This is a genomic window from Streptomyces sp. NPDC003248, from assembly GCF_055563235.1.
Genome location: NZ_JBVHDT010000005.1, coordinates 1 through 228,913 on the forward strand (window position 1 = coordinate 1; position 228,913 = coordinate 228,913).

The following is a 228,913-nucleotide window of genomic DNA, read 5'->3' on the forward strand; positions in this document are numbered from 1 at the left end:
GTTGATAGGCCGGATCTGGAAGCACGGTAACGTGTGGAGGTGACCGGTACTAATAGGCCGAGGGCTTGTCCTCAGTTGCTCGCGTCCACTGTGTTAGTTCTGAGGCAACGACCGTTGCCGGTTTGAGTGAAAACAAGTGAAAAGTGTGCTTGTTCGCTCGAAACCATTAGGGTTTCGGTGGTTATAGCGTGAGGGAAACGCCCGGTTACATTTCGAACCCGGAAGCTAAGCCTTACAGCGCCGATGGTACTGCAGGGGGGACCCTGTGGGAGAGTAGGACGCCGCCGAACAATCTTTGGAAGGACCCCTGGTCCCAGCGTTCAGCTGGGACCAGGGGTCCTTTTTGTTTTTCCGGAGCGCACCGGGTACCCGGTTGCGCGAGAATGACTTGCGGTACCGAAGACAGGAGTCACCATGTCCACCAACTCTCCCGACGACCGACCGGAGCGCGACCAGCGGCGACGGGACAGTGGGGATCGCGGTGAGCGCGGCGACGGCGGCCGTTTCCGCGGGGACCGTGGCGAGCGCGGTGAGCGCGGCGGGTTCCGCCGCGACAATGACCGTGGCGGGTACGGCGGTCACGGTCGACGTGATGACCGGGACCGCGGCGAGCGCGGAGGGTTCCGTCGTGACGACCGCCGTGATGATCGGCGCGACGACCGGCGCGACGACCGGCGGGGCGACCACCGTGGGGGGTACGGCGATCGCGATCGCGGTGGCTACGGCCGGCGCGACGACCGGCGTGAAGGCGACCGGGGTTCGCGTCCCGCATTCCAGCGGGACGACCGCGACCGTGGGGCACGCCGGGACGATCGCGGGGACCGTGGTGACCGGCCCGCTTTCCGGCGCGACGATCAGCGAGGCGGCTACGGCCGGCGTGATGACCGCCGTGACGACTCCCGCAGTGGCCACGGCCGCCGGGACGACCGGGGCGGCTTCCGCCACGACGACCGGGGCGGGTTCCGCCATGACGACCGCCGTGACGATCGCAGGGACGACCGTCGTGACGATCGGCGCGATGACCGCCGGGACGACCGCCGTGACGACTCACGCAGCGGCTACGGCCGCCGGGACGACCGTGGGTTCCGGCGCGACGACCGGGGCGGGTTCCGCCGCGACGATCGGCGTGATGACCGCCGTGACGACCGTCGGGGCGATGACCGCGGGGACCGTGGCGGATTCCGGCGCGATGACCGCGGGGACCGTGGTGGGTTCCGCCGCGACGACCGCCGCGACGACCGCCGCGACGATCGGCGTGATGACCGCCGCGACGACCGCAGGGACGACCGTCGCGGTGATGACCGCGGGGACCGTGGCGGATTCCGTCGTGACGACCGCCGGGACGACAGCCGGGGTGGCGAGCGCGGTGGATTCCGTGGGCGGGACGACCGCGGTGGGCGCGGCCCGCGCCGGGACGACCGGGGTGGTAGGCCCGGTGGATTCCGGGGCCGTGACGGACGGGACGACCGCCGGGACGACCGCCGGGGCGGCGGGCGGTTCCGCGACGAGCGGGAGCGTGACCGGGACCGCGAGCCGATCAAGCGGCTGCCGATCCCGGAGGACGTCACCGGCGACGAGATCGACAAGGACGTACGGCAGGAGCTCCAGAGCCTGCCGAAGACGCTCGCCGAGGACGTCGCCAAGAACCTGGTGATGGTGGCGCGGCTGATCGACGAGGACCCGGAAGGGGCCTACGGATACGCCAAGGTCGCGCTGCGACTGGCGTCGAGGGTCGCCGCCGTGCGGGAGGCCGCCGGATTCGCCGCGTACGCCAACCAGAAGTACAGCGAGGCGCTCGCCGAGTTCCGGGCCGCCCGGCGGATGACCGGGTCGGTGGAGCTGTGGCCCGTCATGGCCGACTGCGAGCGGGGGCTCGGCCGTCCCGAGAAGGCACTGGACATGGCCGGGGCGCCCGAGGTGCACAAGCTCGACAAGGCCGGGCAGGTCGAGATGCGGCTCGTCGCGGCCGGCGCCCGCAGGGACATGGGGCAGCTGGACGCGGCCATCGTGACGTTGCAGAGCCCCGAGCTGGCCTCCCACTCCGTGCAGCCGTGGACCGCCCGACTGCGCTACGCGTACGCGGACGCCCTCCAGGCCGCCGGACGGCAGAGCGAGGCGCGGGAATGGTTCGCGAAGGCCGTCGAGGCCGACCGCGACGGCAGCACGGACGCCTCGGACCGGCTGGCGGAACTGGACGGCGTGGAGTTCGTCGACGCGCTGGACGAGGACGCGGCCGACGGCGAGCCGGCCGAGGACAAGACCGACGGCAAGAGCGAGGGTCAGGACTGACACACGCCAGTGACGGACGAAGGGGCGGGATCTTGGTGGAAGCCGGGATCCCGCCCCTTCGCCGTACGCAAGGTCAGATGTTCAGGGCCCGCAGCACCAGGCCGGAGGCCGGTTTCGGACCGAAGGACGTCGACTTGCGGGGCATCGTGACGCCCTGGCGGGCCAGATCGCGGACCACGTCCTCGCGGACCGGGTGCAGCAGCACCGCCGTGGCGCCGTCGTGCTGTGCCTTCTCGACCGTCGCGGCCGTGTCGTGGATGTAGGCGATGCGGGACGGATCGTCGTCCGGGACGCGCCACACATGGGCCAGGAGTGTCATGTGCAGGACCGTGGCGTCCAGGGAGCGCCAGGCCTCCGGGCGGTCGGCGGGAACCGTGCGGGCCAGCAGGGCCGGATCAGGGCGGTCGAGGAGGTGGAAGGCGCCGTCGCCCGCCAGGAGGAACGCGTTGCCCGCGCAGGCGGCGTCGGCCAGGACGTCGAGTGCCTCCGGCAGCGGTCCCGTCAGGCGGCGGACGCGGAACAGGCCCTCGACGCGGGACAGGGCGTCCGCCACCGGCAGGCCGTGCAGCAGGCGGTGGATGGCACGGACCCGCAGGGGATAGCGGGCCGTGTCGACCAGCAGGACCAGGCCGTGGTCCCAGGGGCTGGGGGAGCCGTGCTCCGCGCGAAGGCGCCGGTACGTCGCCCAGCGGTGATGGCCGTCGGCGATCAGGGCCTGGTGAGGGGAGAGGCCGGCCTGGACACGGGCCACCTCGGCGGGATCGGTGACCGACCAGAGGCGGTGGTGGTAGCCGTCCTCCGTGGCGGTGGAGAGCAGCGGGGGCCGTTCGGTGGAGCGGTCCACGACGTCCGCCGCGGCGCCGTCGCCCCGGTAGGTGAGGAGCAGGGGTTCGAGGTTGGCGTGGGTGGCGCGCATCAGGGCCGCGCGGTCGGCGACGACGTGCGGCATGACGTCCTCGTGGGGGAGGACGACGCCCGCCGAGGGCTCCGAGACGCGCAGCGCGCCGATGACGCCGCGCTGGAGTACGCCGTCGGGGTGCCGCTGTTCGTAGACGTACAGGGCCGGTTCGGGGTCGGCCGCCAGGACGCCCTCGGAGAGCCAGCGGCGCAGGGTGGCCGCGGCCTGCTCGTTGCGGGCGGCTGCCGTGCCGGCCTGGGGAAGGATCAGCCGGACGATGTTGTACGGGTCCGCGTCCTGGAGGTGGTGCAGACCGTCGGGGCGGACGACGACGTCGTACGGCGGGGAGGTGACGGCGGCGAGACTGCCGACCCGGTCGGGGTCGTAGCGCAGGCCTCGGAACGGGGTGAGTTCCAGGCCTCGGGGCGCCGTTGCTTCCGAGTGACCCGCTGAGTTCATCCCGGCATCGTACGTGTGTCAGTGGCATGCGGGATGATCGAGGAAAGCGAGCGAACGAGGAGCGATGCGGAATGAGCCCGAGCGTGAGGACGGGTCCCGACGGCAGCGGACAGGCCCTGAGCGAGGCGTACGACACGGCGCTGCTCGACCTGGACGGGGTGGTGTACGCGGGCGGGAGCGCGATCGTGCACGCCGTCGAGTCTCTGGCCGCCGCGCGGGAGGGCGGGATGCATCTCGCGTACGTCACCAACAACGCGCTGCGGACGCCCGACACCGTGGCCGCGCACCTGACGGAGCTGGGGATACCGACAGGAGCGCGGGACGTCATCACCTCGGCGCAGGCGGTGGCCCGGCTCATCAGTGAGCAGGTGCCGGCCGGGGCACGGGTGCTCGTCATCGGCGGGGACGGGCTGCGGGTCGCGCTCCGGGAGCGGGGTCTGGTGCCGGTGGAGTCGGCGGACGACGACCCGGCGGCCGTGGTCCAGGGGTACGGCGGGCCGGACCTGCCGTGGGGGCGGTTCGCGGAGGCGTCGTACGCCGTCGCGCGGGGTGTGCCGTGGTTCGCGTCCAACACCGACCTGACCATTCCCAGCGGGCGGGGGATCGCCCCGGGCAACGGGGCCGCGGTGGAGGTCGTGCGGATCGCGACCGGGGCCGAGCCGCAGGTCGCGGGCAAGCCGCTGCCCCCGATGCACCGGGAGACGATCCTGCGCACCGGCGCCGAGCGGCCGCTGGTGGTGGGGGACCGGCTGGACACCGACATCGAGGGGGCGTCCAACGGGGAGGTCGACTCGCTGCTGGTCCTCACCGGGGTGACCGACGGCGCCCAGCTCCTCGCCGCGCCGCCGCAGCACCGGCCGACCTACGTCGACGCGGACCTGCGGGGTCTGCTCACCGGACAGCCCGAGGTGACGGCCGACGGGGACGGCTTCCGGTGCGGTGGATGGACCGCGAAGGCCGGGGCCGAGCGGCTGCGCCTCGAGGGTGACGGCGACGCGCTGGACGGGCTGAGGGCGCTGTGCGCGGCCGCCTGGACGGCGGCGGGTGACGGTGTGTGCGAGCTGGACGGGGAGAAGGCGCTGGCGCGGCTCGGCCTGTGAACCGGACCCCCGCGGTGACGTGCCTGCGGTGACACCCAGCGGTGGCGCGGCCTGCGATGACACCACGCGGTGGCGCGGCCTGCGATGACACCCCGTGGTGACGTGCCTGCGGTGACACCCCGCGGTGGCGTGCCTGCGATGACACCCCGTGGTGACGTGCCTGCGGTGACACCCCGCGGGGCAGTGGCTCCGGATGCGGACGCGAAAAGTGCCGCAACGGGTGTCGGTCAAGGCATCGAGCCAGGTGAGGAGGGTAGGCTAACCTAACTGCGTGTTCGTCGACAGTGTTCCAGAACAGCGCGCGGAGACCGCCCCCGCGCCCCCAACCCGCCGGGCGAGCCGTTCCCTTGGGCTGCTCGTCTCCCTCGCGGTCCTGGTGGTCGTGGCCGTGGCGAGTGTCGCCATCGGGGCCAAGGAACTCTCCCTGGAACAGGTCTGGCACGGCCTGTTCCAGGACACGGGCACCTACGGCGACGTCGTCGTGGGCGAGCGGCTGTCGCGGACGGTGCTCGGACTGCTGGTCGGTGCCGCGCTGGGGCTCTCCGGAGCCGTGCTCCAGGCCCTCACGCGCAACCCGCTGGCCGATCCCGGACTGCTCGGCATCAACGCGGGCGCGTCGGCCGCGGTCGTCACCGCCATCACCTACCTCGGCGTCACCAGCCTGACCGGCTATGTGTGGTTCGCCTTCCTCGGGGCGGCCGCGGTCGGTGCGCTGGTGTGGTTCCTCGGCGGCAGCCGCGGCGCCACGCCGGTGCGGCTCGCGCTGGCCGGCACCGCGATCAGCGCCGCGCTCTTCGGCTACGTCCAGGCCGTCATGATCATGGACAAGGCGGCGCTCGCCAGGATGCGCTTCTGGACGGTCGGTTCGCTGGCCTCCGCGACCGACGAGACGATCCGGCAGGTGCTGCCCTTCCTGGCGGTCGGCACGCTCCTGGCGTTCCTGCTCGCCCGGCCGCTCAACGCCATGGCCATGGGCGACGACACCGCCAAGGCGCTCGGCGCCCACCTCGACCGCACCCGGGCGCTGTCCATGCTCGCCGCCACCGTGCTGTGCGGTGCCGCGACCGCCGCCTGCGGGCCGATCGTGTTCGTCGGGCTGATGGTCCCGCACGTCGTCCGCTCCTTCACCGGACCCGACCTGCGCTGGATCATGCCGTACGCGGCCCTGCTGTCACCGGTGCTGCTGCTCGGCTCCGACGTGATCGGCCGGGTCGTCGCCCGGCCGTCGGAGGTCCAGGTCGGCATCATCACCGCCGTCATCGGCGGCCCGGTCTTCATCTTTCTCGTACGACGGCGGAGGACGGCCCAGCTGTGAAGACCGCATCCAAGACCGCGGCGGACACCTCGGGACGGACCCCGGCGGAGGGGACCGGGCGGCCCGGGGAGACCGGCCGCACGGGCGCCCGTACGCCGGGGGCGCCCCGCGCCCTGCGCACGCCCGGGGGGCTCTCCCTGCGGGTGGACGCGCGTGCCGTCGTCGTCGTCGTGCTGCTGGTGGCCGCCGCGCTCACCGCGAGCGTGGTGCTGATCGGCACCGGCGACTTCCCGATCCCGGCCGGCGACGTGCTGAAGACGCTGGCGGGCGACGGCACCGCGGGCCAGGAGTTCATCGTCAACGAGCTGCGGCTGCCACGCGTCCTCGTCGGGCTGCTCGCCGGGGCCGCGCTCGGACTCGGCGGCGCCGTGTTCCAGGCGGTGTCCCGCAATCCGCTGGGCAGCCCTGACGTGCTCGGGCTCGGGCAGGGGGCGACGGCCGGCGCGCTCGTGGTGATCGTGCTGATGTCCGGGTCCGCCAACCAGGTCGCCGTCGGCGCGCTCGTCGGCGGTCTGGTCACCGGTGCCGCCATCTACCTGCTCGCCTGGAAGCGCGGCGTGCACGGCTACCGGCTGGTGCTGGTCGGCATCGGCGTGTCGGCCATCGCGACCGCGGTCAACGGATACCTCATCACCAAGGCCGACCTGGTCGACGCGGCCCGCGCGGTCGTGTGGATGACCGGCTCGCTCGACGGCCGGGACTGGAAGCAGGTCTGGCCGCTGCTCGCGCTGGTCTGCGTGCTCGCCCCGCTCGTCCTCGCCAACGCGCGCGGGCTGCGGATGATGGAGATGGGCGACGACGTCTCCAACGCCCTGGGCGTGCGGGTGGAGCGCGTACGGCTGCTGCTGATGGTCGCCGCCGTGCTGCTCACCGCGGCCGCCACCGCCGCCGCCGGGCCCGTCGCGTTCGTGGCGCTCACCGCGCCGCAGCTCGCCCGGCGCCTGACCCGCTCGCCCGGCCCGAACCTGCTGCCCGCGCTGTGCATGGGCGCCGCCCTCCTGGTCACCGCCGACTGGGCCGCGCAGCGGCTCTTCGGCGACGGACAGCTGCCCGTGGGCGTGGTCACCGGCGTGCTCGGCGGCGTCTACCTGCTGTGGCTGCTGGTCGCCGAGCGCCGGTCGGGCCGTATATGACGCCCGGCCGGGACAGGGTGTCCGGCCGGGCCATGAGCGCCACCACCCGTGTCAGCCACGGGCTGAACAACCAAAGGAGCACCGTGAACCGCCTGTCCGCCGAGAACGTCACCCTCGCCTACGACCAGCGGGTCATCGCCGAACAGCTGTCGGTGGAGATCCCCGACAACTCCTTCACCGTGATCGTCGGCCCCAACGCCTGCGGCAAGTCGACGCTGCTGCGGGCGCTGTCGCGGATGCTGAAGCCGAGTCAGGGCCAGGTGCTGCTCGACGGGCAGGTCATCCAGTCGATGCCCGCGAAGAAGGTCGCGCGGACGCTGGGCCTGCTGCCGCAGTCCTCGATCGCGCCCGACGGCATCACCGTCGCCGACCTGGTGGGCCGTGGCCGCTACCCGCACCAGGGCATCCTGCGCCAGTGGTCGACGGAGGACGAGCGGGTCGTCCAGGAGTCCATGGCGCAGACCGGCGTCGCCGAGCTCGCCGACCGGTACGTCGACGAGCTGTCGGGCGGCCAGCGGCAGCGGGTGTGGATCGCGATGGCGCTCGCCCAGCAGACCCCGCTGCTGCTGCTCGACGAGCCGACCACCTACCTCGACATCCAGCACCAGATCGACGTCCTCGACCTCTGCGCCGAGCTGCACGAGGAACAGGGCCGCACCCTGGTCGCCGTCCTGCACGACCTCAACCACGCGGCCCGGTACGCGACCCACCTCATCGCGCTGAAGGGCGGCGAGGTCATCGCCCAGGGCGCGCCGAACGACGTCGTCACGGCCGGGCTGGTCGAGGAGGTCTTCGGGCTGCGCTGCCAGGTCATCGACGACCCGGAGACGGGGACGCCGCTGGTGGTGCCGGCGGCGCGCAAGGCGCGGACCGACGTGCGGAAGGTCGCGGCCGCGGAGGCCTCCTGAGGGTCACCGGAGCCCGTTCGGGGCGTCACGGGAGCTGCCGGACCCCTTCCGGTCCTTTCACAGGAGCTTCCGGAGCCGGAACAGGTCGCGCAGGCCCGCCTCCAGCCTCACCCGGCCCGAACCCCAGGCCTTCGCGAAGGCCAGGTCGCCGTCCACCATCGCCACCAGGTCGTCCCCGGTCGTGGTGAGACGTATCTGGGCCTTCTGCGGCGGGGGGCCCTGGACGGTGTCGTCGACCTCGATGCGGCCGCCGGTGAGGCGGCCGACGAAGGTGACGTCCAGGTCGGTGAGGCGGCAGCTCACCGAGCGGTCCAGGGACACGGCCTCGCGGGCCTCGCCCCGGGTGCCCCCCAGATTCTCCGAGAACTTCTCCAGTGCGGCGCGGCACTCCTCGATCGTGGCCATCGCGCCCGACGGTACCCCAGCGGTTCGCGGTAGCGTCGGGGCATGAGCGACACAGCGCCGGACGACGGGCTCGCGCCGCACACCGGGCCCGCCCGGGGCGCCGGGCCCGCACGGCACGCCGGGCTCCCGCAGGACGCCGGGCTCCCGCGCGACGAGGGGCCCGCGCGGGGCACGGGTGTCGTGCGGGACGCCGAGACCCCGTCTGGCGCCGACGCCGTGCCCGGCGGATCCGACGGACCTGACGGACCTGACGGACCTGACGGACCTGCCGGGCCCGATGGACCTGGCGGACCTGCCGGGCCCGATGGACCTGGCGGGTCCGATGGCGGGTCCGACGGGCCCGACGGCCCCGGCGACGACCCCGCCGCCCCCGCGCCCCTGCACGTCCCCCGCACGCCCACCGGCAACGACGAGGTCGACGGCCACCTGGAGCGGCTGGCCGACGCCGACCACCTCGGCACGGACGGCCATCTGGAGGTGTACGAGGATGTACACCGGGGGCTGCGCGACGCGCTCACCGCGCTCGACGCCCGCCCGGGACCTCCGGCGCCCCCCTCGACGTAGACCGGTAGGAGCTGAACCGAACGTGGCAGGAGTCGCACGTCGTCGTCTGGACGCGGAGCTGGTGCGCCGGAAGCTCGCGCGCTCGCGCGAGCACGCCGCCCAGCTGATCGCCGCGGGGCGGGTCACCGTCGGGAAGACCGTCGCGACCAAATCGGCCACGCAGGTGGAGACCGCGGCGGCCATCGTCGTCGCCACCGACGACAGCGATCCCGACTACGTCTCGCGCGGCGGGCACAAGCTGGCGGGCGCGCTGACGGCGTTCGTGCCGCGGGGGCTCGTCGTCGAGGGACGGCGGGCGCTGGACGCCGGCGCGTCCACCGGGGGCTTCACCGACGTCCTGCTGCGGGCGGGCGCCGCGCACGTCGTCGCCGTCGACGTCGGGTACGGACAGCTCGCCTGGTCCCTCCAGAGCGATGAACGCGTCACCGTCAAGGACCGTACGAACGTACGCGAGTTGACGCTCGAAGCGATCGATGGGGAGCCAGTGGATCTTGTCGTGGGGGACTTGTCCTTCATTCCGCTCGGGCTGGTGCTGCCGGCCCTGGCGCGGTGCACCGGGCCGGACGCCGACCTGGTGATGATGGTCAAGCCGCAGTTCGAGGTGGGGAAGGAACGGCTCGGCAGCGGGGGCGTCGTCCGCAGCCCGCAGCTGCGGGCCGAGGCCGTCCGTGGCGTGGCCGCGAAGGCGTGGGACCTCGGGCTCGGGGTGAAGGGTGTCACCGCCAGTCCGCTGCCCGGGCCCTCGGGCAACGTCGAGTATTTTCTGTGGCTCCGGGCCGGGGCGCCCGCCCTGGACCCGGCGGATGTTGACCGTGCAGTGGCGGAGGGGCCGCGTTGACACAGAACCGAGCTCGTACTGTTTTCCTGCTGGCCCACACGGGCCGGCCCGCCGCGATCCGCAGCGCGGAGCTGGTCGTGAAGGGGCTGCTGCGCGAGGGCATCGGCGTGCGCGTCCTGGAGTACGAGGCGGCCGACCTGCCCCTGCCGGACGAGGTGGAACTGGTCGCCGAGGCCACCCCGCAGTGCCTGGTGGGCTGCGAGCTGCTCATCGTCCTCGGCGGTGACGGCACGCTGCTGCGGGGCGCGGAGTTCGCGCGGGCGTCCGGTGTGCCGATGCTCGGCGTGAACCTGGGCAGCGTCGGCTTCCTGGCCGAGGCCGAGCGGGACGACCTGGACAAGGTCGTCGACCGGGTGGTGTCGCGGGCGTACGAGGTCGAGGAGCGGATGACCGTCGATGTGGTCGTGCACCGCAACGGGGACATCGTGCACACCGACTGGGCGCTGAACGAGGCGGCGGTGCAGAAGGCCGGCGCGGAGAAGCTGCTGGAGGTCGTGCTGGAGATCGACGGGCGGCCGGTCACCGGCTTCGGGTGTGACGGGATCGTGCTGTCGACGCCCACCGGGTCCACCGCCTACGCGTTCTCGGCCGGCGGGCCGGTGGTGTGGCCCGAGGTCGAGGCGTTGCTGATGGTGCCGATCAGCGCGCACGCGCTGTTCGCCAAGCCGTTGGTGACCTCGCCGAACTCGGTGCTCGCCGTGGAGCTGCTGCCGCACATTCCGCCGGGCGTGCTGTGGTGCGACGGGCGGCGGACCTTCGAGCTGCCTCCGGGGGCGCGGGTCGAGGTACGGCGGGGGGCCGTGCCGGTGCGGCTCGCGCGACTGCACCACGCCTCCTTCACCGACCGGCTGGTGGCGAAGTTCGCGCTGCCCGTCTCGGGGTGGCGGGGGGCTCGGCACTAGCCGGTCGCCGGAGGAGCAGGAAGGGCTGGAGGGGCCGAAGGGGGCGGGGACCGTCGGCGGCCGCGGGCCGTGGATGGCCGGCCGCCGGCACGCGGCGGGGCCGTACTGCGGCGCGGTCCCGCGTCCCCGGGACACCTCCACCCGCCCGGGTGACAGGGTGCCTCGCGCTTCTCCTCCCGGACCTCGTAAGGTCGTGTCCGTGTTGGAGGAGATGCGGATACGGTCGCTCGGGGTCATCGACGACGCGGTCGTCGAGCTGTCGCCGGGCTTCACCGCCGTCACGGGTGAGACGGGCGCGGGCAAGACCATGGTGGTCACCAGCCTCGGGCTGCTGCTGGGCGGACGCGCCGACGCCGCGCTCGTGCGGATCGGCGCCGAGAAGGCGGTCGTCGAGGGGCGGATCGCCGTGCCCGCCGACGCCTCGGTGGTCGTACGGGCCGAGGAGGCCGGGGCCGAGCTCGACGACGGGGCGCTGCTGATCAGCCGTACCGTCTCCGCCGAGGGGCGCTCGCGGGCGCACGTCGGCGGGCGCAGCGTGCCGGTGGGCGTGCTGGCCGAGCTGGCCGACGAGCTGGTGGCCGTGCACGGGCAGACCGACCAGCAGGGACTGCTGAAGCTGTCCCGGCAGCGGCAGGCGCTCGACCGGTACGCCGGGGACGCCGTCGCCGTGCCGCTGGCCAAGTACAGCGAGGCCTACCGGCGGCTGCGGGCCGTGTCCGTCGAGCTCGACGAGATCACCACGCGCGCGCGTGAGCGGGCCCAGGAGGCCGACATGCTGCGCTACGGGCTCGACGAGATCGCCGGCGTGGAACCGCGCGCCGGGGAGGACGGGGAGCTGGCGGAGGAGGCGGAGCGGCTCGGGCACGCGGAGGCGCTGTCCTCGGCCGCCACGGCCGCCCACGCCGCTCTGGCGGGCAATCCGGAGGACCCCGAGGGCATTGACGCCGCGACGCTCGTGGCGGGCGCGCAGCGGGCCCTGGAGGCGGTGCGGGCGCACGACCCGGCGCTGTCCGCGCTCGCGGACCGGATCGGGGAGATCGGGATCCTGCTGGGTGACGTGGCGGGAGAGCTCGCGGGGTACGCCGACGACCTCGACGCCGACCCGCTGCGGCTGGCCGCCGTGGAGGAGCGGCGGGCCGCGCTCACCGCGCTGACCCGGAAGTACGGGGAGGACGTCGCCGGCGTCCTCGCGTGGGCCGAGCGGGGTGCCGCGCGGCTGACCGAGCTGGACGGCGACGACGAGCGGATCGACGAGCTGACCGCCGAACGGGACGCGCTGCGGACCGAACTGGGCGGACTGGCGCAGGCGTTGACGGACGCGCGGGCGGAGGCCGCCGAGCGGTTCGCCGCCGCCGTGACCGCCGAGCTGGCGTCGCTGGCCATGCCGCACGCGCGCGTGTCGTTCGAGATCCGGCAGACGCCGGACCCCGAGGGCGTGGCGGTCGGCGGGCGGACGGTCGCCTACGGGCCGTCCGGTGCCGACGAGGTCGAGCTGCTGCTCGCCCCGCACCCGGGCGCGCCGCCGCGGCCCATCGCCAAGGGTGCCTCCGGCGGTGAGCTCTCGCGGGTGATGCTCGCCGTGGAGGTCGTGTTCGCGGGGACGGATCCCGTGCCGACGTATCTGTTCGACGAGGTCGACGCGGGCGTCGGCGGCAAGGCCGCGGTCGAGATCGGGCGGCGGCTGGCGCGGCTGGCGAAGACCGCGCAGGTCGTCGTGGTCACGCACCTTCCGCAGGTCGCCGCCTTCGCGGACCGGCAGCTGCTGGTGGAGAAGACGAACGACGGGTCCGTGACCCGGTCCGGCGTGAAGGTCCTGGAGGGCGAGGAGCGGGTCCGGGAACTGTCCCGGATGCTCGCCGGACAGGAGGACTCCGAGACGGCCCGGGCACACGCGGAGGAACTGCTGGCGACGGCGCGGGCGGATTTGTAGCGCCGGCCCGGCCGAGGCCGGGCCCGTGGCCCGTGTCCCGGGACGCGGAGGAGCGCGCGAGGGGCGGTGACCTTGAGGTCACCGCCCCTCCCGCGTGGCCGGGTGGGGGTGCCGTGGTGCTCGCGCGGGTCCCCGGGACGGCGGGGCGCGCGGCGTACGTCCGGGCGCGCTCCCGGTGGGACGGTCGGGCCGGCGGAGGGCGGACGGGGGTGTCGTGGACCGGCGCGCGCCGTCGGCGTGGTGGGTGTGCGTGCGGGTGGCGGGGGAGTGGGGGGCACGCGGTCGCCGATCTGCCCGAAGGCCTGACCCGCTCGAACGGAACCCCGACCTCCTTCACTCGTGTGAGTGACATGCGGGGCCGTGTTGCCGGAGCCTGGGGCGCTCGACGGCACGGAACACCCGTACGTGCTGGCATCCTTGACGTAGGAGAGGGAGGAGCCCGAGCGGTCCACCCCTCCGTCCGGCCCCCTTCCGCACGTTCCTTCGTGACCGCCCGACGCCGAACCAGGAGCCCCGGCCACGTGAGCATCCACTCACCGCACGGCCAGTCGCCGCTGCACACCGTGCAGGTGCTGGGCGGTGGCAACGCCACCAGCAGCGCGCACGTGCGCTCCCTGGCCGCGGGGCTCGTCGCACGGGGCGTGCGGGTGACGGTGTGCGCCCCCATGGAGGCCGATCACACCTACGACTTCACGGGTATCGGAGCCGAACACGTGCCCGTGCCGCGCAGTAGCGATCCCGCGTCCGTGAAGGCGCTGCGGGCGGCCTGCACGGACGCCGACCTCGTCCACGCGCACGGACTGCACGCCTCCTTCCGGGCCGTACTGGCGCTCGGCGGCCGGCGTACCCCGCTCGTCGTCACCTGGCACGACCGGGCGTACGCCGAGGGCGCCCGCGCCCATCTGCTGCGCCTGCTGGAGCGGAGGGTGGCCAAGGCGGCCGCCGTCGTGCTGGGAACGACGTCCGGTCTGGTGGACCGGGCGCGCCGGACGGGTGCGCGGGACGCGCGGCTCGCCCCCGTGGCGCTGCCGGGAGTCCGTCCCGCCGAGGAGGACCCCGAGCGGCCGCGGTCCAAGGTGCGCGCCGAACTCGGGGCGATCGGGCGCCCGTTGCTGATGGCGGTCGGCTCGCTGGAGCGCCACCGCGGCTACGACGTCCTGCTGGACGCCTCGCGCGCGTGGCGCCTGCTGGATCCCGTGCCGTTGGTCGTGGTCGCGGGGGAGGGACCGCTGCGGGCGGATCTCCAGCGGCGCATCGAGGAGGAGGAACTGCCCGTCCGGCTCATCGGGCTGCGGGACGACGTGGGCGAGTTGCTGGCCGCGGCCGATCTCGCCGTGCTGGCGGGCGACGAGGAGGCGCGGTCCGTCGCGGCGCAGGAGGCGCTCCACGCGCGCGTGCCGCTCGTCGCCGCCCGGACCGGCGGCGTCCGCGAACTCGTCGGCGACGCCGCCGAACTCGTCCCGCCCGGGGACGCGGACGCGCTCGGCGACGCCGTCGCCCGGCTGCTCGACGACCCCGGACGGTGCGAGCGGCTCCGCGACCTCGGCACCCGGCAGGCGGCCACCTGGCCCACCGAGGACGAGACCGTCGCCCAGGTCCTCAGCGTCTACGACGAGCTGACGCAGCCCCAGCCGCTGATCTGAGCCGGCCTCAACCGGATCGCGGCCCGAGCCGAGAGGGCGTCGCGCCGATTCCCGGACGGACTGATTCTCAGCGCGCACCGAATCTCGGCCAGGCCGGTGCGCGCCGATTCCCGGACGCGCCCATGCTCGGCGCGCACCGAATCTCGGACGCGCCGATTGCCGGGCGTGCCGGTCCAGGGCGCTCCCGTCCCGGGGTGTTCCCGTCCCGGGGTGTGCCAGCCCCGGGGTGTGCCGGTCTCGGGGTGTGCCGGTCTCGGGTGTGCTGGTTAGGGGGGTGCCGGCTCCGGGTGCGCCGGTCCCGGGCGTTCCCGTCCCGAGCGTTCCCGTCCAGGGTGTGCCGACTCCGGATGTGCCGGTCCCGGGCGTTCCCGTCCCGGGTGCGCCGGTCCCGGGTGTGCCGGTCCCGGGCGTTCCCGTCCCGGATGTGCCGACCCCGGATGTGCCGGTCAGGGGCGTGCCAGCTCCGGATGTGCCGGTCCCGGCTGTGCCGGGTCCCGCGATGCCGTAGCGCGAGGCGCCCCGCCCGGTGACACGGCGGGGCACGGCAGTGTACGGCGAGGCAGGGCACGGCGAGGCAGGGCACGGCAGGGCACGGCGGGGCACGGCGAGGCACAGCGGGGTACGGCGAGGCACGGCAGGGCGTGCCGCCGGCCTGGCGGGCTCGCCGCCCGCCGGACGGTTCACGGCACCAGTCGGCGGGCCCGCAGGGCGAGGCTCAACGCCAGGACCGTCTGCGGGTCGTCCAGGTCCGTGCCCAGGAGCTCGCCGATGCGGGCGAGGCGGTTGTACAGGGTCTGGCGGTTGAGGTGGAGTTCACGGGCGGTCTCCGCCTTGCGGCCGGCGTGGGCGAGGTACGTCTCCAGGGTGGGCAGCAGGGGCGGCCTGGAGCGCTGGTCGTGGTCCCGGACCGGGCCGATCGCGCGGTCCACGAAGGCCGCCAGGTCGGGATGGTCGCGCAGGCGCCACAGAAGCAGGTCGATGTCGAGGCGGCGGGCGTCGTACCAGGGCCGGTCCGACAGTCCCTGGGCGGCGGTCGCCGTCTCCGCCGCGTGCCGCAGGCCCGCCGACGCGGCCGCCCAGCCCCCCGCGACGCCGACGACCACGACCGGCGGCCGGCCTCCCGGCCGCCGCATGCCGGCCCGCTCCGCGCCGGCCCGCAGCGCCGCCGCCACCCGGTCCGCCACCGCCGGCCGCTCCGACTCCGCCCGCAGGCCGAGCAGCAGCGGCACCCGGCCCTCCACCGGGCGTACGCCGAGCAGGACCGGCACCCCGACCGACGCCAGCTCCTCCGCCACCGCACGCGCCAGCACCGCCCACCCCCCGCCCGGGGAGAGCGCGTCGCCCAGCCGCATGACGACCGGCAGCAGCGGGCTGTCGCCCGGCTTGAAACCCAGTACACGCGCCTGCGCCGGGGCGTCCTGCGCCGCGATCCGCCCCTCGGCGAGGTCGGTCAGGAAGTCGCCCCGGCCCCGCGCCGCCAGCTCCTCCTCCTGACGCGCCTGCATCAGCACCACGGCCAGGACCCCGGCCGCCCGCTCGACCGCCATGCGGTGCACCGGAGCCAGCGCGGCGCGCACCGGCAGCAGCACGAGCCGGGCCCGCACCGAGCCCGCACCCGGCCCGCCGCCGGGCACGTCCACCAGCACCGAACCGGCGGGCGGCGGCGCGTCCTTGTGCGGCCCGCGCAACCCCTCCCACACCTGGAGCGGATCCGCTCCCTCGGGCCCGGCGCCGGCGGCGTACAGCAGCCGGCCCTCGGTCGTCTCCAGGAAGACCGGGTTGCCGCAGAAGTCCGCCAGGATCTCCAGGACCTGCGGGACCCCGCCCCCGCCCAGCAGGGCCTGCGTACAGCGGCGGTGCACTTCCTCCGCCCGCTGGAGCAGCGCGTAGTGGCCGTTGACGATCTCGGTGTGGATCTCCTCGGTCACCGTCACGAACGGCACCTCGCGGTGCAGCTGGACCAGTGGCAGCCCCGACGTCCGCGCCGTCTCCACCACCGCCGCGGGCAGCCGGGTGAAGCGCGGGCCCAGCTCGATCACCAGGGCCGCGATGCCCCGCTCGGCCAGGGTCCGCACGAACGCCCGCTGGTCGGCCGGCCGGGTGCCCAGGCCGTAGCCCGTGGTCAGCAGCAGCTCGCCGCCCTTGAGCAGGGAGGCGATGTTGGGGACCTCGCCCGCGTGCACCCAGCGCACCGTGCGGCCCAGCCGGTCCGCGCCCGCGAGGATCTCCGGCAGCCCGCTGCGCAGTCCGGGCAGCTCCAGCGCGCGCCGCACGGTGATGCCGGCGCCCTGACTGTCGTATCGATGGTCCGTGCGGCTGTCCATGCAGCGGACGCTACCTGCGAAGACGTCCCGGCGACAGGTCCGCCCGGAGCCGGGGACGATCACCGTCGGCGGCCTCCGGGGTGGGGTGTCCGGGGGCCCCGGACGGACTCGCCGCCCCAGGCCCTGGACGGACGCGCCGCTCAGATCGGTCTGATGTTGTGGTTGAAGCGGAAGACGTTGTCGGGGTCGTACCGTCGCTTCAGGTCCCCGAGCCGCCGGGCGTTCCCGGCGCCCACACCGGCCACGACGCGGTCGGGGCCCTCGTCGCCGATGAAGTTGAGGTAGACCGCGCCCGTGCTCCACGGCCCCACCTCGGGCCGCACGCCCCGGACCCACCGCACGCACCGCTCGTCGTCCGCGGGGTCCTCCCACAGCCCGAAGGGGTGCACGGCCCACGGCGCGTCCCGGTACGGCACCGGGAACCCGTGCGGGCCGGCGGCGATCGCCCCGCCCTGCGGGAACAGGGCGTGCATCGAGCCGGTCGGCACGGGCAGCGCCTCCCCGCGGGCGCAGAAGACGTCCACGAGGTCGTCGGGCGCGCCCGACAGGTACTCCGCCGACCAGTGGTTCCGCATCCCGGGCGGTTCGTCGATCATGCACTGCACGTCGGCGTACGGCATCGGACCGACGAGCTCCGCCTCGTGCGGCAGCGCCAGCAGCGGCTCGGCCACCTCGCGCAGTCCGGTCTCCGGCCCGGCGTACGTCAGCAGCACGGCGCACACCAGCGTGCCGACCAGGTGCGGCGGGACGAACTCCGCGGGCCGCCCGGTGAGGTAGAGGACGGCGCCGCCCGCCTCGTCGGGGCCGGACTCGATCACGTCGCGGTAGGCGCGCGTGACCTCGCGGCCCGACTCCGGGCGGTACAGCAGCAGCGCGACGGCGAAGTCGGGCAGCTCGTGCAGCCGCAGGGTGAGCGCGGTGGCGACGCCGAAGTTGCCGCCGCCGCCGTGCAGGGCCCAGAACAGGTCGGGATGGTCGTCGGGGCTCGCGTGGAGCCGGTCGCCGTCGGCGGTGACGAGGTCGACGCCGAGCAGGTTGTCGGCGGCGAGTCCGCAGCGGCGGTCGAGCCAGCCGGTGCCGCCGCCGAGGACGAAGCCGCCGACGCCGGTGGTGGAGACCCGGCCGCCGGTCGTGGCCAGACCGTGGGGCCGGGTGGCGCGGTCCAGGTCGCTCATCGTGGCGCCGCCCGCGACCCGCACCGCCCGCGCCGCGGGGTCGACGGCGACCGCGCGCAGGTGCCGCAGGTCGACCACCAGGTTGTTGTCGTTCACCGCCATGCCCGCCACGCTGTGTCCGCCGCCGCGCACCGCGACCTTCAGGTCGAGGTCACGGGCGAACCGCACGGCCCGGACGACATCGGCCTCGTCCACGCACTGCGCGATCACCGCCGGACGGCGGTCGATCATCGCGTTGAACACCGTCCGGGCCTCGTCGTACCCGACGTCCCAGGGGGCGAACACGTCGCCGGCCAGATCCTCGCGCAGCGCGGCGAGGGCCGCGCCCGCCTTCGACGGGGGAGCCATGGGCCGCCGCCCCCTTCCGTGCAGGGGCCGATGCCTCCCAGCCTAGGCGGGCGTGCCGGGTCGGGCCGGGTCAGCCGCCGTACGCGCCGGACGCCGTCAGGCGCAGGGCCGTGTCGATCAGCGGGACGTGGCTGAACGCCTGCGGGAAGTTGCCGACCTGGCGCTGGAGGCGCGGGTCCCACTCCTCGGCGAGCAGTCCGAGGTCGTTGCGCAGCGACAGCAGCTTCTCGAAGAGCTTGCGGGCCTCGTCCACGCGGCCGATCATCGCGAGGTCGTCCGCCATCCAGAACGAGCACGCCAGGAAGGCGCCCTCGTCGCCGGGGAGGCCGTCCACGCCCTCGTGGTCGCCCTGGGTGGGGTAGCGCAGGATGAAGCCGTCCGGCGTGGACAGCTCCCGCTGGATCGCCTCGATGGTGCCGATGACCCGCTTGTCGTCCGGGGGCAGGAAGCCCATCTGCGGGATGAGCAGCAAGGACGCGTCCAGCTCCTTGGAGCCGTAGGACTGCGTGAAGGTGTTGCGTTCCTTGTCGTAGCCCTTCTCGCACACGTCCCGGTGGATGTCGTCGCGCAGCTCGCGCCACCGCTCCAGCGGGCCGTCCGCGTCGCCGGACTCGATCAGCTTGATCGTGCGGTCGACCGCGACCCAGGCCATGACCTTGGAGTGTACGAAGTGCCGGCGCGGGCCGCGGACCTCCCAGATGCCCTCGTCCGGCGTGTCCCAGTGCTTCTCCAGGTAGCGGATCAGCTTCAGCTGGAGGAGGGAGGCGTAGTCGTTGCGGGCCAGGCCCGTCATGTGGCCCAGGTGCAGGGCCTCGGTGACCTCGCCGTACACGTCCAGCTGGAGCTGGTGCGCGGCGCCGTTGCCGACCCGGACCGGCGCGGAGTTCTCGTAGCCGGGCAGCCAGTCCAGCTCCGCCTCGCCGAGCTCCCGCTCGCCGGCGATGCCGTACATGATCTGGAGGTTCTCCGGGTCGCCGGCGACGGCGCGCAGCAGCCACTCGCGCCAGGCGCGGGCTTCCTCGCGGTAGCCGGTGCGCAGCAGGGAGGACAGGGTGATGGCCGCGTCGCGCAGCCAGGTGTAGCGGTAGTCCCAGTTGCGCACGCCGCCGATGTCCTCCGGGAGGGAGGTGGTGGGGGCGGCGACGATCCCGCCGGTGGGGGCGTAGGTCAGCGCCTTCAGCGTGATCAGCGAGCGGATCACGGCCTCGCGGTAGGGACCGTGGTACGTACAGTGCTCGACCCACTCGCGCCAGAACTCCTCCGTCGCCTCCAGCGACTGCTCCGGCTCGGGCAGGGGCGGCGGCTCCTTGTGCGACGGCTGCCAGGAGATCGTGAAGGCGATGCGCTCGCCGGGGGCGACGGTGAAGTCGGCGTAGGTCGTCAGGGACTTCCCGTAGGTCTCGCAGTCGGTGTCGAACCACACCGAGTCCGGTCCCGCGACCGCCACCGTGCGCCCCTCGTGCCGGTGCACCCAGGGGACGACGCGCCCGTAGGAGAACCGCATCCTCAGGGCCGAGCGCATGGGGACGCGGCCCGAGACGCCCTCGACGATGCGGATCAGCTGGGGGGCGCCGTCACGCGGGGGCATGAAATCGGTCACTCGGACCGTGCCGCGCGGGGTGTCCCACTCGGATTCCAGGATCAGCGAGTCGCCCCGGTAGGCGCGCCGGGCGGCGGTGGGCGGCTCCTGGTCGGAGCCGTGGGCGGGCCCGAGCCGCCAGAAGCCGTGCTCCTCGGTGCCCAGCAGCCCTGCGAAGATCGCGTGCGAGTCGAAGCGGGGCAGGCACAGCCAGTCCACGGTCCCGTCACGGCAGACCAGTGCGGCGGTCTGCATGTCTCCGATGAGTGCGTAGTCTTCGATGCGCCCGGCCACGTGCAACTCCAGTCGAACGGCCACGTCACCCCCTATGAGGGGGCTGTCGCTAGTGCGGTCAAGGGGGTTGTTGTCATGCGTCGTTGAGCGGTGAAGCAAAGCAGCCGCTCAGCCGTGTCGGCAAAACGCCAATTCTTGCTCAACGAACTGACGAGCTCTCGTTGTTCCGGTGGATACGGGCGGGGGTGGTGCCGTGTCGGCCGGCCGGGCTCGGCAGTGAGTGTCCGAGCAGGATACGACGCACGTAGATGATCTGTGTGCCGCTCCGGGCAACCCGGGTGGGCCGAACGGGTGAGCACCGGGTGAGAAACCAGTGTGGACCAGAGCAGCCGTGTCGGGACGTGTGCGGAGCGTGGCCGGAAGCCATCTCCCTGAGGCGCTGATACCCTGGTAGCCCGTGGACCGGTGGGCTCGAAACCCCCGAACCGCAGCGACGGCGCCCCCGGAGGAATCCGGCCCGAACCGCTGGTGAGAGCCTCCGGACGCCGCACCGCACCCCCAGACCGCGACCACGGGAGCCCCCTCTTGGCCATGCCGCCCAAATCCACGACGACCAAGCACATCTTCGTCACCGGGGGTGTCGCCTCCTCTCTCGGCAAGGGTCTGACGGCCTCCAGCCTCGGGATGCTGCTCAAGGCGCGGGGCCTGCGCGTCGTGATGCAGAAGCTCGACCCGTACCTCAATGTCGACCCTGGCACGATGAACCCGTTCCAGCACGGTGAGGTGTTCGTCACCAACGACGGCGCCGAGACCGACCTGGACATCGGCCACTACGAGCGCTTCCTCGACCGCGACCTGGACGGCTCGGCCAACGTCACCACCGGCCAGGTCTACAACACGGTGATCGCCAAGGAGCGCCGAGGCGAGTACCTGGGCGACACCGTGCAGGTCATCCCGCACATCACCAACGAGATCAAGCACCGCATCCGCCGCATGGCGACGGACGAGGTGGACGTCGTGATCACCGAGGTCGGCGGCACGGTCGGCGACATCGAGTCGCTGCCGTTCCTGGAGACCGTCCGCCAGGTCCGCCACGAGGTCGGCCGGGACAACGTCTTCGTGGTCCACATCTCCCTCCTTCCCTACATCGGTCCCTCGGGGGAGCTGAAGACCAAGCCGACCCAGCACAGCGTGGCCGCCCTGCGCAACATCGGTATCCAGCCGGACGCCATCGTGCTGCGCTGCGACCGTGAGGTGCCCACCGCCATCAAGCGCAAGATCTCGCTGATGTGCGACGTCGACGAGGACGCGGTGGTCGCCTGCCCCGACGCCCGCTCGATCTACGACATCCCGAAGACCGTGCACGGCGAGGGCCTGGACGCCTACGTGGTCCGCAAGCTGGACCTGCCGTTCCGCGACGTGGACTGGACGACCTGGGACGACCTGCTGGACCGCGTCCACAACCCCGACCACGAGATCACCCTCGCCCTGGTCGGCAAGTACATCGACCTGCCCGACGCCTACCTCTCGGTCACCGAGGCCCTGCGCGCCGGCGGCTTCGCCCACAAGGCCCGCGTCAAGATCAAGTGGGTCACCTCCGACGACTGCAAGACCCCGGCCGGCGCCGCGGCCCATCTCGCCGGCGTCGACGGCATCTGCATCCCCGGCGGCTTCGGCGACCGCGGTGTGCTCGGCAAGGTCGGCGCGATCCGCTACGCCCGCGAGAACCGGATCCCGCTGCTCGGCCTCTGCCTCGGCCTCCAGTGCATCGTGATCGAGGCGGCCCGCAACCTCGCCGGCGTCTCGGACGCCAACTCCACCGAGTTCGACCCGGCCACCGCCCACCCGGTCATCTCCACCATGGCCGAACAGCTCGACATCGTCGCCGGCGAGGGCGACATGGGCGGAACGATGCGCCTGGGCATGTACCCGGCCAAGCTGGCCGAGGGCTCCATCGTCCGCGAGGTGTACGACGGCAAGGAGTACGTCGAGGAGCGGCACCGTCACCGGTACGAGGTGAACAACGCCTACCGCGCGGAGCTGGAGAAGAAGGCGGGCATCCTGTTCTCCGGCACCTCCCCGGACGGCAAGCTCGTCGAGTACGTCGAGTACCCGCGGGACGTCCACCCCTACCTGGTGGCCACGCAGGCGCACCCCGAGCTGCGCTCGCGGCCGACGCGTCCGCACCCGCTGTTCGCGGGCCTGGTGAAGGCGGCCGTGGAGCGGCAGGTCGCCGCGGAGGCGGATGGGAAGTAACACACCGGTTGTACGGTGGCCGGGGTGCAAACCTTCAAAAGGTGGGCACCCCGGTTTTCTTCCGGGGTTCTCTCTCGGCCGGTCTCCCCGCCGCGTGCGGGCCGGTCACTCGCGTACGTGTGGAAGGACAGGGCATGACGATCAAGGACACCCCCGAGGCGTGGGAGATCCGGGCGACGGAGACCCCCTTCGTGGGCAACAAGACCTCCGTCCGCACGGACGAGGTGGTCATGCCGAACGGCACGGTGGTCCGCCGCGACTACCAGGTCCACCCGGGTTCCGTGGCCGTCCTCGCCCTCGACGCCGACGACCGCGTGCTGCTCATCAAGCAGTACCGCCACCCCGTGCGGCAGAAGCTGTGGGAGATCCCGGCCGGCCTGCTCGACGTGCCGGGCGAGAACCCGTTGCACGCCGCCCAGCGCGAGCTGTACGAGGAGGCGCACGTCAAGGCCGAGGACTGGCGGGTCCTCACCGACGTGTACACGACCGCCGGCGGCTGCGACGAGGCCGTGCGCATCTTCCTCGCCCGCGATCTGTCCGAGGCCGACGGCGAGCGCTTCGCGGTGGAGGACGAGGAGGCCGACATGGAGCACGCGCGCGTGCCGCTCGACGAACTGGTCCGGGGCGTGCTCGCGGGCGACCTGCACAACAACTGCCTCGTCGTCGGCGTCCTCGCCCTGGTCGCCGCGCGCGGCGGCGACGGGCTCGACGCGCTGCGGCCGGCTCAGGCGCCGTGGCCGGCGCGTCCCTTCGAGGCGTGATCGGCAGGGTGCCGGTGAGCCCCCACCGTCCGGTGTGACGATCGGCTGATCCGATCGGGCGACGCCACCGCCGTGCTCCTCCCGGAACGTCGCAGAGCGTGAACTAGGCTCTGGAATCGCCCGGTCCGGAGACCCGGCGGGCTTGCGCGTGCGGTGGGACGGGAGTGTGGCCCGTGACGGAACAGGCAGTGGACACAGACGGCGTGCAGCTGTCGGGACACGCTGCGACGGAGGGCCATTTCCTGGGCCGGGCCCGGGAGTTGAAGGAACTGCGCGCCGACATCGCGCGCGCGGGGCTGGACACGCTGTCCGGGAAGAAGGCGCCCCGCGCGCGCGTGCTGCTCATCGCGGGCCGGCCCGGCTCCGGACGCACGGCGCTCGCCGAGGAACTGGTCCGCCAGGTCGCGGACCGTTACCGCGACGGTGTGCTGCGCGCCCGTCTCGGGGAGCCGGACGGCACCCCCGTCCCCGTCGAGCGCGCCGCCCGCGAACTGCTCGGCGCCCTCGGCCTGCCCGTCCCGCCGGGGGCCGGCGAGGAGGACCTCTCGGCCACCTTGCGCGAGGCGCTCGCCGAGCGGCGGATGCTGCTCCTGCTCGACGACGCGGCGGGCGCCGACCAGGTCGACGCGCTGCTCCCGGACTCCCCGGAATGCCTGGTCGTCGCCGTCTCCGCGGGCCCGCTCACCGGGATCTCGGACGTGCGTCCCTGCACACTGGGCGGCCTGGACACCAAGTCCGCCCTCGAACTGATCACCCGCTACACCGGATCGGTCCGCATCACCGTCGACCCCCGCGCCGCGGAGGGGCTGGTGGAGGCATGCCAGGGCCATCCCGCCGCGCTGATCCTCGCGGGCGGCTGGCTCGCCGCCCGCTCCCAGGCGACCGTCGCCGACCTCGCCAAACAGATGCACGCCGAGACCGGTGACGACGGCGCCGACACCAGTCCCCTCGGCCGTGTCTTCCGGCTCACCCACGACTCCCTGCCCGCGGCCTCCGCCCGGACACTGCGCCTGCTCTCCCTCGCCCCGGCCGGCCTGGTGGACCCGCACACCGCCTCCGCGCTCGCCGGCTGCTCGGTCGACGCCGCCCGCACCACCCTGGACGGCTTCGTCGCCCTCGGCCTGCTGCGGGTGGTGGATGCCCCGCTGCCGCAGTACGAGGTCCCCGCCTGTCTGCACCCCCTGCTGCGGGCCGCCGCCGAGACCCACGAACGCCCGGGCGAGCTCCAGCTGGCGCGCGCCCGCATGCTGGAGCGGACGGTACGGCTGCTCCAGTCCTGCCGGGCGATCACGGAGACCGACGACCCCGAGGTCCGCGGCAGGCTCCAGGGCATGCCCCGGGCCCTGCGCTTCCCGAGCCCCCGCGCCGCCGCCGACTGGCTGCGCGTCCGACGGCCGGCCCTGCTCGCCTCCGCCCGTCTCGCGGTCGCGGACGGGGAGCTGGACACCCTGGCCAGGCGGCTGATGTCCCAGCTGGTCAGGGCGATGGTCGCGCACTTCGGCACCCAGGGCGCCGCCCCCGACCTGTACGGCGTCCACCTGCTCGTCCTGGACGTGGCCGAGCGGCGTGACCTGCCCCGCGAGAAGGCCGCGGCCCTGCTGAACCTCGCCGACGTCGACGCCCGGACCGGACGGACAGCGGACGCCCTGGTGCGCTACCGGGCGGCGCTGGACGCCGGACGCGAGGCGAACGACCCGTATGCGACCGGCCGCGCGATGGAATCCGTAGGCGGCGCGCACCAGGAACTCGGGGACTACGACCGCGCCGCCGACTGGTTCGGCAGGGCCCTGGCGCAGCGGCTGGCCCGCGACGAGCGCGCGGACGCCGCCCGGCTGTACGGCCGGATCGCCACCGCGCAGACCTACGCGGGCCGCTACGGCGAGGCGCAGCGCGGCTGGCGGGCCGCGGCGGCCGGGCACCGCAAGAACGGCGATCTGGGCGCCTACGCGCGGGCGTTGAGCGAGCTGGCGCGGGTCCAGGAGTACGCGGGCCGCCCCGAGGAGTCGCTGCGCACCTGCCAGGAGGCGGTGGAGTGGGCGCGGCGCGCGCAGGACCTGCGGCTCCAGGCCGCGCTGCAGCTGCGGCTGGCCGACACCCTGGAGCGCCTCGGCGACCCGGCGGCGGCCCTGCTGCACCGGGGCGCGGCCGAGCGCATCCTGGGAGAGGAGGCCCCCGACAGTGATCCAGGGCTGGAACACACCGCTAACACCTGCGAAATCCGTAGTACATCCGCTGAAGATTGATGCTTTGAAAGGCTAGACAGCGGGAACGCCTTCATTAGACTGGCTCTGCCGCACGTTCTCCTGCGGTGTATCCCGGTGTGCCCGTTGCCTCCGGGTATCTGCTGCTATGCCCTACCCCCCTCTGAGCCAAGGACCGTGATCGACGTGAAGGTCGGCATCCCCCGCGAGGTCAAGAACAACGAGTTCCGGGTGGCCATCACCCCCGCCGGTGTGCACGAGCTGGTGCGCCACGGCCACCAGGTCGTCGTCGAGCGCAACGCCGGTGTCGGCTCGTCGATCACGGACGACGAGTACCTGGCCGCCGGCGCGCAGATCCTGGAGACGGCCGACGAGGTGTGGGCCGCCGCCGACCTGCTGCTGAAGGTCAAGGAGCCCATCGCCGAGGAGTACCACCGCCTCCGCAAGGACCAGACGCTCTTCACCTACCTGCACCTGGCCGCCTCCAAGGAGTGCACGGACGCCCTGCTGGAGTCCGGCACCACGGCGATCGCCTACGAGACCGTGGAGCTGGCGAACCGCGCGCTGCCGCTGCTCGCCCCGATGTCCGAGGTGGCCGGCCGGCTCGCCCCGCAGGTCGGCGCCTACCACCTGATGCGCGCCAACGGCGGGCGCGGTGTCCTGCCCGGCGGTGTCCCGGGTGTGCTGGCCGCCAGGGCCGTCGTCATCGGCGGTGGCGTCTCCGGCTGGAACGCCGCCCAGATCGCCATCGGCATGGGCTTCCACGTGACCCTGCTCGACAGGGACATCAACAAGCTCAAGGAGGCGGACAAGATCTTCGGCACGAAGATCCAGACGGTCGTCTCCAACGCCTTCGAACTGGAGAAGGCCTGCCTCGAGGCCGACCTCGTCATCGGCGCCGTCCTCATCCCGGGCGCCAAGGCCCCGAAGCTGGTCACCAACGAACTCGTCTCGCGCATGAAGCCGGGAAGTGTCCTTGTCGACATCGCGATCGACCAGGGCGGCTGCTTCGAGGACTCCCGGCCGACCACCCACGCCGAGCCGACCTTCCAGGTCCACGAATCGATCTTCTACTGCGTCGCCAACATGCCCGGCGCGGTCCCCAACACCTCCACCTACGCGCTCACCAACGCGACCCTGCCCTACATCGTCGAACTCGCGAACAAGGGCTGGGCGGAGGCGCTGCGCCGCGACGCCGCGCTGGCCAAGGGCCTCAACACCCATGACGGCAAGGTCGTTTACCGCGAGGTCGCCGAGGCGCACGGCCTGGAGCACGTGGAGCTCGACTCGCTCCTCGGCTGAGCCCGCCCGCCGGGCGCCTCGCCGCACGGCCAAGTCACCTTTTCGTAAAGGCGATACGTCAACTCGGCGCGTCAACCGCGCGCACCCGGCCGGACCTTGCCCGACAAGGTCCGGCCGGATGTGTGTATGGTCACTTTGCGATGCTCGGACAACTCGCCTCGAACGTAACTGTTCGACCGATTCGCACCCCGGTGAAACCTGCTGTGCGACGGCCGTACGCCCTTGACAGCGGGATGTTTCATTGCCGACACATCGGGCCGGGTCCGGCGGATTGTGTTGCTGCGGACGCCCGACACGCCATAGAGTCGCCAACCGTCGGCATGGTGCCACGCTGACCTTGTCTAGAAGTTTCCTGGTCACCAAGGAGGTAAGACGACTTGTGAATGAGTCGACATTTGCTCCCGGGGGTGGTCAACCAGGAATGCCTACGCGGGGCCAGGGCTCCACGGGGCTCGAGGCTGTCGGCTCCGTCGCTGTCCGAACCTTCGCAGCCCATCAGAGCCAGAGAAGCCCCCATACGGCTCTGTCAGCACACCAGAGCATGGATGGCCATCACGTGAACGCCATGGCCGGCGACGGAAGTGGCGCGCCCCACAACCATTTCGCCGACTACGACGAACTGCCCGACGGGCACTTCTACGACCCCGACGCCGAGTACGAGCCCGACCCGGAGTACGCGGCCACGCTCGCGCCCGACGCTGCCCGCCAGCGCCGCGAGCGCATCGGCCCGACCGGTCGCCCGCTGCCGTACTTCCCGATCCCGGGACCGCTGACGAACCACGGTCCCGCGACGATCATCGCGATGTGCAACCAGAAGGGCGGCGTCGGCAAGACCACGTCGACCATCAACCTGGGTGCCGCGCTCGCGGAGTACGGACGCCGGGTGCTGCTCGTGGACTTCGACCCGCAGGGCGCGCTGTCGGTCGGTCTCGGCGTCAACCCGATGGAGCTCGACCTCACCGTCTACAACCTGCTCATGGAGCGGGGCATGTCCGCGGACGAGGTGCTCCTGAAGACGGCGGTCCCCAACATGGACCTGCTGCCCAGCAACATCGACCTGTCCGCCGCCGAGGTCCAGCTGGTCTCCGAGGTCGCCCGCGAGTCCACGCTCCAGCGCGCCCTCAAGCCGCTGATGGACGACTACGACTACATCGTCATCGACTGCCAGCCCTCGCTCGGTCTGCTCACGGTCAACGCGCTGACCGCCGCGCACAAGGTGATCGTCCCGCTGGAGTGCGAGTTCTTCGCCCTGCGCGGTGTGGCGCTGCTGACCGAGACCATCGAGAAGGTCCAGGAACGGCTCAACCCGGAGCTGGAACTCGACGGGATCCTGGCCACCATGTACGACTCGCGCACCGTGCACAGCCGTGAGGTGCTCGCGCGGGTCGTCGAGGCGTTCGACGACCACGTCTACCACACGGTCATCGGGCGCACGGTCCGCTTCCCGGAGACCACGGTCGCCGGTGAGCCGATCACCACGTACGCCTCCAACTCCGTCGGCGCCGCCGCCTACCGCCAGCTCGCCAGGGAGGTGCTCGCCCGGTGTCACGCCGAGTGAGTCTGCCGGGGGCCGACGAACTCTTCCGTACGACAGGGGGGACGGCGCTCCAGCCGTCCGCACCCCGGCGCCAGGCCAACGGCGAGGCCCGGGTGCCCGCGCCGGCGGGCGAGAGCGACGCGGTGGCGGCCGCCTCCGGCGAGGACGTGCCGCAGGCGGTGCCCGCGCAGGGCGGCGACGGCGAGGGCGCCGAGCACGTGGCGGCGGACACCGAGCGGGCCGACGCCGGTGAGTCCCGCAGCCGGATCGCCGGCGCGGAGCGCTCCGCGCGGCGCCAGGAGGCGCCGGCAGGCTCCGCCGCGGCGGCCGCGGACGCCCAGCCGCGCAAGCGCGGGCGGTCGTCCGCGCGCCGGCCCAGCGGCCGGGAGCGGCACGACGAGAAGATCACGGTGTACGTCTCCGCCGAGGAGCTGATGGACCTCGAACACGCGCGTCTGGTGCTCCGCGGTGAGCACGGACTCGCCGTCGACCGCGGCCGCATCGTCCGCGAGGCGGTCGCCGTCGTCCTCGCCGACCTGGAGACCCGCGGGGACGCCAGCATCCTCGTACGACGGCTGCGCGGGCGGTAGCGGTAGCCTGCGGGGGCCATGACCTCGAAGGACGTTCCCGCTCCCGGCTCCGGCCCCGCCCCCGCAGCCGGTGGCCGTCGGCGCCCGCTGGGACGAGGACCGGGCGCGAACGGGCCGCGGCCCGAACCGGTGACGGGCCCCGAACCGGTGACAGGACCCGCCCGGCCGCCCGTACCGTCGACTCCGCCCGTGCCGTCCGCACCGCCGGTGCCGACGGCACCGGTCGGCCCGCCGGAGCCCGAGGCCGCGCCTGCCGGGGGGACGGCGGCCGGGGTGGAGGCCGTCGCGCCCGGGGCGGACGGGCGGCATGAAACGGGGGGCCCGGCGGAGACCGCCGGGCCGGGGGCGGACAGGACGGCTGAGAGCCTCGCGCAGAGCGCGGACGGGCGGGCCGAGGCCGCCGGACGGGAGGCGGACGGGTCCGCTGGGACCGTCGCGCCGGAGGCCGCCGTGGCGGGTGCCGGCGTACGTGTGGGGGCCATCGGCTCGGGAGACGCCGTGCCGGGTGCCGGCGCATCGGTGGGGACCATCGGCTCGGGGGACGCCGTGCCGGGTGCCGGTGGGCGGGCCGGGAGGGGCGCGGGCGAGGGTGCCGGGGTGGAGGTGGGTGGGCGGCGGCCCGGGGCGGTCGGGGCGGATGCCGGGGCGGCGGGTGCCGGCGGGGTCTTCCAGGTTCGGCTCGCCAACTTCGAGGGCCCGTTCGACCTGCTCCTCCAGCTGATCTCCAAGCACAAGCTGGACGTCACCGAGGTCGCGCTGTCGAAGGTCACCGACGAGTTCATGGCGTACATCCGGGCCATGGGGCCGGACTGGGACCTCGACCGGACGACCGAGTTCCTGGTCGTGGCCGCGACGCTGCTCGACCTGAAGGCGGCCCGGCTGCTGCCGCAGGCGGAGGTCGAGGACGAGGCGGACCTGGCGCTGCTGGAGGCCCGCGACCTGCTGTTCGCCCGGCTGCTCCAGTACCGCGCCTACAAGCAGGTCGCCGACATCTTCCACGGCAGGCTCCTCGAGGAGGCCCGCCGCCACCCCCGTACCGTCGGCCTGGAACCGCACCACGCCGAACTGCTGCCCGAGGTCGTCATCGGCATCGGCCTGGAAGGGTTCGCGAGGCTCGCGGTCAAGGCGATGCAGCCCAGGCCCAAGCCGCAGGTGTACGTCGACCACATCCACGCGCCCCTGGTCAGTGTGCGGGAGCAGGCCGGGATCGTGGTCGCGCGGCTGCGCGAGCTCGGCGAGGCCAGTTTCCGCACGCTCGTCGAGGACACCGGCGACACCCTCACCGTCGTGGCGCGCTTCCTGGCCCTGCTGGAGCTGTACCGGGAGAAGGCCGTCGCCCTCGACCAGGAGAGCGCGCTCGGCGAGCTGCTCGTGCGCTGGACGGGCGGGGAGGGCGACGCGGCACCGAGGGTGACCGACGAGTTCGACCGGCCGCCCGAGGAGCCGGAGAAGGAGAGGAAACCGTGAGCGAGGAGACCGCCGGGGTCCCGGCCGCGACGGGCACCGTCGCGGACCTCGACCTCAAGCCCGCCCTCGAAGCCGTCCTGATGGTGGTGGACGAGCCCGCGACCGAGGAGCACCTCGCGAAGATCGTGGAGCGCCCGCGCCGGCAGGTCGCGGACGCCCTGCGCGAGCTGGCCGACGAGTACACCGTGCAGCGGCGCGGCTTCGAGCTGCGGTTCGTGGCGGGCGGCTGGCGGTTCTGCACCCGCGCCGAGTACGCCCCGGCCGTCGAGCGCTTCGTCCTGGACGGGCAGCAGGCCCGGCTCACCCAGGCCGCGCTGGAGACCCTCGCCGTCGTCGCCTACCGCCAGCCGGTCAGCCGCAGCCGGGTCTCCGCGGTGCGCGGAGTGAACTGCGACGGTGTGATGCGCACCCTCCTCCAGCGCGGACTGGTCGAGGAGGCGGGCACGGAACCCGAAACAGGTGCGATCCTGTACGGGACGACGAACTACTTCCTGGAGCGGATGGGCCTGCGCGGTCTGGACGAGCTCCCGGAGCTCGCGCCCTTCCTCCCGGAGGCGGAGGCGATCGAGGCCGAGACCCAGGAAGGCGTACCGTCGTTCGATCCGGACGCCCCGGAGCCGGACGACGGTCCCCCGACGGACATGCCCGATTAGGACAACGACGGAACTTTGATGCGAAGCAGCGGCAGCGGTAGCGGCAAGAGCGGTGGGCGCGGTAACTACCGCGGAGCCGGCAACGACAGGGACCAGAAGCAGGGCCAGGGCCGTCCCCGCAAGCCCCGCCCCGAGGAGCGCCGCTACGACGTGGGCCCCGGCGCCTCCCCGGACGGCCCGAAGTCGGGGCGCGGCGGCGCGGCCCGCGGCGGCGCCAAGGGCGGCCCGAAGAGGCCCCAGCAGGGCGGCCGTACGGCTCCGGCGCGCTCGCGCGAGTACGAGACGCGTGCCGAGGAGCGCAACCGCGAGCGGTACGCGGGCAAGAAGGACATCAAGCTGCCGAAGACCTTCCCGGGCGCCGAGCAGGAGGGCGAGCGGCTCCAGAAGGTCCTCGCCCGCGCGGGCTACGGCTCCCGGCGCGCCTGCGAGGAGCTGATCGAACAGGCGCGGGTCGAGGTCAACGGCGAGATCGTCCTGGAGCAGGGCAAGCGGGTCGACCCGGAGAAGGACGAGGTCAAGGTCGACGGCCTGACCGTCGCGACGCAGTCGTACCAGTTCTTCTCGCTGAACAAGCCCGCCGGTGTGGTGTCGACCATGGAGGACCCGGAGGGACGGCAGTGCCTGGGTGACTACGTCACCAACCGCGAGACCCGGCTCTTCCACGTCGGCCGCCTCGACACCGAGACCGAGGGCGTCATCCTGCTCACCAACCACGGCGAGCTGGCCCACCGGCTGACCCACCCCAAGTACGGCGTGAAGAAGACCTACCTCGCGCACATCGTCGGCCCCATCCCGCGGGACCTGGGCAAGAAGCTCAAGGACGGCATCCAGCTGGAGGACGGCTACGCGCGCGCCGACCACTTCCGCGTCGTGGAGCAGACCGGCAAGAACTACCTCGTCGAGGTCACCCTGCACGAGGGCCGCAAGCACATCGTGCGCCGCATGCTGGCGGAGGCCGGCTTCCCGGTCGACAAGCTGGTGCGCACGGCCTTCGGCCCGATCACCCTGGGCGACCAGAAGTCGGGCTGGCTGCGGCGGCTGTCGAACACCGAGGTCGGCATGCTGATGAAGGAAGTCGAGCTGTAGGGCGCCCCGCCGCGCCCCGTGGAGCGGCCGGTCCGGGATCTGCGGACCGGCCGCTTTCCTGTGCCCGCACCTCGATTCTCTTGTGCCCGCACCGCCGATTTCTTGTGCCCGCACCTCCTGCCGGTTTATAGTCTTCAAGACTATTAAGATTAAGAGGGTGGGGTGGATGCAGGGCTACGACAAGCACGCCTTCGAACCCTTCGCCGTCACCGTCGACCTCGCCGTCCTCACCCTGCGCGCGGGCGCACTGCACGTCCTGCTCGTCGAGCGCGGGCAGGAGCCGTACGCCGGCCGGTGGGCCCTGCCCGGCGGCTTCCTGCTGCCGGACGAGTCCGCCGAGACCGCGGCCCGGCGCGAACTCGCCGAGGAGACCGGCCTCGCGGACGTCTCCGGACTCCACCTGGAGCAGCTGCGCACCTACAGCGAACCCGGCCGCGACCCGCGGATGCGGGTCGTCTCCGTCGCCTTCGCCGCACTGCTGCCCGACGCGCCCGAGCCGCACGGCGGCGGCGACGCGGCCCAGGCCCGCTGGCAGCCGTACGACCACGTGCGGGCGCTCGCCTTCGACCACGACCAAATCCTGGCCGACGCCCACGACCGGGTCGGCGCCAAACTCGAGTACACCTGCCTCGCCACCGCCTTCTGCCCGCCCGAGTTCACGCTCGGCGAGCTCCAGCGGGTCTACGAGACCGTGTGGGGCACGGGCCTGGACCGGCCCAATTTCCGCCGCAAGGTGCTCGCCACCCCGGGCTTCGTCGAGCCCGTCCCCGGCGGAGCCGCACGCCTGACCGGCGGCCGCGGCAAACCGGCCGCCCTCTACCGCGCCGGCACCGCCACCACCCTCCACCCGCCGCTGCTGCGACCGCCCCGGGAAGGACGCCCCGCATGACCACCACCACCGTCAGGAAACGCGCCGCGACCGGGTCCCTGGTGGGCCTCGCACTGGGGGACGCGCTCGGGTTCCCCACCGAGTTCCACGACGTCCCGTCGATCCTCGCCAAGTGCGGGCCGTGGCGTCAGATGGACCTGCCGGCGCGCGCCTTCGTCTCCGACGACACCCAGATGACGCTCGCCGTGGGACGCGCCCTGCGCACGGCCATGGACCGCGGTCTGCTGCTGCCGGAGCGGCTGGAGCAGCCGCTGCGCGCGGAGTTCGTGGACTGGTACCGGTCGCCCGAGAACAACCGGGCCCCCGGCCGGACCTGCCTGACCGCCTGCGGCCTGCTGGAGGACGACGGGCGCCCCTGGCAGGACGCCAGCCAGATCCACTCCAAGGGCTGCGGCGCCAACATGCGCGTCGCGCCCCTCGGCCTCGCCCCCGGCCTCAGCGACGAGCAGCGTGCCGGCGCCGCCCAGCTCCAGGCCGCCCTCACCCACGGCCACCCCACCGCGCTCGCCGCCTCCGACCTCACCGCCCACGCCGTACGGCTGCTCGCCCAGGGCGCCGAGCCGACGGGGCTGGTCGGGCTGCTGCGCTCGTACGCCTTGGAGAACCGGAGCCGCTACCACGAGCGCTGGCTCGGCGACCTGTGGACCCGGAGCCAGGACCCGACCCCGGAGCACTTCATCACGCGTGGCTGGGACGAGTGCCTGGCCGTCCTGGAGCGCCTCCGGGACGCCCTGCGCGCCCCCTCGCCCGAGACCGACCCCTGCCTGGCCACGGGGGAGGGCTGGATCGCCGAGGAGGCCCTGGCGACCGGTCTGCTGTGCTTCCTGCTCTTCCCCGACGAGCCGGTCACCGCCCTGCGCCGGGCCGCCTGCTCGTCCGGCGACTCCGACTCCGTCGCCTGCCTGGCGGGCGCCTTCGCGGGCGCCCACGCCGGAGCCGAGGCGTGGCCGACGCAGTGGGCGGACCGGATCGAGTACGGCGGGGAACTGGTGACCCTCGGGGCGCTCTGGGACCTCTGACCTACGCCAGCACGATGCTGTCGCCCTGGACCGTGATCCGCTCGGCGGGCAGGGGGGTGGTCGCCGGGCCGCCGGTCGGCGCGCCGTCGGAGATCTTGAAGCTGCTCCGGTGGCAGGGGCAGTTGATGGTGCCGTCGGCGACGCTCGCGACCGTGCACCCCTGGTGGGTGCAGACCGCCGAGAACGCCTTGAAGTCCCCCTCGGTCGGCTGCGTGACGACGACCTTCTCGTCCTTGAAGATCTTGCCGCCGCCGACGGGGATGTCGGCCGTCCGCGCCAGCACCTGGGCGTCGCCCACCGCGGCCGAGGACGTGGTGGCGGAGGCGGAGCCGCCGTTGTCGTCGTTGTCGCTACAGCCGACGGCGAGCGCCGCCGCGCCCGTCGCGAGGAGAACCGTCCGGCGCGAGGCGGTGTGGGTCATGTCGTCACTCCGAGGATGCGGAAGAACCAGAGGTGAGGGGGCCGGCCGACGGTGTCCGGGTACGGACGGCCCCAGGGGATCAGCGATGCGGGATCGGCGATGCGGGATCGGCGATTCAGGAAAGACTGCCACAAAACACTCCTGCGGCCTGTCAGATCCACGCCCGGCGTGCGGCGGCGTATCGAGACATCGCCCCTGCGCACGCCGTCTCAGCGGGCGGGCGCGGCGCACCGCCGGGGCCCGGCCTGACTACGCTGGACGCGAAGAGCCGAGACGTACGGGAAACAAGGAGCGGTGCCGTGGCGGTACGAGCGGTCCGGGGAGCGGTCCAGCTGGAGCGGGACGAGGCCGGACACATGGACGAGCAGGTCGGGGCCCTGCTCACCGCCATCATGGAGCGGAACTCCCTCGGCGCCGACGACCTGATCAGCATCTGGTTCACGGCCACGCCCGACCTGCACAGCGACTTCCCGGCGGCCGCGGCCCGCAAGCTCGGCATCGTCGACGTCCCGCTGATCTGCGCCCAGGAACTCGACATCCGGGGCGCCATGCCGCGGGTGGTCCGCGTCCTCGCGCACATCGAGTCCGACCGGTCCCGCGCCGACATCAACCACGTCTACCTCGGTGCCGCCGCGGCCCTGCGCAAGGACATCGCCCAGTGAGGACCGCGCTCGTCATCGGAACCGGGCTCATCGGCACCTCCGCGGCCCTGGCCCTCGCCCAGCGCGGCGTCGTCGTCCACCTGGACGACCACGACCCCGAACAGGCCCGTACGGCGGCCGCGCTGGGGGCCGGCACCGACGAGGCCCCCGACGGTCCCGTCGACGTCGCGATCGTCGCCGCCCCGCCCGCCCATGTCGCCGGCGTGCTCGCCGACGCCATGCGCCGGGGAGTGGCCCGCGGCTACCTCGACGTGGCCAGCGTCAAGGGCGGGCCGCGCCGCGAACTGGAGGCCCTCGGCCTCGACCTCTCGGCCTACCTCGGCACGCACCCCATGTCGGGCCGGGAGAAGTCCGGACCGCTGGCCGCGAGCGGCGACCTCTTCGAGGGCCGCCCGTGGGTGCTCACCCCGACCCGGGACACCGACACCGAGGTGCTCAACCTCGCCCTGGAACTGGTCTCGCACTGCCGGGCCGTCCCCGTCGTCATGGACGCGGACGCCCACGACCGGGCGGTCGCCCTGGTCTCCCACATGCCCCACCTGCTGTCCAGCCTGGTCGCCGCCCGCCTGGAGCACGCCGAGGAGGCCGCCGTACGGCTGTGCGGCCAGGGCATCCGGGACGTGACCCGCATCGCCGCCTCCGACCCCCGGATGTGGATCGACATCCTGTCCGCGAACCCCGGGCCGGTCGCCGACCTGCTCACCGACGTCGCCGCCGACCTGGAGGAGACCGTCCGGGCGCTGCGGGCCCTTCAGTCCGCCGACGACGACAAGCGCCGCACGGGCGCCGACGGCATCGAGTCCGTCCTGCGCCGCGGCAACGCCGGGCAGGTCCGCGTCCCGGGCAAGCACGGGTCCGCGCCGCGGGTGTACGAGGTCGTCGCGGTGCTGATCGACGACCAGCCCGGGCAGCTGGCCCGCATCTTCGCCGACGCGGGGCTGGCCGGGGTCAACATCGAGGACGTGCGGATCGAGCACGCGACGGGGCGGCAGGCCGGTCTGGTGCAGTTGATGGTCGAGCCGAAGAGCGCGGTGGTGCTGGCGGCGGCGTTGCGGGAGCGGGGCTGGGCGATCCGGCAGTAGGGGGCCCTGCTTGCCGGACCGCCGAGCCGGGGGCTGCCGCCCCCGGGCCCCCGCTTCGGCCCTGAACGGGCCTCGTCCTCAAACGCCGGACGGGCTGGAGATGCGAGCCCTCGCCGGGAGGTGCCGTCGGGCGGGTGGAGGTGCGAGCCTTCGCCGGGAGGTGCCGTCGGGCGGGTGGAGGTGCGAGCCTTCGCCGGGAGGTGCCGTCGGGCGGGTGGAGGTGCGAGCCTTCGCCGGGGGGTGTCGTTGGACGGGCTGGAGGTGCGAGCCTTCGCCGGGGGGTGTCGTTGGACGGGCTGGAGGTGCGAGCCTTCGCCGGGAGGTGCCGTCGGGCGGGGGAGGCGTCGGCCCTCGCCAGGGAGGTGCTGCGTGGTGCCGTCGGGCCCTGTGCGGCCGGACGAGTGACCCGCACCCAGTAACCTTGTGCGGGGCACAGTGTCGCCCCGCAGCCCACCGCCTCGCACCAGGAAGGTGTCCCCCCGTGGAAAACGGCGCCGCCCAGCCCGTGATTGTCGCCATCGACGGCCCCTCCGGAACGGGCAAGTCGAGCACGTCGAAGGCCGTGGCCACGCAGCTCGGCCTGAGCTACCTGGACACCGGGGCGCAGTACCGGGCGATCACGTGGTGGATGGTGCACAACGGGATCGACATCGAGGACCCCTCGGCGATCGCCGCCGTCGCGGGCAAGCCGGAGATCGTCTCCGGCACCGACCCGCTGGACCCGACGATCACGGTGGACGGCACCGACGTGTCCGGGCCGATCCGTACCCAGGAGGTCACCTCCCGGGTGAGCGCGGTCAGCGCGGTCCCGGAGGTGCGGACCCGGATCACGGAGCTCCAGCGGTCGCTGGCGTCCTCGGCCGAGCGAGGGATCGTCGTCGAGGGGCGTGACATCGGCACCACCGTGCTGCCGGACGCCGACCTGAAGATCTTCCTCACCGCCTCGCCCGAGGCCCGCGCCGCCCGCCGCAGCGGCGAGCTGAAGGGCGCGGACGTCAACGCCACCCGCGAGGCGCTGATCAAGCGCGACGCGGCCGACTCCTCCCGCAAGACCTCGCCGCTCGCCAAGGCGGACGACGCCGTCGAGGTGGACACCACCGAGCTGACGCTGGCCCAGGTCATCGAGTGCGTCGTCACCCTCGTCGAGGAGAAGCGGGCCGCGCGGTGAGCGAGCTGCCTTCCGAGCGGGGCGCGGAGGTCGGGCGGCGCATCGGCGTCGGCCTGATGTACGGGCTGTGGCGGCCGCGGGTGCTGGGGGCCTGGAAGGTGCCGGCGGCCGGCCCGGTGATCTTCGCCGTCAACCACTCCCACAACATCGACGGCCCGATGGTGATGGGCGTGGCGCCCCGGCCGACGCACTTCCTGATCAAGAAGGAGGCGTTCGTCGGCCCCCTCGACCCCTTCCTGACCGGCATCGGCCAGCTGAAGGTGGACCGCGACACCACCGACCGCACGGCGATCACCCGCGCGCTGGGCGTGCTGGAGAGCGGCGGGGTCCTGGGGATCTTCCCGGAGGGCACCCGGGGCGAGGGCGACTTCGCCTCCCTGCGCGCCGGCCTCGCCTACTTCGCGGTGCGCAGCGGGGCGCCGATCGTGCCCGTCGCCGTTCTGGGAAGCTCTGAGCGGCGCGGACGGTTGATGAAGGGGCTGCCCCCGCTGCGCTCCCGCGTCGACGTCGTCTTCGGCGACCCGTTCGAGGCGGGCGACGGCAGCGGACGGCGTACGCGCAAGGCGCTGGACGAGGCCACCGAGCGCATCCAGAAGCACCTGGCCGCGCACCTGGAGCACGCCAGACGGCTCACCGGCCGGCGGACGGCCGGGGACTAGCGGGCAGCGGGCCGAGAACGCCGGGCACCCGCACGGGCGCCGGGCGACACCGAGTAGTGGACCGACCGGGGAAAACGGGCGGTCCACCGACCACCACGAATGAACGACGAGGTACGGACTTCATGAACGACCACATCCAGCCCGACGGCTCGGACGCCTTCGAGCACGATCACGGGGCGCTCGGCGACGCCGAGTACGCGGAGTTCATGGAGCTCGCCGCGGTCGAGGGCTTCGACCTCGAGGACGTCGAGGGCGCCATCGAGGCGGCCGGTCACGGGCCGCTGCCCGTGCTCGCCGTCGTCGGCCGCCCGAACGTCGGCAAGTCGACCCTGGTGAACCGGATCATCGGGCGCCGCGAGGCCGTCGTCGAGGACAAGCCCGGCGTCACCCGGGACCGCGTCACCTACGAGGCCGAGTGGGCGGGCCGCCGCTTCAAGGTCGTCGACACCGGCGGCTGGGAGCAGGACGTCCTCGGCATCGACGCCTCCGTCGCCGCGCAGGCCGAGTACGCGATCGAGGCCGCCGACGCCGTCGTCTTCGTCGTCGACGCCAAGGTCGGCGCCACCGACACCGACGAGGCGGTCGTCCGGCTGCTGCGCAAGGCCGGCAAGCCGGTCGTGCTGTGCGCCAACAAGGTCGACGGCCCCAGCGGCGAGGCCGACGCGGCCTACCTGTGGAACCTGGGCCTGGGCGAACCGCACCCCGTCTCCGCGCTGCACGGCCGCGGCACCGGCGACATGCTGGACGCCGTCCTGGAGGCGCTGCCGGAGGCGCCCGAGCAGAGCTTCGGCACGGTCGTCGGCGGCCCCCGCCGTATCGCGCTCATCGGCCGTCCGAACGTCGGCAAGTCCTCGCTGCTGAACAAGGTCGCCGGTGAGGAGCGCGTCGTCGTCAACGAGCTGGCGGGCACCACCCGTGACCCGGTCGACGAGCTGATCGAGCTGGGCGGCGTCACCTGGAAGTTCGTCGACACGGCCGGCATCCGCAAGCGGGTCCACCTCCAGCAGGGCGCCGACTACTACGCCTCGCTGCGGACCGCGGCCGCCGTGGAGAAGGCCGAGGTGGCCGTGATCCTCATCGACGCCTCCGAGACCATCTCGGTCCAGGACCAGCGCATCGTCACCATGGCGGTCGAGGCGGGCCGCGCGATCGTCCTCGCCTACAACAAGTGGGACACCCTCGACGAGGAGCGCCGCTACTACCTGGAGCGGGAGATCGAGACCGAGCTGGCCCAGGTCTCCTGGGCGCCCCGGGTGAACGTCTCGGCGCGCACCGGACGGCACATGGAGAAGCTGGTCCCCGCGATCGAGACGGCCCTGAACGGCTGGGAGACCCGGGTCCCCACCGGCCGTCTGAACGCCTTCCTCGGCGAGCTGGTCTCGGCCCACCCGCACCCGATCCGGGGCGGCAAGCAGCCGCGCATCCTCTTCGGCACCCAGGCCGGCACCAAGCCGCCGCGGTTCGTGCTGTTCGCCTCCGGCTTCATCGAGGCGGGCTACCGGCGGTTCATCGAGCGCCGGCTGCGGGAGGAGTTCGGCTTCGAGGGCACCCCGATCCACATCTCGGTGCGGGTGCGCGAGAAGCGCGGCAAGAAGAAGTGACACGACGTCCGGAGGGCGGCACCCGCAACGGGGTGCCGCCCTCCGGACGTCCTGTGGACCGCCGTGCTCACAGGCCTCTTCGCGGCGCCGGGGGCAGGGCCGCCGGGACGTGGTGCGTTCCCGAGGGCGCGTGCTGCCGGCCCACCGGACCGAGAGGCCCGACCCGCTGCCACTGCGACTGCTGCCCGAGTCCGCTGCGCGCACTGTGCGCGCCCGCGCTGTAGGCGCTGTAGGTGCTGGTGTACGCGCTGCTGAACGACCCCGTACTGTGCGGGATGTTCCCGAAGGCCGTGAACCCCAGATCGTCCTCCCCGCTGCGGTCCCCGGGCAGTGAACGGAACGACTTGACGTACTCGGCGTAGAGCGCGTCGTAGATCGGTGTGGCCGAGGGGCCGCCCTGGGGTTCGTGTACCGGCCGCGCGGACGGGAGCGACTGGTAGGCCTGGCGGCGCGGAACGTCGTAGGTGTGCACGTATGTCCAAACGAGGCCGGGCGGGAAGGGATGCGGCCGGGCGGCGCCCCGAAGGAGCGCGCGGCCGCGTCGATGTGCGGCCCGCCGCGCGGGCGCGACGGGCCGCGGACCTCCCGCGCGGGCGCGACGGGCCGCGGGCCTCCCGCGGTCGCCGGTCGCCGGCAGCTCCCCGTCGCGGTGGTGCTCAGGTGCCCGCGAGGGGCAGCGCCGCCCCGACCAGCTTGCCGCCGGCCGCCGCCCGGTCCAGCGCGTCCCGCAGCAGGTCCTCCCGCGGCTGGCGGCCGATCGACCCCACCGGCGCCGCGAACATCAGCACCTGCTGGTGCTTGTTGGCGGCCGCCCGCCACCCCTCCGTCACCTGGAGCGGCTGGTGCGCCTGCCACCACGCGACCGGCTGGCCGCCGCCCGCCGAGGGCTGGAGCACCGCGTGCAGCTGGCCCATCGCCAGCAGCACCGACCAGCCGTGCTGCACCGGCGGCACCTCGGACAGCTCGGTCAGCGGCATGAAGCCCTGCTCGATGAGGAGCGGCAGGAAGTCGTCGCCGGCGCCCGTCGTGCCGGGGCGCGCGATGGGGGAGGTCGGCTCGACGACCAGGGCCGGGTGCAGCTCTCCCGCGATCAGGACGAGTCCGCTGGTGACGCCCAGCACGGCCTGCTCGGGCACGACCTTCGCGGGGTCCAGGTCGACGGTGTCGCCGCTGATCGAGCGCACGGCTCCCTGGAGCTGCTCCTCGGTCACCTGGACGACCTGGGAGGGCAGGCAGGTGGCGTGGGCGAAGGCGAGGACCGCGGTCTCGTCCCCGATGAACAGGACGGTGCTGGTGCGCTCGTGCTCGGAGTCGCCCGGGGTGCGGCAGGACGTGCAGTCGTAACTGCCCGGGGCGTTCTCTCCGGCGAGCAGCCGGTTGGCTTCTTCGTCGCCGATCTCGGCGCGTACCTCGTCGCTGACGTCGAGCATGCGCGGCACGGGTGACTCCCTCGGAAAGCGGTGCGTTGGCAGGGCCGGGTGGCTCCCGGCTCATGAAGAAGACAACGGGCGATCTGTGGCCAGGGTCACGCTGCCCGGTGAACGGAATCGCATCGCCCTGCGCGTACGGTCACGACCTGTGCGGAATCGGACACTCACTGTCAAGTCCGAAGTGCCGTAGGGAAGTTGGTTCCGTGAGGTGGGCCACAGTCCGGCGGGGGTGCGGGTCGACAAATCCGGAAATCGGCGTATGAAGTGGGTGGCCGGATTTCGTCGCTACCGGCGGTAACGGGCAACTGGCCTGGAGGAACGGGACGTTGCTTGATAACGGTTCGTCAAAATCCCTACATTCCTCCGCCGTGTGCACAGAGCACCGCTCGGGTACGTCCGCCGGCCGCGCAGAGCCAGACATCGCGCAGCACGACCGCCGGCGGACGGGACGGAGCACGACGACCGCGCGACCGCGCGGACGTCCGCGCCCCGTTCGGGGGGAGCCCGGGTCCGTAGAGAGGGATCTTCATGTCCGAATGTGCCGACAACACCCGCGCCGACCACCGCGTCGACACCCGCGCCGGCAAGGCGCGGACCACGGCTGTCCTCACCGGGGCGGCGCTTCTCGCCCCCCTCGGCCTGCTGGCCGCGACGGGCAACGCCGCGGCGGCGGACAGCGGGGTGTGGGACCGCATCGCCCAGTGCGAGAGCGGCGGCAACTGGCACATCAACACCGGCAACGGCTACTACGGCGGGCTCCAGTTCTCCGCCTCCACCTGGCGCGCGTACGGCGGCACCGCCTACGCGCCCACCGCCGACCGGGCCACCCGGGAGCAGCAGATCTCCGTCGCCACCGAGGTCCAGCGGGCGCAGGGGTGGGGCGCGTGGCCCACCTGCTCGGCGCGCGCCGGGGCGTCCGGCGGCGCACCTGACGCTCCTGCGTCCGGTTCGGGCTCCTCGACGTCGTCCGGCGAGACGGAGTCGGGCTCGTCGGCGTCGGGTTCGTCGGCGTCGGGTTCGTCGGCGTCGGGTTCGTCGGCGTCGGGCTCGACCGGGTCCGGCTCGTCCGCAGGAGGCTCCGGTGAGACGTCGGCGACGGCGTCCGGCCGCTCGGCGGACCGCGCCTCCCGCGGTGGCTCCGGCGGCGACTACACGGTCCGCGCGGGGGACACGCTCAGCACCGTCGCCGCCCGGCACGGCACCACCTGGCAGCGGATCTACGCCGCCAACCGGGCCGCCATCGGCGGAAATCCCGATCTGATCATGCCGGGCCTGCGCCTGGACCTCTGACCCGGCCCCGCGCCGACGGCCCCACCCGGTACGAACCGCCGGGTGGGGCCGCCCGCCGTCGTGCGGGAAGGGCGGGGCGCGGCCGTGCCCCCGGGTCCTGACCTCCCCGCGCGCGGACCGTGCGCGGGGAGGTCAGGACGCCCCGCGGGCCTGGTGCTTCTTCGGCTCGGGCTGCGGGATCCCGGCCGCGTACTCCGGGTGGTGGAGGTCGAACGCCGGGGCCTCCGAGCGGATCCGGGGCAGCGCGGTGAAGTTGTGCCGGGGCGGCGGGCAGGAGGTCGCCCACTCCAGGGAGCGGCCGTAGCCCCAGGGGTCGTCGACCTCGACCTTCCGGCCGTACTTGGCGGTCTTCCAGACGTTGTAGAGGAACGGCAGCGTCGACAGGCCGAGCAGGAACGCGCCGATCGTGGAGACGGTGTTCAGGGCGGTGAAGCCGTCCGCGGCCAGGTAGTCCGCGTACCGGCGGGGCATGCCCTCCGCGCCCAGCCAGTGCTGCACCAGGAACGTGGTGTGGAAGCCGACGAACAGCGTCCAGAACTGGATCTTGCCGAGCCGCTCGTCGAGGAGCTTGCCGGTGAACTTGGGCCACCAGAAGAAGAACCCCGCGAAGATCGCGAAGACGACGGTGCCGAAGACGACGTAGTGGAAGTGCGCCACCACGAAGTACGAGTCGGTGACGTGGAAGTCCATCGGCGGCGACGCCAGGATCACCCCGGTCAGGCCGCCGAAGAGGAATGTCACCAGGAAGCCCGTCGCCCACAGCATCGGCGTCTCGAAGGACACCGACCCCTTCAGCATGGTGCCGGTCCAGTTGAAGAACTTCACCCCCGTCGGCACCGCGATCAGGAACGACATGAAGGAGAAGAACGGCAGCAGCACGGCGCCGGTCGCGAACATGTGGTGGGCCCACACCACCACCGAGAGGCCGGTGATCGCCATCGTCGCCCCGACCAGCGTGAGGTAGCCGAAGATCGGCTTGCGGCTGAAGACCGGGATGATCTCCGTGATGATCCCGAAGAACGGCAGCGCGATGATGTACACCTCGGGATGGCCGAAGAACCAGAAGAGGTGCTGCCACAGCAGCGCGCCGCCGTTGGCCGCCTGGAACACCTGCGAGCCGAACCGCCGGTCCGACTCCAGCACCAGCAGCGCCGCCGCGAGCACCGGGAACGCCATCAGGATCAGGATCGACGTGAACAGCGTGTTCCAGGTGAAGATCGGCATCCGGAACATCGTCATGCCGGGCGCGCGCATCCCGATGATGGTGGCGATGAAGTTGACCGCGCCGAGGATCGTGCCGAACCCGGCCAGCGCCAGGCCCATGATCCACAGGTCCGGGCCGAGGCCGGGGGAGTGGGCGGCGTCGTTGAGCGGCGCGTAGGCGAACCAGCCGAAGGCGGCCGGTCCGTCCGGGATCAGCAGCGAGCCCAGCACGATCAGACCGCCGAACAGGAACAGCCAGTACGAGAGCATGTTCAGCCGGGGGAAGGCCACGTCCGGGGCGCCGATCTGCAACGGCATCAGCTCGTTGGCGAAGCCCGCGAAGCTCGGCGTCGCGAAGAGCAGCAGCATGATCGTGCCGTGCAGGGTGAAGAGCTGGTTGAACTGGTCGTTGTCGACGATCTGGAGTCCGGGCCGGGCCAGCTCGGCCCGCATGATCAACGCCATCGCACCACCGACCAGGAAGAACGCGAACGACGTGATCAGGTAGAGGTGCCCGATCTTCTTGTGGTCGGTGGTGGTCAGCCAGTCGACGACCACCCGGCCGCCCCGTCTGGCCCGCACGGCTCGTGCCGTCGCCGGTACGGTCTCCGTCCCCATCCCTCTAGCCCTTCGCTCGTCGCCCCGGGCCCGCCGTCGCCCGCGCCGCACGGGTGCCCGCCGGTCGCCGCCATGATGCTCGCGCCGCCGCTCGCGCCGACAGGGGGCGTGCGGAGGCCGTGTGCGGGAACAGTGTATTTCCTATGGAATGCGAGCTCTCTCGGTGCGGTGCGGGAGGGGAATGGAACGGGTTCCGGGGACGGTTCTCCGGGAACTTTCGGACGGGTTATTCGAGGGGTCCGGACGACACGCGGGAATTACGTTCGAATGTGCGCGGAAGGCGTAGTGAACCGCTCGTACGTGTGACGGACAGACACCGAAACGCCTGTCGTGGTCCTGTGACAGAAGTGTGACCGGAGTGATCCACATCTCGGTTCCGGGGTTCCGGGGACGGCCTCCTCGGCCTAGCGTGGCGGTATGGCACCGATTCCCGCTCCGCAGGCGGAGCCCCAGGACGATCCGGACGGATATGTCGGCCTCGAGGCCGCGCGCGCCGAGCGGCTCGCCCGGGACCGGGGGTGGTCGACCGTGCGCTCGCTGGAGCCCGGGACGGTCATCACCATGGAGTACCGGGTGGGCCGGCTGAACTTCGAGGTGCGGGGCGGGCGCGTCAGCCGGGCCTGGAAGGGCTGAGGGGCCCGGCGGGGTTTCCGTCGCCCTCCCGCCGTGTCCCTTCGCCTGCCTGCCTGACGCGCCTGCCGCGCCCGCCCCGCCGCGACGACGAGGGCCCCGGCTCCTGGGAACAGGAACCGGGGCCCTCGGGGTGCGGTGCGGGGCGGGTCCGTGCGTACCGGGAAGCCCCGCGGCCGGTCAGCCGCCCGTCAGCGGGCGGGCCGGGGACGTGGTCGTACCGCGCGGCAGCCGGTCGGAGTGCGGTGGGCGGCGGCTGCCGACGGGGGTGACCGGGGTGCGCTCCGAGCGGACCGTGTGCGGGCCGGGGGCGAGGTAGACCGGCGTCCGCGGGGAGCGGGCCGCGGTGGTCTCGTCCTGGGACGCGGCGCGCGGCTTGAGCGGCACGGGCACCGGGACCGGGGCGGGTACGGGCACCGTACCGGCGTGGCGGTCGCGCCAGTGGTCGCGCAGGGTGAGGATCCACGCCTCGGCGCGGGCGATGAGCGGCTCGAACCAGGGCAGTGCCAGCAGGATCAGCAGGCCGGCGGCCCAGCCGAGGACCACGTCGCTCAGCCAGTGCGTACCGAGGTAGACCGTGGCCAGCCCGACGCCGAGGGAGGTGACCGCGGAGAGGGCGGACAGCCAGCGGCGGGCTCTCGGCGTGGAGGCCAGATAGGCCAGGATTCCCCAGGTCACGACCGCGTTGGCGGTGTGGCCGCTGGGGAATATATCGCCGCCCAGGCCCATCTCGTTCGAGCCGATGGTGGTGGCGTAGTGCGGTCCGAGGCGGCCCATGCCGATCTTCGCGGCGCCGACGGTGACGTTCAGCAGCAGCAGTGAGGTGCCGAGGGTGAGGAGCGGGCGCAGGGTGTGCTGGCGCCAGGATCTCCAGCCGAGCCAGGCGGCCACCATCACGGCGGTCGGGCCGCGCTGGCCGAGGACCACGTAGTAGTCGACGAACCAGTGGATTTCCGACCACTGCTGGTACGGCCGGAAGAACATGACCTGCCAGTCGAGGCGGACCAGCCACGAGGTGATCACCACGAGCCACACGATCGCCAGGTAGAAGGCGAAGGTCGCGGCGAACAGCGCGACCCGGTGCCTGCTCATCCTCGGCACGTCGATGTGGGTCGGCCGTTCCGGCTCGCGGTCCAGCCTGGCGAACACCCGGTCCAGACGGGTGAGGTTTTGTTCGGTACGCACCCAATCGACGTTACAGCGAGTGAGCTCAGTTCTCGGCCGAATCCACGGGTTTGTGATGACGATGTGATGTGGGATTGCTCTCAGGGCGGCTCTTATTCCTCCGGATTCCGCAATCCGCCCGTGCCGTTCCCTTCAATTCCTTTGATCATTCTGGGGGGTAGTTTTAGGGAACTTATGAATGGGTTCACCGAATGGCGGCCCCTCCATTCACTGCGCGCTCACTGACGGTACGGAGTCGATCATGGGGGACCGGAGCCGTTCAGCCACCACGCCCCGTAGAGCGCCGACGCCACCGCGAGACCCGTCACCACCAGCGCGGACCGCGGCGCCCGCCACCGGGCGAGGGCCAGGGCGACGGGGAACAGCAGGGGGAACGCGGGCAGCAGCAGACGGGGTTTCGAGCCGAAGTAACTCGACGCGCAGAGCGCGAGCGCCAGGACCGCACCCGTGTACACCAGCAGCGGAAGCGGCTGGCGCTGCCGTACACAGACGGCGTACAGCAGGAGGAGCAGGGCCACGCCGGCGATCAGTCCCAGACCGGCGACGGCCGATGGAATTGACGTGAACTTGTCCATGATGAAGCGGGCGAAGGCGTGCCCGCCGTCGAAGCCGTTGCGCCAGCCCGCCTGGACGTCGAGATAGCCGAGGGGGCCCCGGCCGGTGCGGTGGCCCACCCAGAGCACGTAGCCGGCCGTCCCGAGGGGGGCGAGGAGAAGACCGAGGGCGCGTCTCGCCCTGTATGCGCCCCCAGTGGTGCGTTCGCGCCGGGTGAGGGGGTGGGGGGAAGGCCGAGGGGCGCGCACCTCGGCACGCGCGCTCGCCACAAGCTCCGCGCTCCGGTGTCCCCCGAACGAGAGCGCACCGGCCGTCCACACCGCCGCGACCACGGCGAGCCCGACCGGCCGGGTCAGACCCGCCAGCGCCGCCAGCACGCCCGCGCTCACCCAGCGGCCGGTGAGCACCGCGTACAGCGACCAGGCGGCGAGCGCGGTGAACAGCGACTCGCTGTACGCCATCGACTGCACCACCCCGACCGGCAGCACCGCCCAGAGCAGCACCGCGCAGACGCCCGCCCGGCGCCCGTACCGCAGGTCGGCGACCGCGAAGATCCCCCAGGCAGCGGCGAGCGAGGCGACCAGGGAGACGGCGAGACCGGCCCCGGCGTACGACAGCGGCGTCACCGCGTGCAGCAGGCGCTCCAGCCACGGCAGCAGCGGGAAGAAGGCCAGGTCGGAGTGCACGTCACGGGGGGGCAGACGCACCTCGTAGCCGTATCCGCGCTCGGCGACCCGCGTGTACCACAGCGCGTCCCAGCGTGCCGTCAACAACGTGTACGCGCTCTTGTCCCGCGCGGCGCTCCACACGGCGAGGGCGAGCAGCCCCAGGGCGCGGACGGCCGCGTACCCCGCCAGGGCCGGGGCCGCCCGGCGCAGGGCGGCGGAGCCGGGGAGCGCCCCGCGCGTTCCAAGATCGGTCACGGGCCCGATTATCGGCCGGGCGCGCCGGGGCGGGGCGCGCCGGAGCGCCCGGGACGGTGGAAGGAGTGGTGTACGCCACACGGGTTCCCCGGAGGTCTGAGAGGTCCGCCACGTGGACGAGCCGCGAACTCGCGTACGCTGCGTGTCTCTCGCCGTTCGGCTGCGCGCGGGCCGGGGGACACCGCCTCCCTCCGGCCGCGTCGCGGGGAGTCCCCGCCCCGCGAGCCCGCCGAACCCGAGGAACACCTGGGAGGTACGTACATGTCCGGGACGACCACGGCCGCCGTCGGGCTGCGCCGTCGGGCGGCCGGGGCCGGTGCCAACCGCTGGATCGTGCTCGTGGTCCTGTGCGTCAGCCTGCTGCTGGTCGCCGTCGACGCGACCGTGCTGCACGTCGCGGTGCCCGCCGTCACCGAGGACCTCCGGCCCGGGGCCATCGAACTGCTCTGGATCGTCGACACCTATCCGCTCGTCTGCGCCTCGCTGCTGATCCTCTTCGGCACGCTCGGCGACAAGGTGGGCCGCAGACGCGTGCTGCTGCTCGGATACGGCCTGTTCGGCGTCGCCTCCGCGCTGGCCGCGCTCGCGGGGAGCGCCGAGGTGCTCATCGTGGCGCGGGCGCTCCTCGGGGTCGGCGGTGCGATGATCATGCCGGCGACGCTGTCGATCCTGCGGCAGGTCTTCCCCGACCGGCGGGAGCGGGCGGTCGCGATAGGCGTCTGGAGCGCGGTGGCCGCGGTCGGCGCGGCGGTGGGACCGCTGCTCGGGGGCTTCCTGCTGGAGCACTTCTGGTGGGGTTCGGTCTTCCTGGTCAACATTCCGCTGATGCTGGTCAGCCTGCCGGTGGGGCGCCTGCTGCTGCCGGAGTCGCGCGGCGCGGGGGACGGGCCGTGGGACGTCGTCGGCGCGCTGATGGCCGCCGTCGGCCTGTTCTGCGTCGTGCTGGGCGTGAAGCGGCTGGGCGGCGGGGAGGCCGACGCGCTCACCGCGGTGCCGCTGCTCGCGGGCGCCGCGCTGCTGACGCTGTTCGTACGGCGGCAGCGGCGGCGCGCGCATCCCCTGGTGGACCTGCGGATGTTCGCCCGGCCGGCGTTCAGTACGTCGGTGGGGTGCATCGTGCTGGCGATGCTGGCGCTGGTGGGTCTGGAGCTGATCGCGGCGCAGTACCTGCAACTGGTGCTGGGGCTGTCCCCGCTCCAGACCGGGCTGCGGCTGCTGCCGCTGACCGTCGCGGCGATGGCGGCGGGGCTGGCCGGGGCGCGGCTGCTGCGGCGGTTCGGGCCGCGGCGGATGGTGTGCGGCGGGTTCTGCCTCACGGCGGCCGCGGTGGTGACGCTGACCGCGATGGGCGGCACGGACGACGCGGGGCTGCTGCTGTTCGGGTTCGTGCTGCTCGGCCTCGGGCTGGAGACGACGCTGTTCGGGGCGTACGAGTCGATGCTGAGCGAGGCCCCGCCGGAGCGGGCCGGCGGGGCGGCCGCGATCGGGGAGACCTCGTACCAGCTGGGGGCCGGGATCGGGATCGCCCTGCTGGGCAGCGTCATGAACGCGGCGTACGCGCCCGGGCTGTCCTCGGTGCCGGGGGTGCCGGCCGCGGACTCCGCCGCGGCGGGGCATTCGCTCGGCGAGGCGTACGAGGTGGCCGGCCGGCTCGGGGGAGCGGCGGGCGACGCCCTGCGGCGCACGGCCCGGGACTGCTTCGTGCACGGGCTGCACGTCACGCTGCTGGTGAGCGCGGGGCTGCTGTTGCTGGGGGCGGTGATGGCGCTGCGGTTGCCGCGGGCCATGCAGGACGAGACCCCGCCGGTGGAGCTGCCCGGCCCCCGGGAGGCCGCGGAGGCCCGCGTCACGGCGTGACGCCCGGGGGAGAACGCCGTAACGTGGGGCGCCGGAGTCCGTGACTAGCGGTGCTAGTTTTCCTGTTCCGGAGGGTTCGATGTCCGTTTCCGCCCTGCCCCCGTTCGACCCCGCCGACCCGCTCGGCCTCGACGACCTGCTGACGGACGAGGACCGCGCCGTCCGGGACACCGTGCGGGCGTGGGCCGCGGACCGGGTGCTGCCGCACGTGGCCGGGTGGTACGAGACGGGGGAGCTGCCCGAGATCCGGGAGCTGGCGCGTGAACTCGGCGCCATGGGCGCCCTCGGGATGTCGCTCCAGGGGTACGGGTGCGCCGGGGCGAGCGCCGTGCAGTACGGGCTGGCGTGCCTGGAGCTGGAGGCCGCCGACTCCGGGATCCGGTCGCTGGTCTCGGTGCAGGGGTCCCTCGCCATGTACGCCGTGCACCGCTTCGGCAGCGAGGAGCAGAAGCGGACGTGGCTGCCGCGGATGGCCTCCGGTGAGGTCATCGGGTGCTTCGGGCTGACCGAGCCCGATCACGGATCCGACCCCGGCTCCATGCGGACGTACGCCAAGCGGGACGGCTCCGACTGGATCCTCACCGGGCGGAAGATGTGGATCACCAACGGGTCCGTCGCCGGCGTCGCCGTGGTGTGGGCCCGGACCGAGGAAGGGGTCCGGGGCTTCGTCGTGCCCACCGGTGTCCCGGGTTTCTCCGCGCCCGAGATCAAGCACAAGTGGTCCCTGCGGGCCAGTGTCACCAGCGAGCTCGTGCTCGACGACGTGCGGCTGCCCGCCGACGCGGTCCTGCCCGGGGTGGTCGGGCTGAAGGGCCCGCTCAGCTGTCTGTCGCACGCCCGCTACGGGATCGTGTGGGGGGCGATGGGCGCGGCGCGCGCCTGCTTCGAGGCCGCCGTCGCGTACGCGCGGACGCGGGAGCAGTTCGGGCGGCCGATCGGGGGGTTCCAGCTCACCCAGGCCAAGCTCGCCGACATGGCGGTCGAACTGCACAAGGGGATCCTGCTCGCCCATCACCTGGGGCGGCGGATGGACGCCGGCCGCCTGCGTCCCGAGCAGGTCAGCTTCGGTAAGCTCAACAACGTACGGGAGGCGATCGAGATCTGCCGGACGGCGCGGACGGTCCTGGGCGCCAACGGGATCTCCCTGGAGTACCCCGTCATGCGGCACGCGACCAACCTGGAGTCGGTCCTCACCTACGAGGGCACCGTCGAGATGCACCAGCTCGTGCTGGGCAAGGCGCTCACCGGACTCGACGCCTTCCGCTGAGCCCCGAGGGGGGGCAGGGCCGGTGAACGGCCCTGCCTCAGCTCTGGTTGAAGAAGCCGTCCGTGCGGCGCGCGGCCGGGTCGCCGTTGACGATCTCCGTGTCGGCCGGGGTGAGAAGGAACACACGGGTCGACACCCGCTCGATCGAACCGCGCAGACCGAAGATCAGCCCGGCCGCGAAGTCGACCACGCGCTTGGCGTCGCCGGCCTCCATGGCCGTCAGGTTCATGATGACCGGGACCCCCTCGCGGAACAGCTCGCCGATCACCCGCGCGTCCCGGAAGCCGTCCGGGGTCACCGTGCCGATCCGCCGGCCCTTCTCCTCGGCCGTGTCGGCGGCGACCCTCACCCGGGGGTCGGTGACCCAGGCGTCCCCGGAGTCGGTCCCCTCGGAATAGTCGTCGTCGTAGTAACGCTCGTCATCGTTGTCGTCGACGAGGCCAAGCCAGGCACTCGCCTTGCGTACCGATCCCATGGACGCCTCCTCTCACAGCGGTCTTTCTTCCGTTCCGCTTCCCCATGGTCGTCCATGATGCGGATGTCGCGCCAAGTGGATAGACGCCGCGCGGGGGGTTTGTGACGGTACTGGTGCACAGCCGATCCGTCGAGAGTCCGTGTGCCCCAAGGGTCCCGCCCCACACGGCTGCTGACTGAGAGTGAAATATGATTCTTCACGGCGTACGAGTGAGGGGCGGGCCGTGCGGGTGAATCGGGCGGTGCCGCTCCGGTGTGATGATCCGTCGATACGATGCGGCGGCGCGCTGCGGTTCACGGTGGTTCTCCGCAGGTCGTCGCAGCTCAACGTCGTACGGACCACGGGGGGATCGTCGTGTTCGGAATCGTCAGGCCGTGCCGTCACCGGCTCGGTGAGGGACTCAGGACCCAGTGGATGGCACATCTGTGCGGGCTGTGCCTCGCGCTGCGGCGGGACCACGGACAGTTCGCTCGGGTCGTCACCAACTACGACGGGCTGCTGATATCCGTCCTGACGGAGGCTCAGGCCGTCGGCCGGGACGGCGGAGGGCGGCGCACGGCCGGGCCGTGCCCGCTGCGCGGGATGCGGAGCGCGTCCGTCGCGCAGGGCGAGGGCGCCCGGCTCGCGGCCGCCGTCTCGCTGGTGCTGGCCTCCGCCAAGGTGCGCGACCACGTCGCCGACGGCGACGGCTGGCTGGCCCGGCGGCCGGTGGCGCTCGCCGCGCGCCGGGTCGCCACGAGCTGGGGCGCGGCGGGCGCCCGCAGCGGGTCCGCGGTCGGGTTCGACACCGCCGTCCTCGTCGACGCCGTCGACCGGCAGGTCGGCATCGAGGCGCTCGCCGGGCCCGGCACGCCGATCCTGACGGTCACCGAGCCGACCGAGACCGCGACGGCCGCGGCCTTCGCGCACACCGCGGTCCTGGCCGGACGGCCGGGCAACGCCGAACCCCTCGCCGAGGCCGGGCGCCTCTTCGGACGGCTCGCGCACCTCCTGGACGCCGTCGAGGACAGGGAGGCCGACGCCGCGTCGGGGGCGTGGAACCCGCTCACCGCGACCGGGACGCCGCTCGAGGAGGCCCGGCGGCTCGCCGACGACGCCGTGCACGGCATCCGGCTCGCGCTGCGCGAGGCCGAGTTCGACGACGCGAAGCTGGCCCATGTGCTGCTCGTGCACGAGCTGCGCGCCTCCGTCGACCGCGCCTTCGGCACCACCTCGTGCGGGCACCCGGCGCAGCGGTACGGGCCCCCGCCGGGCAACCCGTACGCGCCCTCCGGCCCCGGAGGCCCGCCCGCGCCCCCGCGGCCGCCGCACCGCGACCGGCGCGGCCTCCTCGCCGGCTGCCTGGTCTGGACGGGGCTCGCCTGCACGTGCCAGATGTGCTGCGGCGAGTACGACGACCCGTGGACGCGGGAACGCAAAGAGGGGTACTGCTCGCGCTGCGACGACTGCTCCGACTGCTGCGAGTGCTGTGACTGCTGCGGCAACTGCGGTGACGGCTGTTGCTGCGACGGCTGCGGGTGCGACTGCTAGGGCCTGTTGCGAAAGTCCCGTCGTCCGCCCGGAGGGCGGGCCTGGCGGCGTCAGGTGCGTGCTCTGGGGGTCCCCCCGGCCGAAGGCTGGGGGAGTGCCGGCCCCTGGCCCTCGTACTGGATGTACTTGGGTCAGGGGCCGGTGCGGCGAGTGGGGGTCCCCCCGGCCGGAGGCTGGGGGAGCGTGCATGGCGTCGTCGGGCAGGCGGGACTTTCGCAACAGGCCCTAGACGACTGCGGGTGCGACGGGCCCGGGGCAACGGGAAGAGGGGACGGCGATCGCCGGGTCCTGGGTCCCTGGCCCCGGGTCCTGGGTCCTTGGGTCCTTGGGTCCTTGGTCCCGGGCCCCGGGACCCGGGTGAGTTCCGGGCGCCCGGCCGCGTCCTCGCCGGGGCCGCGGGGGTCCGGCGCGTACGCTCATGAGGCCCAAGTCGCTCAGTCCGTTCGAAGACTGACGGCCGAAAGGTGCCCTTGCGCCGACCGGCCGTTCGGCCGAATACTCCCCCTCAGCGCTTGTCAGGGGCACGGCGTGTCCGGAATCCGGACGCCCGGGCCGACCTTTGACTGCGCCTCACGGGCCCCGACCCCACGCGGGCCCCCGACTTCCCCTGGGAGGGAACGAAACGTGAGGATCAAGCGCACCACCCCCACCAGCGGCATCACGAGACGGACCCGGCTGACCGCCGTGGCCACCGGGCTCGTGGCCGCGGCGGCCGTCGCCATGCCCCACGCGAGTGCGGCCGACGCCACCCCGTTCAGCGCCGCCGAACTCAAGAGCGCCGACGCCTCGGTGCTCAAGGCCGACGTCCCGGGCACCGCCTGGGCGGTCGACAGCAAGACCAACCGCGTCGTCGTCACCGTCGACAGCACGGTGTCCCAGGCCGAGATCGCGAAGATCAAGGAGCAGGCCGGCGCCAACGCCGACGCTCTGACGATCAAGCGCACCGAGGGCACGTTCCAGAAGTACATCGCGGGCGGCGACGCCATCTACGCGAGCAGCTGGCGCTGTTCCCTCGGCTTCAACGTCGTCGACGGCTCGGGCAACTACTACTTCCTGACGGCCGGTCACTGCACCGACGGCGCGGGCACGTGGTGGTCCAACTCCTCCCACACCACCACGCTCGGCACCACGGCGGGCTCCAGTTTCCCGACGAACGACTACGGCATCGTCCGGTACACCAACACCTCGGTCACCAAGTCGGGCACCGCCGGCAACACGGACATCACCAGCGCGGGCACCCCGAGCGTGGGCACCACGGTCTACCGCGACGGCTCGACCACCGGCATCCACAGCGGCCGCGTCACGGCCCTGAACGCGACGGTGAACTACGGCAGCGGCGACATCGTCTACGGCATGATCCAGACCACGGTCTGCGCCGAGGCCGGTGACTCCGGCGGTTCGCTGTACGGCACCAACGGCGTGGCCTACGGTCTGACCTCCGGCGGCAGCGGCGACTGCACCTCCGGCGGCACGACCTTCTTCCAGCCCGTGGTGGAGGCCCTGAACGCCTACGGGGTCAGCGTCTTCTGATCCCGGGGCCGCCCGAGTGTGCGCCCGGGACGCCACCGGCCGGCAGGTGAGCCCCCGCGCGCGACGGCGCGCGGGGGCTCACCCCTGCCCGAGCGGTCTGCCGCAGCGCACGACGGCGCCCTCGGTGACGCCGCGAGCACCGGCGACATCGCGTCAGGTCCGGACCTGGCCACCCGGTGTCCGGTGCGTCACGCGTGGCGTTCGCCGTGCGAACCGCCCGGCGCGAGGGGGGTGGTGAAAGCGCGTGGGGCGCGCTGTGGTCAGCGTGTGCGCGTCGGCAAGGCGACCTTGTGTGCTCCCTGCGGGGTCCGGGACAGTGAGCGCCCGTCGCCCCGGCCTTTCCGGGCCGCGGCGGTCCCCACGACCATCCGGGCCGACTCCCACAGGAGGACGCGAATTGACGTACCGACGCAGGTCCGGACGGCGGGCCGTGCTCACGGGAGCGGGTGTCGCCGCCTTCGTCGTCGCGGGAGTCACCTTCCCGACCGCGAACGCGACCGAGGCCGCGGGCCCTCCCGCGCCCCGGCCGCTCTCCGCCCCGGCGGCCGGAAAGCTCGCCTCGGCCCTCGGCGCGGCCCTCGGCGCCGACGCGGCCGGCAGCTACTACGACGCCGAGAGCGGGAGCCTCGTGGTGAACGTGCTCGACGAGGCCGCGGCCAGGACCGTCGAGGCGGCCGGCGCCAGGGCCAGACGCGTCGAGAACTCCCTCGCCGAGCTGCGCGGCGCCCGTACGGCGCTCCGGAGGCACGCGGCCGTCCCCGGCACCTCCTGGGTGACGGACCCGACCGCCAACGAGGTCGTCGTCACCGCCGACCGCACGGTCTCCGACGCCGAGTGGGCCCGGCTCGCCCAGGTCGTCGAGGGCCTCGGCCCCACGGCACGGCTCCAGCGCATCCGGGGGGAGTTCACGCCCTTCGCCGCCGGCGGCGACGCCATCACGGGCGGCGGCGGCCGCTGCTCGCTCGGCTTCAACGTGGTCAGGGGCGGCGAGCCGTACTTCCTGACCGCCGGTCACTGCACCGAGTCCGCCTCGGCCTGGTCGGACTCCTCCGGCACCGTCATCGGCACGACCGAGGCCTCCAGCTTCCCCGGCGACGACTACGGCCTCGTCAAGTACACCGCCGACGTGCCCCACCCCAGCGAGGTGAACCTCTACGACGGCTCGGCACAGGTGATCACGGGCGCCGCCGAGGCCACCGTCGGCATGAGCGTCACCCGCAGCGGCTCGACGACCCAGGTGCACTCCGGCACGGTCACCGGCCTGGACGCCACCGTGAACTACGGCAACGGCGACATCGTCGACGGCCTCATCCAGACCGACGTCTGCGCCGAGCCCGGCGACAGCGGCGGCTCCCTCTTCTCCGGCGGCAGCGCGATCGGCCTCACCTCCGGCGGCAGCGGCGACTGCGCCTCGGGCGGGGAGACGTTCTTCCAGCCGGTGACGGAGGCGCTGTCGGCGACGGGCACGCAGATCGGCTGACCCGGGCCCGGGCCCCGCGCTCGCGGGGGCGGGCCCCGCGCCCGTCCCCGCAGGCGCCCGCCGCCCGGTCATGGCTGCCCCGGAAGGGAGCCGGGCAGCCGGTCCCGCGGAGGGCGTTTGCGCAGGTGGAGGGCGCTCGAACAGGGGTCGTACAAACGTTCGGAATTTGGTCTATGGTGGAGGTGAGGCAGGTAGGAACTGATGTTCGATAGTGGGAGGTGTGGATGCCGGGCTTCACGCATCTGCACACCGTCTCCGGGTTCTCCCTGCGCCACGGCGCCTCGCACCCGGAGCGGCTGGCCGAGCGTGCCTGCGAACGCGGCATGGACGCCCTCGCCCTCACCGACCGCGACACCCTCGCCGGCACGGTCCGCTTCGCCAAGGCCTGCGCGAAGGCGGGCGTGCGCCCGTTGTTCGGGGTGGATCTGGCGGTGGCGCCCCCCGAGCCGGTCCCCGGCGGCGGAGCCGTACGGCGGGACAGGCGCCGCACCCCGGTGCGCGGAGGCGCCTTCGTCGACGAGTCGGCCCCCCGCGTCACCTTCCTCGCCCGGGACGGCGCCCGGGGCTGGGCCGGTCTGTGCCGGCTCGTCACCGCCGCCCACACCGCGGCGGACACCCCCCTGCTGGCCTGGGCCGACCAGCACGGCGACGGTCTGACCGTCCTGCTCGGCCCCGACTCCGACGTCGGCCGGGCCCTCGCCGCGGGCCGCCCGGACCGCGCCGCCCGGCTCCTCGTCCCCTGGCGGGAGGTCCACGGCGACGCCCTGCGCCTGGAGGCGGTCTGGCACGGCCGCACCGGCACCGGGCCCGGCTCCCTGCGCCTGGCCGCCCGTACCGTCGGCTTCGCCGCCGAACAGCGGATCCGGCCCGTGCTCAGCAACGCCGTCCGGTACGCCGACCCCGGCCAGGGCCCGGTCGCCGACGTCCTGGACGCCGCCCGCCGGCTGGTGCCGATCGACCCGGCCGGGGAGCTGGACTCCGGCGAGGCCTGGCTGAAGGACCCGGGCGCCATGCTGCGGACCGCCGAGCGGATCGTGGAGGCCGCCGGCTTCCGGCGCGAGGCCGCCCACCGCCTGCTGGAGCAGACCCGGGCGACGGCCGCCGAGTGCCTGGTCGACCCCGAGGACGACCTCGGCATCGGCACCGTCCACTTCCCCGAGCCGCACCTCGTCGGCGCCGGCCGGCGCACCGCCCAGCGGGCGCTCGCCTCCCGGGCGGCGGCGGGCATGGTGCTGAACGGCTACGCCGGCCGGCGCGCCTACTGGGAGCGGATGCACCAGGAACTCGACATCATCGCCCACCACGGCTTCGCCTCGTACTTCCTCACGGTCGCCCAGGTCGTCGACGACGTGAAGGGGATGGGCATCCGGGTCGCCGCGCGCGGCTCGGGAGCCGGCTCCCTGGTCAACCACGTCCTCGGGATCGCGAACGCCGATCCGGTCGAGCACGGGCTGCTGATGGAGCGCTTCCTGTCCAAGGAGCGGGTGGTGCTGCCCGACATCGACATCGACGTGGAGTCCGCGCGCCGGCTGGAGGTCTACCGGGCGATCATCGGCCGGTTCGGCGCCGAACGGGTCGCGACGGTCGCGATGCCGGAGACGTACCGGGTCCGCCACGCCATCCGGGACGTCGGCGCGGCCCTGTCCATGGACCCCGCCGAGATCGACCGGCTCGCCAAGTCCTTCCCGCACATCCGGGCGCGCGACGCCCGCGCGGCGCTGGAGGAGCTGCCCGAACTCAGGACGCTCGCGGAACACAAGGAGACGTACGGGAAGCTGTGGGAGCTGGTCGAGGCCCTCGACGCCCTGCCGCGCGGTGTCGCCATGCACCCCTGCGGGGTCCTGCTCTCCGACGCCTCCCTGCTCGCCCGTACGCCGGTGGTGCCGACCAGCGGCGAGGGCCTGCCCATGTCCCAGTTCGACAAGGACGACGTGGAGGACCTCGGACTGCTCAAGCTGGACGTGCTGGGCGTGCGGATGCAGTCGGCGATGGCGCACGCGGTCGCGGAGGTGCGGCGGGCGACGGGGGCCGAGGTCGACCTGGACGCCCTGCCGCCGGGCGACCCGGCGACGTACCGGCTCATCCGGTCCACCGAGACGCTGGGCTGCTTCCAGATCGAGTCGCCGGGCCAGCGCGACCTGGTCGGGCGGCTCCAGCCGAGCACCTTCCACGACCTGGTCGTCGACATCTCGCTGTTCCGGCCGGGGCCGGTCGCCGCCGACATGGTGCGGCCGTTCATCGCGGCGCGGCACGGGCGGGCACCGGTGCGGTACCCGCACCCGGACCTGGAGGGGCCGCTGAAGGAGACGCACGGGGTCGTCGTCTTCCACGAGCAGGTCATCGACATCGTCGCCGTCATGACGGGCTGCGGCCGGGGTGAGGCGGACCAGGTGCGGCGCGGGCTGTCCGACCCGGAGTCGCAGGGGCGGATCAAGGTCTGGTTCGCCCAGCGCGCGACGGCGAACGGATATGACGCAGAAACGATTCAGCGGACCTGGGGGATCGTCGAGGCCTTCGGTTCGTACGGCTTCTGCAAGGCGCACGCGGTGGCGTTCGCCGTCCCGACGTACCAGTCGGCGTGGCTGAAGGCGCACCACCCGGCCGCCTTCTACGCCGGGCTGCTCACGCACGACCCCGGGATGTACCCGAAGCGGCTGCTGCTGGCGGACGCGCGGCGGCGCGGGGTGCCGATCCTGCCGCTGGACGTGAACCGGTCGGGAGCCGCCCACCGGATCGAACTGGTGTCTGAAAATTCGGGACCTTCGGGGACTTCGGGGAACCCCGGCCGGTGGGGCCTTCGGCTGGCCCTCTCCGACGTGCACGGCATCAGCGGGGCCGAGGCGCGGCGGATCGAGGACGGGCAGCCGTACGCCTCGCTGCTCGACTTCTGGGAACGGGCCCGGCCCGGCCGGCCGCTCGCGCAGCGCCTCGCGCAGGTGGGTGCCCTGGACGACTTCGGCGCCAACCGGCGCGACCTCCAGCTGCACCTGACCGAGCTGCACCGCGGCTCCCGGGGTGCGGGCGGCGGTCAGCTCCCGCTGGCCGGCGGGCGCGGGACCGCCCCGGCGGGACTGCCCGCCCTCACCTCCGAGGAGCGGCTCAGCGCCGAACTGGGCGTGCTGTCCATGGACGCCTCGCGCAACCTGATGGACGACCACCGGGAGTTCCTGCGCGAGCTGGGCGTGGTGTCGGCCCGTCGGCTGCGCGAGGCGCGGCACGGCGAGACGGTGCTGGTCGCGGGCGCCAAGGCGGCCACCCAGACCCCGCCGATCTTTCGCCGCACCAAGTCGAGCCCGTACGGGGAGGCGACCCCGCGCGAGCCCCAGCGGATCATCTTCGTCACCCTCGACGACTCGGCCGGCCTGATAGACCTGGCTTTCTTCGGCGACAGCCAGGCCGACTGCGCTCACACGGTTTTTCACAGCTGGCTGCTGCTGGTCCGCGGGAAGGTCCAGCGCCGCGGGCCGCGTTCGCTCAGTGTCGTCGGCTCCGCCGCGTGGGATCTGGTGGAACTGGCCGAGTTGCGCCGTTCCGGAGGTCTCGACGCCGTGGCGGACCGGTTGGCGGAGAGCCGGGAGCGCCCCGACCCGGGGACGAGAGGGCGTGGCCGAACGATTCGAGTAGCCGACGGCGTCGACATGGATCCATGGGCGGATCTCAGGCCCGCCGGCGGTGGCTCCAGGGAAAGCGGCAAGCTCTGGCACTCCAGTCCGGGAAGCGCAGGGTGATCGAGATGGCCATTCTCCATGTCCAGGCGCCGGAGCCGTCTCGGGAGACGTGGGAGACGCTTCTCCAGGTCCTGGGTGACATCACCCCGGTCGTCCAGGCCGTTCCCCCCGACTCCGCATTGGCGGATGTGAGGGGGAGCGTTCGCTATTTCGACTGCGACGCTGTGGAGATCGCGCGACGCGTGCGTGTGCGCATGCTGGCGTTGTACGGCCTTGAATGCACTATCGGTGTGGCTCCCAATCCCATGCTCGCCAGGATGGCCGGGCACCACGGACCGCCCGGTGCCGTTCGCTGTGTCGCGGACACCCCACAGGGGATATCCGGGTTCTTGCATCCGAAGCCAGTGGCGTCCCTGTACGGAGTGGGCCCGAAGACGGCTCGCACGCTCTGCGAGTACGGGTTGGAAAGCATCGGCGAGGTGGCAGGGATTTCTGAGGCCACCCTGCAGAGGATCCTGGGCGCGAAGACGGGGCGTCTTGTGCACGAACGGGCCCGTGGCATCGACCGGACCCGTGTGGTACCGCACGCCCCACCCAAGTCGGCCAGCGCTGAATCGAGGTTCGGCAGGCACGAGGTCGATGGGTCCGTACGTCGCGGCGCACTGCTCGGACTTGCCGTCGACATCGGCAGGAGGATGAGAACGGACGGTCAGGTGGCCCGTGCGCTCACACTCACGGTTCATTACGCGGACCGGTCCACGACCGCCCGGACGCGGGTGCTTCCGGAACCCACGGCTCACACCCCCGTACTGGCGGGCACCGCACAGGCACTGCACGACTCCTTGGGACTTCAGCGGGCACGGGTGACGGCCCTTTCCCTGAGAGCCGAGGATCTGACGACCGTTCGGCGCTCCGGTCAGCAGCTCACCTTCGACCGGCAGACGGAGAGCGCCCGTCGACTGGAACCGGTCCTCGACCGTATCGCCGCAAGATGGCCCGGCTCTGTGGGGCCGGCGGTCCTCGCCCGATCGTGACAGTGCCGCAGGGCGCAGGGCGCAGGGCGCAGGGCGCAGGGCGCAGGGTGCCGGGCGCCGGGCGCCGGCATCGGCGGAGCCGCGCAGGGTTCCGTATCGCCTTCCGTTCGTTCGAAGTCCTGCTCGAACTCGGCGCGGAACCCGTGGTCAGGGGCCGACGGGCAGCAGGATCCCTCCGGTGACGTGAAGGAGTTCATCGACTGTGGTGGGGAAGACGGTGTGGGGGGTTCCGGCGGCAGCCCAGAGTCGGGGGTAGTCGCTCAGCGCCTCGTCGACCACGGTGGGAAGCGGCTGAGGGTGGCCGACGGGGGCCACCCCGCCGATCGCCTGCCCGGTGGCCTGGCGTACCTGTTCCGGGGTGGCGCGCCGGAGCTTGCCACGCCCCCACCGGGCGGCGAGTGCCGTGACGTCCACCTTGTGCCGACCGCTGGTCAGCACCAGCACCGGCTCGTCGTCCGAGATGAACACGAGGCTGTTGGCGATCGCGCCCACATCGCATCCCAGGGCCGCGGCCGCCTCGGCGGCGGTGCGGGCCGACTCCGAGAGCTCGCGCACCTCGCTCACGATGCCCGCCGCGGCGAGGGCGCGGGCCACCTCCATGGTGCGAACGGGCAGGGACGTGCCGTCCAGGGACGCCATGTGACTCCTTCGTGCAGGGGCACTGTCATGCGTTCCGTATCATGTGTTCCGTATACGGAACGTTCTGTTTACGGAACGATAGGGCTCTCGGGGGTGAGGGGGCAACTGCCCCCGGAGGAGGGTGTCGTCCGCAGGCGGACTCTCGGCCCCATTCATCCGGGCGAGGAGTGGGAGGCGCCATGGACCTGACGCGCGTCGGCTTGCGTGTGCGGGCATTCCGTGAAGCGCAGGGTATGACCCTGTCGGAACTGGCTCGCAGGTCCCATATCGGCAAGGGGACACTCTCCGAATTGGAGAGCGGTCGCCGTAACCCGACCCTGGAAACGCTCTACGCCGTGACGACCGCGATCAAGGTCCCGTTGAGTGCCGCACTGTGTGATCTCGAGTCTCCCGCGCAGATCTCCGGTGACGCCGTCGACGCCGTCCTCACCGACCGATTCGAGGACGACGCATCGGTCGCGGAAACCTACCGGGTTCGCATCCGTGCCGGGGCGAGGCAGGAGTCCGCCCCTCATGCGCCCGGCACGACAGAGCACATCATCGTCTTCACCGGCACCGCACGTGTCGGTGCACTCGGTGCGCCTGTTCTGATCGGCCCCGGTATGCACGGCGGTTGGGCCGCCGACGTCGCGCACCTGTACGAGGCGCCCCGAGGAGACGTCGAGGCCCTGCTGGTCGTACGTTACGTACGGTGATTTTCCACCCGACTCGGGCTTCTGCGGGCTTTTCGGCTTCTCGTGCTCGGACTTCGCCATGCGCGTGAACGGGCTGGGCCGTGGTTCGCCGGTATGTGCGAGATCGGCGGGTCGCCATGGTTGGTCCCGGTCCGCCTGACGGACGGTCGAAATACCGGACCGCGCTCTTCCGCAACCCGGTCTCGGATAGTGGGACGCGGGTTGCCCGGCCTCAAAAGGGCTGGCAAAAATCTATTCGGTGAGCGAGATCGATCACTCGAAGTTACCCAGGGCCGCGTCGGCCACCGCAGCGTTAGCCGGCCTGATCGCGGTGCTGGTGGGAGTCAGCAGCTCTGCCGCGATCGTCTTCTCCGCCGCCGAAGCGGCAGGGGCGGGACCACGGGAGCTCACCTCCTGGATGCTGGCCCTCGGGGTCGGTATGGGGGTCACCTGCATCGGTCTGTCCCTGCGGTACAGGGCCCCCGTCGTCACCGCCTGGTCCACTCCCGGGGCGGCGCTGCTGGTGTCCGGCCTCGACGGGGTGACGATGGCCCAGGCCGTCGGCGCCTTCCTGGTCTCCGCCGCGCTGATCGTGCTGAGCGGGCTGACGGGCTGGTTCGAGCGTGTGATGGGAAGGATTCCGGTACCGCTCGCGGCGGGGCTGCTCGCCGGGGTGCTCCTCCAGTTCGGCACCGGGCTCTTCGCCAGTATGGACGGCCACTTCGCCGTCGTGTTCTCCATCTTCGCGGTCTTCCTCCTGGGCCGGCGGCTGCTGCCCCGCTACGCGATCACCGCGTCGCTCGCCGTCGGTGTGGCGGTCGCCGCCGCACAGGGTTCGCTGCGACCGGACAGTGTTCGGTTCGCCCTCGCCGAACCGGTCTTCACGGCCCCCGTGTTCTCGTGGCAGGTGATCGTCAGCGTCGCGCTGCCCCTGTTCATCGTGACGATGGCCTCGCAGAATCTCCCGGGCGTCGCGGTCCTGCGCGGCGACGGCTACGACCGGGTGCCGGTGTCGCCGCTGATCACCTGGACGGGTCTCACCCATCTGCTGCTCGCGCCGTTCGGCTGTTTCGGACTGAACCTCGCCGCCATCACGGCGGCCATCTGCACGGGGCGCGAAGCACACGCGGACCCCGACCGGCGCTACTGGGCGGGGGTCTGGGCGGGAGTGTTCTACCTGGGCGTGGGCATCTTCGGCGGAACGGTGGCCTCGCTGCTGACCGCGCTGCCCACGGCCCTCATCCTCGGCATCGCCGGACTCGGACTGCTGGGCACCATCGGCAACTCTCTGGCCTCCGCACTGTCGGACGAGGGTTCGCGGGAGGCCGCGGTCGTCACCTTCCTGGCGACCGCGTCCGGGGTGACGCTGCTCGGCGTGGGTTCCGCGTTCTGGGGACTGCTGGCCGGAGTGCTGACCCTGGCGGTGACGCGCGGACGCCGCCGCCCGAGCGGAACCGGCACTTCGCAGGAGCCGGACCGGTCCGCCGTCAGCACCACGCCGTCCAGTTCCACGCCGTCCAACTCCACGCCGTCCAGCTCCACGCCGTCCAGCACCAAGCCCTCCAGCTCCACGTCCGCCGACGTACCCGAGTCTCCCGCGGCGAGACCGGCTTCCTCCGCCTTCGCGCCCGCACCAGCCTCCGCCACACGTCCCGCACCATGAGACGTCCCCGGCAGGGCGGGTGCGCCAGAAGACCCGCTTGCCGAGTAAATGGGCATGCGGGACGTACGCGCCGCCCCAGCGCCCCTCTTCATCTGCGGGAGGGCCTTCAGGGCCCGATTTCTCCGGCGCGAAGTACCGCCGTGAGCCACACGGCCGGCCCGCAGCCGCGGCGATCCACAAACGGTGCGTTCGCATGCACTCCACACCGTCCGTCCAGCGGTTTTTCGCTTTCACGGTGATGAAATGCCGTACCTGCTCCCTTTGGGGCGTGAAATGTGGACATGGGTCTCACGCGTGAGGAGGTGGCCGTGCCCTGCCGTCCACTCCTCGGACAGTCACGTGCCCAGTACGGGATCGCGCGGCCGACGGCGCTCCGGTAACGCGGTAGCGGCTGTTTTTCCTGTTCTTGACAGCGGGAGGGGTGAGCACGGGTACAATGGCCGAGTAACGTCTGCCCCTTGCACGACTGCAATTGCTCAGGCACCTCTTCTGAAGATCACCTTCACTTCTCTCGATTGCGTGCGGAGCCCCGCACTCGATGTCGCCACCAGCGGTTCAAAGGGGGAATGATGCCGGATTCTGCTCTGTGCAGACCTGGGGTATTACGTGTTCTGCCGGGCACTGCGTCGGCAGCTCGGTCGACGCGTCACCGGACTGCCGGCGCGGCCACGCCGTCTGCCGGCCACGCACCGCGAGACGTCGACCGGCACCGCGCACGATCCGCAGCTCCGTACAGTGCCGGGCCGGCGGTACGGCGTCAGGGCCGCGACGGACGCCGCGACGTGGACCGGCGTCGAACCGGTCCCGCCGGAACGTCTCCTCCCGCTCCTGTCACGTCCACCGGGCGGGGATCTCCCTGACCGATGCGCGGATCACCGCGATGATCCGTGCGTATTTTCCTGTTCCGGATCGCCAGGCCGGATACTCGGCCGGACCGGCGTGCTGTCCTATGGCATTCGGGCTGGTTCTGTAAAGAGCGACGAATCCCTATCCGGCCTTGCCCGGCCGCCGGCGCCGCTCGGAACACCGTGAAGTTCCGCGACCGCGCATGTGCCGTGCAGGTGAAATGAAGGCTGCCCGCGAAGCGTGGCGAACGTCCTGTTGACGTCACCAAAAGCCGCATGGTGAACTCAGAGACGTCAGGAGCGCTCGTCCCCCAGGAATTCTCTTCGGTCTCCTTTTCCTGTGCAGCGCTCCGCATGCGCCGATAAATCCTTCCCCTACTGCGACCGACCAGGCGAGTACCGCTGCTCGTGCACGTCCCTGTCTGCTCGTCACAAGAAAGTGGAGAAATGGATCACATCGCCGAGACCAAGAAATTCTCCCTCAGCGCCGAAGAGCTGGAGAAATTTCACCGCGACGGATACATCGGTCCGTTCGACCTCTACGAGAAGGAGGAGATGGAGGCGAACCTCCAGGCCCTCCGACCGAAGCTGCTGAGCACCAAGAACGCCATTTACGGTGGCGGCAAGTCCGTCTCCGGCAACACCAACCTGGCGAACTACGACCGCCACCTGGACATCGAGTTCCTCGCGGACCACATCACGCGTCCCGAGATCGTCGACCGGGTCTCCAGCATCCTCGGCCCGGACACCCTGTGCTGGCGCTCGGAGTTCTTCCCGAAGTACCCCGGCGACGAGGGCACCGACTGGCACCAGGCCGACAACTTCTCGAACGTCGCGGGGTCCAAGCACCCGCAGATCGTCTGGCCCGAGGACGCGGACTTCGGCGGGACCATCACCGTCTGGACGGCCTTCACCGAGGCCAGCATCGAGAACGGCTGCCTCCAGTTCATCCCGGGCTCGCACAAGACGATGAACTACGACGAGTCCAAGACCATGGACTACAACCCGGACGCCATCAACAAGACGGAGAAGAACGGCGTCCGCCGTGGCTTCTTCGGCCATGACTACCGCCAGCTCCAGAAGGACCCGGACTGGAGCCCGGACGAGTCGAAGGCCGTCTCCCAGGTCATGCGCCAGGGCCAGTTCATCGTCTTCTGGTCGACACTGATGCACGCTTCCCACCCGCACAGCGGTCTCACCGACCAGATGCGGCTGGGCTTCGCCGGCCGTTACCTGCCGACCTCGGTCAAGGTCTACCCGTACTCCACCGAGCTGGAGGAGTTCGGCGGACAGGCCAGTCTCGCGCAGTTCGGCAACGTCCTGACCTCGGGCCGGGACACCTACGGCCACAACCGCTTCGTGGACCGCACGGTGAACGGCCACCCGTTCCGCACCAACTGAGAACAGACAAGGACGGTCACCGTGTCGAACGACGCCCAGAGCACCCGGACCCCGACCCAGGAAGAACTGGAGCAGTGGGTCCTCACCGCCTGCCGGGACCTCGGTCTCGCCGTGGAGAACGCCGATGACGACTTCTTCGAGGCCGGTGGCAACTCGCTGACCGCGATACGCCTGATCACCCAGGCGGACGAGGCCTTCGGCGAGGACGCCCTGCCCCCGGACGACCTCTTCGCCCGCGGCGCCGTCCGGGACGTCGCCGCGTCGATCCTCCACAACATCCAGGGCTGAGGGAGCCGGCCGTGCGGCCCGACAGCGGCACATGGACACCGGTACTCCGGCCCGCGGTGGGAACCCGCCGCATCCGGCTGATCTGCTTCCCGTACGCCGGGGGCGGCCCCGACCTCTTCAGGAGCTGGGCGGCCGGCCTGGACGACGGGGTGGAACTGCTCGCTGTCAGGCTGCCCGGCCGGGGACCCCGGCTGCGCGAGCCGATGTACGGAGACTGGGAGGCCCTGCTCACCGACACCTTCACCGCACTGTGCGCGGGCGACCTCCTCAGCGCCCCGCACGCCTTCTACGGACACAGCTTCGGAGGCCGGCTCGCCTACGAGATGACCCACTTGGCCGCCCGGACGTACGAGGGATCCACCCGTCGCCTGTTCGTGTCGGGAAGCCGCAGCCCCAACTTCCCGCAAGTCCGCCCCTATCTGCACGAACTGTCGCAGGACGCCTACCTCGACGCGGTCCGCGCCATGGGCGGCACACCCGCCGAGATCCTGGCCGACAAAGCCATGATGCGGCTGTTCCTCCCCACGATGCGGGCCGACATGCGGCTGGCGGAGCTGTGGGGCGACCGCCATGACGCCCACGGTGTGGACGTGCCCATCACCGCGTTCCACGGACGCGACGACCCCGTCGACGGCCACGCCGCCATGCGCGACTGGAAGCTCTACAGCACCCGCGACTGCGAAGTGGTGGAGATGCCCGGGGGGCACTTCTTCCTGGACACGCACCGAGAACGACTGCTGGAAGCGATCAACACGAGGCTGGGGGCACCCTCATGACCACACCGCACCGCGCGACGGCCGCCGCCCTGGAGGCGCACCGTGCCCTCAACCAGGGCACCAGCACGCCGTACCCCGAACTCTCGGTCAGCGAGCTGTTCGCGGCCCAAGTGGCCCGACGCCCCACCGCGACGGCGCTCGTCCATCCCGGAGGCCGCCTCTCCTACCAGGCGCTGGACGGGCTCGCCAATGACCTCGCCGCGCAGATGGACGACGCGGGTGTCCGACCCGGCGACACCGTCATGGTGCTCATCGCCCGCTCGGCAGAGCTGATCGTCGCGCTGCTGGCCGCGGCCAAGTGCGGAGCCGCCTACCTTCCCGCCGACGCGTCCTGGCCGGACGGCCGGCTGGGCACTCTGCTGGAACACAGCGGCAGCGGCCATGTCCTCACCCACGCCGCCGACACCGGCGCCGTCGGCGCCCGGCTGCCGGGCCGGACCGTCGTCCCGGTCGAGCTGGGCCTCCTGTCCGAACGGCGGGAGCCGCCGTCGTACCAGGGCTCCCCGGACGACATCGCGTACATCAACTTCACCTCCGGCTCCACGGGTGCCCCCAAGGGTGTCCCCGTACGGAACCGCGGCATCGTCCGCCTCGTCCACGACGCCACGTACGCGCGGCTGGACGAGGACAGCGTCCTGCTCCAACTGGCACCGGCCTCCTTCGACGCGGCGACCTTCGAGATCTGGGGTGCGCTGCTCAACGGCGGCACCTGCGTGCTGTACCCGGACTCCTTCATCCGGCTCGGCCGGCTGCGCCGTGTCCTGACCGAGCACCGGGTGAGCGTGCTCTTCCTCACGACGGCCCTCTTCAACACCGTCCTCGACGAGGCGCCGGAGACGCTCGACAGCGTCACCACGGTGCTGACCGGCGGCGAGGCGCACTCCCTGACCCACATGGCCACCGCCCTGAGCGTGTACGGCACCGACCGGATCGTCAGCGTCTACGGGCCCACCGAGTGCACCACCTTCGCCACCTACCACCCGGTCCGCAGACTCCACCCGGACGAGTCCAGCCTCCCCATCGGCCGGCCGATCCAGAACACCCGCGCCTACGTGGTCGACGACGGCAGACTGTGCGAGCCGGGGGAGACCGGTGAACTCCTGCTCGCCGGACCCGGTCTGTCCCCGGGCTACCTCGGGCTGCCGGAGACCAACGCGCGCCAGTTCGTCGAGGCGGACTTCGACGGCGTGCGGGAACGGCTCTACCGCACCGGCGACCGCGTCCGCCTCTCGGAGCGGGGCCACCTGGTCTTCCTCGGCCGGCTCGACGACCAGGTCAAGGTCAACGGCTTCCGCATCGAACTGGGCGAGATCGCCTACCACCTGGACGCGCACCCTGCCGTGCGCCAGAGCTACGTCACCACCAGGCCGAACGCGCAGGGCGGACAGGAGCTCATCGCCTTCGCGGTACCCGACACCGCGGACAGCGACCCCGAGGAGATCCGCGCGCACCTGCGCGGCATCCTGCCCGCCTACATGGTGCCACCCGTCATCCGGCTCTGTGCCGAGCTGCCGCTGACCGCCACGGGCAAGGTGGACCGGCGGACCCTGCTCGCCAGTCACCACCCCCGCACCATGTCCGCGGGAGCGTCGTCATGAGCACCCCGCCCGCCGGTCACCGGCCCGCCGACCGGGAACTGGCCCTGGAGTTCCCCTTCTTCGGCCCGGACCACGACGCGTTCCGCGCCCGGATCAGGGCACGGATCGCCGAAAGCGTGCTGCCCCGGGCCGAGGCCTGGGAGGAGCAGGGCGGCATCGCGGCCGACGCCTGGAAGGAACTCGGTGCCGCCGGCCTCCTGGACGTGGGGCACACCGGCGAGGACTTCCTGCGCAGCGCCGTGCTGCTCGAGGAACTGGGCGCGGCCGGCTACGCCGGGATCAGGGCCGCCATCGGAGTCCACGCGTACATGGCACTCTCCTACGTCCTGCTGTTCGGCACTCCCGAACAGCAGGCGGCACATGTGCCCGCCGCGTACCGCGGCGAGCGCGTCACCGCCCTGGCCATCAGCGAGCCCGGGGCGGGATCGGACCTGCGCGACCTGCGGACCTACGCGGCGCCGGACGGCTCCGGCGCCGCCGCGGGCTTCGTGCTCGACGGACACAAGAGTTACGTCGCCAACGGCATGAGCGCCGGTCTGCTCGTCGTACTGGCCCGCACCCGCCGGCCCGCCCCGGGCTCCGGGGAGGAGCGGGGGCTGACGGGGGCGAGCATGCTGCTCGTCGACGCCGACAGTCCCGGCATCACCCGGCGCCCGCAGCCGATGCTGGGCTGGCGCGCCGCCGGCATCACCGAGATCACCTTCGAGGGGGTCGAGGTCCCCGCCGACGCCCTGCTCGGCCGGCGCGACCGGGCCCTGATGCAGGTCATGCGCGCCCTGGACTTCGAGCGGCTGGTGGCGGGACTGCTGGCGGTCGGCGGCGTACGGCACACCCTGCGTCTGCTGGACGAGCAGGTCCGCACCCGCAGGGTCAAGGGCGTGCCCCTGGCTTCCCACCAGTCCGTGCGGCACCGGCTCGGCGAGCTGTACGGAGAGTTCGACATGGTGCGCCGATACGCCTTCCACGCGGCCTGGCTGCATGCGCAGGGCCGTCTCGACACCCGCACGGCGTCGGTCCTCAAGCTGCGTGCCACCGAACTGGCCCTGGCCGCGGCCCAGGTGTGCGCCCAGTACCACGGGGCGCAGGGCTACCTGGAAGGGTCCGCCGTGGCGCGTCTGCACCGGGACGCGACGGCCGGAACCATCGCGGCAGGGCCCAGCGAGCTCATGCGCGACATGATCTACGCGGCGAGCTGAGATGGCGGGGGAGAGCACCATGCCTGTGTCCGCCGGCGCCTCCACGCCGACGACAGAACCGAACGGAACCGCCGGCTCGGGACCGAAGCCACGTCGGGGCCTGGCCGTGGCCGTCGTGGTGACCGCCGTCGTCCCCATCGCGGTCATCGCCGCCATCGTCGTGGGCCTGCCCGGCTCCGACACGGCCAAGGGGGCGGGCAGCGCGCCGAAGCTGGGCGACACCGGCCACTTCTTCCTCGCCGTCGTCGTCGTCCTGGCCGCCGCCCACCTCGGTGGCGCGTGCGCCCGCCGACTCGGCCAGCCCGGCGTGATCGGCGAGATCCTCGCCGGCCTCGCCCTGGGGCCGTCACTGCTCGGCCACCTGGCGCCCGGGGCCATGGCCTGGCTGTTACCGGCCACCAGCCGCGGACCCATGGAGGGTCTGGCCCAACTGGGCCTCGTCCTCTTCATGTTCGGCGTGGGCCAGGAACTCGCCGGCATGCGTCTGCGGGGCGCCGCGACGCGGGCCCTCCTGGTCAGTCAAGCCTCGGTACTGGTGCCGTTCGCGCTCGGCGCGGCCGTCGCCGTACCGCTCGCCGCACGGTACGCGGGGCCGAACGGCGGCATGGCCTTCGTCCTGTTCATCGGCTGTGCCCTGAGCATCACCGCCTTCCCCGTCCTCGCCAGGATCCTCGTCGACCTCGGGATCACACGGACCGAGGAGGGGCGGCTCAGCCTCTTCGCGGCGGCAGTGGGCGACGGGATCGGCTGGCTGGCCCTCGCGGCGATCCTTGCCGTGGCCCATGGCTCCAGTCCCACCGCTCTGCTGCTCAACGGCCTTGCCGCCGTCCTCCTGGCCGCGGTGTTCCTGGGTCCCGTCAAACGGTTGCTGCCCCGCTGGGTGGGACGTGACCACCGCGGCGGCGACGCCGTGACCGGGGTGCTCCTCGTCGGGGGCGTCGCCGGAGCGGCCGCGCTCACGGCTGTGATCGGCCTGCACCAGCTGATCGGCGCCCTGCTGGTCGGCCTGGTCTGGCCCGTGCGCGGGGCGGCCGTCGCGGAGCGGCTGACGAGCACGGCCAAGACCGTCCTGCTGCCGTTCTTCTTCTTCGGCTTCGGGCTGACGGCCGACCTGAGCGCCCTGCACTGGGACGGCGGGACCGTCCTGGTCTTCCTCGGGCTGCTCGTCCTGGCCGCCGTCGGCAAGATCGCCGGGCCCGGCCTGTGCGCGCGGCTCACCGGAATGGGGCGGCGGCCCGCGCTCGCTCTCGGCGTCCTGCTCAACGCCCGTGGCCTGACGGAACTCATCGTCATCCAGATCGGGTACGACGCGGGGATCATCGATGCCAGGATGCTCGCCATCCTCACCCTGGTCGCGCTCGGCACCACCGTGATGACGAGTCCCCTGCTGCGCCTGCTCGGAGCGGCCGGGCCCGTCCGCCGCGACAGCCGTGAACAGGCCGCGGCCGGACCGCCGGCCGGGGAACCCGTGCCGCGTGCCTGAGCCGTGACCGGCCGGCCGTCACGCGTCGTCCGCACCGTGCGCGACGCCGGCTCCGGCCGCTCCCCGCACGGCCTGCCGGTCCTCGTGGCCGAAGTCCCCGACCGCCGGGCCGTCCCCATGGCGGGGTGTCCCCCCCGACGCGCGATGCCCGCCACCGGCACCTCCGGGAGCCGACCCGTCCGACGGCCCGGCGAGGCACCCCCGGCAAGCGAAAGGAAGGACCGGAGCACATGCCCACAGACGTCGACTTCCCTTTCCCCTTCAGCGCGCCGCGACCGGTGCCCGAGGCGGTCGAGCAAGCTCGGCGAAGAGGCGTGGACTGGGCGGTCGGGCACGGCCTGCTCCAGCCGGCGGATGCCGTCGCCGACGGCTTCCCGGCCATGAGCCCGGCCGATGTGGCAGCGGGGTTCTGTCCCAAGGCGGGCGGGGCCGACCTGGATGTGATGACCGACGTCATCACCTGGACGACAGCCTGCGACGCCTTCTTCCACGGCCCGGCCCTGGACGCTCCCGTCCTCGCGGGAGACGTCGTCCGGGCGCTCCTGGCGACGACGGTGCCCCACGGACAGGGCGCAGCGTCCCGGGTCGCCGCGCCGGTCCCCGTCCCCGAAGGCGCCGCATGCCTGGCCGCCGCCACCGCCGACCTGTGGCAGCGGCTCCAGGCGCCCATGACCGGGACGTGGCGCGAGCGGGCCGCCCGCAACTGGGGCCGCTACCTCCGGTCCTTCCTCGCCGAGGCCGACGCCCGCCGCTCCCGCACCGTCCCCGCCCCGGAGTCCCACCTGGCCTTGCGCCGGGAGACCACGGCGATGTACGTCTACCTCGACGCCACCGAACGTACGGGCCGCTACGAGGTGCCGGAGCGCGTGCTCGCCGACCCGACGGTGAGCCGGCTGACGGAGCTGGGGACGGACATCCTCGCCCACTGCCACGACGTCCATGGCGTCGAGCACGAGGAGGCTCGCGGAGAGACCCGCAATCTGGTCCTCGTTCTCGAGGCCGCGGGCGGAGGCAGCCGTGAGCAGGTGATCGACCGGATACGCCACGGGGTCGGCCGGCTGACGGAGGAGTTCCAGCACCTCGCGGCAGGGATACCCGCCCTCTGCCGACGCCTGTCCTGCGACCCGTACGAGCGCGTGAGCACCGAGCGCCACCTCAGAGCCATGACCCGTCAGCTGAGGGTGGCCTACGACTGGTCCCGCGCCACCGGTCGCCCCGTCGGACAGGCCGCGGTGCGGGGGGTCGGGGTCACGGAGCCGGTGTAACGTCCGTGACGGTGAACCTGCCATAGACAAAGGGGTAGTTGATGCAGAGGCTGTTGCTGGTGGGTGTCGGTCTGACGGGGCGGCCCTATGTCGCGGCGGCCCGGCGGCTCGGGGTGCGGCTCCACGTGGTGGAGACGGAGCCGCAGGCCGAGGCCCTGGCCGGAAGCGTCGACCAGGTCACGGTGTGCCGGGGCATGTCGGACGAGGCGTGGTACGAGGCGGCGAGCGAGGCGGCTCGCTCGGGGGCGCCCGACGGCGTGGTCGCCTTCAGCGAACCGCACGTGCTGGCCGCCTCGCTCCTGGCGGACGAACTCGGCCTGGCGGGTCCCTCGTTGAAGGCTGCCGTGCTGTCGCGCAACAAGGCGCTGCAACGGGCCCGGTTCTCCGCGGCGGGGATAGGCCAGCCGGAGTTCCTGGTGACCGAGCGACTGGCGGACGCCAGGGGCTGGGCCGCCGGGCGCATGCCGGTGGTGATCAAGCCGTTGTCCTCCGCCGGCAGTGCGGGCGTGGAACTCGTGGCGGACATGGCGGCGTACGACGACGCCGTCGTGCGTCGGGGCGGCGAGGGCAAGCTCCTGGTCGAGCGCGCGGTGACCGGTCCGGAATACAGTTGGGAGGCGCTCGTCCGTGAGGGCAAGGTGTGGTGCGCCAACCTGACGGCGAAGGAGACCACGGGTCCTCCGTACTTCGTGGAGACGGCACACCGCACGGCGGCCGAGGTGGACGACGCGGTCCGGGCGGAGGTCGCCGACCTGGGCGCCGCCGTTCTCGACGCCATGGGGATGGTCACCGGCATCGTCCACCTGGAGTTCCGGCTCACGCCGAGCGGGCCGGCGGTGATGGAGGTGGCGGTGCGCACCCCGGGCGACCGCCTGATGGATCTGCTGGGGATGGCCTACGGCATCGACTGGTACGAGATGGTCATCAGGATGGCCCTGGGCCGCGAACTCCCGCCCGCTCCCACCGCGTCGTGCCGCACCGCGAGTTACCTGCCCTCGGCACGGCCGGGAACGGTCGCCGAGGTGCGGGGCCTGGCCGAGGTCCTGGACCACCCCTGCGTCGTGGAGGCGGAGGTGAGCGTCGCGCCGGGGGACGCCGTCGCTCCGCTGCGGTCGTCGGCCGGACGCGTCGGGCAGGTGCTGTTGCGGGCGCCGGACGCGCGGACGCTGGAAGCCGCGCTCGGCGACGTGCGCGACACCCTGCACGTGGTGACCCGCCCGGAATAGGCCTGCGCCGCACGGAACTCCGCTGTGCCGTCGGCCCGTTGGACGAGGAGGCGGGCAGGAGGCGGGCAGGAGGCACGGGGGCGGAGCCCTGTTGGGCCGGTCGCCGACCCGGTGTCCCACCCCGTCGCACGGTGCGGCCGTACCGGACGCGGCGCGGGAACAGGACGGGACGTGCAGGGGAGCGGCAACTCGATCGTGAGGTTCGTGCGCATGACTACGGAGAAGATCGACAGCCCGGCACTCCGGGACGGCGCGGCCATCTGGAGGATCGCCCGGGACTCCGGGACGCTCGACCTGAACTCGTCCTACAGCTACCTGCTGTGGTGCCGGGACTTCGCCGCCACGTCCGTGGTGGCCCGCGGTGCCGACGGTGAGCCGGTCGGCTTCGTCACCGGGTACGTCCGCCCCGACCACCCGCGGGTGCTGGTCGTCTGGCAGGTCGCCGTCGACCGGGAGCATCGCGGTCGGGGAATCGCCGCCGCGCTGCTGGACGCGCTCACCGCGAGGATCGCCGCGGGCGGTGGCCTGGAGGCTGTCGAGACCACCATCACCCCGGACAACGACGCCTCGATCCGGCTCTTCACGTCCTTCGCGGCACGCCACGGGGCGGGTGTCGACCGTACGGTGCTCTTCGACAGCGAACTCTTCCCCGAGGACGGCCACCTCCCCGAGATCCTCTTCCGGATCGGCCCGCTCCTCCCCCCGGCCCGCTGATTTCTGCGGTACCCCCTGTCCTGCTCGTCCCGGAGTCCGCCGGTCACCCGGCCCGCTGTCACGGGAAGGCCGAAAACAGACATGTCGGCCGAGGGCCGTGCAAGACTCCGATTGTGAGACGAGTCAGATTGGTCCCATAAGTGGAAGGGTGGGTTTCTTCTCCGCAAGTGGAAGCGCGGGTTTCTCCTTCGTCCGGCAAAGCGGGACACCCTTCGCCGGGCCGGGCGGATGGTAAATTCTGATCCCAGCATCTGGGAAACCGGTGCATCATTGTTGCCTAGGTTGACGGCGCTCGGTATCTTCCTAAAAGATCACTGGCGCAGGGGGTCTGGCCAGGTTGCGCAGCGTCATCGCCGCGCATCAGAAATTCAAGCGGGGAGGCGTCAGTGCGGGAGTATTTATCGCTGCGGGCACTTGTTGCTGCCGGCGGACCCGTGCGGGTGGCGAACGCCGAATGAACGCACGGGTCAGCACCGAAATCCCTGGCGAGGCATCCAGGCGGATGCTCGCCGAGCAGGCGGCCGTCGAATCCTCGGCGCGCGCCTACCCCCGGCTCACGCCCATCGCCATCAGGAGCGGGGACGGCTCCTACCTCACCGACGTCGACGACAACGTCTTCCTGGACTTCCTCACCGGAGCCGGGGTGCTGGTGCTCGGTCACAACGACCCGGAACTGCTGCGTGCGGCGCAGGCCCAGCTCCAAGTGAGCACCCACGGACTGGACTTCCCCACCGCGGCGAAGCAGGACTTCACCCGCGAGCTGCTGCGGATGCTGCCCGAGGCGATGCGTGACAGGACGAAGATCCACTTCTGTGGTCCGACCGGGGCGGACGGAGTCGAGGCAGCGGTCAAGCTGTGCAAGACGTACACGGGACGAAGCGGTGTCGTCTCCTTCCACGGCGGTTTCCACGGCAGTACGCAGAGCACGCTGGCGCTGACCGGACTACGGGCCTCGAAGGAACTCCCCGGAAATCCGTCGATTTCCTCATTCTTTCCGTACTCCTATTGCTACAAGTGCCCCCTCGGGCTTTCGCCCGAAAGCTGTTCGGTTAATTGCATTCAGTATCTGGAGAACATGCTGAGTGATCCGAACGGAGGCACCCCCAGGCCCGCCGCGGTAATCCTGGAGCTGATCCAGGGCGAGGGAGGCGTCGTTCCCGCGCGCCTCGATTTCGTCCGTCGGCTCAGGGAGCTGACATGCGAACTTGATATTCCGCTGATTCTCGACGAGGTGCAGACGGGCTGCGGCCGCACCGGTACCTGGTACGCCTTCGAGCAGTACGGGATCGAGCCCGATGTCATCGTCTCGTCGAAGGGAATCGGGGGAGGGCATCCCGTGTCGGTGATTCTCTTCGACGAGCGCCTCGACGGCTGGAAGCCCGCCGCGCACACCGGAACCTTCCGGGGCAACCAGCTCGCCTTCGCCGCGGGCGCGACGCAGATCCGGGTGATGGAACGCGACGACGTCCTGGGCAACGTGCGCAAGGTCGGCGCCCACCTGGAGGACGGCCTGCGCCGCTTGCAGGAGCGTCATGGATTCCTCGGCGAGGTCCGTGGCAGGGGTCTGATGCTCGGCGTCGAGTTCACGCCGCTCGGCTCCTGGTCGGCCGGCGAGGTCGTCGACCGGGTCCGGTGGGCCGCGCTCCGCCGGGGCCTGATCTTCGAGCCCGCCGGACGCGACGGATGCGTCGCCCGCTTCCTTCCCCCGCTCAACCTGACCAGGGAAGAGGCGGACGAGGCCCTGGACATCCTGACCGCGGCGATCTCCGAGGTCGCCGAGTCGGCCGAGTCCCTGCGAGGAGACGATGACCGCTGACACGAACCCCGTGAAGGTCCTGAAGTTCGGCGGATCCTCCTTCATCGACCTGTCGGACTACACGGCCGTCGCCGCCTACGTGACCGGAATGCTCACCTCCGCCGACACCAGGATCGTCGCCGTGGTGAGCGGCATGTCCGGAAGCACGGGACGACTGCTCGAAGCCGCGCTGAGCATCGATCCGGATCTCCACCCGCAGGTCCAGGACCAGGTCCTGTCCACGGCGGAGATGGTCAGCGCGAGCTTCCTGCGTGCCGCGCTGAGTGCGGCCGGCTGCCGGACCACCGACCTGTGGGCACCGCAGGCGGGCATCCGCAGCGACAACGCCGCCACCCAGGCCCGGATCGTCTCCATCGACCCCCGCCCGCTGCGCGACGCCTTCGCGGAGCACCAGGTGGTCGTCGTGGCCGGCGGCCAGGCGATGGACGACGACAATCGCATCACCATGCTCGGCCGCAACAGCTCCGACCTCACCGCGGTCGCCCTCGCGGCCAGCCTGTCGGCCGGGCGGTGCGACATCTACGGCGACACACCCGGGGTCTTCACGGCCGATCCCCACGTCGTCCCGTCCGCGCGGCTGATGCCGCAGCTCACGTACCGGCAGTGCCGCCAGATGTCCGAGTCGGGCGCGAAGGTGCTGCACTGGGGAGCGGTCCGGTACGCACAGGAGCACGGGGTCGTGATCCGCTGCCTGCGGACGGCCGCGGCACTCTCGGGGGAGGCCGCACCGGGGACCGAGGTGGGCGCAGGGCCGGGCGAGACCGCCGTCGTGGGCGACGCGCGCATCCGGCTGTACCGACCGCCGTCCGCGAACGACGTGTCCGCGGCGGTCCGGGCACTGCGCGAGGCCAATCTCGTGGCGCAGGCCGTCGACCGGAACGGCACCGCCCTGCTGGCGTTCCCCGCCGGACAGGAACCCGGACGCGCGCTCGCGGACCTGGGCCTGGAGGCGGAACCCGTCGAGGGTTTCGGCATGGTGTCGGTGGTCGCGCCGGACGGCACCGCCACGAGACGACTCGTCGCCCGCGACGACGTCGACGCAACCGTCCGCTCCGTGCACCAGGACCTGTACGGCGTGCCCGACGCCGGAGACGTCTCCCGGACCCTGCCCAAGACGCGCTCGCGGCACAGCGGACTGCTGCTCGGGCCGTCGGCCCCGGCGGCGGACGCAGGTGCGCGCACGGCCGCCACCCGGGAGTGATGCATGCGGATCGTCATCGGCGTCATCGTGACGGCCGTATGGGGCCTCAGCTTCTCGATGATCAAAATCGCGCAGGAGACCTTCGACCCGCTGTTCCTGCTCGTCCTGCGGTTCGTGCTGTGCTTCCTGCCGGCGGCGTTCTTCGTACGGCGCCCGCAGGTCCCGCTGAGGCCACTCGCGCTCTACGGACTGGCCTTCGGGATCGGTCAGTTCGGTCTGCTCTTCTTCGGCATCCGGGCCGGCCTCTCGCCCGGACTCGCCTCCGTGGTGCTGCAACTCCAGGTGTTCTTCACGATCTCGTTCAGCGCGCTGCTCCTGAAGGAGCGGATGACGCGGGGCCAGGTCGTGGGACTCCTCCTGGGGTTCGCGGGCGTGGCCATGGTCGGAGGGATCACCGAAGGAACGGTGACGGTCTTCGGCCTGCTCCTGGTCACGTGTGCGGCGATGTCCTGGGGAGCGGCCAACGTCCTCGTCAAGCGGCTGGACCACGCCGATCCCCTCGGGCTGATCGTATGGTCGAGCCCGATTCCGGCAGCGATCCTGCTGCCCTGCTCGCTCGTCGTCGACGGCTACGCATCGATCGAGCGGTCGGTGCGCGCCACGGACTGGACCTCACTCGGGGCGCTGCTCTTCATCGCGTACCCCACGACGGTCATCGGGTACTCCGTCTGGAACGCACTGCTGCAGAGGTACGAAGCGGGCCGTGTCGCGCCGCTCACCCTGCTCGTCCCGGTGTTCGGTCTCGCCTCGTCGATGCTGATCTTCGGCGAACGGATCACCCCGCCCCAGGCCGTCGCTTGCGGCCTGCTCGTCCTCGGCCTCTGTGTGAACCAGGCCAGTGTCCACCGCAGGCGGCAACAGCCTGCTGCTCATCGAGTAATGGAGACACAGTCATGAGCAAAGTAGCGGTCCTTACCAACGACCTGCAGTACGAGCTGGTCAACAAGAACCCGGAGCGCCTCCGTGCGGTGACGGAGTCGATCCCCCGCTTCACCGAGTTCCTCGCGGGCATCCGGGAACGGGGGCACCATGTCGTGCACCTCCAGATAGTCAACCTGCCGGACGACCCGAACGCGGAGCGCTGGGCCGACGGCTACCTGCCGGTGGAGAAGGGCACGCCGGGCGCGGAGATCATGTCCGAATTCCTCGCGGACTCGGACATCGTCGTCGAAAAGCACAAGGACAGCGGGTTCTACGAGACGGACCTGCACGACCGCCTCCAGGCGCTGGGCGTCTCGACCGTGGTCGTCACCGGTATGCAGACCCAGATCTGCGTGCAGACCACGGCGGCCGACGCGTTCTTCCGGGGCTACAACGTCTGGGTTCCCTCCGACTGCGTCGTCTCGGCGCACGAGGCCGACCGCCGGCGCGCGCTGGAGTGGCTGGACGGCTACTGCGCGACGGTCTCGGACTCCGCGCACATCCTGCGGACCCTCGACGCCCAGGGCGAGCTCCCGCGCAAGGAAGTGGTGACCCCGTGACCACAGTCACCGACACGGACACCGTCATCCTCGACCACGGCACCGGCGCCCGCCGCAGCCGTGAGCTGGTGGAGCTGATCGCGGCCACCCTCGGCGACGCCTACACCGGCGAGATGGAGGACAGCGCGATCCTGCGCGTGGACTCCACCGAGATCGCGGTCACGACCGACTCCTTCGTGGTCGACCCGGTCCTCTTCGGCAACGGCGACATCGGGAAGATCGCCGTCTGCGGAACCGTCAACGACCTCGCCGTCGCCGGCGCGGAGCCGCTCTACCTCACCCTCGGCATGATCCTCGAGGAGGGGCTGCCGCTCCCCACGCTGGTACGCGTCCTGACCTCGGTCCGCGAGACCGCGAAGGAAGCCGGCGTCGTGATCGTGGCCGGCGACACCAAGGTCGTGCGCAAGGGCGAGGCCGACCAGATCTACCTCAACACCACCGGGGTCGGGGTCTTCCGGCGTCCGCCGCTCCGCATGCGGGACGTGCAGCCCGGCGACAAGGTGATCCTCAGCGGTCCCATCGGGAACCACACGGTGCACCTGCTCTCGATCCGCGAGGGCCTCGGCTTCGAGCAGCGGGTGCTCAGTGACTGCGCGCCGCTGAACGGGATGCTGGCGGACGTGTTCGAGGCGACCGGCGGCGAAGGAGTGCACTCCGTCCGCGACGTCACCCGCGGCGGCCTCAACGCGGTCCTCAACGAGTACGCGTCCACGCTCGGCCGGACCGTACTGGTCGACGAGCCGGCGCTGCCGGTACAGGCCGAGACCCGGATGGCCATGGACATGCTCGGCGTCAGCCCGCTCAACGCCGCGAACGAGGGGTGCGCCTGCCTCTTCGTCGCCCCGTCGGCGGTGGACGCGGTCATGGAGGCCCTGCGCAGCCACCCGTACGGCGCCGAGGCCGTGGTGATCGGCGAGATCACCGACGAGGCGGTGCCGAGCGTGCAGTTGCAGGACGCCGACGGCCGGCGCAAGACGCTCGCCGAACTCGCCGGAGCCGAGCTGCCCAGGCTCTGCTGACCGGGGCCGAGCAGGGCGAGAGGGGAGACATGGAATCGATGGAGAGCACACAGCGGTGGTGTGTGCGGGTGACGGGCGTGGTCCAGGGCGTCGGTTTCCGGCCGTTCGTCTACCGGCTGGCGCACGAGCACTCGCTCACCGGCTGGGTCAACAACGACAGCGCGGGCGTGTTCCTGGAGGCTCAGGGGCGCCTGCCGGACCTGGTGGCCTTCACCGCCGCTCTGTCGGCCGAGGCGCCCCCGCTCGCCCGGGTGACCGAGGTCTCGGTGCGTGAACGGCTGGCCGCCTCACCGGAGGAGGCGGGCGCCTTCGTCATCCGGGAGAGCGAGAACTCCGGTGCGGCCACCACGGTCGTACCGGCCGACTCGCACGTCTGCGACGACTGCCTGGCCGAGATGCGCGACCCGGCGGACCGGCGCTACCGGTACCCGTTCGTCAACTGCACCCACTGCGGACCGCGTTACTCGCTCATCCGTGGCCTCCCGTACGACCGGGCGGCCACCACGATGGCGTCGTTCCCCATGTGCGAGGCCTGTGCCGCCGAGTACCGCGACCCGCTGGACCGCCGCTACCACGCCCAGCCGACCGCCTGTGCCGACTGCGGGCCGAGGCTCACCGCCTCGGTCCGGGACGGGGACGGCCGGTTACAGGTGGCCGGGGAGCGCGACGTCGCGCTGAACGCCGCCCTGGACGTGGTGCAGCGCGGCGGGATCGTCGCCGTCAAGAGCGTCGGAGGGTTCCACCTGGCGGCCGACGCGCGGAACGCCGACGCGGTCGCGCTGCTGCGCAAGCGCAAGCGGCGCGACAGCAAGCCGTTCGCCGTCATGGTGAGCGACCTGGCGACCGTCGAGAAGATCGCCTCGCACACGCCGGCCGAGGACGAGCTCATGCTCTCCCACGCCCGCCCGATCGTCCTCCTGCGCAAGCGGCCGGACGTACTGCCCGACAGCGTGGCGCCCCGCAACCCCAGTCTGGGCGTCATGCTGCCGTCGGCCCCGCTGCACCACCTGCTGCTCGAACGGGAGGGCCTGGACGTGCTCGTCATGACGAGCGGCAACGTGTCCGGCTACCCGATCGAGTTCCGCAACGAGGACGCCCTGGCCCGGCTGTTCGAGGTGGCCGATCTCGTCCTCCACCACGACCGCGACATCGAGACCCGGGTGGACGACTCCGTGGTGCGCACCTCGGACCACCCGGACCTGGACCGGCCCCTCGTCTCCTTCCTGCGGCGCTCGCGCGGCTACGCCCCGTACGCCCTGGAGGTCCCGGCCGACCTGGAGCCGGTCGTCGGGCTGGGCGCCGAGCTCAAGGTGACGGTGTCGCTGGGGCGCGGCTCCAGCGTCTACATGAGCCAGCACATCGGTGACGTGAAGAACGACGAGACCTTCGCGTCGCACCGCGCCGCCGCCGACCACCTGGCACGGCTCTACGAACTCGCGCCGGGCCTCGCGGCGTGCGACCTCCACCCGGACTTCCGGGCGTCCCGGTACGCCCGCGACACCTACGGCGGCGACGTGGAGGAGGTCCAGCACCACCACGCCCACATGTCCGCCTGCATGGCGGAGAACCAGCTCACCGGCACCACGATCGGCGTGGTGTTCGACGGCTCGGGCTACGGCCTGGACGGCACCATCTGGGGAGGGGAGTTCCTCCTCGGGGACTACCGCGCGGTGGAGCGGGTCGCTCACCTGCGCCGCCTGCCGCTCCTGGGCGGGGACCAGGCGGTGCGTGAGCCGGTCCGCACCGGATTCGCCCTCGCCGTCGACGCGCTCGGCGGCAAGGACGCGGCCGCGGCGGCGTTCCCCGCCCTGGGCGTGCTCGACGAGCAGCAGCGTTCCGTCTACAGCGTCATGGCGGCCCGCGGCATCAACTCGCCGCTCGCCTCGAGCATGGGCCGGCTCTTCGACGGCGCGGCGGCCCTGCTGGGGATCTGCACCCATGCCGAGTACGAGGCGCAGGGACCGATCGAGCTCGAAGGCCTGCTCGGACGCGACCTGGAGCCGGCGCGGTCGGAGGGCTACCGGGTGCTGCGCCGGCCCGGCACCGGAGCGGTGGAGCTGGACTGGCGGCCGCTGATCGGGGCCCTCGCCGCCGACCTCGCGGCCGGGACCCCGCCGGCCGTGATGTCCCGACGCTTCCACTCCGGGATCGTGGACATGGTCGTCGCCGAGTGCGAGGCCGTCCGGCAGCAGCGGGGGATCAGCCAGGTGGTGTTGTCGGGAGGCGTGTTCCTCAACGAGTTCCTGCTCGTCAACTGTCTCGTCGCCCTGCGCCGGGCCGGGTTCGACGCCCACTGCCACCGGCTCGTCCCGACCAACGACGGTGGCATCTCGCTGGGCCAGGTCATGGTGGCGAACGCACGACGGGCGGAGCGCCGCCGAGCCGCACGTCATCTGGCAGACAGCAAAGTCTGAGGAGTGTCCATGTCCTATCGCGTCCTGCTGGTGCAGCCCGCGTTCTCCGCCATCGCCTACGTCACCCATGCCCGCGCCCTGGGCTGGGACGTCCTCGTGGCCTCCCACGAGGCCGGGAGCCGCGTGGTGGCCGAGACCGTGCGGTCCCTCGCCACCGAGCTCATCACCGTGGACACCAACGACGGCGAGGCCCTCGAAGCCGCGGTCGCCGAGTCCCACGGCCGCAACAGGATCGACGCCGTCGTCGCGGGCGGCGAGTTCTACGTGGCGGCCGCCGCCCGGCTGGCGCGGCGGATCGGGCTGGCCGGCCTGGAACCCGCCACCGTCGACAGGGTCCGGTACAAGCCGACCATGCGTCAGGCGGTCGCCGACGCCGGCCTGCTGGTGCCCCGGTACGCCGTGGTCCGCGACCCGGCACAGCTCGAGGACGCCTGCGCCTACGTGGGCTTCCCCGCCGTCATCAAGCCCGTCGAGTCCGGCGGCAGCATCCACGTCTCGCGCGTCGACACGGTGGAGCAGGCCCGCACGGCGCTGGCCGCGATGTACGCCGACGACGAACTCGAGTTCGACAGGCCGCTCGACACCGACGCCCTCCTGGAGCAGTACGTGGCCGGCCCGGAGTACAGCGCCGACGGCTACGTGCGCGACGGCGAGGTCGTCGTCGTGGCGGTGACGAGGAAGCTGCTCGGTCCCGAGCCGCGCTTCCTGGAGATCGGGCACCTGACCCCGGCCCCGCTGGACGAGGACATCCGGCGCGAGATCACCGAGTACGCGGCCGGTGTCGCCAAGGCGGTGGGCGTCACGGTGGGACCGTTCCACTGCGAGCTGCGCCTCGACGGTGACAACCGCCCGGTGCTCATGGAGATCGCCGCCCGCCTCCCCGGCGACAAGATCACCGAACTCATGGAGACGGCCACCGGGCTGGTACTGCCCAGGATGGTCCTCGCGGCCGCCACCGGGTCCGACCCGGTGGAACTGGGCGCCTACCGGGAGCCGGACGCCGCGGCGGCCGGCATCCGCTTCCTGACGGCGGGCGGATCAGGGGCGTACACGCGGCTCGACGGCTGGGAGGAACTGACGTCCGAGCCGTGGGTGACGGCCAGTCAGATCCTCATCGGGCCGGGCGCGGCCGTCCGGACGGACGAGGCCGACTACCGCTGCAGGGTGGCCGTCGTCGTGTTCACGGCCGGATCACCCGCCGAGGCGCACGAGCGCTGGGCCGAGATCGGCGATCGCGTGCGGGTGATCACCGACTGAGAGCCGCACGACCGAGCTTCGAACAACGCACAGCGAGGATGGGGAAGATGGAACCTTTGCGCATTCACTGGTGCTCGCCGCCGGACACGGGTCAGGCCAAGCCCACCGACAAGTACAGCATCGGCACGCTCGACATGGGCGAGGTCGTCGACTTCGTCCAGGAGGCCGAGGAACTCGGCGTCGACAGCCTGCTGCTGGGCATAGGCCACTACCTGCCGGACCCGCTGCCCGTGGTGGGCGCCCTGACGCAGGTGACGGACCGGGTCACCTTCATGCTCGCCTACCGCCCGGGTCTGCTGTCGCCGACTCTTTTCGCGCAGGTCGTGAACACCCTGTCGTGGATGTCCGACGGCCGTATCGCCCTCAACATCGTCGCGGGGATCTCGCCCGCCGAGCAGGCGGGCTACGGCGACTTCCTCAGCCATGACCAGCGGTACGCCCGGACCCGCGAGTTCCTGGAGATCACCCGCGGGCTGTGGGACGGCCAGTCGCCCCTGAGCTACGAGGGGGCGCACTACACCATCAAGGACGCGGAGCTCGGCCTCGGCTACAAGGGCGGCGGCCGGCCCGACATCTACATCAGCGGGGCGTCCGCGGTGGCCCAGGAGACGGCGCTCGCCCTCGGTGACTGCTGGCTGCGGTACGGGGACACCCCGGAGGGCATCGCCGAGGCGAGCCGGCCGCTGATCGAGGGCGGCCGCCGCGTCGGCACCAGGATGCACGTCCTGGCGCGGCCCACGCGTGCCGAGGCGGTCGCGGAGCTCGCCCGGCTGATGAGCAACCCCGACGAGGCGCACACGGCCTACATCCGCGACTTCGTGGCGACGGTGGACTCCGAAGCGGTGAAGTCCTCCTACCGGCTGGCCGACGAGGTGGACGGAGAATGGCTGTCGCCGTTCATCTGGACCGGGGCCGTCCCCTACCGCGGTGGCTCCGCGCTGTGCGTCGTCGGCAGCTACGAGGAGGTGGCCCAGTACCTCTACCGGTACAAGGCCGCAGGCGTCAGCGAGTTCATCTTCTCCGGCTGGCCGACCCGGGACGAGATGCGGAACTTCTTCACCCACGTGGAGCCCCTGATCCGCGACCTCGAGCGTGCGGAGTCCGGGACGTCCCCGTCGTGAAGTCCGTGCACTCCCGCAGTGAAGGCTGAGGAACAGCTCATGAACATTGTTGTCATCAACCGCTGGCCGCGCTTCTCCGACGGGCGGCGCTGGGATCACGAGCTCAGCCGCTTCGACGAGTTCATCGATCACGACCGGCACCGTGTCAGTTACGTCGTCGACGCGGTCGGCGCGACAGGCGTGCTCGCGGACCCCGCCAAGATCGCCTGTCTCGTCGAGATCGGTGATGTCAACGACTTCGAGGCGCTCTGCGGGGCGGTGCGCGAGGTCGCAGCCCAGGTGGGGCCGGTCGACCAGCTCATCGCGCTGTCCGAGTTCACCCTCGGCATCGCGGCGGAAGTGCGCGAGGCACTGGGCATACCGGGTCCGCGCCCCCAGGACGTGGCGGTCTACCGGAACAAGCTCACGATGAAGGAACTCGTCGCGAAGGCGGGGGTGCGCGTGCCCCGTTTCGCGCCGTGCGGCGACGCGGAGTCCACCGTCGCCTTCGCACGGTCGGTCGGGTACCCGCTGATTCTCAAGCCGGTCGCCGGGGCGGCGAGCATCGGCGTGCACCGCGTGGACGACGAGGCCGCGCTCCTGTCGCTCCTGTCGCTGATCGACGTGGCCGACTACGAGCTCGAGGAGTACATCGAGGGGACCATCCACCACGTGGACGGATTCGCCGACGACGAGTCGGGCATCCCGTTCCAGGCGGTGTCCCGCTACATCAACGACTGCCTGTCGTACGAAGCGGACGGTGAGCCGCTCGGCTCGGTGGTCATGCAGTCGTGCGAGCTGCGCACCCGCATCGAGGAGTTCGCCCGCACCTGTGTGGCGGCCCTGGGCATGAAGTCGGTGCCGTTCCACCTGGAGCTCTTCGTCACGGCGACCGGAGAGCTGGTCTTCCTGGAGATCGCCGGCCGTATCGGCGGAGCGGAGGTCCCGTACCTCACGCACCGCCTCTTCGGAGTCAACCTCTGTCAGGTCTGGCTGAACGCCCTGTGCGAGGGAACGGTGACGCTTCCGCCCCCGGCGGGGGACCCGTCGGGCGGCTGGCTGATCATTCCGAAACCGCAGCAGCTGCCGGCGCGGGTGGTCTCGGTGACCTCCCCGCGCGAGTCGCTCACGACGGTCTGGCGCGAACTGGTGCCGGACGTGGGGGAGACCCTGGACCCGGGCGGCAGCTACGACGCGGTGCACAGCGGGCGATACATCCTGGTCGGCGACGAGGCCGCGGTCGAGGCGGACATTCGTTCGATCATCGCCGGGTTCCGCATCGAGACAGCGCCGGTGCTGGAATGACGGCGCCGAACGCCGCGGACCGGACCGCGGACGAAAAGGAAGCACACGCTTCGGCGACCGGCCGACGACGGCTGCGGCGCAGCCTCTTCGGCTGCGGTGTCCTGCTCGGTGTCGTCGCGGAACAGATCGTGCTGTTCGCGGTGCCGCTCATCATCTTCGAGGACACCGACAAGGTCTCCGCGCTCGGATTCGCCTACGCCATCGAATGGCTCCCGGCCCTGCTGGCCTATCCGTTCGCGGGACTCCTCGCCGACCGGGACGGCGGCGCACGGCTGTTCTCCCTGGTCTCCACGGGCCGGGCCGTGGTCATCGTCGGCGCCCTCGCCGGTTGCCTGGCGGCTCCGTCCCTGCTGACCCCGATCCTCATGACCTCCGGAGGACTGCTCTCCCTTCTGATGGCGCCGGTACGGATGTCCATCGAGAAGGTGGTGCCCCAGCTGGCCGAGGACGAGGAACTGGCGAAGACCCAGGGCCTGGTCCAGAGCATGGAGGTCTCGGCGATGGCCGTCGGGCCCGCCCTCGCACTGCTGGGCGTGGCCTTCATCGGGAAGTTCGGGCTCCTCGCCTGCGCAGCCGCGGCGTTCCTCGCGGCCGCTGCCTGCTGGCTGCCGCTGCCCCGCGGGGTACGGGCGGCCGGCGGCAGCAGCGTGCGGGAGAGCCTGGCCGAGCTCCGGCTGGGCTGGTCGCTGCTGGTGGGCAACCGGCCGATCGTGCTGCTGGCAGTCCTCAACTTCTCGATCAACCTGGTCTTCGCCACCGTGCTCAGCGCCAACGCGGCGCTCATCACCGGCGTGTTCCACGCGCCCGAGTCCGCGTACGCCCTGCTCAACATCGCCGTCGGCGTCATGGGAGCGGTCAACCTCCTGGTGGTGCCGTTCCTGTTGCTGCACTTCGAGGTGCGGGCGCTGGGCGTCTTCGGTCTCGCGCTCGTCTGCGCGGGCCTGGCCGTGCTGGGGTTCGCCCCCTCGCTGCTGCTGTACGGCCCGGCCTTCGTGGCCGCGATGGTCGGCGTGACCTACTTCAACATCTTCAACCGCACCCAGCGCGTCAAGGTCATACCGAGGGAGCACCTGGGCAAGGTGATGGGGCCCTTCTACCTCCTCAACCTGCTGTCCCTGCCCATCGGCGGCCTTCTCGTGGCGGGCGCCGGCTCCAGCTGGGGACCCCAACGGCTGGTCGCCGTGCTGGCGATGGCGCTCAGTGTCTTCGGCGCGGTCATGCTGCCGCTGACGATCCGCGCCTTCGGCCGCGCCCTGCCGGCCCGTGAGGCGTCTGCGGCGGGGGTGGAGTGATGGACGTCGGCTTCCGATGCCTTCTGACGACGATCGAATCGGATTCGCACTACTGGAATCTCATCTACCTGGAGAAGCTGCTCGAAGAGCACGGAGCGTCGGTCCGCAACCTGGGGGCCTGCACCCCGGCCGGCCTGGTCGTCGAGGAACTGGCCGCGTTCCGGCCGGATCTCCTCGTGGTGTCGAGCGTCAACGGGCACGGCTACCACGGGGCGCGTGAGCTGCTGACGCGGATCCGCCTCGCCGGGCTCGACGTGCCCTGTGTCGTCGGCGGCAAGCTCACCACCGCCGCCTCGGACAACGACCGTGTCCGCCGCGACCTGCTGGCCCACGGTTTCACCGACGTCTTCGTCGAGGAGGACGCCGTCGACCGCTTCCGCGCGCTGCTCGACTTCGGTGTCCGGTTCGGTTTCTCCGAGTGGCGGGCCGACGCACCGGTGGTCGCGCCGTGGGACGGTCCCGCGCACGCCCTGAAGAACCTCAGCCCAGGTCGCTGACGTGTCCGGATACCTGGACCGGTTCGTCGCCGAGGCACGCAGCCGGGGAGACCTGGTGGTGCAGCCGCGCATGGGCTTCGGGACGATCGACACGATGCGAGCCGGCCTCAGTGAGGTCGCCGGTCTCGGCATCCCGGCCGTCGGCACCATCACCGTCGACAGTTACACCCGCGTCGGCGACCATGTCAGCCCCCTGGAACGCCTGATGGAGGGAGCGGAGCTCAACGGCTACCCCATCGTCACGCACTCGCCCGAGCTGACCCGCGCCATGCTGGACGGTCTGTACGGGCCGTCCTTCCCCATCCAGGTGCGGCACGGTACGGCACTCCCGCAGAAGGTCATCGAGAGTCTGGTGCGGGCGGGCCTGGACACCACCGAGGGCGGCCCCGTCTCCTACTGCCTGCCCTACAGCAGGCTCCCGCTCGCCCGGGCGGTGGAGGCCTGGGCGGAAAGCTGCCGTTACCTGGCGAACGAAACCGAGCGCGGCCACATCGAGAGCTTCGGCGGGTGCCTGCTCGGGCAGCTGTGCCCGCCCTCCCTGCTCGTGGCGATGACCGTCCTGGAGGGCCGGTTCTTCCTCCAGCACGGGGTGCGGTACATGTCGCTCAGCTACGCGCAGGGAACGCACGGGGACCAGGACCGCGGAGCTCTCCGCGCACTGCGGGAAATGGCCCGGCTGTATCTCGGGGACGCCACCTGGCACGTGGTGCTCTACACCTACATGGGCCTCTTCCCCCGGACCCTGGCCGGCGCGACCGCCCTGATCGGCGACAGCGCTCGGCTGGCCCGGGACACGGGGTGCGAGCGCCTCATCGTGAAGACGGTCTCGGAGGCATGGCAGATACCGAGTGTCGCGGAGAACATGCGGGCGCTCAGGCTGGCAGCCACCGCGATGCCACGGTCCGGGGACGCCGACCCGGCCCTGGAGGAAGCGTTCTTCGCCGAGGTCCTGGAGGAGGCGCGGTGCATCGTCGATGCCGTCCTCGACCTCGATCCGGATGTCGGTAAGGCCCTGGTCAGGGCCTTCGAGACGGGACTCCTCGACATTCCCTTCTGCCTGCACCGCGACAACCGGCACGAAGCGACCTGCACGCTCGACGAGCGGGGGGCCCTGGCATGGGGCAACGCCGGCAACCTCCCCGTCTCCGGCCGGACCCGGCGGGGCGAGGCGGCACCTCTGCGGTCCGGTGACCTCTACAGAATGCTCAATCACGTCGCCGACCGTTACGACAACGGCCCAGCCGGGCGGCGGACCGTGAGCCGCCCCGGGGAGGAACTCCATGACCGTAGCTTCTGAGCGCTTCAGCGAACTCTTCGGTGCGTTCCCGACGCCGATCGCGATCGTGACGGCCGCGGGCGCGCGCGGCGAGCCGCTGGGATTCACCAGCAACTCGGTCTGCGCCGTGTCGGCGGCCGTGCCGACGCTGCTCATCTCCGTGGGCAAGGAGTCGAGGACCCTGCCGGCGATCGTCTCCTCGCAGGCGTTCGCGGTCAACTTCCTCTCCTCGCTCGGCCAGAGCGCGTCGCAGGTGTTCGCGAGCAAGGCCGCGGACAAGTTCGCGGGCGTGGAGTGGGAGCCGTCGCCCCTCGCGGAAGGCGCACCCCTGCTCACCGGCATCGCCCTCGGCTATGCGGAGTGCAGGGTGGAGAACGTGGTCGAGGCGGGCGACCACTGTCTCTTCATCGCCAGGGTGGAAGGCACCGCCGTCTTCCCGCGCCGGCCACTGCTCCACCGCAAGGGCCGCTACAGCGTGTGGCCGCCGCAGTTCGCCGATTCTGTCGCCTGAGGGAAAGGACCCCCGCGTGAAAACCCCGCGTATAGCGATCGCCGGCGGCACCGGTGCCGTGGGCCGTACGCTGCTCCGCCTCCTGGAGGAGCGGGCCTTTCCGCTCTCGGGGCTGCGGCTGATGGCCTCCGAGCGCTCCGCCGGTACCACCGTCACGGCGCTGGGCCGCACCGTCGTCGTGGAGGATCTCGCCACGGCGGACTTCACCGGCACCGACATCGCGTTCTTCTCGGCCGGGACCTCGGTGAGCGCGCAGTGGGCGGCCAAGGCCGCCGCCTCCGGAGCCCTGGTCATCGACAACACCAACGCCTTCCGGATGGACCCGGACTCCCCGCTGGTGGTTCCCCAGGTCAACGGCGCCCTGCTGGCCGAGCGGCCCGTCTCGGGCATCGTCGCCAATCCCAACTGCTCCACCATCCCGCTCGTGCGGCTGCTGCGGCCGATGCACGAGGAGTACGGGTTGCGGCAGGTCACCGTCGCGACGTACCAGGCGGCCTCCGGCGGCGGTCAGAGCGGCATGGAGGAGCTGCGCGACGGAACGCGGAACGTGCTCGCGGGCCTGCCCGCGGCCGCCGAGCGGTTCCCCGAACCGCTGGCTTTCAACGTGGTTCCGGCCATCGACCGGTTCCAGGACGACGGCTTCACCCTCGAGGAGCGGAAGATGCGCCAGGAATCGCGGCGCATCCTCCAGCTTCCCGACCTCGACCTGGTCGCCACCTGCGTCCGTGTCCCGGTCGAGAACGGCCACAGCGAGGCCGTCGTCGTCGACTGCGAACGTCCCGTGGACGCGGCGGGACTGTCCGGGCTGTTCGCGGCCCAGCCCGAGGTGGAGGTCTGGACGGACCGGGTGCCGACCCCGCGGACGGTGACGGCGCGCCCCGACCATGTGCACGTCGGCCGTATCCGGGTGGACCCCGAGCGTCCGACCCGGGCCCTGTTCTGGCTCGTCGCCGACAACCTGCGCATCGGTGCCGCGCTCAACGCCCTCCAGATCGCCGAACTCGTCGTCGGGGAAGGCGCCTGAGGCCGCCGCGGACAGCGCCCGACGGTGCGGTCAGGCCGTCCGGTGAGCGGGGCCCGTCCGGCCTGAGCCGCCGGACGGGCCCCGCGCCCTCCGCTCAGCGGCCGTGGCGGCCGCCGCTCACCGCGCGCCGGCGGACCGACGCGAAGAGCACGGCCGCGCCCAGCGCGAGGACGCCGGCGCCCCCGACCGCGATGTACGGCGTGCTGCTGTCGCCGCCGGTCTCCGCGAGGCTCGTGGCCCTGCCGGCGGCCTTCGGGCGGTTGGCACCGCCGGCCGCGGCGGTCCGCGACGCCCCGCTCGCGGGCGTGGCGTCCGTCGTCGTGGTGGCGTCCTGGTCGCCGTGGCCGTGGTGCTCGATCGTCGACTTGTCGGCACCCGCCTCGATCTGCTCGTCGGAGGGGGCGGACGCCTCGGGCGCGGCACCGCCGTCCTGCTCGGCGGTGTCGTCGCCACCGGTGGCGGTGTCGCTCGCTCCGGTGCCGGTGTCGCTCTCTCCCGTGGTGCCGGTGCCGCCGTCCCCGCCGAAGGCGACGTCCGAGCAGGAGTAGAACGCCTCGGGGCTGTCCGAGCGCTGCCACACCGCGTACAGCACGTGCCGGCCCGAGCGCTCGGGCAGGGCGCCGGAGAACGTGTAGAAGCCGTCCGACGCGACCGGGTCGGTGACCGTCGCCACCGGGTGCTCCAGGTCCAGGTCGGACCAGGCCAGCGGCTGCGCCGGGTCGTAGCCGGCCTGGGTGAGGTACACCGTGAAGGTGCCCTTGTGCTGGGCGGTCACCCGGTACTTGAAGGTGTACGAGCCGGCGCTCACGCTCGTCGCCGGCCAGTCGGTGCGGGCCAGGTCGAGGCCCTTGAACTCCTCGTTGTTCGCGCTGCACAGCTTGCCGTCCGGGATCACCTCCTGGTGCTGGCCGCCGGCGTCGCCGATGCGGATGCCGTTCCAGTCGTACAGCGCCTGCGTCCCGCCGGCCGCGACAGCCGCCTTGCAGGCGTCCGACGACGGGCTCTCGGGGCCTTCCGCGTAGCACTGGGAGACCCGGCTGACCGGGTCCCCCATCGAACCGTGCGCGGCCGCGGGCGCGGCGGACAGCCCGGTCAGGGCCAGCGGGGTCAGGCCGAGGGCGGCGACGGCGGCGGCCTTGCGGCGTGCGGACATGGAGGTCTCCTAGGAACCGGTGCTGATGTGTGCCGGAACCAAGAAACCGTGAAAACGCCTGCTGAGGGCGGTCCCGGGCGATCTTTAGGGTCGCCTTAAGGAAGCGCTCAGGCTGGGATCAGGTAAGGGGCGGGCGCGCCGGCCGAAGGCGCACTCCGGGCGCTCCGCGCTCCGGGTGGGCGCCCGGGCCGGCGCTACCCGTCCGGCCACCAGGTGCGGGCGATGTCCTTGCGCACCTCGGGGCGTCCGGAGGGGCGCGCGTCGGCCTCCTCGCGGATCCGGCGCGAGTCCGTCTTCTTCAGGGGCTTCTGCACGGTCGTGCGGCGCATGGCTGCCTCCTCGGGGCGCTACCGAGTTCCGTGGTTTCACGGAGATAGACCCGTTAGGGGAGAGTTCCTCATCGCCACCTGTTCTGTCAGTGGCGGCTGTCACGATTCGATTGTCAGTGGTGGGTGTCACCCTTGGGGCATGGCAAACCAGGGTGACGGGACGACTTCGGTGTGTGTCGACTGGGACGCGGCGGCCGCCGCCTTCGACGAGGAGCCCGACCACGGCCTGCGCGACCCCGACGTGCGCGCCGCCTGGGCCGGGCGGCTGCGCGACTGGCTGCCGGGGACCCCGGGTGACCTGCTCGACCTCGGCTGCGGCACGGGCAGCCTGTCGCTCCTCGCCGCCGAGCAGGGACACTGCGTCACCGGGGTCGACCTCTCACCGGCCATGGTCGACCGGGCCCGGGCCAAGCTCGCCGGACGCGCCGCGGTGGTCCTCCTCGGCGACGCGGCGGCACCCCCGGTCGGGGACCGGCGCTTCGACACCGTCCTCGTCCGGCACGTGCTGTGGGCGCTGCCCGACCCGGCCCGCGCCCTGCGCCACTGGCGCGGGCTGCTGCGCCCCGGAGGACGGCTCGTGCTGGTCGAGGGCGTGTGGGGCGCCGTCGCCCCCGTCGGCATACCCGCGGAGCGTCTCACCGCCCTGCTGGCCCCGCTCACCGGGCACGCGCGCGTGGAGCGGCTCTCCGACGCGCCCGAGCTGTGGGGGAAGGCGGTGCAGGACGAGCGGTACGCGGTGGTGGTGACGGTGTGACGCCCTCACGCCAGCAGCGACTCGAGGCCGCCCTCGGCGCCGGCGGACACCTCCAGCGCGTCGAGGGCGGCGAGGGCGGCGGCCGCGGCCCCGGGATCCCGCTCGGCCAGCCCGCTCTCCGCGAACTCGTCCTCGTCCAGCCGTCGTACGTCGCTGCCGTCGGCGGAGCACCACAGGTCCAGGTCGAGGTCCTCGACGACCAGATCCGAGCCGGTGAGCGTGGCGGGACGGGTGACGTCGCAGTACCAGCCCTTCAGCGCGCCCGACGCGGCGCGGACCTCCTTCACCGCGTACCAGCGGTCGCGCCAGTAGTACTCCGTGAAGACATCGCCCGGCTCGAACCGTACGAAGCCGAAGTCCCGTACGCCGTCGCCCGCCCAGCCGGCCCGGACGGCGATCCTGGTGCCGTCGTCGGACAGCAGCCCGGCGGGGTAGCGGATCTTCGTCCGGCCGCCCTTGACGAGGACGACGTCCACCCGGCCCGGGGAGCCGGCGGGGTCAGTCGAGTTCGCGGACATACCGCACCTCCGTTGCGCAGATCTCGTATCCGAACCACCGGTTGACGGCGAGCATCGGACCGTTCCCGGTGTCGTTGCCGGTGAAGGCCTCCCGGTACCCGGCGGCGCGGGCGCGGTGCAGCGAGGCGTTCTTCACGCAGGTGGCCAGCCCCCGGCCGCGGAAGGCGCGGGCCGTGCCGGTCATGCCGGAGACGTAGCGGGTCGCGCCGTCCGTGCGGGCCGCGGTGAACGCGACGGGACGGCCGTCGACGACGGCGACCGTGGTCAGGCCGGGATCGAGGAGCGGATGCCTCCAGGTCTCCTCGGTCCACGCCGCGTAGTCGGTGAGCTCGGCGCCGACGTCGCCCGGTTCGTCCGCGGTCGTCTCCGCGTCGAGCTCGAACAGCGGGCGGGGATCGCCGGCGAAGTCGGCGGCGGTGCGCAGCTCGACGCCGGGCGGCGGGTCCTGGAGCGGCGGCAGCGTGCCGTGCGCCAGGTCCAGGCGGAGGAAGTGCGCGGAGCGGCTCGCCCGGTAGCCGCGCCGCTCGGCGAAACCGCGGTGGTCCGGCTCGTCCAGCACCCAGGCGAACACCCTGGCCGCGCCCTGCGCGGCCAGGTGCTCCTCGCCCGTGCGGGCCAGCAGCGCCCCGGCGCCCCGGCGCGTGCGCCCGGGGTGCACGTACACGTTGAGGAAGCCCTGGCCGGGCTCCGGGCTGTCGTGGGCGAGGCCGGCGTCGGCCGTGCCGACGATCTCGCCGTCCGCCTCGGCGACCAGCCGCCGCAAGCGGGCCGCGGGGTGGGCGTGGGCGAGGTCGTGGAGCACGGACCGCGGGGTGGACACCAGGGCGGGCAGGGCCAGTCGCCTGACCCGGACGTAGCCCTCGGCGTCCCCCGGCACCTCGGGGCGCAGGTCGCGCACGCGGACGGTCATGGGGCGCAGGCTAGGCCGGGAAGCCTCCGGTGCGCCTCCCCTTTTCCGGCGGGTGCGGGACAATCGGGTCCGTGACCTTGAAGATCCACATCGCTGAGGGGGCCGCGCCGTACGAGCAGGTGCGGGCCCAGATCGCCGAGCAGGCCCGGTCCGGCGAGCTGCCCGTGGGCCACCGGCTGCCGACCGTCCGGGGCCTCGCCGAGTCGTTGGGACTGGCGGCCAACACGGTGGCCAAGGCCTACCGGGCCCTGGAGGCGGACGGGGTGATCGAGACACGCGGCCGCCACGGCACGTACGTCGCTGCCGCGGGTTCGGCGGCGGCCCGTGAGGTGGCCGCCGCGGCGCGGGCCTACGGGGAGCGGGCGCGGCGGCTGGGGCTCACCCAGGACGAGGCCCTGGCCGCGGTCCGGGACGCCCTGCGGGCGGCCTACCAGGAGTGAGGGACGGGGTGCGGTGCCTGCCACGCGTGCGGGGCCTGCCACGCGTGTGGCGCGCCTGCCTCGCGTGCGGGGGTCTGCCGGTCCGGCGGGTGGCCGCGGGTGCGTGGTGGCTGGTCGCGCAGTTCCCCGCGCCCCTGGGTGGGTGGCCTGGGCCGGGGGCTGGGGTGCGGGGCTGGGGTGGGTGGCCTGGGCCGGGGACTGGGGTGCGGGGCTGGGGTGGGTGGCCTGGGCCGGGGGCAGGGGCCGGGGCTGGGGGCGGGGGGAGTGTCACCGGTGGGCTAGTGGCGTGTGGTCGGGGACGCGGGTCGGCCGCAGGCCCGCCCGCTCCGCCGTCCTGCCGAACATGACCGCGTTCCGCACGGCCGCGCCCCCGGGGTCGTTGTTGAAGTACGCGTACACCTCGGCGTCGCTCGGCCAGGTCGTCGCCACGCGGTCGAGCCAGGTCTCCAGGGCGCGGCGGCCGTAGTGCGGCGAGGGGTGGGCGCGGCCCTGGTGGAAGCGGACGTAGCCCCAGCCGGTGGTCCGCCACAGGGGGGTGACCGGGCGGGAGAGGACATCGGCCCAGCACAGGGCCGCGCCCCGGGACTCCAGGACCTCGCGGACCGCGGGTGTCCACCAGGAGTCGTGCCGGGGTTCGACGGCGACCCGGGTCCCGGGCGGGAAGCACGCCAGGCAGCTGTCCAGCAGGCCCGGGTCGGCGCGCAGGGTCGGCGGCAGCTGGAGCAGCACCGGGCCGAGCCGGGAGCCGAGGCCGGCCGCGTGGCTCATCAGCCGGTGCACCGGCTCCTCGGGGTCCCGCAGCCGTTTGATGTGGGTCAGATAGCGGCTGGCCTTGACCGCGACGACGAAGTCCGGCGGCACGCGCTCGCCCCAGGACGCGAAGGTCTCCCGCGAGGGCAGCCGGTAGAAGGCGTTGTTGATCTCGACGGTGGCGAACCGTGCCGCGTACTCCTCCAGCCACCGCCGCACGGGGACGTCGGCCGGGTACAGGACGTCCTTCCAGTCCTTGTACTGCCACCCCGACGTGCCGACGAACAGGGTCATGGATCCATCAAAGCACTACAGGTACAGCCCCGCGTCCGCCCCGCCCCGCGGCTCCGGCAGCGAGGTCGGGGAGGTGCCCCGCCGCAGCGCGTACAGCTCCGCCAGGGTCGCGCCCTCCCGGCCGACCCCTTCGTCCGTGCCGAGCCAGTCCACCGCCTCCGGGCGGGTCAGCGGGCCGACCTCGATCCGGGCCAGGCAGCGGCCCGGGCGGACCACCGCCGGGTGCAGACGCTCCAGGTCCTCGTTGGTGGTCACCCCCACCAGGACGTTGCGGCCCTGGCCCAGCAGCCCGTCGGTGAGGTTCAGCAGCCGCGACAGCGCCTGGCCGGCGGTGTGCTTGGCCTCGCCGCGGATCAGCTCGTCGCAGTCCTCCAGGAGCAGCAGACGCCACCGTCCCTTGCCGGTTCCGTCCTCCTCGCCGATCGCGATGTCCATCAGATAGCCGACGTCGGAGAACAGGCGCTCGGGGTCCAGGACGCAGTCCACCTGGCACCAGTCGCGCCAGGAGCGGGCCAGGGTGCGCAGCGCCGAGGTCTTGCCGGTGCCGGGCGGGCCGTGCAGGAGCAGCAGCCGGCCGGCGATGTCGTCCGGGGTCGTCCCCATCAGACGGTCCATCGCCTCGGCGACCGGGGCCGTGTAGTTGGGGCGGATCTCGTCCCAGGTGCCCGCGGAGATCTGCCGGGTGGTGCGGTGCGGGCCGCGCCTCGGGGAGACGTACCAGAAGCCCATGGTCACGTTCTCCGGCTGGGGTTCGGGCTCGTCCGCCGCGCCGTCGGTGGCCGCGTTGAGCACCTCCGTGGCCAGTTCGGCGCTGGTCGCGGTGACCGTGACGTCGGCGCCGCGGTTCCAGCGGGAGACCAGCAGGGTCCAGCCGTCGCCCTCGGCGAGCGTCGCGCTGCGGTCGTCGTCCCGGGCGACGCGCAGCACGCGTGCGTCCGGCGGGATCAGGTTCGCGCCGGAGCGCACGCGGTCGATGTTCGCGGCGTGCGAGTACGGCTGCTCGCCCGTCGCGAACCGGCCGAGGAACAGCGCGTCGACGACATCGGACGGGGAGTCGGAGTCGTCGACGGTGAGCCGGATCGGCAGGGCGTCGTGTGGGTGCGCGGACATGCCGCCATGATCCGGCACACGGGGCCCGTGCGCACCGGGTTTCCGCACTGCGCGGCGGTGTGTCGGAGGTGGCTACAGCATTTCTGACGGTTTCAGGGCATTCGGGTGCATAAGATGCGTATCGCGTCGGCACCGCGGGCCCGGCCGGGGCGGTTCGCCGCCCCGGCCGTACCCCGTCGGCTCAGACGAGCGCCCCGACGGCCCTGCGGTGGATCTGCCGGGTCCTGCGGACCACCGCGTACCCCTTGGTCAGGGCGCGGTCCCGGGCGAAGGCGCGGGTGACGGCCCGGCCGTCGAGGAGCCGTTCGAACTCCTCGGCGCCCGTGCCGCGCCGGACGGTCACCCGCCGCAGGGCGTACGGGCCCTGGGCGCGGCGGGCGAGGGAGTTGCCGACGGCGAGCGCCTGGGCGAACCCGTTCTCCCGCACCGCCGTGCGCACCCGCCGGCTGGAGTAGCCGTACGGGTAGGCGAAGGAGACGGGCAGGGCGCCCAGTTCGTCGGCGACGATGTCCCGGCAGCGGGTCAGCTCGGCGCGCAGCGTGCCGTCGTCGACCTGGTCGAGCTGCGGATGGGTGTGGCTGTGGCCGCCGATCTCGACGCCCGCGTCCGCCAGTTCGCGCACCTGCGGCCAGTCCAGCATGGTGTCCAGGCCGCCGCCGGTGTCGTGCGCGCCCCGGATCCAGCCGGTGGACACGAACAGCGTGGCCGGGAAGCCGTGCCGGGCCAGTACGGGGAGGGCGTGGCGGTGCACGCCCTCGTAGCCGTCGTCGAAGGTGATCAGGACGGGCCGGCCGGGCAGGGGCCGTCCGGACCGCCAGCGGGCGGCCAGGCCGGCAGTGGTGAGGGGGGTGAGCCCCCGGTCCGCGATCAGCCCCATCTGCTCGGCGAACGCCTCCGGTGTGACCGACAGGGCGCGGGTGGCGTCGTTCGGCTCGGCGGCGACCGCGTGGTACATCAGGATCGGAACCCGCGCTTCCGTCATACGGCGCCCTCCACCCGCGCCACGCCCCGCCCACCGCCGTCCCCACCCACGCCGCCCGTCCCGCCGCTCCGACGGCTTCCGCCGTCACCGAACGGCGCGACGACTCCGGCCGTTCCGGCGGCCCCGGCGTCCGCGACCGCACTGGTCGCTCCGGCGCTTGTGACCGTGCGGCTCGCCGTTCCGCACCCGCGGTTTCGGTCGTCACCGGACGGCGCGACGACTCCGGCCGTTCCGGACGCCCCGGTGTCCCTGGTCGCGCCCTCCGTCCCGGTCCCCCTCTCCCTAGGCGTGCCGGTCGCCGCGTCCTCGCCGATCCGGACCACCGTGAAGGTCGTGCCGTCGCGGCGTGCGCGGGCGGTGCCCACCAGGTAGCCGCCGGCGGCGGTCAGGACGCCGGCGACGATCGCGCCGGCGCGGCGGGCGCCCCCGGGCCGGCCGAGGAGCCCGTCGCGCAGGCCCCGGACGACGCCGGCCGGCAGTACCCGGGTGGTGTACCGGCGTTCGGACTCCAGGCCCTTGCCGGCGCCGACGCTGCGGGCGACGAGCGCCTTGGACAGGCCCTCGGCGTAGGTGCGGGTGCGGAAGTAGGCGAAGTGCTCGCGGGTCTCGGGCACCTTGTGGTGGATCACCGCGCGGTCGTCGACCAGCAGGATCGCGTCGGGTCGCGCGCGGCTGAGCCGGATGCACAGCTCGGTCTCCTCGCCGCCCAGCGGCCGCTTGTCGCCGTCGCGTCCGATGCCGGTGGCGAAGCCGCCCGCGACGGCGAACGCCTCCCGCCGGAAGGAGGCGTTGCCGCCGAGGACGTTGCGCACCCGGACCAGGCCGGGCGGCAGGCCCCGGTAGGAGCAGCCCACCACCCAGTCGAACTCCTCGGGGAACCAGGCGGGCCGCCGGCCCGAGGACCAGGCCGGTACGGTCCGCCCGCCGACCGCCATGACCCGGGGGTCCGCGTAGGCGTCGGCGAAGCGGAGCAGCCAGTCCCGTTCGGCGACGGCGTCGTCGTCGAGGAAGGCGACGATCGCGCCGTGCGAGGCCGCGACGCCGGTGTTGCGGCCGGCCGACAGGCCGCGCGGGCCCGCGTTGGGCAGCACCCGTACGTCGTGCGCCTCCCGGTACTCCTCGGCCAGCCGGTCGAGGAGGACCGGGTTGTGGTCGACGACGAGCAGGGTCTCCAGGGCGGGCCGGGTCTGCGCCCGCACCGAGGCGACGGCCGCGAGGATGTCCTCCCAGCGGTCCTCGGTGTAGACGCAGACGACGACCGAGATGCCGGCGGAGCCGTCGCGCGCGGCCCGGCCGGCCGGCGTGCCGTTCAGACCGGCGTCGGCGCTGTCGGCAGTGCCGCTGTCCGAGGTGTCGGCAGTGCCGCTGTCCGTGGTGCCGTTCGAGCTCAAGACACCTCTCCCCGGACCGCGTCGAGCATCGGCGACCGGTGTCCGCGGCGGCGCAGCGCCCGGCGGTTGGACCGTTCCGCGAGGATCACCCGCAGCACCCGCAGCCCGTCGCGGACGGCGCGCAGGTTGCTGACGCCGTGGATGCGCAGGTACTCGTGGCTGGGGATCTCCTGCACCCTCAGCCCGGCCTTGACGACCCGGATGTTCATCAGGGTCTCCACCTCGAAGCCGGTGCAGTCGAGTTCGATCTTGTCCAGGCAGTGCCGCCAGAAGGCGTTGTAGCCGTAGCACAGGTCGGTGTAGCGGGCGCCGAACTTGCGGTTGACGACGGCGCACAGGACCCGGTTGCCGAGCCGGCGGACGAAGGTCATGTCGTCGGTGCCGCCGCCGTTGGCGAAACGGGAGCCCTTGGCGAAGTCCGCGCCGGAGACGAGGGCGGAGACGTACGACACGATCTCGTTGCCGTCGGCCGAGCCGTCCGCGTCGACCATCACGATGATGTCGCCGGAGCACGCCTCGAAGCCGGTGATCAGGGCGTCGCCCTTGCCCCGGCCCCGCTGCCCGACGACCTTGACACCGGGCCACAGTTCACGCGCGACCTCGACGGTGCCGTCGGTGGAGTTGCCGTCGACCAAGACCACTTCGTGGATCCAGTCCGGCAGGGTCTTGAAGACGTACGGGAGGTTCTCGGCCTCGTTCATCGCGGGGATCACGACGCTCACCGGCGGTGTGATGGCCAGGTGAGAGGTGATGGGCCGGTACTTTCCGGCGGTGGACGGAGCCTGGAGATCGTGGCCCGATGTCGCCGGCTGCAGCACGGAACTCATGAGTCTGGTCCCTCTCGTCCGGTGGGCCGCCCGCCCCTGGGCGGCCCGGATCTACGTCCGGTTCGAAAGGGGGGTTGTTTCCCACCCGCGGCCGTACGGCACGACGGAGGACCTCTCCGCGACACGTCCGGCACGGCATGGCGGAGGACTTCTCCGCGCACGCCGGGTGAGCTGGCTGAACTGGACGGCCCCGGGGAACGGCGGCCGACCGCGCGGCACGGCCCGGTCACACACTGCGCTGACCGAGCTCGGCACCCCCCTACCGCGCTCCCGCGCCGGACGCCGTCGAGGCGGTCCTTGAGCCCTCCCCTAGAGCCGCTTGCCGACGGTCCGATGCGGGTGAGATGTATGACGGTATTGACGATTGCACCCGTATGGCAAGACCTGGAAAGAGACCTCACCTTTTTGTTCGTTTGACCGTTACACAGCGGGTCGTCCGGTCGCCGGGACGACAAGGGTGATCAGGAGCCTGACAAAAGTGTTCCCCGGAGGCGCGGGGCCTCCGGGGAACGGCTCCGACTCATCGCCGTCTCAGAGGACGTGAGTCAGGGGAAGAACAGGGGGAAGAGCAGGGGGAACGTCAGGGCACGATCTTCAGCAGCCGGTTCGGGGAACCGGTGCCGGCGCTGGTGACCACGCCGGTGGTCGCGCCGCTCGTCAGGGCCGAGGCGACCTGGGCCGGGGTGGCCGAGGTGTGGCTCGCCAGGTAGATCGCGGCCGCGCCCGCGACGTGCGGGGTCGCCATCGACGTGCCGGAGATGGTGCTGGTCGCGGTGTCGCTGGTGTTCCAGCCGGCCGTGATGGAGGAGCCGGGGGCGAAGATGTCCAGGACCGAGCCGTAGTTGGAGTAGCTGGCCTTGGCGTCGGTGCTGGTGGTGGCGCCGACGGTGATCGCGGCGGCGACGCGGGCGGGGGAGTAGGAGGAGGCGTTGGCGCTGCTGTTGCCGGCCGCGATCGCGTAGGTCACGCCGCTGGCTATGGAGTTGGAGACCGCGGTGTCCAGCGAGGTGGAGGCGGAGCCGCCGAGCGACAGGTTGGCGACCGAGGGGCCGGAGTGGTTGGCGGTCACCCAGTCGATGCCCGCGATGACGCCGGCCGTGGTGCCGGAGCCGCTGTCGTTCAGCACCCGGACCGCCACGATGTTCGCCTTCTTGGCCACGCCGTAGGTGGAGCCGGCGATGGTGGTGGCCACGTGGGTTCCGTGGCCGTTGCCGTCGGAGGCGGTGGTGTCGCCGTCGACGGCGTCGTAGCCGTAGGAGGCGCGGCCGCTGATCTGGGAGTGCGTGATGCGGACGCCGGTGTCGATGACGTACGCGGTCACGCCGCCGCCGGCGGTGTCCGGGTAGGTGTAGGTGCCGGAGAGCGGGAGCGCGGCCTGGTCGATGCGGTCCAGGCCCCACGGGGCGCTCGACTGCGTGGTGTCGGCGAGCTGGACGGTCTGGTTCTGCTCGACGGCGGCGACCGACGGGTCGGCGGCGAGTCTGCGGGCCTCTGCGGCGGAGAGGGTGGCGGTGTAGCCGTTCAGCGCGGCGCCGAACGTCTTCTTCACCGTGCCGCCGTACTCCTCGACGAGGTCCTTGCCGGTGGCCGAGGACGCCTTGAAGCCCGCGTCCTTCTTCAGGGTGACGATGTAGCTGTCCTTGACGGCGGTGGGGGAGCCGGCCGCGAGGACCTTGCCCTCGGCCGGTGCGGCCTGGGCGGGGAGCGCGGTGAGCCCGCCGACGAGAGCGGCGGCCGCCACGGTGGCGGCGGCGGTGACGCGGAGCTTGGTGCTGCGAAGGTGTGCCATTACGAGGGAGTCCTCCTCTAGGCGGCGCGCGCCCGGGTGTGGCGCGCGTCTGTGGGGGGTGCGCACGGAGTCGCGCGCACGGCGTCGAGCGTCGCGGCGTACCGCTCTCAGCTGTTGCAAAGCTTGTTTCATCTACAGGGGCGGAACAAGGGACTTGAAGGCCTGTCAACAAATTTGGCATGGCCACGTAACAAATCGGGCGTGATCAATCGCGACACGACATGAAAAGACTTGGCATGAACACTTCCTGTCAACACGCGTAGCTGCTACCACGGTTGTGGCAGAGATGCTGCTAAAGGGAGGTTCCATGAGACGTTCCCGAATTGCCGTAATCGTCAGTTCCCTCCTCCTGGCCGCCGGTGCCGCACTCACCGGCGCCACCTCGGCGCAGGGCGCCCAACTCGCCGCCACCGGGGGCTACGTGGCCCTCGGCGACTCCTACTCCTCCGGAGTCGGCGCCGGCAGCTACGACAGCTCCAGCGGCGACTGCAAGCGCAGCACCAAGTCCTTCCCCTACCTGTGGAACGCCGCCAACGCCCCCACGTCGTTCGCGTTCACCGCCTGTTCGGGCGCCCGGACGGGTGACGTCCTCTCAGGTCAGCTCAGCCCGCTCAACTCCGCCACCGGGCTGGTCTCCCTCACCGTCGGCGGCAACGACGCGGGCTTCGCCGACGTCATGACCACCTGCGTCACCAGCTCCGACAGCACGTGCGTGTCCCGCATCAACACGGCCCGGGCGTACGTCGACTCCACGCTCCCCGGCCAGCTCGACAGCGTCTACTCGGCGATCCGCTCCAAGGCGCCCAACGCCCGCGTCGTCGTCATCGGCTACCCCCGCTTCTACAAGCTGGGCACCACCTGCGTCGGCCTGTCCGAGACCAAGCGCTCCGCCATCAACGCCGCCTCCGACCAGCTGAACACCGCCATCGCCGCGCGGGCCGCGGCCCACGGCTTCGTCTTCGGCGACGTCCGCACCACGTTCTCCGGCCATGAGATCTGCTCCGGCAGCTCCTGGCTGCACAGCGTCAACTGGCTCGACATCGGCGAGTCCTACCACCCGACCGCGTCCGGTCAGTCGGGTGGCTACCTGCCCGTGCTCGACGGCGCGGCCTGAGCCGTCCCTCACGAGGGTGACGTGGAGGGGGAGGCCCCGCCCGACGGGGCCTCCGTCTCGCACGTCACCGAGAACGGCACCGCGTTCGACGTCGTCCGCAGCGGCTCGCGCACCTCGACCCCGATCGCGTTCCGGTACGTCCCGCTCTCCGCGTACGTCGTCACGGTCACCCGGTCCTGCCGCGAGGTCCCCCCGCCAGCCGGGAAGTCGAGCGTCCTCCAGCCCGAGTCGGCGAGTTCGCCCTCCTCCGCCACCCAGCGGTAGGACACCCGCGCGGGCAGCCGGCCCACCGTGATGGTCGCCGTGAAGGCGGGTGCCCCCTCGTCCCGCGGCGGACAGGCACCGGAGAACTCCGTGTGCGTGCCCGTGACACTGACCGCGACGGACTGCGCCGGAGTCTCACCGGTGGTGTGCCCGCTCTCGCCCTCGCTCCCGCTCCCGCCGGGACTCGTCGAGGGCTCCGCCCCGCTCCCGGTCCCGCTCGCCGCCGGCGACGCGGAGGGTGACGCGGACGCACTCGCGCCCGGCGAGCTGCCTGACGAGGTGACACCGCCGGCGCCGTCGCCCCCGTCGTCCCGGTCGAGCAGCGCGTACGTCAGTCCGGCGACCGCCAGCGCCAGCGCCACCACGCCCGCCACCAGGACGCCCGCGGCGCGCCGGTCGCCGTCCCGTTCGTCCCGGGCGGCAGGCGTGGGTCCCGTACCCGAAGGGGGCACGGGGAGTTCCGGCCGCCGCCGCGACAGCGGTTCCGTGTCCGCCGCCGACGGCAGGCCCGCGACCGTCGGCGCGTACGGCGTCCCCCGGACGGTGCCGGCGTACGGGGCGCCTCCCCCGGAGGGGGTGCCCCCGGCCGCGACGACCCTCAGGTCCCGCTCGGCCCGCTCGGCGGGCAGCCGTTCGGCCGGGTCCTTGCGCAGCAGTCCCTCGATCACCGTGGCGAGCGGCCCCGCCCGGCGCGGCGGCGGCAGTTCCTCGTCGACGACGGCGCGCAGCGTGCTCAGCGGGGTGTCCTGCCGGAAGGGGGAGGCGCCCTCGACCGCCGCGTACAGCAGCACGCCCAGCGACCACAGGTCCGACCCGGGCCCCGGCGTACGCCCCAGCGCGCGCTCGGGGGCGAGGAATTCGGGGGATCCGATCAGCTCGCCGGTCATGGTGAGCGCGGAGGTGCCCTCGACGGTCGCGATGCCGAAGTCGGTGAGCACGACCCGGCCGTCGTTCGCCATCAGCACGTTGGCCGGTTTCACGTCCCGGTGCAGCACGCCCGCCGCGTGCGCCGCCCGCAGCGCGGCCAGCACCTCGGCGCCGATGCGCGCGGCCCGCGCCGGCTCCAACGGGCCCTCGGCGTCCAGCAGGTCGGCGAGGGAGATGCCCCGCACCAGCTCCATGACGATCCACGGCCGGCCGTCCTGCACGGCCACGTCGTACACCGTGACGACGTTGCGGTGCGCGATCCGGGCCGCGGACCGGGCCTCGCGCTCCAGCCGGGCGTACATCCGTTCCACGTCGGCGGCCGGCAGTCCGGCGGGAGCGCGCACCTCCTTGACGGCGACCTCGCGGTGCAGGACCTCGTCCCGGGCCCGCCACACCGTCCCCATGCCGCCCTCGCCGAGCGGCGACAGCAGCCGGTAGCGTCCCGCGATCAGACGTTCACTGCCCGGTCGTTCGGACACCGCGCCCCCTTCACATCCCGGCGGACACCACCACAAACGTAGCTCAGGCGACCAGGGATGCGGCCCCCTTGAGCACCAGTGCGGCCCCGAGGGCCACGACGACGAGCGCGGACCACAGCGGCACGTTCCGGCGGACCAGCGCCACGACCGGGTGCGCGGGCCGGCGCACGCGCCGGTCCAGGAACCGGGCCGCGCCCGTCCCCAGCCTGACCACGGCGAACCCGGCCGCGGTGAGCGTCAGCGCGAGGCCCGCGCCGTACGCCACGACGAGCAGCAGCCCGAACCAGGCGTGCCCGAGCGCCGCCGCGCCGACGAGCACGACGACGGCGGAGGGACTGGGGACGAGCCCCCCGGCGAAGCCGAGCAGGATCGTGCCGCGCAGGGTGGGGGCGGTGGAGTGGGTGTGGGTGGAGCCGCCGTGGGTGTGGGTGTGGGTGTGGGTGTGGCTGTGCATGGGGCTGTTGCTGTGGGGGTGGGGGTGTCCGTGATGGTGGTGGTCGTGGTCCTGCTGGTGGCTGTGGTCGTCGTGCGTGTGCTCGTGCCCCTGGTGGTGGCCGTGGTCGTGGTCGTCGTGGGGGTGCGGGGTGGGGGCGCCGGACAGGGCGAGCGCGCGGACGGGGGGCTTCGCGTGCTCGTGGTCGGGGGGAGTGGGGTGAGGAGCGGTGGGGGCGGGCCGCCGGGGGTGCCGGGCCCGGCGGACCAGGACGGCGCCCGCGCCGAGGACGAGGGCGCCGCTCGCCAGACCCAGCCAGGAGATCACCGACGGGGCCGCGGCCGAACCCGCGGTGACCAGGAGCCCCAGGGCGACCACGCCCAGGGTGTGGGTGACCGTGACCGACGCCGCCAGCGGCAGGACGTCCTTCATCCGGGCCCGGCCGCCCCGGGCCGCCGCCGTCGCGGCCATCAGGGTCTTGCCGTGCCCGGGGGCGACCGCGTGCAGCGCGCCGAGCCCGACCGCGAGGAGCAGGGCCAGGGCGGCGAAGCCGACGGTGAGGTCCTGCCGGGCGACCAGCCGGTCCAGGGCCCGTGTCCAGCGGTCGGCGCCGCGCGGCAGGACGGACGCGGCGGGCGCCTCGCGCTCCCCGTCGGCGAGGGCCGCGCCGCCCGGACGCACCCGCAGGGACGCGGTCGCGGTGTCGGCCGGGGACGAGAGCAACTCCTGCGGATAGTCCGTGAGTTCACCGGACACGGACTCGGCCGGTACGTCCGAGGCGGTGAGCGTCATACGGTCGCCCCGCGCGGTGATCTCCCGCCAGCCCGGCCCGGCGGACCCGCCCGCGCCCCGGAAACCGACGGAGACCGTGCCGTCCTCGGGCAGCGGTGCCGTCAGCCGGCACTCCACGCGCAGGGTGTCCAGCCCGGCCTGTCCCGGCCGTACGGCCGCCTCGGCGGCGGTGGACGTGAGGGTGACCGGGCGGCCGTCCACGGTCAGCGCGCTGCCGGCGGCGGCCGTGGCGCAGCGCCGCCGGGCCCACGCGGTGAGACCGAGCCGCCCGACGTCCGGCTTCGCCTGGGTCGCCGGGATCTCGGCGAGGTCCTCGACGTGGTCGACGAGGAGCCGGCCGGGGGCGGCGACCAGACCGTCGTAGCGGTTGACGGTGAAGTTGCCCAGGGGGTGCGCGCTCGCGGTGGCGGAAGGGCCCAGGGCGAGGGCGCACCCGGCCGTGAGGACGGCCGCGCAGGAGGCGAACGCACGACGGGCGGTCACCGGGAGCCCTCCGGTGTCTTCAGCGGATTCAGCGGATTCAGCGTCTTGAGCGTCTTCAGCGTCTCCAGCGCGGCGCGGGCCTCGCGGGCGCCCAGCGGGGAGAAGCCCGGGTTGAGGTCGAGGGCCGCCGTGAGGTGGGCGCGGGCGTCGGCGGTGCGGCCGGTGGCGCGTTCGATCATGCCGAGGTGGTGGAGGAAGACCGCGTTGCGGTAGCCCGTGGCCGTGGCCCGGCGGGCGTAGGGGAGGGCTTCCTCGTCCCTGCCGTTGACGTGCAGGGCCCAGGCGAGGGCGTCCGCGGTGTGCACGGTGCGGCGGCGGGCCCACTCCGCGCGGGCCGCGCGCAGGGCCGCCGCCCGGTCGCCGTGGTCGGCGGCGGCGAGCGCGGTGTCGAGGTCGGCGTCGACGCCGTTGGCGCGGGCGAGGGACGTCCAGGCGTCGACGAGCGTGTACTGCTCCCGTGCCTTCGCCGCGTCGCCCTGCCCGCCGCGGGCCTCGTACAGTTCGCCCAGCGCGACGAGCGGGCCGGGGAGCGGGAAGCGGGCGACGACGTCCTCCAGGCCCTCGATCGCCTCGGCCTGCCGGCCGCCGGCCGCCTGCGCGCGGGCGCGGCCCTCCAGCGCCGGCAGGTACGTCTCGTCGGCGGCCAGGGCGCGGGCGTAGTGGGCGAGGGCGGTGGTGTGGTCGCCCTGGCTCCAGGAGAGGTTGCCGAGCTGGGTGGCGACGTAGGCGATGTCGCCGGGCGTGACCGAGGCGGCGAGGGCCTGCTCCAGTACCCGGCGGGCGGTGGCGATGTCGCCGCGTAGTTCGTGGACGTACGCGTACCGCGTGAACACCGGTACGCCCGGCCGCCGTTCGTCGGCGGTCCGCGCGGCCCGCGCCGCCTCGTCGTACCGGCCGAGCTCGACGAGCGCGTCGATACGGGTGCACAGGGCGCGTTCGCTGTAGGGGTTGCGCTCCAGGGCGCGGTCGGCGTACCTCAGGGCGCCGTCGAAGTCGTGGCGGGCGGCGGCGAGGGCGGCCCGGCCGGACAGGGCCTGGTCGTTGCCGGGCCGCAGTTCCAGCGAGCGCTTCAGGGCGCGCTGGGCCTGCGGATAGCGGGAGGGGTCGCCCTTGGTCCTGGCCTGCTCGACGTAGGCGAGCCCGAGCGAGGCCCAGCCGTCGGCGTCGCGCGGCTGGGCACGCAAGTGGGCCTGGAGCTCGGCGACCCCGGCGTCGAGACCGGCCCCGGACAGCAGCCCCGGGGAGACCGCGGCGGCCGCGACGACGGGGGGCCCGCCGCGGTCGCGCACCGCGCCGAACGCGACCGCCCCCGCGGTGAGGGCGACGGCCAGCATGGCCGCACAGGCCCCCAGATGGACGGCCCGCCAACGGCGGCCCGCGGCCCCCACCCGGCGCACGGCGGCGACCCGCACGTCGACCTCGCCGGATCCGACGGCCGTGTCCGCGCCGCCGGCCTCGGCGTCGCCGCTTTCGCGGGGGCCTTGGTGGGATGCGGCGGTGCAGGCTTCGCGGGTGCTTTCGTCGGCCGCGGGGCCCCCGCCTCCACGGGTGCCCTCGCGTGCCTCGGAGCCGCCGCCCTCGCGGGTGCTTCGGTCGGCCGCGGTGGTCCCGCCCCCACCGGCCCCCTGGCCGGTCACGGCGCCCGCGCCCTCACGGGTGCTCTCGGGGAGGGTCTCGGCGTCCCGAGGGGCGGTCGTGCCCCGGGGTTCCCCGGCGGCGTCGCGGTCCTCGGTGTCGCCCGGGGCGGGGGCGTCGCCGGTTCCGGGCGGCCGCGACGAGCCCGTACCGGTCCGGCTCTCGGGCCGGCCGTCCTGCTCGGCGGGGTGTCCGGGGCCCGGCCCGGAGGCCGGGCGCTCGCGCTCCGGTCCGCCGTCGTTCGTACGCGGGGGCATGCCCTCTCCTCGGTCGCCTGGGGTGGTCCGTCCTGCGGGTGGGGGAGGCGCGGCCCGCGCCGTGGGGGAATGGGTACGCGGGCCGCGCCGGTCGGGGGGTGCGGTGCGGGCCGGGGGCGCAGGATCCCCCGGCGGTGGTTCAGACGCCCTCCTGGTAGGCCCGGTCGGCCTAGTACGCCCGGCCCCGCATCCGGCGCCACCACATCAGGCCGCCGCCGATGAGCAGGATCCCGGCCGCGCCGGCGCCCGCGGAGGCGGCGATCAGACCGGTGTCGCCGTCGGTCCAGGACGAGGCCGGCTGGAGGGCGTCGCCGAGCTGGTTGCGGACGTCGTTGCCGCCGGCGGTGCCCTCGGCGAGGGGGCCGCGCGAACCCTCGGTGGGCAGGGCGACGTACGGGAAGGCCTTCTCGAAGTCCTTGTCGTTCGCGTCCACCGCGTCGCCCAGGTCGTTCTTGGCGCCGAGCAGTTCTCCCTCGACGACCTGGAGCGAGGCGTCGATCACGTCGTCGGTGAGCCGGCGCCCGTTCGGGAAGCCGGCGGTGTCGCCGTCGAGCACGCCCAGCCGCTTGGGTTCGGCGGCGGGCTCGATCGAGGTGTTCAGCCGCAGTTGCTCCGACGGCGTCACGTGCGGCGGCTGGTTGAGGCCCTCGACGCCCTTCAGGAACACGTCGACGAGGTCGTCGCGCGGCTCGTCGGGCGCCTCGATCTGGTAGATCGCCTCGATGAGCTTCGGCAGTTCGGGGTGGGTGACGTTCTTCAGGAACTCGGCGTCGTCCCAGGGCGCGGACGCGTTGAACTCGTCCTTGTCCTCGATGGGGTTGACGACCTCGTTCACCAGCGGGTTGCCCAGGCGCGACACCTGGGTGAAGTGGCCCTGCGCGTTCTTGCGCTGGGTGGTCGACCAGATGCCCACGATCGGCTGGTGCGCGGACTGCGTGATCAGGTCGGTCGGCACCTGGAGGGCGATCGAGTTGACGTTGTAGCCCTTGAGGGTGTCGTTGCCGACCTCGGAGAGGTTCCCGCCGTACAGCAGGTCGAAGACGCGCAGGTCGAGGAAGAACGGGTCGTCGGCCTGACCGGCGAAGGTCTGCGCGCCGTTGGAGAGCTTGTGGACCGCCTGGTCGCGCAGCGCCGCGTAGTCCGGCATCGACGCCTTGCCGACGTTCGACGGCGCCACGGGCACGTCGTCCGCGAGCTTCGTCCGGTGGACGGCCTTCTGCTTCTTCAGCTTGATCAGCTCGAGGTCGTACGTCTGCGTCACATTCAGGTCGGGGTCGTCCAGGCTCTCGACGGGCCCGGTGTTGTACAGGAACGTCTTCTTGTTCTTCGTGTGCGTCTTGAAGGTGTAGCGGAAGAGCAGGTCGCCCTGTGCGTCACCGTCGTTGTCGATGTGCAGGTCGTACTGGGCGTCCTCGGCGAACGGGTAGAAGTTCGGGCCGCCCGCGGGCTCCTCGAACGGGGTCCAGTTCGCGATGATGGTCGTCGAGTCCGGCTTGTCCGGGCTGACGAACGCGTACACGTCGGTGTTGTCGTACTGCGGTGTTCCCGAGATGAGCGGGGCCTCCCGGTGGCTGGAGGCGGCGGCCCCCACGGGTTCGAGCGCGGCGACGCCGGCGGCCGCGAGCCCCCCGGCGGCCAGCGCACCGCATACGAGGGCGGCCACGCCCCTGCGTCCGGATCCGCCGGATCCGCTCCTGGAGATAGCTGTCATGCCGTCCGTCCTTGGTGCCGACTTGCCTGACGGACAGTGATACGGAGCGGGGTGAGGGGCCGGATTGGTGGGAACCCGAAAACTTTTCCTCGCCTGTTCACCCGCGTTCCGGGCCGCGCGATCCGTACCTCCTCCGGAGGTGTGTGCGTTGCGAATGCCTGGTATGACGGGACGGCCCGGGTGCGGCCGCAGGGAGGGGGACCGGATGGAGGCGGACGAGCTGCTGATCCTCGTGGCGGGGGGCGACCAGAAGGCGTTCGAACAGCTCTACACGCTGGTGGCCGGCCCCGTGTTCGGCCTGGTGCGGCGGGTGGTGCGGGACCCGGCGCAGTCGGAGGAGGTCTCCCAGGAGGTGCTGCTCGAACTGTGGCGCTCCGCGGGCCGCTTCGACCCCCGCCGCGGCAGCGCCCTGTCGTGGATCCTCACCCTCGCCCACCGCCGCGCCGTGGACCGGGTGCGCAGCGCCCGCGCGGCCGGCGAACGCGAGCGGCGTGAGGCCCGGCGCGCCCACCACCCCGCCTTCGACCAGGTGACCGAGGAGGTCGAGGCCGGACTGGAGCGCGAATGGGTACGCCGCTGCCTGGACCGGCTGACCGCCCTGCAACGCCAGTCCGTCACCCTCGCCTACTACGACGGCTACACCTACCGTGAGGTGGCCGAGCGGCTCTCCCTGCCGCTCGGCACGGTCAAGACCCGGATGCGTGACGGACTCACGCGGCTGCGCGACTGCCTGGGAGGTGCCGCATGAGCGTCCGCGCCCTGTTCCGCCGCGAGGACCTCCACTCGCTGGCCGCGCCGTACGCGCTCGACGCCCTCGACCCCGACGAGCGCCGGCGCTTCGACAAGCACCTGACGCGCTGCGACCGGTGCGCCGCCGATGTGCGGGCGCTGTCCGAGGACGCCGTCCGGCTCGCCTGGTCGACGGCCGCCCCACCGCCGGCCGCGCTGCGCGACCGGGTCCTCGCCGCCGTACGGACGACTCCGCAGGAGCCCGTGGCGGCGCCGGTGCGGGAGCACGAGCCGCGGTTGCCGCCGCACGTCTGGGGCGCGCAGCCGCCGCCGCGCACCCGTGCGCCCCGTACGCGCCGTCCGCTGTTCGTGCCGTTCGCCACGGCGACGGCCGCCGCCGCGCTCGTCGTCGCTGCGCTCTTCGCGGTCCAGGCCGAGCGCACCCGGGACCAACTGGGCGCCGAGCGCGACCGGGCACGTGAGATCGCCCACGTTCTCGCGGCCCCGGACGCCAGGGCGAGCACCGGCCGGGACGCTCGGGGACGCACGATCGGAGTGATCGCCTCCGCTTCGGCGGGCGAAGCGGTCGTCACGCTGAGCGGATACGGCGACCCGCCCGGCGGACAGGTGCACCAGCTGTGGGTCATGCGCCCTGACGCGCAACCGCGCTCTCTCGGGCTCTTCGACCGCGACACGCCCTTGGTCGCGACCGGTCTCGCCCCATCGTCGACGTCACTCGCAGTGACCGTCGAACCTGACGGAGGATCACCGCAGCCCACTACGCAGCCGGTTGTCCAACTCACCCTGAAATCGGTTGGATTCGGAGAGTGACCGAACAGGCATCGTCAACCTCCTTACGGGGAAGGTGAATCCCGGGACCGCGATACACGGGTGCTCCGGCGGGGCGATAGGGTTACCCTGCCCGGGCCGGGTGGACTCGTACGGGTGGGGAGTGTCATGGAACAGATAACAGTGCGCAGCAGGGCGAGGGTCCCTGCGATCACCTGCGGGAGCAGCGCGACCAGTTCGCGTCTCGACCGCCATCTCTCGGTGCTGGCGGGACCCGCCATACCGCAGCGGGAGACGGTCGAGGCGACCACGCTGATGCGGGAACTGACGGCGCGTTCGCCCGCCCACCGCCGCAGCGCCAGGGGCGCCCGAGTGAGCCGGGTCTCGCTCTTCGCGCCGCTGCGCCGACTCCGCCGTTCGCTCTTCGGCGGCAACAAGCACTGAGGCCCGCGCTCAGGCGGCCACACCGTCCCGGCGCAACGCTGCGATCTCGTCGTCCGTCATCCCCACGGCACGCAGCACCGCCCCGGTGTGCTCCCCGAGCGCGGGCACGGCCCCCATCCGTGCCTCCGCCCCACCCGGCAGTGTGATCGGAGGCAGCAACGCCCGCAGTGGCCCGACCGGCGAGTCCACCTCCCGCCACCGCTCCCGGGCCGCCAGCTGCGGATGCTCCGCCAGCTCGTGCACATCCCTCAGGCGCGCGCACGCGATGCCCGCGCCCTCCAGCCGCGCCAGCGCCTCGTCGGTGTCCAGCGCGCCCAGCGCCCCCGCCACCCACGCGTCCGTGGCCTCCCGGCGCGCGACCCGCGCCGCGTTCGTCGCGTACTCCGGGTCCGCCCCCAACTCCGGCCGTCCGATGACCTGTTCGGCCAGCCGACGCCACTCCCGGTCGTTCTGCACCGACAGCAGCACCCGTCCGCCGTCGGCGGTGGCGTACGCGTCGTAGGGCGCGATCACCGCGTGCGCGAGACCCGTGCGGGCCGGGGCGGTCCCGCCGTGCATCGCGTGGTGCAGCGGATGCCCCATCCACTCGGCGAGAGCGTCCAGCATCGACACCTCCACCGGCCCGCCCCGCCCGGTCGCACCCCGCCGCAGCAGCGCCGCCAGCACCCCGGAGAAGGCGTACATGGCCGCCGCGACGTCCGCCGCCGGGATGCCCGTCTTCACCGGCCGCTCCGGCGTCCCCGTCACCGACACCAGCCCCGCCTCGCACTGCACGAGCATGTCGTACGCCCGCTTGCCCGCGTACGGCCCCGACGCCCCGTACCCCGAGATGTCCACCGCCACCAGGCGCGGGTGCGCCGCGCACAGGGTCGCCGCGTCCAGGCCGAGACGGGCCGCCGCGCCCTGCGCCAGGTTCTGCACGAACACGTCCGCGCCGGCGACCAGCCGGCGGACGGCGTCCAGGCCGCGCGGGTCCTTCAGGTCCAGGGCGACGGACTCCTTGCCGCGGTTGCACCACACGAAGTGCGAGGCGAGGCCGCCGGCCGCGGTGTCGTAGCCGCGCGCGAAGTCACCGCCGTCGATCCGCTCGACCTTGATCACCCGGGCGCCCAGGTCGGCGAGCTGCCGGGTGGCGAACGGGGCCGCAACCGCCTGCTCGACGGCGACGACCGTGATGCCCTCCAGGGGCAGGGGGAGCTGGTCCATGGGGTGGATCATGGCCCCCGTCCCGGGGGTTTGTCATGCACGCAGGCGTGTGCCCGTGTGGGGGAGCCGTCGGCTGCGGTGGACATGGGCGGGTGCACCCACGGGTCCCCGTCGGCCGCGGCGGACACAGGCGGCCGTGGGCACGGGCGTGTGCGGCTGCCGGTGTTCCGTCGGTCGCGGTGGACACGGGTGTGTGCGGCTGCCGTGGCCCGTCGGTCGCGGTGGGTACGGGTGTGTGCGGCTGCCGTGTCCCGTCGGTCGCGGTGGGTACGGGTGTGTGCGGCTGCCCGTGTCCCGTCGGGGGCGCGGCGATCTGCGCGGCAGCGGGCTCCGGGGCGGCGTCCCGGTGGCCGGACGTGGCGTCAGAGCAGGGCGAGCTGGCCCTCGGGGCCCTCCTCCGCGTGGTCCAGGATCGACGCCGGGCGGCGGCAGCGGTCCGGGACCGGCAGGACGCCCGCCGCGCGCAGGTCCGCCGCCGTGACCGGGTCCGTGGTCGTGGCCGGGTCCGCGGTCCCCAGTTCCTCCCGCTGCGGCAGCACCGGGGCCAGCAGGGCCAGCACCGTGATCAGTTCGAGGAGTTCGGACGTCCAGTTCTGCGGCCACGCGGCCGGGCGGATCGCCGCCAGGGTGCCCGGCTCGGCCGCGGCCGTCCGGACCGCGCACCACTGCTCCAGGACCCGGACCCCGCCCACCTCGAAGTCCCACGCCTCCGGCGGGACCGGCGAGACACGGCCCCCGTCGAGGTGGAGGGTCTCCTCCTCGCGGTCGTAGCGGAGGGTGAGCAGCGGGGTCCCTCCGTCCGGGCGGGACCGGGGGACGGACGGCAGGGGCGCGCGGACGTAGGGGCGCCGCCCGCCGGGGAGCCGGGGGCGTTCGCCGTCGCGGCGCAGGAGCCACAGCACACGGTGGCCCAGTTCCACGCCCCGCGACCAGAGCCCGGGGTCCCGGGTGAGGGGGACCGTGCCGTCGGGGCGGACGGCGGCGAGGACCCAGGCCAGGAAGTCCAGCGGGTCGGCGGAGTGGCCCAGGTGGTCCAGCAGCCCCGGCGCCAGGTTCGGCTCCGTGCCGCCCGGACGGCGGAACAGGGGGCGGACCCGGCCCGCGCGCGGCAGCGGGAACAGCGAGGTGGCCGTCGGGAACGGGGAGTCCGGGCTCTCCACGACGAAGACCTGGTGCGCGTCCGCCACCCGCCACAGCTCGGGGCGGGCCGCGTCGATGAGGCGATGGTCGGGAATGAGCCACTGCTCGTCGAAGGGCGCGGCGAGGACCCGGACGGGTTCGGGACAGGGCCCCGTGGCGCGGACCAGCCTCCCCGTGCCGGCGCTCCGGCCGGGCAGCTGCCCCACCGCCGTGTACAGGGTGCGGGCGCGCGTCGGCTCGAACAACGCCTCGCGGTCCGGCCCTTCCGCCGTCACCAGCGCGGCCCAGCGGTCCTTCAGCACGGCCGGGTCGGGAGCCAGCGGCCACCCCCGGCCGAGCCGGGGCGGTGCGACGGACCACGGCATGAGGTCCGCGAGCGGCGGAGCGTCGTCGGGCGTCACGCCGAGCATCGTACGACGCACTCCGCGCGCGCGGGTCAGGTGGCGTCCAGGGTCACCGTGAAGGAGAAGCGGTCGCCGCGGTAGTGGATGACGGCCACGTCCAGCGGGCGGCCGCCGGCGTCGTACGTGACGCCGGTGTAGTGCAGGATCGGGCTCAGCAGCGGGACCCCCAGCAGCCGTGCCGTCTCCGGGTCCGCCAGCCGCGCCTCGACCGTGTCGGTGATGCGGCCGATGTCCGCGCCCACGACGTCCCGCAGCACCTTGGTCATCGGCCAGCGTCCCAGGTCCTCCGGGTCGATCAGGGCGGCGAGTTCGGGACGCACGTAGTTGCGGGCGTGGTTGGTCGGCTCACCGGTCTTCTCGTCGCTGCGCAGCCGGTGGTACGTCGCCACCTCCGCCAGGTCCGGGAAGTATGCGGCGAGTTCCGCCGGGACAGCCGCCGTGCCCCGGCCGAGCAGCCGAGTCTCCATGCCGGACTGCTGCGCCACGATCGCGTCGACCGAGCCCAGCAGCCGCACCGGCGTGCCCCGCTGCGCGGCCGGCTCGATGAACGTGCCGCGCCTGCGGTGCCGGCTGATCAGCCCCTCGTCCTCCAGCTCCTTCAGCGCCTGCCGCATGGTCAGCACGCTCACCCCGTAGTGCCCGGCCAACTGCTCCTCGGTGGGCAGGCGCAGCGGGTCCCGGGGTGAGCGGCCGAGTATCGAGGCGCGCAGCGACTGCGACACCTGGTACCAGAGCGGCAGCTTGCGGTTGAGGACGATCGAGTCCGGGGCGAAGGAGGTCACGGGGCCATCCGTACCGGGAGGGCACACTCGGTGCAAGGGGCGGAAGCGGCGTGCAGCGCACGGGGGTGGGAGCGGCGTTCAGCGCTCGGGGCCGAAGCGGCGTTCAGCGTACGGCGTGGAAGTGGCGTTCAGCGTACGGGGCGGAAGTGGCGCTCCAGCCCCGACCACACGTCGTCGTAGCGCTGCTGCCGGTGGTCGGCGCGGGCCGCGTGCGGGGTGAGGACGACCGGCCAGCGCGTCTCGAACATGAACGCCAGCCCGTCGTCGACCTTGTGCGGCGTCAGCTCGGCTGCGCTCGCCCGGTCGAACGTCTCCCGGTCCGGGCCGTGCGCCGACATCATGTTGTGCAGCGAGCCGCCGCCCGGCACGAAGCCCCCCTCCCCGGCCGTCTTGGCGTCGTAGGCGCCCTCGATCAGACCCATGTACTCGCTCATCACGTTCCGGTGGAAGTACGGCGGCCGGAAGGTGTCCTCGCCCACCAGCCAGCGCGGCGCGAAGACGACGAAGTCCACGCCGGCCAGGCCCGGGGTGTCGGACGGCGCGGTCAGCACCGTGAAGATCGACGGGTCCGGGTGGTCGTAGGAGACCGTGCCGATCACGTTGAAGCGGCGCAGGTCGTAGACGTACGGGACGTGGGTGCCGTGCCAGGCGACGACGTCCAGCGGGGAGTGGTCGTACGTCGTGCTCCAGAGGTTGCCGCAGAACTTGTTGACCACCTCCACCGGGCCCTCGACGTCCTCGTACGCGGCGACCGGGGCGAGGAAGTCCCGGGGGTTGGCGAGCCCGTTGGCGCCGATCGGGCCGAGCTCGGGGAGGCGGAAGGGGGCGCCGTAGTTCTCGCAGACGTAGCCGCGGGCCGTCCCGTCCAGCAGCTCCACGCGGAAGCGGACGCCGCGCGGGACGAGGGCGACATGGCCCGGCTCGGCGCGCAGCGGCCCGAACTCCGTGCGCAGGAGCAGGCCGCCGCGCTCGGGGACGATCAGCAGCTCGCCGTCCGCGTCGCCGAACACCCGGTCCATGGAGGCGTTGGCGTGGTACAGGTGCACGGCCATGCCGGTGCGCTGGGCGGCGTCGCCGTTGCCGCCGAGGGTCCACAGGCCCGCCACGAAGTCCGTGCCCGGCGCGGGTTCCGGCAGGGGGTTCCAGCGCAGCCGGTTGGGGTCGGGGACCGTCTGCGTGAAGGGCGCCGTGCGCAGCGTGCCGTTGGAGGTGCGGGTGAACTCCGGGTGCGCGGCCGACGGACGGATCCGGTACAGCCAGGAGCGGCGGTTGTGGGCCCGCGGTTCGGTGAACGCCGAGCCGCTGAGCTGCTCCGCGTACAGGCCGAGGGGGCCGCGCTGCGGCGAGTTGCGGCCCTCGGGCAGGGCGCCGGGCACGGCCTCGGAGGCGTGCTCGTTGCCGAAGCCGGAGAGCCCGGAGAGCCCGGAGAGTCCGGAGAGTCCGGAGAGTCCGGAGAGGTGGTGCGGCCCTTCGGTCGTCCTGCGTGCGTCCTCGCTGCCCATGCGCGCTCCCTGTCGGCCGCCTGTTCCACCTATTCCTCTGTATCACCGTAGGATTGGGGTTTCGGGGGCGCAAGGGGACGGGCTCCTCCGTCCGGAGGACGATCGCGTGGTGGGTGACTGCGCGGTGGGGGCCGGGCGGTGGGTGATCGCGGGGTGGCGAGATCCCGACCCCAGGGGGATCCGTGTGTCGTACCGGTGTTCTACGCTCCCCGCCATGTCGTGGACGCGTGGCTCCCTTTCCGCGCTCGCGGTCTGTGTCCTGCTGGTGACCGGATCCGCGGGCTGCGGCTCCGGTGGCGCCGCCGAGGGGGGCGGGGCGGCCGGGACGGCCGCGGTCTCGCCGGAGCCGGTGGGCGAGGTGCTGAAGGACACCGACGGCGACGGGCGGCACTACCGGGAGGTCGGGGAGAAGGGGGCGCCGGACGTACGGGTCGAGGTCGAGCCCGACGCCCGCGGCGGCTGGGACGTCCGGCTCGAGGTGCGCAACTTCCGGTTCTCGCCGGCCGGGACGGCGGCACGGGCGGTCGCCGGCCGCGGCATCGCCCGGCTCTTCGTGGACGACCGCGCCGTCGCCGCCCTGCGCGGCCCCTCCCACGACATCCCCGCCGGCTACCTCCCGCACGGCACCCACCAGGTCACCGCACGCCTGTACGCGGACGACGGGACGGTGTGGGCGGTCGACGGCGAGCCGGTGGAGAGCACGGCGGACGTCACGGCGTCGGAACCGGACGACGCGTCCGCCGGCCCGACCGGCGCGACCCCCAGGCCGACCAGTTCCACATCGGGCCCGACCAGTTCCACCCCGGGCCCGACCGGCGCGTCCCCGTCCCTGACCACCACGTCCCCGGCCCCGACCACCGCGTCCCCCGGGCCGAGCGACGCGTCCCTGGAGTGGGCCGGCGTGTCCCCAAGGCCGGGCGCCGGCGTCTTCTCCGCGCCCCTCTCCGCACTGAGTGCAACGGGCACCTTTCTCCGTACCGAGGGGCGAGGTTCACCCGACCGCGGCGGAAAGGCATCATGAGCCCCGTGCCCCATGCGACATCGCTACGCCGTGCGCCCGTGCAGCGGCGCAGTGCCGAACGGCTGACCAGAATCCTCGACGCCTGCGCCGACCTCCTGGACGAGGTCGGCTACGACGACCTGAGCACCCGCGCGGTCGCCCAGCGCGCCGGCGTCCCCATCGGCTCCGTGTACCGCTTCTTCGGCAACAAGAGGCAGATGGCCGACGCGCTGGCCCAGCGCAACCTCGAACGCTACGCCGAGCGCGTCACCGAGCGGCTGAACGGCGCCCGCGCCGCCGCCCCGGTCGCACCCGCCGCCCCCGCCGGGAGCGGCGAGGCCGGCGAGGGCGGCCCCCGCCCGGGAGAGGCCGGGCGCCGGGGGGACTGGCGGGCCGCCATGGACGCCGTGCTCGACGAGTACCTGGCCATGAAGCGCACCGCGCCCGGCTTCTCCCTCGTCGACTTCGGCAACCAGATCCCGGTCGGCGCCCGCGCCGAACCCAACCACCGGGTCGCCGACCGCCTCACCGACCTGCTCTCCGGCTACCTCGGCCGCGAACCCGACGACGACCTGCGCCGTACCTTCCTGATCGCCGTGGAGACCGCGGACACCCTCGTCCACCTGGCCTTCCGGATGGACCCGGAGGGGGACCCGAAGGTGATCGGCGAGACCAGGGAGCTGCTGCGGGCCTATCTCGCCCGGTCCCTGGACTGACGTCCGCCCGCCGGCCGCGTCGGTCCGGGGCCCTCCCCACCATGCCTACCGGTCGGTATGCTCCGGGAGGAGAGCGCCACAGCCGCCGCCTTCTTCCGGGAGGACCCGTGTCCCGCACCGCCCTGCGAATCTGCCCCCTGTGCGAGGCCACCTGCGGGCTGACCCTCACCCTCGACGGAACCCGGGTCACCGGCGCGCGGGGCGACCGGGACGACGTGTTCAGCAAGGGGTTCATCTGCCCCAAGGGCGCCGCCTTCGGGGCCGTCGACGGCGATCCCGACCGGCTGCGCACCCCCCTGGTGCGCCGGGACGGGGAACTGCGCGAGGCCACCTGGGAGGAGGCCTTCGACACGGTCGCCGCCGGCGTCCGGCCGGTCGTCGAGCGGTACGGGCCGAACGCCGTCGGGGTCGTCCTCGGCAACCCGAACGTGCACACCGTGGCCGGCGCGCTCTACCCGCCGCTGCTCCTCGCCGGACTCGGCACCCGCAGCCTGTTCACCGCCTCCACGGTCGACCAGATGCCCAAGCACGTCTCCAGCGGCCTGCTCTTCGGGGACGCGAACGCCATCCCGGTCCCGGACCTCGACCGCACCGACCACCTCCTCCTCATCGGCGCCAACCCCCTGGAGTCCAACGGCAGTCTGTGCACCGCGCCCGACTTCCCCGCCCGGCTCAAGGCGCTCAAGGCCCGCGGCGGCACCCTCACGGTGATCGACCCGCGCCGCACCCGCACCGCCCGGCTCGCCGACCGGCACGTCGCGATCCGGCCCGGCACGGACGCCCTGCTGCTCGCGGCGACGGCCCGCACCCTGTTCGAGGAAGGGCTCGTGGACCTCGGGGACCTCACGCCGCACGTCCAGGGCGTCGACGAACTCCGCGCCGCCCTCGCGGACTTCACGCCCGAGGCCGTCGCCGAGGCCTGCGACGTGGACGCCGGGGTGCCCCGCGCCCTCGCCCGCGACCTCGCCGCCGCCCCCACCGCCGCCGTCTACGGCCGCATCGGCAGCTGCACCGTCCCCCACGGCACCCTCGCCAGCTGGCTCGTCGACGTCCTCAACGTCCTCACCGGCAACCTCGACCGCCCCGGCGGCGCCCTCTTCCCGCAGGCCGCCACCGACCGCACCCCCCGGCCGGCCGGTCCGGGCCGCGGCTTCGCGCTCGGGCGCTGGCACTCCCGGGTGAGCCGGCACCCCGAGGCCAAGGGCGAGCTGCCGCTCTCCGCGCTCGCCGAGGAGATCGACACCGCGACCGAGGCCGGCGAACCGGTCCGCGCCCTGATCACCGTGGCCGCCAACCCCGTGCTGTCAGCGCCCGACGGCGACCGGCTCGACAAGGCGCTCGGCTCCCTCGACTTCATGGTCGCCGTCGACCCGTACCTCAACGAGACCACGCGCCACGCCCATGTCGTCCTGCCGCCGCCCCCGCCCTCGCAGAGCCCGCACCACGACTTCGCCCTCAACACCCTCGCCGTGCGCCACCAGGTGCGCTACACCCGGCCCGCCGTCCCCCTCGAACCCGGCCGGACGGCCGAGAGCGAGATCCACGCCCGGCTGATCCTCGCCGTGACCGGGATGCACGGCGCCGACCCGTCCGCCGTCGACGACCTGGCCATCGGCCAGGTTCTCGGCAAGGCGGTCCAGGAGCCGCACTCGCCCGTGCACGGCCGCGACCCGCGGGAGCTGGCCGCCCGGCTCACCGGGGAGAACGGCCCCGAGCGCCGGCTGGACCTGATGCTGCGCCTCGGCCCCTACGGCGACGGCTTCGGCGCGCGCCCCGACGGGCTGAGCCTCGCCCGGCTGCTGGAGCACCCGCACGGCATCGACCTCGGACCGCTGCGCCCGCGGCTGCCGCAGCCGCTGAGGACGCGCAGCGGACGGATCGAGCTGCTGCCCGATCCGATCGCCGCCGACCTGCCCCGGCTGCGGCGGGCGCTCCGGGAGCGGTCTCCCGGGCCGGTCCTCGTCGGGCGCCGCCATCTGCGGTCCAACAACAGCTGGATGCACAACGTGCCCGCCCTCACCGGCGGCACCAATCGCTGCACCCTGTACATCCACCCCGAGGACGCCGAGCGGCTGGGCGTCCGGGACGGCTCCCCGGTGCGCGTGAAGGGCGCCGGGGGAGAGGTGACCGCCCCGGCCGAGGTCACCGACGGCGTGCGCAGGGGCGTCGTCAGCCTGCCGCACGGCTGGGGCCACGACCGGCCCGGCACCCGGACGGTCCACGCCGCCGCCGATCCCGGCGTCAACGTCAACCAGCTCCTCGACGGCAGTCTGCTCGACCCGCTGTCGGGCAACGCGGTCCTCAACGGAGTGCCCGTCGAACTCGTCCCGGTGGCCGAAGGGAATGAACCGCTGACCTGAGCAAAGCCGTGACCTGCAGTTTTGCGCTTATTGCTCGCACGTCAACGTCTTGTTAACAGCCTGCGAGCGGTCCTAACGTCAACGCACCGCCGACCCCAGGTGGGATGTTCAAGGGCGAACGTTAGGTACTCCACTCATGCTGACCATCCTCGGCTTCGCCATGATCGCGACCTTCCTGGTCCTGATCATGCTGAAGAAGATGTCGCCGATCGCGGCGCTGGTGCTGATCCCGGCACTGTTCTGCGTGCTCGTCGGGAAGGGCGCCCGGCTCGGTGACTACGTCATCGACGGCGTCACCAGCCTCGCCCCCACCGCGGCGATGCTCATGTTCGCGATCGTCTACTTCGGTGTGATGATCGACGTCGGCCTCTTCGATCCCGTCGTGCGCGGCATCCTGAGGTTCGCGAAGGCCGACCCGGTGCGGATCGTCGTCGGCACCGCCGTCCTCGCCGCGATCGTCTCGCTGGACGGCGACGGATCCACCACGTTCATGATCACGGTCTCGGCGATGTACCCGCTGTACAAGCGCCTGAAGATGAGCCTGGTGGTGATGACCGGTGTCGCCGCCATGGCCAACGGCGTCATGAACACCCTGCCGTGGGGCGGCCCCACCGCCCGCGCCGCCACCGCGCTGAAGCTCGACGCCAGTGACATCTTCGTCCCCATGATCCCCGCCCTCGGCGCGGGCTTGGTCTTCGTGCTCGCCCTGGCGTACGTGCTCGGCCTGCGCGAGCGCCGGCGGCTCGGCGTGCTGACGCTCGACGAGGTGCTGGTGGAGGAGAAGGAGAAGGAGAAGCGGACCGGGACGGTCCTCGTGGGTGCGGCTTCCGGCACCGGCACGGCGCACACCTCCCGCCAGGGTTCCGGCGGAGCCGGCACGCCCGCCGCCGGCCCGGACGCCGGCCCGGACGCCGGCCCCGGCACCGGCGCGGCGGACGAGGAGCCCGGCACCGGCGCGGCGGACGAGGAGCCCGGCCGTGGCGCGGCGGACGAGGAGCCCGGGGGCGGCGCGCGGGTCCTCGACCCGGACCGGCCCACCCTCCGCCCCAGGCTGTACTGGTTCAACGCGCTGCTCACCGTGGCCCTGCTCACCGCCATGATCATGGAGTGGCTGCCGATCCCGGTGCTGTTCCTCCTCGGCGCCGCGCTCGCGCTCACCGTCAACTTCCCGCACATGCCGGACCAGAAGGCCCGGCTCGGCGCCCACGCCGAGAACGTCCTCAACGTCTCCGGCATGGTCTTCGCCGCCGCCGTCTTCACCGGCGTCCTCCAGGGCACCGGCATGGTGGACCACATGGCCGAGTGGGTCGTGGGCAACATCCCCGACGGCATGGGCCCGCACATGGCGCTCGTGACCGGCGTCCTGAGCATCCCGTTCACGTACTTCATGTCCAACGACGGCTTCTACTTCGGCATCCTCCCGGTCCTCGCCGAGGCGGGCCAGGCCCATGGCGTATCGTCCCTGGAGATCGCCCGCGCCTCGATCGTCGGCCAGCCGCTGCACATGTCGAGCCCGCTGGTCCCGGCCGTGTACGTGCTCGTGGGCATGGCGAAGGTCGAGTTCGGCGACCACACCCGGTTCGTGGTCAAGTGGGCGGCGCTGACCTCGGTGGTGGTGCTCGGGGCGGCGTTCCTCTTCGGCACCATCTGATCGACTCCCTGGAGGACGTCCCATGAGGCCCGGCGCGCACCGCGGCTGGCTGCTCCGCCTTGTCATCTGCTTCGTCTTCGCGCAGGCGGCGGTGTCGATGGCCCGGCCCGCCGTCTCCTACCGGGCCCTCGCCCTGGGCGCCGACGAACGGGCCGTCGGCGTCATCGCGGGCGTCTACGCGCTGCTGCCGCTGTTCGCCGCGGTCCCGCTGGGCCGCCGTACCGACCACGGCCGGTGCACGCCCCTGCTGTCCGTGGGAGTGGTGCTCATATCCGGCGGCTGCGCGCTCAGCGGCGCGGCCGGCTCCCTGTGGACGATGGCCCTGTGGAGCGGGGTCATGGGCCTCGGCCACCTCTGTTTCGTCATCGGCGCCCAGTCGCTGGTGGCCCGCCGGTCCGCCCCGCACGAGCAGGACCGCAACTTCGGCCACTTCACCATCGGCGCCTCCCTCGGCCAGCTGATCGGGCCGATCGCGGCGGGTCTCGTCGTCGGCGGCCCGGACATGGCCGGCAGCAGCGCCCTCGCCCTGCTCTGCGCGGGCGCGGTCGCCGCGGTCGCGTTCACCTCGCTGTGGCGCCTGGAACACCGCGCCACGGCACCCGGGCCCCGAACCGGGCCGGGCGGCCGGGTGCCCGTCGCCCGCATCCTGCGCGCCCGGGGCGTGCCCGCCGGCATCCTGGTCAGCCTCGCCGTGCTGTCCGCGAGCGACATCCTCACCGCCTACCTGCCGGTGGTCGGCGAACACCGGGGCATCGCGCCCGCCGTCGTCGGTGTCCTGCTCAGCCTGCGGGCGGCGGCCACCATCGCCTGCCGCCTGGTGCTCACGTCCCTGCTGCGGCTGCTCGGGCGCAGGGCCCTGCTCACCGTGACCTGTCTGCTGGCGGCCCTGCTGTGCGCCGGGATCGCGGTGCCGGTACCGGTGTGGGGGCTCGCGGTGCTGCTCGTCGCCCTCGGCTTCTGCCTCGGGGTGGGGCAGCCGCTGTCGATGACGACGGTCGTCCAGGCCGCCCCCGACGGGGCCCGCTCGACCGCCCTGGCGCTGCGGCTGACCGGCAACCGGCTCGGCCAGGTCGCCGCGCCCGCCGCGGCCGGTCTGGTCGCCGGCGTCGCGGGCGTGGCCGCGCCCTTCGTGATGCTCGGGGCGCTGCTGCTGCTGTCGTCGGGGGTCGCGCTGCGTTCGCCGGGCGGCCCGCGGGGCGGTCAGGAGCCCAGGGCCGTCCCGCGGCCGCGGCGGTCCGGGACCGGTGTGGGCCGGACGGGGGACGTCTGACGGCGCGTCGGGCCGTGCTCCGGCACGGCGCGGGCCGGGTGTGAAAGAGAGTCAGATGAAAGCGCGATTTGTATGAAAATCGTCTGACTCGGAGGAACGTCCATGCCCACGTTGATGCTCCCGCACGCCGCCGGCAGCCGCCTCGGCGTCGCCGCCCTCACGGCCCTCACCGCGGCCGGGGCCACCTGGCTCGCGGCACCGGCCGCCACGGCCGCTCCCGGGGACGGCGCCGACATCAGGGTCCACAATGAGCGCGTGCCCTACGGGGTGTCCAAGGACGACCCCGTGGTCTGCCGGTTCTACCTCGACGCCGCCAACTTCGGTGAGGTGACGAGCGTCGCGTACACCATCCAGGCCCAGCCCCCGCTGCCCACCGCCGCCACCGTGAGCGGCACCATCACCCTCGCCGGAGGCGCCGGGCACACCGACACGCTGGGACTGGCCGACGGCCAGTACCGGCTCGTGTGGACGGTCGCGGGGGGCACCGGGCCCAGGGAGAAGGTCTTCCGCGTCGACTGCGGCGACCCCCGCCAGGGCCCCGAGGGGCAGGGCGGGAGCCCGGGTCAGGGCCCGGGCCAGGGGCAGGGCCAGGCGCAGGGCCAGGGCCAGGGGCAGGGCCCCGAGAGCCAGCAGCAGAACGGCACCGGCGGCCGCGGGGACGACCCGGGCCGTCCGATCGAGGACCGCCAGGACGGGCAGGGCTCCAGCGGCCATGGGGACGCCCCGAAGGGCGGCGTCCACGCCGGCGGCGGCGGTCTCGTCGACACCGCGCAGGCCTTCACCCCGCTGAGCGCGGCCGCCGCCGTGGGCCTGGTGGCCGTGGGCGGCGCGGTCTACGTCCGGTTGATCCGCCGACGCACGCATGGTGCCGCGTAGGCGCGGACGCAGGCCCTGGTACCGGACGCGGGCCTTCCGGCTCATCAGGACGGCCGCGCTGGTGGCCGTCCTGGTGACGGCCGGCGTCCAGTACGGGGGGAACGACGGACCGGCCGCCGACGGCGAGGACCGGCCCCGCCGGGCCGGCCACGCGGCCCCGGAACGCCCGCCGCGTCCGCTGCCCCGCTCCCGGGCCACCACCCTGCGCGTACCGTCCCTGGGGATCGACGCGCCGATCGTCGGACTGCGGCTCGGCCCCGGCCGGGAACTCGGCACCCCACCGCTGGACAGGCCCAGGCTCGTCGGCTGGTACGAGGACGGCCCCACCCCCGGTGAACCGGGCACGGCCGTCGCCGTCGGCCACCGCGACACCCGGACCGGCCCCGCGGTCTTCGCCGGCCTGGAACGCGTGCCCCCCGGCAGCCGGATCGAGGCCCGGCGCGCCGACGGCCGCACCGCCGTCTACACCGTCGACCGGGTCGAGGTCTTCGACAAGGACCGCTTCCCCGACAAGGAGGTGTACGGCGCCCGCGAGCGCCCCGAGCTACGGGTGCTCACCTGCGGCGGATACTTCCACCGCAGGACCGGCTACACCAGCAACGTGGTCGTCTTCGCCCACCTGACCGCCACCCGCTGACCCGGCCGCCCGGGACCGGACCCGCCACCCACCGGGCCCCCTGAACCACCGCGTCCGTTTCCGCGCTCAGCGGACCGGCGTGTCCGATTCCGTCCCGTGTCTTCCCCCCGGGCGCGCACGGTCCGTCGACTTCCGTGCCCCACAGCCCCGTACGACACCGTACGGGGCTGTGGGGCACCAGGCCCTGTCGTCGAACCCCCGCCTGCCTGGCGACGCCATGCACGCTCCCCACTGCCTGAACGGCGTGGGCGGTGCCCCGGCCTTCGGCCGGGGGGACCCCCAGAGCACGCACCTGACGCCGCCAGGCCCGCCCTTCGGGCGGACGGCGGGGGTTCGACGACAGGACCTGCGCCCGAGCGAGCCCCCGGGGACACCGCCCCGGGCTCGTGGAGCACGTGGAGTTCCAGGGCCACGAGGCGCTCGTCCACTTTGACACCGGATCGCGCCCCGCCGTGGTGCCCGAGCTGGAGGCGCCCCGCCCGCAGCCCCGGCCGGTCCGGCGGCGCCGCCGGGACAGCGGGGTCCTCGACCGGCTGCGGGCGAGGGCTGGGCGGGCGGGCGGACCGCCGGACCGGCCGGGCGCGGCGCTCGACGCGCCGCCCGAGCCCGGTCCCGCGACCGCCTCCCCGCAGGGGCGGCTGCCCGGCGACCTCGTGGTCCGCACCACCCCCGACTTCGACCCGCGGCACGGCGCGCAGGTCCCCCTCCTAGTCGACCTCGCCCGCCTGCTCGTCTTCGACCGCCACGGCGAACGGATCTGCCTGGCGCCGGCCCGGCTGCCGGACCTGGACGAGTGACGCCGCCGGCCCCGGCACCCGCCGTCCGCCCCTGGGCCCCGGCACCCGCCGTCCGCCCTTGGAGGGACACCCCTGGGAGTGGCATCGCCGTCCGTCCGCCGCCCGGAAGTGACACCGCCGCACCGCCGGTGCCACCGTGAGGCGTCGCACGGAGGGCACCCCTGGTGCCCAAAAACTATCGGCGCTAGTTTAGGGCGCGGACGACGACGACCGCCCGGAGGGAACACGATGAAGGCACACGACGGCATCTACCTCGACGGTGCCTGGCGCCCCGCCGCCGGCCAGGACGTGATCGAGGTCGTCAACCCGGTGGACGAGCAGATCGTCGACCGCGTCCCGGCCGGCGGCGCCGAGGACGTGGACGCCGCCGTACGGGCGGCCCGCGCCGCCCTCCCGGCCTGGGCCGCGACCCCGCCGGCCGAGCGGGCCGCGCGCCTGGCCGCCCTGCGGGACGTGCTGGCGGCCCGCAAGGACGAGATCGCCGAGACGGTCACCGCCGAGCTCGGCTCGCCGCTGCCCTTCTCCCAGGCGGTCCACGCGGCCGTGCCGATCGCGGTAGCCGGCTCCTACGCCGAGCTGGCCGCGACCCACCCCTTCGAGGAGAAGGTCGGCAACTCGACCGTGTACCAGGAGCCGATCGGCGTGGTCGGCGCCATCACGCCCTGGAACTACCCGCTCCACCAGATCGTCGCCAAGGTCGCCCCGGCCCTCGCCGCGGGCTGCACCGTCGTCCTCAAGCCCGCCGAGAACACCCCGCTGTCCGCCCAGCTCTTCGCGGAGGCGGTGCACGAGGCGGGCGTCCCGGCCGGTGTCTTCAACCTCGTCACCGGCCTCGGCACGGTCGCCGGGCAGGCCCTCGTCGAACACCCCGGTGTCGACCTGGTCTCGTTCACCGGCTCCACGGCCGTCGGCCGGCGGATCGCCGCCACGGCCGGCGCCGCGATCAAGAAGGTGGCCCTGGAGCTCGGCGGCAAGTCCGCCAACGTCATCCTCCCGAGCGCCGACCTCGCCCGGGCCGTCAACGTCGGCGTCGCCAACGTGATGTCCAACTCCGGCCAGACGTGCAGCGCGTGGACCCGGATGCTGGTCCACCGCGACCGGTACGACGAGGCCGTCGCACTGGCCGCGGCCGCCGCCGCCAAGTACGGCGACCGCATCGGCCCCGTCGTCAGCGCCCGGCAGCAGGAGCGGGTGCGGGGGTACATCGAGAAGGGCGTCGCCGAGGGCGCCCGCCTGGTCGCGGGCGGCCCCGACGCCCCGCGCGAGCGTGGCTGGTTCGTCAGCCCGACGGTCTTCGCCGACGTCACCCCGGACATGACCATCGCCCAGGAGGAGATCTTCGGCCCCGTCCTGTCCGTCCTGCGCTACGAGGACGAGGACGACGCCCTGCGCATCGCCAACGGCACGGTCTACGGCCTGGCCGGGGCCGTCTGGGCCGGCGACGAGGCGGAGGCGGTGGCCTTCGCCCGCCGTATGGACACCGGGCAGGTCGACATCAACGGCGGCCGTTTCAACCCCCTGGCGCCCTTCGGCGGTTACAAGCAGTCGGGCGTCGGCCGAGAGCTCGGCGCGCACGGCCTCACCGAGTACCTCCAGACCAAGTCCCTACAGTTCTGAGGAGCTTTTCCGTGGTTCGAGCCGCCGTCCTTCCCGCCGTGGGCGCTCCCCTGGAGATCACCGGGATCGACCTCCCCGACCCCGGGCCCGGACAGGTCCGCGTCCGGCTCGCCGCCGCCGGGGTCTGCCACTCCGACCTGTCCCTGTCCGACGGCACCATGCGCCTCCCCGTCCCCGCCGTCCTCGGCCACGAGGGCGCCGGCACGGTCGTGTCCGTCGGCGAGGACGTCACCCACCTCGCGCCCGGCGACGGCGTCATCCTCAACTGGGCGCCGTCCTGCGGCGCCTGCCACGCCTGCGGGCTGGGCGAGGTGTGGCTGTGCGCCGACGCCCTCAGCGGGTCCGCCGCCGTGCACGCCCGCACCCACGACGGCACCGTGCTGCACCCCGGGCTGAACGTCGGCGCGTTCGCCGAGGAGACCGTCGTCCCCGTCTCCTGCGCCCTGCCCCTGCCGGACGGCATCCCCCTCACGGACGCGGCCCTCCTCGGCTGCGCCGTCCTCACCGGCTACGGCGCCGTCCACCACTCCGCCAAGGTCCGGCCCGGCGAGACGGTGGCCGTGTTCGGTGTCGGCGGGGTGGGCCTGGCGACCCTCCAGGCGGCCCGCATCGCCGGCGCGTCGACGATCGTCGCCGTCGACGTCTCCCCCGAGAAGGAGCACCTGGCCCGCGCGGCGGGCGCCACCGACTACCTCGTCGCCTCCGACACCACCGCCCGCGAGATCCGGGCCCTCACCGGCAAGCAGGGCGTGGACGTGGCCGTCGAGTGCGTGGGCCGCGCGGTCACCATCCGGACCGCCTGGGAGTCGACCCGCCGCGGCGGCCGCACCACCGTCGTCGGTATCGGCGGCAAGGACCAGCAGGTCACCTTCCACGCCCTGGAGCTCTTCCACTGGGGCCGCACCCTCTCCGGCTGCGTCTACGGCAACTGCGACCCCGTCCGGGACCTGCCGGTCCTGGCCGACCACGTCCGGGCGGGCCGGCTGGACCTGGGCTCGCTGGTGACGGAGCGGATCGCCCTGGAGGGCATCCCGGCGGCGTTCGAGAACATGCTGGCCGGGAAGGGAGGCCGGGCGCTGGTCGTGTTCTGACCGCCGTCCGGGCCCGGCCCCGCGCACCCCGTCCGCGCCGGGGCCGCCGGGTGCCCGCGGGCCCACCCGGCTCACCGGGGGATACGGGGTGCCCGAGTGCACCGGACCCACCGGGCGCACCGGTGCACGGGGCGTGCCGGTGCGGTGCCGGTGCATGGGCGTACCAGGTACACGGGTGTACCGCGTACATGAGTGCACCCACGCACCGAGCACACGGGGCACCCGCTCTCCCGGCTCACCGGGCAGACCGGTTCCCCGGCCCACCCCCGCCCCCCGCCCCCCCGGCGCTCACGGCGCCACGTCGGACTCCTCGGTGGGCCGCGGCTCCCGCGCCGCGGCCCTCCCCGCCCGCGCCCGCGAGCGCGAACGGGACACCGCCACCCCCGCCAGGCACAGCGCCCCGCCCGCCAGCGTCAGCGGCCCGGGCACCTCGTCCAGGGCCAGCCACGACATCAGCACGACCAGGGCCGGCACGGCGTAGGTGGTCGCGCCCATGCGGCCCGCCGTCGTCCGGGCCAGGGCGTACGCCCAGGTGGTGAAGGCGAGCGCGGTCGGGAAGACGCCCAGGTAGACCATGTTCAGCGTGGCCTGCGCCGGAGCGTCGGCGGCCTCCCGCACCAGCTGCCCGGCGAACGGCAGGCACACCACCGCCCCCACCAGGCAGCCGAAGGTCGTCACCTGCAACGCGCTCGCCGAGCCCAGCGCGGGCTTCTGCGCCACGACCCCGCAGGCGTACGTGACGGCGGCCAGCAGACACAGCGCCACCCCCAGCAGCGAGGAACCGCCCCCGCCCGACATCGACAGCCCCACCGTCACCGCACCCGCGAACGACACCGCCATGCCGGCCAGCAGCCTCGGCGGCGGCCGGTCGCCCAGCAGCCGCGCCCCGAGCAGCGCGATGAGCAGCGGCCCGACGTTCACCACCAGGGCGGCGGTCCCCGCGTCCACCTCCCGTTCACCCCAGTTCAGCGCCACCATGTACAGGCCGAACCACAGCACGCCCGACACGGCGATCCCCCGCCACGCCGCCCGCGGCGGCCACCCCTCCCGCCGTACGAGCCAGATCACCCCCAGCGTCAGCGCCCCGGCCAGCAGCCGGCCGAGCGCCAGGGCGCCCGGCGAGTACACGTGCCCGGCGCTGCGGACCGAGACGAAGGCCGACGCCCACAGCACGACGGTGACCGTGGCCGCACCGGCGGCGAGCAGTTCCGGACGACGAGGGGTGTTCATCACGCTCCTGAGATGAGGAAGCCGGGGATGGGGCGGCCGGCGGGGTACGGACGGTTGGTCCGGCTCCTCCCCGGTCGGGCCGTTCGGTGCGGTCCTCCCGGTGGATGGTGCCAGAGACGCCGGGGCTCGAGCCGGAGCGACTGGTGGGAGGCGGGCCGAAGGGGCCGGTGGGGTCGGGCCGGAAGGGCTGGTGGGGGTCGGGCCGGAATGGCTGGTGGGGGTCGGCCGGAGTGGTCCGGTGGGGAGGCCGGCCGAAAAGGTCGGTGTGGTCGGGCAGTCGGTCGGGGCGCCGGGGCCCGGTGGGGGGCGGGCCGAAGTGGTCGGTGGGGTCGGGCGGCCGGTCAGGTCGCCCGGGGCCGGGGGAGGGCCGGCCGAAGTGGTCGGTGGAGGCGGGCCGAAGTTGTCAGTGCGGTCGGGCGGAGTGGTCGATGGGGAGGCGGACCAAAAATGGTCGGTGCGGTGCGGCGGCCGGTCGTCGGTGCGGTGCGGTCGGTGCGGTCGGATGGAGTGGTTGGTGGGGAGGCGGGCCAAAAATGGTCGGTGCGGTCGGTGCGGTCGGTCCGGGTCCCCGGAGAGGGTGCGGTCGGTGCGGTCGGTGCGGTCGGTGTCGCCGGGCAGTCGGTGGGGTCGCCGGGGCCGGGCCGGAGCCGTCGGTGCGGGCGGGCCGCCGCCGGTGGGTGCGGGCGGTGCCGCCGTCAGCGCAGTGTCCTCGCGTCGATGCCCAGCAGTTCGGCCAGCGCGCGCTCGCCCGCCGACGTCACCCGCACCGCCCGCTCGGAGCCGATGCGCTCGCACCAGCCCGTGTCGAGGGCGTGCCGGCACAGGGCCGCGCCCGCGGTGCCGGCGAGGTGCGGCCGGCGCTCGGTCCAGTCCAGGCAGGCCCGGGCCAGCGGGCGGCGGCCCGCGCGGTCGAGGGTGATGCCGGCCCCCTCGAACCACCGCAGCCCCGCGTCCGTCAGCGCGAACCCGGTGTCCTGGAGCAGCAGCCCGCGCGCGGTGAACGCGTCGGTGAGCGCGATGCCGAGCCGTCCGGCCAGATGGTCGTAGCAGGTCCGGCCGCGGGCCATCGCGGACCCGGCGCTCGACGCGCGCAGGCTCCGGGGCCCCGCGACGTCGCCGGGGGCGACCTGCGCGGCCAGGTCCTCCACCAGCTGGGCGATCCGCGCGTCGGCCAGCCGTACGTACCGGTGCCGCCCCTGCCGCTCCTCGGTGAGCACGCCGCCGGCGACCAGCTTGCCGAGGTGCTCGCTCAGCGTCGACGCGGCGACGCCCGCGTGCCGGGCCAGTTCGCCCGCGGTCCAGGCCCGGCCGTCGAGCAGCGCGAGGAGGCACGCGGCGCGCGTCTCGTCGGCGATCAGCCCGGCCAGCCGGGCCAGCAGCGGTGCCCGGGGGTCCCTGGTGGTCATGGCTCCCAGCATGGGACACGGACGGTTCGGCGTGCGCCGCAGCGTGTCCGCCGCCGTGTGCTCCCCGGCGTGCCCCCCGTCCGTGGCGGGGCCCGTCGTGCGGCTACGCCGTCCGCCGCACCTGCTCGTACTGCTGGGCCAGCCCGTCCAGCAGCGCGGTGAGGCCCGCCTCGAAGGCCCGTTCGTCGATCTTCTCCTGCTGCTCGGCCAGCAGGTGGGCCTGGCCGAGGTGAGGGTAGTCGGCCGGGTCGTACGCGCTCGCGTCGCCCACGAAACCGCCCGCGAAGGAGCCGAGCGCGGAGCCCATGATGAAGTACCGCATCAGCGCGCCGATCGAGGTGGCCTGCGCGGGCGGCCAGCCGGCGTCGACCATCGCGCCGTAGACGGCGTCGGCGAGCCGCAGCGCGGCCGGGCGGCGGCCGGGGCCGCGCGCGAGGACGGGGACGATGTTGGGGTGGTCGCGCAGGGCGGCCCGGTAGGAGACGGCCCAGTCGTGCAGCGCGGTCCGCCACTCCCGCCCGTCCTCGAACATCGACAGGTCGACCCGGGCGCTCACGGAGTCGGCGACCGCCTCCAGGATCTCGTCCTTGGTCCGGAAGTGGTTGTAGAGCGAGGGCCCGCTCACCCCCAGCTCGGCGGCGAGCCGCCGCGTGGAGAGGCCCGCGAGCCCCTCCGCGTCGACGAGCGCGCGGGCCGTCTCGACGATGCGGTCGGTGCTCAGGAGGGGCTTGCGCGGTCGGGCCATGGCGCACATAGTAGGGCTGCACCCAGAAACTAGCAGTGCTAATTTAAATGTACGGCTTTCAAGTGAGGTGGTCTCGTGGTGTACCTGGGGCTCAGCGAGGAGCAGGAGGCCGTGCGCCGCCTCGCCCGCGATCTCGTGGAACGGGAGATCGCCCCGCACGCCGTCGCCTGGGACCGCGCCGAGGAGGTCGACCGGGGCATCGTGAAGAAGCTCGGCGAGGTCGGCTTCCTGGGCCTGACGATCGACGAGGAGTACGGCGGCTCCGGCGGTGACCACCTCGCGTACTGCCTGGTCACGGAGGAGCTGGGGCGCGGCGACTCGTCGGTGCGCGGCATCGTCTCCGTGTCCCTGGGGCTGGTCGCCAAGTCGATCGCGGCCTGGGGCGACGAGGAGCAGAAGCGGCGGTGGCTGCCGCAGCTCACCTCCGGCGCGTCCGTCGGCTGCTTCGGCCTGACCGAGCCCGGCACCGGCTCCGACGCGGGGAACCTGACCACCCGCGCGGTCCGCGACGGCGCCGACTACGTCCTGAACGGCACCAAGACGTTCATCACGAACGGCACCTGGGCCGACGTCGTCCTGCTGTTCGCCCGCTCCACCGACGCCCCCGGCCACAAGGGCGTCTCCGCCTTCCTGGTGCCGGCCGACACGCCGGGCCTGACCCGCCGTACCCTGCACGGCAAGCTCGGCCTGCGCGGCCAGGCCACCGCCGAGCTGGTCCTCGAGGACGTGCGGGTGCCCGCCGCCGCGCTGCTCGGCGAGGAGGGCAGGGGCTTCTCCGTCGCCATGTCGGCCCTGGCCAAGGGGCGTATGTCGGTCGCGGCGGGCTGCGTCGGGATAGCCCAGGCCGCGCTGGACGCGGCCGTGCGGTACGCGGGCGAGCGCGAGCAGTTCGGCAAGCCCATCGCCGGGCACCAGCTCGTGCAGGAGCTGATCAGCGACATCGCCGTCGACGTGGACGCCGCCCGGCTGCTGACCTGGCGGGTCGCGGACCTGATCGACCGGGGGCTGCCGTTCGCCGTCGAGTCCTCCAAGGCCAAGCTCTTCGCCTCGGAGGCCGCCGTCCGGGCCGCCAACAACGCCCTCCAGGTCTTCGGCGGCTACGGCTACATCGACGAGTACCCGGCGGGCAAGCTGCTGCGCGACGCCCGCGTGATGACCCTCTACGAGGGCACGAGCCAGATCCAGAAGCTGGTGATCGGCCGCGCGCTGACGGGGGTCTCGGCCTTCTGAGTAGCCGTCGCCGCCGTCTGAGTACGACGGCGGATGCGGCCGCCGGCCGCGCCCGCCGAAGCTTCTCCCCATGAGTGACACACCGGTCAAGCAGCAGAGCACGGCGGCCTTCTACGGCCAGGCCGTCGCCTCGTTCGCCGTCGCCATGGCGGCCACCGCCCTCGGCATCTACCGGCTGGACACGGACGCGTGGGTGCGGGCGTTCCTCGCGGTCGCGGTCCTGTACCTGGTGACCTCCGCCTTCACCCTGGCGAAGGTGGTCCGGGACCGGCAGGAGGCCGGCCGGATCGTCAGCCGCGTCGACCAGGCCCGCCTGGAGAAGCTCCTCGCCGAGCACGACCCGTTCGCCGAGAAGCTCTGACCCCGGCCCCGCCCCCGCGGCTCACACGGGCACACTAAGCGACCGCTCACCTTCGGCGGTATGGTGGAGCTCCTGTACCGAGAGGGGCGAACGAGCGATGAGTACGGCTCAGGAGACGGCCGGCGGCGAGGTCGAGCCGTGGGAGGAGGTCACTCCCGACGCGGCCCGGCGACTGCTCGTCGCCGCCGTGGAGGCCTTCGCCGAGCGTGGCTACCACGCGACGACGACCCGCGACATCGCGGGGCGCGCGGGCATGAGCCCGGCCGCCCTCTACATCCACTACAAGACGAAGGAGGAGCTCCTCCACCGCATCAGCCGCATCGGCCACGACCGTGCGCTGAACATCCTGCGCACCGCGGCCCGCGGTGACGGCAGCGCGGCGCAGCGGCTCGCGGACGCGGTGAGCTCCTTCGTCCGCTGGCACGCCGGGCGGCGCACCACCGCGCGGGTCGTGCAGTACGAGCTGGACGCCCTGGGCCCGGACGCCCGTGCCGAGATCCTCGCGCTGCGCCGGCAGGTGGACGCCGAGGTGCGCGGGATCATCGAGGAAGGGGTCGCGGCGGGCGAGTTCGAGGTGCTCGACGTGCACGGCACGACCCTCGCCGTGCTGTCCCTGTGCATCGACGTGGCCCGCTGGTTCAACGTGAACGGCCCGCGCACGCCCGACGAGGTCGGCGCGCTCTACGCCGACCTCGTGCTGCGGATGGTGGGGGCGGCGGCGAAGTAGCCCCGCCGCCGCGCGGGGCTCAGAGGTAGTAGCGGGACACCGACTCCGCCACGCACACCGGCTTGTCCCCGCCCTCGCGCTCCACGGTGAAGGCGACGGCGACCTGGACGCCGCCGGGGACGTCGTCCACGGCGGTGACCGTGGCGGTGGCCCGCAGCCGGGAGCCGACCGGGACGGGGGAGGGGAAACGCACCTTGTTCGTCCCGTAGTTGACGCCCATCTTCACGCCCTCGACCGAGATCAGCTGCGGTCCGAACAGCGGCAGCAGGGAGAGGGTCAGATAGCCGTGCGCGATGGTGGTGCCGAAGGGCCCGGCGGCGGCCTTCTCCGGGTCGACGTGGATCCACTGGTGGTCACCGGTGGCCTCCGCGAAGAGATCGATCCGCTTCTGGTCGATCTCCAGCCAGTCCGTGTACCCCAGCCGCTCGCCGACCGCCGCCCTCAGGTCGTCGGCGGACGTGAAGATCCTCGGCTCTGCCATGTCTGCGGCCTCTCTCGCGTCACGAAGTCACCTCTAAGCGACTGCTTAGCATGGTAGGTCGGGAGAGGCCTGTCAACGGACCCGGGTGCCGCCCGGCGGGTCGGTAGGCTTCGAGAGGTGCCCCAGATCCCAGAGAAGATCCACGAACTCACGGTCGGCCAGCTCGCCGCCCGCAGCGGCGCCGCCGTCTCCGCCCTGCACTTCTACGAGTCCAAGGGGCTCATCAGCAGCCGCCGCACCCCGGGCAACCAGCGGCGCTACTCCCGCGACACGCTCCGCCGCGTGGCCTTCGTCCGCGCCGCCCAACGCGTCGGCATCCCCCTCGCCACGATCCGCGAGGCCCTCGCCGAACTCCCCGAGGAGCGCACCCCCACCCGTGAGGACTGGGCCCGCCTCTCCGAGGCCTGGCGGACCGAACTCGACGAGCGCATCAAGCGGCTCAACCGCCTCCGCGACCACCTGACCGACTGCATCGGCTGCGGCTGTCTCTCCCTCGACACCTGCGTGCTGTCCAACCCCGACGACACCTTCGGCCAACGCCGGTCGGGCTCCAGCCTGCTGGCAGGCCCCACGGACACCGAGCAGCGCGCGAAGACCCCCACGACCACCGCCCCGCCCCCCACGAACGGCTGCGCCTGACAGCCCGAGCCCGCGCGCCGCCCGGCCGCGCACCGCTCCGTCCAGCCGCGGGCATACGTGCCGCGGGGCGGCACGGGTGGGCGCGGCGGCACCCCGCCGGCGCCGGGCCGCGCGATCCCCCCCCCCGAGCCCCGACACCGGGCACCGCCCCGCCCGGGACCCCGCACTCACCCGGCGCGGCTCACCCCGAGCACGCCCCTACTCGTACTCCGTACCGCCCTTCCGCGTCAGATACGCCGCACTCACCGCCTTCACGATCGCCCGCCCGCCGGTCACCGCGCTGTACCGCTCCACGGCCGGCCGTACCACCACGCCCTCCCTCAGATGCAGCCCGCGCCCGGACACCGTCTCCCGTCCGTTCGCCAGCTCCAGCACCCGTGCGCTGTCGTAGGGGCCCACGAACAGCTGTGGCACCAGGGGCAGTTCGTTCCGCAGAGCCGACACCTCCGCCGTGTCCAGCCACCGCACCGCGCCCCCGATCTCCGCGGACACGTCGAACACGGCGTAGCCGAGGGTGTCCCGGCGGCCGTCGGCGCCATAGGTGAGGTCCTGCACGCCCGCCCCGTACACCTCGCCGAAGACGCCGACCCGCCGGGCGCCGAGCCGCTCGGCGATCCGCGCCGCCGCCTCGGCGACACCGTGCAGCCGCACGGCCCGCCAGTACAGGTTCCCCGGGTCCTCCTTCAGCGCCAGCGACCGCGCGCCGAAACCCTTCGAGGAGACGGACACCCGCCCCTCGTCCGCGACGTACGTCAGCAGACACGCCGACCCGTGCAGCTTCTCGGTGACCACCACCGGCTCGCCGGGCCGGAAGACGTCGGGGTAGCGCTGGACGTTCTCGATGTCGACCCACGGCAACAGCTCCGGTGCCGGTTCGACCTCCCCGTTCATCGTCGGCGGGACCGGTGGCACCCACTTGGTGATGCCGAGCCGCTCGGCGAAGTCGGTGCCCTCCGCCGCCGCCCGCGCGAGGTCGACGTCCGCCAGCGCCTTCGGCCGGCACACGATGCCCTGCGACAGCTCGCCCCGCAGCCGTACGGCCTTGACCCGGTCCGCGTTGCCGCCCGCCAGCCGCCCGGTCAGCCCCAGTTCCTCGATGAGCCCGGCCGGGAGCACCGCCTGCTCGGGGATGTAGACCGCCGGCTCGCCGGTGCGGTAGGCGCCCTTGGCGACGACGGCCCGGTACAGGCCGACCTGGGCCAGTTCGAGGGCGTCGGCGTTGGGGTGGTCATGGACGGTCAGCACTTCGGCGGTGACGCGCAGCGTCGACATGCGGTGGCTCCTTCAGGACCTCAGGGACGTCTCATCGCCCCCACTGTGGCCACGGCAAAGGGGTGGAGCGACCCGTTTAGCCGCTGCTAACGTCGTCCCCTTCGGCCCACCGCGCCTGCCGGGCCCACCGCGCCTGCCGGGCCTGTCACGCCCGTCGGGCCTGCCGCGCCCGTGGGGCTTGCCGCGCCCGCTGGGACCGCCGCGACGGTCTCCGCCGCCGCCCGAGCCGCCGCCTCCAGGGTCAGCGGTACCGCCGTACCGTCGGCCGCGCCCCGCGCCCCGCGCCCCGCCCCACGCCCCGCGTGCCGTTCCGACGCACCCGCGCCATGTCCCGATGGTGACAGCCGCCCCGGGCGGGGACCGGCGGCAAGGGGCCGCGGGGCGACACGCGGGACGGTGACACGGCGGGGTGCGGTGACACAGGGGTGCGGCGTCCCCGACGCACCCCCGTCGTCCTCTCAGGCCGACACCAGCAGTCGTCCGCCGCGCCGGGCGTACGTCAGCGCGTCGGGCGTGAGCACGGGCCGCGGCACGAGTATCCCGCAGTCCGTGCAGACCGGACCCGCCGACGGCTCGTGGTCCAGGCCGTACTTCCACACCAGCCGCTCGCCGCCGCACACCGGGCAGCCGGAGCCCGGCACGCGCTCCAGCGCGGCGATCAGCCGGCGCAGTACCTCGGCCAGCGGCTCACGGGGGTGCACCCGCGGGTCGTCGCACCACGCCACACCGAAACCGCCCCAGGTCAGCCGGTGCCAGTCGTCCACACTGCCGGGCCTGCGCAGCCCGTCGTGCTTCTCCTTCCTGCGGCGCTCGGCGAACTCGACCTCGTAGGCCAGCCACACCGCACGCGCCTCCTCCAGCTCCTCCAGCGCGGCCACGAGCCGCGCCGGGTCGGGGGAGCGGTCCTCGGGGCCGAAACCGGCCCGGGAGCAGAGATGGTCCCAGGTCGCCCTGTGGCCGTAAGGGGCGAACCGTTCAAGGCACTTGCGCAGTGAGTACCGCCGCAGCGCCAGATCGCACCGCGGGTCGCGCACCTGTCTCGCCAGACTCCGGAAACCGGCCATCGCCTTGCACCTCCGTCACATCTGCACCTGCACTTCGGTCACTTCGGCGTGCATCGCGCGGACTTCGCACGACGTCGTCGAATAGACGTATCGACACGCGATTCGGCTCCCCTCGGCTCCGTCCGATGTCCGGTGCCGTCCCACGAGCCGGATGAGGCGACTCCCAAAAGTGACGCATGTTCATCTTCAATCCCGGGGATACCGGCGGTAACCTTCCGGCCACCCCCGTCGCGAGGAGCTGCCGATGCCACGGCGAACCCCACGCACCGCCCTCGACGAACTGAGAACTCCCGGCAGATTCCCCGGGTTCCTGAAGACCGCATCCGTATGCGTCCTGTTGGCCGGTCTTTTGACACCTCTTTCCCCGGCGGCGGCGGTCGCCGGGGCGCCCCGCTCCGCCGCGGCCGCCGAGGCCGAGGCCGTGGCCGCGGCCGCGAACGACCACTGCGGCGGCCAGTGTTCCGACATCCTGCCGCCCGGCGAGAACGGCAACGCCACCCTCGCCCAGATCCTGCTCCACCAGGCCTTCGGCACCCAGCCCGCGCACGCCGAGGACCAGCTCGGCCCCTACGCCGCCCTGGCCAAGGGCCAGTCCACCCTCACCAACGCCACGATCAACACGTTCTTCAACGACGCGTCGTTCGGGGTTCCCGCCGATCAAGTCGCCTCCACCGTCAGTCCCGCCGGCCGCGGCGACGTCACGATCGTCCGCGACAAGAAGACGGGCGTCCCGCACATCACCGGTACCACCAGGTACGGCACCGAGTTCGGTGCCGGCTATGCCGCGGCCGAGGACCGGCTGTGGCTCATGGACGTCCTCCGGCACGTCGGCCGCGGTCAGCTCACCTCCTTCGCGGGCGGCGCCGCCTCCAACCAGGGGCTGGAGCAGCAGTTCTGGCGCAACGCCCCCTACACCGAGGCCGACCTCCAGGCCCAGATCGACGAGGCCGTGGCCGGCAACGGCGCCCGCGGGCAGCAGGCCCTGGCCGACGCCGAGGCCTACCTGGACGGCATCAACGCCTACATCGACGCCTCCGACAGCGGCCGCTACTTCCCCGGTGAATACGTCCTGACCGGTCACAAGGACTCAATCACCAACGCCGGGACCATCGACCCGTTCACCGTCACCGACCTGGTGGCGCTGGCCTCGGTGGTCGGCGCCCTCTTCGGCTCCGGCGGCGGGGGCGAGGTCGCCAACGCGATCTCCCTGCTGGCGGCGCAGGAACGGTACGGCGTGGAGGAGGGCACCGAGGTCTGGGAGTCCTTCCGCGAACGCGACGACCCCGAGGCCGTCACGACCCTCCACGACGGCAGCAGCTTCCCCTACGCCGTCCGGCCCGAGGACCCGCAGGGCCTGGCGCTGCCCGACGCCGGCTCGGTGACCGAGGAGCCGCTGGTGTACGACCGCACCGGCAGCGCGGCCGCCGCCACCGCGACGACCGCCTCCGCCACGGCCGCCGCCACCGCCCTCGCCTCCGCCCGGCGCGGCATGTCCAACGCCCTCGTGGTCGGCGGCGACCACACCGCGAGCGGCCACCCGATCGCCGTCTTCGGCCCGCAGACCGGCTACTTCGCCCCCCAACTGCTGCTGCTCCAGGAGATCCAGGGTCCCGGCATCAGCGCCCGCGGCGCCTCCTTCGCGGGCCTGAGCATGTACGTCGAGCTCGGCCGCGGCCAGGACTACGCGTGGAGCGCCACCACCTCGGGCCAGGACGTCATCGACACCTACGCAGTCGAGCTCTGCCAGGACGACCACCACTACCTGTACCGCGGCACCTGCACGGCGATGGAGAAGGTCGAACAGAAGAACGCCTGGACGCCGACCACGGCCGACGGCACCGCGGCCGGCTCGTACACGATGCGCGTCTGGCGCACCGCGTACGGCCCCGTCACCCACCGGGCGACGGTCGGCGGCACGAAGGTCGCCTACACCACCCTGCGCTCGTCCTTCCTGCACGAGGTCGACTCCATCATCGGCTTCCAGATGCTCAACGACCCCGGACACGTCACGAGCCCGCAGACCTTCCAGACCGCGGTGCAGCACATCAACTACACCTTCAACTGGTTCTACGCCGACGCCGAACACACCGCGTACTACAACAGCGGCGACAACCCGGTGCGCGCGACCGGAGTCGACGCCGATCTCCCGGCGTGGGCGCGGTCCGCGTACGAGTGGCGGAACTGGGACCCGGCGACCAACACGGCCGAGTACACCCCGGCCTCGGCGCACCCCCACTCCATCGACCAGGACTACTACATCTCCTGGAACAACAAACAGGCCGATGACTACGCGACCGCGCCCTGGGGCGACGGGTCCGTGCACCGCGGCGACCTCCTGGAGACCCGGGTGAAGAAGCTGGTCCAGGCCGGCGGCGTCACCCGTGCCGCCCTGGTGAAGGCCATGGCGGACGCGGCCCTCACCGACCTGCGCGCCGAGGACGTCCTGCCCGACCTGCTGAAAGTGATCAACAGCTCGCCGGTCACCGACACCACCGCCGCGTCGGCCGTGAGCAAGCTCCAGGCCTGGCTGACCGCCGACGGCAAGCGCACGGAGACCACGGCCGGTTCGAAGACGTACGCCGACGCCGACGCGATCCGCATCCTGGACGCCTGGTGGCCGCTGCTGGTGCGGGCCGAGTTCGAACCGGGTCTCGGCACGGGGCTGTACACCGCGTTCACCGCCAACCTGCCCGTCGACGAGACCCCGTCGGCCGCCCACGGCCCGACCGGCGCGCACGCCGGGAGCGCCTTCCAGTACGGCTGGTGGAGTTATGTCGACAAGGACATCCGGGCGGTGCTCGGCGAACCGGTGCAGGGCCCGCTGGCGCGCACGTACTGCGGCGGCGGCAGCCTCAGCGCCTGCCGGGACGTCCTGATCACCACGCTGAAGACGGCGGCCGGCCGGACCGCGGCCCAGGTCTACCCCGGTGACGACCTCTGCGCGGCGGGCGACCAGTGGTGCGCCGACTCGATCGTCCAGCGCGCCCTCGGCGGCATCGAGCACGGCGCCGTCAGCTGGCAGAACCGGCCCACCTACCAGCAGGTCGTGGAGTTCACCGCACACCGCTGAACCCACGCCGGGGCCGGGGCCCGTGGCGGGCCGTGTCGTCGCGGACACGGCCCACCACGGGTACCGCCCCGGCCCGCTCACCCGTACAGCAGGTACCCGCTCCGCAGCCGCCGGAAAGCGGCCAGTTCCTCCTGCCAGCCCGCCACCACCTCGTCCACGTCCGCGCCCGCGTCGATCGCCGTGCGCACCCGGGCGGACCCCGTCAGCCGGTCGATCCAGTGGTCCGGGCGCCACGCGAAGCCGCTCCAGACCCGCTTGGCCGTCACCAGCAGGGCGACACCGGTACGGACGGGGTCGAAGGCGTCCCGGTCGCGCACATGGATCTGCACCCCGCCCACGGTCCGGCCCCGGAACTTGTCGAAGGACGGCGTGAAGTACGCCTCCCTGAAGTCCGCCCCGGGCAGCTCCAGTCCGTTCACGGCGGCCGCCCACCGCCCGTCGATCCCCTCCGCGCCGAGCAGTTCGAACGGCCGGGTGGTGCCCCGCCCCTCCGACAGGTTCGTCCCCTCGAACAGACAGGTCCCCGCGTACACGAGGGCCGTGTCCGGGGTCGGCATGTTCGGGCTCGGCGGCACCCACGGCAGCCCCGACGCGTCGTACCACTGCGACCGCCGCCACCCGGTCATCTCCACGGTGTCCAGCTCCACCGGCGCCTCCAGGAACTCCCCGTTGAACAGCCGGGCCAGCTCCGCGACCGTCATGCCGTGCGCCTGCGCGATCGGCCGCCGCCCGACGAAGCTCGCGAACTCCGGCCGCAGCACCGGCCCCAGCGCCGTCCGCCCGGTCACCGGGTTCGGCCGGTCCAGCACCACGAACCGCAGGCCCGCCAGGCGCGCCGCCGCCATGCAGTCGTACAGCGTCCAGATGTACGTGTAGAAGCGGGCGCCGACGTCCTGGACGTCGAAGACGACCGTGTCGACGCCGGACGCGGCGAAGACGTCCGCGAGCGGCCGGCCGCTCCTGAGGTACGTGTCGTACACGGGCAGCCCGGTCGCCGGATCGTCGTACCGGCCCTCGGAGCCGCCCGCCTGCGCGGTGCCCCGGAAGCCGTGCTCGGGACCGAAGACGGCCGTGAGACGGACACGGGGGTCGGCGTGCATCACGTCGACCACGTGCCGGACGTCTCGGGTGACACCGGTGGGGTTGGTGACCACGCCGACGCGCGCTCCGCGCAGCAGGGCGTACCCGTCGTCGGCGAGGCGTTCGAAACCGGTTCTCGGCCGCCCGTGGCGCTCGGCGGCGTCGGCGCGGGACGCGGGCAGGGACGCCACGGCGGTGGCGGCGAGGAGACCCCGTCGGGAGAGGCACATGGAGGATGTGTCCCGCGTCCACCCTTCCCTGCAACATACCGACCGGTTAGTCTGACGCGACAGCAGAGCCGACGCACGCCGTGCCGCGCACGCCCGTCCGGGCACGCCGTGTCCTGCGGCAGTCGTGTCGTGCCGTGCCGCAGTCGTGTCGCAGTCGCGTCGAAGGAGACCGATGGTGCAAGCCGTGCAGGGTGCCGGAGTCGTCGTCACCGGAGCCGGAGGCGGCATAGGCGCCGCCCTCGCCCGCCGCTTCGCCGCCGAGGGAGCCCGCGTCGTCGTCAACGACCTGGACGCCGACCGGGCGAAGGCGGTCGCCGACGAGATCGGCGGCACCGCCCTCCCCGGCGACGCCTCCGCGATCGTCGCCGAGGCCCGGGACGCCCTCGGCGGCACCGTCGACGTCTACTGCGCCAACGCGGGCGTCGCCTTCGACGGCGCCGACGCCGGAGCGCCGCTCGACGAGCGCGCCTGGACGGTGTCCTGGGACGTCAACGTCATGGCCCACGTCCGCGCCGCCCACGCCCTGCTCCCGGACTGGCTGGAGCGCGGCGCCGGCCGCTTCGTCTCCACCGTCTCCGCCGCCGGACTGCTCACCATGATCGGCGCGGCCGCCTACAGCGTCACCAAGCACGGCGCGTACGCCTTCGCCGAGTGGCTGTCGCTGACCTACCGCCACCGCGGGATCAAGGTCCACGCCATCTGCCCGCAGGGCGTGCGCACCGACATGCTCGACGCCGCCGGCAGCGCGGGCGACCTGGTGCTCAGGGCGACCGCGATCGCACCGCAGGCGGTGGCCGACGCCCTGTTCCAGGGCATCGAGGAGGACCGCTTCCTGATCCTCCCGCACCCCGAGGTCGCCGGGTACTACCAGGCCCGCGCCGCCGACCCCGAGCGCTGGCTGGCGACCATGAACCACATCCAGCAGAAGTGGGAGACCGCACGGTGACCGCGTCACGCTACGCAGCCCAGCCCTGGCTGGCCCTCCTCGACGAGGCCCAGCGCGCCCCCGTCGACCCCGACGTGTCCCTGGTCCACGCCCTGCGCCGGGCCGTCGCCGAGGCCCCGGAGCGCACCTTCCTCACCTACTTCGACGGACGGATCGGCTACCGCGAGGCGGACGAGCTGAGCGACTCGATCGCCGGCCACCTGGCCGCCCGCGGCCTGGAGCGCGGCGACCGGGTCGCCGTCCTGCTCCAGAACTCCCCGCACTTCGTCCTCGCCGTCCTCGGCGCCTGGAAGGCGGGCGCGACCGTCGTCCCGGTCAACCCGATGTACAAGGCGGGGGAGGTGGCCCACGTCCTGCGGGACGGCGAGGTCGCCGCGCTGGTCTGCTCGGACCGCGCCTGGGAGTCGTACCTGCGCGACACGGCCGCCGACTCGCCGGTGCGGATCGTGCTCACGGGCTGCGAGCTGGACTTCCAGACCCGGGGCGACACGCGCGTGCTCACCTTCGAACGGCTCCCGCAGGCGCCGGACGCCGACGACCTCACCGCCGTCGCCCGCGCCGGCCACCGGGCCCCCGAGGACCGCGCCCCGGCCGCCTCCGACGCCGCGCTGATCAGCTACACCTCCGGCACCAGCGGCACCCCCAAGGGCGCCGTCAACACCCACGCCAACATCATGCACAACGCCGAACGGCAGCGCACCGGCCTGCGCCTGCCCGAGGCGCCCGTCTACTACGCGCTCGCGCCCCTCTTCCACATCACCGGCATGGTCTGCCAGCTCGCCGCCTGCGTGAACAGCGTCGGCACGCTCGTGCTGACCTACCGGTTCGAGGCGGGCGTCGTCCTGGAGGCGTTCGCCGAGCACCGCCCGCACTACACCGTCGGCCCCTCCACGGCGTTCATGGCGCTGGCCGCCCACCCGGACGTCACCCGCGACCACTTCTCCTCCTTCGTCAACATCTCCTCCGGCGGCGCCCCGCTGCCGCCGGCCCTGGTGGAGAAGTTCCGGGCGGGCTTCGGGCCGTACCTCCGCAACGGCTACGGCCTGACCGAGTGCACCGCCCCCTGCGCCTCCGTCCCGCCGCACCGGGAGGCGCCGGTCGACCCGGTGTCGGGGACGCTCGCGGTCGGCGTGCCCGGCCCCGACACCGTCGTACGGATCGTCGACGACCGGGGCGAGGAGGTGCCCTTCGGGGAGCAGGGCGAGATCGTCGTGAGCGGGCCGCAGGTCGTGCCCGGCTACTGGCGGCGCCCCGACGCCACCGCCGACACCTTCCCCGGCGGCGAACTGCGCACCGGCGACATCGGCTTCATGGACGAACAGGGCTGGCTCTACGTCGTCGACCGCAAGAAGGACATGATCAACGCGTCCGGCTTCAAGGTCTGGCCGCGCGAGGTCGAGGACGTGCTGTACACCCACCCGGCGGTGCGCGAGGCGGCCGTCGTCGGGGTGCCCGACGGCTACCGGGGGGAGACCGTCAAGGCGTACATCAGCCTGCGCCCGGGCGCCGACACGGACCCGGACGAACTCGCGGTGTACTGCAAGGAGAGACTGGCCGCCTACAAGTACCCGCGACAGGTGGAGATCCTGCCCGACCTGCCCAAAACGGCGAGTGGCAAGATCCTCCGTCGGGAACTGCGTTCCCGCGCGCACGACAGCCGGTGAGGCAGAAGCCCGGACAGCATCGAGAAAGGCAGGTGGCGGCAGTGCCCAGGACGACGGACGGTGACGGGACACCCGTGCCGCAGCGGCTGCTGGCCGCCGCCACCCGGCTCTTCGCCGAGCGGGGCTACGACCGCACCTCCGTGCAGGAGATCGTCGAGGCGGCCGGCGTCACCAAGGGGGCGCTCTACCACTACTTCGGCTCCAAGGACGACCTCCTGCACGAGGTGTACGCGCGCGTGCTGCGCGTCCAGCAGGAGCGGCTGGACGCCTTCGCCGGCGCCGACGAGCCGATCGAGAAGCGGCTGCGGGACGCGGCGGCGGACGTCGTCGTCACGACGATCGAGAACCTCGACGACGCGTCGATCTTCTTCCGCTCGATGCACCACCTGAGCCCCGAGAAGAACAAGCAGGTCCGTGCCGAGCGCCGCCGCTACCACGAACGCTTCCGCGCCCTGGTCGAGGAGGGCCAGCAGGCCGGGGTGTTCTCCACGGCGACCCCCGCCGACCTGGTCGTGGACTACCACTTCGGCTCGGTCCACCACCTGTCGACCTGGTACCGCCCCGACGGGCCGATGAGCCCCCAGGAGGTCGCCGACCACCTGGCCGACCTCCTGTTGCGCGCCCTGCGCCCGTAGCGGGCGGCGGCTCGCATCGCCCCCGCCGCCCCTTCCCGTCCCGTACCTGGGGGCTCACGCCCCCAGACCCCCGTTTCGGCCCTGGACGGGCCTCGTCCTCAAACGCCGGACGGGCTGTGTTCGCCCGCCCTTGTTCCGAGCGAGTCGGGTGGTGGGTGGGCACGGGCCGGGGGTCCGGGGGCGGAGCCCCCCGGGTCGGGACGGGAAGGGGCGGCGGGGGCGAGGAACCCCCGGCCGCCCCCGGACGGTCACGCGTACTTCTTCAGCTCCCGCCGCGCCAGCGACCGCTGGTGCACCTCGTCCGGCCCGTCGGCGAGCATCAGCGTCCGCGCCCCGGCGTACAGCTCGGCCAGCGGGAAGTCCTGGCTCACCCCGCCCGCGCCGTGCAGCTGGATCGCCCGGTCGATGATGCCGACCACCGCACGGGGAGTGGCGATCTTGATCGCCTGGATCTCCGTGTGGGCACCCCGGTTGCCGACCGTGTCCATCATCCAGGCCGTCTTCAGCACCAGCAGCCGCAGCTGCTCGACCGTCACCCGCGCGTCGGCGATCCAGTTGTGCACCACGCCCTGCTGCGCCAGCGCCTTGCCGAACGCCGTGCGGGACACCGCCCGCCGGCACATCAGCTCGATGGCCCGCTCCGCCATGCCGATCAGGCGCATGCAGTGGTGGATGCGGCCCGGTCCGAGCCGGGCCTGGGCGATGGCGAAGCCGCCGCCCTCCTCGCCGATCAGGTTCGTCACCGGCACGCGCGCGTGGTCGAAGACCACCTCGGCGTGGCCGCCGTGGTAGTGGTCCTCGTAGCCGAAGACCCTCATCGCGCGCCGCACGGTCACCCCCGGGGTGTCGCGCGGCACGAGCACCATGGACTGCTGGCGGCGGATGTCCGCCCCGTCCGGGTCCGTCTTGCCCATCACGATGAAGATCGCGCAGTCCGGGTCCATCGCCCCGGAGATGTACCACTTGCGGCCGGTGACGACGTACTCGTCGCCGTCCCGCTCGATGCGCGTGGTGATGTTCGTGGCGTCGGAGGAGGCCACCTCCGGCTCCGTCATCGCGAACGCCGAGCGGATCTCCCCGGCCAGCAGCGGCTCCAGCCACTGCTTGCGCTGCCGCTCGTCGCCGAACTGCGCCAGCACCTCCATGTTGCCGGTGTCGGGCGCCGAGCAGTTCAGCGCGGTGGGCGCGAGCTGCGGGCTGCGGCCGGTGATCTCCGCCAGCGGCGCGTACTGGAGGTTGGTCAGCCCGGCGCCGTACTCGGAGTCGGGGAGGAAGAGGTTCCACAGCCCCTGCCGGCGGGCCTCGGCCTTCAGCTCCTCCACCACCGCCGGGGTGTCCCACGGTGAGGCGAGCCGGGCCCGCTGCTCCTCGACGACCGCCTCGGCCGGGTACACGTACTCGTCCATGAAGGCGAGCAGCTTGGCGCGGAGTTCCTCGGTGCGCGCGTCGAACGCGAAGTCCATGGGCGTCAGCCTTCCTGGAGGGTGGTCAGTCCGTGGTCGATGAAGACGGGCACGAGGTCACCGATGCGGTCGAAGCCGCGGCCGACCGTCTGGCCCAGCGTGTAGCGGTAGTGGATGCCCTCCAGGATCACGGCGAGCTTGAACCACGCGAACGCCGTGTACCAGGAGACCGCCGAGACGTCGCGCCCCGAGCGGGCCGCGTACCGTTCGACCAGTTCGGCCGGGTCCGGGTGCCCCGGTGCCTCGGCGGTGGTGGAGACGGGCGAGTCGGGCATCCCGAGCCGCATGCTGTACATCACCAGCAGGCCGAGGTCGGTGAGCGGGTCGCCGAGCGTCGACATCTCCCAGTCGAGGATCGCCCGGATCGTGTCGTCCTCGCCGATCAGGACGTTGTCGAGCCGGTAGTCGCCGTGCACGACGGTGGGGGCGGGGGAGGAGGGCAGGTCCCGGCCGAGCGCCGCGTGCAGTTCGTCGATGCCCGCCAGGTCCCGGTTGCGCGAGGCGTCCAGCTGCTTGCCCCAGCGCCGCAGCTGGCGGTCGAGGAAGCCCTCGGGGCGGCCGAAGTCGCCGAGACCCACCTCGGCGGGGTCCACCGCGTGCAGCTCCACGAGCGTGTCCACCAGCGACAGGACGGCGCCCCGGGTGCGCTCCGGGCCGAGCGGGGCGAGCTGCTCGGCGGTCCGGTAGGGCGTGCCCTCCACGAACTCCATCACGTAGAACGGCGCGCCGAGCACCTCCTCGTCCTCGCACAGCAGCACCGGCGCCGGCACCGGCACGCTGGTCGGGTGCAGGGCGCTGATCACCCGGTGCTCGCGCCGCATGTCGTGCGCGGTCGCCAGGACGTGGCCGAGCGGGGGCCGCCGGACGACCCAGCGCGCCTCGCCGTCGGAGACCGCGTAGGTGAGGTTCGACCGTCCGCCCTCGATCAGCCGGCCGCCGAGCGGGCCGTGGACCAGACCGGGCCGCTCGCGGTCGAGCAGGGTGCGCAGCCGGTCGAGGTCGAGTCCGGGCGGGTGGTCGGGGCTCATGCGTCGCTCCTACGGACGGGTCAACGAGACCTGCCCCATGATGCCGACCGGTCGGTATGCAGTCCAGAGGCGGTGCCCAACGTGATCGGCGCCACCCGCGGACGGCTGCTCCCGGCGCTCCGGGCGGGGAACCGCGGTGGCCCCGCCGCCCACCGCCGCGCCGCGCGCCGGACGGCTCAGTGGTCGTCCCAGTGCCCCTCGTGCTCGGCGTGCCGGTGGCCGTCGTGCAGGTAGTCGGCGTGGTCGCCGTGGACCACGCGCGCGTGCCCGCAGCCCTCGCCGTGCCGGTGCTCGTGTCCCTCGTGGGGCATGTGCCCGCCGGGCTCGCACTCGTCCCAGTGGCCGCCGTGCTCGCGGTGCAGGTGCCCGTCGTGGGCGTAGTCGACGTGGTCGCCGTGCGGGACCGAGGTGTGCCCGCAGTCCGGACCGTGCAGATGCGTGTGGGCCGTGTGTTCCTGGTGGGGGGTGGTCATGGTGCTCACCTTCGGGGGTACGGGGTGGACGACGGCCGGGCCGCCACGCGAACGGCACATGCCGGGGCGTCCGGGCTTGCGTGGCGTTCGAGTACCCCGGAGGGTCGGTGGCATGAAGGGCATCAGCTACAGCCGGTACGGCGGTCCCGAGGTCCTCGAGTACGGGGAGGTGCGCGACCCGAAGGTCGGCCCCGACGCGGTCCTCGTCAAGGTGCGGGCGGCCGCCGTCAACCCGGTCGACTGGAAGTGCCGCCAGGGCCTGCTCGACGGGATCCTCGACGCCGTGTTCCCCGTGATCCCCGGCTGGGACGTCGCGGGCGTGGTGGTCCGGCCCGGCGCGTCCGTCACGGAGTTCTCGGTCGGCGACGAGGTCATCGGCTACGTCCGCGAGGACTTCCTCTCCCGCGGCACCTTCGCCGAGTACGTCGCCGCCCCGGTGCGCACCCTCGCCCGCAAACCGCGCAACCTCACCTGGGAGGAGGCCGCCGGGCTGCCCCTGGCGGGCCTGACCGCCTACCAGGTGATGACCCGCGCCCTCCAGGTCAAGCGCGGCGAGACCGTCCTGGTCCACGCGGCCGCGGGCGGCGTCGGCTCGATCGCCGTCCAGCTCGCCCGCCACCTGGGCGCCCGGGTGATCGGTACCGCGAGCGAGCCCCACCACGACTTTGTCCGCTCCCTCGGCGGCGAACCCGTGACCTACGGCGAGGGCCTGGCCGAACGCGTGCGGGGCCTCGCCCCCGAGGGCGTCGACGCGGCCTTCGACACCGTCGGCGGCGACACCCTGAAGACCTCCGCCAACCTGCTGGCCCCCGAGGGCCGGCTGGTCTCGATCGCCGACGAGGACGTCGTCGACTACGGCGGCCGCTACGCCTTCGTCCGCCCCGACACCGAGGACCTTGCCCGGCTGGGCGAACTGGCGGAACAGGGCGCGGTGTCCGTCCACGTCTCGCACACCTACCCCCTCGACCGCACGGCGGAAGCCCACCGCACCAGCCAGGAGGGGCGCACCCAGGGCAAGATCGTGGTGACGGTGGAGTGGGAGGAGGAGGCGGAGACGCGGGCCACGGGCTGGTAGCCGCCGGATGCGCGCGCCGGCGCCGGGGCGGCCGACCGGGGGTGCCTGGGCAGGACGCCCGTGCCGGGGCGGTCGGGCCGGGATGCCCTGGGCCGCGACGGCCGACCGGGGGTGCCTGGGCGGGACGCCCGCGCGGGGATGGCAGGCCGGGACGTCCGTGCCGGGGCGGTCACGCCGGGACGCCCAAGGCGGGACGGCCGACCGGGGATGCCCGGGCGGGACGCCCAGGTCGGGACGCCCAGGTCGGGACGCCCAGGTCGGGACGCCCAGGTCGGGACGCCCAGGTCGGGACGCTCGCGCCGGGACGGTCAAGCCGGGTACGCCCTAGACGACGACCAGGGCCGCCGCGCAGACCGCCATCGCCACCGCGCACAGGACCGCCGCCGTGGCCTGCCGCGGGGCCAGGGCCGGTGGCGCGGGCGCCGCGGCGAGGACGCGGATCCGGCGGTGGGCGAGCAGCAGGAAGGCCAGCCAGAGCCCGCAGCACAGCGCGCCGACCACGATCCCGCCGGCCGACGGCCCGCCGTGCAGCGCGGTCTTCATGGCCAGGACGGCGGCCACGGTGCTCGACAGCGTCGTCCGCCGCCAGGCGAGCCGGGTCCGCTCGGGCTGGAGCCCGGGGTCGCGTCCGCCGTTCACCCGTCCCACCCGAGGAGCACCACGGCGACCATCGCGACGGCCACCACCGCGACGGCGAGACTGAGCAGCGCGGGGAACCGGGACGCCGGCAGGTCCTCGCCCCGCCGCATCGCCCGTTCGCACCGCACCCAGTGGTTCACCGCGCGCAGGGAGCACAGCACACCCGCCGCCAGCAGCGCCAGCGCGAACCCGACCCGCCAGCCCCACCGCAGGTCGGGCAGGAACTGGTCCACCGCGAACCCGCCGCCGATCAGCGCGAGCGCGGTCCGCAGCCACGCCAGGAAGGTGCGCTCGTTGGCCAGCGAGAAGCGGTAGTCGGGGGTACGCCCCTCCTGCCGCACCCTCTCGGGCACGAACCACAACCGGACGTTCCGCGCGAAGTCGATCACGCTCAGGACCCTACCCGGGGCCCGCCGACCAGGCGTTGCCGGTGCACCCACGGCGCAGGAGCCCGCATCCGGCGCACCGGGCCCCGGGTGCCGCGCCGCTCAGCCCGTCGCCCGGTGGGCCCTCAGCCGCTCGTACGCCGCCATCCCGTCCGGCACCCACTCCCACTCGGACAGCCGCCGCTCGACCTCCTCCTCGGGCAGGAAGCCGTACCAGGCGACCTCCTCCGCCTGAGGCCGTACGGGCAGCTCGCAGCGCACCTCGTACACCGCCGACCACCAGGACCGCCCGGGGCCGTCGTCGTACAGGAACTTGAAGAGGAACTCCGGACGGGGCAGCCCGCTCACGCCGAGTTCCTCCTCGGCCTCCCGCAGGGCCGCGTCGTCGTACGCCTCTCCCGCGCCGACCACCCCGCCGACGAACATGTCGTACAGGGAGGGGAAGACCAGCTTGGTCGGGGTGCGGCGGTGGACGAAGAGCCGGCCGTCGGCGTCCCGGGCCTGGACGAACACGCAACGGTGGCGCAGACCGGCCGCGTAGGCCTCGCCGCGGGGGGACCGTCCGACGACCCGGTCGTGCTCGTCGACGATGTCGAGGATCTCGTCAGCAGCGCTCATGCGCCCATCCAAGCAGGCCCCGGACGGCGCCGGTCACCTGGCCGGACCCCGTCCCGGCCTCACCGCGACCGGAGGCCGCTCACCTGCTCGCGGGCGGTGGTGCCCTGCGGCAGCGCAGGGTGCAGCCCGAGCAGCACGATGCCCGCGACGACCGCCGCGAGGCCCGCCGCCTCCCACGCCAGCGCGCCGGTGTCGGTGCGCAGCCGGTCGCCGAGGAAGCCGACCCCGCAGAGGATGCCGGCGAGGGGCTGGGCCGCGGTCAGCGCGGGCAGCGACATGCGCAGCGGGCCCGTCTCGAACGCGCTCTGCACCAGGACGAGCCCGGTCACCCCGAGGGCCAGCACGGCGTACGGCTGCCAGCCGCTCAGCAGCCCGACGAGGCCCGCCTCGGCGAAGCGGTTCCCGCTGACCCGGGTCAGGGCGTCCTGCACGCCGTACAGGAGCCCGGCCGCGAGGGAGAGCAGCACCGGGGCGGAGGACAGCCGGGTGCGCTTGGCGTACGCCGTGAGGAGGAGGGCCGGCCCGACCGTCGCGCCGATGATCAGCCAGTGCCGCACCGGGTCGGTGACGACGGTGCCGCCGTGCGGTTCGCCCGCCAGCAGGAACGCGCTCACCCCGCCCGCGAGGAGGGCCAGGCCCGCCCAGCCCTGGCGGCCCACGGGCTGTCTGGTCCGGTGGCGGGAGAGGGCGAGCGCGAAGAGCAGGTTCGTCGCCAGCAGGGGTTCGACGAGGGAGATCTCGCCCTTGCCCAGCGCGATCGCGCCCAGCACCATGCCGGCCACCATCAGCCCTATGCCGCCCAGCCAGCGCGGCACCCGCATCAGGTCGAGCAGCAGCCGGGGCCGGAGGAAGTCGCCGAGGGGCGCCTGCTGCGCCGCGCTCTGCTGGAGGACGAAGCCGAAACCCAGGCAGCAGGCGGCGCTCACGGCGAGGACCAGAACCAGAACCGACACGCTGCGTACCTCGATCATCGGGTCGGGCCACGGGAGTGCGTTGTGGCCGACTGTAGACCCCCGGCGCCCCTCAGGCCCGGGAGCGCCCGGAAACGGCTTCCGGGACGGTGCCGGAACCGGACGGCCGGCGCGGTCGCGGCACCCGACGCAACCGGCACGGGCTCGGGAACGCGGGGCGACCGTACGGCCATGCTCCGGGACGCCGACGGCGGGCGCCATGGCGTACGCCACACCGCCGCCGGGCGCACCCGGCCCCACCGGGCCCCACCAGGCCGGGGCGCGGCCAAGTCTCCCGAATCCGGAGGAGGTTGACACCTGTCATGTGACCGCGGCCCTTGACGATGGACGTGAGCTGAGGATTTCCTGTGGGTCACCGGCCGCTCGCGGGCCGCTGCCAGGCCCGTCACCGAGGAGCATGAGGAAGTCCCGCGGTGCCCCCACCCCCGCTCCCCCTCGACCGAGATCCGAATCCGGACCGGGGCCTGAACCCGGACGGAGCCCCGGACCTGGATCGAGACCTGGATCGAGACCTGAATCCGGACCGAGCCCCGGACCTGAACCCGGAGCGAGACCCGGACCTGAACCCGGAGCGAGACCCGGACCTGAATCCGGACCGAGCCCCGGACCTGAACCCGGACCGAGCCCCGGACCTGAACCCGGAGCGAGACCCGGACCTGAACCCGCACCGAGATCTGCCCCGAGCCCCGGACCGAGCGATGGCCCCGAATCGGACCCCGAATCGGACCCCGGACCGCGAGCCCGCGGCCCGCCCGCCCGACGCCGGTCCCGGCGCCGCGCTCGACGACACCGACCTCGCCGCCGCCCGCTCCGCCCTGGCGCAGGGCCGCTGGCAGGCCGCCCGCTCCCTGCTCGCCCGCACCGGCGACGACTGGGACCGCCGCGGCCACCGCGTTGCCGTCCTCGCCCTCGAACCGTACGCCGCCGCCTGGGCCGGTGCGTGGCTGCTCGCCGAGCCCCGCTCGGCCGACGCGGCCGTCCTGCGCGCCCTGGCCCGGGTCCGCCGGGCCCTGCGCGGCAGGGAGGACTCGTCGGGTGCCCGCGCGGCCTGCCGCGACGCCGCCGCGCTCGCCCCCGCCGACCCCACCCCGTGGCTCGGACTGCTGATGCTGGAGGGCGAGGGCTCCGCCGACGCCGTGCGGATCTTCGAGGAGATCCGCGCCCGCCACCGCGACCACCACCACGCCCACCACCTGATGGTCGCCCTGCTCGCCGAGCGCCGTGCGGCAGCCGGTCCGGACCCGCTGCACGAGGTCTACGAGTTCGCCGCCTGGGCCGCCGAGCAGGCGCCCGCCGACTCCCCGCTGGCGATCCTCCCGGTCGTCGCGCACGCCGAGCGCTACCGCGCCCTGGCCGCCCACGGCCTCGCCCCCGCCGACCCGGCCACCGCCGCGCACTGGCGCGACCACCGGGCCGCGGACGTGATGAAGGCCGCCTTCGACTGGTGGCTGGAGTGGGAGCACGACGGCCACCCCCGCCGCCTGGTCGACCTGAACTACCTCGCCCACGCCAAGGTCTGCGAAGGGCGGCCCGCCGAGGCGGCCGCCCTGTTCCACCGCATCGGCGACCACGCCACCCCGGCCCCCTGGTCCTACCCGGACCGCGACCCGTACGCCGCCTTCCGCGCGGCACGGGCCGGCGCGCTCGGCGGTGGCTGACCGCGCACCGGGACGCTCCGGACAGGGCGTTCTCTGAGCACCGGGTGAGAAATGGCGCCGGAACCCCCGACGACCCCCTCGGTCCCTGGCCACGCCGGGCCCCGGAGTGCTCGAATGGACCCGTGCATCCCGAACAGCCCGAGGAACGCGGCACCCCCGTCGGCCGCCGCGTCTTCCTCGGCACCCTCGGCCTGGGCGCCCTCGGCGTCGTCGCCGCTCCCACCCTCCAGCGCGGCCTGGAGGGCTTCCTCGGCGGTGCCGCCGACAAGGACCCCACCGGCCTCACCGGTCTCCTCCCCAACGGCGGCGGCTTCCGCTACTACTCGGTGACGTCCTCCGTCCCCCGCAAGGACGCCGACACCTACCGCCTCACCGTCGACGGCCTCGTCGACCGCCCCGCCGCCTACACCCTGGCCGACCTGAAGGCCCTGCCCCAGACCCGTCTGGTCAGGGACGTCCAGTGCGTCACCGGCTGGCGGGTGCCCGAGACCCCCTTCGAAGGCGTACGGCTGTCCGCGCTGCTCGACGCGGCCGGAGTGCGCGCATCGGCCGGCGCGGTCCGCTTCACCTGCTTCGACGGCGCCTACACCGAGAGCCTCACCCTCGCCCAGGCCCGCCGCGCCGACGTCCTGGTCGCCCTGCGCATGCAGGACGAGGACCTGGGCCACGACCACGGCGGCCCCGTCCGCCTCTACGTGGCGCCCATGTACTTCTACAAGTCCGCCAAGTGGCTCTCCGGCATCACCGTCACCGAGACGGTGCGCCCCGGCTACTGGGAGGAGCGCGGCTACGACGTCGACGCCTGGGTGGGCCGCTCGAACGGACGCGACGATGACCCCACGAGCTGAGACCGCGCCGGCCGCGCCGGCCGCCGAACCGAGAGTCCACCGCTTCACCCCGGCCGAACGGTGGGTGCACCGGACGACGGCCGTGCTGATGGGCGTCTGCGTGGTGACGGCCTCCTTCCTCTACGTCCCCGAGTTCGCGCGACTCGTCGGCCGCCGTGAGCTGGTGGTCCGCGTCCACGAGTGGGCCGGCCTCGCCCTGCCCGTACCCGTTCTCGCCGGTCTGGCGTCCCGGGCCTTCCGCGCCGACCTCGGCCGGCTCAACCGCTTCGGCCCGCACGACCGCCGCTGGCTGCGCGCCGCCCTGCGCCGCGACCGGCGGCGGGAGTCCCGGCCGGCCGGCAAGTTCAACGCCGGGCAGAAGATCTACGCCGCCTGGATCGCGGGCGCCACGCTGGTGATGCTCGGTACGGGACTGCTCATGTGGTTCACCCACCTCACCCCGATCATGTGGCGCACCAGCGCCACCTTCGTCCACGACTGGCTGGCCCTGACCATCGGCATCGTCCTCGCCGGCCACATCGGCATGGCCCTGGGCGACCCGGAGGCCAGGCGGGGCATGCGGACCGGGGCGGTGAGCCGGGAGTGGGCCGGGCGGGAGCATCCGCTGTGGCCCGGATGAGGGACTCAGGCGGCGGGCGCACCGGCGCCCGAGCGGGGCGGGCCGGGGCCGCCGGAGCCGGAGCCTGAGCCGTCCGAGGCGCCCGGCGGTTGCGGGGATCCGGGTCCGGGTGAGCCCGTGGGGCCACCACCCTCCGGACCCACCAGCCGAAAGGCGTCCCTCTTCACCGCCTCCGTCGCCGCGTACCGCACGACGACGTCGACGGACCGCGGCGGCCCGGCGTCGCCGACAGCCGGGACGACGACATCCAGCACCAGCCGGTCACCCCGCGATCCCGAGCCGGATCCCGAGCCCGATACCGCACCCGAGCCCGAGCCCGATATCGCACCCGAGCCCGCCCCGGTCTCCGCCCCTGTCCCGGACGTCGCTCCCGACCCGGCCCCCGCCGCCGACACGGCCGCCCGCCGCCCCCCGATGAGGACCGTCCCGGCCCGTGCCAGCTCCGCGGGATCGAAAGGGAGGCCGCGCAGCGCTATGCGGACGGTCTCTCCGGGACGTGCCTCGCCGTCGTCGCCCGCGTCGACCGCGGCGACGCCGTAGGAGCAGGCGGGTGCGGCGGTCGCCGGGGGGTCGGCCGGCCGGGCGGTGTCCGAGGGACGGGCCCGGTGGAAGGCGAGCAGAGCGGCGAGCACCCGCCGGGCGGCGGCTCCCTTGCAGCTGTTCACCGCGTCGCCGAGGGCCGCGTGGTCCTGCTCGGCCACCTTCCAGCTGCCGCCCCGGCCCTGCACGGCGAGGCAGGCGTGGGCCAGTCCGCGCAGCACCGTCCAGTCGCCGGCCGCCGGGGCGGCGGGGATCGCACGGAGGGCGTCCGCGCACCGGTCGGGCGCGCGCAGGAGGTCGTACACGGACGCCGGATCCGGCCGGCGGTCGGCATCGGGGGAGGGGGGCCCGGGCGGCAGCCAGGTCACGGTGGCCACCGGGCGGCGGGCGGTCGTGTCAGGGGAGGGAGCGGGCGAAGGAGCCGTGCCGGCCGCCGGGCCGGCAGGACCCTCCGGCTCCGGCGCCGCGGTCCCGTCCGTCTCCGCGGAGCCCAGTGCGCTCGCGGCGGGCGTGAGGCTCCCGGGCACCCGCCCCCGCGGCGACGCCGGTCCGGGCCGGGCCGTGTCGCCCGGCGCGCTGCCGACGCCACCGTGCGGGGGCGCACCGGCATGCCCGTCGCCCTCGTACACGGCCGCCGTCACGATCGCCACGGCGCCCGCGACGAGCACGGCCGAGACGCGCGTGCCGAGCGAGATCGCCATGACGCCCCCCGTCGTCGGTCCCTTCATGATGAGCCGTCCCCCCGGCTGCCGGAACCCCGCGACGAAAGGTCCGTACCGCACCTGTGCACCGCACCTTCACACCGCGCACCTGTGCACCGCATCGGAGAACCGCCCTGGGAGAGGAGGCGCCGGAGCCCGGTGGCGCGGCGCCGTCCCCCTATATGACCAGCGACAGCAGCAGGACCAGACCGCCGGCCACGACCGAGATGATCGTCTCCATCACGGACCAGGTCTTCACCGTCTGGCCGATGCTCAGCCCGAAGTACTCCTTCACCAGCCAGAAACCGGCGTCGTTGACATGGCTGAAGAAGAGGGAGCCGGCACCGATGGCCAGGACCAGCAGGGCCGTGTGGGTGGTCGACATGTCGGCCGCGAGGGGAGCGACCAGACCGGCCGCCGACACCGTCGCCACCGTCGCCGAGCCGGTCGCCAGCCGGATCACCACCGCGATCAGCCAGGCCAGCAGCAGCGCCGGGATCGACCAGTCCTCGGAGATCTCCAGGACCATCTGTCCCACGCCGGAGTCGATCAGCGTCTGCTTGAAGCCGCCGCCCGCGCCGACGATCAGCAGGATGCCCGCGATCGGCGCGAGGCCCTTCTCGACGAGCTGCGAGAGCCGCTCCCTGGAGAACCCGGCGGGCCGGCCCAGGGTGAACATGCCGACGATCACGGCGGCCAGCAGGGCGATGAGCGGGGAGCCGACGACGTCGAAGACGCGCTGCACGGAGTGCTCGGGGTCGTCCACGACGATGTCGACCAGCGCCTTGGCCAGCATCAGCACGACCGGCAGCAGGATGGTCAGCAGCGTGGCGCCGAAGCCCGGACGGCGCTCCAGCTCCTCCGAGGGACGCTGCGGGATCATGCGCTCCGGCGCGGGCACGTCCACCCAGCGGGCGGCGAACCGGGAGAACAGCGGACCGGCGACGACCACGGTCGGGACGGCGATCAGGACGCCCAGCGCGAGCGTGACACCGAGGTTGGCCTGGACGGCGTCGATCGCCACGAGCGGGCCCGGGTGCGGCGGGACCAGGCCGTGCATCACCGACAGACCGGCGAGCGCCGGGATGCCGATCCGCATGAGCGAGAAGTTGCCGCGCTTGGCGACCATGAGCACGACCGGGATCAGCAGCACGACCCCGACCTCGAAGAAGAGCGGCAGACCGATCACGGAGGCGATCAGCACCATCGCCCACGGCATCGAACGGCCGCCCGCCTTGGCGAGGATCGTGTCCACGATCTGGTCGGCGCCGCCGGAGTCGGCGAGCAGCTTGCCGAGGATCGCGCCCAGCGCGATCAGCACGCCCACCCCGGCGACCGTGGAACCCAGGCCGGTGGTGAAGCTGGTGATGGCCTTGTCGAGCGGAGCCCCGGCGAACGCGCCCAGCGCGAGCGAGCCGATGGTGAGCGCCAGGAAGGCGTGCAGCTTGAACTTGGTGATGAGCAGGACGATGACGGCGATACCGGCCAGCACGGCGATGCCCAGCTGGGCGTGGCCGGCCGAGGTGATCGGCTCGACGGTGTCCGCTGCCAGCATCTCGACGCTGAGTCTGGTCACGGGGGTCACAGGGGGGTCCCTTACTGATACGGGGGATGGGGGAGGGGAGGGGGGAGAGGAAGGGCTCGCTCCAGCGGCCGGTCCGCGAGGCCGGTCCACGCGGACGGCGCGGCCGGTCCGCGCAGGCGGACCGAGCGGCCGGCAGCCGGGCCGGCCCATGAGGCCGGTTCGCGACGCTGGTCCGCGAGGCGGGTCTACGACGCTGGTCCGCGAGGCCGGTCTACGCGGCCGGTTCGGGGAGCACCGTCAGGGCCTCCATGGCCCGTCGGCTGATCTCCTCGGGACTGCCCGTCACGTCCACGACGACACCGGCCTCGTCCTCCTGGAGCGGCTGGAGCGTGGCGAACTGGGAGTCGAGCAGCGCGGTCGGCATGAAGTGCCCCTGCCGCTGCGCCATCCGCTCCTCGATGAGTGCGCGGGAGCCCGCCAGGTGGACGAAGACCAGGTCGGGCGCGACGGCCCGCAGCCGGTCCCGGTAGGACCGCTTCAGCGCCGAGCAGCTGACCACCCCGCCGAGCCCGGCCCGCCCGTGCGCCCAGGTGCCGATGGCGTCGAGCCAGGGCCACCTGTCGTCGTCGTCGAGCGGGGTGCCGGCCGACATCTTCGCGATGTTGGCCTGCGGGTGGAAGTCGTCGCCCTCGGCGTACGGGACGCCCAGCCGGGCGGCGAGCAGCGGACCGATCGTGGTCTTGCCCGTACCGGCGACGCCCATCACCGCGACGACGTGGGGGGTTCGCATCTCTGCCTCGCTGTCTTCCTCGACACCTGATGTCGACGACACTGAAACCCATTAGGTACGACGAATTCAAGAGTCTGTGACAAATAAGTCTGACTTTTTGACGCCGTGACGTACCCCGTACGCTGAGTGCATGACCACTCCGGGCCGGGGTCTGCACGGCCAAGTACTGGACACCCTCGGCCCCGCGATCACTGCGGGCGAGTACCCTCCGGGCAGCGTCCTGCGCACCGACGAGCTGGCCCAGCGCTTCGACGTCTCCCGCTCGGTGATGCGGGAGGCGGTCCGCGTCCTGGAGTCCATGCACCTCGTCGAGTCCCGCCGCAGGGTGGGCGTGACGGTGCGCCCGAAGGCCGAGTGGAACGTCTACGACCCCCAGGTCATCCGCTGGCGTCTGGCGGGCGCCGACCGCCCCCGGCAGCTGCGCTCGCTGACCGTGCTGCGCTCGGCGATCGAGCCGGTGGCCGCCGGGCTGGCGGCGCGGAACGCCACGGCGGGGCAGTGCGCCGAGCTGACCGAGTGCGCCCTCGGCATGGTGGCCAATTCGCGCGGCCACCGGCTGGAGGCGTACCTCTTCCACGACGTGGCCTTCCACCGGGTGATCCTCGCGGCCTCCGGCAACGAGATGTTCGCCCGCCTCGGCGACGTCGTCGCCGAGGTCCTCTCCGGCCGCACCCACCACGAGGTCATGTTCGAGGACCCCGATCCGGCCGCCGTCACCCTGCACGTCCAGCTCGCGGAGGCGGTCCGCGAGGGCGACGCGGACCGCGCGGAGAAGCTGACCCGGGAGATCACCGCGGGCGCGCTCCAGGAGCTGGACATCCTGGCGCCGTGACCGGCCCCGGCGACCCGTTACTCCGGGAACTCCCCGTCGACGTACACCCAGCCCCCGTCGACCCGCTCGAAGCGGCTCCGTTCGCGCAGGGAGCCGCCCCGGTAGGAGGCCCGGAACTCCACGACGCCCGTGGTGTGGAAGGCGGATCCGTCCACCGTGTCGAGGATCTCCAGCCCGGTCCACCGCATCCGAGGATCGAGGTCGAGCCGCTCGGGCCGGGTCCGCGGATGCCAGGTCCGCAGCAGGTAGCCGGCGTCCCCCTGCACGAAGGCGCTGTACCGCGAGCGCATCAGCGTCTCGGCGGTCGGTGCGGCGGCGTCGCCGGAGTGGAAGCGGCCGCAGCACCGCGCGTACGGCCCGGACAGCCCGCAAGGGCAGGAACGGCTGGTCATGGTCACCATTGTGCGGGACGGCCGGACCGGCACGCGGACACGAGTGAGGGCCGCGACCTGACGGTCGCGGCCCTCACTCTTCCGTGTGTCCGAGGGGGGACTTGAACCCCCACGCCCGATAAAGGGCACTAGCACCTCAAGCTAGCGCGTCTGCCATTCCGCCACCCGGACAAGGTGTCTGTCGTGCGGGGTTTCCCCCGCGGCGACGTCGTAAACATTACCAGGCTTTCGAGGGTGCTCGATCACAGGTGGCCCGCCGGCCGCCGGGGCGCGGTCGTGAACGGGGTGTGACGGACCGGGTCCGCCCTTGGGCGCGGACGGCGGGCGGGGGGAGGATGAGGGGGACCCACAGCAGCGACAGCGGGAGGAATCAGCGTGAGCGCGACGGACGACACGGCCAGGGGCGTCACCGGCGAGGACGAGGTCGTGGACCTCTGCCGTGAGCTGATCCGGTTCGACACCAGCAACTACGGCGACCACTCGGGACCGGGTGAGCGCAAGGCGGCCGAGTACGTCGCCGAGAAGCTCGCCGAGGTGGGGCTGGAGCCGAGGATCTTCGAGTCGCACCCGGGCCGGGCCTCCACCGTGGCCCGCATCGAGGGCGAGGACCCGTCCCGGCCCGCGCTGCTGATCCACGGCCACCTCGACGTCGTACCGGCCAACGCGGCCGACTGGACCCACGGCCCGTTCTCCGGCGAGGTCGCCGACGGGTGCGTGTGGGGGCGGGGCGCCGTCGACATGAAGGACATGGACGCGATGACCCTGGCGGTCGTCCGCGACCGGCTGCGCACCGGGCGCAGGCCCCCGCGCGACATCGTGCTCGCGTTCCTCGCCGACGAGGAGGCGGGCGGCACGTACGGCGCCCGGTACCTCGTCGACCACCACCCCGAGCTGTTCGAGGGCGTCACCGAGGCGATCAGCGAGGTGGGCGGGTTCTCCTTCACCGTGAGCGAGCAGCGGCGGCTCTACCTGATCCAGACGGCCGAGAAGGGCATGCACTGGATGAAGCTGACCGTCGCCGGCACCGCCGGGCACGGTTCGATGATCCACCGGGACAACGCGATCACCGAGCTGTCGGAGGCGGTCGCGCGGCTGGGCCGCCACACGTTCCCCGTCCGGGTCACCAAGACCACCCGGGCCTTCCTCGACGAACTCGGGGACGCGCTCGGCATCGAACTGGACCCGGAGGACATGGAGTCCACCCTCGCCCGGCTCGGCGGCATCGCCAAGCTGATCGGAGCCACCCTCAGCAACACCGCCAACCCGACCCAGCTCGGCGCCGGCTACAAGGTCAACGTCATCCCGGGCGAGGCCACCGCCCACGTCGACGGGCGCTTCCTGCCGGGGCACGAGGAGGAGTTCCTCGCCGACCTCGACCGGATCCTCGGGCCGAAGGTGCGGCGGGAGGACGTGCACGCCGACAAGGCCGTGGAGACGTCGTTCGACGGGGCGCTGGTGGAGGCGATGCAGTCGGCGCTGCTCGCCGAGGACCCGACCGCCAAGGCCATCCCCTACATGCTCTCCGGCGGGACGGACGCCAAATCCTTCGACGACCTCGGCATCCGCGGCTTCGGCTTCGCCCCGCTCAAGCTGCCGCCGGAGCTGGACTTCGCCGGCATGTTCCACGGCGTCGACGAGCGGGTGCCGGTGGACGGGCTCCAGTTCGGGGTGCGCGTGCTGGACCGTTTCATCGACGCGTCCTGAATTGTCTCATTGTCCCGGCGGAACGAGAATTGGCTAATCGTGCGCCTGTACGGACGTGACTGGGAAGAGTGAATGCGCCGATAAGCGCGTAGCCTCATTAATTCCTCCTCGTTACTGGTGATGCGATCCGCTGATGGGGATCGCTTTTGTCAACTAGGAGGAATAATGATCAAGAAGGTCGTCGCCGTCGCGGCTGCCACCGGTGGGCTGGTCCTCGCGGGCGCGGGCCTGGCCGTCGCCGACTCCGGTGCCCAGGGTGCCGCGGTGCACTCCCCGGGCGTCGCGTCCGGCAACGTGATCCAGGTGCCCGTGCACGTCCCCGTGAACGCCTGCGGCAACACGATCTCCGTGATCGGCCTGCTGAACCCCGCCTTCGGCAACTACTGCGTCAACAAGTGACGCCGACCCGCTGAGGGGTCGTCGTCCACACCGTCGGGGGCCGGGCGCGCCCCCCCCCCGCCCGGGCCCCCCCGGGTTTTTTGCGCCCCCCCCCCCGGCCGGGGTCCGGAAAGACCAAAAAGTTGGCAGAAACCCCGGCGCTAGCGGGGTGGGGCGTGCTCAACCCCGCTGTGGCAAACTCCTGCTAAAACAGGGCCCCCCCCCGGGGGGGGGGGGGGCCCCCCCCCCGGGGGGCCGGGCCCCCCCCCCCCCGCCCCCCGCCCCCGACCGGTCTTTTTCGCGCCCCTCCGCGCGGACGTCGAAGGAAAAGCCGAAGAAGTTCGAAGAACCCGAGGCGATCGCGTCCCTGGAATGATGCGAGCAATTCGGGACGAGATCGAAAGCAGGGACTCAGCAAATGCGACAGGTCACCCGCAAGAGCCTGATGACCGTGGCGGCGGCGACGGGGGTGATCGCCGCCGCCGGCGGCTACGCCCACGCCGACTCCGGCGCACACGGGGCCGCCTCCCACTCGCCCGGCGTCGCGTCCGGCAACACGGTCCAGGCGCCGGTGGACGTGCCGGTGAACGTCTGCGGCAACACCGTCGACGTCGTCGGCATCCTCAACCCGGCCATCGGCAACTCCTGCGCCAACCGGAGCGCCGACCACGGCGGCGGAGGCCGGCACACGGGCGGCGGCGAGCACGGCGGGGGCAAGCACGGCGGCCACGGCGGCGACCAGGGCGGCTCCGGAGCGCACAGCGGCTCGGGCGGCGCACACGCGGGCGGCCACACCGCCCACTCGCCCGGTGTCGCCTCCGGCAACCACGTCGAGGCGCCGATCCACGTGCCGGTGAACGTCTGCGGCAACAGCGTCGACGTCGTCGGCGCCCTCAACCCGACGACGGGCAACCACTGCGCCGACGACAGCGCCCCCACCGGCCACGACTACGGCACGCCTCCCGGCGACCGGACCCCCGGCGACCCCGGCACCCAGAAGCCCGGCAAGCCGGCCGACTCCGCTCCGGCCGGATCCGAGGGCGCGCCGTCCACCCCGGAACGGGTCACCCCGGCCGGCCACGCGTCCGCGCGGCAGCCCGCCCACGCCGCGCAGCCCGCCCACTCGGCGCAGCTCGCGCAGACCGGCAGTGAGCTGCCCCTGGGCCTCGCCCTGCCGGCCGGCGCGGGCACCCTGCTCGCGGGCGCGGTGCTCTACCGCAAGGCGCGCGCCTCGGCGTAACCGGCCACGCGCCCGGGTGCAACCGGCCACGCGCCTTCGGCGCCCTCAACGGCGGAGCGGGCCCCGCCGCCACGGGACCCGCTCCGTCTCTGTCGTGTTCAGCTCACCACGTGGCACGCGCCTGGCGGATGATCCGGCGGCGCAGGCGCACCCTACGGCTGCCGTCGCGCAGCAGGCTCAGGCGGTGCAGCTCCCAGTGTCCGTACTCGGCATGGTCCGTCAGCAGACGTGTCGCCTCCTTGCGGGAGACCCCGCGCGGTACGTACACGTCGACAAATTCGTATTCCGGCATCGCATCTATTGTGCGGGCTGGGGCCCGGTACGGATAGCGTCTGCTCTATGTCTGATGCTGCGCAGCCCACCGCTGCCGAGGTACGCGCCGCCGCCGAGGCGGTCAAGACCGCGCTCGACCGCCACCTGGCCGCGGTCGAACGCAGGACGGGGGAGGACGACCCGGCCGTCTACGAGGCGTTCAACCAACTGGCCGCGGCGGCGGAGGCGTACGACGAACTGCTCTACGACCGCTACGACGAGGTCACCCCCTTCGAGATCCCCGCGGCGGACGACTCGCTGCCGCCGTACGCGGGTCCGGAGGAACCGAACGCGCTGAGCGTGCTGATCCGCCGCGACTACGCCGTGGCGGACCAGCAGCGGCTGCTGGGGCAGGCCCAGCGGGTCGAGGCAGCGGAGTACACCGGCGGCGCCGACGCGGACAGCCGGGCCTCCGGCACCGTCCACGGGGCGCTGGGCCTGCTGTTCGGGGAGTTCGAACCCGACGAGATCGCCTCCCGGCACAAGGAGTTCGGCCTGGAGGAGGGCGACTCCACGCTGTGGGTGGTGGCCGCGGAGGAACCGGCCGAGCCGGGCGAATGGCTGGAGGCGCCCTTCGAGCAGCTCGACCCGCAGCGGGTGGTCTGCCGCTTCGACGTGAGCTCGGTGTTCGACGACGACCTCGACGACCTCGACGCGGCCGACGGCGTCGAGGACACCGGCGACATCGACGACGTCGAAGACGTGGACGACGTGGACGACGTGGAGGACATCGACGATGTCGAGGACGCGGTGGACGACATCGACGTCGATGTCGACGACGACGATCTCGACACCGATCTGGACGAGGACGGCGAGGACGGCGAGGACGGCGAGGACGGGAATCCGGGGTCGCTGGACGCGGATCGTGCGGGCCGGGTCGGCCGCGCGGGCCGCGTGGACCGGTAGCCGCGTGGACCGGTAGCCGCGCGGAGCGGTAGCCGCGCGGACCGGTGGTCCGGGCTGATCGGTCCAGGGCTGCCGTGACCGACGGCCGGCGGCGGTGGGGAGGGGTTCGACCCGCCACCGCCACCGGCGCCGTTCGCCGTGTCCCGCCCGTCAGCCGGCCGCCGGCACCTGGGTGCGCAGCAGGGCGGACAGCCGGGTGGTCCGGGGCTTCGCCGGCACCTCGGCGACCGCTCGCGGCAGGGCCTGCTCGACCCCGTGGACGACGGACAGGTGGCGCTCCGCCCGCCCGAAGGCCGTGTAGACCCAGGGACGGGAGAGGGTCCGTGCGGCGTCCCCGGGCAGCACCACGACCGCCGCCGGCCATCGGGCGCCCACCGCCTGATGGGCCGTCAGCGCCCAGCCGTGCCGCACGGACTGCTCCACCCTCTCGCGCGGGACGACCACGGGAGCGCCCGCCAGGGAGAGGTGCAGCCCGTTCGCGTCGGCCTTCACCACCTGGCCCACGACCGTGCGGCCCGGCGCGGGGGAGTAGGCGATCCGGTCCCCGGGGTCGAACCCGCCGAAGCGGCCGGGGCCCGGGTTGCAGCGCTCCTTGAGGGCGGCGTTGAGGGCGCGCGTCCCGGCCGCCCCACCGTGGCCCGGGGTGATCACCACCGTCTGCTCGGGGGCGGTCCCGAAGGCCCGCGGCACCGAGTCCACGACGAGCTGCACGGTCCGGTGCACGGCCTCGCCCGCGTCCCGCACCGGGACGATCACGATCTCCTTGCCGGGCGCGTCCACCTGGTTCAGCTCGCCGACACCGATCCCGGAGACCAGTTCGCCGAGCGGACCCGGGTCGGGCGTGCGCGAGGCCACCTGCGGACACGCGCGCGCGGCGAGCAGGTCGGCGAAGACCCGGCCGGGCCCGGCCGACCACAGCACGGCCGGATCCCCGCTGAGCACCAGCCGGGCGGTGTCCGGCAGCGACTCCACCGCCATCGCGGCGGTCTCCACGTCCAGTTGCGGGGCGTCCAGCAGGATCAGCAGGTCCACCGCGAGCGCGCCGTCGGTGTCCCGGCCGGGTCCCTCCGCGCCGGAGAGCAGGCCCGACAGGGTGACCACGGCGTCGTCCCCCTCGTCCACGAGGGAGGCGAGCCGGCGCCGTCCGTCCGGTGCGTGGCAGGCGGCCACGGCGCGCAGACCGAGGGCCCGGGCGGCGGTGAGCAGGGCCGCGGTCTCCGCGCGGGCGGCCTCCCCGCCGGTGTGCAGCACCAGCCCGTGGGCGGCGACCGCGCGGATCAGTTCGGCGGCGCTGCCGCGGGCCGCGGCAGCGGCCGGCTCCCAGTCGGCGGAAGCCTCCTTGGGCGGGGAGTTGACCACCCGTGCGAGGCCGTCGGCGAGGCTCTCCTCGGCGAGCGCGTACCGCTCCAGGCCGACCAGGACCCGGACCGGGCGTGCCTCCTCCTCGCCCTCCTCGGCCTGCTCCCCCGGTGCCTCCCCGGCGCGGTTCACCCCGCCCGAGGCGGCGCCGGGCTCCTCCAGGGCGTCCTGGAAGGCGAGGGCCTCGCCCTCCGCGAGGGTGCTCTGCACCGCCGCGTCCGCGTCCGGCACCCCCTGCCGGTCGAGCGCGGCCGTCAGGGCGGGCAGTTCCAGGGCGGTGTGTCCGGCCAGGGCGGCCTGCTCCAGCAGCCACACGGTCACCGCGCGGCCCCGCCGCTCGTCGTCCGGGGCGCAGTCGGCGCCCAGCAGCGCCCGCGCGAAACCGTCGGCCTGCTCGGGCCGCACCCCGGGGACGCGCAGCAACTGCCAGGGATCCTCGCCCAGCGTCTGCTCGGCGCCCTCGCCGAGGGCGGCGGCGACCTGCGGCGCCAGCGCCTCGGGGGCGCCGCCGCCGGCCAGGACGCGCCGGACGGCCTCGACGGTCTCCGGGGCGGGTGCCGAGCCCGCGGCGGCGGGTTCCGCGACCACCGGCTGCGGTCGCCGCTCGGGCTCCGGGGCCGGGCGGCGCGGGGCGGGAGCGGGCTCGTCGAACACGGTGGCGGCGGGCTTCGCGCCGCTCTCCACGGCCCGGACGGCCGCGAGCAGGTCGGCGGCCCTTCCGCTGAGCTTGGCGCCGCTGTCGATCGGCGCCTTCTCGGCCTTGCGCCGCTCGATCCGCTCCCGCTCCAGCCTCTGCGCGGCCAGCTCGGCCTCGGCCTCGGAGCGCGCCGCCGCGCCGGCGCCGTCGCCGGTCCCGGAATCCGCCCCAGGGCCGCTGCCGTCGCCGGTCCCGGACCCGGTCGTACCGTCGCCGTCCGCGCTTCCGGAGTCCGGCGTACCGCCGCCGTCTCCGGTCCCGGAGCCCGCCGTAGGCCTGCCGCCGTCTGCGTCCTCGGCGCCGGCCGTTCCGCTGCCGCCGTCTCCGCCCTCGGCGCCGGGCGTACCGTCACCGTCCTCCGCCTCGGAGCCGCCCCCGGCGCCCGCGCCCGGCCCGTCCCCGCCCTCCCCGCCGTCGGCGACGCCGGGGAACTCGCGCCCGGTCCGCTCCGCGGTCTGCGGGGATGCGGTGCCGTCGGCCGCTGCGCCGTCGGTGGGCGTGCCGTCGGCAGGTGTGGCGTCGGCGTGCGTGGCGTCGGCGTGTGTGCCGCCGGCGGGTGTGGCGTCGTCCGGGGTCCCCGGCCCGGTGTTCTCCGTCGTCTCGGGGGGCTCCGGCTCCGTGCTCACAGCGTGCTCCAGTCGTGATCGGGATAGCGGTGCACGGGCGCCGACACGTCGTCGAGCGCCCGGCAGATCTCGTCAGGAAGACTAAGCGCCTCCACTGACAAAGCGGCCGTGAGCTGCTGCGCGGTGCGCGCTCCGACGATCGGGGCGGTCACGCCGGGCCGGTCGCGGATCCAGGCCAGGGCGACCTGGAGCGGGGTCACCGCGAGCCCGTCCGCCGCGGTGGTCACCGCGTCCACGATGCGGCCCGCGGTGTCGTCCAGGTACGGCTCGACGAAGAGCGCGAAGTGGTCGGAGGCGCCGCGCGAGTCCGGGGGCAGCGCGCCGCCCCGGTACTTGCCGGTGAGGACGCCCCGGCCCAGCGGCGAGGAGGGCAGCAGACCGATGCCCAGGTCCAGCGCGGCCGGCAGCACCTCGCGCTCCACACCCCGCTGGAGCAGCGAGTACTCCATCTGCGTACTGGCCAGCCGGGTGCGGGCGCCCGGTGCGGCGAGCTGCCAGGTGGCGGCCTTGGCGAGCTGCCAGCCGCAGAAGTTGGAGACGCCGGCGTAGCGGGCGCGGCCGCTGGCGACCGCTATGTCGAGGGCCTGGAGGGTCTCCTCCAGCGGGGTGGAGGAGTCGAAGGCGTGCACGTGCCACACGTCGACGTGGTCGGTGCCCAGCCGGGCGAGGGAGGCGTCCAGGGCGGCGAGGAGATGGCCGCGCGAGCCGTCGAAGCGGCGTTCGGGGTCGGGCACACTGCCCGCCTTCGTGGAGATGATCAGGTCACGGCGCGGAACCAGGCCCTCCATGAGCCGCCCCAGCAGATACTCGGCCTCTCCGTCGCCGTACACGTCGGCCGTGTCGACGAGGGTCCCGCCCGCCTCCCAGAACGTCTTCAAGAGGTCCGCGGCGTCGTGCTCGTCGGTGTCGCGCCCCCAGGTCAGGGTGCCGAGCCCGACGCGGGACACACGCAGGCCGGTGCGGCCGAGATGCCTCTGCTCCATGAACGCCGAGATTACTGGCCAGAACTGGGCCGTGGGTTGCCTGTGGACAACCGAATTCGGGGCGGTCCCGGTCCGGGTTCGGGCAGGCCGGGGACCCGTCCGGTCCGGCACCGACCGCGCCGCACCGCCCTCCCGCCGACGGCGCCCCCCGCGCTACTGTCTGCCCGACAGCGTCGTTACTGATCAGTAAGGGGAATCGGCCATGCAGCTCGGGATCAACCTCGGCTACTGGGGTGCCGGAATGGACGCGGACAACCTGGCCGTGGCCCAGGAGGCCGACCGGCTCGGATACGCCGTGTGCTGGGCCGCCGAGGCCTACGGCTCCGACGCGGCCACCGTGCTCAGCTGGGTCGCCGCCCAGACCGAGCGCATCGACGTCGGCTCCGCCATCTTCCAGATCCCGGCCCGGCAGCCCGCGATGACCGCGATGACCGCCGCCACCCTCGACTCCCTCTCCGGCGGCCGCTTCCGCCTCGGCCTCGGCGTCTCCGGCCCGCAGGTCTCCGAGGGCTGGTACGGCGTGAAGTTCGACAAGCCGCTGTCCCGCACCCGCGAGTACGTCGAGATCGTCCGCAAGGCGATGACCCGGGAGCGCCTGTCGTACGAGGGCGAGCACTGGACGCTGCCGCTGCCGGGCGGCCCGGGCAAGCCGATCAAGCTGACCGTGCACCCGCAGCGCGAGCACATCCCGCTGTACATCGCGGCCATCGGACCGAAGAACCTGGAGCAGACCGGCGAGATCGCCGACGGCGCCCTGCTGATCTTCCCGTCCGCCGACCACCTCGAGGACACGGCGGTCAAGCACCTGCGGGCCGGGCGCGAGAAGGCCGGGAAGACGCTGGAGGGCTTCGACGTCTGCCCGACCCTGCCCCTCGCCGTCGGCTCCGACGGCGACGTCGAGCGGCTCGCCGACACCTTCCGCCCCTACACCGCGCTGTACGTCGGCGGCATGGGCAGCCGCAAGCAGAACTTCTACAACCAGCTCGCCCGGCGCATGGGCTACGAGCAGGCCGCCACCGAGATCCAGGACCTGTACCTGGCCGGTGACAAGGAGGCCGCCGCGGCCGCCGTGCCGCACGAGCTGATCGACCGGACGACGCTGCTGGGCTCGGTCGAGCGGATCGCCGACCGGATGAAGGCCTACGCGGCGGCCGGTGTCACCACCCTCACCCTCGCTCCCGCGGGCTTCACCCTCGACGAGCGCCTGGCCTCCCTGCGGGCCGGCGCCGAGGCGCTGGAGCGCGCCGGCCTGGCGTAGGGGGGACGCAGCGCGCCGACCGGCTCAGGGAGGGGAGGCCGTCGCCCGGTGAGCAGGTCACGGAGGGGGTTCAGCGGCCGTGGTGGGGGCTCGGGGGTCTTCCCCGCCACGGCCGTCACGGGGAACAACGCGCCGCGGCCCGCGCGGTCACGCCCCCGGGGGGACCGCGCCGGTCCGCCGTTCGGCGCAGCCGTCCGACACCCCTGTTGCACCCCGCCCCGCGCCGCATTTGACTCGTTCTTCGCGGAACCCTGCGGAACCCTGCGGAACCCCGCGGAAGCCTGCGCGATTCTGCGGACCCTGCGGACCTGCGGATCCCCCGGGATGCGGAGAGGTGCCCCACGATGCTTTCGGCCAAGAGTCTGTTCCAGGAGATCCTCGACCACGACGAGTCGTTCCGGCTGTTCTGCTCCATCGCCGCCGGCGGGGAGGCCCAGGGCGGCTGGGAGAACGCCCGGATCGCGGCGCTCGTCCCGCAGAGCGAACGCGCGCTCGCCCCCAAGATCGCCCGGCACGGCGCCGACGAGGACAAACACGGCCGGATCTTCGCCGCCCTGCTGAAGAAGCGCGGCCTCGACCCCGTCCCCGTCCCGCCCGAGACCGACTACACCATGCTCCTGGAGCGCAGGGGCATCGGTCTCGCCCACGACCGGCTCAAGGCCGACCGGCCGCTGACCGTCCAGGACATCGTCACCTACCTCGCCCACAGCAGGGTCACCGAGCAGCGCGCCTCCGAGCAGATGGCGCTGCTGCGCAGACACTTCGCCGACCACCCCGACATCGGCCGCGCGGTGCGGATGATCGCCGACGACGAGGACAACCACCTCGCCTACTGCCACGAGGAACTCCTGCGCTTCGCGCGTGCCGGACACGGCCGGGGCATCCAGCGGACGCTGCGCGAGAGCGCCCTCGCCGAGATCCGCGTCCACCGCGACGTCAGCCTCGCCGTCATGGCCCGCATGGGCCGCATCCTCGGCTGGTCCCGGCCCCGGGCGGCCCTCCTCGCGGCCGGCATCCACGCCGTGCACGCCTGGGAGCGGTTCGCCGGCTGGCGGCGCATGGTGTCCCTGACGATGCCCGACCGCCGCGACGCCCTCGGCGGACCGGAGACCACCGCTCCCGAGTTCGCCTGAGCCGGAACAGCCGGCCAGCCGGAACAGCCGGCCAGCCGGAACAGCCGCCAGCCGGAACAGCCGCCAGCCGGAACAGCCGCCAGCCGGAACAGCCGGCCAGCCGGAACAGCCGGCCAGCCGGAACAGCCGGCCAGCCGGAACAGCCGGCCAGTCGGCCAGTCGGCCAGTCGGCCGGTCAGCCAGCCGGCGAGCCGGCGAGTCGGCCGGCCACAACTGGCCGGACCACCCGCGACCCGCCGGATCACCCGCAAGACCCGCCGGATCACCCGCAACCCGCCGGACCACCCGCAACCGGCCGAGACCGCCCCCGCGCGCGGGATCCCGCTACATCCACCCCCTGTGCTTGAACAGCCGGTACAGCAGCACCTCCAAGACCGCCATGACCGCGATCACCGCCGGATACGACCACACCCAGCGCAGTTCCGGCATGTGCTCGAAGTTCATGCCGTAGATCCCCGCGATCATGGTCGGGACCGCGGCCATGGCCGCCCACGCCGAGATCTTCCGCATGTCGTCGTTCTGCCGGACGCTCATCTGCGCCAGGTGCGCCGACAGGATGTCCGACACCAGCCGGTCCAGCCCCTCCACGGACTCGTTCACGCGCGCGAGGTGGTCGCCGACGTCCCGGAAGAACGGCCGCGCCTTGTCGTTCACGAACGGCAGCGCCGCACCGACCGACCCCGTGTCCGCGAGCCGGGTCACCGGCGGTGCCAGCGGGCCGGTCGACCGGCGGAACTCCAGGACCTGCCGCTTGAAGCCGTAGATCCGGGACGCGGTGTGCCGCGAGCCGCCGCCGTCCGGGGAGAACACCTCGGCCTCCAGCTCCTCCAGATCGGTCTGGAGCTCGGTCGCCACGTCCAGATAGTGGTCGACGGTCGCGTCGGCGATCGCGTACAGGACGGAGGTGGGGCCCTTCGCGAGCAGCTCGGGCTCCTTCTCCAGCCGCTGCCGCACGACCGCCAGCGGAGAACCCTCGCCGTGCCGGACGGTCACCACGAAGGAGTCGCCGAGGAAGACCATGACCTCACCGGAGGAGACGGTGTCGCTCCGCGGCTCGTACACCACCGGCTTCAGCACCAGGAACAGCGAGTCGTCGTAGACCTCCAGCTTGGGCCGCTGGTGGGCCTTCAGGGCGTCCTCCACGGCCAGCGGGTGCAGTGCGAACTCGCGCGTGACGTGGTCGAACTCCTTCTCGGTGGGCTCGTGCAGCCCGATCCAGACGAAGCCGCCCCCGGCACGCGCGTCGTCGAGCGCGTCGGAGAAGTCCTGCGGACCCTCGGTGCGGTGCCCGTCCCGGTAGATGGCGCAGTCGACGATCACGGAGTGCGTTCCCCTTTCGGCCGTTCACCTGTGCACCAGGACGTATCACCGGTGCCCCCGGTCCTACGCCTACCCTGGGCGGCATGCCCACGCTGATCCTCGTCCGGCACGGACGGTCCACCGCCAACACCTCCGCAGTGCTCGCCGGCCGGACACCCGGCGTCGCCCTCGACGAGCGGGGCGCCGCCCAGGCCGCCGCGCTGCCCGGCCGACTGGCGGAGCTGCCGATCGCCGAGGTCGTCACGAGCCCCCTGCAACGCTGCCGGGAGACGCTGCGGCCCCTGCTGGACGCCCGCCCCGGACTGCCCGTGCACACCGACGAACGCATCGGCGAGTGCGACTACGGCGACTGGTCGGGACGCAAGCTCGCCGAGCTGAACGACGAGCCGCTGATGGAGGTCGTCCAGACGCACCCCTCCGCGGCCGCCTTCCCCGGCGGCGAGTCCATGCGGGCCATGCAGACCCGCGCCGCCGAGGCGGTGCGCGAGTGGAACGCGCGCGTGGAGCGCGACCACGGCGCCGACGCCGTCTACCTCATGTGCTCGCACGGCGACATCATCAAGTCGCTCGTGGCGGACGCGCTCGGGCTGCATCTCGACCTCTTCCAGCGGATCTCCGTCGAACCGTGTTCCATCACCGCGATCCGTTACACCCGTCTGCGCCCCTTTCTGGTGCGCCTCGGCGACACCGGCGACTTCGCCTCGCTCGTCCCGCGCCAGGAGCCCCCGGCCCAGGAGGCGACGGTCGGGGGCGGTGCGGGCGCACCGTGATCGTCGCCCGCAGTAGGGTGAAGCGGTCCGCATACGCACGTTCACGCATGGACGTTCACGTACCCACGATTCCCAGGGAGACAGGACGTGTCCCGTCAGGTGTTCCTCTACGACCCCCCGGACCGCTTCGTGGCCGGTACGGTCGGACTGCCCGGGCGCCGTACCTTCTTCCTCCAGGCCACCGCCGGCTCCCGAGTGACCAGTGTGGCCCTGGAGAAGACCCAGGTCGCCGCGCTCGCCGAGCGCATGGACGAACTGCTGGACGAAGTCGTACGCCGTAGCGGCGGGAGCGCCGCCGTGCCCGCGATGGCGCCCGCCGAGATCACCGACACCGGCCCCCTCGACACACCGATCGAGGAGGAGTTCCGGGTCGGCACCATGGCCCTCGCCTGGGACGGCGAGGAACAGCGCATGATCGTCGAGGCGCAGGCCCTCGTGGAGCTCGACGCCGACTCCGAGGAGGACCTGGCCGAGGCCGAGGAGCGGTTGCTCCAGGACGAGGAGAACGGGCCCCCGATGCTGCGGGTCCGGCTCACCGGCGCCCAGGCGAGAGCCTTCGCCAAGAGAGCCCTCGACGTCGTCAACGCCGGCCGGCCGCCGTGCCCGCTGTGCAGCCTGCCGCTCGACCCGGAAGGACACGTATGTCCGCGCCAGAACGGATACCGCCGCGGGGCGTGACGACCGCCGACCCCGCGGACGCGGAACTGCTCGCCCACGGCGGGCTGACCGTGCGCGGACGCATCCGTGACGCCTCCAACGCCGCCCTGTACTGCACGGTCGCCCACGACGGCCGGGAGGCCGCCTGCGTCTACAAGCCGGTCGCCGGGGAGCGGCCCCTGTGGGACTTCCCCGACGGCACGCTCGCCCAGCGCGAGGTCGCCGCGTACGCCGTGTCCGAGGCGACCGGCTGGGGGCTCGTACCGCCCACCGTGCTGCGCGACGGGCCCTACGGCGAGGGCATGTGCCAGCTGTGGATCGAGGCGTCCCCGGAGGACGGGCTGCTCGCCCTGGTCGACGAGGAGGAGCCGGGGCCCGGCTGGAAGGCGATCGGGTTCGCCGAGGTCGGCGAGGACCGGACCGCGCTGCTGGTGCACGCCGACGACGAGCGGCTGCGGCGCCTGGCCGTCCTGGACGCGGTCCTCAACAACGCCGACCGCAAGGGCGGCCATCTGCTCACCACCGCCGACGGGCGGCTGTACGGCATCGACCACGGCGTCACCTTCCACGCCGACGACAAGCTGCGCACCCTCCTGTGGGGCTGGGCGGGGGAGCCCCTCACCGAGGAGGCCGTCGGGGTGCTCAGGGGCCTCGCCGGCGCCCTGGAGCCGGGCGGCACCCTGGCGGCCGGCCTGTCCGCACTCCTCACCCCCGCCGAGGTCGACGCCACGCGCGCGCGGACCGCCGCGCTGCTGGCGTCCGGCCGGCACCCCGAGCCCGGCGGCGAGTGGCCGGCGATCCCCTGGCCACCCGTCTGACACGGTCCCGCGGCCCCGGAGGTGTTCCGGGACACGTGCCCCGCGGCCCCGGTGGTGAGCCGTGACACATGCCGGCGGCGGCCACAGGGGTGAGCCGTGACACATGCCCCAGGACCGCCCAGCACATCACCCGCGCACGCGCAAGAGCGTGTTCCCGGGCGTCCCGGGACCCCCAGCACATCGCCCGCGCAGACGCAAGAGCGCCTTCTCGGCCGTCCGGACCGCTCCGGTTCGTACCCGGAACTTCCGGCCGGTTACGCTCATGACATGCATGCCTGGCCCGCTTCCGAGGTCCCCGCCCTGCCTGGTCAGGGCCGCGACCTGAGGATCCACGACACCGCGACCGGCGGACCGGTCACCCTCGACCCCGGTCCCGTCGCCCGTATCTACGTCTGCGGCATCACGCCGTACGACGCGACCCACATGGGGCACGCGGCGACCTACAACGCGTTCGACCTCGTCCAGCGCGTGTGGCTGGACACCAAGCGGCAGGTGCACTACGTCCAGAACGTCACCGACGTCGACGACCCGCTCCTCGAGCGGGCCCAGCGGGATGGCGTCGACTGGGTCGCCCTCGCCGAGCGGGAGACGGCCCTCTTCCGCGAGGACATGACCGCCCTGCGCATGCTCCCGCCGCGGCACTACATAGGCGCCGTCGAGGCCATACCCGGCATCGTGCCGCTCGTGGAGCGCCTGCGCGACGCCGGTGCCGCCTACGAACTCGAAGGCGACGTCTACTTCTCCGTGGAGTCCGACCCGAACTTCGGCACGGTCTCCCGCCTGGACGCCGCCGCGATGCGGCTGCTCTCCGCCGAGCGGGGCGGCGACCCCGACCGGCCCGGCAAGAAGAACCCGCTCGACCCGATGCTCTGGACGGCGGCCCGCGAGGGCGAGCCCAGCTGGGACGGCGGCTCGCTCGGCCGCGGGCGCCCCGGCTGGCACATCGAGTGCGTCGCCATCGCCCTGGACCACCTCGGCATGGGCTTCGACGTCCAGGGCGGCGGCTCCGACCTCGCCTTCCCGCACCACGAGATGGGCGCCTCCCACGCCCAGGTCCTCACCGGCGAGTTCCCCATGGCCAAGGCGTACGTCCACGCCGGCATGGTCGCCCTGGACGGCGAGAAGATGTCCAAGTCCAAGGGCAACCTCGTCTTCGTCTCCGCGCTGCGGCGCGAGGGCGTCGATCCCGCGGCGATCCGGCTCACCCTCCTCGCCCACCACTACCGCAGCGACTGGGAGTGGACCGACCAGGTGCTCCAGGACGCCGTGGACCGGCTCGGACGCTGGCGCGCGGCCGTCTCCCGGCCCGACGGCCCGCCCGCCGACGCCCTGGTCGAGGAGATCCGCGAAGCCCTCTCCGACGACCTCGACGCCCCGGCCGCGCTGGCCGCCGTCGACCGTTGGGCCGCGCTCCAGCAGGAGCGGGGCGGCACGGACACCGCGGCCCCCGGCGTGGTCTCCCGCGCGGTGGACGCCCTGCTGGGCGTGGCGCTCTAGCTGCAGCGGACGCAAGGAAAAGGGGCGGTGCGCCTGGTGGCGCACCGCCCCTCTCCCTTCCTGTCGTTCGCCGGTCCTCTAGTCCTCCGACGATTCGTCGTCGTCGGAGAGGTCACCGCTCGGCTTGGGCGGCTTCGGCGGCCGGGTCCGCTCGCCCGGGGCGGGCGGACCCCCGCCGTCCCGGCGCCGCAGATACCGCTCGAACTCCCGGGCGATCGCCTCACCCGACGCCTCCGGCAGCTCCGCGGTGTCCCGGGCCTCCTCCAGCGTCTGGACGTACTCGGCGACCTCGCTGTCCTCGGCGGCCAGCTGGTCCACGCCCACCTGCCACGCGCGCGCGTCCTCGGGCAGTTCGCCCAGCGGGATGCGCACGTCGATCAGGTCCTCCAGACGGTTGAGGAGCGCCAGCGTCGCCTTGGGGTTGGGCGGCTGCGAGACGTAGTGCGGTACGGCCGCCCAGAGGCTGACCGCGGGCACCCCCGCGTGCGTGCACGCCTCCTGGAGGACACCGACGATGCCCGTGGGGCCCTCGTACTTGGTCTCCTCCAGGTCCATCCGGCGCGCCAGGTCCGCGTCGGACGTGGTCCCGCTGATCGGCACCGGACGCGTGTGCGGGGTGTCGCCGAGCAGGGCGCCCAGGATGACCACCAGCTCCACGCCCAGTTCGTGGGCGAAGCCGAGCAGCTCGTTGCAGAACGAGCGCCAGCGCATGGACGGTTCGATGCCCCGCACCAGCACCAGGTCGCGCGGTTTCTCGCCGCCGACCCGCACCACCGACAACCTTGTCGTCGGCCATGTGATCTTGCGGACGCCGGCCTCCATGAACACCGTGGGACGGTTCACCTGGAAGTCGTAGTAGTCCTCGGCGTCCAGCGCCGCGAAGACCTCGCCCTTCCACTCCCTCTCGAGATGCGCGACCGCGGTGGAAGCGGCGTCGCCGGCATCGTTCCAGCCCTCGAACGCGGCCACCATGACCGGGTCGATCAGCTCGGGAACCCCCTCGAGCTCGATCACCCAGTGCCTCCTTCCGACGTGCCCTCGCCTGACCACCCAACCTTACGGCGTCCCGCGGGGGCGCCCGCAGCCCCCTTGCACGGGGGAGTGAACGGATCACTGCCCCGTTCCCCACCCCTGAACACCCGCCCGCCGAAGCAGCTCACAGGCTCGACCTCAGCCACTGCTCCACGCTCGCGATGTGCACCGTCGCCCACGACCGCGCCGCCTCCGCGTCCCGGTCGCGCAGCGCCGCGAGGATCGCCCGGTGCTCGTGCAGGGTGCGGGCGACCGCGTCCTCCTGCGTCAGCCCGCGCCAGATCCGGGCCCGGGTGGTGGGCCCCGACAGACCGTCGAGCAGGGAACACAGCACCGAGTTGCCCGCGCCCTGCACGATGCCCCGGTGGAACTCCAGGTCGCAGGCGACGAGTTCCTCCACCGACGGCCGGGCGCCGAGCCGGTCCAACTGTGCGCCCAGGGCGTCGAGTTCCTCCTCGCCGATGCGCAGCGCCGCCATCGCCGTCGCGGCCGGCTCCAGGATGCGGCGCACGGCCAGGAACTCCAGGACCGTGTCGTCGCGGTGGAAGTCGACGACGAAGCTCAGCGCCTCCAGCAGCAGTTGCGGGTCGAGGCTGGTCACGTACGTGCCGTCGCCCTGCCGTACGTCCAGGATCCGGATCAGCGACAGCGCCCGGACCGCCTCCCGCAGGGAGTTGCGGGACAGGCCCAGTTCGGCGGCGAGCTCGCTCTCCCTGGGCAGCCGGTCCCCGGGACGCAGCGCACCGGTGACGATCATGCCTTTGATCTTCTCGATCGCCTCGTCGGTGACTGCCATGACCGGCCTCCCTGTCGTTCATCGCCCAGACATCGGATGTCTAGGCGTCATTATGGGGGCTGAGCAGGCGAGTGCCGCCGGTGCTGCGATCACCGGCGGCGGGGGAGCGGGGAGCCGTCCGGCTCCAGTGGTGCCGGGCCCGGTGTGGCGACCGGTCCCGGGTGCCGGCCCGGCGGGCGGAGGCCGGTTTCTCGGTGCCGGCTGCGGTGGGCGGAGGCCGGTTTCTCGGTGCCGGCCCCGGTCGGGAGGGCGGGCCGGCACCGAAGCCCTCTACTTCTTGTCGAGCAGGTCCTGGATCCCGGCGCGGACCTCGTCCGTGGCCAGGCCGCGGATCGTCAGCGTCGTCCGGCGGCGCAGCACGTCGTCCGCGGTCTCGGCCCACTCGTGGTCCCGCGCGTACACGACCTGCGCCCAGATCTCCGGGGCGTCGGGGTGGACGCGCTCGCCCAGCTCCGGGTGCTCGTTGGCCAGGCGGGCGATGTCGAAGGCGAGCGAGCCGTAGTGCGTGGCCAGGTGCCGGGCGGTGTCGGCGGCCATGCGCGGTCCGGGCGCGGGGCGGTCCACCAGCAGGCGGTGCGCGACCGCGCGCGGGTTGGCGACACCCGGCAGCGGCAGCTTCCTCGGCAGGGACGAGATCGGTTCGAAGTCGTCACCGAGCGGGTGGCCCGGCAGCGCCTCCAGCTTCTGCATGACCGTCCGGCCGATGTGCCGGAACGTCGTCCACTTGCCGCCCGCGACCGACAGCATCCCGCCCCTGCCCTCGGTCACCACGGTCTCCCGCTTGGCCTTCGCCGTGTCGCCGGGGCCGCCCGGCAGCACCCGCAGGCCCGCGAAGGCGTACGTGATCAGGTCACGGTCGAGCTGCTGGTCGCGGACGGAGAACGCGGCCTCGTCCAGGATCTGCGCCACGTCCTTGTCGGTGACCGCGACGTCCGCCGGGTCGCCCTCGAACGCCTCGTCCGTGGTGCCCAGCAGCAGCATGTCCTCCCAGGGCAGGGCGAACGTGATGCGGTACTTGTCGATCGGGGTCGCGAGCGCGGCCTTCCACGGCGACGTCCGCTTCAGGACCAGGTGCGCACCCTTCGACAGGCGGATCGACGGGGCCGCGTTCGGGTCCTCCATCCGGCGCAGGTGGTCGACCCACGGCCCGGTCGCGTTGAGCACGAGACGGGCGTTCACCCCGAACTCGTCACCGGACAGACGGTCCTTCAGGTCCGCGCCCGTCACCCGGCCCCTGGTGAAGCGCAGGCCGGTGACCTCGGCGTGGTTGAGCACGACCGCGCCCGCCTCGACGGCCGCGCGGACCGTCATCAACGCCATGCGGGCGTCGTTCATCTGGTCGTCGCCGTAGACGGCCACGGCCTTGAGGTTCTCGGTGCGCAGCTCCGGCACGTCCTGCTGCGCCTTGGCGGGGGAGAGCAGGTGCCCCACGCCGTCGCCGAACGCCGACAGCGCGGAGTAGGCGAAGACGCCCGCCCCGAGCTTCGCCGCGCCGTGCGGCCCGCCCTTGTACACGGGGAGGTAGAACGTGAGCGGGTTCGCCAGGTGGGGGGCCACCTGGCGGGAGACCGCACGGCGCTCGAAGTGGTTCTCCGCCACCAGCTTCACCGCTCCGGTCTGGAGGTAGCGCAGACCGCCGTGGAGCAGCTTGGAGGAGGCGGAGGAGGTGGCGCCGGCGAAGTCGCCGGCGTCGACCAGCGCCACCCTGAGGCCGGACTGCGCGGCGTGCCAGGCGGTGGAGATGCCCAGGATGCCGCCGCCGATCACGAGGAGGTCGTACGACGCCTTGGCGAGCTGCTCCCGGGTCTCGGCTCGGCTCGGGTTCGAGCCGGAGGCCGGGTGCGTCCCCAGGGCAGGCACGGACTTCAGGGTGGACTGACTGGTCATATCGGGTTCTTACTCCTCATCAGAGCGTACGACTGAGCCGTCGCGGGCTGTCGTCAGCTCTCGTCCTCGAGCCAGCCCATGGTCCGCTCGACGGCCTTGAGCCAGCTCTTGTACTCACGGTCGCGGGTCTCCGCGTCCATGCGGGGGGTCCACTCGGCGGCCCGGCGCCAGTTGGCGCGCAGGTCGTCGGTGCTGGTCCAGAAGCCGACGGCGAGACCGGCGGCGTAGGCGGCGCCGAGACAGGTGGTCTCGGCGACCATCGGGCGCACCACGGGCGCGTCCAGGAAGTCCGAGAGGGTCTGCATCAGCAGGTTGTTGGAGGTCATGCCGCCGTCGACCTTGAGGGCCGCGAGCTCGACGCCGGAGTCCTTCGTCATGGCGTCGGTGATCTCCCGGGTCTGCCAGGCGGTGGCCTCCAGGACGGCGCGCGCGAGGTGCGCCTTGGTGACGTACCGGGTGAGGCCGGCGATCACACCACGGGCGTCGGAGCGCCAGTAGGGGGCGAACAGGCCGGAGAAGGCCGGCACGAAGTAGGCACCGCCGTTGTCCTCGACGGAGAGCGCGAGCGTCTCGATCTCGGCGGCGGTGGAGATCAGGCCCATCTGGTCGCGCATCCACTGCACCAGCGAACCGGTGACCGCGATGGAGCCCTCGAGGGCGTAGACGGGCTTCTCCTCGCCGATGCGGTAGCCGACGGTGGTGAGCAGGCCGTTGTAGGAGTTGACCGGCTTGCCGCCGGTGTTCATCAGCAGGAAGGTGCCGGTGCCGTACGTCGACTTGGCCTCGCCCTCGGCGAAGCAGGTCTGGCCGAACAGGGCGGCCTGCTGGTCGCCGAGCGCGGACGCGACGGGGACGCCGCCCAGGAGGTCACCGAGCCTGCCGCCCGTCACCTCGCCGTACACCTCGGCGGAGGAGCGGATCTCCGGCAGCATCGCCAGGGGCACGCCGATGGACTCGGCGATCTTGGCGTCCCACTCCATGGTGTGCAGGTTCATCAGCAGGGTGCGGGAGGCGTTGGTGACGTCGGTGACGTGCCGGCCGCCGTCGACGCCGCCGGTCAGGTTCCAGATGACCCAGCTGTCCATGGTGCCGAAGAGGATGTCGCCGGCCTCGGCGCGCTCGCGCAGGCCCTCGACGTTGTCCAGCAGCCAGCGGGCCTTGGGGCCGGCGAAGTAGGAGGCCAGGGGCAGGCCGGTCTCGCGGCGGAAGCGGTCCTGGCCGACGTTGCGGCCGAGTTCCTTGCACAGGGCGTCGGTGCGGGTGTCCTGCCAGACGATGGCGTGGTGGATGGGCTCACCGGTGTGGCGGTCCCACAGCAGGGTGGTCTCGCGCTGGTTGGTGATGCCGATGGCCTTGATGTCGTCGCGGGTGATGCCCGCCTTGGCGATGGCCCCGGCGACGACCTCCTGGACGTTGGTCCAGATCTCGGTGGCGTCGTGCTCCACCCAGCCCGGCTTGGGGAAGATCTGCTCGTGCTCCTTCTGGTCGACGGAGACGATCCGGCCGTCGCGGTCGAAGACGATGCAGCGGGAGGAGGTGGTGCCCTGGTCGATGGCGGCGATGAACGGGCCGGCGGTGTGGGCGTCGGTCACAGTGTGCTCCTGAAGGTTCCGTGGTGGGGGTCGGCGCGTATGGCGTGTGCCGCCGTGCGGCGGCGGCCGGATGTCCCTAAGCGAACGCGAGGTTGTAGATTCCCGCGGCGATCGCCCCGCCGGCCAGCGGGCCGACGACCGGGATCCAGGCGTAGCTCCAGTCGGAGCCGCCCTTGTTCGGCAGGGGGAGCAGGGCGTGCACGATGCGCGGGCCGAGGTCACGGGCCGGGTTGATCGCGTAGCCGGTCGGGCCGCCCAGGGACAGACCGATGGACACCACCACGAGCGCGGTGATCAGGGCACCGAGGGGGCCGAGCCCGTTGCCGTCGTCGTTGAGGCCCTGGGTGAGGACGGCGAGCACCAGCACCACGGTGCCGATGATCTCCGTGGCGAGGTTCTGGACCGCGTTGCGGATCTCGGGGCCGGTGGAGAAGACGCCGAGCACCGGGCCCGCGCCCTTCTCCTGTGCCTCGACGGCCTTGGCCGCCGTGGCCTGCGCGCCCGGACCGCCGACGATCTCCCGGTCGGTGAGGTGCGCGTGGAACTGGCCGTGGTAGGCGACCCACACCAGGGCCGCGCCGATCATGGCGCCGAGCAGCTGACCGGCCCAGTAGACCGGGACGTCGCTCCAGTCGCCGTCCTTGATCGCGATGCCGAGGGTGACCGCGGGGTTCAGGTGGGCGCCGGAGAGCGGTGCGGAGGTGTAGACCGCGGTGAGGACGGCGAAACCCCACCCGAAGGCGATGGCGAGCCAGCCGGCGTTGCGGGCCTTGGAGGCCTTCAGGGTCACGGCGGCGCAGACGCCACCGCCGAGCAGGATGAGTATGGCGGTACCGATGGTCTCGCCTATGAAGATGTCGGAGCTGGACACCCGCGACTCCTTTGTCCTTCGTCCAGGGAAGCCGAACCCCGGGTCCCTCCGGGGTTTCCGGTGCCCTCGAGATGAGAGCGATGCCGGCCCTTGGCGTTGTCACACTCTAGCGCGTATTGCCGGTAGCTGTTCGACAATGCCGACCGATGGACGGGAGTCTTGTCCTGGGGTGACGGGTGAGTCAAGAGTTCTGTTATCCAAAACGGGATCGTTATTGATCGGAATCGGCTATCGATCGGGGGCCGGTGCACGGTCGCTTCGCACGCGCTGCCGCACCCGAACCGAAGTCCACGCCCAGGCCCGCTGCCGCACCCGAGCCCGACTCCCGCCTCGGCCCGCTGCCGTGCGTGAGCCGGCGCCCGCTGTGCCCGCGTCCGGACCCGCTGCCGTGCCCGGGCTGGCGTCCGGACCCGCTGCCGTGCGTGAGCCGGCGCCCGCGTCGGGACCCGGACCCGCTGCCGTGCCCGGGCTGGTGCCCGCGCCCGGGCCCGCCGCAGCGCCCGGGTCCACGCCGTCGCCTCGGCCGCCCGCCGCCGTCCCCGCCCCCGTACCCCGCCCCGCCTCACGCCCCGGGCACGGCGAAAGCCGGGACGACCTCCGTCGTCCCGGTCCGCTCACCTGCGTGTACCGGCGGCCGCCGATCCGCCCCGCGGCGGCGGCCCGCCGCTCAGAACCGTGCCGCGCCCAGATCCCGCGACACCGCGCGGGCGCAGTCGCGCACCGCCGCGACCAGCTCGGGCCGCAGCTCGCCCTCCCGGCACACCCGCTCCACCGCGCCGGTGATGCCCACCGCGCCCACCGGCATCCGCCGCCGGTCGTGGATCGGCGCGGCGATGGAGGCGACCCCCTCCCAGGTCTCCTCCACGTCCGCCGCGTAGCCCCGCGCGCGCGTGATGTCGAGGAGCTGCTCGAAGTCCTCCAGCTCGCACACCGTGCGCTCGGTGAACGGCTTGCGGTCGGCCTCCAGCGCCTCGCTGTGCGCGACCGGGTCGTAGGCGGACAGCACCTTGCCCAGGGCCGTGGAGTGCAGCGGCTGCATGGCCCCGATCTCCAGGACCTGCCGGCTGTCGTCGGGCCGGAAGACGTGGTGCACGATCAGCACGCCCTGCTGGTGCAGCACCCCCAGATGGACGCTCTCGCCGCTGGAGCGGGCCAGGTCGTCCGTCCACACCAGCGCGCGCGCCCGCAGCTCGTGCACGTCGAGGTAGGTGGTGCCCAGGCGCAGCAGCTCCGCGCCCAGCTGGTAGCGCCCCGAGGCCTCGTCCTGCTCGACGAACCCCTCCTGCTGGAGGGTGCGCAGGATGCCGTGGGCGGTGCCCTTGGCCAGGCCCAGGGCGGAGGCGATGTCCGACAGACCCAGCCGTCGCTCGCCGCCCCCGAGCAGCCGCAGCATCGCGGCCGCCCGTTCGAGCGACTGGATGTTCCGTGCCATCGCCGTCCTGCCTCCGTCCCCATCGCCTGTCCACGAGCGGCATGCGCCACCGTCGTTCGGCAATGTCGAACACTACCGGTCCTTGCCGACCTCCCGCCAACGGTCGGTCGATACGTCTTCACGCCACGCGCGTCCCACGGCGGCCCGGACCGCCGTCCTGGTCCGTCCCGTGGACGCCCCGAACCATAAGCCCACGGTCCCGGATACCCTGGCGGCGTGCGCCGTCCTCGGGAAGCGTTGTCGCGCGCATTTCCGAGGTGACGCAAAGCCGACAGCCGTCGCATCCAAGGGAGCCCCTCCATGGCCTCAGTGCCGCCGACCCTTTCCGCCGACAGCCGGACCCGCGTGTCCGCGCTCCGCGAGGCCCTCGCCACCCGCGTGGTGGTGGCCGACGGAGCCATGGGCACCATGCTCCAGGCCCAGGAGCCCACCCTCGAGGACTTCGAGAACCTGGAGGGCTGCAACGAGATCCTCAACGTCACCCGGCCGGACATCGTCCGCTCCGTCCACGAGGCCTACTACGACGCCGGCGTGGACTGCGTCGAGACCAACACCTTCGGCGCCAACTTCGCGGCCATGGCCGAGTACGACATCCCCGAGCGGGTGTACGAGCTGTCCGAGGCCGGCGCCCGCATCGCCCGCGAGACCGCCGACGCCTTCGCCGGCCGCGACGGCCGCACCCGCTGGGTGCTGGGCTCGATCGGCCCCGGCACCAAGCTGCCCACCCTCGGCCACGTCGCCTACCGCACCCTGCGCGACGCCTACCAGCAGAACGCCGAGGGACTCATCGCCGGCGGCGCCGACGCGCTCATCGTCGAGACCACCCAGGACCTGCTCCAGACCAAGGCCGCCGTGCTCGGCGCCCACCGCGCCCGCGAGAGCGCCGGCCTGGACGTGCCGCTGATCGTCTCCGTCACCGTCGAGACCACCGGCACCATGCTGCTCGGCTCCGAGATCGGCGCCGCCCTGACGGCCCTGGAGCCGCTCGGCATCGACATGATCGGCATGAACTGCGCCACCGGCCCCGCCGAGATGAGCGAGCACCTGCGCTACCTGGCCCGCAACGCCCGCATCCCGCTCGCCTGCATGCCCAACGCGGGCCTGCCGGTCCTCGGCAAGGACGGCGCCAGCTACCCGCTGACCGCCCCGGAGCTGGCCGACGCCCAGGAGAACTTCGTCCGCGACTACGGCCTGTCCCTGGTCGGCGGCTGCTGCGGCACCACCCCCGAGCACCTGCGCCAGGTCGTCGAGCGCGTCCGCGGTCTCAGCCCCGTCCAGCGCAGCCCCCGCCCCGAACCGGGCGCCGCCTCCCTCTACCAGACCGTCCCCTTCCGCCAGGACACCTCCTACCTGGCCATCGGCGAGCGCACCAACGCCAACGGCTCCAAGAAGTTCCGCGAGGCCATGCTGGAGGCCCGCTGGGACGACTGCGTGGAGATGGCCCGCGAGCAGATCCGCGAGGGCGCGCACATGCTCGACCTCTGCGTCGACTACGTCGGCCGCGACGGCGTCACCGACATGGAGGAACTCGCCGGCCGCCTCGCCACCGCCTCCACCCTGCCGATCGTGCTGGACTCCACCGAGGTCGACGTCATCGAGGCGGGCCTGGAGAAGCTCGGCGGCCGCGCCGTCATCAACTCCGTCAACTACGAGGACGGCGACGGGCCCGAGTCGCGGTTCGCCCGGGTCACCCGGCTGGCCCGGGAGCACGGCGCCGCGCTGATCGCCCTCACCATCGACGAGGAGGGCCAGGCCCGCACCCCCGAGAAGAAGGTCGAGATCGCCGAACGGCTCATCGACGACCTCACCGGGAACTGGGGCATCCGCGAGGAGGACATCCTCATCGACACCCTGACCTTCACCATCTGCACCGGTCAGGAGGAGTCCCGCAAGGACGGCATCGCCACCATCGAGGCGATCCGCGAGCTCAAGCGCCGCCACCCCGACGTGCAGACCACCCTCGGCCTGTCGAACATCTCCTTCGGCCTCAACCCGGCCGCCCGCATCCTGCTCAACTCCGTCTTCCTCGACGAATGCGTCAAGGCGGGCCTGGACTCGGCGATCGTCCACGCGTCGAAGATCCTGCCCATCGCCCGCTTCAGCGAGGAGGAGGTCCAGACCGCCCTGGACCTGATCCACGACCGCCGCGCCGAGGGCTACGACCCCCTCCAGAAGCTCATGCAGCTCTTCGAGGGCGCCACCGCCAAGTCCCTGAAGGCCGGCAAGGCCGAGGAACTCGCCGCCCTGCCGCTGGAGGAGCGCCTCAAGCGCCGCATCATCGACGGCGAGCGCAACGGCCTGGAGGCCGACCTCGACGAGGCCCTGCTGAGCCGCCCGGCCCTCGACATCGTCAACGAGACCCTCCTGGACGGCATGAAGGTCGTCGGCGACCTGTTCGGCTCCGGCCAGATGCAGCTGCCGTTCGTCCTCCAGTCCGCCGAGGTCATGAAGGCCGCCGTCGCCCACCTCGAACCGCACATGGAGAAGTCCGACACCGAGGGCAAGGGCACCATCGTCCTGGCCACCGTCCGCGGCGACGTCCACGACATCGGCAAGAACCTCGTCGACATCATCCTGTCCAACAACGGCTACAACGTCGTCAACCTCGGCATCAAGCAGCCGGTCGCCGCGATCCTCGAAGCCGCCGAGGAACACCGCGCCGACGTCATCGGCATGTCCGGGCTCCTGGTCAAGTCCACGGTGATCATGAAGGAGAACCTGGAGGAGCTCAACCAGCGCGGCCTGGCCACCGACTACCCGGTCATCCTCGGCGGCGCCGCCCTGACCCGCGCCTACGTCGAACAGGACCTCCACGAGGTCTACGAGGGCGAGGTCCGCTACGCCCGCGACGCCTTCGAGGGACTGCGCCTGATGGACGCCCTCATCGGCGTCAAGCGCGGCGTGCCCGGCGCCAAGCTGCCGGAACTGAAGCAGCGCCGGGTCCGCCCGGCCGCCGCGACCGAGGTGGAGGAGCGCCCCGAGGAGGGCCACGTCCGCTCCGACGTCGCCACCGACAACCCGGTCCCCGAGCCCCCGTTCTGGGGCACCCGCGTCATCAAGGGCATCCAGCTCAAGGAGTACGCCTCCTGGCTGGACGAGGGCGCCCTCTTCAAGGGCCAGTGGGGCCTGAAGCAGGCCCGCACCGGCGACGGACCGACGTACGAGGAACTCGCGGAGACCGAGGGCCGGCCGCGCCTGCGCGGCCTGCTGGACCGGCTCCAGACCGACAACCTCCTCGAGGCCGCCGTCGTCTACGGCTACTTCCCCTGCGTGTCCAAGGACGACGACCTGATCCTCCTGGACGAGCACGGCAACGAGCGCACCCGCTTCACCTTCCCCCGCCAGCGCCGCGGCCGCCGCCTGTGCCTCGCCGACTTCTTCCGCCCGCAGGAGTCCGGCGAGACCGACGTCGTCGGCCTCCAGGTCGTCACCGTCGGCTCCCGCATCGGCGAGGAGACCGCCAAGCTCTTCGAGGCGAACTCCTACCGCGACTACCTCGAACTGCACGGACTGTCCGTGCAGCTGGCCGAGGCCCTCGCCGAGTACTGGCACGCGCGCGTGCGCTCCGAACTGGGCTTCGCCGGCGAGGACCCGGCCGACATCCAGGACATGTTCGCCCTGAAGTACCGAGGCGCCCGCTTCTCCCTCGGCTACGGCGCCTGCCCCGACCTGGAGGACCGCTCCAAGATCGCCGAACTGCTGCGGCCCGAGCGGATCGGGGTCCGGCTGTCGGAGGAGTTCCAGCTCCACCCCGAGCAGTCCACCGACGCCATCGTCATCCACCACCCCGAGGCGAAGTACTTCAACGCACGGTGACCCCCGCCGGGCCCCACCCACGGTGACCCCCGCCGGGCCCCACCCACGGTGACCTCCGCGGGGCCCCACCCACGGTGACCCCCGCGGCTCCCCACCCACGGTGAAGCCCGCCTCACCCGGCACACCGGTCCGGCACGCCGTACACTGGTCGGTCCACTGCAGGCCGGTTCCCCCAGCGGGAACCGGCCTGCTCGTCCCTCAAGGAGGTACGCGGATGACCAGCACGGTTCCCGCCCTAGGAACCCGTACGGCCGAGGGCTCCGCCCTCCAGGCCGTGCTCCTCGACATGGACGGCACCCTGGTGGACACCGAGGGCTTCTGGTGGGACGTCGAGGCAGAGGTCTTCGCTGGACTCGGCCACACCCTGGACGACTCCTGGCGCCACGTCGTGGTCGGCGGCCCCATGGCCCGCAGCGCGGGCTTCCTGATCGAGGCGACCGGCGCCGACATCACCCTCGACGAGCTCACCGTCCTGCTCAACGAGGGGTTCGAGGAGCGCATCGGACGCGCCCTGCCGCTGATGCCGGGGGCCGCCCGACTGCTGGCCGAACTGTCCGAGCACGAGATCCCCACGGCCCTCGTCTCCGCCTCGCACCGGCGCATCATCGACCGCGTCCTCACCTCACTGGGCGCCCAGCACTTCGCCCTCACCGTCGCCGGCGACGAGGTGGCGCGCACCAAGCCGCACCCCGACCCCTACCTGTTCGCCGCCGCCGGACTCGGCGCGGACCCCGCCCGGTGCGCCGTGATCGAGGACACCGCCACCGGCGTGGCCGCGGCCGAGGCGGCGGGCTGCCACGTCGTCGCCGTGCCCTCCGTGGCCCCCATCGCCCCGGCCGCCGGACGCACCGTCGTGACCTCGCTGGAAGAGGTCGACCTGACATTCCTGCGCGATCTGATGCCGCTCCGATGACCGACCGGTCGATCATCGGTGATCCCTCGACAACGGACATGCGATAGCCGTTCACCCAGCGTGCATCATCGATTGCGGCGGAAATTCGGCGCGTGTGCGCGGTGAATTCGGATCATCACCGACAGCTGAATTGCGCACCCCCCACACCTCGTCGAACATGTGACCTTCACCACCCCGAAGGGGGTCGACAGGAGGCTCTCCCTGTGCTGTCCACCTCCGTTCGGGCGGAGTGGGCGTGCCCTTGTGTCCCGATTGATGGGACGCTGCACGAATCATTCCCCAGTCGGCTTTTCCGTGCGTCCACACCCGATTCCGCTGCGTGATGGGCATTCAACTCCGGTGAGCGTCAACCGTCCTGCGAGCGCGGACTAATCTCATCGCGAGAACATCGCCCCCACCCCGTGATCCGCTGCCACACCCCTGCATGCCGGGTACACGGACTTGACAGTTCTGGAGAAACTCGAGCATGAACCGCAAGACTCTGGTGCTGCCGGCCGTGGTCGGTCTGCTCGCGCCCGTGCTCGCCGCGTGCGGCGGGACCGACAGCGGGAGCGGCGGCGACGCCATCGTCGTGGGCACCACCGACCGGTTCAGCGCCACCAAGGACGCCCCGGCGCCGCTCGACCCGGCCTACTCCTACGACGTCGGCACCTGGAACATCCTGCGCCAGACCGTGCAGACCCTGATGATCCAGCCCAAGGGCGAGGGCGACCCCGTCCCGGAGGCCGCCGAGAGCTGCGGCTTCACCGACAGCGGCAACGAGCGCTACGCCTGCACGCTGCGCAGCGGCCTGAAGTTCTCCAACGGGGACGCCATCACCGCCGAGGACGTGAAGTTCTCCATCGACCGCGCCCGCGCCATCAAGGCGGACTCCGGCGTGTTCGCCCTGCTGTCCACCATCGACACGGTCGAGACCCAGGGCGACGACAAGGTCATCTTCCACCTCAAGACCGCCGACGCCACCTTCCCCTTCAAGCTGTCCACCCCGGTCGCCGGCATCGTCAACCCCGACGACTACGACAAGGGCAAGCTGCGCGAGGGCTTCGCCGTCGACGGCTCGGGCCCCTACACCCTCTCCGCGGAGACCGAGGGCGACGAGATGACCCGGGCCGTCTTCACCAAGAACCCCAACTACAAGGGGACCTTGGACGTGAAGAACGACAAGGTCGAGATCCTCTCCTTCACGGACGCCGACGCCATGGGCACCGCCCTCGACGACGGCGACATCGACGTCATGACCCGCACCATGTCGCCGGAGCAGATCGACACCCTCTCCGACGCCGCCGCGGACAACGACGAGGACCTCGTCGAGGTGGCCGGCCTCGAGATCCGCTACCTCGCCTTCAACACCTCCGCCCCCGTGGTGAAGAGCAAGGCCGTCCGCCAGGCCATGGCCCAGCTCATCGACCGCAGCGAACTCGTCTCCGAGGTCTACGGCACCCAGGCCGAACCGCTGTACTCCCTGGTCCCGGCCACCGTCACCGGCCACTCCAACTCCTTCTTCAACACCTACGGCGACCCGAGCGCCGACAAGGCCAAGGAGCTGCTGGAGGAGGCCGACGTCAGCACCCCGGTGAAGCTGACGCTGAACTACACGACCGACCACTACGGCACGGCCACCAAGAAGGAGTTCGAGCAGCTCCAGAAGCAGCTCAACGACAGCGGCCTCTTCGACGTCTCCATCGAGGGCGCCGCCTGGGACACCTTCATCCCCGCCGAGCGCAAGGGCGAGTACGCGGTCTACGGCATGGGCTGGTTCCCCGACTTCCCCGACGCCGACAACTTCCTCGCGCCGTTCCTCGACAAGGACAACTTCCTCAAGTCCCCGTACAGCAACAGCGAGATCACCGACACCCTCATCCCCGACTCCCGCCGCGAGGCCGACCGCCTCTCCGCCGCCGCCAACCTGACGGCGATTCAGGACATCGTGGCCGAGGACGTCCCGATCATCCCCCTGTGGCAGGGCAAGCAGTACGTCGCCTCCCGTGACGACATCACCGGCACCGCGTACGTCCTCAACTCCTCCGCCACCCTCCAGCTGTGGGAGCTCGCCCGCGGCGTCAGCGGCTGACCCCGGCACACCGCCCCCGGCACACACGAAGGGCGCCCCTCCTCCCGGAGGGGCGCCCTCTGCCGTACCCGCGGGCGACTACTGCGCGCCCGGGCGCACCAGTCCGCTCTCGTACGCGTACACCGCGGCCTGCACCCGGTCACGCAGCCCCAGCTTGGTCAGCACATGCCCCACATGCGTCTTCACCGTCGTCTCGCTGACGAACAGGTCGGCGGCGATCTCGGCGTTCGACAGCCCCCGCGCCACCAGCTTCAGCACCTCGACCTCGCGGTCGGTCAGCGTGTGCAGCGTGTCCGGCACCGGCTCGTCACCGGACGGCAGATGCGTGGCGTACTTGTCCAGCAGCCGGCGCGTGATGCTCGGCGCCAGCAACGCCTCACCGGCGGCCACCACCCGGATCGCCTGCACCAGCTCGGTGGCCGGGGCGTCCTTCAGCAGGAAGCCACTGGCGCCCGCGCGCAGCGCCTCCACCACGTACTCGTCGAGGTCGAACGTGGTCAGCACCAGCACCTTCGCCGGGCCGTCCCGCCCCGGCCCCGTGATCTGCCGCGTCGCCTCGACCCCGTCCATCCGGGGCATGCGGATGTCCATCAGAACCACGTCGGGCTGGAGGGCCCGCACCTGGTCGAGGGCCTGCAAGCCGTCGCCGGCCTCGCCGACCACCGCGATGTCCTGCTCCGCCTCCAGGATCATCCGGAAGCCGGTACGCAGCAGCGGCTGGTCGTCGACCAGTAGGACGCGGATGGCCACGTAAGTCTCCTTCGCTAGTCCGGCCCCATTCTGCCCTGCTCCACAGCGCCCGACCCGGGCGCCCTCACCGGCAGCGGATACGGCGGGGGAGTACCCCCGAACTCCGGACAGTGCTCCCGGTGATCGCACCAGCCGCACAGCTTCGTCGGCCTGGGCCGCCAGTCACCCGTCTCCGTCGCCTCCCGGATCGCCTCCCACAGCGCGAGCAGCTTGCGCTCCACCCGCTCCAGGTCGGCGAGGACCGGATCGTAGGTCAGCACGTCCCCACTGCCCAGGTACACCAGTTGCAGCCGGCGCGGGATCACCTTCTTCAGCCGCCAGACCACCAGGGCGTAGAACTTCATCTGGAACAGCGCGCCCTCGGCGTACTCCGGCCGCGGCGCCTTGCCCGTCTTGTAGTCGACGATCCGGACCTCCCCGGTGGGCGCCACGTCGACCCGGTCGATGATCCCGCGCAGCGTCAGCCCCGACTCCAGCTCCGCCTCGACGAACAGCTCCCGCTCGGCGGGCTCCAGCCGCGTCGGATCCTCCAGCGTGAACCACCGCTCGACCAGCCGCTCCACCTCCGCCAGCCACCCCGCCAGCCGCTCGCCCCGCGGATCGTCGGCGAACAGCTCCACCACCTCCGGCCGGGACGCGCGCAGCCGGTCCCACTGCCCGGGAACCAAGGCCTTGGCACGCGGCGCGGTCCGCTCGGCCGCCGGTGAATCGAACAAACGCTCCAGCACCGCGTGCACCAGCGTCCCCCGCGTCGCCGCCGGACTCGGCTTCTCCGGCAGCCGGTCGATCACCCGGAACCGGTACAGCAGCGGGCACTGCATGAAGTCCCCGGCCCGCGACGGCGAGAGCGAGGCGGGCGGTATGGCGACGTACGTCTTGCGACCGCCGTCCGCCACCACCTGCGCCGCCCCCGCCCGCGGCGGAACCCGCACGACACCCCCGTCGCCCGCCTCGGCGACACCCTCGCTGCTGCTCTCCATGCCACAGACCTTACGGCCCGCCACCGACAGTCACCCAGCCCGCGGCCGGCGGACACCGGCGACGGCCGGGAAACACGGGGGTGCCGGGGCGGAACGCGTCCCGACGGCCGCATACCATCGGTAGCGAGACCCTTCCGCCCGGCAGGAGCGGGAGACGCTTCGATCGAGGGGACACCGTGGTGGAAAGCGGCGGGAGCGGGCGGCCGCGGCCGGACAGCGACGAGTCGGCCGAGCGCCCCGTGACACCTGCGCCCCGGACCACCGACCCCACCCCACCGGAGGCACCGCCCACACCGGCCACCCCCCCGAACCCGACGGACCAGGACACCACGGCCGGGACCGAAACGGACACGGCCGAAACCCGCCCGGCCGAGACGGGCACCACCGAGACGGACACGGCCGAAACACGCCCCGCCGAGACGGGCACCACCGAGACGGGCACCGGCCACACGGGCACCGGCAACACGGGCACGGCCGAGACGGGCACCACCGCCAAGGGCGACAGCCACACCGGGAAGGACACGGCCGGGGCGCGGGAAAGCAGCCCGAGCGCCACCACGGCAGCCCCCTCCGCCGCCGACCCCACCCCAGCCACCCCCACAGCCCCCACCAGCCCCACCACCCCCACAGACCGCCACCCCCACCACCCCCACGCCCACGCCCACACCACCACCCCCGCACCCGCCCTCGGCGAGCCCCCCGCCAAGGGCCGCCCGCCCCAGCGCCCCCCGGAGGCCCGCGGTGGCCTGCTCATGGGACGCCCCTTCGGCGTCCCCGTCTACGTCGCCCCCAGCTGGTTCCTCGTCGCCGCCCTCATCACCTGGGTCTTCGGCGGCCAGCTCGAACGCGTCCTGCCCGACCTCGGCGCCGCCCGCTACCTCGTCTCCCTCTTCTTCGCGGTCGCCTTCTACGCCTCCGTCCTCGTCCACGAACTCGCCCACACGGTCGCCGCCCTCCGCTTCAAACTCCCCGTCCGCCGCATCCAGCTCCAGTTCTTCGGCGGCGTCTCCGAGATCGAGAAGGAAGCCGAGACCCCCGGCCGCGAGTTCTGGCTGGCCTTCGTCGGCCCCCTCCTCTCCCTCGTCCTCGCCGGCCTCTTCTACCTCGCCCTCCAGCCCGTGGAACCCGGCACCGTCCCCGGCGTCCTCCTCGCCGGCCTGATGATCTCCAACCTCATCGTGGCGATCTTCAACCTCCTGCCCGGCCTCCCCCTCGACGGCGGACGCATGCTCCGCGCCGTCGTCTGGAAGATCACCGGCAAACCCATGAGCGGCACCGTCGCCGCCGCCTGGGTCGGCCGCGCCCTCGCCGTCTCCGTCCTCATCGGACTGCCCCTGCTCACCCAGTCCGGAGCCCTCGGAGAATCCGCCGAGGACAGCGTCGGCATGGACACCGTCCTCGACGCCCTGCTCGCCGCCATCCTCGCCGCCATCATCTGGACCGGCGCCGGCAACAGCCTCCGCATGGCCCGCCTGCGCGAACACCTCCCCGAGCTGCGCGCCCGCACCCTCACCCGCCGAGCCGTCCCCGTCGAATCCGACACCTCCCTCTCCGAAGCCCTCCGCCGCGCCAACGACGCCGGAGCCCGCGCCCTCGTCGTCGTCGACGCCCACGGCGAACCCCTCTCCCTGGTCCGCGAAGCCGCCATCGTCGGCATCCCCGAACACCGCCGCCCCTGGGTCCCCGTCAGCGGCCTCGCCCAGGACCTCACCGACGGCATGCGCGTCTCCGCCGAACTCGCCGGAGAAGACCTGCTCGACGCCCTGCGCGCCGCTCCCGCCACCGAATACCTCGTCGTCGAGGAGACCGGAGAGATCTACGGCGTCCTCTCCGCCGCCGACGTCGAGCGCGCCTTCGTCAAGGCGATGGCCCGCCCCAGCTGAGCACCACCCTCCCCGAACCGTGGTCGGCGGCCCCCGCAAACGCCGGTAGGCTGTTCACATGTCCGAACCGACCGGTGCCGCCCGCAGGCGCGGGCCCTTCAAGGTCGGGGACCAGGTACAGCTGACCGACCCCAAGGGCCGCCACTACACGTTCACGCTCGAAGCCGGAAAGAACTTCCACACCCACAAGGGTTCCTTCCCGCACGACGAACTGATCGGCGCACCCGAGGGCAGCGTTGTCCGCACCACCGGGAACGTCGCCTACCTCGCGCTGCGCCCCCTGCTCCCCGACTACGTCCTGTCCATGCCCCGCGGGGCAGCCGTCGTCTACCCCAAGGACGCGGGGCAGATCCTCGCCTTCGCCGACATCTTCCCCGGCGCACGCGTCGTCGAAGCCGGCGTCGGCTCCGGCTCCCTCAGCAGCTTCCTGCTGCGCGCCATCGGCGACCAGGGCATGCTGCACTCCTACGAGCGCCGCGAGGACTTCGCCGACATCGCCCGGCAGAACGTCGAACGCTACTTCGGCGGCCCCCACCCCGCCTGGCAGCTCACCGTCGGCGACCTCCAGGACAACCTGAGCGACACCGACGTCGACCGCGTCATCCTCGACATGCTCGCCCCCTGGGAATGCCTGGAAGCCGTCTCCAAGGCCCTCGTCCCCGGCGGCATCCTCTGCTGCTACGTCGCCACCACCACCCAGCTCGCCCGGACCGTCGAGTCCATCCGCGAGATCGGCTCCTTCAACGAGCCGACCGCCTGGGAGACGATGATCCGCAACTGGCACATCGAGGGCCTCGCCGTCCGCCCGGACCACCGCATGATCGGCCACACCGGCTTCCTCCTCACCGCACGCCGCCTCGCCGACGGCGTCGAACCGCCCATGCGCCGCCGCCGCCCCGCCAAGGGCGCCTACGGCGAGGACTACGCCGGCCCCAACGCCGACGGCGGCACCGGCCGCTGACACCGCCGCCCACCACGTCAACGCATCGGCGCCGTGGCCGAGTTCCCCGCACACCCCCGGAACTCGACCACGGCGCCCTCACGTTGACACCCCCCACCGGCACCCCGCCCCCCGCCGTTCCCCCGCACTGTGACGTGTGGCACGATGCTGGCCACCCCCAGCGGCACAGCCCTCACAGGAGACGCTCCTAGTGCAACCCGCCGTCCCGGAACTGGCACACACCCACACCCGGCCGATCCACTGGCTCGCGACCGCCACCGCCGTGGCCGGCGTCGTCGCCCTCTCCTCGGTCCTCCAGCCCCACCCGGCGACGGCCGCCCAGCCGACCGCCCCCGACACCCCGACCACACCCGCCGCCGCCCCCGCCACCACCGGCGTCGACTTCCCGATCGACTGCGGCCCGGTCAAAGCCCTCGTCCAGAAACAGGCTTCCGGCGATCTCGACGGCGACGGCCGCCCCGAAACCGTCGCCGCCGTCCACTGCGACGCCCCCATGGGCACCCCGCCCGACGGCGTCTACGTCCTCACCCAGGCCGCCGACGCCACCCACGCACGCGTGGTCGCCACCCTCGTCGACCCCCAGAGCCGCACCACCGTCACCAGCCTCTCCATCACCGACGGCACCGTCCTCGCCACACTCCTCGGCTACTCCTCGGCCGACGTGCCCAGTTGCTGCCCCGACGTCAAGGACAGCGCCAAGTGGCAGTGGAAGGACAACACGTTCGTCCGCACGACACCCTCCGGTACCCACAGCGTCTGACCCCCACCACCCCACGCTGTGAGAAATCAGACAGCCGTGACGGACCGTGCGCGAACCCTCACTCCGCGTCCGGACCGAACACCTCCACCCTGTCCGAAACCCTTCGCACATGGATGCACTCGCCCGGACACTCCCGCGCCGAGTCCACCACATCCGTCAACAACGGAAGCGGCACCGGCGTCGTCGCCCCACGCTCCTGCAAAAGCTCCTCCCCAGCCCCCTTCACATACGCCAGACCATCGATGTCCAGCTCGAACACCTCCGGCGCATACTGCGCACAGATGCCATCGCCGGTACAGAGATCCTGATCGATCCAGACCTCCAGCGCCTCGCCGCCGACACCGGCCTCCTGCTGCACTCCCATATCTCCTGCCGTTTACTGCCGAGCCGCCCGGGAACGATGCAGGCTCTGACGGGTGTTGAACACTTCGACCCTACCGTCGGCAGCTTTCCAATCATGTTCGGTGGGTATTCCCCTGGCGTGAGGGAGAGCGCAAGGGTGAAGATCGGACACACCCCGACAGTCTTTGTGATCTAGGGGTTTCAATCGACACCCACCCAGGTAGGGTCTGGAAGCGTCCAGCTCCCCTTGGAGGAGGTGAGGACCGTGGCAGCCCACGACGACGACATGAACCGCGGCATCCGCCCGGGACGAGGGTCCGACGACCCGGCCGGGCAGATCGCCTACCTTGAGCAGGAGATCGCCGTCCTGCGACGTAAGCTCGCCGACTCTCCGCGACACACGAGGATTCTCGAAGAGCGGATCGTCGAGCTGCAGACCAACCTGGCCGGCGTGTCCGCCCAGAACGAGCGACTCGCCAACACACTCCGCGAAGCCCGCGACCAGATCGTGGCCCTCAAGGAGGAAGTCGACCGGCTCGCCCAGCCGCCGGCCGGCTTCGGAGTCTTCCTCGCGGCGAACGAGGACGGCACGGCCGACATCTTCACCGGAGGCCGCAAACTCCGCGTGAACGTCAGCCCCAGCGTCGAGCTCGACGAGCTCCGACGCGGCCAGGAAGTGATGCTCAACGAAGCGCTCAACGTGGTCGACGCCATGGAATTCGAGCGCGTCGGCGACATCGTCACCCTCAAGGAGATCCTCGAGGACGGCGAGCGCGCCCTGGTTCTCGGACACACCGACGAAGAACGAGTCGTACGACTCGCCGAGCCCCTGCTCGACGTCACCATCCGGCCCGGCGACGCCCTGCTGCTCGAACCCCGCTCCGGCTACGTCTACGAGATCGTCCCCAAGAGCGAGGTCGAGGAACTCGTCCTCGAAGAGGTCCCCGACATCGGCTACGAGCAGATCGGCGGCCTCGGCGGCCAGATCGAAGCCATCCGCGACGCCGTCGAGCTCCCCTACCTCTACCCCGACCTGTTCAAGGAGCACGAACTGCGGCCGCCCAAGGGCGTCCTGCTGTACGGGCCCCCCGGATGCGGCAAGACGCTCATCGCCAAGGCCGTCGCCAACTCACTCGCCAAGAAGGTCGCCGAGGTCACCGGCCAGGCCGCCGGCAAGAGCTTCTTCCTCAACATCAAGGGCCCCGAGCTCCTCAACAAGTACGTCGGCGAGACCGAACGGCAGATCCGCCTCGTCTTCCAGCGAGCCCGCGAGAAGGCCAGCGAAGGAACCCCCGTCATCGTCTTCTTCGACGAGATGGAATCCCTCTTCCGCACCCGCGGCTCCGGCGTCAGCTCCGACGTGGAGAACACCATCGTCCCGCAGCTGCTCGCCGAGATCGACGGCGTGGAAGGCCTCCAGAACGTGGTCGTGATCGGCGCCTCCAACCGCGAGGACATGATCGACCCCGCCATCCTGCGACCCGGCCGGCTCGACGTGAAGATCAAGATCGAGCGCCCGGACGCCGAAGCGGCCAAGGACATCTTCGGCAAGTACCTCACCGAACGCCTCCCCCTGCACGGCGACGACCTCGGCGAACACGGCGGAGACAAGACCACCACCGTCCAGAGCATGATCCAGACGGCAGTGGAACACATGTACGCCGAAACCGAGGAGAACCGCTTCCTGGAGGTCACCTACGCCAACGGCGACAAGGAAGTCCTCTACTTCAAGGACTTCAACTCCGGCGCCATGATCGAAAACATCGTGGGCCGCGCCAAGAAAATGGCGATCAAGGACTTCCTCGAGAAGAACCAGAAGGGCCTCCGCGTCTCCCACCTCCTCCAGGCCTGCGTGGACGAGTTCAAGGAGAACGAGGACCTGCCCAACACCACCAACCCCGACGACTGGGCCCGCATCTCCGGAAAGAAGGGCGAACGGATCGTCTACATCCGCACCCTGATCACCGGAAAGCAGGGCTCCGACACCGGCCGCTCCATCGACACGGTGGCGAACACCGGACAGTACCTGTAAAACCGGAACGGCTGCGGGTACCCGAACCGGGGTACCCGCAGCCGACTGCTTTTCGGGCCACGGCTGGAGCAGGCAATGACGCAAATGATCTCCCCACCAGCGCAGAGGCGTTCTAGGCTCTTCCGTACCGCCGGGCGCAGTGCGGGGACGGGCACCGCACACGCACCGGAGCACCAGCGGTACGCGAACGGCACCCACGACCGAGGATGCCGCCGGGCAAGGAGGGCCGCATGACCGTACGGCGAGTAATGGGCATCGAGACGGAGTACGGGATCTCCGTCCCCGGCCACCCGAACGCCAATGCCATGCTCACCTCGTCCCAGATCGTCAACGCCTACGCGGCGGCGATGCACCGGGCCCGCCGGGCCCGCTGGGACTTCGAGGAGGAGAACCCCCTGCGGGACGCCCGAGGCTTCGACCTCGCCCGCGAGGCCGCCGACGCCAGCCAGCTCACCGACGAGGACATCGGCCTCGCCAACGTGATCCTCACCAACGGCGCCCGCCTCTACGTCGACCACGCCCACCCCGAATACAGCGCCCCCGAGGTCACCAACCCCCGCGACGCCGTCCTCTGGGACAAAGCCGGCGAACGCATCATGGCCGAGGCCGCCGAACGGGCCGCCGCACTCCCCGGCGCCCAGCCCATCCACCTCTACAAGAACAACACCGACAACAAGGGCGCCTCCTACGGCACGCACGAGAACTACCTCATGAAGCGGGAAACCGCTTTCTCCGACATCGTGCGCCACCTCACGCCCTTCTTCGTCTCCCGCCAGGTCTTCGCCGGAGCCGGCCGCGTCGGCATCGGCCAGGACGGCCACGAACACGGCTTCCAGCTCAGCCAGCGCGCCGACTACTTCGAGGTCGAGGTCGGCCTGGAGACCACCCTCAAACGGCCCATCATCAACACCCGCGACGAGCCCCACGCCGACGCCGAGAAGTACCGCCGCCTCCACGTGATCATCGGCGACGCCAACCTCTCCGAGATCTCCACCTACCTCAAACTGGGCACGACCGCCCTGGTCCTTTCCATGATCGAAGACGGCTTCATCGCCGTCGACCTCGCCGTCGACCAGCCCGTCCGCACCCTCCACCAGGTCTCCCACGACCCCACCCTCAAGCGCCTGGTCACCCTCCGCAGCGGCCGCACACTCACCGCCGTCCAGCTCCAGATGGAGTACTACGAACTGGCACGCAAATACGTGGAGGAACGCCACGGCGCCGACGCCGACGACCAGACCAAGGACGTCCTCGCGCGCTGGGAGGACACCCTCACCCGCCTGGAGAACGACCCGATGAGCCTCGCCGGCGAACTCGACTGGGTCGCCAAACGCGAACTCATGGAGGGCTACCGGCGCCGCGACGGCGTCGACTGGGACGCCGCCCGCCTCCACCTCGTCGACCTCCAGTACGCCGACGTACGCCCCGAGAAGGGCCTCTACAACCGCCTGGCGGCCCGCGGCCGCATGAAGCGGCTCCTGACCGAGGCGGAGGTCGAACGGGCCAAGGCCAAGCCCCCGGAGGACACCCGCGCCTACTTCCGCGGCCGCTGCCTGGAGCAGTACGCCGACGACGTCGCCGCCGCCTCCTGGGACTCGGTCATCTTCGACCTGCCCGGCCGGGACTCCCTCCAGCGCGTCCCAACCCTCGAACCGCTTCGCGGAACGCGAAATCACGTCAAGGAGCTCCTGGACCGCTGTCGCACCGCGGAAGACCTGGTCAGGGTCTTGTCGGGCAACTGAGCGGGTACTCGGGCCGCCCCCGGCGCCGGGGTGGAAACCCCGGCGCCAGGGAATCATCGAAGTGGCACCCGTACGTTCCAACAACTGCGGGGCCGATGTCGGACCGGGCTTGTAGGGTCTGATCATCACCGATCGGCAGGAATGCCGACCTGTCGACCATGTCGGGCAACAGAGCGGGGTGAGGGTTATGGCGACCAAGGACACCGGCGGCGGGCAGCAGAAGGCCACGCGGTCCACCGAGGAGGTCGAGGAGCAGGCGGCGGAGACGCAGGCCTCCGAGGACCTCAAGGAACGGCACGAGAAGCTGAGCGACGACGTGGACTCGGTTCTTGACGAGATTGACGATGTACTCGAGGAGAATGCCGAGGATTTCGTTCGAAGCTTCGTGCAAAAAGGTGGACAGTAAAGGCCGATTGGTCTCATTGCCTTCGAAGTGAAGGTTGCGGGGGGAATGGGTGGCTGACGAGCCGGAAGCGAAAGAGTGCACGGGCTGCAAGCGGGACCTCCCTCCTGCCGCGTTCGCGCGGGACAGGAATCGGCGGGACGGCCTTCAGGTGCGGTGCCGGGAGTGCGTGGCGGAGTACAGCGCCGCGCACTACCGGCGTCGCCGGGAGGCCATGGGCAAGCCCGTACGGGAGAAGGTGGACGTTCCGGCCGGGCACAAGCTCTGCCGGACCTGTGGGGAGGTGAAGCCCCACAGCGAATGGCATCGCAACGCCACGGCGTCCGACGGCTTGTCCACGCGCTGCAAGGCGTGCCGGGCCGTACAGGGGCGGCAGGATCACCTGAAGCGCCAGTACGGGATCACCGAGGAGGAGCGGGACGAGTTGATCGCCTCCCAAGGCGGCGTCTGCTGTATCTGTCTGTCGGTCCCCGCCGCACATGTGGATCACTGCCACGAGACGGGTAGGGTCCGTGGCGTACTGTGCTTCAGCTGCAATGCCGCACTGGGGCAGTTCAAGGATCGGCCCGATGCCATAAGGCGGGCTGCTGCTTACGTGGAAGGAAACGCGTGGAAGCCAACACTCGTAGCACCGGGCGTCTACCAGCTGCCTTCCTGACGCCTGGTTCCTCGTCCTTCATGGACTTCCTCTCCGAGCACCAGCCGGAGCTGCTGCCCGGCAAGCGTCAGCTGCCCCCGACCCAGGGTGTGCTCGAGGCGCCGCACGGCACCACGATCGTGGCGGTGACGTTCCCGGGTGGTGTGGTGCTGGCCGGTGACCGGCGGGCGACCATGGGCAACGTCATCGCGCAGCGGGACATCGAGAAGGTGTTCCCGGCGGACGAGTACTCGGCCGTCGGTATCGCCGGCACGGCCGGTCTGGCGGTGGAGATGGTGAAGCTGTTCCAGCTGGAGCTGGAGCACTTCGAGAAGGTGGAGGGTGCGCAGCTCTCGTTGGAGGGCAAGGCGAACCGGTTGTCGACGATGATCCGGTCGAATTTGGGCATGGCCATGCAGGGTCTGGCGGTGGTGCCGTTGTTCGCCGGGTTCGACGTGGACCGGGGCAAGGGGCGGATCTTCTCGTACGACGTCACGGGTGGCCGTTCGGAGGAGCAGAACTTCGCGGCGACGGGTTCGGGTTCGGTCTTCGCGCGGGGTGCGATGAAGAAGCTGTTCCGTGGTGATCTGACCGAGGAGCAGGCCACGACGTTGGTGGTGCAGGCGTTGTACGACGCGGCGGACGACGACTCGGCGACGGGTGGTCCGGATGTCGCGCGTCGGATCTACCCCATCGTCACTGTGATCACCGAGGACGGGTTCCGCCGGCTGACGGAGGAGGAGTCGTCCGAGATCGCCCGGTCGGTGCTGGCGCGTCGGCTGGAGCAGCCGGACGGTCCGCGGGCCGCGCTGCTGTAGGGGCCGTCGGTTCGGCGGGGTGATCGAGTGACTTCTACTGAAAGGGACGGATAACCGGTGTCGACGCCGTTCTATGTTTCGCCTCAGCAGGCGATGGCCGACCGTGCGGAGTACGCGCGGAAGGGTATCGCTCGTGGGCGCAGTCTGGTCGTGTTGCAGTATGCGGATGGGATCGTCTTCGTGGGTGAGAACCCGTCGCGGGCGCTGCACAAGTTCAGTGAGATCTATGACCGGATCGGTTTCGCGGCTGCGGGTAAGTACAACGAGTACGAGAATTTGCGCATCGGTGGGGTGCGCTATGCGGATCTGCGGGGTTACACGTACGACCGGGACGATGTGACCGCTCGTGGTCTGGCGAATGTGTATGCGCAGACGCTCGGTACGATCTTCTCTTCGGCGGGGGAGAAGCCGTACGAGGTGGAGCTGGTGGTGGCCGAGGTCGGTGAGACGCCGGACGGTGACCAGATCTACCGGCTGCCGCATGACGGGTCGATCGTGGATGAGCACGGTTCGGTGGCGGTGGGGGGTAATGCCGAGCAGATCGGTAGTTACCTGGATCAGCGTCATCAGGACGGGATGAGTCTGTCGGAGGCGTTGAAGCTGGCCGTGCAGGCGTTGTCGCGGGATACGAACGGTACGCAGCGGGAGATTCCGGCGGAGCGGCTGGAGGTGGCGGTGCTGGATCGTACGCGGCCGCAGTCGCGGAAGTTCAAGCGGATCGTGGGCCGGCAGTTGGCGCGGTTGCTGGAGGCCGGTGGTGCGGCGACGGAGGCGGAGACGTCGGAGGACGGTGAGGAGTAGGTCTCGCTGTGTGCCCCCGGCCGGTGGTGGTGGTCGGGGGCACGGGTGTGTTCAGGGGGCGCCTGGGGGTGCTGTGGAGCCTCGGACGACGAGGTGGACGGGGATGTCTCCGTCGTCCGGTGTGCGGCCGTCCAGGACGGCGAGGAGGGCTTGCATGCCGCGTTCTCCGAAGAGTTCGGCGTCGAGTCGGACGGTGGTGAGTTCGGGGTCGAGGGCGGTGGCGAGGGTGATGTCGTCGACGCCGGTGACGGAGAGGTCGTCGGGGATGCGCAGGCCGCGGCGGCGGGCTGCTTTGTAGACGCCGGCGGCGAGTTTGTCGTCGTCGCAGACGACGGCGGTGGGGCGGGGGCCGGGTGTGTCGAGGGCGGTGTCGGTGGCGGTGAGGGCGCCGTCGATGGTGAGGGGGGTGCGGGCGGTGGTGAGTGAGGTTCCGGGGACGGTGCGCAGTCGGGCGGCGAGTGCGCGGGCGCGGATGTCGAAGGTCCAGGAGGGGATGTCGGCGGCGAGGTGGAGGAAGTGGCGGTGGCCGAGGGTGAGGAGGTGGTCGGCGGTCTGGTGGGTGCCGTCGGTGATGTCGAGGTTGACGGTGGCGGTGCCGAGGTTGCCGGTGGGGTCGCTGTCGAGCATGACGAGGGGGAGTCGGTCGCGGCGGATGGCGGTGAGGGCGTCGGCGGCCATGGAGGAGGCGATGACGCCGTCGAGGGCCGCGGGGGCGGAGGCGAAGGGGTCGCGGGCGGGGCCGATGCCTTCGGGGGAGGGGTAGAGGACGACGCCGAAGCCGTGGTGGGCGGCGATGCGGGCGGCGCCGGTGTAGACGCCGGCGAAGAATTCGGTGGTGAGGGCGGGGACGACGAGCAGGACGGTGCGGGTGCGGCCGAGGCGGAGGTGGCGGGCGGCGAGGTTGGGGCGGTAGTCGAGGTCGCGTGCGGCGCGGCGGACGCGTTCGGCGGTGGTTTCGGAGACGCGGCCGCGCCATTTGTCGCCGAGGACGAGGGAGACGGCGGCTTGGGAGACTCCTGCGGCCTGGGCGACGTCACGGCTGGTGGGGCGGGTGTTACCTGGTGCCACCGTGGGCCTGCTCTCTGGTCTGGCGGGTGGTCTGGCGGGTGGGGTGGTGCGGGCGGGGGGCTCTGGACTGGTGAACAGCGACATGGTACGTATGGCGGAGTGCGTTATACGTAAAACCCGGGGTGGTTCAGGGCTTCGGGCGAGCTGACGGAGGCGGGACTTTGGCCGCGGGATACGTGGAGATCCTCGGGATGAGGCATGTGGCGCGGCTGCTCGCGGGCACGCTCGTCGGCCGGCTGCCGAATGCCACGGCGGCGATCGCGATCGTGCTGTTCGTGCGGGCGGAGGGCGGGAGCTACAGTCTCGCGGGCGCTCTGGCGGCCGTGTACGGGGTGGCCAACGCGGTGGGTCAGCCGCTGCTCGGGCGCCTGGTCGATCTGCACGGTCAGCCGCGGGTGCAGTTGCCGGCGGCGCTGGCCTCGGCCGTGGCGATGGCGGTGTTCGCGTGGGCGGGTGTGGGCCCGCTGGTGGTGGCGTACGCGGCGGTGGCGGCGGCCGGGTTGTTCACGCCGCCGCTGGAGGGGGGTCTGCGGGCACTGTGGCCGTCGGTGCTGCGCCGGGAGGACCAGGTGCACACGGCGTACGCGCTGGACGCGGTGGCGCAGGAGGTGATGTTCACCGTGGGGCCGCTGCTGGTGACGCTGTGCGTGTCGCTGTGGTCGGCGCGGGCGGCGTTGCTGGTGCTGAACGTGGTGGGGGTGCTGGGGGCGCTGTCGGTGGTGGTGTCGGCGCCGTCGCGTGCGTGGCGGTCGGCGCCGCGTGAGGCGCACTGGCTGGGGGCTCTGCGGTCGCCGGGGCTGCTGGTGCTGCTGGCGGCGTTCCTGTTCGTGGGGGTGGCGCTGGGGTCGATCACGGTGGCTTCGGTGCCGTATGCGGACGAGCACGGTGGGGACGCGGTGTACGGGTGGCTGATGGCGGCTCTGGGGCTGGGTGCGCTGGTCGGGGGTGTGGGGTACGGGGCCCGGCGGTGGCGGGGGGTGCCGGAGCGTCGGCTGCGGGTGCTGGTGGCGTTTCTGGCGGTGTGTTATCTGCCGTTGATGCTGATGCCGGGCGCGGTGGCGATGGTGGCGTTGACGGCGCTGGCGGGTGTGTTTCTGGCGCCGGCGATCGCGTGTGCGTTCGTGCTGGTGGACCGGCATGCGCCGGCCGGGACGGTGACGGAGGCGTTCTCGTGGCTGGTGACGACGTTCACAGTCGGTTCGTCGGTGGGAACGGGTCTGGCGGGTCCGGTGGTCGAGGCGGGTGGCGCGTTGTGGGGTTTCGTGGTGCCGGGGGCCGCGGGCGGGGTGTCTTTGCTGGTTTTGGTGGTGGCGGGGCGGGTACTCGCAGCTCCGGCCGGTGGCGGGGTCGTTGCGGCCGTTTCGGAAAATGATCCGAACCGTGCCGTCGAACCCCGTTTCAGTTCAGGGGATCGGGCGTAATGTTCAGTCATGGACCGCCGCATTTTCGGGCTGGAGAACGAGTACGGCGTCACGTGCACGTTCAGGGGACAGCGCCGCCTGTCGCCTGACGAGGTGGCGCGGTACCTCTTCCGCCGTGTCGTGTCATGGGGCCGTAGCAGCAATGTCTTTCTGCGGAACGGCGCCCGCCTGTATCTCGACGTGGGATCGCATCCGGAATACGCGACACCCGAATGTGACAACGTGACCGAACTGGTCACCCACGACAAGGCCGGCGAGCGCATTCTCGAGGGACTCCTGGTGGACGCGGAACGACGCCTGCACGAGGAGGGAATCGCGGGCGACGTCTACCTCTTCAAGAACAACACCGACTCGGCGGGCAACTCCTACGGTTGCCACGAGAACTACCTGGTGGCCCGGCACGGGGAGTTCTCCCGGCTCGCGGACATCCTGATCCCGTTCCTGGTGACCCGGCAGCTGTTGTGCGGGGCGGGGAAGGTGTTGCAGACGCCGCGCGGGGCCGTGTACTGCGTGAGTCAGCGGGCCGAGCACATCTGGGAGGGCGTGTCGTCGGCGACGACGCGTTCCCGGCCCATCATCAACACCCGGGACGAGCCGCACGCGGATGCGGAGCGGTATCGCCGGCTGCACGTGATCGTGGGCGACTCGAACATGTCCGAGACGACCATGCTGCTCAAGGTGGGTGCCACCGACCTGGTGCTGCGCATGATCGAGGCGGGCACGGTGATGCGTGACCTCACGCTGGAGAACCCGATCCGGGCGATCCGTGAGGTCAGCCATGACATCACCGGCCGGCGCAAGGTGCGTCTGGCCAGTGGCCGGGAGGCTTCGGCGCTGGAGGTGCAGCGGGAGTACTACGAGAAGGCCGTGGACTTCTGCGAGCGCCGGGGTATCCGGACGGGTACCGTGGAGCAGGTCCTGGAGCTGTGGGGCCGGACGCTGGACTCGATCGAGTCGGAGGATCTGGACCGTATCGGTACCGAGATCGACTGGGTGATGAAGTACAAGCTCATCGAGCGGTACCGGGCCAAGCACAACATGACGATGTCGCATCCGCGTGTCGCGCAGATAGACCTCGCCTACCACGACATCCACCGTCGTCGTGGTCTGTACTACCTGCTGGAGAAGAAGGGTCAGGCCGCGCGGATCTGCAACGACTTGAAGATCTTCGAGGGCAAGTCGGTGCCGCCGCAGACGACTCGGGCGCGGTTGCGCGGTGACTTCATCCGTCGGGCGCAGGAGCAGCGGCGGGACTTCACCGTCGACTGGGTGCATCTGAAGCTGAACGACCAGGCGCAGCGCACCGTTCTGTGCAAGGACCCGTTCCGTTCGGTGGACGACCGGGTGGAGAAGCTGATCGCCGGCATGTGAGTGAGGCGTTCGGGTGTCCTGGGACCTGGATCCGTCCGGGTGGGAGGGTGCCGTTCCGGAACGCAACGCGGGCGCCGTACGTTTTCCGTGCGGCGCCCTTCTCACGCCGTAGAGTTGCGCGCACGCCCTTCACGAGATCGACCGATTACGAGGCCTTCACCGTGCGCCGACGCTCACTCATCTTCGCCGCCGTTCCCGCAGGACTGGTCACGCTCGCCGGGTGCGGTGACGGCTCGTCCGACTCGTCGAGCTCGGCCGACGGCAGTGCGTCGCCCTCCGCCTCGGAGTCCTCCGTGCCCGCGCCGAAGATCGTGGACGGTCCGCTGCCGGGTATCACGGCCGGTGTGAAGTTCGGGGAGAAGCCGACGGTCGCCAAGGGCAGTGGTGATCCTTCCGACCAGCTCGCGGTGAAGACGGTGATCGCGGGCGGTGGCCGGGCGGTCGCGGAGAACGACTACATCCAGGCGAACTACCTCGGTCAGATCTGGGACACCGCGAAGGTGTTCGACAACTCCTACGACCGGAAGACGCCGCTGGTCATCCAGCTGGCGGCCGGGAGCATCATCGACGGCTGGCGCTATGCGCTGACGGGGAAGAAGACGGGCAGCCGGGTGGAGTTCTCCGTGCCGCCGACCTGGGGGTACGGCTCGGAGGGCAACGCGCAGGCGGGTATCGAGGGCACCGACACGCTGGTGTTCGTGGTGGACCTGGAGGCCACGTTCAACGCGAGCAGTTCGGCGGAGGGCGAGGACGTCGCGCAGGACGACGCCGCTGTGCCGAAGGTGGGCACGAACACCGACGGCAAGGCGCCCTCCATCGAGATCCCCAAGGCCGATCCGCCGAAGAAGCTCGTGGCGAACTACGTCATCGAGGGTGACGGTGCGGCGGTCGCCGCGGACAACAGCGTCCTGGTGCAGTACAAGGGCGTCGTGTGGGACACGGGCAAGGAGTTCGACTCGACGTACTCGCGCAAGGCGCTGACGTCGTTCGGGCTCCAGCAGGTCGTCAAGGGGTGGTCGCAGGGGCTGACCGGGAAGAAGGTCGGCAGCCGGGTCGTCATCGTCATTCCGCCGGACCTGGGGTACGGCGACGAGCCGCCGGCCGGCAGCGGCATCGGGAAGGACTCGACGATGGTGTTCACGGTGGACATCCTCGCGAAGATGTGACGGCGTCGGGGTGTAAGACTGTGCTTGTTGCCTTTCCGTAGAAGAACGTGGAGCTAGAGACGTGAGCATCGAGAAGCCCGAGATCGACTTCCCCGAGGGCGAGCCGCCGGCGGACCTCGAGATCAAGGACATCTGGGAGGGCGACGGCGAGGTGGCGCAGGCGGGCCAGACCGTCACCGTGCACTACGTCGGTGTCGCCTTCAGCACCGGTGAGGAGTTCGACGCGAGCTGGAACCGGGACGCCCCGTTCCGTTTCCCGCTCGGTGGCGGCCGTGTCATCGCGGGCTGGGACCGGGGCGTGCAGGGCATGAAGGTCGGCGGCCGTCGTCAGCTGACCATTCCGGCCCACCTCGCCTACGGCGACCAGAGCCCCACCCCGGCGATCAAGCCCGGTGAGACGCTGATCTTCGTGGTGGACCTGCTCGGGGTCTGATCGTCCGGCGACCGGTCGTCGTGCGGCCGGTCCGTCCGGTCGTCGTGCGAACGGTCGGGGTGGTCGGGGCGCGACCGGTTCCGACCACCTGGGGCCCATGCCTGTCCGGGCATGGGCCCTCGGCTTTTGCCGGGGCACCGCGGGGCGGTACGGTCATCCGTCGGAAGCACCATGAGGAAGGCGAAGGGCGTCGATGGCCATTGCCAAGGCCGAGCGGCTGATGAACCTGGCGCTGTGTCTGCTCGGGACGCGGCGGCCGCTCAGCAAGCGCGAGCTGCGCGAGTCCATCGAGGCCTACCTGGAAGCGGGCAACGACGACTCCTTCAACCGCATGTTCGAGCGGGACAAGGACGACCTGCGTGAGCTCGGCCTGGTCATCGAGACCGTGGAGAGCATCGACGGCGAGGTCGGCTATCTCGCCCGCCGCGACAGCAACCGCCTCCCGCCCATCACCCTCGACGCCGAGGAGGCCGCCGCGCTGGGGCTGGCCGCCAAGGTGTGGCAGCAGGCCCGGCTCGCCGGCGCCGCCAGCGGCGCGCTCCAGAAGCTGCGCGCGGCCGGACTGCCCGAGGGCGTCGACCCCTACGAGGCGCACGGCGCCCTCGAGCCGCGCATCCCGGTGCACGAGGCCGCGTTCGAGCCGCTGATGCTGGCCTGCCGCGACCGCCGCGCGGTCTCCTTCGACTACCGCAAGGCCACCGCCGCCCGCCCCGAGCCCCGCAACGTCGAGCCGTGGGCGCTGGAGTGCTGGCGCGGCCACTGGTACCTCGCGGGCTGGGACCGGGACCGGGGCGCCGAACGCGTCTTCCGGCTGTCCCGGATCACCGGCAAGGTGCGCTCCCGGGGCGGCCGCTTCACCGCCGCCGTCCCGGACGTGGTCACCGTCCGGGAGACCGTGGCGGGCTGGGCGGGGGAGACCGCCGACCGCAGCGCCCTCATCCGGCTGCGCACGGACGCCGGGTACCCCCTGCGGGCGAAGGCGACGGCGGTGCGGGAACTCGGGAACGGCTGGGACGAGTTGGAGATTCCGTACGGGCACGGGCTGGACGCCTGGCTGGTGGAGTTCGGGCCGGACGTGGTGGTCCTGGAGCCCGCGGAGCTGCGGGCCGACGTGGTGGACCGGCTGCGTGCCGTGGCCAAGGGCTGAGGGGGAGCGAGCGACACAGTGGCAGGCAAACCGGTCAGGCCGGCGAACGCGATCGACCAGACCCGGCGGATGCTCTCCCTGGTGACCTATCTGCGGGAGCGGCCCGGGGCGCGCATCGAGGACGTGGCGCGCGCCTTCGGCATCACCGAGGACGAGCTGGTCTCCGACCTCGACGTGCTCCCCATGTGCGGTACCAGCTTCCGCGGCGGCGATCTGCTGGACATCGACACCGACGGCGAGCGCATCTGGTGGCACAACCCGGCCGCGCTCGGCGCGGACGCCGCCGAGCCGCTGCGGCTGGCCGCCGACGAGGCGACCGCGCTGCTGGTGGCGGCGCGGGCCGTGGCCACGCTGCCGGGCCTGCGCGAGAGCGACCGCCAGGCGCTGCTGCGGGCGACGGCCAAGGTGGAGGCCGCCGCCGGCGAGGCGGCGGGCGCCAGCTCACGCCTGTCGGTGACCTTCGAGTCCGAGGGCGGTGTCTTCGCCGACGTCGACCGGGCGATCTCCGAGCGGCGCCGGCTGTGGATCCGCTACTACTCGCCCGCCCGTGACGAGGTCACCGAGCGGGAGATCGACCCCATCCGCCTGGTCAGCGTCGGCCACACCTATGTCGAGGCCTGGTGCCGCCGCTCCGAGGCGCGCCGTACCTTCCGCCTCGACCGGGTCGCCGAGATCAGGATCCTCGACGAGCCGTCCGCCCCGCCCGAGATCGAGCTGCGGGACCTGTCGGAGGGGCTGGTCCAGCCGGCCGCCGAGGATCCGGAGGTCGTCGTCGAGGTCGGCCCCGGCGGCCGCTGGGTCGCCGAGTACTACCCCCACGACCAGGCCGACGAGCTTCCCGACGGCGGTCTGCGCATCACGCTGCGCACCCCCGACCCGGCCTCCCTGCGCCGCCTGGCCCTGCGCCTGGGCCCCGACGGCCGGATCGTCTCGCCGCCGGGCCTCGCCGACAGCGCCCGCCGCGCCGCCCGCGAGGCGCTCGCGGCGTACGACGGGGTCGAGGCGGAGGCGGTCCGCCGGGACGACGTTCCGTCCGGCGCGGGCGGGGACGACGTCCCCTCCGCCGGACGCCGTGACGAGGCTCCGCCGGCCGGACGTCGGGACGCGGCCCTGGAGCACGGCGTCCGGGCCGCCGGGGATCTCGGGCCGGCGCACCCCGGGTGGCCCGGTGAGCGGCTTGCCGGGCAGGCCGGTGCCGTGTCCGGTGAGCCGGGCGGCACGGCCGTGCGGGGGCGGACCGGTTCCGTGGCCGACGGCCGGGTGGGAGGCCTGGCCGGTGGGCAGGATGGTGCCGCGGCCGGGACGCCGGCCGGTGGCGGGCAGTGGGTCGGTCAGGGCGACGGGCGGGAGCAGAGGCAGTGAGCGAGTCGGGGCTGTCCGGTGTGCGGGGGGTCTCGGTGGCCTCCGCGTTCGCGGGGATGCGGAGCGTGGCTCCCGTGGTGTTCCGGGCCGGCTGTCCGGACTGCCGGGGGCGGTTCGAGCTCTCCGCCGGCGCGCTGCTGCTGGCCATCGGAGCCACCAGCCGTACCACCTTCTACTCGTTCACCTGCCCCGACTGCGGGGCCGCCGTGCGCAAGCCGGCCGGTGAACGGATCGTCGAGCTGCTCACCGGCGGCGGGGTCAGGACCCTGAGGCTGCACTCGACGCTCTGAAGGCGTCTTCGGCGCAGCCTTCGCCGGGGAGACCGAGGAGGCCGGGGTGCTGACCGCGCCGCGCGGGCGTCCGCGCCCCGGCGCACCGCCGCCGTCGGCCCGGTGCGCCAGGACGGTGCCGAGGTCGCGGCGCCGGACAGCGGGGCCTGGCCGATGGGGCGGGGCCGACGAGGCGGGGGTCGGACAGGGCGGGGCCGACACCGACGAGGCGGGGCCGCCGGGGTCGGACCGACGACGCGGGGGCCGGACAGGGCGGGGTCAATGGGGCGGGCGGACGGGGCAGGGCCAGGGGGAGGGGACGATCCGGCGGGCGTGTCCTGGGCCAGGGCCGAGGGTCTAGGCTCGGCGTCATGTTCTGGCCGATGTTCGCGGTAGCCATGGGTTTCCTGGGTCTCGCCGTCCTCGCTGTGTTCGCCGTCCGGGTCTTCCTGGAGGCGCGGCGCCTGGGACAGCAGGTCGCGGACTCCGCACGCCGTATCAACCGGGCCGCCGAGGAACTGGAGCGGGCCGCCGTGAGCGCGAGCCGGGCTGTGGAGACGCTGTGAGTCCTGCTGTGGCAGGGCTGTGAGTCCTGCGCCGAATGCGTTCTGGGCGGCTTCGCCCTCCCGTCTTGGCCGTTCGGGCGGGTACGCTGCTGGTCGCGGTCCGGAAAACGAGGCCCGGACCGCGGACCGGGAGTACGCACGGGGATTGCCTCACGTTCACCCCCCGGCGTTACGATCGCTGCCAGCACGATCGTTCGGACGAATCGTCCGACCGGTCGGACAGCATCCCACCCAGCCGCCTCGGTGAGAAGGTAAAGACTTATGTTCGGAAGGCTCGGCGCCCCCGAGATCATTCTCATCCTCGTCGTCATCATCCTGCTGTTCGGCGCGAAGAAGCTTCCGGACATGGCCCGCTCGCTCGGCAAGTCCGCGCGCATCCTCAAGAGCGAGGCCAAGGCGATGAAGGAGGAGGGCAGCAGCAACACCACCCCGGCCGGCCCGCCGAACACCGGTGAGCAGCCCTCCGCTCAGCGCACCATCCAGGCCGCCCCCGGCGACGTGACCAGCTCGCGCCCGGTCGGCGAGCCGACGGACACGACCAAGCGCTGACGCAGGGCCGGTGACCCCCGGCCTGCCGCACGAGATGGGAACGTGGGTTGCTCAAGCCTGCCCGCAAGAAGGAGAAGGATCCCGAGGGGCGGATGCCCCTCGCGGAACACCTCCGTGAGCTTCGCAACCGGCTCGCGAAGGCGTTGCTCGCCATCGTCCTCGTGACGGTAGTCGCCGCCTTCTTCTACAACGACATCATCAACTTCCTCACCAAGCCGATCCTCGACTCGGTCGGCTGCGGGAAGACCTTCGAGCAGATCCAGAACGAGCTCAGCTCGTCGGGCGAGACCAGCCAGCAGTGCGCGCGGATCACGATCAACGGTCTGCTCGCCCCCTTCACCCTGGCCCTCCAGGTCTCCCTCATGGCCGGCGTCGTCTTCGCCTCGCCGGTCTGGCTCTACCAGCTGTGGGCCTTCGTCGCCCCGGGGCTGCACCGGCACGAGCGCAAGTACGCCTACGGATTCGTCGGCACCGGCGTCCCGCTCTTCCTGGGCGGCGGCTACTTCGCCTACATGGTGCTGCCGACCACCGCGAAGGTGCTGATCGAGTTCACGCCGACCGGCGTCGACAACTTCCTGCCGCTCGACGACCTGCTCCAGCTCGTCACGCGCATGGTCGTGGTCTTCGGCCTCTCCTTCGAACTGCCGTTGCTGCTGATCATGCTGAACCTGACCGGTGTCATCACCGGCCGGCGCATGCTCGGCTGGTGGCGCGCCATGATCATCGGCATCACGGTGTTCGCCGCCATCGCCACGCCCAGCACCGACCCCGTCTCGATGCTGGCGCTCGCCGGACCGATCTGGATCCTGTACTTCGGCGCGGTCGCCTTCTCGCTGCTGAACGACCGCCGCAGGCGGCGCCGTGACGCCCTGGGCCCCGCCGACGACGAGGCCTCCGAGCTGGACCTGACCCCCGAGGACATCGGCGAGGTCGAGACGGTGGCCGCGAGCCGCGCCCTGCCGGAGCAGGCGAGCACGGAACGGGTCAACGGCTACGACGACGTGACCTGAGCGGAGCACCACGGCGGGACACCCCCGAGGTCACTCGCGTGACCGTCGGGACCCCCCGCCCCCTCACCCCACCGCGGGCCGCGGCCGGGGCGCCCGCACGGCGCCGCCGGCCGCTTCCGCGTCGCGGGGGCAGCCGGCCGCACCGGTCCGCGCCGGTCCGCACCGTCACGGCGGACATCGCCGGCCACGACCTCCTGAACTGCACGGATCGACGTTTCACGGCAGCAGATCCGGATAATGATCGTCCTGTTGTCAGTGCGGCCCGGTACGCTCGAAAGCACGATGACAGAGGACCTCTCACCGGCCGAGCGGTACGCGGCTGCGCGCAGGCGCGCAGCCGAGCAGGCCACCGCGCTCGCCTCCTTCCGCGAGATGTACGACTTCGGCCTCGACCCCTTCCAGATCGAGGCCTGTCAGGCGCTCGAGGCGGGCAAGGGCGTCCTGGTGGCCGCTCCCACCGGCTCCGGCAAGACGATCGTGGGCGAGTTCGCCGTCCACCTCGCCCTCCAGCAGGGCAAGAAGTGCTTCTACACGACGCCCATCAAGGCGCTGTCCAACCAGAAGTACTCCGACCTGTGCCGCCGCTACGGCTCCGCCAAGGTCGGCCTGCTCACCGGCGACAACAGCGTGAACTCCGACGCCCCCGTGGTCGTGATGACCACCGAGGTGCTGCGCAACATGCTGTACGCCGGCTCGCAGACCCTCTACGGCCTCGGGTACGTGGTCATGGACGAGGTGCACTACCTCTCCGACCGCTTCCGCGGCGCCGTCTGGGAGGAAGTGATCATCCACCTCCCCGAGTCGGTGACCCTGGTCTCGCTCTCCGCGACCGTCTCCAACGCCGAGGAGTTCGGCGACTGGCTGGACACCGTCCGCGGCGACACCGAGGTGATCGTCTCCGAGCACCGGCCCGTGCCGCTGTTCCAGCACGTGCTCGCCGGGCGGCGGATGTACGACCTGTTCGAGGAGGGCGAGGGCCACCGCAAGGCCGTCAACCCCGACCTCGCGCGCCTGGCCCGCATGGAGGCGAGCAGGCCGTCGTACCAGGACCGCCGGCGCGGGCGGATGCGGGAGGCCGACCGCGAGCGCGAGCGCCGGCAGCGCTCCCGGGTGTGGACGCCGGGCCGGCCCGAGGTGATCGAACGCCTCGACGCCGAGGGACTGCTGCCCGCCATCACCTTCATCTTCAGCCGCGCCGCCTGCGAGGCCGCGGTCCAGCAGTGCCTCTACGCCGGCCTGCGGCTCAACGACGACGACGCGCGGGACCGGGTCCGCGCCCTGGTCGAGGAGCGGACCGCCGCCATCCCCCGCGAGGACCTGCACGTCCTCGGCTACTACGAGTGGCTCGAAGGCCTGGAACGGGGCATCGCCGCCCACCACGCGGGCATGCTGCCGACCTTCAAGGAGGTCGTGGAGGAACTCTTCGTGCGCGGCCTGGTCAAGGCGGTCTTCGCCACCGAGACCCTCGCCCTCGGCATCAACATGCCCGCCCGCTCGGTGGTGCTGGAGAAGCTCGTCAAGTGGAACGGCGAGCAGCACGCCGACATCACCCCCGGCGAGTACACCCAGCTGACCGGACGGGCCGGCCGGCGCGGCATCGACGTCGAGGGCCATGCCGTCGTGCTCTGGCAGCGCGGCATGAACCCCGACCAGGTGGCCGGCCTCGCCGGCACCCGCACCTACCCGCTGCGCTCCAGCTTCAAGCCGTCGTACAACATGGCGGTCAACCTCGTGGAGCAGTTCGGGCGGCACCGCTCGCGCGAACTGCTGGAGACGTCGTTCGCGCAGTTCCAGGCCGACCGGTCGGTGGTCGGGATCTCGCGGCAGGTGCAGCGCAACGAGGAGGGCCTGGAGGGCTACAAGGCCTCCATGACCTGCCACCTCGGCGACTTCGAGGAGTACGCCCGGCTGCGCCGCGAACTCAAGGACCGTGAGACGGAGCTGGCCCGGCAGGGCGCCGCCCAGCGGCGGGCCGAGGCGGCCGTGGCGCTGGAGAAGCTGAAGCCGGGCGACGTCATCCACGTGCCCACCGGCAAGTACGCCGGCCTGGCGCTGGTCCTCGACCCCGGCCTGCCCGCCGGGCGGGCCAACGGCCACCGCGGCTTCGACCACCACGACGGGCCGCGCCCGCTGGTGCTGACCGCCGAACGGCAGGTCAAGCGGCTCGCCTCGATCGACTTCCCGGTGCCGGTGGAGGCGCTGGAGCGGATGCGGATCCCGAAGACGTTCAACCCGCGCTCGCCGCAGTCCCGCCGGGACCTGGCCTCCGCGCTGCGCAGCAAGGCCGGTCACATCCCGCCGGAGCGGGCCCGCAAGAAGCGGTCCCAGGCCGCGGACGACCGGGAGATCGCCCGGCTGCGCACCGCGCTGCGCGCGCACCCCTGCCACGGCTGCGCCGAACGCGAGGACCACGCCCGCTGGGCCGAGCGCTACCACCGGCTGCTGCGCGACACCTCGCAGCTGGAGCGGCGCATCGAGGGCCGGACGAACACCATCGCCCGTACCTTCGACCGGATCGTGGCACTGCTGACCGAGCTGGACTACCTGCGCGGCGACGACGTCACCGAACACGGCAGGCGGCTGGCCCGGTTGTACGGCGAGCTGGATCTCCTGGCGAGCGAATGCCTGCGGGCCGGCGTCTGGGAAGGGCTGGCCCCGGCCGAACTCGCCGCCTGCGTCTCGGCGTTGGTGTACGAGGCGCGGGTCGGTGACGACGCCATGGCCCCCAAGCTGCCCTCCGGCAAGGCGAAGGCCGCGATGGGGGAGATGGTGCGGATCTGGGGCCGGCTGGACGCCCTGGAGGAGGACTTCCGGATCAACCAGACGGAGGGGGTCGGGCAGCGCGAGCCCGATCTCGGCTTCGCCTGGGCCGCGTACATGTGGGCCTCCGGCAAGGGGCTCGACGAGGTGCTGCGGGAGGCGGAGATGCCGGCCGGGGACTTCGTGCGCTGGTGCAAGCAGGTGATCGACGTGCTCGGGCAGATCGCGGCGGCGGCGCCCACGGAGGGCTCCAGCGTGGCGAAGACCGCCCGCAAGGCCGTCGACGGGCTGCTGCGCGGGGTCGTGGCCTACTCGTCGGTGGGCTGACCCCGGGCCGTCCCGGGCGGCGGCCGCGGGTCCCGGACCGCCTCTTCCGAGGCGGATCCGGGCCGACCGGCCGAGCGGGGCCCGTCAACCTCTCGTGCGGGGGCTGGTCAGACCCCCGGGCAGGGGCCCGTCAACCTCTCGGGCCGGGGCTGGTCAGACCCCCGGGCAGGGGCCCGTCAATCCCTCGGGCCGGGGCTCGTGAGACCCCTGGGCCGGGGCTTGTCAGCCCCCCGGGCCGGGGCAGCCACGGCCGCAAGGGGTGGGATCCTCACGGCCACACCGGGCGGGGCCGTCACAGCCGTATGGAGGTCGGGCCCGTCACGGCCGTACGGAGGTTGGGCCCGTCACGGCCGTACGGAGGCGGGGCGGTCACAGCCCTAGGGAGGTCGGGCCCGTCACAGCCGTACGGAGGCGGGCCCGTCACAGCCGTACGGAGGCGGGCCCGTCACAGCCGTACGGAGGCGGGCCCGTCACAGCCGTACGGGAGCGGAGCCGTCATACAGGCCGCAGGGCCCGCCCGTCACACCGGTGGCGGGGGCCGCGACGGCCGCCGTCGCGGCCCCCGCCCGACGGCCGTGAACAGACCCGTGCCTTCCGCACCCCCCCACCGGCGCACAAGCACGCGCGCGGGGCGGACAGGGCACGCACGGGGCGAGCGCGGCCCGGTGACGATGCGCGCCGGCTGCCGTCGCCCGTCGGCCCGCCCCGGGGCGAATACCGGCTGACGCGACGGCGTGCGCGCCGTGAACCCCTGCGCACGTCCGCCCCCGACGCCTCGGCGGTCCCGCCGATCCGGCGCCACTCCCTGCCCTCCGGGCCCGCCGCGAGGCCCGTCTTCGGGCGGGCGGGCCGTCGGGACGACCGTCTCCGTCCCCCGCTCGGCGGTCGAGCACCCGTCCGCGAGTTCACCCGTTCCACCGGCGGCCCGGTCCGGCCTGTCGACGGCCTTCGGGGGAGGCGCGAGCGGCCCACGCGGCGCTCGGTTCATCCGTCCCGGTGAGTACGTCCGTATGCACGTTCGCCGTTACCCGACGTGTTCGGGTGGGATCGGAGCGTGCGAAACGGTCGAGGTTACTCCACGCACCCGCCCGATTTCAGGCGGTCGCCGAATATGACACAGCGATGATCCGGTCGGACTAAGCTCGCCCGCGGCGCACCGAGTTGGGGTGAATTCGTGCGCCTGTTCCCCATCGTTCCGAAGATGCCGACATGTCCCTACAGAGGGTGCCCATATGGTGAGTGTTCAGTCCCCACCCGGTCGCCGTGAACCGGCCCCCGCCCGTGTGCTGGTACCGCCGGCGATACTGATGGCCGCGGCGACCGGAGCGGCCGCCGCCCTCGTGGCACCGTCGGCCCGGCTCGCCGTCGGCGTGTGCGGAGCCGTGGCGACCCTCCTGGTGATCGCGAGCGGGGCCCAGTCGGTCCGCCGCGGCCGGCATCTGCGGGAACTGCGCGCGGAGAAGGACCTGCGCGTCGCCCACCTGGAGCGGCGGGAAACCGCCCACGACGAGCAGAACGTCCGCATCGCCCAGTACTTCGTGCCGCAGGCGGTGGAGTGGCTGCGCAAGGGCAGTTCCCCCAGGGAGGTGATGCTGCACTTCGCCGAGGTCGACCCCGCCTTCGACGAACTCGGCGACGGGCAGCGCCAGGTCATCAAGAAGATCCTCGACATCGTCGACCACGAGGAAGCCCTGCGCGACTCGGCCCAGCGCTCCTTCGTCAGCGTCGCCCGGCGCGTCCAGGCCATCGTCCACCAACAGGCCGCGGAACTCAGGGAGATGGAGGAGGACCACGGCCGCAACCCCGAGGTCTTCGACGACCTCCTGCGCATCGACCACGGCAACGCGCTGATCGGCCGCCTCGCCGACTCCGTCGGCGTGCTCGGCGGCGGCCGGCCCGGCCGCAACTGGCCCGGACCGGTCCCCCTCTACAGCGTGCTGCGCGGCGCCATGTCCCGGATCCTGGAGTACCGGCGCATCCAGCTCGACTCCATCGCCAAGGTCAACATCCGCGGCCTCTCCGTCGAACCGCTCATCCACGCGGCCGCCGAACTCCTCGACAACGCCACCCGCTACTCGCCCCCGCAGAGCAAGGTGCACGTCAACGCCGTCGAGGTGCAGACCGGCATCGCGATCGAGATCGAGGACGCCGGCGTCAGCCTCAGCGAGGAGGCCCGCGCCAAGGCCGAACGCATGCTGGAACTGGCCAAGGCCGGCGTCGACATCCAGGACGTCGGCGGCACCCCGCGCCTGGGCCTGGCCGTCGTCGGCCGCCTGTGCACGTCGTTCAACATGCAGGTGTCGCTGCGCACCTCGGCCTACGGCGGCGTCCGCGCCGTGCTGGTCGTGCCCAGCGAGATGCTCACCACCGACCCTGCCCCCGGATTCGCCCACGGCATCGGCGCCACCTCCGTGCCGCAGATCGACCTGGGCAACATCGAGGGCCCCAAGCGGCCGCCCAAGAAGCGACGCCCCACCAACCCGCGCATCCCGGCCGGAGTCTCCCTGGACGACGACGAGATCCCGGTCATCACCGAGTGGACCGACAAGGGCCTGCCCCAGCGCCGCAGCAAGGCCACGGTCCCCATCAGCGAGATCTACCGCGAGGCGTACGCGGCCAAGGACGCGGCCGAGGCCGCCGCGCGCGAGGGCAGGCCCGACCCCTTCGCCCAGGCCCGGCCCGAGCCCGTGGCCAAGAAGGACGGGACCGAACCCGGCGTGCACTTCGAGGCCTTCTGGGAGGGCCTGAAGAAGGACATCCCGTCGGACGTCCACCCCACCGACTTCACCCGCAATCCCACCGCATACCTGCACCTGATCGACGACCAGGCCACGACCGGGGCCGACGACGAGGGGGACCTCACGTGATCCAGCAGCGCGCCAACTTCGACTGGCTGCTCAAGGAGCTCTACGACGGAGTTCCGGGCATCGAGATGATCGTCGTGCTGTCGGCCGACGGACTGCGCATCGCCCGCTACGCCGGCGACCCCGACGCCGCCGACCGCGTCGCCGCCGCCTGCGCGGGCCTGCAGAGCCTGGCCGGTGCCGTCGCCCAGGAGATCCACTCCAGCGACGGCGAGATGCAACTGGTCGTCATCGAACTGAACGGCGGCTACTTCTACCTGATGTCCGCCGGCGCCAACGCCTACCTCGCGGTCCTCGCCGACGTGCGCTGCGAGGCCGGCCGGATGAGCGGCATGATGCGCGACCTCGTGGTCCGCATCGGCGCCCATCTGACCACCCCGCCCCGGTACAACGGGCAGAGCGTATGACGCCTCCGCAACGCCAGCGGCGGCACCCCCTGCCGGAACCTCCCGCACCGGGCCCGCAGGACGGGGAGCGCAAGAACGTAGAGCGGCTGTACGTCATCTCGGGCGCGGACGGTGAACGCGCCCCCCTCGACCTGGTGACCCTGGTCGTGGCGCACGCCGAACCGCCCTCCTCCGCCACCCCCGAACAGACGGCGGTGCTGAGGATGTGCCAGGCCCCGCTGTCGGTGGCCGAGGTCTCGGCCTATCTCAGCCTGCCGTTCAGCGTGGTGACGGTGCTGCTCACCGAGATGCTGGCGGCCGACCTCGTACAGGCGCGCGCCCCGATCGCCCGGCAGCAGGTTGCCGACCGTTCCCTCCTCGAAGCGGTGATGCATGGACTTCAAAGGCTCTGACACGATCCCCGGACCACGGGCCGAGGATCACCTGCCGCACACCACCACGGCGGCAGCCAAGATCGTCATCGTGGGCGGCTTCGGCGTCGGCAAGACGACCATGGTCGGCTCCGTCAGCGAGATCAGACCGCTGACCACCGAGGAGACCATGACGCAGGCCGGCATCGGCGTCGACGACGACCACGGCTCCGCGTCCAAGACCGCCACCACCGTGGCGATGGACTTCGGCCGCATCCGGATCACGGACCAGATCGTGCTCTACCTGTTCGGCACGCCCGGCCAGGAGCGGTTCTGGTTCCTGTGGCACGGACTGTTCGAGGGCGCGCTGGGCGCCGTCGTCCTGGTCGACACCCGACGCCTCGAGGTCAGTTACGAGGTCATGGGGCGGCTGGAGGAGCGCGGCGTGCCGTTCGTGGTCGCCGTCAACACCTTCCCCGACGGGCCCCGTTACCCCGTCGACGACCTGCGGTCGGCGCTCGACCTGCCGCCCGAGGTCCCGATCATCGAGTGCGACGTACGCCGCCGGGCCTCCAGCCGTGACGTGCTGATGACCCTGATGCGCTTCCTGCACTCCCTGGCGCTCACCCGCAGCCTCACCTGACCCGCCCCCCCCACCCCCGTTCGCCCACAGTCTCGGAGCGACCCCCAGTGACGCCTGAACACCCCCCGACGACCGGCCCGCACGACCTCGCGCTCGACCCGCCCCCCGGCTGCCCCGCGCACGGCAGCGGCCCCGGCGGACTGCTCCGCCTCTACGGACCCGGCGCCGAGGACCTGAACGACCTCTACGAGCGGCTCCGCGAGCAGCACGGCCCGGTGGCACCCGCGCTCCTCCACGACGACGTACCGATCTGGGTGGTCCTCGGCCACGCCGAGAACCTGCACATGGTGCGCGCGCCCTCGCAGTTCACCCGCGACATCCGCGTCTGGAACCCGCTGCGGGAGGGCGCGATCAAGCCCGACCACCCGCTGATGCCGCACATCACCTGGCAGCCGATCTGCTCCCACGCCGAGGGCGACGAGCACAAGCGGCTGCGCGGCGCCGTCACCGCGGCCATGGCCACCATCGACGACCGCAGCCTGCGCCGGTACATCTACCGATCCAGCCAGCGCCTGGTCAACCGCTTCTGCGAGGAGGGCCGCGCCGAACTGGTCGGCCAGTTCGCCGAGCACCTCCCGATGGCCGTCATGTGCCACATCCTCGGCATGCCCGAGGAGTACGACGACCGGATGGTGCAGGCCGCCCGCGACGCGCTCAAGGGCACCGACACCGCGATCGCCAGCCACTCCCACGTCATGGAGGCGGTGAGCCGGCTCGCCACCCGCCGCCGGGCCCGGCCCGACGAGGACTTCGCCAGCCACCTCATCGCCGACCCGGCCGGACTCACCGACGACGAGGTGCGCGAACACCTGCGGCTGGTGCTGTTCGCCGCCTACGAGGCCTCCGTCAACCTGCTCTCCAACGCGCTGCGCATGGTCCTCACCGACCCGCGGTTCGTCGCCCAGCTCAACGGCGGGCAGATGACGGTGCCGGAGGCGGTCGAGCAGTCCCTGTGGGACGAGCCGCCGTTCAGCGCGATCCTCGGCTACTTCGCCAAGCAGGACACCGAGCTGGGCGGCCAGCGCATCCGCAAGGGCGACGGTCTCCTCTTCGCGCCCGCCCCGGCCAACGTCGACCCGCGGGTGCGTCCCGACCTCGCCGCCAACATGCAGGGCAACCGGTCCCACCTCGCCTTCGGCGGCGGCCCGCACGAGTGCCCCGGCCAGGACATCGGCCGCGCCATCGCCGACGTCGGCGTCGACGCGCTGCTCATGCGGCTGCCGGACATCCAGCTCGACTGCGACGAGGACGACCTGCGCTGGACGACGTCGATCGCCTCACGGCACCTGACGGAGCTGCCGGTCCGGTTCGAGCCGAAGTCCCAGCAGGACGTCGTCGCCAAGCCCAGCCACGGCCTGGTGCCGCAGCCGCGCCCCCACCTGCCGCCGATCACCCTCGAACCCCGGCCCGTGCCGGCCGGCCCCGCGCCCGCGGGGCCCGGGGCGGCCGTTCCCGGACCGCCGGCCCCGCGACCGGCGGCTCACGGGACGGCCGCTCCCGCGCCGGCCGCCTCCGGCTCCGCCGCCGCGCCGCGCGCCGCCCAGCCCCTGCCGGGGACCGCACCCCAGCCCGGGACCGCCCCGGCACCGGCGCCCGCCGCCGCGCCCGCACCGGAACCGGCCCGCGGGCCGAACGCCTGGCGCCGCTTCCTGGCCTGGTGGCGCGGCTACTGACCGCCGTCCCAGTCGTCGTACGACGACCAGGCGCCCAGCGTCCGCCCGCTCCGCAGTCGGTGGGCCGTCCCCGTGACCGGATCGGTGAACTCCAGCTCCCGCGCCAGCAGTTGCAGCGGACGCCGGAAGTCGCCGGCCGGGGAGGGGGCGGCCACCTCGGGGTAGAGGGGGTCGCCGAGGATCGGGACGCCCAGCGCGGTCATGTGCACCCGCAGCTGATGGGTCTGCCCGGTCCGCGGTGTCAGCCGGTAGCGGGCCAGGCCGTCCGGCCGGTGCTCGACCAGCTCGACGCGGCTGACCGCGTTCGGCTCGCCCGGCACCTCGCGGGCGGTCAGCGTGCCGCGCTCCTTCACGATCCGGCTGCGTACGGTCACCGGCAGGGCGAGCGCGGGATCGTACGGGGCGACGGCCTCGTACACCTTGCGCACCCGCCGGTCGCGGAACAGGGTCTGGTAGGCGCCGCGCTCCTCGGGGCGCACGGTGAACAGCACCAGCCCGGCGGTGAGGCGGTCGAGGCGGTGGGCGGCGCCGAGCGCCGGCAGGTCCAGTTCGCGCCGCAGCCGTGCCAGCGCGGTCTCGGTGACATGGCCGCCGCGCGGGGTGGTGGCGAGGAAGTGCGGCTTGTCGGCGACGACGACGTGGTCGTCGCGGTACACGACCTCCAGGGGGAACGGCACCGGCTCCTCGGCGGGCAGCTCCCGGTGGAACCACACGAACAGGCCGGGCACGTACGCCGCGTCCGGCGCCACCGCCCGACCGTCGGCCCCGACGATCCGCCCCGCCGCGAACATCTCCTCGACGAGCCCGGCCCGCGCCGCGCCGAACCGCTCCCGCAGATGCTCCCGCACGGTCGCCCACCGCCCCGTCCCCGGCAGCCGCACCCGGACCGCGTCGACCCCGTCGCGCTGGGGGAGGGGCGAGGGCGGGGGAGGGGTACGGCGTCTCATCGGGACCCAGCGTACGGCGAACGGCGCCGGGGGCCGGACGGCGAGGGAAGGCCCGGCAGGGCGGCCGGCCGGCCGGTACGGAGGCGGTGGCCGGTGTGACGGTGACGGCCGGGCTCATGGGGGTGGTCCGTACGAGGGCGGTGGCCAGGCTTTTGGGGGTGGCCGGTACGACGGTGGTGGCCGGTAGGTTCGGCGGTGGCCGGTGTGCCGGTGACGGCCGGGCTGACGGGGGTGGCCCGTACGAGGGCGGCTGCGGTGGGTGCGACGGCGGTGGCCGGTGGGTTCGGCGGCGGCCGGTGTGACGGCGGTGACCGGCAACCACCGCGGCGGCCGGTACAACGGCGGCGGGCCGGGCCCGCGAGGGCGGCCGTACGACGACGGCGGTCGGCGCCTCGGGGTGGGGGTGGGGCAGTGATGCGGTGTCGGGAGGGCGCGGCCGTGTCACGGTCACTCGGCGCGCGAGCGCCTTCGGTCTGCGGGGCCGGGGCCGGGCGCCGCGTCACCGCCGGGGTGCCGGGACGGCCACGTCCCGGAGGGCGCCGGCCGGCACGTCCCGCCGTGACCGGACGGCCGGCACGTGAGGTGTCCGCACGCGCGGGGCCGTCGGGGACGGCGCGGCCCGCCCTTCGTGTGCGGGCCGCTCGCGGGGGTCAGGCCGCCGGCGCCGACCCTTCCTGCTCCTGCTCGACGCTCGCGTTCCATTCGCGCTTGGAGGCCTGCCAGCCGTCCTCGTTGTGGCCGAGCCGCCAGTAGCCGGAGATCGACAGGTCCTCGCGCGGGACCTGGCGCTCGACGCGGAGCAGCCGGCGCAGCTCCTTCACCGCCGCGGCCTCGCCGTGCACGAAGGCGTGCAGGCGGCCCTCGGGGAAGGCGAGCGCCCGGACGGCCTCGACGAGCTTCTCGCCGACGGGCCGGTCGCCGCGGTGCAGCCAGACGACCTCCACGTCGGAGTCGATCTTCTGCTCCTCCTCGGGGCCGGACACCTCGACGAACGCGTGGGCCACGGCGCCGGCGGGCAGGGCCTCCAGCGCCGCCGCGATGGCGGGCAGGGCGCTCTCGTCACCGGCGAGCAGGTGCCAGTCGGCGGCCGGGTCGGGGGTGTAGGCGCCGCCGGGTCCCATGAAGCGGACGGTCTCGCCCGGCTGGACGCGCGCCGCCCAGGGCCCGGCCAGGCCCTCGTCGCCGTGGATGACGAAGTCCAGGGTGAGCTGGCGGTGCTCGGCGTCCCAGTGGCGCACGGTGTACGTCCTGGTCACCGGCCACTGCTCGCGGGGGAACTCGGCCCGAATGCGTTCCATGTCGAAGGGTTCCGGGTAGGTCACACCCTCGGCGGCGAACAGCAGTTTGACGTAGTGGTCGGTGCACGTGCCGGCGGTGAACTCGGACAGCCCCTCGCCGCCGAGGACCACGCGCTGCATGTGCGGGGTGAGCCGTTCGGTGCGGACGACCTGCGCGGAATGGGGCTTCCGCGGCTTCCGTGCCGGACGTTCTGCCATGACGGCCTCCCAGTGCGTTTGGTTAGGTTTACCTAAGTTAGCATCCACCCCCCGGTGATGCTCATGGTGATGTGCGTCGCCCCTCCGACCGAGAGTGACTTTCGGCCACAGGAATAACCATCCGCCCCCGCGAGAACAATGGTTACGCGGCGAGCGTGGTCAGCAGCCGCTGCAACGATCCGCCGAGGCCCCAGCGCTCCGCCAGTCCCTCCAGTGTCGCCGGTTCCCGCGGCGCGCGGGGCAGCGCGGTGTCCACCTCGGGCAGCGGCACGTCGTCGGCGACCCGGACCACCTTCGGCGCGACGGCGAGGTACGGCCGCGCCTCGGTGAGCCGCCGGCGCTGCGTCGGCGTGAGCTTCGCCGCGGGGTCGTCGACCGCCGCCATGATTCCGGCCAGGTCGCCGAACTCGGCCAGCAGCTTGGCCGCGGTCTTCTCCCCGACGCCGGCGACGCCCGGCAGGCCGTCGCTGGGATCGCCGCGCAGCAGCGCCAGATCGGCGTACCCGCGGCCGTCGACGCCGTACTTCTCACGCAGCCAGGCCTCGTCCGTCGCCTGGAGCGTCCCGACGCCCTTGAGCGGGTAGAGCACCCGCACCCCGCGCGCGTCGTCCACCAGCTGGTAGAGGTCGCGGTCGCCGGTGACGATGTCCACCGGTCCCCTCGCCCGCGCGGTGAACGTGCCGATGACGTCGTCCGCCTCGTATCCCGCGACGCCCACCCGGGCGATGCCGAGGGCGTCCAGCACGTCCTCGATGACCGGCACCTGGGGTGAGAGCGTGTCCGGGACCACTTCCTCGTCGGGGCCCGCCGGGCGCTCCTCCGCGACCCGGTGCGCCTTGTAGGAGGGGATCAGGTCGACCCGCCACCGCGGCCGCCAGTCGGCGTCCATGCACGCGACCAGATCGTCGGGCCGGTGGTCCTTGACCAGGCGGTCGATGAAGTCGAGCAGACCGCGTACGGCGTTCACCGGTGTGCCGTCCGGCGCCTTCACGGAGTCCGGGACGCCGAAGTAGGCGCGGAAGTAGAGCGAGGCGGTGTCGAGGAGCATCAGTCGTCCGGTCACGTCACGCATCATGCCCCACCGGAGCCCCCCGCACGGCGTCCGCGTTCACCCTTGTGGAGCTTGTGAGAGCCGTGTGAACTGGCCCACTCATGCGTTTGCCCCGGTTCGGTCCGGGCAGGCGCCGCCTCGGAGCGGTGCCGGTTGCGCTTTCAACAGTTAGCGGTCCTCACGAGGTTTCCGTGAGGTCCCGGCCGTGCGGCACAGGGCCTCAGGGCCCGGTGTCCCTCCGCCCCTGTCCCCGATCAGAGAAGGTACGTGTGTCCTCCAGGCTTGAGGCCGAACACCTCTACAAGGTGTTCGGCAGACGACAGGACGAGGCAGTCGAACGGCTCCGTGGCGGAGCCGACCGGGAGGAGCTGCGCGCCGACGGCACCACCGCCGCCGTCATCGACGCCTCCTTCACCGTGGACCCCGGCCAGATCTTCGTCGTCATGGGCCTGTCCGGCTCCGGCAAGTCGACGCTGCTGCGCATGCTCAACGGACTGCTGGAGCCCACCGCCGGGCGCGTCCTCTTCGACGGTCAGGACCTGACCGCGCTCAGCGACCGGGACCTGCGCGAGGTCCGTGCGAAGAAGATCAGCATGGTCTTCCAGCACTTCGCCCTCTTCCCGCACCGCAGCGTCCTCGACAACGCCGCCTACGGCCTCGCCGTCCAGGGCGTGCCGCGGGCCGAGCGCGAACGGCGGGCCGCCGAGGCGCTGCGGCTGTGCGGTCTGGCCGGCTGGGAGAAGTCCTGGCCGGACGAGCTCTCCGGCGGCATGCAGCAGCGCGTGGGCCTCGCCCGCGCCCTGGCCACCGACGCCGACCTGCTGCTGATGGACGAGTCCTTCAGCGCGCTGGACCCGCTGATCCGCCGCGACATGCAGGACCAGCTCCTCACGCTCCAGAAGACGCTGAAGAAAACGATCGTGTTCATCACCCACGACCTCAACGAGGCCATGCGCCTGGGCGACCGCATCGCCGTCATGCGCGACGGCCGTGTCGTGCAGAACGGCACCGCCGAGGACATCCTGGTGCGCCCGGCCGACGACTACGTCGCCTCCTTCATCCAGGACGTCGACCGCTCCCGCGTGCTGACCGCCTCCGCGGTCATGGACACCGGCGTCCGCGGCGACGAGGCCGACTGCGACTGCGCGACCGCCACCCCCGACACGCCGTTCACCGTCCTGTGCGCGCTCAGCGCCCGGGTGCCGCACCCGGTCGCCGTGCTCGACTCCGGCCGCGGCCTCGTCGGCGTCGTCCCGCGCCGCCGTCTGGTCGGCTTCCTCGGCGACGAGCGGGCCGCGGAGGTCCCCTGCGGCAGTCCGCGCCCCCACGGGAAGGAGGCCGCCCGTGCCTAGGCTGCACCTCGGTGACTGGGTCGACTCCGGTGTCGACTGGCTCGTCGCCCACATGTCCTGGCTCTTCGACGCGCTCAAGGCGGTCGTCGAAGGCATGTACGACGGTCTCGACGGCCTCCTGAACGCCCCCCAGCCCCTGCTGCTCGCCGGCATCCTCGCGGTGCTGGCCTGGTGGCTGCGCGGCCTGGTCGCGGGTGTCCTCGGCTTCGCCGGGTTCGCCCTCATCGTCTCCCTCGATCTGTGGGAGGAGGCCATGTCGACGCTGTCCCTGGTGCTCGTGGCCACGGTGATCGCCCTGGTGATCTCCGTGCCGCTGGGCATCTGGGCCGCCCGTTCCAAGGCCGTCAGCGCGGCCGTGCGGCCGGTCCTGGACCTGCTCCAGACGATGCCGTCGATGGTCCTGCTGATCCCGGCGATCCTGTTCTTCGGCATGGGCGTGCCGGCCGGTGTCGTCGCCACCCTGATCTTCGCCCTCGCACCCGGCGTGCGCATGACCGAACTCGGCATCCGCCAGGTCGACGCCGAGCTCGTCGAGGCCGCCGAGGCGTTCGGCACGACGCCGCGCGACACGCTCCTGCGGGTCCAGCTGCCCCTCGCCCTGCCGACGATCATGGCGGGCGTCAACCAGGTGATCATGCTCGGCCTGTCGATGGTCGTCATCGCCGGCATGGTCGGCACCGGCGGTCTCGGCGGCGCCGTCAACGAGGCCATCGGCCAGCTCGACATCGGCCTCGGCTTCGAGGCGGGCCTCGGCATCGTCGTCCTCGCGATCTACCTGGACCGGATGACCGGCGCCCTGGGCACCCGTATCTCCCCGCTCGGCCGCCGGGCCGCCGCGAAGGCCCGCACCACGGTCTGGTCGTACCGCCCGCGCGCCTCCGTCGCCACGGTCGGCGTGGTCGTCCTCGCCCTCGTCGCCGGCGGCATGGGCGTCTTCGGCTCCGGCTCCGGCAGCGCCGAGGCCTCGGCCGGGAACGTGGGCCGCGGCAAGGAGATCACCATCGGCTACATCCCCTGGGACGAGGGCATCGCCTCCACCTTCCTCTGGAAGGAACTGCTGGAGCGGCGCGGCTTCGAGGTGAAGACCACCCAGTACGCCGCCGGCCCCCTCTACACGGGTCTGGCCACCGGGCAGATCGACTTCCAGACCGACTCCTGGCTGCCCACCACCCACGCCGAGTACTGGAAGAAGTACGGCGAGCAGCTCGACGACCTCGGGCAGTGGTACGGCCCCACCTCCCTCGAGCTGACCGTCCCCTCGTACATGAAGGACGTGAACTCGCTGGCGGACCTCAAGAGCAAGGCCTCCCGCTTCGACGGGAAGATCACCGGCATCGAGCCCAGCGCCGGGATGATGGGCCTGCTCAAGGACAAGGTCCTCAAGCAGTACGGCCTCGACGGCAGTTACGAGGTCGTCGACGGCTCCACCCCGGCCATGCTCGCCGAGCTCAAGCGCGCGTACGCCAAGAAGGAGCCGATCCTCGTCACCCTGTGGTCCCCGCACTGGGCGTACAGCGAGTACGACCTGAAGAAGCTGAAGGACCCCGAGGGCGCCTGGGGCGACGGCGACGGCGTGCACACCCTGGCCCGCAAGGGTTTCGCCGGGGACAACCCCGAGGTCGGCGAGTGGCTCGAGAACTTCTCGATGACCGAGCAGCAGCTCACCGGGCTGGAGGCGCAGATCCAGAAGTCCGGCAAGGGCAAGGAGCAGGACGCCGTCCGCACCTGGCTGAAGGACAACCCCGGTCTGCTGGACCAGTGGGCGCCGGTGGCCGGCGCGGGAGCCCAGAGCCGGGCGGCCGGGTGACCTGACAGCTCCGCGACCGCCCGGTGAGGGGCGGGCCCTCCGTACACGTCCGACGCGTACGGAGGGCCCGCCCCTCGCGCCGTTCCGCACGGCAACGATCCGGCCAACCACGCACAGCCACGCCCATGCCCGGACTCGGCCATGTGCCGACCGGGCGTGCCGGTCGCTCCACCAGCGGGGATCGTGGACCGCGACGACACGGGAACACCACGGCCCGTCCGGGCATTGAAGAGGAGAACGCGCGCGACGTCCCCGCCCGGGGTCTCCCGGCGATGATCGACTGGCGCGATCCGTGAGGTCGCTCGTGACGCCGTATGTCCTCGATGTGACGGGCACATGAAACGGTTTGCCGAACATGCGTAGGGTGCAGAGAACTCATCAGAGGACGGGCGCCCCGAGCGGGGCACTCGGTGAGTCGGAGCGACGAGCGAAGGAGGGAGCCGGAGCGATGGGCGACCACAAAGAACAGCCCCTTCGGGTGGGCGCGGCCGTCCGGCGGCGGCGCCGGTCCCTGGACCTCACGCTCGCCGTCGTGGCCGAGCGCAGCGGCCTGTCCGTGCCCTTCCTGAGCCAGATCGAGAACGACCGGGCCCGGCCCAGCACCAGCTCCCTGGAGAAGGTGGCCGACGCGCTGCGCACCACGGCCGTCGAGCTCCTCGCCGCCGCCGACCCGGCGTGCAGCGTCGACGTCGTCCGCGCCGAGCTCGCCGAGCCCGGCCCCGGGCCCCGTTCCCGCTCCCTGGTCCGCGGCCACCACCAGATGCACGCCTCGGAGTTCACCGGCGACCACGAGGCGGGCCGCGAGTTCCAGTACCGCAACGACCAGTTGATGTACGTCGCCGACGGCGCCGTGGAGATCGAGGCGGAGGGCCGCGCCTACCGCCTCGGCCGCGGTGACACGCTGTACCTGACCGGCGGGGTGCGCCACCGCTGGCGGGCGACCGTCCCGGACACCCGGGTGGTCGTCGTCGC

The 228,913-nt window shown here is 72.7% G+C and carries 193 protein-coding genes, 1 tRNA gene, 1 rRNA gene and 4 pseudogenes (1 of these 199 cut by a window edge); 132 read left to right on the forward strand and 67 right to left on the reverse strand.

What is annotated here, in order from left to right:
- Positions 1–173 precede the first annotated feature (173 nt).
- The 3 genes and pseudogenes from rrf (at position 174) to ACZ3KJ_RS13995 (ending at position 2,289) form a co-directional block, all read left to right on the forward strand.
- Positions 174–290: ribosomal RNA gene (gene rrf, locus ACZ3KJ_RS13985) — 5S ribosomal RNA — on the forward strand.
- Between the two features lie 529 nt (positions 291–819).
- A pseudogene (locus tag ACZ3KJ_RS13990) lies at positions 820–1,518 on the forward strand (hypothetical protein); the annotation flags it as partial.
- Positions 1,519–1,545: 27 nt separating this feature from the next.
- The gene (locus ACZ3KJ_RS13995) at positions 1,546–2,289 is read left to right on the forward strand and encodes a tetratricopeptide repeat protein (RefSeq protein ID WP_467527417.1); all 744 of its coding nucleotides are present in this window, start codon (positions 1,546–1,548) and stop codon (positions 2,287–2,289) included.
- Between the two features lie 73 nt (positions 2,290–2,362).
- Here the strand turns inward: ACZ3KJ_RS13995 and ACZ3KJ_RS14000 are convergent, their stop codons facing one another.
- Complete coding sequence (locus tag ACZ3KJ_RS14000) at positions 2,363–3,646, reverse strand: DUF1015 family protein (protein ID WP_467526850.1); 1,284 nt, start codon at positions 3,644–3,646, stop codon at positions 2,363–2,365.
- 71 nt (positions 3,647–3,717) lie between these two features.
- Between ACZ3KJ_RS14000 and ACZ3KJ_RS14005 the strand changes: the two genes are divergently transcribed.
- The 4 genes from ACZ3KJ_RS14005 (at position 3,718) to ACZ3KJ_RS14020 (ending at position 8,102) form a co-directional block, all read left to right on the forward strand.
- Complete coding sequence (locus ACZ3KJ_RS14005; protein ID WP_467526852.1) at positions 3,718–4,746, forward strand: HAD hydrolase-like protein; 1,029 nt, start codon at positions 3,718–3,720, stop codon at positions 4,744–4,746.
- A gap of 271 nt (positions 4,747–5,017) precedes the next feature.
- On the forward strand, positions 5,018–6,061 hold the full coding sequence (locus ACZ3KJ_RS14010; RefSeq protein WP_467526853.1) for a FecCD family ABC transporter permease: 1,044 nt from the start codon (positions 5,018–5,020) through the stop codon (positions 6,059–6,061).
- Positions 6,062–6,174: 113 nt separating this feature from the next.
- Positions 6,175–7,194 carry a FecCD family ABC transporter permease gene (locus ACZ3KJ_RS14015; protein WP_467527419.1) on the forward strand — a complete coding sequence of 340 codons (1,020 nt, stop codon included), beginning with the start codon at positions 6,175–6,177 and terminating at the stop codon, positions 7,192–7,194.
- Between the two features lie 32 nt (positions 7,195–7,226).
- Positions 7,227–8,102 carry an ABC transporter ATP-binding protein gene (locus ACZ3KJ_RS14020; RefSeq protein ID WP_467526854.1) on the forward strand — a complete coding sequence of 292 codons (876 nt, stop codon included), beginning with the start codon at positions 7,227–7,229 and terminating at the stop codon, positions 8,100–8,102.
- A gap of 57 nt (positions 8,103–8,159) precedes the next feature.
- On the opposite strand, the gene ACZ3KJ_RS14025 is transcribed toward ACZ3KJ_RS14020, so the two are convergent.
- A complete protein-coding gene (locus ACZ3KJ_RS14025; protein ID WP_467526855.1) occupies positions 8,160–8,507 on the reverse strand; it encodes a sterol-binding protein in 348 nt (115 codons plus the stop codon).
- Positions 8,508–8,723: 216 nt separating this feature from the next.
- Here ACZ3KJ_RS14025 and ACZ3KJ_RS14030 point away from each other — a divergent pair, with 216 nt between their 5' ends.
- The 5 genes from ACZ3KJ_RS14030 to ACZ3KJ_RS14050 all read left to right on the forward strand — a co-directional run bounded on the left by ACZ3KJ_RS14030 (position 8,724) and on the right by ACZ3KJ_RS14050 (position 14,384).
- Positions 8,724–9,071, forward strand: coding sequence for a hypothetical protein (locus ACZ3KJ_RS14030; protein ID WP_467527420.1), 348 nt, complete (start codon positions 8,724–8,726; stop codon positions 9,069–9,071).
- A gap of 22 nt (positions 9,072–9,093) precedes the next feature.
- Positions 9,094–9,909, forward strand: a complete 816-nt coding sequence (locus ACZ3KJ_RS14035) for a TlyA family RNA methyltransferase (protein WP_467526857.1) — start codon at positions 9,094–9,096, stop codon at positions 9,907–9,909.
- On the forward strand, positions 9,906–10,811 hold the full coding sequence (locus ACZ3KJ_RS14040) for an NAD kinase (protein ID WP_389520053.1): 906 nt from the start codon (positions 9,906–9,908) through the stop codon (positions 10,809–10,811). Before ACZ3KJ_RS14035 ends, ACZ3KJ_RS14040 begins: the two co-directional genes overlap by 4 nt.
- Before the next feature lie 211 nt (positions 10,812–11,022).
- The gene (gene recN / locus ACZ3KJ_RS14045; protein WP_467527422.1) at positions 11,023–12,741 is read left to right on the forward strand and encodes a DNA repair protein RecN; all 1,719 of its coding nucleotides are present in this window, start codon (positions 11,023–11,025) and stop codon (positions 12,739–12,741) included.
- 521 nt (positions 12,742–13,262) lie between these two features.
- On the forward strand, positions 13,263–14,384 hold the full coding sequence (locus ACZ3KJ_RS14050) for a glycosyltransferase family 4 protein (protein ID WP_467526858.1): 1,122 nt from the start codon (positions 13,263–13,265) through the stop codon (positions 14,382–14,384).
- 680 nt (positions 14,385–15,064) lie between these two features.
- On the opposite strand, the gene ACZ3KJ_RS14055 is transcribed toward ACZ3KJ_RS14050, so the two are convergent.
- From ACZ3KJ_RS14055 to ACZ3KJ_RS14065, 3 genes are all read right to left on the reverse strand, one after another.
- The gene (locus tag ACZ3KJ_RS14055; protein WP_467526860.1) at positions 15,065–16,708 is read right to left on the reverse strand and encodes a PucR family transcriptional regulator; all 1,644 of its coding nucleotides are present in this window, start codon (positions 16,706–16,708) and stop codon (positions 15,065–15,067) included.
- A gap of 140 nt (positions 16,709–16,848) precedes the next feature.
- The gene (locus ACZ3KJ_RS14060; protein WP_467526862.1) at positions 16,849–18,231 is read right to left on the reverse strand and encodes an FAD-binding oxidoreductase; all 1,383 of its coding nucleotides are present in this window, start codon (positions 18,229–18,231) and stop codon (positions 16,849–16,851) included.
- A gap of 70 nt (positions 18,232–18,301) precedes the next feature.
- Positions 18,302–20,104 carry a glycoside hydrolase family 15 protein gene (locus ACZ3KJ_RS14065; protein ID WP_467527423.1) on the reverse strand — a complete coding sequence of 601 codons (1,803 nt, stop codon included), beginning with the start codon at positions 20,102–20,104 and terminating at the stop codon, positions 18,302–18,304.
- A gap of 531 nt (positions 20,105–20,635) precedes the next feature.
- On the opposite strand from ACZ3KJ_RS14065, the gene ACZ3KJ_RS14070 reads away from it, so the two are divergent.
- The 11 genes from ACZ3KJ_RS14070 (at position 20,636) to ACZ3KJ_RS14120 (ending at position 33,805) form a co-directional block, all read left to right on the forward strand.
- The gene (locus ACZ3KJ_RS14070; protein ID WP_467526864.1) at positions 20,636–22,300 is read left to right on the forward strand and encodes a CTP synthase; all 1,665 of its coding nucleotides are present in this window, start codon (positions 20,636–20,638) and stop codon (positions 22,298–22,300) included.
- Positions 22,301–22,434: 134 nt separating this feature from the next.
- Positions 22,435–23,061, forward strand: a complete 627-nt coding sequence (locus ACZ3KJ_RS14075; protein ID WP_467526865.1) for an NUDIX domain-containing protein — start codon at positions 22,435–22,437, stop codon at positions 23,059–23,061.
- A gap of 173 nt (positions 23,062–23,234) precedes the next feature.
- Positions 23,235–25,304: a tetratricopeptide repeat protein gene (locus ACZ3KJ_RS14080; protein ID WP_467526867.1), complete on the forward strand. Its 2,070-nt coding sequence runs from the start codon at positions 23,235–23,237 to the stop codon at positions 25,302–25,304.
- A gap of 135 nt (positions 25,305–25,439) precedes the next feature.
- Positions 25,440–26,564 (forward strand): alanine dehydrogenase, encoded by a 1,125-nt coding sequence (ald, locus tag ACZ3KJ_RS14085; RefSeq protein WP_467526868.1) that lies wholly within the window; start codon positions 25,440–25,442, stop codon positions 26,562–26,564.
- Positions 26,565–26,985: 421 nt separating this feature from the next.
- Positions 26,986–28,122, forward strand: coding sequence for a ParA family protein (locus ACZ3KJ_RS14090; RefSeq protein WP_389520039.1), 1,137 nt, complete (start codon positions 26,986–26,988; stop codon positions 28,120–28,122).
- Positions 28,107–28,691, forward strand: coding sequence for a hypothetical protein (locus ACZ3KJ_RS14095; protein WP_467526870.1), 585 nt, complete (start codon positions 28,107–28,109; stop codon positions 28,689–28,691). Before ACZ3KJ_RS14090 ends, ACZ3KJ_RS14095 begins: the two co-directional genes overlap by 16 nt.
- A gap of 18 nt (positions 28,692–28,709) precedes the next feature.
- Entirely contained in the window at positions 28,710–30,158 is a 1,449-nt protein-coding gene (locus tag ACZ3KJ_RS14100; protein ID WP_467526872.1) for a segregation and condensation protein A, read from the forward strand.
- Entirely contained in the window at positions 30,155–30,811 is a 657-nt protein-coding gene (gene scpB, locus ACZ3KJ_RS14105; RefSeq protein ID WP_467526874.1) for an SMC-Scp complex subunit ScpB, read from the forward strand. Before ACZ3KJ_RS14100 ends, scpB begins: the two co-directional genes overlap by 4 nt.
- Before the next feature lie 18 nt (positions 30,812–30,829).
- Entirely contained in the window at positions 30,830–31,897 is a 1,068-nt protein-coding gene (locus tag ACZ3KJ_RS14110) for a pseudouridine synthase (RefSeq protein ID WP_467526875.1), read from the forward strand.
- Between the two features lie 166 nt (positions 31,898–32,063).
- The gene (locus ACZ3KJ_RS14115; RefSeq protein WP_467527425.1) at positions 32,064–32,786 is read left to right on the forward strand and encodes an NUDIX hydrolase; all 723 of its coding nucleotides are present in this window, start codon (positions 32,064–32,066) and stop codon (positions 32,784–32,786) included.
- Complete coding sequence (locus tag ACZ3KJ_RS14120; RefSeq protein WP_467526877.1) at positions 32,783–33,805, forward strand: ADP-ribosylglycohydrolase family protein; 1,023 nt, start codon at positions 32,783–32,785, stop codon at positions 33,803–33,805. The genes ACZ3KJ_RS14115 and ACZ3KJ_RS14120 overlap by 4 nt, the downstream gene beginning before the upstream one ends.
- Before the next feature lies 1 nt (position 33,806).
- Here ACZ3KJ_RS14120 and ACZ3KJ_RS14125 read toward each other — a convergent pair whose 3' ends face one another.
- Entirely contained in the window at positions 33,807–34,226 is a 420-nt protein-coding gene (locus tag ACZ3KJ_RS14125) for a Rieske (2Fe-2S) protein (RefSeq protein ID WP_389520027.1), read from the reverse strand.
- Positions 34,227–34,525: 299 nt separating this feature from the next.
- On the opposite strand from ACZ3KJ_RS14125, the gene aroH reads away from it, so the two are divergent.
- The 5 genes from aroH (at position 34,526) to der (ending at position 39,398) form a co-directional block, all read left to right on the forward strand.
- On the forward strand, positions 34,526–34,888 hold the full coding sequence (gene aroH / locus ACZ3KJ_RS14130) for a chorismate mutase (RefSeq protein ID WP_467526878.1): 363 nt from the start codon (positions 34,526–34,528) through the stop codon (positions 34,886–34,888).
- The gene (locus ACZ3KJ_RS14135) at positions 34,885–35,970 is read left to right on the forward strand and encodes a prephenate dehydrogenase (RefSeq protein ID WP_389520023.1); all 1,086 of its coding nucleotides are present in this window, start codon (positions 34,885–34,887) and stop codon (positions 35,968–35,970) included. The genes aroH and ACZ3KJ_RS14135 overlap by 4 nt, the downstream gene beginning before the upstream one ends.
- Positions 35,971–36,451: 481 nt before the next feature.
- A complete protein-coding gene (cmk, locus tag ACZ3KJ_RS14140; protein WP_467526880.1) occupies positions 36,452–37,138 on the forward strand; it encodes a (d)CMP kinase in 687 nt (228 codons plus the stop codon).
- Complete coding sequence (locus ACZ3KJ_RS14145; protein WP_389520019.1) at positions 37,096–37,797, forward strand: lysophospholipid acyltransferase family protein; 702 nt, start codon at positions 37,096–37,098, stop codon at positions 37,795–37,797. Before cmk ends, ACZ3KJ_RS14145 begins: the two co-directional genes overlap by 43 nt.
- Before the next feature lie 122 nt (positions 37,798–37,919).
- Entirely contained in the window at positions 37,920–39,398 is a 1,479-nt protein-coding gene (gene der / locus ACZ3KJ_RS14150; RefSeq protein WP_467526882.1) for a ribosome biogenesis GTPase Der, read from the forward strand.
- Positions 39,399–39,465: 67 nt separating this feature from the next.
- Here der and ACZ3KJ_RS14155 read toward each other — a convergent pair whose 3' ends face one another.
- Positions 39,466–39,870 carry a hypothetical protein gene (locus tag ACZ3KJ_RS14155; RefSeq protein ID WP_389520016.1) on the reverse strand — a complete coding sequence of 135 codons (405 nt, stop codon included), beginning with the start codon at positions 39,868–39,870 and terminating at the stop codon, positions 39,466–39,468.
- A 184-nt stretch (positions 39,871–40,054) separates the two neighbouring features.
- On the reverse strand, positions 40,055–40,837 hold the full coding sequence (locus ACZ3KJ_RS14160; RefSeq protein ID WP_467526883.1) for a hypothetical protein: 783 nt from the start codon (positions 40,835–40,837) through the stop codon (positions 40,055–40,057).
- 519 nt (positions 40,838–41,356) lie between these two features.
- Between ACZ3KJ_RS14160 and ACZ3KJ_RS14165 the strand changes: the two genes are divergently transcribed.
- Complete coding sequence (locus ACZ3KJ_RS14165) at positions 41,357–42,118, forward strand: transglycosylase family protein (protein WP_467526885.1); 762 nt, start codon at positions 41,357–41,359, stop codon at positions 42,116–42,118.
- A 132-nt stretch (positions 42,119–42,250) separates the two neighbouring features.
- On the opposite strand, the gene ctaD is transcribed toward ACZ3KJ_RS14165, so the two are convergent.
- Entirely contained in the window at positions 42,251–43,939 is a 1,689-nt protein-coding gene (gene ctaD, locus ACZ3KJ_RS14170; RefSeq protein WP_467526887.1) for an aa3-type cytochrome oxidase subunit I, read from the reverse strand.
- A gap of 417 nt (positions 43,940–44,356) precedes the next feature.
- Here ctaD and ACZ3KJ_RS14175 point away from each other — a divergent pair, with 417 nt between their 5' ends.
- The gene (locus tag ACZ3KJ_RS14175; RefSeq protein WP_467526889.1) at positions 44,357–44,572 is read left to right on the forward strand and encodes an I78 family peptidase inhibitor; all 216 of its coding nucleotides are present in this window, start codon (positions 44,357–44,359) and stop codon (positions 44,570–44,572) included.
- Positions 44,573–44,749: 177 nt separating this feature from the next.
- Here the strand turns inward: ACZ3KJ_RS14175 and ACZ3KJ_RS14180 are convergent, their stop codons facing one another.
- Positions 44,750–45,754, reverse strand: coding sequence for a phosphatase PAP2 family protein (locus tag ACZ3KJ_RS14180; protein WP_467526891.1), 1,005 nt, complete (start codon positions 45,752–45,754; stop codon positions 44,750–44,752).
- A 239-nt stretch (positions 45,755–45,993) separates the two neighbouring features.
- The gene (locus ACZ3KJ_RS14185; protein ID WP_467526892.1) at positions 45,994–47,232 is read right to left on the reverse strand and encodes a mannosyltransferase family protein; all 1,239 of its coding nucleotides are present in this window, start codon (positions 47,230–47,232) and stop codon (positions 45,994–45,996) included.
- A 261-nt stretch (positions 47,233–47,493) separates the two neighbouring features.
- On the opposite strand from ACZ3KJ_RS14185, the gene ACZ3KJ_RS14190 reads away from it, so the two are divergent.
- Both ACZ3KJ_RS14190 and ACZ3KJ_RS14195 read left to right on the forward strand, forming a co-directional pair.
- The gene (locus ACZ3KJ_RS14190; protein ID WP_467526893.1) at positions 47,494–49,089 is read left to right on the forward strand and encodes an MFS transporter; all 1,596 of its coding nucleotides are present in this window, start codon (positions 47,494–47,496) and stop codon (positions 49,087–49,089) included.
- A 79-nt stretch (positions 49,090–49,168) separates the two neighbouring features.
- Positions 49,169–50,356, forward strand: a complete 1,188-nt coding sequence (locus ACZ3KJ_RS14195) for an acyl-CoA dehydrogenase family protein (protein WP_467526894.1) — start codon at positions 49,169–49,171, stop codon at positions 50,354–50,356.
- A 37-nt stretch (positions 50,357–50,393) separates the two neighbouring features.
- Here ACZ3KJ_RS14195 and ACZ3KJ_RS14200 read toward each other — a convergent pair whose 3' ends face one another.
- Positions 50,394–50,831 (reverse strand): cell division protein SepF, encoded by a 438-nt coding sequence (locus ACZ3KJ_RS14200; RefSeq protein WP_385071007.1) that lies wholly within the window; start codon positions 50,829–50,831, stop codon positions 50,394–50,396.
- 354 nt (positions 50,832–51,185) lie between these two features.
- Between ACZ3KJ_RS14200 and ACZ3KJ_RS14205 the strand changes: the two genes are divergently transcribed.
- From ACZ3KJ_RS14205 to ACZ3KJ_RS14225, 5 genes are all read left to right on the forward strand, one after another.
- Positions 51,186–52,361: a DUF5685 family protein gene (locus ACZ3KJ_RS14205; protein ID WP_467526895.1), complete on the forward strand. Its 1,176-nt coding sequence runs from the start codon at positions 51,186–51,188 to the stop codon at positions 52,359–52,361.
- Between the two features lie 624 nt (positions 52,362–52,985).
- The gene (locus ACZ3KJ_RS14210; protein ID WP_467526897.1) at positions 52,986–53,891 is read left to right on the forward strand and encodes a S1 family peptidase; all 906 of its coding nucleotides are present in this window, start codon (positions 52,986–52,988) and stop codon (positions 53,889–53,891) included.
- 397 nt (positions 53,892–54,288) lie between these two features.
- On the forward strand, positions 54,289–55,371 hold the full coding sequence (locus tag ACZ3KJ_RS14215) for a S1 family peptidase (protein ID WP_467526899.1): 1,083 nt from the start codon (positions 54,289–54,291) through the stop codon (positions 55,369–55,371).
- A 224-nt stretch (positions 55,372–55,595) separates the two neighbouring features.
- A complete protein-coding gene (locus ACZ3KJ_RS14220) occupies positions 55,596–59,099 on the forward strand; it encodes a DNA polymerase III subunit alpha (protein WP_467526901.1) in 3,504 nt (1,167 codons plus the stop codon).
- A 5-nt stretch (positions 59,100–59,104) separates the two neighbouring features.
- Complete coding sequence (locus tag ACZ3KJ_RS14225) at positions 59,105–60,073, forward strand: DNA polymerase Y family protein (protein ID WP_467527427.1); 969 nt, start codon at positions 59,105–59,107, stop codon at positions 60,071–60,073.
- 147 nt (positions 60,074–60,220) lie between these two features.
- Here ACZ3KJ_RS14225 and ACZ3KJ_RS14230 read toward each other — a convergent pair whose 3' ends face one another.
- A complete protein-coding gene (locus ACZ3KJ_RS14230) occupies positions 60,221–60,712 on the reverse strand; it encodes a YbaK/EbsC family protein (protein ID WP_467526903.1) in 492 nt (163 codons plus the stop codon).
- Positions 60,713–60,891: 179 nt separating this feature from the next.
- Between ACZ3KJ_RS14230 and ACZ3KJ_RS14235 the strand changes: the two genes are divergently transcribed.
- The 25 genes from ACZ3KJ_RS14235 (at position 60,892) to ACZ3KJ_RS14355 (ending at position 90,034) form a co-directional block, all read left to right on the forward strand.
- Positions 60,892–61,407, forward strand: a complete 516-nt coding sequence (locus tag ACZ3KJ_RS14235) for a helix-turn-helix domain-containing protein (RefSeq protein ID WP_467526905.1) — start codon at positions 60,892–60,894, stop codon at positions 61,405–61,407.
- Positions 61,408–61,645: 238 nt separating this feature from the next.
- Positions 61,646–63,049 (forward strand): benzoate/H(+) symporter BenE family transporter, encoded by a 1,404-nt coding sequence (locus ACZ3KJ_RS14240; protein WP_467526907.1) that lies wholly within the window; start codon positions 61,646–61,648, stop codon positions 63,047–63,049.
- A 1,292-nt stretch (positions 63,050–64,341) separates the two neighbouring features.
- Complete coding sequence (locus ACZ3KJ_RS14245; RefSeq protein WP_467526909.1) at positions 64,342–65,295, forward strand: chlorinating enzyme; 954 nt, start codon at positions 64,342–64,344, stop codon at positions 65,293–65,295.
- A gap of 21 nt (positions 65,296–65,316) precedes the next feature.
- A complete protein-coding gene (locus tag ACZ3KJ_RS14250) occupies positions 65,317–65,583 on the forward strand; it encodes an acyl carrier protein (RefSeq protein ID WP_467526911.1) in 267 nt (88 codons plus the stop codon).
- 56 nt (positions 65,584–65,639) lie between these two features.
- The gene (locus ACZ3KJ_RS14255) at positions 65,640–66,359 is read left to right on the forward strand and encodes a thioesterase II family protein (protein WP_467526913.1); all 720 of its coding nucleotides are present in this window, start codon (positions 65,640–65,642) and stop codon (positions 66,357–66,359) included.
- Positions 66,356–67,957, forward strand: a complete 1,602-nt coding sequence (locus tag ACZ3KJ_RS14260; RefSeq protein WP_467526915.1) for an amino acid adenylation domain-containing protein — start codon at positions 66,356–66,358, stop codon at positions 67,955–67,957. Before ACZ3KJ_RS14255 ends, ACZ3KJ_RS14260 begins: the two co-directional genes overlap by 4 nt.
- A complete protein-coding gene (locus ACZ3KJ_RS14265) occupies positions 67,954–69,153 on the forward strand; it encodes an acyl-CoA dehydrogenase family protein (protein WP_467526917.1) in 1,200 nt (399 codons plus the stop codon). Before ACZ3KJ_RS14260 ends, ACZ3KJ_RS14265 begins: the two co-directional genes overlap by 4 nt.
- 19 nt (positions 69,154–69,172) lie before the next feature.
- Positions 69,173–70,636 (forward strand): cation:proton antiporter domain-containing protein, encoded by a 1,464-nt coding sequence (locus ACZ3KJ_RS14270; protein ID WP_467526919.1) that lies wholly within the window; start codon positions 69,173–69,175, stop codon positions 70,634–70,636.
- Positions 70,637–70,866: 230 nt separating this feature from the next.
- Entirely contained in the window at positions 70,867–71,901 is a 1,035-nt protein-coding gene (locus tag ACZ3KJ_RS14275) for a terpene synthase family protein (RefSeq protein ID WP_467526920.1), read from the forward strand.
- A 41-nt stretch (positions 71,902–71,942) separates the two neighbouring features.
- Entirely contained in the window at positions 71,943–73,127 is a 1,185-nt protein-coding gene (locus tag ACZ3KJ_RS14280; RefSeq protein WP_467526922.1) for an ATP-grasp domain-containing protein, read from the forward strand.
- A 210-nt stretch (positions 73,128–73,337) separates the two neighbouring features.
- On the forward strand, positions 73,338–73,841 hold the full coding sequence (gene ectA, locus ACZ3KJ_RS14285; protein ID WP_467526924.1) for a diaminobutyrate acetyltransferase: 504 nt from the start codon (positions 73,338–73,340) through the stop codon (positions 73,839–73,841).
- 454 nt (positions 73,842–74,295) lie between these two features.
- The gene (locus ACZ3KJ_RS14290; protein ID WP_467526926.1) at positions 74,296–75,657 is read left to right on the forward strand and encodes an aspartate aminotransferase family protein; all 1,362 of its coding nucleotides are present in this window, start codon (positions 74,296–74,298) and stop codon (positions 75,655–75,657) included.
- The gene (locus ACZ3KJ_RS14295) at positions 75,647–76,858 is read left to right on the forward strand and encodes an amino acid kinase family protein (RefSeq protein ID WP_467526927.1); all 1,212 of its coding nucleotides are present in this window, start codon (positions 75,647–75,649) and stop codon (positions 76,856–76,858) included. The genes ACZ3KJ_RS14290 and ACZ3KJ_RS14295 overlap by 11 nt, the downstream gene beginning before the upstream one ends.
- Before the next feature lie 3 nt (positions 76,859–76,861).
- Entirely contained in the window at positions 76,862–77,755 is an 894-nt protein-coding gene (locus tag ACZ3KJ_RS14300; RefSeq protein ID WP_467526929.1) for an EamA family transporter, read from the forward strand.
- Entirely contained in the window at positions 77,752–78,339 is a 588-nt protein-coding gene (locus ACZ3KJ_RS14305; protein WP_467526931.1) for a cysteine hydrolase family protein, read from the forward strand. The genes ACZ3KJ_RS14300 and ACZ3KJ_RS14305 overlap by 4 nt, the downstream gene beginning before the upstream one ends.
- Positions 78,336–79,358, forward strand: coding sequence for a hydrogenase expression/formation protein HypE (gene hypE, locus ACZ3KJ_RS14310; RefSeq protein ID WP_467526932.1), 1,023 nt, complete (start codon positions 78,336–78,338; stop codon positions 79,356–79,358). Before ACZ3KJ_RS14305 ends, hypE begins: the two co-directional genes overlap by 4 nt.
- Before the next feature lie 38 nt (positions 79,359–79,396).
- Positions 79,397–81,772 carry a carbamoyltransferase HypF gene (gene hypF, locus ACZ3KJ_RS14315; RefSeq protein ID WP_467526934.1) on the forward strand — a complete coding sequence of 792 codons (2,376 nt, stop codon included), beginning with the start codon at positions 79,397–79,399 and terminating at the stop codon, positions 81,770–81,772.
- Positions 81,773–81,781: 9 nt separating this feature from the next.
- On the forward strand, positions 81,782–83,029 hold the full coding sequence (locus ACZ3KJ_RS14320) for an ATP-grasp domain-containing protein (protein ID WP_467526935.1): 1,248 nt from the start codon (positions 81,782–81,784) through the stop codon (positions 83,027–83,029).
- 47 nt (positions 83,030–83,076) lie between these two features.
- Positions 83,077–84,150, forward strand: coding sequence for an LLM class flavin-dependent oxidoreductase (locus tag ACZ3KJ_RS14325; RefSeq protein WP_467526936.1), 1,074 nt, complete (start codon positions 83,077–83,079; stop codon positions 84,148–84,150).
- A gap of 39 nt (positions 84,151–84,189) precedes the next feature.
- Positions 84,190–85,434, forward strand: coding sequence for an ATP-grasp domain-containing protein (locus ACZ3KJ_RS14330; protein ID WP_467526937.1), 1,245 nt, complete (start codon positions 84,190–84,192; stop codon positions 85,432–85,434).
- Positions 85,431–86,726, forward strand: a complete 1,296-nt coding sequence (locus ACZ3KJ_RS14335) for an MFS transporter (protein WP_467526939.1) — start codon at positions 85,431–85,433, stop codon at positions 86,724–86,726. The genes ACZ3KJ_RS14330 and ACZ3KJ_RS14335 overlap by 4 nt, the downstream gene beginning before the upstream one ends.
- On the forward strand, positions 86,726–87,223 hold the full coding sequence (locus ACZ3KJ_RS14340; RefSeq protein ID WP_467526941.1) for a cobalamin B12-binding domain-containing protein: 498 nt from the start codon (positions 86,726–86,728) through the stop codon (positions 87,221–87,223). The genes ACZ3KJ_RS14335 and ACZ3KJ_RS14340 overlap by 1 nt, the downstream gene beginning before the upstream one ends.
- A gap of 1 nt (position 87,224) precedes the next feature.
- The gene (locus tag ACZ3KJ_RS14345) at positions 87,225–88,520 is read left to right on the forward strand and encodes a methylaspartate mutase (RefSeq protein WP_467526943.1); all 1,296 of its coding nucleotides are present in this window, start codon (positions 87,225–87,227) and stop codon (positions 88,518–88,520) included.
- A complete protein-coding gene (locus ACZ3KJ_RS14350) occupies positions 88,504–89,010 on the forward strand; it encodes a flavin reductase family protein (RefSeq protein ID WP_467526944.1) in 507 nt (168 codons plus the stop codon). The genes ACZ3KJ_RS14345 and ACZ3KJ_RS14350 overlap by 17 nt, the downstream gene beginning before the upstream one ends.
- Positions 89,011–89,026: 16 nt before the next feature.
- Positions 89,027–90,034, forward strand: coding sequence for an aspartate-semialdehyde dehydrogenase (locus ACZ3KJ_RS14355; RefSeq protein WP_467526946.1), 1,008 nt, complete (start codon positions 89,027–89,029; stop codon positions 90,032–90,034).
- A gap of 94 nt (positions 90,035–90,128) precedes the next feature.
- Here the strand turns inward: ACZ3KJ_RS14355 and ACZ3KJ_RS14360 are convergent, their stop codons facing one another.
- Positions 90,129–91,187, reverse strand: a complete 1,059-nt coding sequence (locus ACZ3KJ_RS14360) for a lytic polysaccharide monooxygenase (protein WP_467526948.1) — start codon at positions 91,185–91,187, stop codon at positions 90,129–90,131.
- A gap of 194 nt (positions 91,188–91,381) precedes the next feature.
- Complete coding sequence (locus ACZ3KJ_RS14365) at positions 91,382–91,516, reverse strand: hypothetical protein (protein ID WP_401690450.1); 135 nt, start codon at positions 91,514–91,516, stop codon at positions 91,382–91,384.
- 139 nt (positions 91,517–91,655) lie between these two features.
- On the opposite strand from ACZ3KJ_RS14365, the gene ACZ3KJ_RS14370 reads away from it, so the two are divergent.
- Positions 91,656–92,270, forward strand: a complete 615-nt coding sequence (locus tag ACZ3KJ_RS14370) for a class I SAM-dependent methyltransferase (protein WP_467526951.1) — start codon at positions 91,656–91,658, stop codon at positions 92,268–92,270.
- A 5-nt stretch (positions 92,271–92,275) separates the two neighbouring features.
- On the opposite strand, the gene ACZ3KJ_RS14375 is transcribed toward ACZ3KJ_RS14370, so the two are convergent.
- A complete protein-coding gene (locus ACZ3KJ_RS14375) occupies positions 92,276–92,788 on the reverse strand; it encodes a ribonuclease FAU-1 family protein (protein ID WP_467526953.1) in 513 nt (170 codons plus the stop codon).
- Positions 92,769–93,698 (reverse strand): GNAT family N-acetyltransferase, encoded by a 930-nt coding sequence (locus tag ACZ3KJ_RS14380; protein WP_467526955.1) that lies wholly within the window; start codon positions 93,696–93,698, stop codon positions 92,769–92,771. The genes ACZ3KJ_RS14375 and ACZ3KJ_RS14380 overlap by 20 nt, the downstream gene beginning before the upstream one ends.
- Before the next feature lie 71 nt (positions 93,699–93,769).
- Between ACZ3KJ_RS14380 and ACZ3KJ_RS14385 the strand changes: the two genes are divergently transcribed.
- Positions 93,770–94,138: a GntR family transcriptional regulator gene (locus ACZ3KJ_RS14385; protein ID WP_467526956.1), complete on the forward strand. Its 369-nt coding sequence runs from the start codon at positions 93,770–93,772 to the stop codon at positions 94,136–94,138.
- Between the two features lie 267 nt (positions 94,139–94,405).
- Here ACZ3KJ_RS14385 and ACZ3KJ_RS14390 read toward each other — a convergent pair whose 3' ends face one another.
- From ACZ3KJ_RS14390 to ACZ3KJ_RS14415, 6 genes and pseudogenes are all read right to left on the reverse strand, one after another.
- Positions 94,406–95,182, reverse strand: a complete 777-nt coding sequence (locus ACZ3KJ_RS14390) for a DUF72 domain-containing protein (RefSeq protein WP_467526958.1) — start codon at positions 95,180–95,182, stop codon at positions 94,406–94,408.
- A gap of 15 nt (positions 95,183–95,197) precedes the next feature.
- Positions 95,198–96,292: a DUF5925 domain-containing protein gene (locus ACZ3KJ_RS14395; RefSeq protein WP_467526960.1), complete on the reverse strand. Its 1,095-nt coding sequence runs from the start codon at positions 96,290–96,292 to the stop codon at positions 95,198–95,200.
- A gap of 181 nt (positions 96,293–96,473) precedes the next feature.
- Complete coding sequence (locus ACZ3KJ_RS14400) at positions 96,474–97,274, reverse strand: polysaccharide deacetylase family protein (protein ID WP_467526962.1); 801 nt, start codon at positions 97,272–97,274, stop codon at positions 96,474–96,476.
- 302 nt (positions 97,275–97,576) lie between these two features.
- Positions 97,577–98,539 (reverse strand): annotated as a pseudogene (locus ACZ3KJ_RS14405) (glycosyltransferase family 2 protein); the annotation flags it as partial.
- A gap of 122 nt (positions 98,540–98,661) precedes the next feature.
- The gene (locus tag ACZ3KJ_RS14410; RefSeq protein WP_467526964.1) at positions 98,662–99,492 is read right to left on the reverse strand and encodes a glycosyltransferase family 2 protein; all 831 of its coding nucleotides are present in this window, start codon (positions 99,490–99,492) and stop codon (positions 98,662–98,664) included.
- A 580-nt stretch (positions 99,493–100,072) separates the two neighbouring features.
- A complete protein-coding gene (locus ACZ3KJ_RS14415; RefSeq protein ID WP_467526966.1) occupies positions 100,073–101,281 on the reverse strand; it encodes a S8 family peptidase in 1,209 nt (402 codons plus the stop codon).
- Between the two features lie 307 nt (positions 101,282–101,588).
- On the opposite strand from ACZ3KJ_RS14415, the gene ACZ3KJ_RS14420 reads away from it, so the two are divergent.
- The gene (locus ACZ3KJ_RS14420; RefSeq protein ID WP_467526967.1) at positions 101,589–102,395 is read left to right on the forward strand and encodes an SGNH/GDSL hydrolase family protein; all 807 of its coding nucleotides are present in this window, start codon (positions 101,589–101,591) and stop codon (positions 102,393–102,395) included.
- Positions 102,396–102,403: 8 nt separating this feature from the next.
- Here ACZ3KJ_RS14420 and ACZ3KJ_RS14425 read toward each other — a convergent pair whose 3' ends face one another.
- The 4 genes from ACZ3KJ_RS14425 to ACZ3KJ_RS14440 all read right to left on the reverse strand — a co-directional run bounded on the left by ACZ3KJ_RS14425 (position 102,404) and on the right by ACZ3KJ_RS14440 (position 109,376).
- Positions 102,404–104,065, reverse strand: coding sequence for a serine/threonine-protein kinase (locus ACZ3KJ_RS14425; RefSeq protein WP_467526968.1), 1,662 nt, complete (start codon positions 104,063–104,065; stop codon positions 102,404–102,406).
- A 43-nt stretch (positions 104,066–104,108) separates the two neighbouring features.
- Positions 104,109–105,773 carry a nickel transporter gene (locus ACZ3KJ_RS14430; RefSeq protein WP_467526970.1) on the reverse strand — a complete coding sequence of 555 codons (1,665 nt, stop codon included), beginning with the start codon at positions 105,771–105,773 and terminating at the stop codon, positions 104,109–104,111.
- Positions 105,770–107,665, reverse strand: coding sequence for a tetratricopeptide repeat protein (locus ACZ3KJ_RS14435; protein ID WP_467526972.1), 1,896 nt, complete (start codon positions 107,663–107,665; stop codon positions 105,770–105,772). The genes ACZ3KJ_RS14430 and ACZ3KJ_RS14435 overlap by 4 nt, the downstream gene beginning before the upstream one ends.
- Before the next feature lie 169 nt (positions 107,666–107,834).
- Complete coding sequence (locus tag ACZ3KJ_RS14440) at positions 107,835–109,376, reverse strand: DUF4331 domain-containing protein (protein ID WP_467526974.1); 1,542 nt, start codon at positions 109,374–109,376, stop codon at positions 107,835–107,837.
- Between the two features lie 205 nt (positions 109,377–109,581).
- Between ACZ3KJ_RS14440 and ACZ3KJ_RS14445 the strand changes: the two genes are divergently transcribed.
- From ACZ3KJ_RS14445 to ACZ3KJ_RS14455, 3 genes are all read left to right on the forward strand, one after another.
- Entirely contained in the window at positions 109,582–110,124 is a 543-nt protein-coding gene (locus ACZ3KJ_RS14445) for a sigma-70 family RNA polymerase sigma factor (RefSeq protein ID WP_467526976.1), read from the forward strand.
- Complete coding sequence (locus ACZ3KJ_RS14450; protein ID WP_467526977.1) at positions 110,121–110,936, forward strand: anti-sigma factor; 816 nt, start codon at positions 110,121–110,123, stop codon at positions 110,934–110,936. Before ACZ3KJ_RS14445 ends, ACZ3KJ_RS14450 begins: the two co-directional genes overlap by 4 nt.
- A gap of 126 nt (positions 110,937–111,062) precedes the next feature.
- Complete coding sequence (locus ACZ3KJ_RS14455; RefSeq protein ID WP_389519967.1) at positions 111,063–111,338, forward strand: hypothetical protein; 276 nt, start codon at positions 111,063–111,065, stop codon at positions 111,336–111,338.
- A 9-nt stretch (positions 111,339–111,347) separates the two neighbouring features.
- On the opposite strand, the gene ACZ3KJ_RS14460 is transcribed toward ACZ3KJ_RS14455, so the two are convergent.
- From ACZ3KJ_RS14460 to hmgA, 4 genes are all read right to left on the reverse strand, one after another.
- Complete coding sequence (locus ACZ3KJ_RS14460; protein WP_467526979.1) at positions 111,348–112,544, reverse strand: CaiB/BaiF CoA transferase family protein; 1,197 nt, start codon at positions 112,542–112,544, stop codon at positions 111,348–111,350.
- Positions 112,545–112,906: 362 nt separating this feature from the next.
- Positions 112,907–114,094, reverse strand: a complete 1,188-nt coding sequence (locus tag ACZ3KJ_RS14465; RefSeq protein ID WP_467526980.1) for a type ISP restriction/modification enzyme — start codon at positions 114,092–114,094, stop codon at positions 112,907–112,909.
- A 26-nt stretch (positions 114,095–114,120) separates the two neighbouring features.
- Positions 114,121–114,870 carry a GntR family transcriptional regulator gene (locus ACZ3KJ_RS14470; protein ID WP_467526982.1) on the reverse strand — a complete coding sequence of 250 codons (750 nt, stop codon included), beginning with the start codon at positions 114,868–114,870 and terminating at the stop codon, positions 114,121–114,123.
- 128 nt (positions 114,871–114,998) lie between these two features.
- Positions 114,999–116,372, reverse strand: a complete 1,374-nt coding sequence (hmgA, locus tag ACZ3KJ_RS14475; RefSeq protein ID WP_467526984.1) for a homogentisate 1,2-dioxygenase — start codon at positions 116,370–116,372, stop codon at positions 114,999–115,001.
- Positions 116,373–116,586: 214 nt separating this feature from the next.
- Between hmgA and ACZ3KJ_RS14480 the strand changes: the two genes are divergently transcribed.
- The 10 genes and pseudogenes from ACZ3KJ_RS14480 (at position 116,587) to ACZ3KJ_RS14525 (ending at position 128,387) form a co-directional block, all read left to right on the forward strand.
- Positions 116,587–117,393 (forward strand): nuclear transport factor 2 family protein, encoded by an 807-nt coding sequence (locus ACZ3KJ_RS14480; protein ID WP_467526986.1) that lies wholly within the window; start codon positions 116,587–116,589, stop codon positions 117,391–117,393.
- Positions 117,390–118,088: a TetR/AcrR family transcriptional regulator gene (locus ACZ3KJ_RS14485; RefSeq protein WP_467526987.1), complete on the forward strand. Its 699-nt coding sequence runs from the start codon at positions 117,390–117,392 to the stop codon at positions 118,086–118,088. Before ACZ3KJ_RS14480 ends, ACZ3KJ_RS14485 begins: the two co-directional genes overlap by 4 nt.
- A 107-nt stretch (positions 118,089–118,195) precedes the next feature.
- On the forward strand, positions 118,196–120,448 hold the full coding sequence (locus ACZ3KJ_RS14490; protein WP_467526989.1) for a molybdopterin oxidoreductase family protein: 2,253 nt from the start codon (positions 118,196–118,198) through the stop codon (positions 120,446–120,448).
- Positions 120,449–120,584: 136 nt separating this feature from the next.
- The gene (locus tag ACZ3KJ_RS14495; RefSeq protein ID WP_467526990.1) at positions 120,585–122,099 is read left to right on the forward strand and encodes a CitMHS family transporter; all 1,515 of its coding nucleotides are present in this window, start codon (positions 120,585–120,587) and stop codon (positions 122,097–122,099) included.
- 22 nt (positions 122,100–122,121) lie between these two features.
- The gene (locus ACZ3KJ_RS14500) at positions 122,122–123,369 is read left to right on the forward strand and encodes an MFS transporter (RefSeq protein WP_467526991.1); all 1,248 of its coding nucleotides are present in this window, start codon (positions 122,122–122,124) and stop codon (positions 123,367–123,369) included.
- Positions 123,370–123,471: 102 nt separating this feature from the next.
- On the forward strand, positions 123,472–124,245 hold the full coding sequence (locus ACZ3KJ_RS14505; protein WP_467526992.1) for a hypothetical protein: 774 nt from the start codon (positions 123,472–123,474) through the stop codon (positions 124,243–124,245).
- Positions 124,232–124,882 carry a class F sortase gene (locus ACZ3KJ_RS14510; protein ID WP_467526994.1) on the forward strand — a complete coding sequence of 217 codons (651 nt, stop codon included), beginning with the start codon at positions 124,232–124,234 and terminating at the stop codon, positions 124,880–124,882. The genes ACZ3KJ_RS14505 and ACZ3KJ_RS14510 overlap by 14 nt, the downstream gene beginning before the upstream one ends.
- A 356-nt stretch (positions 124,883–125,238) precedes the next feature.
- Positions 125,239–125,679, forward strand: a pseudogene (locus ACZ3KJ_RS14515) (sugar ABC transporter ATP-binding protein); the annotation flags it as partial.
- Positions 125,680–125,907: 228 nt separating this feature from the next.
- Positions 125,908–127,296 (forward strand): aldehyde dehydrogenase family protein, encoded by a 1,389-nt coding sequence (locus ACZ3KJ_RS14520; RefSeq protein ID WP_467526996.1) that lies wholly within the window; start codon positions 125,908–125,910, stop codon positions 127,294–127,296.
- Positions 127,297–127,307: 11 nt separating this feature from the next.
- On the forward strand, positions 127,308–128,387 hold the full coding sequence (locus tag ACZ3KJ_RS14525; protein WP_467526997.1) for a Zn-dependent alcohol dehydrogenase: 1,080 nt from the start codon (positions 127,308–127,310) through the stop codon (positions 128,385–128,387).
- 288 nt (positions 128,388–128,675) lie between these two features.
- Here the strand turns inward: ACZ3KJ_RS14525 and ACZ3KJ_RS14530 are convergent, their stop codons facing one another.
- The 3 genes from ACZ3KJ_RS14530 to ACZ3KJ_RS14540 form a co-directional block, all read right to left on the reverse strand.
- Positions 128,676–129,617, reverse strand: coding sequence for a DMT family transporter (locus ACZ3KJ_RS14530; protein WP_467526998.1), 942 nt, complete (start codon positions 129,615–129,617; stop codon positions 128,676–128,678).
- Between the two features lie 695 nt (positions 129,618–130,312).
- A complete protein-coding gene (locus ACZ3KJ_RS14535; protein WP_467527000.1) occupies positions 130,313–131,023 on the reverse strand; it encodes an ArsR/SmtB family transcription factor in 711 nt (236 codons plus the stop codon).
- Positions 131,024–131,126: 103 nt separating this feature from the next.
- Complete coding sequence (locus ACZ3KJ_RS14540) at positions 131,127–131,768, reverse strand: TetR/AcrR family transcriptional regulator (protein ID WP_467527002.1); 642 nt, start codon at positions 131,766–131,768, stop codon at positions 131,127–131,129.
- A 78-nt stretch (positions 131,769–131,846) separates the two neighbouring features.
- Between ACZ3KJ_RS14540 and ACZ3KJ_RS14545 the strand changes: the two genes are divergently transcribed.
- The 3 genes from ACZ3KJ_RS14545 to ACZ3KJ_RS14555 all read left to right on the forward strand — a co-directional run bounded on the left by ACZ3KJ_RS14545 (position 131,847) and on the right by ACZ3KJ_RS14555 (position 134,086).
- The gene (locus tag ACZ3KJ_RS14545) at positions 131,847–132,998 is read left to right on the forward strand and encodes an acyl-CoA dehydrogenase family protein (RefSeq protein WP_467527429.1); all 1,152 of its coding nucleotides are present in this window, start codon (positions 131,847–131,849) and stop codon (positions 132,996–132,998) included.
- A 70-nt stretch (positions 132,999–133,068) separates the two neighbouring features.
- A complete protein-coding gene (locus ACZ3KJ_RS14550) occupies positions 133,069–133,359 on the forward strand; it encodes a YiaA/YiaB family inner membrane protein (protein WP_467527004.1) in 291 nt (96 codons plus the stop codon).
- Positions 133,360–133,456: 97 nt separating this feature from the next.
- Positions 133,457–134,086: a TetR/AcrR family transcriptional regulator gene (locus ACZ3KJ_RS14555; protein ID WP_467527006.1), complete on the forward strand. Its 630-nt coding sequence runs from the start codon at positions 133,457–133,459 to the stop codon at positions 134,084–134,086.
- Between the two features lie 19 nt (positions 134,087–134,105).
- Here the strand turns inward: ACZ3KJ_RS14555 and ACZ3KJ_RS14560 are convergent, their stop codons facing one another.
- Entirely contained in the window at positions 134,106–134,567 is a 462-nt protein-coding gene (locus ACZ3KJ_RS14560; protein ID WP_467527008.1) for a MaoC family dehydratase, read from the reverse strand.
- A 117-nt stretch (positions 134,568–134,684) separates the two neighbouring features.
- On the opposite strand from ACZ3KJ_RS14560, the gene soxR reads away from it, so the two are divergent.
- A complete protein-coding gene (gene soxR, locus ACZ3KJ_RS14565; protein WP_467527010.1) occupies positions 134,685–135,206 on the forward strand; it encodes a redox-sensitive transcriptional activator SoxR in 522 nt (173 codons plus the stop codon).
- A gap of 198 nt (positions 135,207–135,404) precedes the next feature.
- Here the strand turns inward: soxR and ACZ3KJ_RS14570 are convergent, their stop codons facing one another.
- Both ACZ3KJ_RS14570 and ACZ3KJ_RS14575 read right to left on the reverse strand, forming a co-directional pair.
- Entirely contained in the window at positions 135,405–136,478 is a 1,074-nt protein-coding gene (locus ACZ3KJ_RS14570; protein WP_467527011.1) for an RNA ligase (ATP), read from the reverse strand.
- A 458-nt stretch (positions 136,479–136,936) separates the two neighbouring features.
- Positions 136,937–137,542 carry a hypothetical protein gene (locus tag ACZ3KJ_RS14575; RefSeq protein ID WP_467527012.1) on the reverse strand — a complete coding sequence of 202 codons (606 nt, stop codon included), beginning with the start codon at positions 137,540–137,542 and terminating at the stop codon, positions 136,937–136,939.
- 244 nt (positions 137,543–137,786) lie between these two features.
- Between ACZ3KJ_RS14575 and ACZ3KJ_RS14580 the strand changes: the two genes are divergently transcribed.
- Positions 137,787–140,612, forward strand: a complete 2,826-nt coding sequence (locus ACZ3KJ_RS14580; RefSeq protein WP_467527013.1) for a penicillin acylase family protein — start codon at positions 137,787–137,789, stop codon at positions 140,610–140,612.
- Between the two features lie 77 nt (positions 140,613–140,689).
- Here ACZ3KJ_RS14580 and ACZ3KJ_RS14585 read toward each other — a convergent pair whose 3' ends face one another.
- Complete coding sequence (locus tag ACZ3KJ_RS14585) at positions 140,690–141,922, reverse strand: exo-beta-N-acetylmuramidase NamZ family protein (RefSeq protein ID WP_467527015.1); 1,233 nt, start codon at positions 141,920–141,922, stop codon at positions 140,690–140,692.
- Positions 141,923–142,094: 172 nt separating this feature from the next.
- Here ACZ3KJ_RS14585 and ACZ3KJ_RS14590 point away from each other — a divergent pair, with 172 nt between their 5' ends.
- From ACZ3KJ_RS14590 to ACZ3KJ_RS14600, 3 genes are read left to right on the forward strand one after another with little or no spacing between them, the layout of a single operon-like run.
- Positions 142,095–142,868, forward strand: a complete 774-nt coding sequence (locus ACZ3KJ_RS14590) for an SDR family oxidoreductase (protein ID WP_467527016.1) — start codon at positions 142,095–142,097, stop codon at positions 142,866–142,868.
- The gene (locus ACZ3KJ_RS14595) at positions 142,865–144,532 is read left to right on the forward strand and encodes a class I adenylate-forming enzyme family protein (RefSeq protein ID WP_467527018.1); all 1,668 of its coding nucleotides are present in this window, start codon (positions 142,865–142,867) and stop codon (positions 144,530–144,532) included. Before ACZ3KJ_RS14590 ends, ACZ3KJ_RS14595 begins: the two co-directional genes overlap by 4 nt.
- A 41-nt stretch (positions 144,533–144,573) precedes the next feature.
- Positions 144,574–145,167: a TetR/AcrR family transcriptional regulator gene (locus tag ACZ3KJ_RS14600; RefSeq protein WP_389519921.1), complete on the forward strand. Its 594-nt coding sequence runs from the start codon at positions 144,574–144,576 to the stop codon at positions 145,165–145,167.
- A 248-nt stretch (positions 145,168–145,415) separates the two neighbouring features.
- On the opposite strand, the gene ACZ3KJ_RS14605 is transcribed toward ACZ3KJ_RS14600, so the two are convergent.
- The 3 genes from ACZ3KJ_RS14605 to ACZ3KJ_RS14615 form a co-directional block, all read right to left on the reverse strand.
- Positions 145,416–146,630 carry an acyl-CoA dehydrogenase family protein gene (locus ACZ3KJ_RS14605; protein WP_467527020.1) on the reverse strand — a complete coding sequence of 405 codons (1,215 nt, stop codon included), beginning with the start codon at positions 146,628–146,630 and terminating at the stop codon, positions 145,416–145,418.
- A 5-nt stretch (positions 146,631–146,635) separates the two neighbouring features.
- Positions 146,636–147,658 (reverse strand): phosphotransferase family protein, encoded by a 1,023-nt coding sequence (locus ACZ3KJ_RS14610; RefSeq protein ID WP_467527022.1) that lies wholly within the window; start codon positions 147,656–147,658, stop codon positions 146,636–146,638.
- A 176-nt stretch (positions 147,659–147,834) separates the two neighbouring features.
- The gene (locus ACZ3KJ_RS14615) at positions 147,835–148,131 is read right to left on the reverse strand and encodes a hypothetical protein (RefSeq protein ID WP_467527024.1); all 297 of its coding nucleotides are present in this window, start codon (positions 148,129–148,131) and stop codon (positions 147,835–147,837) included.
- A 112-nt stretch (positions 148,132–148,243) separates the two neighbouring features.
- Here ACZ3KJ_RS14615 and ACZ3KJ_RS14620 point away from each other — a divergent pair, with 112 nt between their 5' ends.
- Positions 148,244–149,206, forward strand: a complete 963-nt coding sequence (locus ACZ3KJ_RS14620) for an NADP-dependent oxidoreductase (protein ID WP_467527026.1) — start codon at positions 148,244–148,246, stop codon at positions 149,204–149,206.
- A gap of 324 nt (positions 149,207–149,530) precedes the next feature.
- Here the strand turns inward: ACZ3KJ_RS14620 and ACZ3KJ_RS14625 are convergent, their stop codons facing one another.
- The 4 genes from ACZ3KJ_RS14625 to ACZ3KJ_RS14640 all read right to left on the reverse strand — a co-directional run bounded on the left by ACZ3KJ_RS14625 (position 149,531) and on the right by ACZ3KJ_RS14640 (position 151,802).
- Entirely contained in the window at positions 149,531–149,845 is a 315-nt protein-coding gene (locus ACZ3KJ_RS14625) for a DUF202 domain-containing protein (protein WP_467527028.1), read from the reverse strand.
- Entirely contained in the window at positions 149,842–150,234 is a 393-nt protein-coding gene (locus ACZ3KJ_RS14630; RefSeq protein ID WP_467527029.1) for a YidH family protein, read from the reverse strand. Before ACZ3KJ_RS14630 ends, ACZ3KJ_RS14625 begins: the two co-directional genes overlap by 4 nt.
- A gap of 99 nt (positions 150,235–150,333) precedes the next feature.
- Positions 150,334–150,849 (reverse strand): NUDIX hydrolase, encoded by a 516-nt coding sequence (locus tag ACZ3KJ_RS14635; RefSeq protein ID WP_389519909.1) that lies wholly within the window; start codon positions 150,847–150,849, stop codon positions 150,334–150,336.
- A 59-nt stretch (positions 150,850–150,908) separates the two neighbouring features.
- Positions 150,909–151,802 (reverse strand): DMT family transporter, encoded by an 894-nt coding sequence (locus ACZ3KJ_RS14640; RefSeq protein ID WP_467527030.1) that lies wholly within the window; start codon positions 151,800–151,802, stop codon positions 150,909–150,911.
- Between the two features lie 716 nt (positions 151,803–152,518).
- On the opposite strand from ACZ3KJ_RS14640, the gene ACZ3KJ_RS14645 reads away from it, so the two are divergent.
- From ACZ3KJ_RS14645 to ACZ3KJ_RS14655, 3 genes are all read left to right on the forward strand, one after another.
- A complete protein-coding gene (locus ACZ3KJ_RS14645; RefSeq protein WP_467527031.1) occupies positions 152,519–153,478 on the forward strand; it encodes a hypothetical protein in 960 nt (319 codons plus the stop codon).
- A gap of 122 nt (positions 153,479–153,600) precedes the next feature.
- Complete coding sequence (locus ACZ3KJ_RS14650) at positions 153,601–154,326, forward strand: molybdopterin-dependent oxidoreductase (RefSeq protein WP_467527033.1); 726 nt, start codon at positions 153,601–153,603, stop codon at positions 154,324–154,326.
- Positions 154,310–154,945, forward strand: coding sequence for a cytochrome b/b6 domain-containing protein (locus ACZ3KJ_RS14655; RefSeq protein WP_467527035.1), 636 nt, complete (start codon positions 154,310–154,312; stop codon positions 154,943–154,945). Before ACZ3KJ_RS14650 ends, ACZ3KJ_RS14655 begins: the two co-directional genes overlap by 17 nt.
- A gap of 5 nt (positions 154,946–154,950) precedes the next feature.
- Here the strand turns inward: ACZ3KJ_RS14655 and ACZ3KJ_RS14660 are convergent, their stop codons facing one another.
- From ACZ3KJ_RS14660 to ACZ3KJ_RS14670, 3 genes are all read right to left on the reverse strand, one after another.
- Complete coding sequence (locus tag ACZ3KJ_RS14660; protein WP_467527036.1) at positions 154,951–156,213, reverse strand: hypothetical protein; 1,263 nt, start codon at positions 156,211–156,213, stop codon at positions 154,951–154,953.
- A gap of 151 nt (positions 156,214–156,364) precedes the next feature.
- Entirely contained in the window at positions 156,365–157,762 is a 1,398-nt protein-coding gene (locus ACZ3KJ_RS14665; protein ID WP_467527038.1) for a GntP family permease, read from the reverse strand.
- Between the two features lie 220 nt (positions 157,763–157,982).
- Complete coding sequence (locus tag ACZ3KJ_RS14670; protein WP_467527039.1) at positions 157,983–158,501, reverse strand: gluconokinase; 519 nt, start codon at positions 158,499–158,501, stop codon at positions 157,983–157,985.
- Positions 158,502–158,631: 130 nt separating this feature from the next.
- Here ACZ3KJ_RS14670 and ACZ3KJ_RS14675 point away from each other — a divergent pair, with 130 nt between their 5' ends.
- Complete coding sequence (locus ACZ3KJ_RS14675) at positions 158,632–159,333, forward strand: FadR/GntR family transcriptional regulator (protein WP_467527041.1); 702 nt, start codon at positions 158,632–158,634, stop codon at positions 159,331–159,333.
- Between the two features lie 17 nt (positions 159,334–159,350).
- On the opposite strand, the gene ACZ3KJ_RS14680 is transcribed toward ACZ3KJ_RS14675, so the two are convergent.
- A complete protein-coding gene (locus ACZ3KJ_RS14680; RefSeq protein WP_467527043.1) occupies positions 159,351–159,725 on the reverse strand; it encodes a YchJ family protein in 375 nt (124 codons plus the stop codon).
- An 86-nt stretch (positions 159,726–159,811) separates the two neighbouring features.
- A tRNA-Leu gene (locus tag ACZ3KJ_RS14685) sits at positions 159,812–159,896 on the reverse strand.
- A gap of 204 nt (positions 159,897–160,100) precedes the next feature.
- On the opposite strand from ACZ3KJ_RS14685, the gene ACZ3KJ_RS14690 reads away from it, so the two are divergent.
- The 3 genes from ACZ3KJ_RS14690 to ACZ3KJ_RS14700 all read left to right on the forward strand — a co-directional run bounded on the left by ACZ3KJ_RS14690 (position 160,101) and on the right by ACZ3KJ_RS14700 (position 163,047).
- Entirely contained in the window at positions 160,101–161,429 is a 1,329-nt protein-coding gene (locus tag ACZ3KJ_RS14690) for a M20/M25/M40 family metallo-hydrolase (protein WP_389519892.1), read from the forward strand.
- Between the two features lie 165 nt (positions 161,430–161,594).
- Positions 161,595–161,828 carry a chaplin ChpH gene (gene chpH / locus ACZ3KJ_RS14695; protein ID WP_385066921.1) on the forward strand — a complete coding sequence of 78 codons (234 nt, stop codon included), beginning with the start codon at positions 161,595–161,597 and terminating at the stop codon, positions 161,826–161,828.
- Between the two features lie 397 nt (positions 161,829–162,225).
- Positions 162,226–163,047 (forward strand): chaplin, encoded by an 822-nt coding sequence (locus tag ACZ3KJ_RS14700; protein WP_467527045.1) that lies wholly within the window; start codon positions 162,226–162,228, stop codon positions 163,045–163,047.
- 103 nt (positions 163,048–163,150) lie between these two features.
- On the opposite strand, the gene ACZ3KJ_RS14705 is transcribed toward ACZ3KJ_RS14700, so the two are convergent.
- Positions 163,151–163,339 carry a DUF5703 family protein gene (locus tag ACZ3KJ_RS14705; protein ID WP_385066927.1) on the reverse strand — a complete coding sequence of 63 codons (189 nt, stop codon included), beginning with the start codon at positions 163,337–163,339 and terminating at the stop codon, positions 163,151–163,153.
- 47 nt (positions 163,340–163,386) lie between these two features.
- On the opposite strand from ACZ3KJ_RS14705, the gene ACZ3KJ_RS14710 reads away from it, so the two are divergent.
- Positions 163,387–164,265, forward strand: a complete 879-nt coding sequence (locus ACZ3KJ_RS14710) for a hypothetical protein (RefSeq protein ID WP_467527047.1) — start codon at positions 163,387–163,389, stop codon at positions 164,263–164,265.
- A 150-nt stretch (positions 164,266–164,415) separates the two neighbouring features.
- On the opposite strand, the gene ACZ3KJ_RS14715 is transcribed toward ACZ3KJ_RS14710, so the two are convergent.
- Together ACZ3KJ_RS14715 and ACZ3KJ_RS14720 are read right to left on the reverse strand one after the other, a co-directional pair.
- The gene (locus ACZ3KJ_RS14715; protein WP_467527049.1) at positions 164,416–166,947 is read right to left on the reverse strand and encodes a helix-hairpin-helix domain-containing protein; all 2,532 of its coding nucleotides are present in this window, start codon (positions 166,945–166,947) and stop codon (positions 164,416–164,418) included.
- Positions 166,944–167,930 (reverse strand): aldo/keto reductase, encoded by a 987-nt coding sequence (locus ACZ3KJ_RS14720; RefSeq protein ID WP_467527051.1) that lies wholly within the window; start codon positions 167,928–167,930, stop codon positions 166,944–166,946. The genes ACZ3KJ_RS14715 and ACZ3KJ_RS14720 overlap by 4 nt, the downstream gene beginning before the upstream one ends.
- Before the next feature lie 202 nt (positions 167,931–168,132).
- Here ACZ3KJ_RS14720 and ACZ3KJ_RS14725 point away from each other — a divergent pair, with 202 nt between their 5' ends.
- Together ACZ3KJ_RS14725 and ACZ3KJ_RS14730 are read left to right on the forward strand one after the other, a co-directional pair.
- Entirely contained in the window at positions 168,133–169,188 is a 1,056-nt protein-coding gene (locus ACZ3KJ_RS14725) for an LLM class F420-dependent oxidoreductase (RefSeq protein WP_467527053.1), read from the forward strand.
- A 344-nt stretch (positions 169,189–169,532) separates the two neighbouring features.
- Positions 169,533–170,321, forward strand: a complete 789-nt coding sequence (locus ACZ3KJ_RS14730) for a ferritin-like domain-containing protein (protein ID WP_467527055.1) — start codon at positions 169,533–169,535, stop codon at positions 170,319–170,321.
- 324 nt (positions 170,322–170,645) lie between these two features.
- Here ACZ3KJ_RS14730 and corA read toward each other — a convergent pair whose 3' ends face one another.
- Positions 170,646–171,641, reverse strand: a complete 996-nt coding sequence (gene corA / locus ACZ3KJ_RS14735) for a magnesium/cobalt transporter CorA (protein WP_467527057.1) — start codon at positions 171,639–171,641, stop codon at positions 170,646–170,648.
- An 83-nt stretch (positions 171,642–171,724) separates the two neighbouring features.
- Here corA and ACZ3KJ_RS14740 point away from each other — a divergent pair, with 83 nt between their 5' ends.
- The 4 genes from ACZ3KJ_RS14740 to mshC all read left to right on the forward strand — a co-directional run bounded on the left by ACZ3KJ_RS14740 (position 171,725) and on the right by mshC (position 175,383).
- Positions 171,725–172,411: a histidine phosphatase family protein gene (locus ACZ3KJ_RS14740; RefSeq protein WP_467527059.1), complete on the forward strand. Its 687-nt coding sequence runs from the start codon at positions 171,725–171,727 to the stop codon at positions 172,409–172,411.
- 87 nt (positions 172,412–172,498) lie between these two features.
- Entirely contained in the window at positions 172,499–173,089 is a 591-nt protein-coding gene (locus tag ACZ3KJ_RS14745) for a DUF3090 domain-containing protein (protein ID WP_385066945.1), read from the forward strand.
- Positions 173,053–173,886 (forward strand): SCO1664 family protein, encoded by an 834-nt coding sequence (locus ACZ3KJ_RS14750; RefSeq protein ID WP_467527061.1) that lies wholly within the window; start codon positions 173,053–173,055, stop codon positions 173,884–173,886. Before ACZ3KJ_RS14745 ends, ACZ3KJ_RS14750 begins: the two co-directional genes overlap by 37 nt.
- A gap of 267 nt (positions 173,887–174,153) precedes the next feature.
- Positions 174,154–175,383, forward strand: a complete 1,230-nt coding sequence (mshC, locus tag ACZ3KJ_RS14755; RefSeq protein ID WP_467527063.1) for a cysteine--1-D-myo-inosityl 2-amino-2-deoxy-alpha-D-glucopyranoside ligase — start codon at positions 174,154–174,156, stop codon at positions 175,381–175,383.
- Between the two features lie 78 nt (positions 175,384–175,461).
- Here mshC and ACZ3KJ_RS14760 read toward each other — a convergent pair whose 3' ends face one another.
- The 6 genes from ACZ3KJ_RS14760 to ACZ3KJ_RS14785 form a co-directional block, all read right to left on the reverse strand.
- Entirely contained in the window at positions 175,462–176,397 is a 936-nt protein-coding gene (locus tag ACZ3KJ_RS14760; RefSeq protein ID WP_467527065.1) for a PAC2 family protein, read from the reverse strand.
- A 142-nt stretch (positions 176,398–176,539) separates the two neighbouring features.
- Entirely contained in the window at positions 176,540–177,211 is a 672-nt protein-coding gene (locus tag ACZ3KJ_RS14765; protein WP_389519870.1) for a FadR/GntR family transcriptional regulator, read from the reverse strand.
- 270 nt (positions 177,212–177,481) lie between these two features.
- The gene (locus ACZ3KJ_RS14770; RefSeq protein ID WP_467527067.1) at positions 177,482–179,098 is read right to left on the reverse strand and encodes a glycerol-3-phosphate dehydrogenase/oxidase; all 1,617 of its coding nucleotides are present in this window, start codon (positions 179,096–179,098) and stop codon (positions 177,482–177,484) included.
- Positions 179,099–179,151: 53 nt separating this feature from the next.
- On the reverse strand, positions 179,152–180,690 hold the full coding sequence (gene glpK, locus ACZ3KJ_RS14775; protein ID WP_467527069.1) for a glycerol kinase GlpK: 1,539 nt from the start codon (positions 180,688–180,690) through the stop codon (positions 179,152–179,154).
- Positions 180,691–180,766: 76 nt separating this feature from the next.
- Positions 180,767–181,561, reverse strand: coding sequence for an MIP/aquaporin family protein (locus tag ACZ3KJ_RS14780; protein WP_467527070.1), 795 nt, complete (start codon positions 181,559–181,561; stop codon positions 180,767–180,769).
- Between the two features lie 667 nt (positions 181,562–182,228).
- On the reverse strand, positions 182,229–182,993 hold the full coding sequence (locus ACZ3KJ_RS14785; RefSeq protein ID WP_401690619.1) for an IclR family transcriptional regulator: 765 nt from the start codon (positions 182,991–182,993) through the stop codon (positions 182,229–182,231).
- 300 nt (positions 182,994–183,293) lie between these two features.
- On the opposite strand from ACZ3KJ_RS14785, the gene metH reads away from it, so the two are divergent.
- The 3 genes from metH to ACZ3KJ_RS14800 all read left to right on the forward strand — a co-directional run bounded on the left by metH (position 183,294) and on the right by ACZ3KJ_RS14800 (position 189,793).
- A complete protein-coding gene (gene metH, locus ACZ3KJ_RS14790) occupies positions 183,294–186,809 on the forward strand; it encodes a methionine synthase (protein WP_467527072.1) in 3,516 nt (1,171 codons plus the stop codon).
- Between the two features lie 214 nt (positions 186,810–187,023).
- A complete protein-coding gene (locus ACZ3KJ_RS14795; RefSeq protein ID WP_467527073.1) occupies positions 187,024–187,722 on the forward strand; it encodes an HAD family hydrolase in 699 nt (232 codons plus the stop codon).
- Between the two features lie 466 nt (positions 187,723–188,188).
- Positions 188,189–189,793 (forward strand): ABC transporter substrate-binding protein, encoded by a 1,605-nt coding sequence (locus ACZ3KJ_RS14800; protein WP_467527075.1) that lies wholly within the window; start codon positions 188,189–188,191, stop codon positions 189,791–189,793.
- A 78-nt stretch (positions 189,794–189,871) separates the two neighbouring features.
- Here the strand turns inward: ACZ3KJ_RS14800 and ACZ3KJ_RS14805 are convergent, their stop codons facing one another.
- Together ACZ3KJ_RS14805 and ACZ3KJ_RS14810 are read right to left on the reverse strand one after the other, a co-directional pair.
- On the reverse strand, positions 189,872–190,543 hold the full coding sequence (locus tag ACZ3KJ_RS14805) for a response regulator (RefSeq protein WP_389519854.1): 672 nt from the start codon (positions 190,541–190,543) through the stop codon (positions 189,872–189,874).
- 14 nt (positions 190,544–190,557) lie between these two features.
- Complete coding sequence (locus ACZ3KJ_RS14810; protein WP_467527077.1) at positions 190,558–191,523, reverse strand: RecB family exonuclease; 966 nt, start codon at positions 191,521–191,523, stop codon at positions 190,558–190,560.
- Positions 191,524–191,762: 239 nt separating this feature from the next.
- Between ACZ3KJ_RS14810 and ACZ3KJ_RS14815 the strand changes: the two genes are divergently transcribed.
- From ACZ3KJ_RS14815 to ACZ3KJ_RS14825, 3 genes are all read left to right on the forward strand, one after another.
- Positions 191,763–193,406, forward strand: a complete 1,644-nt coding sequence (locus ACZ3KJ_RS14815) for a site-2 protease family protein (RefSeq protein WP_467527078.1) — start codon at positions 191,763–191,765, stop codon at positions 193,404–193,406.
- A gap of 58 nt (positions 193,407–193,464) precedes the next feature.
- Positions 193,465–194,367, forward strand: a complete 903-nt coding sequence (locus tag ACZ3KJ_RS14820) for a tRNA (adenine-N1)-methyltransferase (protein WP_389519850.1) — start codon at positions 193,465–193,467, stop codon at positions 194,365–194,367.
- 190 nt (positions 194,368–194,557) lie between these two features.
- On the forward strand, positions 194,558–195,127 hold the full coding sequence (locus tag ACZ3KJ_RS14825; RefSeq protein ID WP_467527080.1) for a hypothetical protein: 570 nt from the start codon (positions 194,558–194,560) through the stop codon (positions 195,125–195,127).
- Positions 195,128–195,185: 58 nt separating this feature from the next.
- On the opposite strand, the gene ACZ3KJ_RS14830 is transcribed toward ACZ3KJ_RS14825, so the two are convergent.
- Positions 195,186–195,491: a ferredoxin gene (locus ACZ3KJ_RS14830; RefSeq protein WP_389519846.1), complete on the reverse strand. Its 306-nt coding sequence runs from the start codon at positions 195,489–195,491 to the stop codon at positions 195,186–195,188.
- A 243-nt stretch (positions 195,492–195,734) separates the two neighbouring features.
- Here ACZ3KJ_RS14830 and arc point away from each other — a divergent pair, with 243 nt between their 5' ends.
- The 6 genes from arc (at position 195,735) to prcA (ending at position 201,902) form a co-directional block, all read left to right on the forward strand.
- Positions 195,735–197,501 carry a proteasome ATPase gene (gene arc, locus ACZ3KJ_RS14835; protein ID WP_389519844.1) on the forward strand — a complete coding sequence of 589 codons (1,767 nt, stop codon included), beginning with the start codon at positions 195,735–195,737 and terminating at the stop codon, positions 197,499–197,501.
- Between the two features lie 230 nt (positions 197,502–197,731).
- Positions 197,732–199,243, forward strand: coding sequence for a depupylase/deamidase Dop (gene dop, locus ACZ3KJ_RS14840; RefSeq protein ID WP_389519842.1), 1,512 nt, complete (start codon positions 197,732–197,734; stop codon positions 199,241–199,243).
- A 187-nt stretch (positions 199,244–199,430) separates the two neighbouring features.
- Complete coding sequence (locus ACZ3KJ_RS14845) at positions 199,431–199,649, forward strand: ubiquitin-like protein Pup (RefSeq protein WP_467527082.1); 219 nt, start codon at positions 199,431–199,433, stop codon at positions 199,647–199,649.
- A gap of 166 nt (positions 199,650–199,815) precedes the next feature.
- A complete protein-coding gene (locus ACZ3KJ_RS14850; RefSeq protein WP_467527084.1) occupies positions 199,816–200,304 on the forward strand; it encodes an endonuclease VII domain-containing protein in 489 nt (162 codons plus the stop codon).
- Positions 200,256–201,101, forward strand: a complete 846-nt coding sequence (gene prcB / locus ACZ3KJ_RS14855) for a proteasome subunit beta (RefSeq protein ID WP_467527085.1) — start codon at positions 200,256–200,258, stop codon at positions 201,099–201,101. The genes ACZ3KJ_RS14850 and prcB overlap by 49 nt, the downstream gene beginning before the upstream one ends.
- Before the next feature lie 57 nt (positions 201,102–201,158).
- Complete coding sequence (gene prcA / locus ACZ3KJ_RS14860; protein ID WP_389519836.1) at positions 201,159–201,902, forward strand: proteasome subunit alpha; 744 nt, start codon at positions 201,159–201,161, stop codon at positions 201,900–201,902.
- Positions 201,903–201,953: 51 nt separating this feature from the next.
- Here the strand turns inward: prcA and ACZ3KJ_RS14865 are convergent, their stop codons facing one another.
- Positions 201,954–202,970, reverse strand: a complete 1,017-nt coding sequence (locus ACZ3KJ_RS14865) for a LacI family DNA-binding transcriptional regulator (protein WP_467527087.1) — start codon at positions 202,968–202,970, stop codon at positions 201,954–201,956.
- Positions 202,971–203,131: 161 nt separating this feature from the next.
- On the opposite strand from ACZ3KJ_RS14865, the gene ACZ3KJ_RS14870 reads away from it, so the two are divergent.
- The 16 genes and pseudogenes from ACZ3KJ_RS14870 to ACZ3KJ_RS14945 all read left to right on the forward strand — a co-directional run bounded on the left by ACZ3KJ_RS14870 (position 203,132) and on the right by ACZ3KJ_RS14945 (position 221,288).
- Positions 203,132–204,391 (forward strand): MFS transporter, encoded by a 1,260-nt coding sequence (locus ACZ3KJ_RS14870; protein ID WP_467527089.1) that lies wholly within the window; start codon positions 203,132–203,134, stop codon positions 204,389–204,391.
- Between the two features lie 9 nt (positions 204,392–204,400).
- Positions 204,401–205,762: a Pup--protein ligase gene (pafA, locus tag ACZ3KJ_RS14875; protein WP_030955459.1), complete on the forward strand. Its 1,362-nt coding sequence runs from the start codon at positions 204,401–204,403 to the stop codon at positions 205,760–205,762.
- Positions 205,763–205,923: 161 nt separating this feature from the next.
- A complete protein-coding gene (locus tag ACZ3KJ_RS14880; RefSeq protein ID WP_467527091.1) occupies positions 205,924–206,928 on the forward strand; it encodes an FKBP-type peptidyl-prolyl cis-trans isomerase in 1,005 nt (334 codons plus the stop codon).
- Between the two features lie 61 nt (positions 206,929–206,989).
- On the forward strand, positions 206,990–207,361 hold the full coding sequence (locus ACZ3KJ_RS14885) for an FKBP-type peptidyl-prolyl cis-trans isomerase (RefSeq protein ID WP_467527093.1): 372 nt from the start codon (positions 206,990–206,992) through the stop codon (positions 207,359–207,361).
- Positions 207,362–207,554: 193 nt separating this feature from the next.
- A complete protein-coding gene (locus ACZ3KJ_RS14890) occupies positions 207,555–208,508 on the forward strand; it encodes a helix-turn-helix transcriptional regulator (RefSeq protein WP_467527095.1) in 954 nt (317 codons plus the stop codon).
- A gap of 18 nt (positions 208,509–208,526) precedes the next feature.
- Positions 208,527–209,534: pseudogene (locus ACZ3KJ_RS14895) on the forward strand (helix-turn-helix transcriptional regulator); the annotation flags it as partial.
- 332 nt (positions 209,535–209,866) lie between these two features.
- Complete coding sequence (locus ACZ3KJ_RS14900; RefSeq protein ID WP_467527096.1) at positions 209,867–210,160, forward strand: hypothetical protein; 294 nt, start codon at positions 209,867–209,869, stop codon at positions 210,158–210,160.
- Between the two features lie 350 nt (positions 210,161–210,510).
- Positions 210,511–210,705 carry a hypothetical protein gene (locus ACZ3KJ_RS14905; protein ID WP_467527098.1) on the forward strand — a complete coding sequence of 65 codons (195 nt, stop codon included), beginning with the start codon at positions 210,511–210,513 and terminating at the stop codon, positions 210,703–210,705.
- Positions 210,706–210,966: 261 nt separating this feature from the next.
- Entirely contained in the window at positions 210,967–211,254 is a 288-nt protein-coding gene (gene tatA, locus ACZ3KJ_RS14910; RefSeq protein ID WP_389519823.1) for a Sec-independent protein translocase subunit TatA, read from the forward strand.
- Positions 211,255–211,301: 47 nt separating this feature from the next.
- A complete protein-coding gene (gene tatC / locus ACZ3KJ_RS14915) occupies positions 211,302–212,264 on the forward strand; it encodes a twin-arginine translocase subunit TatC (RefSeq protein ID WP_467527099.1) in 963 nt (320 codons plus the stop codon).
- A 237-nt stretch (positions 212,265–212,501) separates the two neighbouring features.
- Positions 212,502–215,351: a DEAD/DEAH box helicase gene (locus ACZ3KJ_RS14920; RefSeq protein WP_467527101.1), complete on the forward strand. Its 2,850-nt coding sequence runs from the start codon at positions 212,502–212,504 to the stop codon at positions 215,349–215,351.
- Between the two features lie 1,232 nt (positions 215,352–216,583).
- Positions 216,584–218,218, forward strand: coding sequence for an ATP-binding protein (locus ACZ3KJ_RS14925; protein ID WP_467527103.1), 1,635 nt, complete (start codon positions 216,584–216,586; stop codon positions 218,216–218,218).
- Complete coding sequence (locus ACZ3KJ_RS14930; protein ID WP_389519815.1) at positions 218,215–218,622, forward strand: roadblock/LC7 domain-containing protein; 408 nt, start codon at positions 218,215–218,217, stop codon at positions 218,620–218,622. Before ACZ3KJ_RS14925 ends, ACZ3KJ_RS14930 begins: the two co-directional genes overlap by 4 nt.
- Positions 218,619–219,014: a DUF742 domain-containing protein gene (locus tag ACZ3KJ_RS14935; RefSeq protein ID WP_467527105.1), complete on the forward strand. Its 396-nt coding sequence runs from the start codon at positions 218,619–218,621 to the stop codon at positions 219,012–219,014. The genes ACZ3KJ_RS14930 and ACZ3KJ_RS14935 overlap by 4 nt, the downstream gene beginning before the upstream one ends.
- The gene (locus tag ACZ3KJ_RS14940) at positions 218,995–219,615 is read left to right on the forward strand and encodes a GTP-binding protein (RefSeq protein ID WP_467527107.1); all 621 of its coding nucleotides are present in this window, start codon (positions 218,995–218,997) and stop codon (positions 219,613–219,615) included. Before ACZ3KJ_RS14935 ends, ACZ3KJ_RS14940 begins: the two co-directional genes overlap by 20 nt.
- 47 nt (positions 219,616–219,662) lie before the next feature.
- On the forward strand, positions 219,663–221,288 hold the full coding sequence (locus ACZ3KJ_RS14945; protein WP_467527108.1) for a cytochrome P450: 1,626 nt from the start codon (positions 219,663–219,665) through the stop codon (positions 221,286–221,288).
- Here ACZ3KJ_RS14945 and ACZ3KJ_RS14950 read toward each other — a convergent pair.
- From ACZ3KJ_RS14950 to ACZ3KJ_RS14960, 3 genes are all read right to left on the reverse strand, one after another.
- Complete coding sequence (locus ACZ3KJ_RS14950; protein WP_467527110.1) at positions 221,282–222,235, reverse strand: RluA family pseudouridine synthase; 954 nt, start codon at positions 222,233–222,235, stop codon at positions 221,282–221,284. The genes ACZ3KJ_RS14945 and ACZ3KJ_RS14950 overlap by 7 nt on opposite strands.
- A 650-nt stretch (positions 222,236–222,885) precedes the next feature.
- Positions 222,886–223,731, reverse strand: coding sequence for a siderophore-interacting protein (locus ACZ3KJ_RS14955; RefSeq protein ID WP_467527112.1), 846 nt, complete (start codon positions 223,729–223,731; stop codon positions 222,886–222,888).
- A gap of 142 nt (positions 223,732–223,873) precedes the next feature.
- Positions 223,874–224,803 (reverse strand): 5'-3' exonuclease, encoded by a 930-nt coding sequence (locus ACZ3KJ_RS14960; RefSeq protein WP_467527431.1) that lies wholly within the window; start codon positions 224,801–224,803, stop codon positions 223,874–223,876.
- A 248-nt stretch (positions 224,804–225,051) separates the two neighbouring features.
- On the opposite strand from ACZ3KJ_RS14960, the gene ACZ3KJ_RS14965 reads away from it, so the two are divergent.
- From ACZ3KJ_RS14965 to ACZ3KJ_RS14975, 3 genes are all read left to right on the forward strand, one after another.
- Positions 225,052–226,134 (forward strand): quaternary amine ABC transporter ATP-binding protein, encoded by a 1,083-nt coding sequence (locus tag ACZ3KJ_RS14965; protein ID WP_467527114.1) that lies wholly within the window; start codon positions 225,052–225,054, stop codon positions 226,132–226,134.
- The gene (locus tag ACZ3KJ_RS14970; protein WP_467527115.1) at positions 226,127–227,941 is read left to right on the forward strand and encodes an ABC transporter permease/substrate binding protein; all 1,815 of its coding nucleotides are present in this window, start codon (positions 226,127–226,129) and stop codon (positions 227,939–227,941) included. The genes ACZ3KJ_RS14965 and ACZ3KJ_RS14970 overlap by 8 nt, the downstream gene beginning before the upstream one ends.
- A 448-nt stretch (positions 227,942–228,389) precedes the next feature.
- Positions 228,390–228,913: the 5' portion of a helix-turn-helix domain-containing protein gene (locus ACZ3KJ_RS14975; RefSeq protein WP_467527117.1), read on the forward strand. The gene runs 43 nt beyond the window's last position; 524 of the gene's 567 nt are visible here — the first part of the coding sequence; it begins with the start codon at positions 228,390–228,392; its stop codon lies beyond the right edge, outside the window.

What these genes read in the sequence shown, in the direction of transcription:
- ACZ3KJ_RS14590 (WP_467527016.1), top strand. Translation starts at nt 142,095, where the DNA reads ATGGTGCAAGCCGTGCAGGGTGCCGGAGTCGTCGTCACCGGAGCCGGA.
- ACZ3KJ_RS14530 (WP_467526998.1), bottom strand. Translation starts at nt 129,617, where the DNA reads ATGAACACCCCTCGTCGTCCGGAACTGCTCGCCGCCGGTGCGGCCACG.
- recN (WP_467527422.1), top strand. Translation starts at nt 11,023, where the DNA reads ATGCGGATACGGTCGCTCGGGGTCATCGACGACGCGGTCGTCGAGCTG.
- ACZ3KJ_RS14055 (WP_467526860.1), bottom strand. Translation starts at nt 16,708, where the DNA reads ATGGACAGCCGCACGGACCATCGATACGACAGTCAGGGCGCCGGCATC.
- ACZ3KJ_RS14485 (WP_467526987.1), top strand. Translation starts at nt 117,390, where the DNA reads ATGAGCCCCGTGCCCCATGCGACATCGCTACGCCGTGCGCCCGTGCAG.
- ACZ3KJ_RS14325 (WP_467526936.1), top strand. Translation starts at nt 83,077, where the DNA reads ATGGAACCTTTGCGCATTCACTGGTGCTCGCCGCCGGACACGGGTCAG.
- ACZ3KJ_RS14070 (WP_467526864.1), top strand. Translation starts at nt 20,636, where the DNA reads ATGCCGCCCAAATCCACGACGACCAAGCACATCTTCGTCACCGGGGGT.
- ACZ3KJ_RS14635 (WP_389519909.1), bottom strand. Translation starts at nt 150,849, where the DNA reads ATGAGCGCTGCTGACGAGATCCTCGACATCGTCGACGAGCACGACCGG.
- ACZ3KJ_RS14830 (WP_389519846.1), bottom strand. Translation starts at nt 195,491, where the DNA reads ATGGGAGTGCAGCAGGAGGCCGGTGTCGGCGGCGAGGCGCTGGAGGTC.
- ACZ3KJ_RS14655 (WP_467527035.1), top strand. Translation starts at nt 154,310, where the DNA reads ATGACCCCACGAGCTGAGACCGCGCCGGCCGCGCCGGCCGCCGAACCG.
- hypF (WP_467526934.1), top strand. Translation starts at nt 79,397, where the DNA reads ATGGAGAGCACACAGCGGTGGTGTGTGCGGGTGACGGGCGTGGTCCAG.
- ACZ3KJ_RS14200 (WP_385071007.1), bottom strand. Translation starts at nt 50,831, where the DNA reads ATGGGATCGGTACGCAAGGCGAGTGCCTGGCTTGGCCTCGTCGACGAC.
- ACZ3KJ_RS14235 (WP_467526905.1), top strand. Translation starts at nt 60,892, where the DNA reads ATGGACCTGACGCGCGTCGGCTTGCGTGTGCGGGCATTCCGTGAAGCG.
- ACZ3KJ_RS14935 (WP_467527105.1), top strand. Translation starts at nt 218,619, where the DNA reads ATGACGCCTCCGCAACGCCAGCGGCGGCACCCCCTGCCGGAACCTCCC.
- ACZ3KJ_RS14270 (WP_467526919.1), top strand. Translation starts at nt 69,173, where the DNA reads ATGCCTGTGTCCGCCGGCGCCTCCACGCCGACGACAGAACCGAACGGA.
- ACZ3KJ_RS14535 (WP_467527000.1), bottom strand. Translation starts at nt 131,023, where the DNA reads ATGACCACCAGGGACCCCCGGGCACCGCTGCTGGCCCGGCTGGCCGGG.
- ACZ3KJ_RS14580 (WP_467527013.1), top strand. Translation starts at nt 137,787, where the DNA reads ATGCCACGGCGAACCCCACGCACCGCCCTCGACGAACTGAGAACTCCC.
- ACZ3KJ_RS14575 (WP_467527012.1), bottom strand. Translation starts at nt 137,542, where the DNA reads ATGGCCGGTTTCCGGAGTCTGGCGAGACAGGTGCGCGACCCGCGGTGC.
- ACZ3KJ_RS14360 (WP_467526948.1), bottom strand. Translation starts at nt 91,187, where the DNA reads ATGTCCGCACGCCGCAAGGCCGCCGCCGTCGCCGCCCTCGGCCTGACC.
- ACZ3KJ_RS14820 (WP_389519850.1), top strand. Translation starts at nt 193,465, where the DNA reads ATGTCCGAACCGACCGGTGCCGCCCGCAGGCGCGGGCCCTTCAAGGTC.
- ACZ3KJ_RS14480 (WP_467526986.1), top strand. Translation starts at nt 116,587, where the DNA reads ATGTCGTGGACGCGTGGCTCCCTTTCCGCGCTCGCGGTCTGTGTCCTG.
- ACZ3KJ_RS14025 (WP_467526855.1), bottom strand. Translation starts at nt 8,507, where the DNA reads ATGGCCACGATCGAGGAGTGCCGCGCCGCACTGGAGAAGTTCTCGGAG.
- ACZ3KJ_RS14190 (WP_467526893.1), top strand. Translation starts at nt 47,494, where the DNA reads ATGTCCGGGACGACCACGGCCGCCGTCGGGCTGCGCCGTCGGGCGGCC.
- metH (WP_467527072.1), top strand. Translation starts at nt 183,294, where the DNA reads ATGGCCTCAGTGCCGCCGACCCTTTCCGCCGACAGCCGGACCCGCGTG.
- ACZ3KJ_RS14000 (WP_467526850.1), bottom strand. Translation starts at nt 3,646, where the DNA reads ATGAACTCAGCGGGTCACTCGGAAGCAACGGCGCCCCGAGGCCTGGAA.
- ACZ3KJ_RS14800 (WP_467527075.1), top strand. Translation starts at nt 188,189, where the DNA reads ATGAACCGCAAGACTCTGGTGCTGCCGGCCGTGGTCGGTCTGCTCGCG.
- ACZ3KJ_RS14645 (WP_467527031.1), top strand. Translation starts at nt 152,519, where the DNA reads ATGGCCCCGAATCGGACCCCGAATCGGACCCCGGACCGCGAGCCCGCG.
- ACZ3KJ_RS14795 (WP_467527073.1), top strand. Translation starts at nt 187,024, where the DNA reads ATGACCAGCACGGTTCCCGCCCTAGGAACCCGTACGGCCGAGGGCTCC.
- ACZ3KJ_RS14450 (WP_467526977.1), top strand. Translation starts at nt 110,121, where the DNA reads ATGAGCGTCCGCGCCCTGTTCCGCCGCGAGGACCTCCACTCGCTGGCC.
- ACZ3KJ_RS14570 (WP_467527011.1), bottom strand. Translation starts at nt 136,478, where the DNA reads ATGTCGACGCTGCGCGTCACCGCCGAAGTGCTGACCGTCCATGACCAC.
- ACZ3KJ_RS14350 (WP_467526944.1), top strand. Translation starts at nt 88,504, where the DNA reads ATGACCGTAGCTTCTGAGCGCTTCAGCGAACTCTTCGGTGCGTTCCCG.
- ACZ3KJ_RS14725 (WP_467527053.1), top strand. Translation starts at nt 168,133, where the DNA reads ATGCAGCTCGGGATCAACCTCGGCTACTGGGGTGCCGGAATGGACGCG.
- ACZ3KJ_RS14060 (WP_467526862.1), bottom strand. Translation starts at nt 18,231, where the DNA reads ATGGCTCCCCCGTCGAAGGCGGGCGCGGCCCTCGCCGCGCTGCGCGAG.
- ACZ3KJ_RS14940 (WP_467527107.1), top strand. Translation starts at nt 218,995, where the DNA reads ATGGACTTCAAAGGCTCTGACACGATCCCCGGACCACGGGCCGAGGAT.
- ACZ3KJ_RS14455 (WP_389519967.1), top strand. Translation starts at nt 111,063, where the DNA reads ATGGAACAGATAACAGTGCGCAGCAGGGCGAGGGTCCCTGCGATCACC.
- ACZ3KJ_RS14375 (WP_467526953.1), bottom strand. Translation starts at nt 92,788, where the DNA reads ATGTCCGCGAACTCGACTGACCCCGCCGGCTCCCCGGGCCGGGTGGAC.
- ACZ3KJ_RS14365 (WP_401690450.1), bottom strand. Translation starts at nt 91,516, where the DNA reads ATGCGCCGCACGACCGTGCAGAAGCCCCTGAAGAAGACGGACTCGCGC.
- ACZ3KJ_RS14330 (WP_467526937.1), top strand. Translation starts at nt 84,190, where the DNA reads ATGAACATTGTTGTCATCAACCGCTGGCCGCGCTTCTCCGACGGGCGG.
- ACZ3KJ_RS14905 (WP_467527098.1), top strand. Translation starts at nt 210,511, where the DNA reads ATGTTCTGGCCGATGTTCGCGGTAGCCATGGGTTTCCTGGGTCTCGCC.
- ACZ3KJ_RS14960 (WP_467527431.1), bottom strand. Translation starts at nt 224,803, where the DNA reads ATGCGTGACGTGACCGGACGACTGATGCTCCTCGACACCGCCTCGCTC.
- ACZ3KJ_RS14660 (WP_467527036.1), bottom strand. Translation starts at nt 156,213, where the DNA reads ATGAAGGGACCGACGACGGGGGGCGTCATGGCGATCTCGCTCGGCACG.
- ACZ3KJ_RS14460 (WP_467526979.1), bottom strand. Translation starts at nt 112,544, where the DNA reads ATGGACCAGCTCCCCCTGCCCCTGGAGGGCATCACGGTCGTCGCCGTC.
- tatA (WP_389519823.1), top strand. Translation starts at nt 210,967, where the DNA reads ATGTTCGGAAGGCTCGGCGCCCCCGAGATCATTCTCATCCTCGTCGTC.
- ACZ3KJ_RS14585 (WP_467527015.1), bottom strand. Translation starts at nt 141,922, where the DNA reads ATGTGCCTCTCCCGACGGGGTCTCCTCGCCGCCACCGCCGTGGCGTCC.
- ectA (WP_467526924.1), top strand. Translation starts at nt 73,338, where the DNA reads ATGACTACGGAGAAGATCGACAGCCCGGCACTCCGGGACGGCGCGGCC.
- chpH (WP_385066921.1), top strand. Translation starts at nt 161,595, where the DNA reads ATGATCAAGAAGGTCGTCGCCGTCGCGGCTGCCACCGGTGGGCTGGTC.
- ACZ3KJ_RS14955 (WP_467527112.1), bottom strand. Translation starts at nt 223,731, where the DNA reads ATGGCAGAACGTCCGGCACGGAAGCCGCGGAAGCCCCATTCCGCGCAG.
- ACZ3KJ_RS14100 (WP_467526872.1), top strand. Translation starts at nt 28,710, where the DNA reads ATGACCTCGAAGGACGTTCCCGCTCCCGGCTCCGGCCCCGCCCCCGCA.
- ACZ3KJ_RS14560 (WP_467527008.1), bottom strand. Translation starts at nt 134,567, where the DNA reads ATGGCAGAGCCGAGGATCTTCACGTCCGCCGACGACCTGAGGGCGGCG.
- ACZ3KJ_RS14510 (WP_467526994.1), top strand. Translation starts at nt 124,232, where the DNA reads ATGGTGCCGCGTAGGCGCGGACGCAGGCCCTGGTACCGGACGCGGGCC.
- ACZ3KJ_RS14400 (WP_467526962.1), bottom strand. Translation starts at nt 97,274, where the DNA reads ATGACGGAAGCGCGGGTTCCGATCCTGATGTACCACGCGGTCGCCGCC.
- ACZ3KJ_RS14540 (WP_467527002.1), bottom strand. Translation starts at nt 131,768, where the DNA reads ATGGCCCGACCGCGCAAGCCCCTCCTGAGCACCGACCGCATCGTCGAG.
- ACZ3KJ_RS14750 (WP_467527061.1), top strand. Translation starts at nt 173,053, where the DNA reads ATGTCCGCGCCAGAACGGATACCGCCGCGGGGCGTGACGACCGCCGAC.
- ACZ3KJ_RS14550 (WP_467527004.1), top strand. Translation starts at nt 133,069, where the DNA reads ATGAGTGACACACCGGTCAAGCAGCAGAGCACGGCGGCCTTCTACGGC.
- ACZ3KJ_RS14610 (WP_467527022.1), bottom strand. Translation starts at nt 147,658, where the DNA reads ATGAGCCCCGACCACCCGCCCGGACTCGACCTCGACCGGCTGCGCACC.
- ACZ3KJ_RS14495 (WP_467526990.1), top strand. Translation starts at nt 120,585, where the DNA reads ATGCTGACCATCCTCGGCTTCGCCATGATCGCGACCTTCCTGGTCCTG.
- der (WP_467526882.1), top strand. Translation starts at nt 37,920, where the DNA reads ATGAACGACCACATCCAGCCCGACGGCTCGGACGCCTTCGAGCACGAT.
- ACZ3KJ_RS14260 (WP_467526915.1), top strand. Translation starts at nt 66,356, where the DNA reads ATGACCACACCGCACCGCGCGACGGCCGCCGCCCTGGAGGCGCACCGT.
- ACZ3KJ_RS14555 (WP_467527006.1), top strand. Translation starts at nt 133,457, where the DNA reads ATGAGTACGGCTCAGGAGACGGCCGGCGGCGAGGTCGAGCCGTGGGAG.
- ACZ3KJ_RS14300 (WP_467526929.1), top strand. Translation starts at nt 76,862, where the DNA reads ATGCGGATCGTCATCGGCGTCATCGTGACGGCCGTATGGGGCCTCAGC.
- ACZ3KJ_RS14720 (WP_467527051.1), bottom strand. Translation starts at nt 167,930, where the DNA reads ATGGAGCAGAGGCATCTCGGCCGCACCGGCCTGCGTGTGTCCCGCGTC.
- ACZ3KJ_RS14675 (WP_467527041.1), top strand. Translation starts at nt 158,632, where the DNA reads ATGACCACTCCGGGCCGGGGTCTGCACGGCCAAGTACTGGACACCCTC.
- ACZ3KJ_RS14920 (WP_467527101.1), top strand. Translation starts at nt 212,502, where the DNA reads ATGATCGTCCTGTTGTCAGTGCGGCCCGGTACGCTCGAAAGCACGATG.
- ACZ3KJ_RS14890 (WP_467527095.1), top strand. Translation starts at nt 207,555, where the DNA reads ATGGCCATTGCCAAGGCCGAGCGGCTGATGAACCTGGCGCTGTGTCTG.
- ACZ3KJ_RS14125 (WP_389520027.1), bottom strand. Translation starts at nt 34,226, where the DNA reads ATGACCCACACCGCCTCGCGCCGGACGGTTCTCCTCGCGACGGGCGCG.
- ACZ3KJ_RS14740 (WP_467527059.1), top strand. Translation starts at nt 171,725, where the DNA reads ATGCCCACGCTGATCCTCGTCCGGCACGGACGGTCCACCGCCAACACC.
- ACZ3KJ_RS14370 (WP_467526951.1), top strand. Translation starts at nt 91,656, where the DNA reads ATGGCAAACCAGGGTGACGGGACGACTTCGGTGTGTGTCGACTGGGAC.
- ACZ3KJ_RS14110 (WP_467526875.1), top strand. Translation starts at nt 30,830, where the DNA reads ATGCGAAGCAGCGGCAGCGGTAGCGGCAAGAGCGGTGGGCGCGGTAAC.
- ACZ3KJ_RS14275 (WP_467526920.1), top strand. Translation starts at nt 70,867, where the DNA reads ATGCCCACAGACGTCGACTTCCCTTTCCCCTTCAGCGCGCCGCGACCG.
- ACZ3KJ_RS14415 (WP_467526966.1), bottom strand. Translation starts at nt 101,281, where the DNA reads ATGGCACACCTTCGCAGCACCAAGCTCCGCGTCACCGCCGCCGCCACC.
- ACZ3KJ_RS14335 (WP_467526939.1), top strand. Translation starts at nt 85,431, where the DNA reads ATGACGGCGCCGAACGCCGCGGACCGGACCGCGGACGAAAAGGAAGCA.
- ACZ3KJ_RS14810 (WP_467527077.1), bottom strand. Translation starts at nt 191,523, where the DNA reads ATGGAGAGCAGCAGCGAGGGTGTCGCCGAGGCGGGCGACGGGGGTGTC.
- ACZ3KJ_RS14680 (WP_467527043.1), bottom strand. Translation starts at nt 159,725, where the DNA reads ATGACCAGCCGTTCCTGCCCTTGCGGGCTGTCCGGGCCGTACGCGCGG.
- ACZ3KJ_RS14230 (WP_467526903.1), bottom strand. Translation starts at nt 60,712, where the DNA reads ATGGCGTCCCTGGACGGCACGTCCCTGCCCGTTCGCACCATGGAGGTG.
- ACZ3KJ_RS14340 (WP_467526941.1), top strand. Translation starts at nt 86,726, where the DNA reads ATGGACGTCGGCTTCCGATGCCTTCTGACGACGATCGAATCGGATTCG.
- ACZ3KJ_RS14280 (WP_467526922.1), top strand. Translation starts at nt 71,943, where the DNA reads ATGCAGAGGCTGTTGCTGGTGGGTGTCGGTCTGACGGGGCGGCCCTAT.
- ACZ3KJ_RS14445 (WP_467526976.1), top strand. Translation starts at nt 109,582, where the DNA reads ATGGAGGCGGACGAGCTGCTGATCCTCGTGGCGGGGGGCGACCAGAAG.
- ACZ3KJ_RS14395 (WP_467526960.1), bottom strand. Translation starts at nt 96,292, where the DNA reads ATGTCCGCGCACCCACACGACGCCCTGCCGATCCGGCTCACCGTCGAC.
- dop (WP_389519842.1), top strand. Translation starts at nt 197,732, where the DNA reads ATGACCGTACGGCGAGTAATGGGCATCGAGACGGAGTACGGGATCTCC.
- ACZ3KJ_RS14090 (WP_389520039.1), top strand. Translation starts at nt 26,986, where the DNA reads ATGCCTACGCGGGGCCAGGGCTCCACGGGGCTCGAGGCTGTCGGCTCC.
- ACZ3KJ_RS14435 (WP_467526972.1), bottom strand. Translation starts at nt 107,665, where the DNA reads ATGCCCCCGCGTACGAACGACGGCGGACCGGAGCGCGAGCGCCCGGCC.
- ACZ3KJ_RS14305 (WP_467526931.1), top strand. Translation starts at nt 77,752, where the DNA reads ATGAGCAAAGTAGCGGTCCTTACCAACGACCTGCAGTACGAGCTGGTC.
- ACZ3KJ_RS14710 (WP_467527047.1), top strand. Translation starts at nt 163,387, where the DNA reads ATGTCTGATGCTGCGCAGCCCACCGCTGCCGAGGTACGCGCCGCCGCC.
- ACZ3KJ_RS14670 (WP_467527039.1), bottom strand. Translation starts at nt 158,501, where the DNA reads ATGCGAACCCCCCACGTCGTCGCGGTGATGGGCGTCGCCGGTACGGGC.
- ACZ3KJ_RS14615 (WP_467527024.1), bottom strand. Translation starts at nt 148,131, where the DNA reads ATGACCACCCCCCACCAGGAACACACGGCCCACACGCATCTGCACGGT.
- ACZ3KJ_RS14420 (WP_467526967.1), top strand. Translation starts at nt 101,589, where the DNA reads ATGAGACGTTCCCGAATTGCCGTAATCGTCAGTTCCCTCCTCCTGGCC.
- mshC (WP_467527063.1), top strand. Translation starts at nt 174,154, where the DNA reads ATGCATGCCTGGCCCGCTTCCGAGGTCCCCGCCCTGCCTGGTCAGGGC.
- ACZ3KJ_RS14295 (WP_467526927.1), top strand. Translation starts at nt 75,647, where the DNA reads ATGACCGCTGACACGAACCCCGTGAAGGTCCTGAAGTTCGGCGGATCC.
- ACZ3KJ_RS14020 (WP_467526854.1), top strand. Translation starts at nt 7,227, where the DNA reads ATGAGCGCCACCACCCGTGTCAGCCACGGGCTGAACAACCAAAGGAGC.
- ACZ3KJ_RS14410 (WP_467526964.1), bottom strand. Translation starts at nt 99,492, where the DNA reads ATGAGTTCCGTGCTGCAGCCGGCGACATCGGGCCACGATCTCCAGGCT.
- ACZ3KJ_RS14465 (WP_467526980.1), bottom strand. Translation starts at nt 114,094, where the DNA reads ATGCTCGGCGTGACGCCCGACGACGCTCCGCCGCTCGCGGACCTCATG.
- ACZ3KJ_RS14005 (WP_467526852.1), top strand. Translation starts at nt 3,718, where the DNA reads ATGAGCCCGAGCGTGAGGACGGGTCCCGACGGCAGCGGACAGGCCCTG.
- ACZ3KJ_RS14075 (WP_467526865.1), top strand. Translation starts at nt 22,435, where the DNA reads ATGACGATCAAGGACACCCCCGAGGCGTGGGAGATCCGGGCGACGGAG.
- ACZ3KJ_RS14700 (WP_467527045.1), top strand. Translation starts at nt 162,226, where the DNA reads ATGCGACAGGTCACCCGCAAGAGCCTGATGACCGTGGCGGCGGCGACG.
- ACZ3KJ_RS14265 (WP_467526917.1), top strand. Translation starts at nt 67,954, where the DNA reads ATGAGCACCCCGCCCGCCGGTCACCGGCCCGCCGACCGGGAACTGGCC.
- ACZ3KJ_RS14390 (WP_467526958.1), bottom strand. Translation starts at nt 95,182, where the DNA reads ATGACCCTGTTCGTCGGCACGTCGGGGTGGCAGTACAAGGACTGGAAG.
- pafA (WP_030955459.1), top strand. Translation starts at nt 204,401, where the DNA reads ATGGACCGCCGCATTTTCGGGCTGGAGAACGAGTACGGCGTCACGTGC.
- hmgA (WP_467526984.1), bottom strand. Translation starts at nt 116,372, where the DNA reads ATGGGCAGCGAGGACGCACGCAGGACGACCGAAGGGCCGCACCACCTC.
- ACZ3KJ_RS14705 (WP_385066927.1), bottom strand. Translation starts at nt 163,339, where the DNA reads ATGCCGGAATACGAATTTGTCGACGTGTACGTACCGCGCGGGGTCTCC.
- ACZ3KJ_RS14120 (WP_467526877.1), top strand. Translation starts at nt 32,783, where the DNA reads ATGACCACCACCACCGTCAGGAAACGCGCCGCGACCGGGTCCCTGGTG.
- ACZ3KJ_RS14440 (WP_467526974.1), bottom strand. Translation starts at nt 109,376, where the DNA reads ATGACAGCTATCTCCAGGAGCGGATCCGGCGGATCCGGACGCAGGGGC.
- ACZ3KJ_RS14290 (WP_467526926.1), top strand. Translation starts at nt 74,296, where the DNA reads ATGAACGCACGGGTCAGCACCGAAATCCCTGGCGAGGCATCCAGGCGG.
- ACZ3KJ_RS14520 (WP_467526996.1), top strand. Translation starts at nt 125,908, where the DNA reads ATGAAGGCACACGACGGCATCTACCTCGACGGTGCCTGGCGCCCCGCC.
- ACZ3KJ_RS14175 (WP_467526889.1), top strand. Translation starts at nt 44,357, where the DNA reads ATGGCACCGATTCCCGCTCCGCAGGCGGAGCCCCAGGACGATCCGGAC.
- ACZ3KJ_RS14195 (WP_467526894.1), top strand. Translation starts at nt 49,169, where the DNA reads ATGTCCGTTTCCGCCCTGCCCCCGTTCGACCCCGCCGACCCGCTCGGC.
- ACZ3KJ_RS14380 (WP_467526955.1), bottom strand. Translation starts at nt 93,698, where the DNA reads ATGACCGTCCGCGTGCGCGACCTGCGCCCCGAGGTGCCGGGGGACGCC.
- ACZ3KJ_RS14620 (WP_467527026.1), top strand. Translation starts at nt 148,244, where the DNA reads ATGAAGGGCATCAGCTACAGCCGGTACGGCGGTCCCGAGGTCCTCGAG.
- ACZ3KJ_RS14245 (WP_467526909.1), top strand. Translation starts at nt 64,342, where the DNA reads ATGGATCACATCGCCGAGACCAAGAAATTCTCCCTCAGCGCCGAAGAG.
- ACZ3KJ_RS14785 (WP_401690619.1), bottom strand. Translation starts at nt 182,993, where the DNA reads ATGGCACGGAACATCCAGTCGCTCGAACGGGCGGCCGCGATGCTGCGG.
- ACZ3KJ_RS14770 (WP_467527067.1), bottom strand. Translation starts at nt 179,098, where the DNA reads ATGACCAGTCAGTCCACCCTGAAGTCCGTGCCTGCCCTGGGGACGCAC.
- ctaD (WP_467526887.1), bottom strand. Translation starts at nt 43,939, where the DNA reads ATGGGGACGGAGACCGTACCGGCGACGGCACGAGCCGTGCGGGCCAGA.
- ACZ3KJ_RS14730 (WP_467527055.1), top strand. Translation starts at nt 169,533, where the DNA reads ATGCTTTCGGCCAAGAGTCTGTTCCAGGAGATCCTCGACCACGACGAG.
- ACZ3KJ_RS14165 (WP_467526885.1), top strand. Translation starts at nt 41,357, where the DNA reads ATGTCCGAATGTGCCGACAACACCCGCGCCGACCACCGCGTCGACACC.
- ACZ3KJ_RS14845 (WP_467527082.1), top strand. Translation starts at nt 199,431, where the DNA reads ATGGCGACCAAGGACACCGGCGGCGGGCAGCAGAAGGCCACGCGGTCC.
- ACZ3KJ_RS14225 (WP_467527427.1), top strand. Translation starts at nt 59,105, where the DNA reads ATGGCCATTCTCCATGTCCAGGCGCCGGAGCCGTCTCGGGAGACGTGG.
- ACZ3KJ_RS14765 (WP_389519870.1), bottom strand. Translation starts at nt 177,211, where the DNA reads ATGGCAGTCACCGACGAGGCGATCGAGAAGATCAAAGGCATGATCGTC.
- ACZ3KJ_RS14925 (WP_467527103.1), top strand. Translation starts at nt 216,584, where the DNA reads ATGGTGAGTGTTCAGTCCCCACCCGGTCGCCGTGAACCGGCCCCCGCC.
- ACZ3KJ_RS14950 (WP_467527110.1), bottom strand. Translation starts at nt 222,235, where the DNA reads ATGAGACGCCGTACCCCTCCCCCGCCCTCGCCCCTCCCCCAGCGCGAC.
- ACZ3KJ_RS14505 (WP_467526992.1), top strand. Translation starts at nt 123,472, where the DNA reads ATGCCCACGTTGATGCTCCCGCACGCCGCCGGCAGCCGCCTCGGCGTC.
- ACZ3KJ_RS14220 (WP_467526901.1), top strand. Translation starts at nt 55,596, where the DNA reads ATGCCGGGCTTCACGCATCTGCACACCGTCTCCGGGTTCTCCCTGCGC.
- ACZ3KJ_RS14605 (WP_467527020.1), bottom strand. Translation starts at nt 146,630, where the DNA reads ATGGACTTCGCGTTCGACGCGCGCACCGAGGAACTCCGCGCCAAGCTG.
- ACZ3KJ_RS14115 (WP_467527425.1), top strand. Translation starts at nt 32,064, where the DNA reads ATGCAGGGCTACGACAAGCACGCCTTCGAACCCTTCGCCGTCACCGTC.
- ACZ3KJ_RS14500 (WP_467526991.1), top strand. Translation starts at nt 122,122, where the DNA reads ATGAGGCCCGGCGCGCACCGCGGCTGGCTGCTCCGCCTTGTCATCTGC.
- ACZ3KJ_RS14320 (WP_467526935.1), top strand. Translation starts at nt 81,782, where the DNA reads ATGTCCTATCGCGTCCTGCTGGTGCAGCCCGCGTTCTCCGCCATCGCC.